Source organism: Psychrobacter maritimus (assembly GCF_029953575.1).
Taxonomy (GTDB): Bacteria; Pseudomonadota; Gammaproteobacteria; order Pseudomonadales; family Moraxellaceae; genus Psychrobacter; species Psychrobacter maritimus.
The window spans coordinates 1,153,431-1,384,116 of sequence record NZ_CP124526.1 but is presented as its reverse complement, the minus strand read 5'-3'; the positions used below and the strand labels follow the sequence as shown (position 1 = coordinate 1,384,116).

Below are 230,686 nucleotides of genomic sequence, written 5' to 3'. Positions count from 1 at the left end.
TCAGTAGGTTGTTATCGAATTGGCGAATGGCTCCGAAATCTAACAACACCAGTTTATCGATTTCGTGTTCGTCAGTAGCGACACGAACGAGGTAATTACCAAAGTTTGGATCCGTCTGCATCTCACCCCAAACAAAAATCTCTTGCATCATGATTTCGATGGCCGCTTGCCCGATGGCATTGCGGCGCTCATGCGGCAATAATTGCAGCGCCTCAGAGACAACGGTAATACCTGGCTCATAAGACATGCACAACAAGCGCTTGGTTGAATAAGTGCGATTGATTTTAGGGACAATATAACGCGGGTCGTCAAATAAGCGCTCATAAAAACGCTCTGTGGTCGCCGCTTCCGCTTCATAGTCAACTTCATGATGTAGCAGGTCGCGTATCTCTTCAAACCAAGCATCGAGTGCACGTGTCTGCGGCACAATATTACTGACTTTTAATAAACGCTTGAATAAAGCCAAGTCAGAATTGATGGCATCCGCCACACCGGGATACTGAATTTTTAACACCACTTGTTCGCCCGTCGCCAATACGGTTGCGCGATGAACTTGGGCGAGGGAAGCGGTACCGATAGGAATAGGGTCGACGTCAAGCTCATTTAATTTGGCGCCCAATAACTGCTGTAATGTCTGCTCGATTTTCGGCCACGCTAAGGTTGCCGTATCGTCATTGAGCGTTTGCAAGGCACGCGTGATTTCGGGTGGCAGTATATGCTCGCCATAAATCGCCAGCATTTGACCAATTTTTACTACCGACCCTTTTAATTTACCCAGCTCTTCTGCCAGATAGTTGGCCTGTTCTTCCATAAAAATTTGGTTACGCGCCGTACGGGCTTCTTTGTCCAAAAACATACCAGACACACTATTACCTGCCCAACGACGACCGATATTTAAGGAGGTTTTAGCAATAGACATCCGACGCTCAAACCCTGACGTTTTTAGGCTGTCGATGGATTGTCTGTTATTAGACTGCTTATTATTAGAAGGTCTAGAAGTATCATTTGCCATAAATATAATCATTCATCTGGTTGCTATTGATTTGCGGGTTCAAAACCGACAATACAAGGGAGATGCGACGTACTGGTACAAAATTGTATCATATAACGGGAGGTAGTTTGAGGCGCGTGAGCTTAGGCTGTCACTTACTTTGTAAGCTAAAACATGACTTTTAATGGGTACAGCGATTAGCGGCTCATCCTACTGATAGGTTAAGTCACTAAAAATCTGGCGGCGCTTTACTCTGATGACCTTTATTCTAACACTAAGCGGTCAAAGATAGATTTTTAAAAGCAAGTGCTTCAAAAACAACCTTTTAAAAAATGGTCGTTAAAAAATAGATTAAAAAAGTTAGGTAAAAGTGCGGTCAAAAAAAATACGACCTAGCGCTACACTAGGTCGAATCATTATAAAAACTCTGTAGGTTTTAAAACGCATCTTTTAAAGCAAAACTTTTAAAAAGCATCTTTTAAAACGGAGCTTTAAAATCTAACGTTTAAATCAGCTCAGCTTTATTAAACGTTTTCGCGAGCAATCGCATGGTGACCAATATCACGGCGATAATGCGCACCATCAAAACTAATCGCGCCCGTCACTGTCAATGCTGCTTGCTGCGCGTCAGAGATAGTGTCGGCCAATGCCGTCACGCACAATACGCGCCCGCCGTTGGTCACGACTTCTTTCTCATTGCTAAGCGCATCTTGATTAGAGAAAGCCGTGCCAGCATGGAAAACTTTTACTGATTTTTTATTATCACTATCTAATTCTGGTAAGCCTGTAATCACATCACCTTTTGATGAGGTTTCAGGATAGCCTTTTGATGCAACGACAATACCTAGAGCAGGGCGCTCATCCCAATTGGCTTCGGTTGGTAATTTACCCTCTAACCCTTGTGCGACCAAATCAACCATCGATGATTGCAAGCGCATTAAAATAGGCTGCGTTTCTGGGTCGCCAAAACGGCAGTTAAACTCAATCACATACGGGTCGCCCGCATCATCAATCATTAGCCCAGCGTATAAAAATCCAGTATAAGGATGACCGGCAGCTTTCATGGCATCAACAACAGGCTGGATGACTTGTGCCATCACCTTGTTATGAACGTCTTGAGTAACGACTGGCGCAGGAGAATAAGCACCCATGCCGCCGGTATTTGGCCCAGTATCACCTTCGAAGGCACGCTTATGATCTTGGCTGGTTGCCATCGGTAAGATGTTTTCACCATCTACCATGCAAATAAAGCTGGCTTCTTCACCTTGCAAAAACTGCTCAATGACCACGCGGCTACCAGCATCACCAAATTTATTGTCAGCAAGCATATCGTCAATCGCTTCATGCGCTTGCTCGATGGTTTCAGCGACGATAACGCCTTTGCCTGCAGCAAGACCGTCGGCTTTGATAACAATCGGTGCGCCTTGCTCATCGATATAGGCTTTAGCAGCAGTAGCGTCCGTAAATCCTTGATAGGCAGCCGTTGGAATATTGTTTTGCGCCATAAACTCTTTAGCAAAAGTTTTTGAACCTTCTAACTGCGCACAATAAGCGGTTGGACCCCATGCTTTGATACCAGCTGCACGGCAAGCATCGACGATACCCGTTACCAATGGCGCTTCTGGACCAACAATCACCATGTCAATAGCGTTATTTTGGCAAAATTCGATGACCGCACTGTGTTCGTCAGCATCGGCTGCATCTTCTAACAGGACGTTCTGGCATTTGGCTTCAAGGGCAGTGCCAGCATTACCGGGCGCAACATAGATGTTTTGTACGTTATCGTCTTTTGCACACTGCCATGCTAGTGCATGTTCGCGACCACCTGAGCCAATCACCAAAATATTCATCATACGTCTTGCCCTTAGCATTAAAAGTCATAATATTGAGTGAGTATTGAGCCAGTAAAATACGGTTCAATATAGTGCGGTATTCTAACAAAAAAACGCCGTGATTGTCATGAGTATCCACCTGCCAGCAAGTATTAGACTACATTAGGATGGTATTGTCTCATTATTAAAGGTTATCGACATCTTCATGATTCATGAAATGATGTTGTACGCTTTAGCTATGCGCTGAGGTGCGTTACACTTTGATAGATTGGCAGTAGTAAAGACTAGAAATAATAAAGACCAGAAAATGGCTATTTATGCAATTTGAGTCATGGAATGCCGATAAATGCTAAATAAAATATTAAAAAAAGGGGAAATTAACTGTATACCAGATAGCTAAGTGTCATGCTAAACCGGCTAGCTATGTTAAATAAGTCGTCAGTAGAAATAACTCATTCATAGAAGAAACGAGAACAACAAACTTATAACAAAGGACAATGGATATGCCTAACACCCTAAATATCGCAAAAGAGCGGATCAGCCAGATAAGCGATATTGCCACCAGTTATGTGCAACAGGACAAATCATTATTTGACCATTTTATTCATAGCTATTACCAGAGCCTGCACCAAGAAGCCGCCAAAGATATCAGCAATATTGATTTGGCTGGAATGGCGCTACATCACTTTACCCTTCTAAAAGCTTATGATGGCAATCAGCCGCAGCTCGCTATTTTAAACCCAATAGCCGAAGAGCAGCATTTTCATAGCTCTCATACCGTTATTCAAATAGTCGCTTACGATAGACCCTTTTTAGTAGATACGCTTTTGATGAATCTGGAAGCGGAAGGTATCGATGTCCATCGTACTTATAATATCATTGTGAGTGTTGAGCGCGATGAAAATGGCAACATTAGCCATATCGAAAGCGCGCATGAAAGCGACACCTCAAAAATGTCTTTGATTCATTGTGAAATTGCTTATCAAAACAATGATGAGTTGGCGGCGCTACAACAAATGCTGCTCACAAAAATAGATACCCTTGATGTCGTCGTTGATGATTGGCAAAAGATACGTGCCAAGCTGACGGATATAAAGGCGGAGCTGGCCGGTCAAAATTTACCAGAAGTGTTTTATTCACAGCAAGAGATTCAAGCGTTTTTGGATTGGGTATTAGAAGATCGTTTTATCTTTTTAGGCTATCGCGAATACCGCTTAGAGGGCGGCAGCTTCATTAATATACATGACGATGTGAATAATAAGAGCGATGAAAGCAGTCATAAAGACAGCCACAAAAATAATGACAATGCCAATTTAGACTTATACGCCATTGGCGATAGTGGTCTTGGGCTGTTGCGCGGCGGTAGTGAAGATACTTTATCAAAGAGCTTTGATGAGCTGCCAAGTAATCTCAAAAAGCTACTCACTGAGCCACGTATATTGATGTTATCTAAATCAAGCCGTGTGTCACCGGTGCATCGTCCGGTATATATGGATTTTTTAGGTATTCATAAGTTTGATGCGAATGGCACATTAATTGGTGAATATCGCTTTATTGGGCTATTTACCGCCCAAGCCTATCAGCTCAGTGTACAGCAGATTCCACTGCTGCGTGAAAAAGCCAATAAAATCATGGCGATGGCAGATTTACCGCGAGACGGTCACGCTTATCATAAAATGATGCACGTGATTAACTCTCTACCGCGTGATGATCTGTTTCAAGCCAGCGTCGAAGAGTTATATCCGATCGTATCTGGCATTAGCCAATTGCAAGACAAGAAAAGCTTACGTTTATTTAGCCGCGTCGATCATTATCAGCGTTTTGTGTCCTGCTTGGTGTATATCCCGCGCGATAAGTTCAATACCGAACTGCGTATTAAAGTACAAAATGTCCTAAAAGACGCTTATGGTGGTATGTCATCGGGCTTTACGACGGAATTTAACGAGTCAGAACACGCCCGCGTTCATGTGCATGTGCGCACAGTCCCCGGTCAAGTAAATGAGGTCGATACGGCGGCGCTACAAGATAAGCTGTCGGCGCTGATGCAGTCATGGAGCGATCATTATCAAAAAATGCTGCTTGATAATGTAGGCGAGCAGCAAGCCAATGCCTTAATGCGCCGCTTTTTAAGCTATATTCCTGCGGCTTATCAAGAACGGTTTGATGCGCGTACGGCGGTTGAAGATACCAAGCGTTTGGCGGGCTTGAGTGATGAGCAGCCCATGATTTGGCATTTATATCAGTCAACGGGCGATGCCAGCAATCAGCTACATCTAAAGCTGTACGGTCGCCAAAAACCCGTGATTCTCTCAAAAGTATTACCGGTTCTAGAAAACTTTGGCGTATCGGTCATCTCAGCGCAAACCTATGAATTTGATTTGCCGGAGCAGTCGATTTGGATGCAAGAGTATGAGCTGGTATTGGAACATGTCGATACCATCGATATGCAAGTAGTACGCGCGCAGTTTGAAGACAGCCTAAAGCAAATTTGGGCAGGGCGTATCGAGAGTGACTCGTTTAATGAGTTGGTATTGACTACCAGATTAGACACTTATGATGTGGTCGTACTGCGTGCCTTGTCGCGTTATATGATGCAAGCAAAAGCCCCGTTCTCTAGTGCTTATATTCAGCAAACTGTAGTAAAAAACAGCGCTATTAGCGTCGCACTGGGCGAGCTGTTTGATGCAAGGATGAATCCTATATACAGTGCTGAGGAACGTGCCAGCAAGACCAGTCAAATTCAAGCGCAAATTACCACCGCATTGGCCGGTGTCAGTAGCTTAGATGAAGACCGTATCTTCCGTTGGTATTTGGATTTGATTAATGCCATGGTACGTACCAACTTTTATCAAAGAGAAGGAGATGGGCAACGTAAAGACCGTTTGTCGTTTAAATTCTTAGCGGCAGACATTCCAAACTTACCAAAACCCAAGCCGATGTTTGAGATATTTGTCTATTCGCCACGTGTCGAAGCGGTGCATTTGCGCGGCGGCAAAGTCGCTCGTGGTGGCTTGCGTTGGTCAGACCGTATGGAAGATTTCCGTACCGAAGTCCTCGGTCTGGTCAAAGCACAAATGGTCAAAAACGCGGTGATTGTACCGGTTGGCTCGAAAGGTGGCTTTATCGTTAAGACCAAAACCATGGCCGATGGTCGTGAAGCCTTCCAAGCAGAAGGGATTGCCTGTTATCAAGCGTTCCTGCGCGGTATGCTTGACGTTACTGATAATATAGTCGATGGTCAAATTGTCCCGCCAGCCAACACCGTGCGTCATGATGAGGACGACCCTTATTTAGTGGTTGCCGCCGATAAAGGTACCGCTACTTTCTCAGATATTGCCAATGCTTTATCAAGCGAGTATAACTTCTGGCTTGACGATGCCTTTGCCTCAGGTGGCTCGGTTGGCTATGACCATAAAGCCATGGGTATCACCGCACGCGGTGGTTGGGAGTCGGTCAAGCGCCACTTCCGTATGCGCGGTATGGATATCCAAAACCGTGATGATTTCACCGTCGTTGGTATCGGCGATATGAGCGGCGACGTATTTGGTAACGGTATGCTCAGATCTACTCATACCAAGCTGGTCGCGGCCTTTAACCACTTGCATATTTTTATCGACCCAAACCCAGATACTGCCGCATCTTATGCCGAGCGTGAGCGTTTGTTTGAAATGCCGCGCTCGACGTGGGACGACTATGAAAAATCGCTCATCAGTCAGGGCGGCGGCGTCTTTTCACGTCAAGATAAAACCATTGCGATTAGCCCTGAGATGAAAGCGCTATTTGATATCAGTGAAGATAGCCTTGCGCCCAATGAGCTAATCAGTGCGCTATTAAAATCGCCTGTTGACTTGATTTGGAATGGTGGTATCGGAACTTATGTGAAAAGTGCTAATGAAAGTCACGCCGATGTTGGTGACCGCGCCAATGACGCCGTGCGTGTCAACGGTGGTGAGCTGCGTACGGCAGTCGTTGGCGAAGGTGGCAACTTAGGCTTTACTCAACAAGGGCGTATCGAATACGCACAAACCGGTGGTCGCATTTATACCGATGCCATCGATAACTCAGGCGGCGTCAATTGCTCTGATCATGAAGTAAATATCAAGATTTTACTGGGTAAAGTGGTCGAGCAAGGCGACATGACGCTCAAGCAGCGTAATGAGTTGTTAGAGTCTATGACCGACACGGTCGCTGAATTGGTGCTGCGCCAAAACTATCTACAACCGCAAGCGCTTGAGCTTAGCCATCTGCGCGCCGCGGCGAACTTAAGTGACCATCAACGTTTCATTCAAATGTTAGAAGCCGAAGGTCGTCTTGACCGCGCGATTGAATATCTACCATCCGATGAAGAAATTGCCAAACGCCAAAAAGCGGGCACAGGCCTCACCAATCCTGAGCTGGCAATCGTCATGGCTTACGGCAAAATGTGGGTATATGATTATTTATTATCATCAGATTTACCTGATGCGCCGTACTTCGTCAATGAGCTGCGTCAATATTTCCCTGATGAGCTGGCATCACGCTTCTTTGATGAGATGAAAGAACATCGTCTGCACCGTGAAATCATCAGTACTTATTTGACCAATAGCATCGTGAACCGTCTGGGTATCGAAGCGTTATTCCGCCTACATGAAGAAACAGGCCAAACGCTTGCCACCATTGCGCGCGGTTATGCGATTTCCCGTGACGTCTTCCATGTGTCAAAAGCATGGGATTTGCTTGAGTCGCTGGATAATCAAGTTGATGCGACCTTGCTGCTTGAGCTTGAGCTGCGTCTGCGTGACGCACTTGAAAATGGCGTGGTATGGTTTATCAATGCCTTTGGTCAAGATTTGCAAGTTGCCGATATGATCAATCGCTTTGAGGACAGTGTCGAGAAATTGACCAAAGCAGGTGGCTTTATCGAGCAGCAATTCTCAGAATACTTGCAAGAAGATACCACAAGCTTAATGGCAGATGATCTCTCTGCTAATGATGCGGCGATGTTTGCGATGTTGCCTTACCATGTCGATGCCCTAGATGCCGCGCTATTGGCTGAGCAGTATGAGCGCCCAGTCGATGAGATTGCGACTTTATACTTTGAGGCCTATCACGTCCTACAGTTAGATTGGATGATGGATAATATCGCCACCTTGCCGCAGCAAGATCACTGGGATCGCCGTGCGCGTCACGCCCTTGTCAACGAAGTCTCGCGCAGTTTGCGCATGCTGATGGATACCTTGTTGACGCAAGCTGATGCCAAGCAGGCCTTTAATGACTGGAAATCACGTCATGCCAGCCAGCTTGACGCCGTCACGGCAGAGATGCAAAAATTGGATAGCAATGATGAAAGTGCTATCAGCTTATCGACATTATCGGTGTTAATGAGTGAGCTTAGTGGCCTCGTAACTAAATAGTGAGCAAATAGGCGCCAAGGAGGGAACAAGCTAAATAAGTGTTCATCTAAAGCAAGCACATCGTTTGATTAAAAAAACCACCGTTATAATAAGTTAACGGTGGTTTTTTATTTTCTAATACTCAAATGATAAATAGGCATACTAAAATAGGAGCAGTAAAAATGACAAAAGTACTAATCTAACTTTATGAAAGTATTTAAACGCTGCATTTTGCCATTCTTTTCAACCCATACTTCATTCGCATCATCACGATAACTATCAAACTGGGGTTCTAGTATCACATTGCCTTTATCGTTGATGATTCCAAATTTTCCCGCTTGTTTATAAGTATAGAGCTGATGATATAGCAGTTTTCTAATCGGTGCATCTGATGCGAGGATTACCTTACCATTGGCATCAATAATTTGGGCGCTAACAATATCCTCTTGAATATCTTCGCTCATGCCAATAGCGCTGCTACCAGCAACTAAGCTGCTGCGCAAAAAAAGCAACGGCTTGGCAGAAGCATTAAAGGCTTCGATATGTTGATTGGCAGCAAGTGGAATGATGACATCATTGTTTTGGTCAATCAGCGCGGTTTTGTTTTGCAGGCTAGCTTGTAAATATAAAGGCTCGCCAGTACAAGCATTTAACGGATTAATCGCATCATATTGCGGTCTTATAGCCCAGTAACCTCTATCATCGAGCAATCCCGTCAGACCATTATTTTTAGCGACTGTATTTTTAGCCACTGTAAAATAATCTTGGTCATAATCAGAATCATAGTGCGCGTGCTCGATATGAGCGTCACTCAGCTTATAAATCCAGTCGCCATGACGATTGATAATACCTTGTTTGGTGGCGTTGCTAGCATCACCTGATGACTTAAGGCTGACAATAAAGCTGGTCGCGATATCAGGTTCGGTTTGAATCTCATCATACTCAAAAGGCACGATAATCTTACCAGCCGCATTGATAACGCCGTATTTGCCATGCTGTTTGGCAAGCACATAAGTGTCCATCAATATATAAGCATCGGTAAGATTGTCTAGTAACACCTTGCCATTTAACTCTTGTAATTGCTGCATGCCATCGGCTTGTTCGACCAACTTACCAGCAAAAGGCTTATTGTTTTCGATACGCTCAAAATAGCTATTGGGTAAGTAACCGGCACAGCTGATGGTAGCGTGGGCAGGGGTGATAGCACTAACCATACCAATAGATAAAATAAATATCGATGTTAAGAGCGCTAATTTGTTAGTCATCGCTATTTCCTTATTACCATAATTTTTATTAACTGACTTAACTTACGAGACTTTTTCATTGGTAGCATTGATAGCATTGGCAACTCGGCGACAGCCTTGACCACTGATTTGGCTAAAGCCGCCAGAGAGTTTTTCAACCTTAATTTGGGTTAAGATACGATCTTTTAACGCCTGTACATGCGAGATAATGCCAATAAGTTTACCTTCTTGCTGCAAGCTGGTTAAGGTGTCGAGCGCAATATCAAGCGACTCTTCATCAAGTGTGCCAAAGCCTTCATCCAAAAATAGCGAGTCGACGCGAATATTGTGGCTGGCCATTTGTGATAGCCCAAGCGCTAATGCCAAGCTGATAATAAAGCCTTCACCGCCGGAGAGATTTTTGGTACTGCGAATATCGCCGCCTTGATAGTTGTCGATGACATTAAGCTCAAGGGGATTACTGTCATCATGAATGAGTAAATAGCGGTCACTCATTTTTTGCAATTGCGTATTTGCATGACTAATCATGACTTCAAACGTTAAGCCTTGGGCAAAAGTACGGTATTTCTTGCCATCAGCGGAACCAATGAGCGTATGTAGCTGTTGCCAAACTTGCAGCTTTTGTTTTTGCTCATTGATAGCAATGAGCTGTGCCGCTTGTTGGCCTTTTTGACTGTCGTTATCCTTAAGCTTTTGGTCAATCGCACCGATTTTTTGACTTAACTCGTCGATGTCTATTTGTATTTGATGGTGCTGGCCAGCAAGTATTTCTCGGTCTTCATCGGTCATAGGATTGGCAAGTTTTTGCTCTAATGCTTGCTGGGTGCTATCCAGCTGTAATTTAGCTTGATGCAATGCATTATCAATCGCTAATTTACGTGTCTGTAGTGACTCACGCTCTTCTTTAGGCAGGCGGGCACTCACAAAAGCAACTTCATCTACGAACTGTGACTCTGCGAGCAAATGAGTAAAGGTGCTTTGCTGCGTATTCAGTGTAGACATCGCCGCCTGTAGCTCTGTGTCTAGCTGTAGTTCTCTAGCCGTTAATTGCTCTAGAGTCTGCTGTACAGCATCTAGCTGCCTTTGTGCGACTACTTGCTTGGCTTTAGCTGCATCAACCGCACGGCGTAATTGATTTTCTTCATTGTCTGTATTTTTATCTGCAAAAATCTCTTTTCTATTCTGCTTTAATTGTTCGATAGCCTTGGTTTTATGAGCAACTAAGTTCACTAGCTCTTTGAGCGCTGTTTCATCATTGCTAAGCTGTGCTTGCTTGGTTTCAATCTGCGCGGTCAAACTGCTTAAACTATTGGTTAGCTGCTGTTGGCTGTTTTTCTGCTCATTAAATTGTCGTTTTAACTGGTTTAAAGCGCTGCGCTGTTGACGCAGTTTTTCAATATGACGGTCATAATCTGCGCTGTCTATTACCGTTTGCTCATCAAAACTATTACCCAATTGCTTAAGTGCATCGTGGATGTCTGCCGCATTGAGCGCTGTAGTTAAATAATCTTTATATTTATCCGCAGGGTATTTATACGTTAGAGATGCAACAGTGGTCATCAGGGGCGCCAATTCCGAGAAATTAGCGACAATCTTATCTTTTATACCATCAAGCTTCTGCGAGTTAAGCTTGATGTCAGTGGTTAGATTATTAATGTCATGACTAAGTGCCTGTTGCTGCTTTTCATCCGCTTCGATGGCAGTACTGAGCTTTGTAGCACTTTCAGTTAAGTACTCATGTTCGATCACTATGGTTTTAAGAGACTGTTTATGTTCAGTCAGGTTGTGTTTGGCGGTGTCTAATAAGGATAAGCTATGTTCTATATTCGTGATGGTCGCATTGATATCATCGCCTATCTTATTAAGAGGATTGATAATTGCTGCGATTGCTTCAGAATAATTGTTTTCAGCCTCAAATAGTGAAGATAGGTAAGACTGGATATCGCCATGTAAAATTTTGGATTGCTGCTGTAGCGGCGCTAGTTGTTGCTCTTGGTTGTTAAGCGTCTCTTTCTTGGTGGCATATTCGATATTGTATGCTGATAAAGCCTGCTCAAGGTTATTAATAACAGTCTCTAGTTCAGCTATTTGCTGCTGAGTTTGTTGCGTCTTAGTCTGTTTTATTGTGGACGACTGGTTTTGCTCGGCATTGTCATCATCAGTATGATTACTGTCTAATAATGGATGATGTTTGCCATAAGGATGCTCATGCGCACCGCAAAGTGGGCAGGGCAAGCCATCTTCTAGCTCTGTTATGTAGTCCTCAAGCCCAGCGACCTTTTGTAGTAAGCTCAGATGCTCTTGTTTTTCTTGCCTCTTAAGCTTAGCGTCTTGAATATCTGATTGATGACTAGCAATCAATCCTGCTAAGGTCGTTAGTTCCTCGGTTAGCGTGGGCAGCGAGAGATTGGTTTTTTCGATTTGGCTAGCAAGATCGGATAGCTGCTGTAGCTTAAAGCTGGCTTGCGCAATCTGAGTGTTGATCTGGTCCACTTGCTCTTGCTCGCTGCGCATACTAGCGAGAGATTGTTTTTCAATAAGTGCTGCTTGCTGCTGTTGTAAGCTGACCAGTTGCTCGCGTTGCTCAGTGATTAACAACTTATCAGCATCTTGCTGCTTAGAGAGCTTATCGAAATGAGCTTGTAGCTGGCTTGATTGGTTGTCATGTGCAAGTTTATCCGCCGCTAAGCTGACATTATCTTCTAGCAACACCACTAATCGGCGACAGCTGCTATCAAAGGTCGCCATATCTGTATCGAGATCGTTTAGCTCTTCATAATCGCTAAAATATTTTTCTATACTGCTAAGCTGAGCTTTGGTCTCTTGTTCTGTTTGTCCATGGCTGGCTATTTCTTGGCGTAATCGTTGCGTATTATTGACTAAGACGTCTTTACGTTGATTATCGTCTGCCAAAGAATGGGATTGCTGTTTTATTTCAGCATCCAACTCGCGCGTTTTTGCAATGATAGGTAAGGTGGTCTGCAGATTGTCCGTAGCTTGCTTTTCAATGGTATTGATATTATCTAAATGGGTCGTGGCTTGTGCCAGCGCTTCTTGCTGGGTTGGAATCTTATTAAGCAAATCTTGCTGCTCGAAACCCAACCTCTTGACCGACTCTCGGCTATAGCTAAGCTCTCGAAATTGACTATCAATCTCCAAGGCTTTATTAGCAATATCTAGGCGCTGCGCTTCTGGAGTAAAGGCTTGCTGAGCCTGCTGAGCCGATGCAAAATCATTTTGATAAGTTAATATATTTTGCTGCAGCTGCTGTACATTATCCAGCCACTGCAGCTGCTCGCTTAGGGTTTTGAAAGTTTGCCGCTGCTTGCTTTGCTGTTGATTAAGGGTCTGTAGCTCTGCTACCAGTAACTTTTCATCTTCAAAACTTAATAACGATAGGCTACTAACGCCCGCTTGTAGCTTACCCAGTATTTCTTCCTCAAAGCGTTTCTTTTCATGGACGTTTAACGATATTTTGGCATAGATAGCAGTACCCGTTATTTTCTCTAAAATGGCGGCTCTATCGCCAATATCTGACTTTAAAAACGCGGCAAAACTGCCCTGTGCGAGCATGATGGAGCGGGTAAATTGATTGAAATCCATGCCGATAAGGTCTTGAATGTAGGCGGAAGTCTTAGACTTTTTCTCTTCTAAAATCTTACCGGTTTTAACCTCGCTAATCTCGTGTCTAATCGGTAATAAGTTACCCTTGGCTTTTTTGTGGGCGCGATGCTGGTACCAGTAGCATTGATAGCGTTTGGAATCTATTTCGATAATAACTTCTGCTGAACACTCACCCGTACCTTGGGTCATGATCTCGTTCGTTGAGCCGGTAATATCGCCCAATCTTGGCGTTTGGCTATAAAGTGCTAAGCAAATCGCATCCAAAATAGTAGTCTTGCCAGCGCCCGTCTGCCCAGTAATGGCAAAAATCCCTTCATTTAGAAAAGCAGGGTCACTAAAATCAATGTGCCATTCGCCTTTTAGGGAGTTTAAGTTTTTAAGTCGTAGTTCAATCAGTCGCATGGGCAGGTCTTATTTTTATATAGAGCAGTTATAAAGAGAACAGTGATGAAAAGTGAAGAAGTTGTTGGCTGGCATCCAAAATGCGCTGTTATTATTCGGCCTGAGTATCGGCATGGCGCAGGTTATAAACGATTTGATCATAGGCGTCACGTAAAGAGGGTTTTTGCTCATCGGGAATATTGTGAGCAATTAAGCAGCGCTCAAAAACTTCCTCCTCATTTAAGTCTTGTAGCGTCTCAGAGATCTGCTGTTGGTTAAGTACTTTATTATAGGTGCGCGTGTTTTTAATTTTTAACACCTCACACGGCAAATTATCGACCATCGCCTGAATATGCTCACGCAACTCGCTGACCACCTCATCACCCGTATAAATAATTTCAAGCCAGACAGATTCTGTTGCCTCAAGAGATTGAATGGTTTTATCAATAGTCTTATTAATAGATTCCAAATCACCCGATATTTGCGCCAATTTTTGAAATTTTGGGATGGGTAGGGAAATAACCTGCATCTGCTGTGATTCGTTATGATGTAATAGGTTAGAGGATGCAATAGAGTTATTTGTGGAATCATTACTCTGTATAGCGTCTATCTGATTAGAAATTGATCCTTCAAAGGCTTTTTGCGTATTTTCTTCGCTTTCTGCGGTGTTATCAAAACCAAATAAATCGTCCATAAAATCCGTCGCCTGACTGGCTACTTTTTTAGCGGCTTTTTCTACTGATTTTTCGATCGTGGTCACTGTATTAGTAAGCTGAAGAATAGTGCTTTCAGATAAAGACCTCTCTACTGTACCAAACTGCACCAATAATACTTGTTTTTGTTGCTTAGCCTCACCAAAGCCCATCGCAATAGGCGAGCCTGAATAGCGAATACTCTCACGACCACCGACGCGCTGCGGTATGTGCAAATGCCCAAGTGCCACATAATCAAAGCCATCATCAAACATATCAGCAGAGATCTTGCCGAGTGAGCCGACATAAAGCTCACGCACACCATCGTCCTCAGTAGTAGTGCCACCAGCTGCAAATAGATGCCCTGTAGCGATGATAGGAATGTGACGTTGGCTTGCTTCGACTAATTTAGCTTGCTTCGTTTTAGCAATGCTAGCGACTTTATCATAATGGGCACGAATGCCTTTGATGACATTGACATCTTTACTATCCGCAGACTCGCCAGCGGCACTGCTACGCACGTCACGGTCACGCAGATAAGGGACTGCGGCGATAATACAATGAGGTGCACCGTCTGCATCGTCTAAAACCAATACCTCATCGTTTAAGTCTTCACAAGCAGTGCCAATGACATGAACGTTTAGGAATTTTAAGACATTGCTGGGTGCATCTAAAAAAGTAGGGGAGTCATGGTTGCCCGCGACGATGACGATATGCTCGCAGCAAGACCTAGATACACGACCTAAAAATTCATAATATAGTGCCTGCGCTCTGTTACTCGGCGTCATGGTGTCAAAAATATCACCCGCAACGATTAATATATCTACTTTTTGCGCGCTAATGGTATCCTGCAGCCAATTTAAAAACGCTTCAAATTCATCATAACGCATGCGCCCATAAAGCCTACGCCCCAAATGCCAATCTGAGGTGTGTAAAATGGTTAAGGGTTTGGAGATGGCAGACAATTCGGTAGACTTTGACATAGAGGATATTACAACGCGTAAATAATTAAGAGGATGGCTTAATCAATAAGTGATTTAGAGTTAAATAATCATACCATAAATGATAATTTACCAGTCTCGCTTTTGGCTACTGACTCTTTATTAGGGCTTGCCCTACATTAACGACCTGTGAAGATTTTATAATTAACCATATATTCAGGTAGGATTTCCCAAGTAATGCCCTGTACGGTCCAATCCTCTAGTAGATTTTCTATAGAAAAAATATTAGGATATTCAACACCTTGCGGGGGTGTCACCTTTTTACTTAACTGCTTTGAGTTCCACTGATAAGCCTCTTTACGGTTCTTAATGGCTGACCCCTTAATAGAATCTCTAATTCCTCAAGGGTTCTAATAGGCCAAAACTTCATTTCCAGCGCTCACAATAGTGATAACAGTAATTATTTTTAGGTATGTTAGTGAAAAATATAAGCTTAGATTTAGGTTAAATTGGCCACCTATCTCCTATTTGATTATAACGCTAAAGGACGCTAGTAGGGCAGCATGATTTTGAGACTCTGCCTAAAAATTCATAATATAAGACAGCGATTATTCTAGCAAGAATTGGTGGGATTTGTTCTTCTGCTCTGTTGCAAGCGCATAAAAAAAGCCCTGCCAATATATTATCGGTAGGACTTAACTTTTTAGAAAGTAATAATAAAACCTAACCAATCACCAACTGCTCCAAACCATCATCAGTTGTTGCCAAGTTAGCGACCATAGATAGTGCATGCGCTTGCTGGCTAGTAGGTTCTTTGTTTGGCGTCGTAGCCGTACCGCCTCGCAACCAGTTGTTATCAGTTTCTGATGTGTTTTGATTGTCTTGCTGATTCTGTAGGTTATACCAAGCCAAATCATGATGTAACGCGACCACGTCACCCATAATAAGTAAAGCAGGGGTTGGCAGTTGTGCTTGTTCTTGCTTAGCGCCAATAGTCTCAAGCGTACCTGTTAATACTTGTTGATTGGGCATACTAGCATTGGAGACGATAGCGATTGGGGTATCGCTATTACGCCCAGCATCAATTAAACCTGTCGTCAAACGTGCCAGCGAGTGCAGCCCCATATAAAACACCACGGTCTCATCAGTATTTAAAAAGCTCTTAAAGTTGCTATTGGGCGCGCCAGCCTTTAAAAACCCAGTGACAAAACGTACCGACTGCGAATGATCACGATGTGTGAGCGGAATTCCTGCATAACTGGCAGCAGCGTTAGCAGCAGTAATGCCAGGTACGACTTGGTAAGGCACGCCGTGCACACGTAAGCTTTCAATTTCTTCACCGCCGCGGCCAAAAATAAAGGGATCACCACCTTTTAGCCGTACCACACGGCGACCTTCTTTTGCGCTATTGACTAATAGCTCATTAATACCAAGCTGAGCGACCGCATGGTTGCTACGCTTTTTACCGACAAATACTTTATCGGCATCGCGGCGGCATAGGTCTAATACTTGCGGTGATACTAGCGCATCATAATAGACAATATCGGCTTGCTGCATGAGGCGTAGGGCTTTAAAGGTAAGCAGCTCTGGATCACCAGGACCGGCACCAACGATATAAACTTCGCCTATCCCGTTTTGCATAGTTTGGGATTCTGTAGATGTATTATCTACTGTATTTTTTTCATTGATAGCGGATGCAGTGTTATCCAAATCCGCTTGCAATTGCGCCGCTGCTTCCTTCTCATTACCGGCAAACATCAGCTGACTGATTTGACCTTCAAAGGCGCGTTCCCAAAACTGGCGACGTCCGGTAAGGGTTGGAATTTTTGTTTTTACCTCATGGCGAAACTCACCAGCAAGCTTGGCCAGCTTGCCATAACCTTGTGGGATTAAAGTTTCAAGACGTGCACGCAGTAAACGTGCCAGCACGGGCGCTTTACCGTTAGATGAAATGCCAATCACAATGGGATTGCGATCGACAATGGCTGGAAAGATAAAGTCGCATAAATGCGGGGTATCGACCACATTTACCGGAATATTCAGCTCGCTAGCATCAGCGTGAACTTGATGATTAAGGGTTTCATCATCCGTCGCAGCGATAATAACGCGCGCACCTGTCATGTAAGCTTTATTGTAGTTTTCATAAATCAGCTCGTGCTTACTATCTGAGAGTAAAGCTTGTATTTCAGTACTGATACTTGGCGCAAGAATCGTGATCGCAGCACCGGCGCGGCTGAGCAAGTCAGCTTTACGTAGCGCGACATCACCGCCACCAACGATCAGCACTTTGCGGTCTTCTAATTTAAAAAATAGCGGAAAGGTGTTCATAGCATCACCAATGATTCAATCAATATAAAATATGCCACCATTATGAGGTATCACAGGCGGACGCTCACCTAGTGAATTGGCATTAACATATTCGTTTTTGTCATGTTACTGATGATTTTTGCTAGGATGTGGAATAGGTAGGGAATTAAAATGCAGAATCGCGATATAAAAAACCACAAGCTAAATTTTAAGCTTGTGGTTAGTAGCTGATAGATAATAAATAATAGTTACATGATAACTGGCATTAGATATTGGCGATAACGACATTTAACGGGTTGCAAATTCTATTCAAACTCACTTAGCATCTTAGTAATGCGGGCATCTTTTTGTTGCCAAATATCCTCTAACCAATCAAACATCATTTTTTTAGTGGTCTCGTCACGGTCATAACCGCCATCCATGATTGCCGCAAATAATTCGTCTGGTATGGTTAAGCGAGTCACATCGACGCCCAAGCGGCGAATATTACCTTTCCATAAATCATCATAGTCAGGCGCGCCGTCTGGGTAGACGATAGTGATATCTAAAATAGAATCCAATTCATCGCCTAACGCATTAAGCGCTAACGACAACCCGCCAGCGCGTGGTTTTAACAAATGCTGATAAGGTGAGCCTTGCTTATCATGTTTTTCTTTAGTAAAGCGCGTCCCTTCCAAATAATTGAGTAAGGCAAAGGGTTTGTTTTTTAATTGACGACAGGCACGATTTGCTTCTTCGATATCCTTACCTTTGAGGGCAGGATTTTTGGCAATCGCTTCTTTAGAGTGGCGGCGCATCATTGGGAAGTCTAAAAAGTAAAACGCTTGACCGATAACGGGAATGTAAATCAGATTAAACTTAGTAAAAAATCGCGTTAAAGGTAGCGTATCTTGGCTGATATATTGCACGATACTGGTGTCAACCCACGATTGATGGTTACTTACCAAAAGATACTGCTTGTCTTCGCTCAAATCGTCGGGCAGATTAATGCGCCAGTCTTTATGGGGTAGCGCGTGGTCAATCACGGCATTATTACTATTAATCCAGTATTTGGTAATTGCAATCAGCGCATCATCCGCAGCTTTCGCGCCAGTCAATACTTTCGCCGCGCCCATAGTCCAGACCGGTAGACCAACCAACGCACTATTGGCCGTGAGGACGCCAGTACCCGTCAAAAAAGAGGCTGCCTTGCCGACAGCTGGCAGCTTATCGTGCAGTTTTTCATAGAATGAATCAATTTTTTTTATAAAGGGCATATCAAATATCCGTATTGATGAGTGTGGCAAAGCCATGATCGAGATTAATTATAAAAATAAGCACAAGTAGCCGCAATGGCGGGCAACTTCGTCCATAGTTTAGCTTTAAAAGGTTAGCGTAATGTTTAATGTGATGTTACGCCAGTTTTGAAGCCATAGAATACCTTAATGTTATCTGATAAAACGTTAAGAAAACGTTATTTATGCAACTAAAAGGCTAGATGTGTGTCAGTTATTAGCTGATTAAATATATCCAACATAGGCTAGCATTGAGTGTTAAGTGACTATGTTAATCTAACTCAGACGTTATCAGATAGAAAAAAGTTTCATTTACGACATAAAAAACAAGGATGAACATGATGAAATTACAAGACAGAGTAGCTATTATATTTGGCGGCACATCAGGACTGGGTGAAGCGACTGCAAAAGCCTATGCCGACGAAGGAGCAAAGGTCGTCGTCACGGGTCGCGATGAAGAAGACGGCAATCGTATTGTCAAAGACATGACAGATAAGGGTCAAGAAGCTATCTTTGTGCTTGCTGATGTGACCAAAAAAGCAGAGATTCAAGCCGTGGTCGATAAAGCCTTGGAAGCTTATGGTCAAATTGACATTTTATATAATGGCGCTGGTATCCACGACGCTTATGATAATGCCGTCGAGTTAGAAGAAGATTTATATGACAAATTGATGGCTATTAATGTCAAAGCGCCATATCTTGCCTCAAAAGCGGTGATTCCACACTTTATCAAGCAAGGGCGTGGGGCCATTATTAATGTTGGCTCCCAAGCCACGCAAATGGCAGGTCCCGGCGGTTCCGCTTATGTGACCTCTAAGCATGCGGTGTTAGGATTTACCAAACAGTTGGCATTTGATTTCGGTAGTCAAGGCGTCAAAGTGAATATTCTATCGCCAGGCTTTATCGAAACCCCAATGACGGACGGTATTGAGGATGAGCGTCTAAATCGTATACCAGCACAGCGCGCTGGCAAGCCCGAAGAGATTGCAGCGCTCGCGGTATTTTTGGCGTCTGATGACTCAAACTATATGCATGGCTCGAACGTCTTTATGGATGGTGGCTGGGTTCTCGGTCGTAAATAACGTTCTAAAAAGCTATAAGCTATCGAAATTAAAAAAGCCCTTTCATTTAAAAGGGCTTTTTACGTTCAAACATAGTGATTTATTAAGCCAGCAATATTATAGCTGCGTATGCAATCCACACTCACGGCTTTCTTCAACTTTGGTTGGATCAAAGTAATCAAACTCGTTAGGCAAATCATGCTCTTCAAGATAGACGTCTAAATCCGCGTCTGTTTTTTCAAATAACGGCGCTACTTTTAACACGCCATCTTTTGATAAGCTAAGCACATCAAGACCTTGGCGGAATTCAGTTTGATCTTTGCGAATGGCGTTAAACCAGACATCAGGTTTTAGCTCATCTAACGCACGGCGAAATGGCTCAAGTTTTACTTGATCAGTGAATTCATCATGTTGCGGATTATCAATGCCTGGGATACCGTTCATGGTTGCGTCACGATAGGCAGCCGTTTGCTTAGGAATATAAGTGATGACGTTTAAGTTCAAATCACGGATAACTTTATTGGCAAATTGATAGGTCGCGTCGGTGTTATAGCCAGAATCTACCCACAATACCGTGATATCAGGGCGCTGTTTAGCAACCAAATGCAAAATCGCTGACTCATACGGGCGGAAATTGGTGGTGATAATGGGGTTTTTTGCTTGGCTAAGCGCCCATGCGACGATTTCTTCTGGTGATTTACCTTTTAGTTCTTGGTTGGCTTGATCGATATCTAAATTTGGGTGTAATTGGCTCATAATACGTTCCTTAATGGTGGTTAATAATTTAAATAGCTAGCTAGTTAATAGTGAATTGAATATTTAATAATAAATTAGGCACCAGCAAACATCGGTAAGTCGGCGGCGTTACGACCGTCATAACTACTGGCAAGTGCATTAAATGCTTGGCTGATATCAGAGATAGACTGCAGGTCATGCGCGCTTATCACAAAACTGTCTGCGCCTGCGCGTAGCAGGTAGGCGATTTGATCGCGACCAAACTTGCCAGCCATACGAATCTCGCCTTGATAGCCTATTTGGCGTAAGGTTTGGGCGTAACTAAAACCACGTCCGTCAGTGAAAGCGGGGACATGAATCACAATCAAATCTTGCTGTAATAAAAACTCTGGAATACGCGTCAGCACTTCGGTATCGCTATCTGATGTCACCCAGACACCGGTACGGCTAATATGCTCGGCTAACAATTCACGTACTTGTAATAGTAGTCCGCCTGCAATATTGCCTTTAGCATCTAATAAATCAGCAAGCGGTAAAACGATTTCAAGTTTTTCTTGTTTTTGCAGCAGCTCTAACAAAGATATATCGGTCAGGGTAATACCGTCAGGCAGCTCATCGGTGCTAAGCGCAAGCCAAGTGTCAGTCTCGCTAATATCGATGCCTTCGCTAGTAAACACATGATGATTAGCCATAGACCTTCTCCTTAAAAGGGGTAATACCAATACGGTCGATTAACTCACCAAAGCCTTCGACGTCATTGTCATTGCTAACGCGCTGCTCTAAGTAAACGTCGATTATCTTTTGTATCGTCGTTGCTACGGCATCGGTTGGTACCGCCCTGCCTAATATCTTACCGAGTTTGGCGTCGTTGCTAGAGTTACCGCCAAGGCTGATTTGATACCAGTATTCGCCTTTTTTATCGACCCCAAGGATACCAATATCGCCGGTATGGTGATGGGCGCAGGCATTCATACAGCCAGACATATTGAGGCGAATCTCACCTAAGTCATAAAGATAGTCGAGATCATTAAACTGCTTTTCGATTTGCTCAGCGATATTGTGGGTCGTGGCATTGGCAAGCGAACAAAAATCCCAGCCCGGGCAGACGATCATATCGGTTAGGGTGTTGATATTTGGACGGGCCAAATGTAGTGCAGCCAGCTGCTGCCATAATTCGTACAAGCGGTTGGTTTGTACATCGGCAAAGACCAGATTTTGCTGATAGGTACCACGTAGCTCGCCAAAGCTATGTTCATCAGCGAGGTCGGCGAGGGCGTCCATTTGCGCCTCAGTAATATCACCTGACGGTACGTAGCGTCCGTCGACTAAGCCCGCTTTTAACGAAATGACGACCGCGCGGTAGCCTGCGATTTTATGCGCTACAGTATTTTGCTGGTACCAATTGGCAAAGTCTTTATCAGCCTCTAGTTGCTGCTGCAAGTCCGACTGTACCTGTAGTGCATCAAAGCTTAGGTAATCAGGCTCAGTAAAAAAGCTGCTGGCTTTAGCAAAGTTGGCATCGGTCAAGGTCAACGGCCCATCTTTGATATTGGCTTCCCATTCGGCATCGACCAACTTGGCAAACGCTGGGCCGCCCATGCTATCGACCAATATCTTGATACGCGCCTTGAATTTATTGTCGCGGCGACCATGCAGGTTATAGACACGCAAAATCGCATCTAAATAGCTGAGCAGATGCTGACGCGGTAAAAATGCATTAATGGTTTTGCCAATCACTGGCGTACGCCCAAGTCCGCCCCCGACAATCACCTCAAAGCCAAGCTCGCCTGCGTCATTTTTCTTTAAATGTAGACCAATATCGTGGACTTGCGTCGCCGCGCGATCTTTCGCCGTTCCAATCACGGCAATTTTAAATTTACGCGGTAAAAAAGCAAATTCCGGATGAAAGGTTGACCATTGACGAATAATCTCGCAATAAGGACGCGGATCGGCGATTTCTTCCTTATGAATACCCGCATAAGGGTCGGTGGTGGTATTACGGATACAGTTACCCGAGGTTTGGATCGAGTGCATTTGCACCGATGCCAATTCTGCCAAAATATCTGGCACTTCTTCTAGTTTTGGCCAGTTCAGCTGCATATTGGTACGGGTCGTGAAGTGGCCGTAACCTTTATCATATTTACGGGTAATCTCAGCCAATTTGCGTAATTGATAGGTTGCCAGCAAGCCATAAGGCACGGCGATACGTAGCATCGGTGCATAGCGCTGGATATATAGCCCATTTTGTAAACGCAGCGGTAAAAACTGCTCTTCTGGCAGCTCACCTGCCAAAAACCGCTCGGTTTGGTCGCGAAACTGGGCGACTCGTTCTTCTACCAAGGTTTGGTCAGCGTAATTATATTGATACATGACGTAATCTCAATTTTGTTTGAAACATAAAAGCGGCGACGAAAATGATTTGCGTGTGATCGCTTGTATTGCCAATCGCAAGGTAAACAATTCAGAGTCACATCATATAAGCTTGCGTCTATAAACATAAATTCCTTTAAGACATATGTATATCCAAACACAGCATAAATTTTCATAACGAAAGTTAGGTAGCCTATGCTTATCAAATTTAAGCGCTCATTCTCCTGACCAACTATCTCTCAATTTCATTATTAAGGTTTTAAAAATGACATCTACTAATCCCAATCTCTCCTCATCAAAACTTGTGCCGCCACATGGCAGCAGCGAGCTTAAACCGTTACTATTAAAGGGTGATGCCCGCAACCAAGCATTGAAACTTGCCAGCAGCTTGCCGACGATTACCTTAAGTTCTCGTGAGCGTGGCGATTTGATTATGCTTGGGATTGGCGGCTTTACGCCGCTAAATGGTTTTATGAATCAGGCAGATTGGCAGGGCGTCGTTGATGATATGCGCCTGCAAAGTGGCGACAATGCTGGCTTGTTTTGGCCAATTCCCATCACGTTATCAGCGCCTAAAGCGACTGCCGACAGCCTAAATCAAGGTGATAAAGTCGCATTGGTGGCGAAAGATGGCGAGATTATGGGCATCTTAACGGTAGAAGAGACTTATACCATCGATAAAGCCCATGAGTGTCAGCAAGTCTTTACCACCACAGATTCTGAGCATCCGGGCGTACAACAAGTACTCAACCAAGGTGAAGTAAACATTGCAGGTAGTGTTGAGGTGTTGGGCGAAGGCGAGTTCCCAACTTTATACCCAGAGATTTATAAAACCCCTGCTGAAACGCGGGAAATACTGGATGCTAAAGGCTGGAAAACGGTTGCCGCCTTCCAGACACGTAATCCAATGCACCGCTCACACGAATATCTTGCCAAGATTGCCATTGAAATCTGCGATGGGGTATTGATTCATTCATTGCTCGGGGCACTCAAACCGGGCGATATCCCAGCTGAAGTGCGCCAAGAGGCGATTAAAACCTTGATTGATAATTATTTTAGACAAGACACCGTCATTCAAGCCGGTTATCCGCTCGATATGCGTTATGCAGGACCACGCGAGGCGCTACTACACGCGGTATTCCGTCAAAACTACGGCTGTAGCCATCTGATTGTTGGTCGTGACCATGCCGGTGTCGGTGATTATTATGGTGCCTTTGATGCGCAGACTATCTTTGAATATGTCGGTAAAGATGATTTGATTACTCAGCCGTTAAAAATTGGCTGGACGTTTTGGTGTAATGCTTGTAATGCTATGGCTTCAGACAAAACTTGCCCGCATGAAGCGTCTGAGCATGTCAAAGTATCAGGTACTAAGTTGCGTAAGGCATTATCAGAAGATGAGAACGTGCCAGAGAACTTTAGCCGTCCTGAAGTACTAGAGATTTTACGCAATTACTATGCTGGTATCGCAAAAGAGGAGCGTGCTGAGGTGAAGTTAGTTGGTGCATCTGCGGTTTAAGTAATATTTTATCGTCACCAATAAAAGTATTAAAAAAGGTGTCAGATTAAACGTCTGACACCTTTTTTATTATCTAAAGCCAACCATTCAAGCGGTTAATGCAGCTCTAAATCTCCCTCAAGCTTCTGATACTCGCCAACGATCGAGCCACCACCCGAACAAAAATAATTCAGCGTGTATTTATCTTGGCTATCTATAGACAAGGTATCATCTTTAAATTGAAAGAACGCCGTACTGTCATTAACCTTACTTTGGAAAATAACACCGTGCGCATCGTCTTGACCCATTAATGTCGCCTTACCATCAAAATGACAGGTTGGTTTTTTCACATCGCTACGCGCCCGTACCTGAATATTAATCTGGTCGCCGTTGTCTGCGTCATCTGCTCGTACCATCACCCCAACCCAATCAGAACCTTGTGCGCGCTTGTGATAGCCTTCAGAAGCATAATCTCCAACGACTGCTTGCACCGCTGGCGTGACGGCAGCGTTCGGTTGCTTAGTGGTTTGGTTATTTACGCTGGGCATCATGTTATTACAGCCGCTTAAGGTAAGTAAAGCTGCAGAGGTGGTCAAAATGACGGCAAAAAATCGTGAGTGGCGGGCATAACGAGGTGGAGACATAATCATTTAAGTACCTTTGATAAGGAAGTTAGTAAAAGGGGTAGAGCTGCCTATTATGAGTGCAGCGCCTGATATACAAGAAGCTAAGGGATAATATCGACTCTATAGAGGCTCGTCTAGAGCCTAAGCAATACCGTAACTTACTCAAAAGTGTCTGCTTATCACAAAACTACAAAAATACCGAGAAAAAACAAGCACTTTAGAATAACTAATAAAATTACTTATGCCAAGTTAATAACTCGATAAGCGTATTTGTCACTAAGCAATTGTCTCACAGGCTGTTAGCATATTGCTCATTATCCATAGAACCGAATTTCGAAACGCAAGGTTTTTATCCCTATTATTAGAGAGCAAATATGCAGCCAAATAAAAAGAGCGGTCAAAAGATACCTCCTAAGCACATTAATGCGCGTGCTACTTTCGCCATTCAACCTAAAAGCATCGGCACAGTGCTCACCAATCGCTTTAGCTTTACTATCAACTTTGCCAGCAGTTTTGGCCTTGGTAGTGTGCTCGCAGCGGCGGTACTGATCACAGGCTGCAACCCTACCGAAGCCAACCAAAATGACGCCGCCAATAAGGCAAAAAATATTGATTTATTAAATGTATCTTATGATGTGTCACGCGACTTTTATAAAGACTACAACCCGTTGTTTAATGCAAATTATCAGCAAAAACACCCAAGTATCAAGGTTAATATCAACCAATCGCACGGCGGCTCGAGCAAACAAGCGCTGGCGGTTGCCAATGGCTTGCAGGCAGACGTCGTTACTCTAAACCAAGAAAGCGATATGAATTTGCTGGTTGAAAAAGGCTTGGTGGCTAGCGATTGGCAGCAGGCATTGCCAAACAATGCCGTGCCTTATAGCAGTACTATGGTACTGCTAGTTCGTGCGGGCAACCCAAAAGGCATCAAAGACTGGTCAGACTTAGCCCGTAACGATATTGCCGTAGTATTGCCAAATCCAAAGACCAGTGGCACGGCGCGTTATGCCTTTTTGGGCGCTTATGGCTACGGCTTACATCATTTTAAAGAAAAGGTGCAAAGCCCCGCCAAAACCGATGCTTTTATCAAAAAACTACTGGCAAACGTCGTCACCTATGACAATGGCGCGCGCGCTGCCACCACGACCTTTACCCAGCGCGGTCTTGGTGATGTTTTAATCACCACTGAAAACGAAGCGCATCTGGCTGCTAAGCAGTTTGCCAAAGGTCAGGTCGATATCGTTTATCCAAGTTACTCTATTGTGATTGCCAACCCTGTTGCTGTGGTGAAAACCGTAACCGATAAAAAAGGCACCACCGCCGCGGCAACTGCTTATCTAAAAACACTGTGGGATAAACCGGCGCAAGAGCTGATGGCAAAGATGTATTTGCGTCCGAGCAACAAAGAGGTGCTCGCAGCCCATACAGGCACTTTAAAGGATATTCAAACCTTTGAGCCGGTTGCCGTGTTTGGGGATTGGGACAGTATCATGGAGACTTTCTTTGTCGATGGTGGGCGTTTTGATCAGCTAGCGCGGGTAAAGTAACGGACAGCGCCTAAGCCATTCATTAGCTGCTTTAACCCTTTTAACGCTTTATAAAGCCGTTTATAAGTGGTTAAAGCGCTAAATGACCATAAATAATAATGAATAAATATCTTGGCACCAAAGTGTCAATTTATAAAATATTTAAAGTTATCTATTGCTTATCGTATTTAAGTTATTGATAACCTTATCTTTATAAATACTATATTCCGTTTTGGCAATAACATACGCATATTCATCATTAAACATAATAAGCTGGCGCTGTTAGCATACTTGCATTCACTAACCAATCCCTTTTGAGGCAGCCATGACATCATATACCACAGGTTATAAATATAAAAACAAAACGCTTAGCGTACTAAGTATCGCCGGTGTGGCGCTTACGTTGGGTATCGCAGGCTGTAGTAATAGCGATAAAGCTGAACCAGCAACCAACGCAGAAGGCACGCCAGCCACTACCGAAGGTCAAGATATTGAGCTATTAAACGTCTCTTACGATGTGGCGCGCGACTTTTATAAAGATTACAACCCATTATTCGTTGAGCACTATAAAGCGGAAAATCCAAACAGCAATATCTTAATCAAGCAATCACACGGCGGCTCAAGTAAGCAAGCATTATCGGTTGCTAACGGTTTGCAAGCCGATGTGGCGACCATGAACCAAGGCTCTGATATCGAGCTACTTGAGAAAAAAGGCTTGGTTGAGGCTGATTGGGAAAGTAAATTCCCAGACAACGCCGTACCTTTTACCAGTACCATCGTCTTCTTAGTACGTAAAGACAATCCAAAAGGTATCAACGACTGGCAAGACTTGACCAAAGAAGGCGTTGAGATTGTTATGGCCAACCCAAAAGTCACGGGTAATGGTCGCTATGCTTTCTTAGGTGCTTATGGTTATGGTTTGCATGCCTTTAATAAAGATGAGACACAAGCCAAAAACTACGTCAAAGACATGCTTAAAAACGTCAAAGTCTATGAGAATGGCGGACGTGCAGCGACGACGACTTTCGTTCAACGCGGTATCGGTGATGTCTTGGTGACCTTTGAAAACGAAGCCAATTTAGCAGCGACCGATTTTGGTTTGGGTAAAGTGGATATCGTTTATCCTAAATACTCTATCAAGTCTGAAAGCCCAGTCGCTGTCGTGAAGACCGTTACCGATAAAAAAGGTACGACTGATGCGGCAAAAGCTTATCTTGATTACTTATGGAGCGAGCCTGCTCAGCAATTGGCAGCCAATTTATACCTGCGCCCAAGTGTGAAGAGTGTGCTTGATAAGAACAGCGATAAATTGCCACCTATCGATACTTTCCGTCCAAATGATGCCTTTGGCACATGGGATGAAATCATGAGCACTTACTTTAGCGATGGCGGCGTGTTCGATCAGTTAGCCATTAATGCACCAAAGTAAGCCGCTAGTACGCTGACTGCGTAGCCCATTTATAAAGTTTTTATGAGCTTGATATTAAATAGCGTTTAAGCAGTCAGCTTTAGAGTAACGTCCGAGCACATAAAGGACATGGCTACCCACGCTGTGTCCTTTATCGCTTAAGCAGACCAATAATAAATACATCTGATATCACGTGGTGCTTACGAGCAGCAAATAAGCGCCAGCAGTTAGGCAATAGGACATCACTATGAGTGCAACAACTTCTCCTGCCAGCAAACCTGTCAATAAAAAAGGTTGGCTGACACGCTTGCGCCAGCGCAATGTGCTACCAGGGTTTGGGCTAAGCATGGGCATCACTGTCTTTAGCTTATCATTACTGGTGGTGCTGCCGTTTGCCATGATGGCCTATACCACGACACAAATGGGCTGGACAGGCTTTTGGGAAACTATTACTCAGCCGCAAGTCACCGCTGCTATCAAACTCAGCTTATGGATGTCGTTTTTGGCGATGCTCACCAATATGGTGTTTGGTACGCTGGTTGCTTGGGTGCTGGTGCGCTACGAGTTTTGGGGTAAATCACTGATTAATGCGTTGGTTGATTTGCCATTTGCACTACCGACAGCCGTTACGGGTATCTCGCTTGCCACCCTTTATGCGCCTAATGGCTTAATCGGGCAGTGGTTCGCTAAGTTTGATATTCAAGTGGCTTTTACGCCATTAGGTATTTGGCTCGCTTTAGTGGTGGTCAGCTTTCCCTTTATCGTCCGTGCTGTGCAGCCGGTGCTTGCCGAGTTATCGGTTGAATTTGAAGAAGCAGCGGCGGTACTGGGCGCCAATCGCTTTACGACCTTTCGTAAGGTGATTTTACCTGAGCTATTGCCGGCTTTACTGATGGGCGCTGGCATGATGTTTGCCCGTGCCACTGGTGAGTATGGCTCGGTGATTTTTATCGCCGGTAATATTCCGATGCAGTCTGAGATTTTGCCACTAATCATTATCAGTAAGCTTGAGCAGTTTGATGTGCAAGGCGCCTCAGCCGTCGCACTCTTTATGCTACTGATCTCATTTGTGATTTTATTGACCATTAATATCGTACAGTGGAAGCTGTCGCGCCGCGTAGGAGCCCGCTAATGCAAATCTCTAATAGCTACGACTACCAAAGCAACCCAGCGACTAAAGATACGCCATGGATACGCCGTACCTTTATCACCATCGCGGTGTTATTTATGGTCATCATGTTGGTCGTGCCACTGTTCGCGGTCTTTTATGAAGCCTTTAAAAATGGTTGGCAGTTGTATATTGCCTCATTGGTCGACCCTGAAGCCTTACAAGCGATTAAATTAACCTTAATTACCGCGGCGATTGTGTTGCCGATTAATATGGTGATGGGTATTGCAATTGCGTGGCTCGTGACCCGTTATCAATTTAAAGGTAAGCAACTGGTGACGACATTGCTTGATTTACCGTTTTCGGTGTCGCCGGTGGTTGCAGGTTTGATGTTTGTGCTGTTGTTCGGGCTTAACTCTACCATTGGTGGCTGGCTTGAAAGCATGGGCTTTCAGGTAATTTATGCCGTACCAGGGATTATTTTAGCGACGTTATTTGTCACCTTTCCGTTTGTCGCCCGTGAGCTAATTCCTCTGATGCAGACGCAAGGTGATAGTGAAGAGCAAGCAGCATTGACGCTAGGTGCGACAGGTTGGCAGACCTTTTGGCATGTGACGCTACCGAATATCAAATGGGCGCTGCTGTATGGGTTGATTTTGACCAATGCACGGGCAATGGGCGAGTTTGGCGCAGTCAGCGTGGTCTCCGGTCATATTCGCGGTGAAACCAATACCATGCCGCTATTGGTTGAGATTGCTTATAACGATTATAACTTTACCGCCGCTTTTGCCTTATCAAGCTTACTTGCTGCCTTGGCACTGGTAACGCTGCTAATACAACAAGTAATGACTAAGCTGCAAGAGCGCAAATTTGCCAAGTCTGAGCGCTTAGCAACTGTGCCTGAGTTGCCAGTTAGTGCCAATGCTAGCAATGCATCAAACCCTAAAGATGCAACCCTGGCAGAAAGCAGCGGTCGTCTATAAGCGCTATGCTATAAAGCAGTCGTTAACAAGCCATCTGTCACATGAAGACGTTAAACCAAAAATATAATAAGAGAACCCATTATGAGCATCGAGATTCGCAACGTTAATAAAAAATTCGGTAATTTTACTGCCTTAGATGATATCAATATTACTGTACCGACGGGGAAGTTGACCACTTTACTTGGTCCTTCAGGCTGCGGTAAAACCACCTTGCTGCGTATCATTGCTGGTCTAGAATATGCAGACTCAGGGCAGATATTATTTGATGAGTTAGATGTCACCAATACACCGGTACAAAAGCGCCATATTGGCTTTATGTTTCAGCACTATGCGTTGTTTCGCCACAAAAACATCGCCGATAATGTCGGTTTTGGCTTAACCTTATTACCAAAAAACGAGCGCCCAAGTAAAGCGGATATCAATAAACGCGTTGCTGAATTGCTAGACTTAGTACAGCTGCCGCAAGTTGCCAATGCTTATCCGCATCAGTTATCAGGCGGTCAGCGTCAACGTATTGCGCTGGCACGAGCGCTTGCTGTTAAGCCAAAATTACTGCTGTTAGATGAGCCGTTTGGGGCGCTAGATGCCAAGGTACGTAAAGAGCTGCGTACTTGGCTAAAGAATATCCACCACGAGCTCGGTATTACCAGCATCATGGTGACGCATGACCAAGAAGAGGCGCGGGCGGTATCTGATGAGATTGTGGTGATGAACCATGGTCGCGTCGAGCAAGTAGGGACGTCTGAGGAGCTGATTCACCAGCCAGCCAACGCCTTTGTGAGTGATTTTTTAGACTTAGTATAATTTAGATCTAAAGGCGTATTTATCTTAGAGGCGTATTTTAAGACAAAGTTTGAAAACAAAAAAAAGACCTATAAATTATAGGTCTTTTTTTATGCGCTGAAGTATTAATTATAGTGGCTTCATTCTAAAACAGATACAGTGTGACGGGGATGAATTTTTCGTAGCCTCTGTGATAGCAATAAGCAAGGAAAGTTTAGACCAGTCGCACACAACTATTAACATCGATTTTATTTTGAACTAACTATATCAATACCTCTTGCTCTTAGTATCAAGCTAAGCAGGCTTCGGCATATTGATGTCTTTGGTCGATATCTGCTTATAGGTGATTTCCAAAATCTCTTGGCACCATTCTGGCAGATTATCAGACACTTCATACCACATCCATGTCCCATCACGAACACAGCTCAAAATACCCAGCTTTTTCAAATGATTCAAGTGACGCGAAATGGTCGGCTGTGGTTGGTCAAGTATTTCTACCAATTCACCCACACAGCGCGATTCTTTGTTAAATAAGATTTGGAAGATTTTTAAGCGCGTTGGGTCAGACAATACTTTAAATAACTCAAGCGGTTGTATCGTAGAATTATTATTAGACATAGAACAATTCCAATATGGATTTAGTTAATAGGGGGTCAATATAACAGCAGTCATCTGTAAAATCGATTAAAAAATGAGCAAATTTACAGTTCGTCGCCATTTTACTACCTTTGGTACGTTATAGTTACACCCAAGGTTATATGCAGTTACATGGATTAAGTAAGGGTAAGATAACCCTGTAGTAATAACGATGTGACTGAACAATACCTCAAATACTATTGTAAATGGTAATAATTATCGTTATTATAACGAATAACAAGATTGACATTTATGTAGGAGCCAGCACATGTACGTATGTATCTGTAACGACGTCAAAGAAAAACAAATTAAAGCCGCTATTGCCTCAGGCATTGATACGTTAGACGGTTTAAAAGATACCCTTGATGTAGCGACTTGCTGTGGCTGCTGCGAACCTATGGTCAATGACTACCTTGATGAACATCACGCCAAACTTGATGCGTTGGCTTATGCCGTTTAAGCACTCCTTGTAGACTTTGCTATTGATGACCTGCTATCAATAAAAAGCGTAGCAGGGCAGTACTCAATGACAGCTACTATCTGCACTTATTTATCTTAAATTCTCTAACATCCCTTGTTAACCTTATTAAATAATTGCATGAAAAAACTCGTTAAAACTCTCAAACCCTAAGGCTCGTTATACGAATTAATTACGATTCTCAATTAGCATCTTATTCTTAGTTCATATCGTTACAAGCGCCGTTATTCCCGTATGCTACTATATCTGACTAATCTTGTAAGACATTTCGTTGGTTTTAATCTTTACTGATTAGTTTACTAATAGTACTTTCTATATATGTGTTATTGTGAATGTAGACGCAGATAAATAAAAATACAGGAGTATAGGTGATGATAGGCAGCCCAAAGGTCATTGATTATTTAAATTTTTTATTAGGTGGTGAGCTTGCAGCTCGTGACCAATATTTCATTCACTCTGAGATGTACGCAGAATGGCATTACGGCAAACTGTATGACCGTATCAGCCATGAGATGCACGATGAAACACTGCACGCCCGAGCGATTATCCGCCGTATTTTGATGTTGAGCGGTACGCCTAAGATGGGCGTCAATGAGATTAATATTGGGACGACGGTTCCTGAGATGTTGCAGCTTGATCTCGATTTAGAGTATCAGGTACAGCAGCACCTTAAAGACGGCATCGCGCTTTGTGAAGCAGAGCATGATTATGTCACCCGTGAGATGCTCGTTGAGCAGCTTAAAGACACCGAAGAAGATCATGCTCATTGGCTCGAGCAGCAGTTGCGCCTGATTGATATGATTGGTCTACCTAATTATTTGCAAAGCCAGATGACGGAAGTGTCTCCTGATATTGTTTAGTATTTTATTTACTAAGCGCCTTTAACACTTGTTAAAACTATCAGTAATAAAATGATAATGAATATAGGGAGAGAAAAATGAAAGGGGATAAAGAGATAACCCGTGCGCTGAATAAAGTGCTCGGTCAGTCATTGATAGCCATCAATCAGTACTTTTTGCATGCACGTATCGCACGCCATTGGGGCTTAGAGTCGTTAAATGACTCACTATATAAGCAGTCGATTGCTGAGATGAAATGGTCAGATGAGCTGATTGCGCGTATTTTGCTAGTAGGCGGTCTGCCAAATTTGCAAGAATTGGGTAAAGTCTTGGTTGGGGAAGATGTACCAGAGATTATCGACTGCAACCTACGTTTAGAGAAGCAGAAATTCGATATTATCACCGATGCAATCACCTTATGTGAGAGCAAGCGTGACTATGTCTCACGCCAGCTACTCGTCAGCTTAAAAGACGGTAACGAAGAGTATCAAGACTGGTTAGAGACGCAACAGGACTTGATTAAAGATATTGGCGTTGAAAACTATATCCAATCGCAAATGGATGACGATAAAGCGCCTTAAAATTATAAAAAGGGCTGATACCTGCCAGCGCATACTAAAAAGTCAATTTAAGACTTCTGTTAGTATACGCTGGCATTTTTATGTCTGACGTTTCTGTATTCAAAGTAGATAAATACCATTCGTTTTTTGATGGTTTCAATAAAAATGCTTAATACAAGCCGCGACCATCTTGAGGTTTAAGGCGTAAAAAGTATAATCCCGAGAGAATGGTGATGATACCGAGTATCCAATAGGTGGTTTGAAATGCCACCAAGGTATCAAGCTCGAAGCGCTCACGTAGCAGATTCAATAACGCCGCACCAAAGGCAATACCAAAACTAATCGCCAATTGCTGATTGACGGCCATTAAGCTATTACCACTACTGGTCTGCGTGCCTTCTAAATCACCGATGGTAATGGTATTCATGGCACTAAACTGCATTGAGTTACAAGCACCCATGACAGTCAAGATAGGAATAAACCAAATCCAATTTGCGGCATCGTTAAACTGTGCCAAGACAATGATAAGCACACCGATTAAAAAGGTATTAGCCACCAACACCTTACGGTAGGTAAAGCGCTGAATGATTTTACTGACCCAAGGTTTGATACCGATTGCACCAACTGCAATGGGCGCAAGCAGCCAACCGGCTTGCGATGGCGAGTATTCGAACACCACTTGTAGCAATAGTGGCAATAAAAAAGGTACAGCGCTGATACCTAAGCGCGTGAATAAGTTACCAGTAATACCGATGCGAAAGGTACGAATATTAAACAAGCTTAGGGGAAATAGTGGTGCTGCGCGGCGTTTAGCATGCCACACATAAGCGCCTATCAATAGACTTGCGCCTAATCCAAGCAGCAGACCGTAAAGCCCTCGACCTGTCTGTGAGCCAAATTCTACCGCAAGGGTAAAACCACAAGCGGCTGCGGCAAACAAAGCAAAACCTGTCCAATCTAAACGTTTGGTATCCTCAAATAACGCCGGTACCAGTTTTTTACCCATGATAAAACCAAAAACGCCCATCGGGATATTGATTAAAAATATCCAATGCCAACTGGTATATTGCACGATATAACCGCCCAGTACCGGTCCGACTAACGGCGCAATTAACGCCGGTATCACTGCAAAGTTCATCACGGTTAAGAGCTTATTGCGTGGATAGGACTTGACCAATATCAAGCGCGCCACAGGGGTCATCATCGCGCCGCCGATACCTTGTACGATGCGTGAACCAATTAAGAAATCTAATGTCGGCGAGGCAGCGCACAATAGCGAGCCAATACAAAAGATGATAATGGCGTATAAAAACACCCGCCGTGTGCCATATTTATCGGCTAAAAATCCGCTAATAGGAATAAAAATCGCAAGGGTTAGCGCGTAGCTGATGACCGCCCATTGCATTTTTAACGGTGATTCCCCAAGCGCTTGCGCCATCTGTGGCAAGGAGGTATTTAAGATGGTGGCATCTAAAATTTGCATAAATAACGCTACCGCTAGTACATAGGGCAGGTATTTATCTTGGGTTGGGGTTAGGGTTACCATATTGACATCACCATATCTTACGACCATTGTTGCTAAGCGCAGTTTTTAAAAGAGGGGTTTAAGAGTGTATTAAAAGTGCCGATTAGAGCGTCTTTTAACTATTTTCAATTATGTTTATAAAAAGCTATGTCTTTAGAAAAGTATGTCTCTAGAAAAGTATGTTTCTGAAAAACCAAGTCTCTAAAAAGCCGCTAAGGTGTGGGTAGTATAAAAACAACTACCTTTGAGTTAAAGAGTAGCAAAGTAACGGTATACACCCAGTTATTAGAAATTTACCCTTAAACGCTTTGGCATTCCTTTTAATGACTCTTAAAAATTAGGTTACAAGACAGGGCTTTAATCAAAGCATCAATCCTCGCTATAGTAGATAGCGGTAAAGAGCAATCAAACAACCCATAATAAAGCAATAAAAAAAGTAGGTAATCTTATGAGTAATGATAATAATCAAGCAAGTAATGATAAAAACAACAACATTCAAAACAACAATGCTAGCGGATATACTCCGCCTAAAGTTTGGAAAAATGACAGCGAAAATGGCGGTAAGTTCGCCAGTATCAATCGACCAACGGCTGGCGCGCGCCATGAGCAAAAACTGCCCATCGGCGATGCGCCTTTACAGCTGTATTCATTGAATACGCCCAATGGCGTGAAAGTAAATATCCTGTTAGAAGAGCTTGCTGAGCTGAATATTAAGGGTGCTGAGTACGACGCCTATCAAATTGACATCTCTGAAGGTGACCAGTTTGGCTCAGGATTTGTCGCTATCAACCCCAACTCAAAAATTCCTGCGCTGGTAGATTATTCTGCTACTGTAGATAACTCAGAGGCGAGCGAGCCTATTGCGCTTTTTGAGTCGGGTGCTATCTTATTATATTTAGCGGAAAAGTTTGGCAAGTTTATCCCGATGCAGCAGGGTAAAGCACGGGCAGATTGTCTGTCTTGGCTGATGTGGCAGATGGGTAGCGCGCCGTTCTTAGGTGGCGGCTTCGGGCATTTTTATGCCTATGCACCTGAACCGCTAGAGTATCCTATCAATCGCTATACGATGGAGACCAAACGCCAGCTTGATGTCTTGGATACGCATCTTAAAGACCACGAGTATATGTGTGGCAACGCTGAGTCTGACTATAATATTGCCGATATGATTATCTGGGCATGGTATGGTCAACTGGTACTTGGTAAGCTTTATGATGCCGCCGAGTTCTTACAAGTAGACGAGTATAAGCACCTAAAGCGTTGGGCACAAAAAATTGCCGAGCGTCCAGCGGTTAAACGCGCAGTAGATTTAGTGCTTAAGCCTATTGTTTAAGCGCATTACTGAGTCTGATTACTGAATCTCATTACTTAAGCATGTATTTTAAGCTGTCTATCTCAACGATTATTGACGATAACCCGCTCATCATATAGCTCAATAAAAAAGGTTAATAGGCAATTTGCTTATTAACCTTTTGCTTGCTATATTCCGTATAATATATTCTTTATTACAAATATACTTATCTATATATTGAATCAGCACTATGCTTCCGTCTTTACATAATGGTACATTAGTATAACAGATAGAAACATTGGTACGTTAAAATAGCAGCCACCGTCTTAATGGGCAGGTGTTGATATTTATTCTATTAATGAGTAATGATTATGAAGGATAATAATAAGACGACGCGTGCATCATCACCTTTAACGCGTGAGATGACAGTTGATTCTGGCCATGCTAACTATGGTAGTGGTAGTAAAAATAGTAGCAGCAGCAATAGCAATGCCAATCAACAGCGCCATAAAAAATCCAACCTCTTAACAGATAGCACTCATCGCACAATAAATCCTATAAAAACAAAAAAGATACCCTTATTGATGACAAAGAAAATTTTATTACCCTTATTTGCAGCCATTGGCACGGCTTTATTTAGTTCAGCGGCGCAGGCTGGCGCGGCTGTTGATTTTAGCAACCAAGATTGGCAAGTGGCTTGCGATAATACCCGCACTTGCCGGCTGGCAGGTTACCAAGCAGAGAACAATAGCGATTTACCGGTGTCGTTATTATTGGTGCGCCGCGCAGGTGCCAATGCCACCGTCGATGGCAAGGTCAAACTTGGCGGCGCAAAAGAAAGCTCAGCAAAGGCCTTGATGCAGCTTGGCAACCGCCATCGTATATCCTTGTTTATTAATGATAGAGATTACGGAGAAACCAAGCCTTACTCGGTGGCGGCAGGTCATGCAGAGCTGACCTCAGCGCAAGTCAACGCGCTACTTGATGCCTTGACTAAGTCAAGCAAGATTGAGCTGGTGATTCGCAATACGCGCTGGCAGCTATCGGATAAAGGTGCCAGTGCTGTTATGCTCAAAGCCGATGAAGCACAGGGCCGAGTAGGGACACCTAGTGCCTTTATCAGTACCGATAGCGCAAGCAAATCCAATAGCAGTGTCTTGGCGCCTAAAGCAGCACCCGCGCTACGCTTGGTCACGCCAAACCCTAAAGCCATCTCTAGCAGTAAGAGAAAGTTTGTCATGCGCTCATCGCAGTTAGTAGAGCTGATGAAAACCACCATGAAGGATGCAGATACAGATTGCCCAAACTTAGCAGATAAGTCACCTTGGCGGGTCAGCCGTCTAAATAGCAAGCAGCTGCTCGTACAGCATGATTGCTGGATGGGTGCTTATAACACTGGCATGGGCGCTTGGGTGCTCAATGACACTAAGCCTTATCAACCAACCTTGGTGACGACCAGTGCAACCGATTATAGCAATGGCAAATTAACCTCGGTGCAAAAAGGCCGCGGGATTGGTGACTGCTTATCTAAAACCGACTGGGTATGGACGGGCAAAGCTTTTGAGAAGAGCCATGAAAGCACCACAGGCATGTGTCGCTTGATAGAGGTAGGCGGTGCTTGGCAATTACCAACCTATGTGACGGAAGTAAAAGTGTCACGCACATAATTAAATTTGCTGAAAACAGCAACTTGCTTAAAGGCTTGGTTTAACATCAGTTTTTAAGCATATATTTGCAGTTCTAGCCCTTATTTTGCTAATAAACAGAAAAAGAGCTACTACTTGCATTTTTGTTATGCTATACTGCGTCGCCACGTTAGCTTAGACTATCGTGAATTATGAGATTGATAACATCGCCTGCGATTTTGGGTCTAGGATGACCATAAGTAATTGTTGCCGATGATTTTGTGTACTTAAATAACCCTTCATATACATATTGAAAAACACGTTATTTTTGACTCATATCTTATCTACGAACCCATATATGGGCTAGATTGGTTGTTACCAGCCTTTATCTGCTTTGGACAAAGCATGGATAATGCGCTTTTAACGAACAAGGATGAGACACTCGGCACTACCACCAAAATACGTCAGACAGCACGAACGCCTTTATAATATTGACAAGCTTTATAAGCTTGGCTTTTGATTGTTAAGCCTTTTTTAAGGTGAGATAATTATTTTATAAATGCAGCGTGGTGAACGGTTATCAGTGGTATGCATCAAGCTTGCTGAATTTACAGCAGCTTATACTTACCAAGGATTACTATGACTGACATCTTATCTGCTATCGCCGCTGAAAACGGCATCATCGAAAGCACTGATACCCCAAACACAACTGCAAATACCGATACTAATAATCAAGCGGCTACTACTGACGCTGCTGAAGAAAACAAAATCACTTTTGCTGAACTTAATATTGCCAAGCCAATTTTGACCGCGCTTGATCGCAGTGGTTATACCCATCCAACACCTATTCAAGAACAAGCCATTCCTTTTGCTCTAGCGGGTCGCGACTTATTATTGTCAGCGCAAACCGGTAGTGGTAAAACAGCGGCATTTGTTATCCCAGTACTTGACCGTTTAAGCCGTGCCACTAGCTTTGACAAACTAACCAAAGCCCTTATCCTAACGCCAACGCGTGAACTTGCTCAGCAAGTACATGACAGTGTGCGTACATATTCTAAAGATATGCGCGGTTTGTTCTGTGTGCCATTAGTAGGCGGCGCACCTTACAATGGTCAGATTACTGCTTTGAAAAAAGGCGTTCAAGTGATTGTTGCGACTCCTGGTCGTTTACTTGACCATATCAATGCGGGCCGCGTTGACTTATCAAGCCTAGAAGTTTTGGTACTTGATGAAGCTGACCGTATGCTTGACATGGGTTTTGCTGATGATATCAACGATATCTTGAAAGCCGCTCCTGATAACCGTCAAACCATCATGTGTTCAGCAACTTGGGATGGTCCTGTTGGCAAGATTGCTGCCAGCTTCACCAAAAACCCTGAGCGCGTTTCAATCAAAGTTGAATCAGCACACATCGAAGAAAAAGTGTATTACTGTGACGATTTTGATCATAAAAACCGTTTGCTTGACAAAATTGTTTGCGATAAAGAGATGGAACAAGTCATCATCTTTGCTGCGACCAAACGTAGTACTGAAAAATTAGCCAAATCTCTACAAGAGCAAGGCCATAAAGCCAGCTTCTTACATGGTGACTTGCCACAAAGCAAGCGTAACCGTATCGTTCAAGACTTGCGTAATGGTAAATGTAAAATCTTAGTAGCGACTGACGTTGCTGCTCGTGGTCTTGACGTGCCAGCACTATCGCACGTCATTAACTATGACTTGCCACGTCAAACAGAAGACTACGTGCATCGTATCGGTCGTTGTGGCCGTGCCGGTCGTACGGGTATTGCCATCAGCCTATGTAGCATGGATGATCGTCCACAGCTAAACGCTATCAACCGTTATTTAGATCGCAAAATGGAAGTATCGGTCATCGAAGGCATGGAGCCTAAGAAGACTTATGTACCTAGCGAAAATAAAGGTAATGGTCGTGGCCGTGGTCGCGGACGCTCAAGTGGCGGCGGTAACGGTCAAGGTCGTGGTCGCGCGGGTGGTGGCTATCAAGGCAATCCTGCTAATGCTCGTGGTCGTTCAAGCGACAGCGCATCGACTGGTCAACGCGCTAGCAATGACAGCGGTTATCAAGGTAAGCCACGTGATTCATCTGGCAAACCAAATGAGCGTTCAGGTGGCAAGCCGTATCAAGGCAAGCGCACTGGTGCTCCTAGCCGTGGTGATAGCACTGGCGTTCCACGCGGTGAGCGTGCTGCAACGGGTCGTGGTCGTCCAAGTGGCAGCCAAGGTCGCCCAGCTGGTCGTGCTGACAGCCGTGGTCAAGGTCGCTCAAGCGGTGGCAACCGTAGTAACAACTCGTAATATTGTTATCGTGACTGGTCAATAATAGCATTTGATAAAATGCTATTGGTCTAGCCAGTTAACCTAACATAAAAAGCCAGATACTTGTTATCTGGCTTTTTTGTGCGTCATGGTTTTATAGTAAGGCGGCTCTATGTCAATGATAAAACATCGATAAAAAATCAACAATGCGAGATCGTTGCTTGCGCGTCTTTTTCGCCTTGTCTATACTGACAGGCTTTTATTCATCGTGTGCTGCGGAGCCATCTGATGCCCGACATCTCTTATTTAGCAATTGACAATCTGCCATTAGCATTTGGCATTATCATGGCCATTATTGGTCTGGTTTTTTATACCCAAGGGCTGCCCGGTAAATTTTGGCGACGTTTTTATGCGGTGTTACCGGGTATTGTGCTGTGCTGTTTTATCCCAGCAACGCTAAACAGTCTGGGTGTCTTCGCTGATGGCATCGGCTCACAGATTTATAGCTTTACCGCTACCTATCTGTTGCCAGCCAGTTTGCTGCTGATGACCTTGTCGATGGATGTCCCTAAAATTTTAGGCTTAGGCTGGAAAGCCATTGCGATGTTCTTCGCCGCTAGCATTGCCATCGTCATTAGCGGTCCCATAAGCTTAGGTATTGCTAAATGGATATCACCTGAGATGTTTACCGACGATACCCTGTGGCGCGGATTTTCAGCGGTCGCGGGCAGTTGGATTGGTGGGGCGGCAAACCAAGCGGCAATGAAAGAGCTGTTTGGCGTCAGTGATGATTTATTTGGTATGATGATTTTGGTTGATACCACCAATGCCTCACTATGGTTATTGGCTATTTTGGTCATGGCCAAGCATAGCGCTAAGATAGATAAGTTTTTACGGGCGGATAGCAGTAGTATTGATAAAGTGATTGCCGCGGTGGAAAGCTATGAGCGTGATAATGCGCGTCCAGCTACTTTAAATGATTTGATGGTGATGTTTGGCTTGTGTTTCGCCATGGTTGGGGTGGCGCATTTCGTAGGCGGGCAAATAGCAGGCTTCTTTGCCCCTTACAGTTGGGCGGTACAGTATAGCTTTGCCAGCTCATTCTTTTGGATGGTGGTGATTATCACCTTAATAGGGGTGATTTTCTCCTTTACCAAAATTCGCCGCCTTGATCATGTTGGCGCCTCCAAAATCGGTACGGTATTTATCTTTGTCTTAATTGCCGCTATCGGTATGCAAATCAACCTAGCTGGTATCGTCTCGCAGTGGCGCTTGCTACTCATTGGTCTACTATGGATGAGTATTCATGTGGTGATTATATTTATTGTCGCCAGAATGATCCGTGCGCCGTTTTTCTTTTTGGCGGTCGGCTCCAACGCCAATACTGGCGGCGCGTCATCGGCACCGATTGTCGCCACAGCATTTCACCCGTCACTAGCACCGGTTGGGGTGTTTTTGGGTATTTTAGGCTATGCCGTGGGTACCTTTGGCGGTTATATCAGTACGCAGATGATGCGGTTGGTGGTGGGGTAAAATGTAGCTGTATGAATAATAGCAAGCAAGGCGCTCAATGATGAGCGCCTTGTTGCATTTTTTATTCTTTATACCATTCATTGGTATCTATAAACGCCTGCAAACTTTGGGTTTTAATGAAGGTCAGCTTCTTATCGTAAGTTTCCACTATGTTTTTATGACTGTTGATGGCATATAGCCTGCCTTCAGGATCATAAGGATTCGTTCTAACATCATAGTATTTCATATCAAGTACCACTTTACCTGATAAATTCATTAAACCTAAATTATTGGCTTCACCAACGGTCTCGCTGTCAGCGCTTTTATCTTTGACGACTGCTAAATAAGCGGGGTAAATAAGAGATTGTATATAATCATATGCTATTGGTGCTACAACGCTGCCGTTATGAGCAAAAATACCGTGTTTGCCATTTTTTCCTACGATGTATAGCAGTAGAGGGGCTTTGTTCTCACCCCATACAGCCTCATAGTTATTTGATAGACCTTGTAATTCTAAAGAATCATAAACCGCCGGTATGATGGTTTTACCCTTGTAGTCAATCACCCCGTATTTATCGTCGTTTGTTTTCACGATTATATTGTTTTCATTGTTTGAGCGCTCAATTGCAGCATATTGTGACAAATCACTAATCAGTACTTTGCCTGACGTATCTATTAATACTTTTTTGCCATTTAATTGGGCAAGGATGCTGTCGTTATAGATACGCTCATACATATCCTGATATATAGGCTGAATAAGTACCTTCTTTTCTTTGACGCTGAATAAGCCGTATTTGCCGTCTTTTTCAATCACACTCATATTGTCTAAGTAATCAAGCTTATTATCCACAAATCGATAGTCAGAAAATGGCGTTATGATACTGCCAAATTCATTAGTAAGTTGTTGCTGAGTGCCTTTGGTAAAGACAATACCGATATTATCCTCGGTTCCATGTGAGTCGCTAAGTGGGGTGATATCGTCATAAATAAGTGCTTTTACTGTCTCATTATTATCTGTCAGTAAGCCATACTTATTGTCTTTTTTTACCTTTATAAACCTATTGAAATAGCTGAGTTCATCGTAAATGATGGGTATCAATACCTTGTTGTTGCTATCAACCAAACCAAACTTATGATTTATTTGAGCAATATATGAGCTATTAGATGGGTTGTATAGGGTTGCTCCAAGCGTATTATCCGCTTCTTCAGTAGCTCCTTCAGCGCTTGTAGCCTCATAAATGACTTCCTCTTCAGTACTGACGTCCTCCTCATTTTTTAATAATTGACTCTCTATTTCATGCAAAGTGTAAGTACTGTCTTCACTTAGCTCAAGGCCATCATAGAATTCACTGACCTTAAGTTTGCTATCAGCACCCTTGGTAACAATACCTATTTTTTGATTGTAGGCGGCCAAGATAGGAGCGTTATATTGGCTATACTGACTGTATAAATAGTCAAAGCTCGCTGGTAGTACGATGGCCCCACTATTATTAATGATGCCGTACTGACCAGATTTTTTATACTCATATAAATGGCTGTTTAGCAGTCTAATACTGGCGTCAGATTTTATTAGCGGTACACCTTTACCGTTTATTAGGCTTTCGGAAATAACGGTCTCTCTATTCAAATGACCAATATTGCCAGTGCCTTTAGGAACGTAGGACTTAACACTGAATATCTGCTTATCTTCATTAAAGTTTTCGATATCTATATTTTTGGTAAAGGGTACGACGACTTTTTGATACTGATCGATTAAACCGACTTTGTCCCCTAATTTTGCCTTCATAAACAGACGTTCATTAGGGCAGGTGTCTAGTAACTCTAACTGGTCATACACAGGGGTAATCAAAGTCTGTTTTCTATCATTGATTAAACCGTATTTACCATCTTTTGAAATCATAAAGTAGGTAACGTTATTGGTTTTATCCGCATACAGATAATTAGTTTGGATATCTTTATCGAATACTTTGCTGGCAGGATAAAGACAATCACCTGCGCTATTGGCTATTGCGGTGGCTTCTTTACTACCAAAATACTTGGTTAGATGATAAAAATTATTGTCTAAAACCTCAATAGCACCATATTTGAAGTCTAAAACCATCTTTCCAGTTGCATCAATAGCGCCAAAGTAGCCATGACGTTTGGCGACAATACGCCCATCTTCATAGGCTTTGATGTCATATAATTTGTCTTGAACGACAGCACCTTTATCATCGATAAGCTGATAATAAGCATTGTTGGCTGCCAATGTTAGCTTATGAGGGTGGGCGTTGTTTAGCTCATCAATTTCAATGGAATACAATTTACCTTGATCACAACTACAAGTGTCGGCGTGGGCGCTTTGCGTCGTTGTTATCGAAACGATGGTAAGTGATGCTAACGCTAACGAGATGGCTAAGCTTAATTGACGTACCTTAGTTGCAAATGATTTGGCGTTCATAGTGGTTATTGGCATATTTAATCAAATTTTGTTGGTAGTAGGAGTTGAAATTTACCCTATATATATAGATTCATTGGCAATAGCTTTGTTTGATTAATAGAAGATAAACAAACTTTTTATAGCTACAGCTGTACACTCACAGTCAAAAACTCTGCACGCACAGTCAATCTATTTTGCCAAAACCTCGCTATAGTGAAAAAGCTTGATCATTAGGATAGATGATAAGCCAGATAAAGCGCGCGCTGAAGGATAAGGATAAATGGTCATATAGACCAGCATATTCTCTTATTTCTCTTATATAAATGCGCTTATTCTGACCCAAATTTCTCGACAAGGAGTCTTTCATGAGCAACGCTCACCCCTCTATAGATCCTATTACCTTGTCTGTCGTACGTGGTGCCCTAGAAACGGCGCAGCGTGAGATGACAACCACCTTAGAAAAAACTGCCCGTTCGAGTGTCTTTAACTTAGCCCATGACTATAGCAATGCGCTGTTTGATCATTTGCCTGAGATGATTTTGCAAGGGCAAGATATTCCCATTCATTTAGGCTCACTCATGCCAGCCATGAAGGCCGTCGCCGAATATTATGGTGATGACATTCATGAAGGCGATGTCATTTATCATAACGATCCTGTGATGATGGGCAGCCATATCCTAGATTGCTGTATGTATAAGCCAGTATTTTATAAAGGTGAGCTGGTCTTTTGGACAGTCTGTAAAGGTCATGTCACTGATATCGGTGGCCCTGTACCAGCAGGCTATAACCCTGACGCCAAAGAGATATATGCCGAAGGCTTACGCATTCCGCCTATTAAGATTTGGGAAAAAGGCGTCAGACGTCGTGATGTGATTAACCTCATACACAGTAATATGCGTTCACGCCGTAATCAAGAAGGCGATCTCAATGCTCAATATGGGGCGTGTGCCGTTGGCGAGCGTAATATGATTGCGCTGCTAGACAAATACGGGGTTGAAACGGTGCGCGGTGCGATTGAAGAGCTAAAAAATATGGCTGACCACCATATGCGCTCATTAATCTCCTCTATCCCAGATGGCGATTATCATGGCGAGGCGGTGTTAGAAGACTCAGGTCATGGCTTGGGTGATATGACCATCAGCGCCGACATTGTCATCAAAGACAGCGACGTGTATATTAAAATCACCAGTCCACCGCAAGTCCCTTACTTTATCAACTCTTATGCTGGTAATTCCATGTCAGGGGTATTACTTGGGCTAATGATGTTTGCCCAAGTAGAGCCGCCGTATAACGAAGGCTTATATCGCTGTGTGACCGTTGATTTGGGTGAGCATGGCACCTTATGTAATGCCAAAGAACCTGCACCGCATGTCAACTGTACGACCACGCCGATGGAAACTTTAACTGACGCGGTACGTATGGCATTTGAAGCAGCAGCACCAGAGCGCGTTACCGCCTCTTGGGGACATTCGTCAGGGATTAATATCGCTGGTATCGATCCAAAAACTGGCGAGCAATACGTCACCATGATTTTGGCGTCTATTATTTCAGGCGCAGGCGCCACCCAACAAATGGATGGATGGCATGCTTGTGGACCATTGAGCTGCTTTGGGGCGTTAAGCTCGGGTGATATCGAGCTGTTAGAGTACCAGTATCCTATCTTAATCCATAAATATGGCTTGGCAGAAGACAGTGGCGGTGCAGGCGAGTACCGCGGCGGCTGTGGTACGGTTTGGGAAGTTGAGCCATTAGACCATACTATGACAGTTATTGCCTTTGGCGAAGGTCGTCAGCATCCTACTATGGGCGCCGGCGGCGCGGAACAAATCTCACCTGAGCTGAAAGTTGGGCGTCTAGAGATACTACATAAAGACGGGAAAACGGATTTGTATAGAAAAAACACCGTTACGGAAATCACGCCGGGTGAACGCGCGCGGAATACCAATCCGGGTGGCGGCGGCTACGGCAGCTCATTTGATCGCGATATTCAAGCGGTCATCAAGGATGTACAAGAAAGGATTATCTCAATCTCTGCGGCAAAGATTGAATACGGCGTGGTAATTGACCCAGAAACTTTGACGCTAAATGAAGCTGAGACTGAGTACTTACGCCGCCAGATAACCGCATAAAACACACATTGAACTTTCATGATTGAGTTAAGGATGACTTATGAACAACGATTTTCGTATTGGCGTTGATGCTGGCGGGACTTTTACAGATTTTGTCTTGGCAGAAAAAACCGGTGACATTCATCTGTTTAAAGCGCCATCGACCCCAGAGGATGGCACCTTAGCCATTGCCAATGGTTTACAGCAAATTGCCAACAAATTTAACCGTCCTATCGAGGACATCATTCAAGCCTGCGATTTGTGTATTAATGGTACGACGGTTGCACTGAACGCACTGATTCAAATGACGGGCGTGAAAGTGGGCTTGCTATGCACCAAAGGGCATGAAGACAGTATCGAGATACGCTTAGGGCACAAAGAAGAAGGGCACCGCTATGATGCCAGTTACCCGCCAGCGCCGCAGATTGCTACGCGTGACCGCCGCTTTCCTATCCGTGGTCGTATCTTGGCAGACGGCACTGAACACGAGCCGTTACATGAGCAAGATATCCTCGATGCGATTGAAGTGTTAAAACAGCAAGACGTGCAAGCGGTTGCCATCTCTTTTGTGTGGTCTATCCGTAATACCGAGCACGAACAACGTGCCAAAGAGTTGATTGAGCAGCATATGCCGGGGGTGTTTGTCTGCTGCGGTAGTGAAGTATATCCGCAGATTAAGGAATATACGCGTACCTCAACGACACTGGTTAATGCCTATTTAAGCCCGGTTATGGCGTCTTATGTACATAAGATTGATGATTACTTTAAGGCACTCGGCGCTGAGCAGCCGGTCCGTTACTTTCAGTCGAATGGCGGGCTTGCGGTCGGTAACATCATGCGTGAACGCGCGGTTAATGCCATCAATTCAGGACCCGCATCAGCACCGCAAGCAGGACTGTATATTGCCAGCGCCTTTGGCATTGATAACATTATCACCGTTGATATGGGCGGGACGTCTTTTGATATCACGATGGCCAAATCTGGTCGAACGAGCCTAAACCGTGATATTGATTTTTTACGCAATCGTATTGGCGTGCCGATGATTCATGTTGAAACGCTGGGCGCGGGCGGCGGCTCTATTGGTCATGTAAATAACTTTGGGATGCTCGAGGTCGGTCCACAAAGTGCTGGCGCGACCCCAGGTCCTGCGTCTTATGGTAAAGGCGGTGAGTTACCAACGGTGACCGATGCTAATCTGGTGTTAGGTTACCTTGAGCCCGATGCCGTGCTAGGCGGATGCGTGACTTTGGATAAAGACAAAGCGCTGCAAGCGGTGCAAAAACACATCGCCGATCCATTAAAAATTGACTTGGCACATGCCGCCTTTGGTATCAGTGCCATCGTCAATCAAAACATGGCAAATGGTATTCGCCGTATTACCATTGAAAAAGGCTATGACCCTCGCGACTTTGCGCTTATCTGTGCCGGCGGCGCTGCTGGCATGCATATTGTTGATTTGGCAGAAGAGATGGGGATTGGTACTATTTTGATACCAAAGATTGCCTCATGTCTCTGCGCCTTTGGCCAAATCATCTCTGATATTAAATATAACTATCTTGCCACGCAGATGATGATTATTGCGCCAGATTCAGAGCTACAGTCACTCAATGCCACCTTACACGAGCTAGAAAGTTTGGGCGTACAAAAGCTGTTAGAAGATGGTTTTGTAGAAGATGATATCATCTCCTGTGACCGGTAGCGTCCGTTTTGCGCAAAAAAACCGCCAATTAACCTCAAGCCCGGGTCAGTTCTTTATTGAATTATCAAACTTACCTTATGAGTTTTATCATCTGCAGCAAGTGTCGTTATATGTGATTAAGGTGCCTTTAGCGCTATTAACCCCGCAAATGGGCACTATAGAGCGGCAGTTTGCCCGCAGTCTGTCTATTGATGAAGGGGCAGGCAGGTTGCTGGTTTTTCAAATCAGACAGATATTAGAGCTGATTCAGCAGCATCGATTGGCAGCTTTAGAGGTTAAAATCCTAGAGCAACAGCTGCTTAACCTTATTGTATTGACATTAAGCGCCCCGAAAGAGGTGATGATGAGTAGCAGCTCGTCCATACAGTCGGTACATCTAAAGCGCATCGAGCATTACGTCCATCTGCACCTAGAAAACCCCGCTTTAACCCCAGCGATGGTCGCTGCTGCTTGTCATATATCGGTCAGATACTTGCATAAACTGTTTGCTGAGTTGCCCTATAGTTTTTCGGAATGGGTAAAAGAGCTACGTTTAAAGCAGGCCAATCATATTTTAAAAACCAAAAGTTACGTAACCATCGATGAAGTGGCGCATAGAGTCGGTTATGGTGACCAAGGTTACTTTTCACGCATTTATAAGCAGCATTTCGGTTATACGCCGCGAGATACTCCAAGCACAGGCACAAGATAGTCATTGTTATGTACTCTTTCATGCAGTCGCTGTATGATTTATGAATTGAGCATAAGCGCGTATATTAAGTTAAGGAAAAACCAAGATGACTGATGCGACGAATGATAAAACAGCAAAAGTAGAGATATATGAAAGCGCTGATGGAGAGGCGCAGGTAGACGTTCGCTTCGAGCAAGAGACTGTCTGGCTCACGCAAGCACAAATGACCGAGTTGTTTGGTCGTGACCAATCAGTGATTTCGCGTCATATTGCCAATGCTATAAACGATGAAGAAGTGGCCGAAAAAAGCAATATGCAAAAAATGCATATTGCAAATTCTGATCGCCCTGTGACGTTTTATGACTTAGATGTGGTTATCTCAGTAGGCTATCGCATCAAATCTCCCCAAGGTGTGCAGTTTAGACGCTGGGCAACCCAGCGCCTACGTGAATACTTGGTTCAAGGCTATACACTCAATCAAGAGCGCTTTGATAAAAACTCAAGCGAGCTACAACAAGCGTTAAACTTAATTAGAAAAACCGCGCAAAGTCCTGAGCTGAAAACCGATGAAGGACGCGGCTTGGTTGAGATTATCAGCCGTTATACACAGACATTCTTATGGTTACAGCGCTATGATGAAGGTTTGCTTGATAATCCTGCAGGAGAAGATGGCGGTATCTTACCCAGTCCGACTGAGGCAATGGCAGCGCTGACGGATTTGAAAGCGCAGCTGATAGCAAGGGGCGAGGCGACTGAGTTATTTGCCAAGCCTCGCGGTGATGGGTTGGACAGCGTATTGGGTAATTTAGAGCAGACGGTGTTTGGCGAGCCTGCATACCCGACCATCGAGAGTAAAGCGGCGCACTTACTGTACTTTATGGTCAAAAACCATCCTTTTACCGATGGCAATAAACGCAGCGGCGCTTTTTTGTTTGTAGATTTTTTGCATCGTAATAATCGACTGCTCAATGATAAAGGTGACATGGTTATTAATAACACCGGGCTTGCCGCATTAACATTATTGGTCGCCGAGTCTGACCCCAACCAAAAAGAAACCTTGATTAAATTAATTATGAATATGTTGTCGTTAGAATCTTGATAAATAGGCTTATTGTCAGCACCATCTAACCTCTTAAAAATACATAACGCCAATAATAAAAAGCACAGTCTAACGACGAAATTAAAGGAAATTAAATATGTTTAGCATGATAAAAGACTGGCGCGAGCAGCGCATATTGGACAACAGCGAGTTTACCCATGCTGACTGGCTGCAAGCGGCTAAGCGTATTGTGATACTTGAGAGGCTAAACGAGGATGAGCTAACACACTTGTTTGAGCTGGCGACGTTGTTTTTGGCGGATAAGTCGATTACTGGCGCGCAGGGTTTTGAGATTACCGATGCGGTTAGGCAATCTATCGCCTTACAAGCTTGCCTGCCTATTTTAAACCTAAGCCTTGAGTGGTACGCTGGCTGGTCGGCCATTATTATTTATCCGGGTTCTTACAAAAGCGAAACCACCACCGTCGATGAGTTGGGGGTTGTCCATGAGGGCAGTCAGCACCGTAGCGGTGAAGCGTGGCTGCGTGGTCCCGTCATTCTTTCGTGGAAGGATGCCAAACACTCAGGTGAGCGCGATGGTCACAACGTCGTCATTCATGAGTTTGTGCATAAACTTGATATGCTAAATGGTCGTGCTAATGGCTTTCCGCCGCTGCAAGCGGATATGGATCCGGCGCGCTGGACTGAAATTATGACGCGAGATTTTGAGGATTTTCAAAGCCATCATAAATCAGGTCTCGACCGTTATGGCGCGACCAATCCTGCGGAGTTTTTTGCGGTACTGAGTGAGGTATTTTTTGAGACGCCGCAAAAGCTGATTGATGCTTATCCTGATATTTACGACATAATGGTGAAGTTTTTTCGCCAAACGCCGCTATGAATGAAAGGTGTCTTGGTAAAAGCGATTAGAAAAAACCATACTTACGAGAATATGAATGTCATGAAAAAATTGCTAATTTTAATTTATGCTTTGCTGATAACGCATCCGGCCTATGCTATCAATGCGCCCTCACAATATCCTAAAGAGCTGCAAGAATTAGGAGTATATATAGATTCAACACTCGATAAAGTCAAAAATATAACTGATAATGAAGATTTTTGTTCAACTCAGTCAGCTTTTGCTTTCAATATTATGGAGATGAGACAAAAAGGGGTTGGTTATAGTGACATTTATCATTTAATGAATATAAACAACAAAGCAGATTTAACGACAAAAGGCATGGATAAACTAGATAGTTATAAGGGCGTTTTTGAAGAAGCATATGATTATCCAGTATATGAAAGCAAAGAGGATAAGGCTACTGCTACTACCTTCTATATGACCTATAAAAATCATCAATGTTTACTCAGTTTATAAGTGTTTTTACGGATTTTTCAGTCGCTAATTTCTTAATTATCCGTTTAATAGCTTAAAAAAACCATAAAAAGGGCAGTGTATTGATTTAATAACACCGCCCATTATTGTTGGTTTTTATGACTGTAAGCACTTGTTTTTATAGGTAAAAATCTTTAAACCGTCCATTGTTCATTGACAATAGCAACCAGATAACGTTTGCCTTGATACTCATCAAACACTAAGCGCAGGATACGCCAGTCCATACCAGAGTATTGCTCTGAGCCTTTATGATAAAACTCAACAAACTCTGAATTGGGGTAAATCTCTTTTAAATTATTGATCATACTGCCGTTATGCTTAAACTCATTAACGCTGATACTGGCATTGTTATATTTCTCACCAGCGACCCACGTATCTAAGTATTCTGGTAGCGGAATCACCAATGTGTCGCCAGAGCCGTCCAAATCCCCCCAAGTAAAACGGATTTTGGCTTGTTGTAAGTATTGGGCGAATTGTTCACGGCTAAAGACTTTATCGGTCTCAGGGCGCACGTAGGCATACATTGAAAAACGCACGCCGCGCGTCGGATGGATATCATTGGTGATGCGCGCAAAGTCGTCATTCGCTAGGGCACGCTGAATACGCAAAGCTTGCTGTCTAAGTGTTTGCTGGCTGGCATCAGAGACGATAGGCGCTGAGGTATTACCATTTTGCTGACTGGGTATTTTGACATTGGATTCAGCAGAAGATGAGCAGCCAGTCGCAACAAGTATGGAGACAAAGCATGCAGCAGTCGTTAATTTATAAAAACCTGACTGAAAAATATTAAAACGAGATGACGGCATCATAAGAATATCCTTATCGTAGCTTATTAAAATTATAATAGCGGCATTGGACCTGAGACCTAAATAAGTACTGAGTTAAATGAGGTTTTGCTCATCAATATTACTCATAACTGCTCAAAGTTAATAATGGTGCTGTGTAAACAAGGTTTTTGTCCGATAAACCTTACCAACACAATTGTGCAGTAAAGTGGTAGTTTATATGTGTTTTAATGAATATACTACTAAATATGTGATAGCAGATGGAGGACGCCATGCAGAAGACACTATTTTCTATAATGATGCTATTCCTAGGGTTTTCTGCTATTTCTGCGACCGCCAATCTAACAGAGGCCTTACAGACGGCTTTCGCCATGAAAGTCACGACCATCGCTGATATGTACCAGCAAGATGTGAACAATCAGGGTCAAGATTATCCGGTGGTATTACAACAATATGGCAACCAAGAGCTACAGGCGGCCATGCGGCTTGAGCAAGATTACTTTGCTAGAGAGCAAACCTCATATCATATTGGTTATGACGTGCTGTGGAGCTCCCAAGATCCTGACTATGGGCAAGAGAAAAAGTTTTCAATGACCCCGCAAGGATTGGTTCAAGTCAGCTTGGCGCAAGGCAATGATGTGTATTATGAATTGTCCTGTGATGATTCTACCTGCCAAGTGGCAGACGTTATCTTAGATGAGGACGGCTCATCTTTACGAGAGCATCTGCAAAGCGCTTGTCGTTAACTGAAATCTGAAATATTGATTGTGTGCCGAGACTGATACTAATTTTAAATGCTGATAAAAATATTTATGAATAAGCACAAATAGAAATCAATGGAAGTATTTGCAAATCGCAGTGTCTAAGATGCAGTGTCTAAAATATTATCTGCTAGACTCTTAAGACCGTTGGTTCGTTTTCGCATAATGTATATTATGTTAAATAGACAATACCTGATGATAAGCTCATGGAATCATCATTATATGATAAACCCTTATTAAGGTTGGTTGATGATTGATTAATTCTCATACCTACTAACTATTCATAAAGTCATCTTCATCAACATCCTCGTTTGATTGTAGTACAACTCGATATATCTAATGATATTGGTAATAGCGGCAAACCTTGTTTTATAGTCTTGGTAATATACTAGTTCGTTCTTCAATATGCCCCAGAAGCTTTCTATGGGTGCGTTGTCAAAGCAGTTACCTTTAGCGCTCATTGAGCTTGTAAAGTGAGGCTGCTTGATGATCTTATGGTACGCGTGGCTACATACTGGCTGCCTATTTTAGAGTGAACGACTAGCCCTTTACTGGGTCGTTTGTTCTTGATGGCCATGTTCAATACTTTGCATACTAGATCTGCTGTCATGCGTTTGATGATGGCGTAACCGACAAGCTCTTTAATGAATAAGTCTTTAACGCCTGCTAAATACAGCCAACCCTCATTTGTCCAGATATAGGTGATGTCATGGCCTTGCTCGGTGAGTGTTGCATGCAAACGTTCATAACCATAACGTTCTTTACTTTCACTGTGAGCGGCTTTAACTAGTAGCTCACAATGGTTGCGATGTATCTGCTGCTCGCTGATATCGCGACTACTCCAGTCGTAATAGCTTGATGGTTTGACGCTTAACACACGGCACATAGAGACGATACTAAAGACCTGTCTATTAGTTTTTATAAAGGCGTACTTTACTAGCTGTGCTTGGCAAAGTACGCCGTCGCCTCACTCGAGCATAGCTCTCCCCTTGCGTCGGGGCGAAGCAATGCTCCGCTTTATCCCTCCTCATTTAATATCTCTCGCTCTTCTTCAGCAACTTTAAGTTGTCGCTTGAGCTACTTTATTTCTTGAATAGCTGCCATAAGATCAGGTTCATATTGCTGAGTGCTGATAAGCTTGCCTTGATTGGCTTTATTGTGCCAATTAGATAAGGTCTGCATGGCGATGCCAAGCTGCTTTGCGGTCGCTGAGATATTGCCATTATTGTCTGCTATCTTCTTGACTGCCTCGGCTTTAAATTCGTCACAGTAGGTTCTTACTTTCTTGGTCATGATAAACTCCGATTAATACGCTTAGTTTACCAAATTTACCTCTACGGTTTCTTCAGCATAGCTCAAACCATTTTTTAGTAGTCATGGTGTTTAGTCGCACGCCTTCGCCTTTGACGTATATCATCCTAAGCACATATTAGGCATCAGCATCACCTTGATTAGCTTCGCGTTGAACTTGGCTAAAATCAGTAACCATAGCTGACACAGACAGCATCGCTGCTGCTAAAAAAGGATATATTTACGTGTTAAAGAGGTTTTAGGGAGGGTCATAGCAGATTTCTATAGATAGTTTTTTGGAACTTAAACTTATGTATTATTCTCATGATAGCAGAGCTATTTTCGAGCACTCGAACCGATGACTTTTTTTGCATGAAAACCATTTAACGTAACATCTCTAGGAAGAAGCTCAGTCTGCTAGTGAGGACTTGAGTCTTAGGCTATGCATTTATGGATTTATATCAAAAACAGTTTAGGGCGTGTCTTCAATTCAATCGATGGACATCTAAATGGGCTAAAAATGGCTAAATTTTGCCAAACTTCATCAAATAGCTAGGTAATATCCCGATATTAACGGCGCTATTTTCCTTGTTTGACTACAATTTATCTAATTTTTATTACCATTTTTAAAATGAAGACACGCCCTAGTATCTAAAACACTTACCAAACAGTTTTTCCTATCTTACCTCACCTTTACTGATCTTGTGTATAAGTGATAAAATAAAGTCCAAAACGTTATTCGACGTTTGATTTATTTGTTAATTACATAGGTATGTAATGATGGACGTCTAGTTTTAACTGGTCGTCCATCATTGCATGCCAATCTGCTTTTATATAAACAGGTGGTTCCGCTCATGGAAAAATTCATAGCTATTATTATGGCGGTTTTTGCCGCACCTTTGCTTATTGGAGGTACCTACTTACTCTCGTTAGGCGGTAGCGCTTACTATGTTATTGCTGGCATTACGATGCTTGTCACAGCATTCTTGCTATTTAAAAGACATTGGAGCGCCTATGGGCTCTATACTATTTTTATTATAGCGACCCTGGCTTGGGCGCTTTGGGAATCTGGGTTTTATTGGTGGGCACTGGCAACTCGCTTGGGCTTTCCGCTGATATTTGGTTTATTAATGTTATTGCCATGGGTATCTAACAAGATGCAGGGTAATAAAACTCGAGTATCAAAGAGCTCTGATAAAAATTTAGTTGCTAATGGTACATCGAGCTTACATTCCGAAAATCTTATTACAACTCCCTTCAAAGACGCCAAAAATAACTCAAAAAACCCTATTTATTATTGGGGATTGCTGGCTAGTGTGGTTGTGGGCGCACTGATCTCTTTTGGTAGTATGGCTAATAATGCCACCGATAAGTTAGGTGAACTCAATTTAACTGCCAAAGATGGTGCTGATCAAAATTCAACACCTACAAATCTTGGTGTTCCGTTATCAAATGGCGAGCAAACGCCAGAGGGTGAGTGGAGCGCGTATGGTGGTACTGACTATGGGCAGCGCTACTCGCCTCTGACTCAAATCACCACTGATAATGTCAAAGACTTAGAGCTTGCTTGGCAAATTCAAACAGGTGATGTCAAAGGTCCTAATGATATCGGTGAGACCACCTATCAGGCAACTCCTTTAAAGATTGGCAATGCCCTATATATGTGCACTCCACACAACTGGGTATTAGCTTTGGACGCAGACTCTGGTCAAACATTATGGAAGTTTGACCCCAAAGTAGGAAAAAATCTACAACGCCAACATCAAACGTGTCGAGGCGTGTCCTATTATGCAGGTCAAGCTGGTACTGATAGTATTTCTCCAGTTATTAATGATGAGACAAATAGTAATAATGCAGCTGTGACTAACACAACTGTCAAGACCGGCCATACACCAGTTCAGAAAGTAGCTGGTAATACCTTTGAAAACGCGTCTAAGCAATGCGATGCAAAAATATTTATTCCAACTTCCGATGCTAAGTTATATGCACTTGACCCAAATACTGGGCAACGTTGTCAAGATTTTGGTAAAGATGGTGCTTTAGATTTAATGCACAATATGCCATTTAAACAAGCGGGTTATTATTATTCAACGTCGCCTCCGATAGTGGTAGGCAATACGATTGTGGTGGCAGGTGCCGTTAATGATAACTACGACGTCAATTCACCTTCTGGTGTTATTCGTGCGTATGATGTCAATACTGGCGAGCTACTATGGAACTGGGATTCAGGAGATCCTGATAACACAGCGCCTTTCGATGTCAATGATCCAACTCAGATGTACAAAACCAGTTCACCAAACTCATGGGCGATCGCCAGCGCTGATGAAGAACTTGGTTTGGTCTATTTCCCTATGGGCAATCGTGTACCGGATCAATTAGGCAGCTATCGAACCGCAGATGAAGAAAAATATGCGACGTCTGTTGTCGCTTTAGACATTAAAACAGGTAAAGCGCGCTGGGTTCAACAATTTGTTCACCATGATCTTTGGGATATGGACACGCCAGCTCAGCCAAGCTTACTTGACTTAAAAACCAAAGAAGGTGTTCAGCCTGCACTGGTTGTTCCCACCAAACAAGGCGATGTGTATGTATTGAATCGCGCAACAGGCGAGCCAATCGTACCGATCAAAGAACGCGCCGCGCCGCAAGGTTACTTGGTTGCAGGTGAACATGCCGCTCCAACGCAACCTTACTCTGGTTTGAGTTTTGAGCCGCCGATGTTGAAAGAAAAAGACATGTGGGGCGCTAGCCTCATTGATCAGATGATGTGCCGTATTGAGTTTAACCAACTCAATTATGATGGTCGTTATACACCACCATCGACGAATGGCAGTTTGGTCTATCCTGGTAACTTCGGTACCTTTAACTGGGGCGGCCTCGCCGTTGATCCTGAAAATGGCGTAATGTTTGGTATGCCAACTTATTTGGCATTTACATCAAAACTCATTCCTAGAGACAATCTTGGTGAGGGAGAAACCAATACAGGAGAGCAAGGAGTTAATGAAAATAAAGGTGCAGATTACGCGGTAGAGCTGGGACCATTTTTATCACCGTTAGGCATTCCTTGTCAGCAACCACCATGGGGCACAGTAGCGGGTGCTGACCTAGCAACCGGTGAGATTGCCTATCAACGTAGAAACGGTACCGTGCAAGATTTGTCCCCTATTCCATTGAAGTTTGAGCTGGGTGTTCCTGGTATTGGCGGACCCATCATCACAAAAGGAGGCGTAGCATTTTTGTCAGCGGCTACTGAAAACAACTTCCGCGCCTATGATTTAAAAAATGGCGATGTATTGTGGAATGTTCGTATTCCAGCAGGTGGCCAAGCGACGCCTATGACTTATCTAAATTCTAAAGGTGAGCAGATGGTCGTATTGGTAGCTGGTGGACATGGTTCAGTTGGTACTACTATTGGGGATTATGTTATGGCTTATAAACTTGCTGACAAAGCCAAGTAACATCATACCTGTTTAATGAAGCGGTAATGATTTGATTCATTGCCGTTTTATTACTAAGGCATATATCCAATTTACCTTACAATGAACAGTGGTATATGCCAAGATAAGTATAGTTTGATTACTACTGTTAGACTGCGTAACTAAAATGTTTCCCGTCTTTTTACAGATTTGACAGCAGGGGCTAGATTAGAATACCATTAAAGATTCTTTTTACTAATCTTACTTATTAGCTAGTGAGATCTTTCCGGAGTAATCCTATGCAATGGACTAAACCAGCTTTTCAAGATATCCGTATCGGTTTCGAAGTCACTATGTATTTTGAAGCGCGTTAAAATTTACTAGACTTAAATACATTAAAAGCCCTAGATGATTAGGGCTTTTATTTTTTTGGAAATATTGATTTATGTATATTCACGTTTTAGGCTCAGCGGCTGGTGGTGGTTTTCCACAGTGGAATTGCAATTGCTATAATTGTCATGGTGTTCGTCAAGGCACAATTGAAGCAAAGACCCGCACCCAGTCTTCGATAGCCATATCAGAGAATGGCATAGATTGGATTTTATTCAACGCGTCACCTGATATTCGTCAGCAATTATTTGAATTTAAGGCGGCACAGCCAGCACGTAACCTGAGAGATACAGGCATCACGAATGTGGTTTTGATGGACAGTCAGCTTGACCATACGACTGGGCTATTGACCCTGCGAGAAGGGTGTCCGATTCCTGTTTGGTGTACTGAGATGGTCTACCAAGATCTCACGACAGGGTTTCCTATTTTCAATATGTTGAAACACTGGAATGGTGGCCTGCAATATCACCAAATTGATCCGAAACAGACCTTTAATATTGAAGGTTTTAGCAATTTAGAATTGACGCCTTTGGTGATTAGAAGCTCGGCACCACCCTACTCGCCACATCGTAATAACCCCCATGATGGCGATAATATTGCGCTGATTGTAAAAGACTTAAAAACGCAAAAACAACTCTTTTACGCGCCAGGTTTGGGCAAAATTGACGATGATATTATGCAGATTATGGAAGCCTCTGATTGTGTGATGATTGATGGCACTTTATGGACTGACAGTGAGATGCAAGAATGCGGTGTCGGTACAAAAACAGGCCAAGACATGGGGCATTTACACATTAGTGGTGAAGATGGATCACTGCACTATTTAGATCAGCTCAAAAACATTCGTAAGGTATTGATCCACATTAATAACACCAACCCAATATTGAATGAACAATCTGAACAGGCTGCAACATTGAAACAACACGGTGTTGAAGTGGCGTTTGATGGTATGCAGATTGAATTGTAAGGCGACAGCAAAATGAAGATAATGCAAGAAGAAAAAATAGCCCTAAGCGTAGAGGCCTTTGAACAAGCGATTATGGCTAAAGGTCAGTATTACCATATTTACCACCCTTTTCATATCATGATGCATGAAGGACAAGCGACTCAACAGCAGATTCAAGCGTGGGTCGCCAACAGATTCTATTATCAAATCAATATTCCCTTGAAAGATGCGGCAATCATGGCGAATTGCCCCGATCAGCGGGTGCGTCAAGAGTGGATTCAGCGCATGATTGATCAAGATGGCGTGTATCCTGATGGTGGCGGTCGTGAAGCATGGTTGAGTCTGGCAGAAGCGGTTGGTCTTAGCCGCGAACAAGTGATTTCTGAAGAATTGGTGTTGCCGGGTGTACGTTTTGCAGTCGATGCTTATGTAAATTTTGCGCGTCGTACCTCATGGCGAGAAGCAGCCAGCAGCTCACTGACAGAGCTTTTTGCCCCGCAGATTCATCAATCGCGCTTAGAGTCTTGGCCAAAACATTATCCTTGGATTAAAGAGCAAGGTTATACCTATTTTCGCTCGCGCTTAAGTCAGGCCCGCCGCGATGTTGAGCATGGCCTAACCATTACGCTCGACTCATTCAAAACAGTTGAACAACAAGAGCGTATGCTAGAGATTCTACAATTTAAACTGGATATTTTGTGGACCATTTTGGATTCTTTGAGCTTGGCCTATGTCCATAATCAAGCCCCTTACCAAAGCGTCACTGATGATAATGTCTGGCATAAAGGATTGTTCAAATGAGTTTACCTGAACTAGATCACTCTATCGTCCCAGTATGGCGTCATGGTTATCGCTTTCAGTTTGAGCCTGCACAGAACGCTTATGTGTTGCTGTACCCTGAAGGGATGATCAAATTAAATGAGAGTGCCAGCATCATCGGTCAACACATTGATGGTCAAGCGTCCATTGCTGATATTATTAAAAAGGTGAAGGCTATGTTTGGTGATATACCTGAAATCGAGCAAGACATTATCGAATATATGTTGGTGGCTCAACGTGAACATTGGATTGATTTAGTATGACTGCGCCAGTAGGACTGCCATTATGGCTATTGGCTGAGCTTACCTATCGCTGCCCATTACAATGCCCTTATTGCTCTAATCCTGTTGATTATGCTCAGTATAAGCAGGAACTGACAACGCAAGAATGGTTCGATGTTCTTGATCAGGCGCGGCAAATGGGCACGGTGCAGCTCGGCTTTTCTGGCGGTGAACCACTCGTTCGTCAAGATTTAGAACAATTGGTCGCTTATGCTCATAACAAAGGTTTTTACACCAATTTAATCACATCAGGCATGGGATTGAACGAATCTCGGATTGCTCGATTAAAAGAGGCTGGCCTTGACCACATTCAGATCAGTTTCCAAGCCAGTGATCCAACGGTTAACAATGCATTGGCTGGCTCAAAACATGCCTTTGAACAAAAGTATGAGATGTCACGTCTGGTCAAGCAGTACAACTATCCTATGGTGCTCAACTTTGTCATTCATCGGCAGAATATTGATCAGATTGATCAGATTATTGAGCTGTGCTTAGAGCTGGAAGCCGATACCGTTGAACTGGCCATTTGTCAGTTTTATGGTTGGGCATTTGAGAATATCGAAGGCTTACTACCAACCAAAGCGCAAGTGGTTCGAGCCGAGCGTATTACCAATGAGCACCGCAAGAAAATTGAAAAACGTGGCATCAAATGTAAACTCATTTTTGTCGTTCCTGATTATTACGAAGAACGTCCTAAACCCTGTATGGATGGTTGGGGTAAGATTTTCTTGACTGTGGCACCGGACGGCACAGCCCTACCTTGCCATGCCGCCAGACAATTACCAATACAGTTCCCTAACGTACGCAACACCCAACTTGCAGATATTTGGTATGAGTCTGCGAGCTTTAATCAGTTTCGCGGTGACGATTGGATGCCTGACATGTGCCAAAGCTGCCCAGATAAAGAGCGGGATTACAGCGGCTGTCGTTGCCAAGCGTTTATGCTGACTGGGGATGCCAAAAATGCCGATCCTGTGTGTGGCAAATCACCTTATCATTATCTGATCGAGGAAGCGCGTATAAACAGTGAAACGCCAGTTTCCTTTGAAGAGTTACGCTTTAGGAACCCTAAAAACTCAAAGCTATTGAGTCAAGAGCAATTAATTCCTACTCGTACGGTAATGGATGAATAATGAATGCTCAGCCTGTGATATTTGATGGACATAACGACCTATTGACCCGACTGTGGCTGAGTGCAGCCGCAGATCCTGTGCATGATTTCATTTATGGTACGCTACCAGGACATTTGGATTTACAACGTTGTCAGAAAGCGGGATGGATGGGCGGCTTATTTTCTATTTTCCTGCCGCCCTACGCTTATGTTAAAAAAAACCATCCTGACAAGTTATCAAATCTCTCAGGCTTAGATTTTGAGCCGCAAAAAATCGTGGATATTTGCTGTGCACAGTTGGCACTTGTGCAACAATTACAGGCGCGATCAGACGGTCAGATTCAGATTTGTAAGTCTTTAGCGCAAATTCAAGCCTGTCAGCAGAATCAGCAATTAGCCATCATCCTTCATTTGGAAGGTGCTGAGTTTTTAGCCATTAAACCTGAGTTATTGGATGTTTTTTATGATGCAGGTCTTAGAAGTATAGGGCCACTCTGGAATAGAAAAAGCCTCTTTGGTGATGGCTTAAATGCCTCCTTTCCTCATTCTCCCGATACAGGATCTGGTCTCACGGATCAAGGTAAAGACCTCATTCTAAAGTGTCGTGAAAAACATATGCTAATCGATGTGTCGCATATGAATGAGCGTGCTTTTTGGGATACGTTAGAGATTATTGATCAGCCCATTGTCGCGACACACTCTAATGCACACGCGTTATGTCAGCAAGCAAGGAATTTGACTGACCAGCAACTGGCTGCCATTAAACAAAGCGGTGGTATGGTTGGGGTGAACTTTGATGTTGCATTTCTTCGTGCTGACGGTCAACGCAACACGCAAACTTCAGTTGATGTGATTGTCGATCATCTTGATTATCTAGTTGACCATTTAGGCGAAGATCACGTCGGTTTTGGCTCTGATTTTGATGGTTGTCTATTGCCAGATGAGTTATCTGATATCAGTCAAATCTCTATGCTGATTGAGCACATGCAACAACGACATTTCTCCGATCCACTCATTGAAAAGATTACGTCAAAGAATTGGTTCACTGTGCTGGATAGGATATGGCAGTGATAATCGAGCTTTTTGAGAGGCAATATTTTTTTCTAACATCTTGTCTCAATTGCTGCCTAATTAATAGACTGTAGTGGCATAATCAAGCATCTGTTTCACCAAGTTACATACGGGTCGTCTCGATAGCTGGTAGCTGACTGACCCCTACCGTCAAATCCGTATAAAAAAATTCGGGAGATTTTAGTTAGGGAGCCTGACGATAGAAACCCACCCACATCTAAATTAGTTGACCCTTACACCTTTTCAACCTTCTTAATTTAATTAAAGGAAGTCAATGTATTTAGGTCATAAGTTAGATATCTGAACGTAATTCTCTATTAATTAACCCGTATTGCGTAGACCCGCTGCCAAAGCATTGATACTACGGATTAATGGATCTTCAACAGCAAGATCATCGTCATTATCTGTAGCGTCTTTTTGTCTGGCACGTTTCAACAACTCGATTTGGATATAATTAATCGGATCTAAATAAGCATTTCGCCATTGTAGTGACGCGGCAAGGCTTTGCTGATGCGCCAATAACGATGTCTGGTTAAGCAAAGAGTTCAAACCTGAGAAGGTTAGATGATGCTCATCGATTACCGCTTGCATAATCTTTTCACGTAATCCCTCATCTTCACATAACTGACTATAAGCCTGAGCAATGCTCATCTCAGATTTGGTAAAAGCCATTTCAATATTACTAATAAATACGTTAAAAAATGGCCAGCAACTGTTCATCTCCCTCATTAAAGCTTCGTCTTGTTTAACACTATGAAGAGCACTACCTACGCCATACCAAGCTGGTAGGGTAAAGCGCGCTAAAGACCAACCAAATACCCAGGGAATCGCCCGCAAGGTTGTCTTACTAGGCAGACCTTTGTTACGGTGCGCTGGGCGTGAGCCGATATTTAATAAAGAGATTTCCTGCACTGGCGTCACTTGTGAGTAGAACTGATAAAACCCTTCGGTATGGTCAGTAAGCGTACGATAACTTTGTTCACCCGCATCGGCTAGACGCGCAAAGAGTGCTTCATAATTTGGTAGTTCAGGCGGTTGCACCACAAATCTTGTTGAGCACGCTTTGAGGGTACCAGTGATGCCCATGGTTAGCTCAAACACAGCGGTATCGGTGTTGGCATATTTGGCATAAAGGACTTCGCCCTGCTCGGTGACTTTAATTTCTCCATGCAGTGTCCCTGCGGGCTGAGCGGCAATTGCATTATGTGTTGAGCCGCCACCACGACTGACAGAGCCACCACGGCCATGAAACAAGCGGGTTTTGATACCATATTCCTCAGCGATACGGTTAATGGTTTGCTGCGCGCTATACAGCTGCCATGCAGAGGTGATAATACCGCCATCTTTTGATGAATCTGAATAACCCAGCATGATTTCTTGCGTGTTATCTAAGTGTTGCAGCAACCCTCGATAAAGCGGATTATCCAAGACGGCAGGTAAAATCTTATCGATACTTTTAAGGTCTTCGATGGTTTCAAACAAGGGTGCGACGGGTAAGTCAGCGGACAGTTGCCCTTCGTCATTCACTGTACATAAGCCTGCAAAGCGCATGAGTAGTAACACTTCTAATAATTGACTGGCGTTATTGGTCATTGATATGACGTAACTGCCAAACGTATCTTGCCCGACCAGTTTACGTAAGGTTGCCACAGAGTTCATCAAAGCCAATTGTTCGCGTGTTTTATCACTCAAGTTATCGGTATAAATGAGCGGTGTACCGGGCTTTTCAAGTAAGCGCGTTAGCCATTCTTGGCGCTCAGTTTCAGTGAGCATTTGATAATCTGGCAGATTAGAGGCATTGGCAAAAATATCAGCTATCACCTCGCTATGATAAGAGGACTCTTGACGAATATCGAGCGCTGCCAAATGAAAACCACAGGTTTTGACCAAACGAATCATATCAAGTAATAAGCCTTCGCCATGTGCCGTATCGTGAGTATTGACACTTTTCCGAATGATGCGTAAATCTTCTAACAATTCTTGCGGATTGGTGTAAGCATCTTTTTCAGCCTCGCTATCACTACCTTTGCTTTGAATATGGCTATTAGTCGATTTTATTTTGGCAAGAATAATCGATAACAGTCTTCGGTACGGCTCATTGTTGTAATCGTCAGTATTGTAATCAAAGACTCGTCTGTCGAGCTCACGATAACTTTCAATTTTTGTATACACGTCAGGTTCGATAGCGACAATTGTATCGCTGTGAATCAGTTCACGACGCAATTTTTTGATCAACACTTGATAGTGACGCAAGACGGTATTGGCATGCATCAATACGGCCATTTCTGTGGTGTCATGAGTGACAAAGGGATTGCCATCTCTGTCACCACCGATCCAAGAACCAAAGCTCATGAACGCCGGTAAGGGATAGTCTGTTAGCTCAGGATAGATATCAACAATGGCGTCTTTAATATTACGGTAAACTTTGGGAATGGCGCTGAATAAACTGGCATTGAAATAATGCAGGCCATTATTGATCTCGTCATAGACTAAAGGTTTACGCGTCCGTACTTCATCAGATGACCATAATAAATCAATGGTTTGCGCCGTTTGTTCTTTCGCTTGCTCATAGGCGAAACTGTTTTCAGGAAGATTATTCAAAGCATCGCTATGCTTGAATAAACTCTGCAATAGATTCATCGTCGTACGGCGACGCGCTTCAGTCGGATGGGCGGTGAATACTGGGATAAATTTTAGTTGCTCAATCAGCTCTTGCATTTGGGCGGGTTCAATATTGCGCTCACGACATTCAAGCAGCGTACGCCGAAACGAGCCTTCCCAGCTATGTTCCGATTGCATACGCAAGGCTTGACGTTGTTCTCGTAAGTAATTTTCTTCACTGAGATTGGCTAAGAAGAAATAGATAGAAAAGCTGCGGATGACATTTTTTAAGGTTTGGTTGTCTAACGAGGCAATAAAGTCGATGAGTTGTTGCTGGTTCGCTGCGTTAGGCGCCCGGCGTTGCTGGATAAAACCTTGGCGTAGGGTTTCAATCGTGTTGAGTGTTTGTTCGCCCGTTTGCCGAGAAATCGCCTCTCCTAGAAATGAGCCTAATAAGCTGATGCGTTCACGTAGTACGTCGTTATCAATAGTCATCCTTGATCTCCTGATCAAATTCATTCAAATATAGTCGTGCGGTCTTAAATGTAGGTTTTCTATGGTGTAAGCCATTTAACCTGTTTATGTGGATCTCGAAGCTCTCGCTTCTCATCAGCCAAGACGTTGTCAGCTTTATGTATTAATCATTTATTTTTTGGTGATACTGGGTCAGCCATTCCTGTAATGGTATATCTGTCTATCCCTAGTCAGCCAACAATATTATGAGTTTCATTATTACGATTGATGACTAAACTAACGGCTTCAAGTTTAATTCTCCAGCTTTACTAAACAGTCAGAATTAATATCAGCAATCGTTTTGGCACCAGTCAAGGTCATTGCGACGCGTATTTCTTTATCTAGCAGTTCTAACAAATTGCTTACCCCTGCACCGCCATCCGCTGCTAAAGCATAAATAAAAGCGCGCCCTAGCATGCAAATATCAGCGCCCAAAGCCAACATACGCACAATATCTAAGCCATTACGTATACCAGAGTCGGCTAAAATTTTAATCTCTCCTTTAACTGCATCGGCAATAGGAGGCAGAGCACGTGCACTGGATAAAACACCGTCCAGCTGTCGCCCACCATGATTCGATACGACTATGCCGTCGGCTCCAAAACGCACCGCATCTTTGGCATCTTCTGGGTCCAAAATACCTTTGATGACCATAGGCCCATCCCAGTACTCGCGAATCCAATCTAAATCTTTCCAAGAAATAGAGGGGTCAAAGTTATTACCTAGCCAGCCTATATAGTCTTCCAATCCTGTTGGCTTACCTAAATAAGTAGAGATATTGCCCAGATCGTGCGGACGGCCATTTAGCCCTACATCCCATGCCCATTGCGGATGCGTCATAGACTGTAAGTAACGGCGCATAGCAGCATTTTTACCGCTCATACCAGAGTGCATATCTCGGTAGCGTGCCCCTGGTACTGGCATATCTACCGTAAAAACCAAGGTCGAACACCCCGCCGCTTTGGCACGCTCCAAGGCATTTTTCATAAAACCTCGGTCCTTTAATACATAAAGCTGAAACCACATCGGACGGTTAATTTTAGGCGCTACTTCTTCAATCGGACAAACCGAAACTGTCGACATGGTAAACGGAATGCCTTTTTGATCGGCTGCCATAGCGGCCTGCACTTCTCCGCGGCGGGCATACATACCTGTCAGACCCACGGGTGACAACGCGACAGGCATAGACAGAGTTTCATTAAATAACTGCGTCTCGAGACTAAGCAGTGACATATCATTTAGTACACGTTGTCTAAGGGCAATTTTCGATAAATCTTCAACATTATGTTTTAAGGTATATTCCTCATAAGCACCGCCATCTATATAATGAAATAGAAATGGTGGCAGTCGGCGCTTGGCAGCAGCCCTGTAGTCGTTTGGAGATGAAATAATCATACGCTTGCCCTTATTCTGTTAAATATCTATGTAATATTTTTGAATCTCTAATTATTTATTGATTAGTGCTAAACGATGGATGCAATTGGCTTATTTTTGAAGCGGCAAGCTCAACCCACACTCACTATTACACACAGCACGAGCAGTTACGTTTGGTTTTCGACATTTTACCGATGCCGGGATTAAAGCTATTGGTTGGGTCTAGGCTTTTATAGAAATTCTGCAAATCAGGCTCTGCTTCGTATAGATGCCCTACATTATGCTCAGCAGGATATTTGGCTCCGCGTGCGCTCAATAGCTCTAACATCATCTTTTTAACAAGGTGTGCATCACTGCCCTTCTTCAAAATATAATCTTGATGAAACACATAGCAAAAGAAGTGTCCGTAATACAGCTTCATCTCTAAGTGTTTTTCAATTTCTTCAGGTAGGGTTTCAAGCCATTCTAATTCATTACGCGGTATGGCAATATCTAATGCCAATATCTCACCAACTTCTTTTTCATGTATGATTTCATAGCGTAATGCGGCACCGGCTGCCGCAAAACGATTTAAAAGCGCGCTTTCTGACTCTTCCTGGCTACATTCAAAATAGTTACCCGTGTCTGAAGCAGCAAAGAAGGTCTTCAGAAAATCCTGTGCCTCTGCTATCCCTTCATCACTCATTTTTAAGATTAGGTGATGCTCATATTGTTCACGATACTCAATCATGCGCTTCGGTAAATGCTTTGGAAATAGAGTAGCGATGAACTGCATGACTTTGTCAGTAAAATGCTTTGGCATCCATGACCACTTATGAAATTTAGCGTCAATAGCGCCTTTGATAGAAAACAATCTAGGTAAGGCATCTGTGCCGAGATGCTTAATACTTAGGAACGTGTCTTTACCGTATTTAGCGGAGACATCAAATATATCACGATGCATATACTCGCCCACTTCAGGGATATTGTCGAAGCTTGATAGTATCTGCCTTCTGAGCTGTGCAAGCTCACTCACACTGTTAGTGCCTATGTAAAAGGTTTTCTCTTTTGCCGCTATTGGATAAGTGTCAAGACGTACTGCAAACACCGCAAGCTTGCCAGCGCAGCCACTGGCTTCATACAGTCTGCGCTTGTCCGCATTAAAGCGACTGGGCGTGCTTGCATCAACGTCTTTTACTCTGGCGATGTACTCTTTGTCAGATGCGAGCTTGCCACTATCAGGTAATTCTCTTTTATCAAAATTACCATTTTGCAAATTAGTCAGTATTTCTTCTGGCGTATCACCTAGCTCTACGTCTAGATGATTAACCAATACCAGCTGTCCTTGTTCGTTTATTTGGGCAAACAACGCAAGCTCGGTATAGGCGGGCCCTCTTTTGACCAAAGCCCCACCAGAGTTATTAGATATACCGCCAATAATAGACGCGCCTAACGTCGAGGAACCGATGACGGAATGAGGCGCTCTATTGACAGCATTAAGCTGACTTTGTAGCTGATGCAATGTCGCACCAGGCAAGCTGATCACTTGCTCGTTGTCATTCACCAAATACAACTGGTTCATTGCAAGCGTATTAATCACCACAACTGGTCTATCGTAGTCATTACCGCTCGGTGTTGAGCCTTCAGTCAGACCTGTCTTAGCCGCTTGCATGATAATGATGCAGTCGCCTTCAACGCATACTTCTAGGCTACGCCAAATCTCCAGCAGTGTTTGCGGAAATAAAACGGCTAAGGCACTGCCACCACCAGAGCGCCACCCCATTCTATAGTGCTCATTTTTCTCTGGATCAGCCTGTACATTACTAGCACCCAGTAATTGTGTTAGCTTGTCTAGTACTTGATCAGGACTAAGCATGCCTTGAGAATCGCGATTTGACGAAGATATATGATGCTCCTTATCTTGTGATTGTGTGTCATTCATCATGCTAAGGGCCCTTGAAAACCAAAAATGTAAATGGCGGCCATGACGATGATGCCACAGAACAACACATAGTATATGGTGGGTAAAATAGTACGCCTAAGTGTGGCGCCCTCCATACCAAGTAAACCCACCGTTGCTGATGCAGCCACCACGTTATGTATGGCAACCATATTACCGGCTGCGGCACCAACAGCTTGAGACGCTATGATTAAAGAAGGTGAAATACGTAGGCTCACCGCCGCTTCATACTGAAATTGACTAAACATCATGTTAGAAACGGTATTAGAACCCGCGATAAAGGCCCCTAGTGCACCAATGGTAGAACTAATTAACGGAAAAGCGTTGCCAAAAGTACCCGCAAACAACTCGGCACTGGCGACTGGCATACTCGCCACATCTGATAAGTTTACCCCTGAATTGATAAAGATTCTGACCATTGGAATCGTAAAAACCAGTACAAAACCAGCTCCTAAGACCGTTTTAGTTGATTCTTTAAAGGCATTATTTAGTGCACTACCTGGTTTTTTAGTTTGCAGAGCAGCGGCAACCAAGGCGCTTATTACTAACAAGCCTCCAGGTAAGTACAGAGGACTAAAACTAGCGCTTACATCTGCCTCTCCTAAAACCGTCGTAAAATCTAACGTTGCACTGGTTAATAAGGATTCAAATCCAGCGAATACTCTTGAGCACACCAGTAAGACTGCAACGAGTAAATAAGGGAACCACGCCATAACCGCAGACATCTTTTTACTGGTTAAATCAAGCGTCACATCTTCTTTACTGACCACCAGTTTACCCATCCATTCGCTTGGCCAGTTTTTCTGAGGCGCAAAATCCCAAGTTGTTTTTGGGACTAAAAACCCTCTTTTAGCAGCGTTTACAACAATGGCTATACTAACTAAACCTCCGACCAGTGAAGGAAACTCTGGCCCTAAAAAAACACCGGTTATCATATAAGGGATTGTAAATGCCAAGCCTGCAAAAATCGCAAACGGCCAAATAGCGAAGCCTTCTTTCCAGCTTTTATTCTTACCAAAAAAGCGGGTGAGCATCATCACCATAAAAAGTGGCATAAACGTACCAATGACACCATGCATGATAGCCACTTGACTGGTAATCAGTTGTAAAAAGTCGCCCCACTGTAGTCCTTCTTGTGCCAGTTGAGCGCTAATGGCCGCTTTATCTAACCCATTATTTACCCCAATAACGATAGGCGTACCGACCGCACCAAATGATACAGGTGTACTTTGTATCATCATTCCCATCAACACCGCACCCAGCGCTGGAAATCCTATCGCCACCAGCAAAGGCGCAGCAATAGCGGCAGCTGTACCAAAACCTGAGGCACCCTCAAGAAAGCAGCCAAAGCACCATGCAATAATAATGGCTTGCACACGCCTATCTGGCGATACATTGGTAAACCCAGCACGGATAACGGCGATTGCACCAGTATGTTTTAATGTATTCAACAGAAAAATAGCACCAAAGACAATCCACAACACCGAGACAGTTATCACCAAACCCTGAATAATAGATGATGACACTCGGTTAAGCGTCATATCCCATATAAAAATGGCAAGCGCAGCGGTAACAACTAAAATGATAGGCATTGTTTTTTTAGCTGACCATTGCAAGCCTATAAGAAAAATACCACAGAGAACGATTGGCAGTAATGCCAAAAGCCCATATATTGTTTGATTCAAAATTACATCCTTTTGATTGTGCGATCTTCCCTGAACCAAGTCATCGCAGCCTTTATTTTGACGACTCAATGATGACTAAGTTGTATTAAACATTCACAAACAGGGACTGCTAATTTATCCAAGCCGTCTTGTAGACAAAACCGAGCACGACTTGCGACAGTCTATGGCCCATGTTCAAAAAGCCCTAAAATAGTCTACGCCTTGTTAATTAATTGATATATTGCATCAATGGACAATATTATTTTCCTTTTTTGCTATAATCTAATCCGCATTACGCCAATTGGAGCACAAGTATGGTCAAAGCTGACGATATGGTTTTATTTGTCCAAGTTGTTGAGGAAGGGTCATTTTCTAAAGTCGCTGAAAAGCTATCATTAACCAATTCAGTAGTGAGCAAGCGCATTGCAAGATTAGAAGAGAACTTAAATACTCAACTCATTTATAGAACCACTAGAAAGTTGAGCTTAACCGATGCCGGCAGGACGCTTTACGACAAAGCTAAAATTGCTAAACATGCCTTTCAGGAAGCTGAAGATGCAGTAACGGGTTACGGCGAAGATATGAAAGGCCATATACGTATAACCCTGCCTGTGGTCTCTGCGAATTTCATATTGAGCGAATCTATTGCTGAATTCTGTAAACAACACCCTGAAGTATCGGTAGAGTTACAAATTACCAATCGATTGGTTGACTTGATAGAGGAAGGATTTGATTTGGCAATAAGGACCGCTGAGCTTGAAGACTCATCGCTCATTGCAAGACGTCTTATAGATAGCCGATGGGTGATATGTGCGACGCCAGACTATTTAAAGCGATATGGTACGCCTCAAACCCCTGAAGAATTAGACAATCATGAGTGCATAATCTATAAGTTAGATAATACCTCTAACAACATATGGCCAGTATGTATAGACGGCACAGAGCAATTAATGCCTGTCCATGGTAGGTTTCATAGCAATCATCTTAGTGCGATTAAACAAGCCACGCTCAGCGATTTAGGCATTGCTTTTTTGCCCCAAGCGTTGGTCCATGAGGAGATACAACAACATACACTTACTCAGATTTTGCAACGGTTTACACGAAAGGAACTGGGCATGTATGCAGTATATCCTAAGGCCAGGCAACCAGATCAAAAGTTAAAACTGCTCGTTGCACATTTGCGAGACTCATTACATCGGAAACAGGCTTACTACTGCTAAGTAAAAAGCCTATTTTGATGTCTATAAAAAGATGAATGAAATAAAAAAGCTAATAGAGCCTTTCCTAAAAACTGTGTAACTGCTTATAATCCAATAACAGGAGAATAAGCAATGACTACTCAATCTGACATCAAGAAACTGGCCGAGCAAATGGCTGGTAGCATGAACAGCTTCGATGACATCAAAGATTTTCAAAAGCAGCTCATGCAATCCTTTATCGATACTGCCCTTGAAGCTGAAATGGAAGATCATCTTGGCTATCCCAAGCATGAGAAAGCAGACAAGCCTAATAAGCGTAATGGGCACACTAAAAAGACCGTCCGCAGTGACACAGGCGATCTTGAGATATCCACCCCAAGAGACCGTGATGGCAGCTTTGAGCCTGTACTCGTTAGTAAGCATCAAACCCGTATCTCAGGTCTCGATGATAAAATCATATTCCTTTACGCCAAGGGTCAAACCACCACCGAGATTGTAGAGAGTATTAAAGAGCTCTATGACGTCGACATCTCAAGCAGCTTGGTTTCAAGAGTCACCGATAACATATTAGACGACATCACCGCTTGGCAGAACCGGCCATTGAGTAGTGTTTATCCTATCGTCTATTTAGACTGCATTGTCATTAAAGTACGTCAAGACAAGCAGATCATCAACAAGGCGATCTATCTGGCGCTAGGTGTTGCTCTTAACGGTAAAAAAGAGCTGCTTGGTATGTGGTTATCAGAGAATGAAGGCGCTAAGTTCTGGCTGGGTGTTCTCACTGAACTACAAAACCGCGGGGTACAAGATATCCTCATTGCCTGTGTCGACGGCTTAAAGGGCTTCCCTGATGCCATCAATACGGTTTATCCCAACGCTCAGGTTCAGCTGTGTATCGTGCATATGGTGCGTTACTCCATGAAGTTTGTACCATGGACGGATAAGAAGGCCGTAGCGGCTGATTTAAAGGCTTGAGCTATGCTGAAGAAACCGTACAAGTAAACTTGGTAAACTAAGCATATTAATCGGAGTTTATCATGGTCAAGAAAATAAGAACCTATAGCACAGAATTTAAAGCTGAAGCCGTTAAGAAGATATCAGACAATAATGGCAATATCTCAGCAACCGCAAAGCAGCTTGGCATTGCCATGCAAACGCTATCGAATTGGCATAACAAAGCCAACCAAGGCAAGCTTGTCGGCACAGAGCAATACGACCCTGATCTTATCACAGCTCTTCAAGAAATAAAGCAGCTCAAACGACAGCTCAAAGTTGCCGAAGAGGAGCGAGAGATCTTAAATGAGGAGGGATAAAGCGAAGCACTGCTTCGCCCCGACGCAAGATGAGAGCTATGCTCGAATGAGGCGACGGCGTACTTCGCGAAAAACAGCTAGTCAGGTACGCCTTCATCAAAGATAACCAGCACTTCTTTACCATCACCCCTATGTGCCGCGTGCTAAGGGTTAAGCATTCAAGTTACTACGACTGGCTGAGTCGCGATATCAGCGAGCAGCAGATACATCGCAACCATTGTGAGCTACTCGTTAAAGCCGCTCACAGTGAAACTCATGAGCGCTATGGTGTTGAGCGTCTGCATGCGCATCTAAGTGAGCATGGTCAGAAGCATCAAAGAGGAATACAGCATCAAATGCCGTCGCCACAAACGCTTTAAAGTCACCACCGACTCCAATCACAACAAACTGGTCTATCCAAACGTGTTGGATCAAGAGTTTGATGCCAGTCGCCCTAACCAAGCGTGGGCCAGTGACATCACCTATATTTGGACGCTTGAGGGCTGGTTGTATTTAGCGGGAGTCAAAGATTTATATACCAAAGAGCTGGTCGGCTATGCGATCAATAAGCGAATGACCGCAGATCTAGTATGCAAAGCATTGAACATGGCCATCAAGAATAAACAACCAAGCAAAGGGCTAGTCGTTCACTCTGACAGAGGCAGTCAGTACTGTAGCCATGCTTACCACAAGATCATCAAGCAGCATCAGTTTACAGGTTCAATGAGCGGTAAAGGCAACTGCTTTGACAACGCACCCATAGAAAGCTTCTGGGGCATATTGAAGAACGAGCTAGTATATCACCAAGACTATAAAACAAGGTTTGCAGCTATCAGAGATATCATTGGATATATTGAGTTATATTATAATCAGACTAGGATTCAAAAGGGTTTAGGCTATAAATCGCCAAGACAGGTGTGGTTTGATTATTATCGTCAGGCTGCGTAATCAAAATCTCCCAAGTTTATATATACGGGATTGACGGCAGGGGTCACTATCTTTTGCGAGCAGCTCAGGAATCATCTGCTTGGTATGTTTGGCAATGGTCTTATTGATAGTCTGACGGGAAGGTTCAGGACTGTTTTTAAAATCAAGAGTGGTGACTTTACCACCGTAATAGCGCTGCACCGTATCCAAATAAGTTTGATTGGGGCTCAAGCCTTGATGTATCCATAAGTCATTAACCGTGCTTAAGTCATAATTTGAATTGGGTTTATTAAATTGATTGTAGAGCGCGGCACTATTGGGATTAAGGATAGCTGGCGTTGGATAATGAAAGGTCTTTTGGATTTGCTGCTTTGTTTCACCCTCTGCTGCGGCATAGAGCATAGCCATGGCAGTGGACAAGCTATAGGGCGAGAAGAAGATGTTTTTATCTGATTGTGCAGGTTGCTTATTTATCTGCTGATACAGATCAATAGCGAATTGATTGTTGGCATTAACGACTTGCTTGATACCTTCAGGCGTTGAAGCAGAGTCGTCAGCAGCGATATAGTTCTTATCAGTCTTTGGGTTGAAGGGTTCTCAGTCTTGCTAACTACAGGTTTTTCGGCTGCCGCTTTTATCAGTTGATTGTCAACCAAGCTATTATTACAACCAGCGATTGCCAGTAAACTGCCTAAAGCAAGCATACCCATGCTGAGCTTAATCGTAGGCTTTTTATAAATGTAATAGTTACGGTTTTTCACGGCGCTGTACCTCTTTATAATTCGGATGATGTCCTGATTATATACAAGGGTTTAGGCTGATTTAGTAAACATATGCTAATAAATTTAAGGATGATATTTCAGATGAATACAGTGTATAAGGACAGCCATAAGCTTAAAAAATACTTAATCATATTTTTAGCAATCTTAATATCAGGTTGTATGACACCTTCAAAAAACATGATGAATAAAGCCACTAGTGAGAATAAAGTCCTGAAGACTGAAATAGAGGATATCTCTAATATATTAACACCGACATATGCAGATATATTTACATACCCTTTTGATCCTGAGGAACCCCAGTTAGACATGGGGGTCGGTGGACGATTGGTTGTAATAGAGGGTTGTTTATTAATAGAGTCAAGTGATGGCATGTTTTCTACGCCTATACTGCCTGAAGGAGTGACCTATTGGGATAAAGGTAAAGGCATTGTCTATATTTATGACAGAGGCTTTTTAATAGGTAATATTATTCGTTCAAATGGTATTGCTTTAGATAGTCAGTTTCAAAAAGTACAAGATATTTTTATATCAAAAGCGAAGCCCTCGTGCCTCAAACGTAGCTCAATATTGTTCGGCACTAAATTTGACTAGCAGGCAAATCAGCTTAAGAGGTCAATTATAAAGAGAGAGTGCTTTACAAAAGCCAAGTAGTGAAAGTGCTTTGCCATGTATGAAAAACTCAAATACTCATTTCAAGTATCTACTGAAGAATCAGAAGTATAATTCATTGATATAAATGATGATTTATTCACTCTAACCAAGAAGCAATCAGCAAGAATTGTGCTAATATCGCTACTTTTTCAGTATGGCTGGTTTTCTCATTTTGTAATGAAAAACCCCCTTAAATAAAAAAGCTAGGAGAATGAATGAACGATCATCTTGATTTTTTAGCGTAATTCAGTGTCTCAGTTGAGACTCCTAATAGTTTAAATTAAAGTTGTTGTACTCAGGCTATGTCACATACCAAGGTTCATGAACCACTTATTTTTATATTAACTATAGGTCATTGTTTTTAATAGAAAATTAACTCTTTTGAATCGTGAACCTAAATTTAGGTAGCCATAAGTTAAATAGGCTGTTTTAGAGTCACTGATAGCATGGGTTTTAGATTATTATTTTATTGCGCTATGAATGCTCGGCTGAAATCTAGATAAGTTATTTATCTGGTTTATAAACCGACCCCTTCCATCAATCATTTATCATCTCAATCAATAATATTAAAAACCCATATCCAAACTAGGCAAAGAGCAACAACTGCTACCTTCTTAAACGCTCAATGAGCCAGCCTGCTAGTGGGAATGACACCATCTGCGTCAACGGCACGAGTATTATGGTCTCAATCAATACCACCACTGGCAGACTTAGACCATGAGTTCACAGGCTTTAATAACGTTAATACGATTAAGAGCGTCGGATAAAGTCCGACATATCCTACTAATATGCGTATCAGTCTGTCTTTCAAACTTTTATTCATTGCGTCTACCAACTGATAAATACTGACAAATAAAATATCTTTAGAATTATGTGCATTTTTACAGTGTCATCGCACCGCTTATACCGATCGCTTGCTGCGGTGAAAACAAGGCCGTGATCGACCTTGTTTTATGCACTACTTTTTGACTATTCTTGATAGCGAGGATAATCACTATAGCCAATGGCAGTGCCACCATACATCGTGGCAGGATCTGCCTCATTGAGTGGCCAATGATTGGCTATGCGTTCAGGTAAATCGGGATTAGCAATAAAAGGACGACCAAAAGCAAATAAATCCCCATAACCTTTAGATAATATATCGACCGACTTCTGCACAGTGTACTTACCGGCATAAATAATACGTCCTGAAAACTCAGCTCTGACCGCTTGATAAAAAGGCTCTGGCAAATCAGGCGCATTATCCCAATCAGCCTCTGCAATGGATAAGTAAGCAATGCCCGCCTGTTCAAGTACTTTAATCGCTTCAATATAGGTATGATGCGGGTCTGCTTCTACTAAGCCTAGATACACACGAGTTTCATCCGTGCTGGCAAATAAAGGCGCAAAACGTACGCCTAAACGATCAGCACCAACCACATCACTGACGGCAGCGACCACTTCTTTTAAAAAACGCAGACGATTGGTCAACGAACCACCATATTGATCATCACGTGTATTGCTATGCTCAGAGATAAATTGATTCACCAAATAGCCATTGGCACAGTGTAGCTCTACCCCATCAAAACCTGCTTCTAGTGCGTTGCGCGCGGCTTGTGCATACATAGCGACCAATTCACCCACTTCTTCTGTGCTCAGTGCCCGTGGCTCACTTGGGTCGGCTAAAGCGCCCTCGCCTGGACCTGTCTCAATAAATACTTTGACGTTAGTGGCAGTAATGGCAGATGGAGCGATAGGCTGAGCTTGGTTTGGTTGTAAGCTGGTATGAGATACGCGGCCAACGTGCCATAACTGAGCAAAAATAATACCGCCTTTAGCATGTACTGCTTGCGTAACTTTTTTCCAGCCTTCAATTTGGGCTTGCGAATGAATACCCGGCGTCCACGCGTAGCCTTGGCCTCGTGGCTCAATCTGCGTACCTTCAGTTACCATAAAACCTGCTGAGGCGCGCTGTGCATAATAGCTTGCCATTAAATCATTAGGGATATTGTCAGGTTGCGTGCTACGAGAGCGCGTCAAAGGCGGCATCACGATACGGTTTTTAAGGGTATAAGGTCCAAGTTGTACAGATGAAAATAACGCACTGGTATTTGGCATAGTTGGCATAGCTTGTTTCATAACACTCTCTTTTAAAGCAAACGGATAGGCTTATTTTTTGAGCCACTGAATCTATTTTTAGGTTTAATGGGCTGCTTAAGTAATGTTGGTTAGCATAGAGTTTTATAGGTACAATTAGAAACAAGCCTTTCTTGTTTAGGGTACAACTATTAATGGTAAGTGTTATGAATGGTATGAATCGGCTAGATATCAAGCAGCTTAGAGTATTGCAGGCACTACTTGATCTAAAAAATCTCTCGCAAGTTGCGCGCAAAATGGGACTGACGCAACAAGCGATTAGTGAGCAGTTGCGTAAGCTACGGGATTTGTTTGATGATCGTTTGTTTATTCGTCAAGGTAATAGCATGGTGGCAACACCAAAAGCACTAGCGATGCGGCAACCGATTGACGAGATATTAAAACAGTTGGAAGTATTGTTAGAGCCAGAAGTGTTTACGCCGCAAACCTACAAAGGCGTCTTTACGATTAGTGCAACCGACTATGCGACGCAGGCATTATTGCCGCAGTTATTTAGTATCACACGCTGTGAAGCGCCTCATTTAAAGCTGATAGTGAGAGATTTTGCATCAGACAATATCAATCAGCTGATTGCGGCAGGCGAACTTGATTTACTGATTACTTTTCCAGAGTTTATCCCTGACAATTTATCGTATGTGACGCTATTTGAAGAACAGCATTTATGTGTGACGGGTTATAAAAACACCTTTGCAACAGAGATATTCACACTGGCGCAAGTTGCCGCACACCCACAGCTGGTGGTATCGCCTTCGCGTGCCAATTTGCGCGGATCGCATGATCAATGGTTTGCAGAAAAAGGGCTTAAACGCCATATTGTGATGTCAGTTCCTAGCTTTTCAGCCGTGCCAGATATCCTGCACACCACCGACATGATTGCCTTTTACCCTGCGCGACTATTACCAAATAATAAAGTCAAAGAGATTGAAATCGAAGCATTACCGCCCACCTTTAAGGTAATCGCAGCATGGCATCCACGTACCAGTGACAGTGGTATACATCGCTGGTTAATTGAGCAATTACGAAATTTATAGTTAAAAGATTAGCCTGTCTTAAAGTCATCTTATTGAGCATTTAGGCTAACCCTATATTTTATGCAACACTCTCAAAAGTAGGTATAAGATGTTTATCGGTGATGGATTGCTTAATATTGCAGACTGCACGCTTACCAAATGCACCAAGGTTGTAGTCTGCAAATTCATGATATAGCGTCACCACATCGCCCATAATCAGTAATGCTGGGGTTGGCAATTTCGCTTCGGCTTGCTGCTTAGCGATACTATCAAGCGTACCGATGAGCAGTTGCTGCGTGGGCAAGCTGGCATGGCTAATCACCGCAAAAGGCGTTTCGCTATCTCGTCCCGCTGCTATTAACCCTTCGGTCAATTCATCTAGCTGATGCAATCCCATATAAAAAACGACGGTTTGGGTGCTATCTAAATGCTCGTCATAGTTATTGTTGGGCGCTCCTGATTTCTTATATGCCGTTACAAACTTCACTGTCTGCGCATGGTCTCGATGCGTCAATGGAATACCTGTACTACTAGCAGCGGCACTGGCGGCAGTAATACCGGGAATAGATTCAAAAAAGATACCATGGCGTACCACTTCTTGAAGCTCCTCTCCGCCGCGCGCAAAGATAAAAGGGTCGCCGCCTTTAAGTCTTACAACTGTTTTACCTGCCAGCGCGTGCTTGACCAGCAGCTCATTGATGCCTTCTTGCGGCAGCGCATGATTGGCTCGGCGTTTACCGACGAATATCTTCTCTGCTGTTGGTTCGCACATATCTAAGATATCCTCTGAGACCAAACTATCATAAAGCACCACATCAGCGCTCTGCATGATTCGCAAAGCTTTTAGTGTGAGCAGCTCAGGATCACCAGAGCCTGCACCGACTAAATGCACAGTACCTACTTTTGTAGCTGCTATATTTAATGGCGCGTTTAGTGTATTGACGACACACTTTTTATTAGATAAATCGTTTGGAGGTAGTGTTGCGATAAAGGCAGATGAATCCGTCATGACGGTGACTCCTAATGATGCTGTTAGTGCAATATACGGTGCAAGCCCCATGCCATATTGATCAATTGGTTGTATTTCATAAGGCGGCTATAAGGAAGTTATAAGACAGCTATGACGCATACTCCTCAATAAGCGCATTGATTTGACCCACACACGAGCCGCAATTGGTACCAGCACGGCACGCTTCGCCCACTGCTTGTGCGCTATGACACTGCTGCTTGGCGATTGCATTGACAATAATGTTTTCTCCGACTGCCATGCAAGAGCACACCAACGGACCTGGATCGATATAGCCGGTAGCTGGACGGCCTGCCAGCAACCATTTATAACGCTGCTGTACTGGTATGGCATCGGTACTGGCAAAGCAGATGTCAAGCCAATGTGTACTAGGCAAATACATCACTTTTGGTGCAAAATAAATGGCTAATAGCAGCTGATCACTCGGCATAGCAGAGTCTAAAGGACTTGGTATATGGTCTAACGCCTCACTCCTCACCTCCGACTGAGTCGAGATAAAGCGTAGTTGCTTCTCTGGTTTACTCAAGGTGAAAGCGCTATTAACCGTCAGAGTATCGTCAGCATTGTCAATTAACAATCTTTCTGATACAGACTTTTGATAGTCATCGATAAACTGCTGCCAAAATTTAGGGTCAAGCAACTGCCTAGCTGTGCGCTCGGCTGGGCTGGCAAGAGTAATGAGCACACTATTGGCTTGCCTGCTGATACTCCATGTCAGCGCTGGTAGTGAGAGAGACGAACATGCACCATTTAACTCAAAATTTGTAGACGCTGTTTGCGACTCACCCGCTATTGCTTTCTTCTTAAAATGAGCAGTCATCGCACGCAAGTGCACTAATATGGTGTCCTGCAAATCAGGATGCACCATAATCTTGCCAAGTGTCTGCATAGGCACGGCGCTCATGCGAATCGCTGAGTTTTTTAGCTCAGGCTGTCCTGAATATTGATCTACAAATGTCGGGATGAGCGTCCCTACCCGTGCAAAGCTAGCAAAGGCATTACTCCAGTGTATGGGCATAAAGGCATCACCAACACGCATACTATCACTGATGGCGATTTGCGCTAAAACCGTTTGCTCGATATTCTCATTATCTGTATCGGCATTTTTACTAACATTATTCGTATCAATAGTTGTTGCCTCACTATTCGGCAGGATCTGCTCATAGCGAGAATGTAGCTGCACATAGTCGCCCTTTTCAACACCGAGTTGTTTGGCTTCATTAGGATGGACAGTCAGCGTCGGCACAGATTCATGTTGATTGAGCTGTGGCGACAGCCCTGTGCGTGTCATGGTATGCCACTGATCTCGTAGTCTACCCGTAATCAGGCGTAGATTCACGGTTGAGGGGTCGAAGTCAGTGTTATGCCGCTTATCTCTATTCTTAACATCGCTCTTATTCGAGTTTTGCCGACGTTGATGTTGATGGAAGTGATGAAAATTAGGCAGGCTAGCACTATCTGAAGGCGTAATAGCAATGAGGTTTACTTGAGTGGGTGTAATACGCGCGCCACCCCACTGAAAGGGGGGTATTACCTCATAGTCAGCGCGACTTAGAACTGGCATTGGTAAGTCTTTAGCCAAATTGAGATAGCGCGGTTGATTGTTTTTTGATGCTGATTGACTAGGGTTGTTCTTAAAAGCAGTGAGCGCCACGTACTCATTAAATATCTCACTAGGATGATCATAATCAAACCCTGATAGCCCCATACGCCTCGCCACTTGCGAGAGTATCCACCAATCAGGTTTGGCAAGACCGAGTGCAGGCTTTACAGCGCGTTGTCTTGATATTCGTCGCTCAGAATTGGTGACTGTGCCTGACTTTTCACCCCAACCTTGGGCAGGTAATACAATATCTGCGCACTTAACCGTATCACTGTCTACCGAGCAGTCAGAGACAATGACCAAGTCACAAGCCGCTAATGCATGGCGAAATTTATCCGCGTCAGGTAAGCTCACGACCGGATTGGTTGCCATAACCCAAATGGCTTTAATCCGCCCATCTAAGATAGCATCGGCAGCATCGCACGCTTTGACGCCTACTTCTGCAGTAATAGGCTGAGGTGCCTGCCAAAAGTCAGCCACCAGTTGACGATGAACACTATTACTCAAATCTAAATGTGCCGCCAGCAAATTAGCCAGCGCGCCTACTTCTCGACCGCCCATGGCATTTGGCTGACCAGTGAGTGAAAAAGGACTGGCACCCGGTTTGCCCACTCGTCCCGTAAGCAGATGGGTGTTGATAATGGCATTAACCTTATCAGTGCCACTCTTTGACTGGTTGACGCCCATACTAAACGCAGTTACTGTTTTGTCATGAGCTGCGACTAGCTGATAAAATTCAAGGATACTGTCGATACTGACTTGGCAAGCTTGAGCAACTTTTTCAATGCTCCAGACGTTGGCTGCCGCTAAAGCATCATCAACACCATGACCATGCTCGATATAACCTATATCAGCGCAGCTGTGTTCGCTAAGATAATGTAATAAACCATTGTATAAATGCGTATCGGTGCCCGCTGCTATCGGTAGATGCAAATCGGCAAACTCACAGGAATCGGTACGACGTGGGTCAATGGCAATCAGTTTTTTACTGGGATCAGCCTTTTTGGCGGCCAAAAAGCGTCCAAACAAAATAGGGTGACACCATGCCATGTTTGAGCCCACCAGCACCAATAAATCGCAGGCCTCTAAGTCCTCATAATTACCGAGGACTAAATCTGCGCCAAAGGCACGTTTGTGTCCTGCTACCGCCGATGACATACACAGTCGTGAGTTGGAGTCGATATTATTATTACCGATAAAGCCTTTTATAAACTTATTGGCAACGTAGTAATCCTCAGTGAGCAGCTGCCCTGAGACATAGAACATAATGCTGTCGCGACCGTGCTTGGTGATAGTTTCATTTAAGCGAGTAGCGATATCATCTAGAACACTATTCCAATCGGTCGGCACGGTAGAGGCTAGATTGTTCAGTGCTGCGGTAGCGCTATAAGCATGAGAGTGGTAAGTTATGGGTTGCTGTTGTGCCATCGATGCTAGTTTATTTTGATAATAAGGCTCAGTTAAGCGGCGCTCGCTGCCTAAGGTTTGTGCCAGCGCACTGCCCTTTGAGCATAGTTTACCAAAGTTAGCAGGATGTTCAGGATCTCCTTTTACGCTCACTACCCCTATCGCATCGACACTGGCTAAGACGCCACACCCTACCCCGCAGTAAGGACAAGTGGTGCGTATGGTGGATGTCATTTCTTCAGTATAAGTGGCAATAAGAGCCGTTTTTGAAGGATTGATCATGTCATCAGATTTGTTATTAGATCGACGTATACGACTTTCTAATTCTTGACTAGCATTCGGTTTATTACTCAAGATCACTTCACTCATGACGCCGCTCCTACTATGTCTGCTGCGCTTAATAAATCCAGATCGCTATCGTTATCCATGTCTCCGTTAGCCTCACTATCTGTCGTTACCTTCTCCAAATCACAGTAAGCCTCGCCAAATATTAAATCCGCTTTTATAGGCGCGATATCACTATTGCTGTTGATCAGCTGGCTATAGAAACTGCCCTCATTGACCTCACCGTAGAGTACAGCGCCGATCAGTTTATTGTTTCTAAGGTAAAGGCAATGATAGTGATTTATACTGGTTTGCTGATAAGTAATGGTTTCGATAGCTGCCGCTTCCTCCTCTTCAAAGTCGACTTGCCCTGCTGAAAAAGCACTGATGCCAGATACTTTTAGCTTTAAGGACAGCGGTGTACTGCGAAAAGGCTGCCAGTTCTCTTTAGAACCTAAGCTGTCGCCCGATAGTCGAGTGTCTTTTAGCACAGAGACTAAGGCATCCACTTGCTGATTAACAGGTGCCACCATACCGAATAGCTCACCATCCAACTCTACGCATTCGCCAACTGCATAGACATGAGGACAGCTCGTATGCATAAAGTTATCTACAAGGATGCCTCGGTTGACCTCAAGACCACAGTCTCTCGCCAGTGCTATATTAGGCATCACCCCTACTGCCATCACGATAAAATTTGCTGGCAAGATACGTCCATCTTTCAGTGATAACCCCGCCACTTCATGCTGGTCATTGACCATAATACAATCAGTAATAGCAGAGACCTCCACAGCTACGCCCCGACGAGCCAGTTCAGCTTGCAATAGCTGGGCAGCCGGTAAGTCAAGCTGCCTGTTAAGAACATAGCTATCTACATGAACGACCGTCATGTCTGCCCCTTGGGAAGCTAGCGCACAAGCGGCTTCTAATCCTAAGACACCGCCGCCAATCACCAAACCTTTTTTCCCTTGATTCGCGTATTCAATTAAAGCATTAACATCAGCTACCTCTCGGAACACATGTACGCCTGTCGCATCATGATTGGGAAAAGGTATGACTCGAGCGCTCGAACCCGTAGCGATAACCAGCTTGGCATAAACCAGCGTCTGTCCACTATCCAGCTCAATAGATTGTTGCTTGGTGTCCACAGCGGTAACAGCAGTCCCTGCTAAGACAATAATACCCAACTGTTCATAATCTGATTGCTGGTATAAATAAGTATCGTCAAAGGCACTATCTCCTGCCAGTACTGGTGATAGCATAATGCGGTTGTAGCCGACCTCCGGCTCTTTACTGATAAGGATAATCGGTAATGACCTTTGATTATTTGACGACTGACTTTGTTGGCGCGCACGTGCCAACTCAATGGCAAAACGGCTGCCTGCCATGCCAGCACCAATAATGACAATACCCGCATTTAAATGAGCATAAGACGTTGTCTGTATTGTTAATTTTGATCTATCTGATGACATGAGCAAAAAATCCCTTAGCCGCAACGCGCAGCATTAATTAATGGCGTGTCATATCATTTTTTGTGCTGAGACTGAACTTATAAAAAATAAGCCAACAGCGAAAAAATAATTATAAACTGGATAAAGCAAATGCTATGCCATACCAGTAATGGACTGCGTATGATGAGCGGCTCAGGGTCGCTAATATGGTTAGGATTGTGATTGTCAGGGTTAAAATCTTGTAAGAACTCGCCAATCGCTTGATAGCGAGCGCGGGGATTAGAATGCAGCGCACGCATTAATGCTTGCTGGCTGGCAGCGGGTACACGGTGCTGACGTAATAACTCAGTAGGTAGGGTCAATGTATGATTTTCCTGATGTGAATGCATTAACGCTTGTGAGCTAAATGGCAGCTCACCTGTTAGCAATTCATAGCCAATCACAGCTATGGAAAATAAATCAGAGTGCACACCTTTTGGTGCATCGGTGTAATATTCTGGTGCAACGTAGTGCAAATCCCCATTGGGAGGTCGCGTACTGTCTTTGAGTATAGATGAGCTGGCTGAACCGAAATCTATCAATTTGACCGCACCTGACGGTGTCAGTAGTATATTTTCAGGCTTGATATCTTGATGTAATAGATAGTTTCGATGCATCACCCGAACCGCCATACCAATCTTGGTGAGTAAGTCATAGGTCTGCCACACATCACAAGGCGCATGACGATCCATGAAATCTCTTAGACTCCCACCTTCAATATATTCGGTCAGATAATATAGATATGTACTGCTGGCTGGTATGGGGTAATAGCGCAGCAACCCTGATGAGCTAAGCGCTGAGCTCGCGTCTATATAGGGTTTTATGCCGCTGATGTCTGTGATGTCTGTAAAGTTTCGATCGATAGATAGGGTGTTAGGATCCGCTTGATTATAGGCAGGCTCGCCTGCCCGTCTGTGCTTAGATAAGCTTAGGCCGATTTTACGCTCCTTTAAAAATTCGCGCAGATAATGACCATCGGCAATAGCACTAAGACTTGGTGACTTTAATACAAATGGATGATGGTTTTCATCTTCTACTAGATATACTTCGCTACGAGCAGTGCGGGCTATAATATGCTTGACGATAAAACCATCAATCCGCGCCCCAACTTCCAACCCCGTTAACAACTGATAACGATGGATATCATGAAGGCTAGGGTTTTCATAATCACTATTGTCCTTAGTATGAGCACTTTCGCCTGACCTAGAATTCTGCTCATTAAACGTCTGCTTATGGCGTGCTTGTATATTCATACCCAGCATTATCATACTTAAGTTGTCATGACTGCCCTCATTAAACGCTTGCTGGCATATGCTTTGGCTGACACTAAGACTATTCATCGCCCAGTCAATAGAGCTATGCTCCGACGTATCTATCGTCTGATTCGGATGACATAGCGCCCTTACTGCTGTACATAACTCGAACTGAAGCTCGGGCGCTGCAATAGACTCATAAACACCATCGGTCATCAAGGCTAAACACTCATTTTGATGCAAGGTAAACACTGACTGCTGGAGATTGACCATCGTATCCGCGCCAATAGCGGCAGATAGCGCGCCTTTATCTTGCCCATGATGAATGCGATGGTCTTTAGTAAGTACTGCCATGCTATCAATACCAATACGGTAAATACGTGAGTCGCCTGTATGAAACAGATGAATACGGTCGCCGATACATAGCAGGCCTGACAAGGTCGATAATAGTGGTGGCACGCGCTCATAGACTTGCGGGAAATAGAGGGCATCGTTGGCTTTATGGACCGTCTCCCGAATCAATATTGCAATTTGATGGTCGTCAAAGTCTATGGATGTTTCTTGACCATTGGCCTGTGTTTTATTGGCTGATTGCGCTTGGTTTTCTGCCAATACCATTTCTTGAAGTGCCTTATTTTTGAGTGCTAAGGTAAGATGGTGCGCGACAGTATTGACCACCAATTGACTGGCTTGTTTGGGAAACTGACAGGCACTGACGCCGTCTGCCATCAGCACCAATAAAGGTGCAGATGCGGCAAGCTTGTCATATGGTAAGCAGGTTGTGATTAGCAAGCTGTCTTGATTCTCGGATTTCCGCCCTTGCATGCTATGAAAATCAAGCTGCCACAGCGCCTCATTCATTTGCATATTTAGCTCACTTGTATTTGGGCAAAACTACCATCAGGCATCTCTTCGATGATGACACCTTCAGGTTCTTTTAAAAAGAACAGCGCAAAGAAGCCAATGACGGCGGTCGCTGCAATCACCATAAAGAACACCTGATAAGAGACCAGACTCAATACAGTTAAATAAACAACTGAACCAACATTCCCATAAGCACCAGTCATGCCAGCAAATTGTCCGGTCATGCTACGCTTGATCAGTGGAATGACAGCAAATACAGCGCCTTCACCCGCCTGCACAAAGAACGAGCAAAACATTGTGATGAATAGTGCCAAGGCAATCGGCCATGTTGAATCAACGATGCCCATTAATAGATAACCAACGGCTAAGCCTGCTGTCAAAATCAACAGCGTGATTTTGCGCCCAAACTTATCACTGAGCCAACCGCCGCCCGGTCGCGACATTAAATTCATAAATGCATAGCTTGAGGCCAAAACCCCTGCCATCACAATCGATAGGTTAAATGTCTCTTGATAAAAAAGTGGCAACATAGACACCACGGCAAGCTCTGAGCCAAAGGTCGCAAAGTATAAAACATTTAGGATGCCGACCTGCTTAAAATCATATTGATGCGCTTTTGGCACAGGAGTCGTAAACACCTCTTTATTAAAACGATAGCTACTGACGAACTCATAAATATATAAAACAACCAATCCGATGTAGACGATATTGACACTCGACTGACTGAGTAAGCTGACGCCAGCAGGTGATAGCTTCCATGCCAGAAGCGCTAACGCCAAATACATTGGCAGCTTAAACGTCATCATTAGCCAAAAGTCGCCTGTTGAGGTTACCATCATGGCACCAGATTTTTTGGGTTTAAAATACGTGGCACCCTTGGGAGTATCACGTACCATCTTATAAAAAATCACACTATAGAGCATCATCACCACCCCAGAGGTGGCCGTCGCATAACGCCATCCTTCATCGCCACCAAACATAGCCGCAGCAATAATAGCTACTGTTGGCAACAGCAAGGCCGCAGCAGCAGAACCAAAATTACCCCAACCGCCATAAATACCTTCAGCCGTACCCAACTCGCTTGCAGGGAACCAATCACTCATGAGACGAATGCCCACCACAAACCCTGCGCCCACAAAGCCCAAAAAGAAACGAGACAATGCCAGCGTGTTGTAATCTTGCGCAAAGGCAAAGGTAAAACAGGGAATCGCTCCAATAGCCAAAATGGCGGTATAGACGAGGCGCGGACCAAAACGATCGGTCAGCATGCCAATAATGACTCGAGCGGGAATAGTCAAAGCAACGTTTAATATCAACAAGGTTTTGACTTGGTCTTTGGTCAAGCTCAAGGTCTCACCGATGGCAGATAAGAATGGTGCGTGGTTAAACCATACAAAAAAGGTCAGAAAAAAAGCCATCCATCCAAGATGGAGTATCTTATTCTTACCAGTAAAGGAGAGGATATTAAGCTTGTTTTTATTTGGTGCAGTAGGGCTCGGTGATGGCGATGACGACATAAGCGGTTTCCTTAAATAGTGAAATTTAGGGCCAACAGGGAAAGTCGAAGAACATATTGTATTGAACGAGCTAACCTGTTAGAGCATTTAAGGGGGTGCAATGGCTGTGCCAGCTGCCGCTATGAGCCGTGTTGTGAAGATAAAATTTACCTTTGATAAAAGCGTCTATACGTTGCTATAGATGACATCCAAGTAGCTTGGATAAATTACTCATACTCTAATAGCTATATGAAAATACTAACTTTATCGAGATAAATTTAAAATCCTCACTGCTATAAAAACAAACAAATTGGTGCATAGTTTTATCTATTTTGGTGCATCTATTTTTTATATCCTCACATTCAATGAGCGAAGACTGTCTTATTTATCATGCCTATTCATATACTCGAAAATACCACGCTGCCTTAGAAAGACACTGTCATTGACACAGGCTTTCTTCTGTAGTAATCAGCCTTTCGCTTAGAAATATGGTGCTATATAACGGTGCTTGGCACAGTTATTGAAGGTGTAATTGCTGTAAGCACTATTTAGATAAACGCATGACTAAGGATAATCACATGAGTAGCACTATAGTGAGTAAGGCAGGTAAAACTAAGTTGGTAGTGATTGGCAACGGTATGGTTGGGCATCATTTTATTGAGCGCGCCATAGAAAAAGGCTTGCATGAGCAGTTTGAAATTCATGTGTTTGCTGAAGAAAACCGTCCTGCTTACGATCGGGTGTATTTATCGAGCTACTTTGAGCATAAAGATGTCAGCAAACTCAACTTGGTTGATTTGAGCACCTATGAATCAGCCCAGATTCAGCTGCATTTGAATCAATGTATTGTAGATATCGACACCACCAATCAATACATCACCACTAAAGCTGGCGAGCAAATTGAATATAGTGAGCTGGTACTGGCAACAGGCTCATATCCGTTTGTGCCACCGATTCCAGGACGAGAGCATCGACACTGTCATGTGTATCGCACCATTGCTGATTTGGACGACATTCTTGCCATTGCTGAGCAGCCCAAAGTAAAAAGAGGCGTGGTCGTGGGTGGAGGACTACTCGGGCTTGAAGCGGCAAAAGCACTGGTCACCTTAGGATTAGAGACTTATGTGGTAGAGTTTGCCCCGCAGTTGATGGGCGTACAGCTTGATGCGGCTGGCGGCGATATTTTGAAACGAAAAATTGAAGCGCTTGGCGTCAAAGTATTGACCGGTAAAAACACCCAAGCCATTATTGATAATACCGACGCCATACATAAAAACCTGAGCACCTTTAATGAGAACCCGTGCCAGCTGACCATGCAATTCACCGATGACACCTCGCTTGATACCGATATGATCGTCTTTAGTGCCGGTATTCGTCCACAAGACGGCATTATCAAAAACAACCCTAAGTGCGCTATTGAAATGGGTGCGCGCGGCGGTATTGTAATTAATGAGCAGTGCCGTACCACGTCCAAACATGTGTATGCTATTGGCGAATGCGCGGTATGGGATAATCAAGTATTTGGCTTAGTGGCACCTGGTTATAGCATGGCGAATATTTGTGCGGCGCAAATTGCCGGAGAACAAACGCAAACCTTTACAGGCGCTGATATGAGCACCAAGCTCAAACTGATGGGCGTGGATGTAGGCAGTATCGGTGACGCACATGGCAAAAGCGCAGACAGCTTGAGCTATTTATATCAAAATCCTGCGACAGGCATCTATAAAAAACTGGTCACAACGCCTGATAACAAGCGCTTGCTTGGCGCGGTATTGGTCGGTGATACCGAAGACTATAACAATCTATTACAGCTATACCTCAATGATGTCGACTTGCCTGCCCATCCTGAGAGCTTGATTTTACCGAACGTTGAAAAACCAGCAATGGGTATAGAGAACTTACCGGATAGCGCTACGATTTGCTCATGCTACAACGTCACCAAAGGCGATATTTGCACGGCGGTTGAGAACGGTGCGTACTCCATTGCCGAATTAAAGTCTTGTACCAGTGCAGGTACAGGCTGTGGTGGCTGTGCTCCTATGGTGAAAGACACTTTAAGCTACCAGTTAACGACCCTTGGTTTTGAGGTCAATAACGACTTATGTGAGCACTTTGCTTATACCCGTCAAGAGATCTATAGCTTGATTCGTGTTCATGGTATTAGAACTTTTGATGCGCTACTGGAGGAGCATGGTAAAGGTCATGGCTGCGAGATTTGCAAACCTACGGTCGCCTCCATCTTGGCCTCATGCTGGAATGATTATGTGCTCAAGCCTGAACTGACACCGTTGCAAGACAGCAATGACTACTATCTGGGAAATATACAAAAAGATGGCACCTATTCGGTCGTACCTCGTGTGCCGGGTGGTGAAATCACTGCTGATAAGCTGATCATCCTTGGACAAGTCGCCAAAGAATTTAATCTATATACCAAAATTACGGGTGGTCAGCGCGTGGATTTATTTGGTGCACGTCTAGACCAACTACCTGATATCTGGACACAGTTGGTGCAAGCCGGTTTTGAGACTGGTCACGCTTATGGTAAGTCGTTAAGGACGGTTAAATCCTGCGTGGGTAATAACTGGTGTCGCTACGGTGTCGATGACAGTGTCGGCTTAGCACTAAGATTAGAAGACCGCTATAAAGGCGTGCGTTCACCGCACAAGATAAAAATGGGCGTGTCTGGATGTACACGCGAGTGTGCAGAGGCACAAAGCAAGGACTTTGGTATTATCGCCACCGAAAATGGTTGGAATTTATTTGTCTGTGGTAATGGCGGTATGACCCCGCGTCATGGCGAATTGTTTGCCACTGATCTTGATAGCGATACGGTCATCAAATACATCGACCGTATTATCATGTTTTATATCAAAACAGCAGATAAGCTCCAGCGTACCTCAAAATGGCGCGAGAGCTTAGATGGCGGATTGGCGTATTTACAAGCCGTCATTGTTGAAGACAGTTTAGGTATCGCTGATGAGCTAGAGGCGCAGATGCAACTGCTGATCGACAACTATGTGTGTGAGTGGAAAGCCACCATCACCGATAGCGAAAAGCTCAAACGCTTCCGTCACTTCGTCAATAGTGAACAAGGAGATGACAATGTGGTCTTTGTCACCGAGCGCGAGCAGATCCGCCCTGCGACCGATATTGAAAAAGCTAAAATCCTAGCGACTGAGCTGTCTTAATCACCGCTTAATAACTTTCGATCATACACCAATAAGGATAATCCAATGAACCAGTATGTAGTTTGTAGATTAGAAGACATTCTCCCTGAAACTGGTGTTTGCGCACTAATAGAGGGCAAACAAGTAGCAATTTTTCGTACTAAAGACAATAAACTATTCGCGCTTGATAACTATGATCCCTTTAGTCAGGCCAATGTATTATCTAGAGGGTTAGTGGGTGGTACTACTGTTACCAACGATGGTGGCATTGATGAAGCGGTGTTGTATGTGGCTTCACCTATTTATAAGCAGCGCTTTAACATTGCTACCGGTCAGTGCTTGGATGATAACAGTGTAATGCTTGCTACTTATAATGTTGAGCTTGATATTAGTTTTGAAGGTAATGATGTGATTATAAAATATGAGCAGTTAGAAACGTCATCTACGACACTACTCGAAATAGAGGCTGTCTAAGCTGTTGGTTTACATTTACATCTGTTTTAGTCAATACTCAATAGTTGATAGACAGTGGTTGATATAATATTCAAGATTGCATAATAATCTGAGATAGGCTTTGAAATTAAAACCTTCTCAGATTATTACCTGCTTTAGTCTCATCCCGATACAAGATACTCTTAGCTTCTGCTTTAAAATCCTGTGGATTCATTTCTGTCTGAGTGGTAATGTCAGGTTTCTGGCTGGCCTGTTTCTCTGAGTCACGGAATAAGGTATTCTGCGCCTCTTATCTAAAATCATGCTCACTAAGTGCTGTTTTAACTTTTATAGCCTTCATATTATTGATTTGCTCATCACCATTTTGCCTTTCATTTTTTGTCTCATCTCGTGGTGAAATGAAAGTAGGAATAGAATTAGGGTCGGTTGCTAAGTTTGTATTCATTTGCTTGGCAGATGCCCTATTCTGAGCAACTGACGTGCTGTTAACTCCTAATGGTACCTGAGAATTTTTTGAGAGTAAGTAATTGAAGGCAAATACGGCAAGCAAGAAGACAGCGCAAAAGATAGCCATGACACTGAGAAACTTGGCATAATTAAGCGACCTACTCTTTTTAGGTTTCTTTGTAGATTTAGCCGTGTCAGCGTAAAATGGAGAGGTTGATTGGTGAGCTGTGACTGTTTCGTTAGAATGAATGATATCTAAGGATTGATGGTTCTCGCTCTGCTTATGTAGCTTATGTACCATAGTCGCATCCGCTGCAGAATTTTCTAACGCTTTTTGCTTATCTTGCTGCTGCATGTAGCGCTCATAGGGCCGACGCATACGCTTTCGACCCTCGATATTCAAGATAACATCATCACTGTTAAAGCTATTGCTAGGCAGCTTTGTAGCGGTATCAGGATTTATGTCATTACTTGAGGGGCTCATAAGTCAGTACCGTATCCATATATATGATGAGCGGTATATATCCGCGTCTTTATATGATGATACGTAACCTATGACACGATGCAACGGTTTTTGGTATGAGCGCTAGGATTAGCGGATAAACGGTATAAAAGCACAGATTTAATGCCTTTTTAGCATATTAAGTCATCTTAATCGTTGGTCTCACGAAATAACGTACTTTGTGACTCTTCTCTAAAATCCTCGTATGTAATAGCTGGCTCAGATGCCGATTCATTTTCTGAATTATTGGTCGTGGCGGCGGTAGATTGACCATTGACACCTTGTGTATTCTTGGCAGTGTTTTTATTATCAAGGTCTTTATTGCCAGTGCTTGGTATACTGGTTTGAGCATCTACGGTCGACTGATTGCTAGCATCAGGCGTATTACTTGCTGTAGCTACCTTATTGCCCCTGCTGTCACTATTGCTTTTAGGCGTGCCAGCATTAGCAGGTAGCGCCGGCTCAGTCGATGTGTTGGTTGATAGGAAACCAGTAAAGATAAGCGTCAATACGACTGCTGCAATCAATAATGAGCCAACTATCATCCCGATGATAAGCGGCTTTTTGCTACTTGCCCGCTTCTTATCTTTTACTGGGATTAATTTAGTTGAGCTTTGTGTGGCTATATCGTCGATATCAAGGCTTTCATTTATTTTAGAGCTTTCATAGCTTTCAGAAATGCGATTTGCATCATCTTCTGCTTCAGTATTTGATGAGTCATTTATATCAGCTATGGCTGCACGACTTTTACCCAAACTCTCATTTTCATCGGAAAAGTCTAAATTAACACCCGTGCTTGAGGCATTCGTTCCCTGTAGACTGCTCTGTTGTCGCAACTCATCTTGCTGGCTAGCAAATAATTCCAGCTCTGCGGCGCTCAAAGGCTCATATGATGACAGCTTATCGGCGTTTTTTAGCGGTTTTAATGGCGCAAGCCTGCCGTCGTTGACATTAGCTTGTTCGCGATTGGTATTATTATCGCTGCTGTCTACATTTTCGACACGCGTGATAAAGCGCTCATAAATATTGTCTTTACGAGAGCGCCTTCGTGGCTTAGCATTAGCAATCTTCGCTAAATTGGCCTCTAAATCCGCACTTTGGTTGCTTTTTTTATCGCTCATGAAGTGATACCAGAACAGTTAATGCCACGAAAAATAGAAAATTGCTAGAATGAGGGTAAATACAGCTTGTTTGCACGTTTTGTTGGTATGGCTAATTTACATCAATTGTTTGCTAAATTGTAACACTATCGTTACCACACAATATAGTGGGTCGCCTCCTCTCCTTCAAGTATAATTTTACGCTTGTTCCTCCTATTTATATAAAATAGCCAACATATCCGGTTAAATAAGCGTCATAGTCAGATGGGCATCACAATATGGATTTAAAACAGCTCAATGCTTTTATTGCTATCGCGGACTTAAGAAGTTTTAGCGCCGCTGCCACCAAAACAAGGTTGTCACAGCCGACGCTCAGCCGGTTGCTCAAGCAGCTTGAGACCGACATGGGCGTAGAATTGGTTGACCGTTATCATAGACCGCTACATCTGACAGAAGCGGGTGTCTTCTTTTACGATAAAATCAGTGCGATACTGACAGAGATTGATACGGTTACTAGCATGACCCAACGCTTATCGGCGCCAAGTACTGCTTTAAATATTGGCTTTGTGCCATCGGTGCTGTACGGCTTATTACCCGAAGTCATCGCTAAGCTAAAACAGTCCAATCCTGATATTGAGGTCAATCTCAAGGACATCAGCTCCTATCAGCAAATCGAAGCTTTAAAAACCGGTGAGATTGACATAGGTTTTGGACGCTTTGCCCATCAAGACCCATGGATTCAGCAGATATTATTGCGTCATGAGCGTTATATGGTGGCGCTTCCTAAAGCGCATGCGCTCGCTCATATTGATGAGCAACGTCTGATTGATTTGGCAAATAACCTTTTGATTTTATACCATCAAACCCACTTGCCTATATCAACGACCACCCAACCTATTAATACGCCTATTAACCATATCTCTGCTACTGATAAAAGTAGCAGCCGACATAAACAGTCATCTAACGAGCAGCCTTCTCTTGAACCGGTGACTGAACCCTTGCTGCATCTGTTTGCCCAATATGGCATCTCGCCATTTATGACCACCACCGTCAGCGATTTACAAGTAGCACTCGGCTTGGTTGCCGCGGGCGAAGGCATTACCTTGGTACCTGCCAGCTTAAAAACGGTGCGCACCGAGCAGATCGTCTATCGACGCCTGTTGCATGAAAACGCCACCTCTCCTATTTACCTGCATACCCTCAAAGACTTTGTCCACCCTAAAATCCCTGACCTACTGAGCGCGATTTATCAGGTATATGAGCGCCGCGGTATCACTTATCGCAAGCAAAGCTTTACCTTACAGCGTTAAAGCGCATTAAACCGCTCTAAATAGCGCCAAATGGCAGATATCGGCGGCGTATTGTGTTATAAAGAACCGGCAAAAAATACCTGCTCAAAACCCTTGATATTCATAACTTATTATGCTAACTATCGAGAATGGGCATGCAAACTATTAGTAATAATAATTAGAATAATCATTATCCTGTCTAGCAGCATTATGCTAAAGTCGAGACAAGACGAATCGTTTTATATTTAGCTATCTGATAAATCGTTTCTCTCATGATCATTGGCAAGCTGACACAGGTAAGTGATAATTTGCCGTTTTAACCATTTCGAGGTATTCATGACCACACAACCACTCAACAACCCGAGCGCCACGGACGATGGCGCTACCGTGACCGCGCAGCAAGAAGGATTTAGCTGGCGGATTTTTGGACCCGGTATCTTAATGGCGACCGCTGCTATCGGTGGCTCGCATCTGATTTCGTCGACACAGGCTGGTGCACTTTATGGCTGGCAGCTAGCGATTATGATTATTCTAGCCAACGTGTTTAAGTATCCGTTTTTTCGCTTCGGTACTGATTATGTTTATGACACCGGCGAGAGCTTAATCGCAGGCTATGCCAAACGCTCAAAAGCCTATCTTTGGATTTACTTTCTCCTCTCTATCCTATCAGCGGTGATTAGTACCGGTGCGGTATCCTTGATTGCGGCAGTGATATTGGGCTTTATGCTACCCGCCTCTCTTGGTCTATCCACCATGAGCTTGGCTTTAATCATTGTTGCGGTCTCATGGTTCTTTTTGATTGCCGGTCATTATAAGCTGCTCGATGGCGTGACTAAGTGGATTATGATTGCCCTGACGTCAGCCACGGTAGCAGCGGTCGTGATTGCCGCGGGCAAGCCAACGGTTATGGCGGTGGATTTTGTTGCCGCCTCTCCTTGGAATCTTGCAACTTTAGGTTTCATTGTGGCACTGATGGGCTGGATGCCAGCGCCACTTGAGTTTGCTGCTATTACCTCGATGTGGACCTCAGCAAAAAGAAAAGCTGATAACACCACGCATCGCCAAGGCTTATTGGACTTTAACGTTGGCTATGCGGTTTCGGCTATTTTAGCGTTGTTTTTCTTAGCATTAGGGGTTTTTGTCCAGTATGGTTCAGGTCAAGAGATTGAATTGGTTGGTGGTGCTTATATCAACCAGCTGATAAATATGTATACGGCAACCATTGGTGAATGGTCACGACTACTGGTCGCGTTCGTCGCCTTTATGTGTATGTTTGGTACTACCATTACTTGTGCTGATGGCTATGGCCGCGCCAATGCCGAATGCTGGCGTTTGATTAAAGGTCAAAGCGAGATTAATAAGAAGCAAATCGCTTTTTGGACCACTTATGCGATTGGTGGCGGACTGGTGATTATCACCTTCTTTACCGGACAATTAGGCTCAATGCTGAAATTTGCCATGATATCGGCGTTTGTCTCTGCGCCTATCTTTGGTTGGCTCAACTACTCACTGGTACGCAGTCATCAAAAAATATCAGCCGGTATGAATGCCTTATCCATTGCAGGACTGATATTCTTAGCAGGTTTTGCGCTATTGTTCCTAGCCAATCTTGCAGGATTTCTTGGTTAAATTTGGTTAACTTTGATTAAAAGTACTTAGAAAGCCTTTTATCATAAAAGCCCTTTTAGCTTAGCTATCAGGGCTTTTTATTTATAAGTCCTCTCATTTATTATTTATTGCCAAAAGAATAAGTAGATTAAAAAACCAAGCTATTTGTAACTAAATGTAAATAATAGTATGGCGAAGATTTTTTAACTTTAGCAATATGAATAGTAATCTCGGTAAACCTCTAAAAAATGGATATAGCTATTCATAATATGAATGCATTTAACTATATTAATAACTATGTTAAATATTATTAATAAACAGATATAAAACACCGCTTTGTAATCATGGATAATTGGGTATAATCAGGCACAACAATAACACCTTGCCTCATATTAATAAGATTATCCCTCCACGTAAGGACTACGACATGACTTTATCAGCTGGCGCTCGCTTTCGCAGTGCAATGAAACAAAAAAACGATAACAACCAACCGCTACAGATTGCTGGCGCGATTAACGCCTATACGGCGATGATGGCAACCCAAGTCGGTCATCAAGCGTTATACCTCTCTGGTGCTGGCGTGGCCAATGCCTCATTTGGTCTGCCGGACTTGGGTATGACCAGCCTTGATAACGTTTTAGAAGATGCGCGCCGTATTACCGATGCGGTTGATACACCATTATTGGTCGATATCGATACCGGCTTTGGCGGCGCATTTAACATCGCCCAAACCATTAAGAAAATGGAAAAAGCAGGCGTTGCAGCGGTACATATCGAAGACCAAGTCGCACAAAAGCGTTGTGGTCATCGCCCAAATAAAGAAATCGTGAGTATCTCTGAGATGGTTGATCGCCTAAAAGCGGCACTTGATGCAAAAACGGATAAAGACTTTGTGGTGATGGCTCGTACAGACGCCCTATCTGTTGAAGGTCTTGATGCAGCGGTTGAGCGCGCGGTTGCTTTCCAAGAAGCTGGTGCTGATATGATTTTTGCCGAAGCATTGACGGATATCGAGATGTACCGTAAGTTTACCGATGTACTCGATATTCCAGTCCTTGCCAATATGACTGAGTTTGGTCAAACCGACCTTTATACTACCGAACAGTTATATGCGGTTGGGGTTGATATGGTACTTTATCCATTGTCAGCGTTTCGTGCGATGAATAAAGCGGCATTAAACGTTTATCAGCATCTGCTTGATGATGGCACGCAAGAAAAAGTCGTCGATACCATGCAAACCCGTATGGAGCTTTATGACTTCTTAAACTATCATGAGTTTGAGCAAACGCTCGATAAGTTATTTGCCGATAGTAAATAAGTAAAGATAATCAAGAAACATACAAATAAACCATCAGTGAACATCTTAGCAATTTAGCAATATCGTTGATATTCAGTTTTATTGATGGCTATTTAATAATACCGAAACCCTTATTAACGCTTTCTCAAAAAAGCTACCTATAAAAGGAATTTAAGCATGGCAGCACAGAAAGAACTTTCAGGCGCAGGTCTACGTGGTCAAGTCGCTGGCAAGACTTCATTATCAACGGTTGGTAAATCAGGCTCAGGTCTGACTTATCGTGGTTATGATGTATCAGAGCTGGCTGACAAATGCATCTTTGAAGAAGTGGCCTACTTGCTTCTATACGGCAACTTGCCAACCCAAAGCGAGCTTGATGCGTATCAAACTAAATTGAAAGGTTTACGCGGCTTACCACAAGCATTAAAAGATGTGCTTGAGCGTATTCCTGCGGACGCCCATCCGATGGATGTATTACGTACCGGTTGCTCGATGCTTGGTAACCTTGAGATGGAAACTGACTTCTCACAAGAGAACGATAAAACCGACCGTATGCTGGCGGTATTCCCATCAATCATCAATTACTGGTATCGCTTTACCCACGACAATGTGCGCATCGAAACTGAAACCGACGACGATACGATTGGCGGTCATTTCTTACATCTGCTTAAAGGTGAAAAACCAAACGAGCTGCATACCAAGGTAATGAATGTATCACTGATTCTTTATGCTGAGCATGAGTTTAACGCATCAACCTTTACTGCGCGTGTGTGTGCCTCTACCCTATCTGACATTCATTCTTGTATCACTGGCGCGATTGGCTCATTACGCGGTCACTTGCATGGCGGCGCCAATGAAGCGGCGATGGATATGATTGAAGGCTTTACTTCTCCTGACCAAGCAGAGTCTGAGATGATGGCAATGCTGGCGCGTAAAGACAAAATCATGGGCTTTGGTCATGCTATCTATAGCGAATCAGACCCACGTAACGTCGTTATTAAAGGTTGGGCTGAAAAACTGGCCGCCGATGTTGGTGATGAAGTGCTTTATCCTGTTTCAGTTCGCTGTGAAGAAGTCATGTGGCGCGAGAAAAAACTCTTCTGTAACGCTGACTTTTTCCATGCCTCTGCCTATCACTTCATGGGCATTCCAACCAAACTGTTCACGCCAATCTTTGTTTGCTCGCGTCTAACAGGCTGGGCCGCACACGTGTTTGAGCAACGTGCGAATAACCGTATCATTCGCCCAAGTGCGGAATATACTGGTGAAGAATTGCGTCCAGTACCAGAGATGAGTGCGCGTTAATTTTTCGTGATATAGAAGGCTTGTAGGGTGTGCTGTCTTATTGGTGCGTAAGGCGCATCCTACAATTACTTCTCATGCGCTTAGCCATATTTTTCTAATGAATGCCCGTTTTTTTAGTAAAGCTGATTTTTAGCGCTTAATCATCAACGCTAGATAATGCTTTGCTAAAAGAACCGCTCGTTTTATCAAAATTATCAAAAACTCTTTTACGAGTAGCCCTCATTGCAACCAGCCAACAGCTAAAGGTGACTTATGGACAACGCCCTTGTACAACCGATGAATGAACCCTTTAAAAAGCCATTACCTGGCACAGATTTATATTACTTTGATACCCGTGAAGCCATCGAAAACATCGAAGCTGGCGCGTATGACAAGCTGCCGTTCTGCTCAAAAGTATTATGTGAAAACTTGGTACGCCGCTGCCCACCAGAAGATTTAACCGCAGCGCTTAAGCAGCATATCGAGGGCAAGCAAGATTTGGATTTTCCGTGGTATCCTGCTCGCGTCGTTTGTCATGACATCTTAGGTCAGACCGCGTTTGTTGACTTAGCAGGTCTCCGTGATGCCATCGCTGAGCAAGGCGGCGACCCATCTAAAGTGAATCCGATTGTTCCAACACAATTAATTGTTGACCATTCATTGGCTGTTGAGCATGCAGGCTTTGAAGAAAACGCTTTTGAGAAAAACCGTGCTATCGAAGAGCGCCGTAACGATGACCGTTTCCACTTTATCAACTGGTGTCAGTATGCCTTTGATAACGTCAACGTCGTACCGCCCGGTAACGGCATCATGCACCAAATCAATTTAGAAAAAATGTCACCGGTTGTACAAGTCGTACAAAATAAAGCTGGTGAACAAGTGGCGTTTGCCGATACTTTGGTTGGTACTGATAGCCATACCCCGATGGTTGATGCCTTAGGCGTTATCTCAATCGGTGTTGGCGGGCTTGAAGCGGAAAGCGTCATGCTAGGCAACCCGTCGTATATGCGCCTGCCAGATTACGTTGGTGTTAAATTAACCGGCAAATTGCAAAAAGGCATTACTGGTACCGATTTGGTATTGGCGATGACTGAATTCTTACGTGATGCAGGCGTGGTATCTACTTATATCGAATTCTTCGGTGAAGGTGCACGCCAACTGAGCGTCGGTGACCGTGCATCTATCTCAAACATGACCCCAGAATATGGCGCCACCGCAGCGATGTTCTATATCGATGAGCAAACCATCGATTATCTACGCCTAACCGGTCGTTCTGAGGCTCAAATAAAATTGGTTGAGCAATACGCTAAGCAAACCGGTCTATGGGCTGACGGCATGGAAAATGCAGTTTATGACCGTGTGCTTGAGTTTGATTTATCGGCTGTTGTCCGTAACATGGCAGGTCCTTCACGTCCGCATGCACGCGTATCAACCACAGACTTGGTTGCGAAAGGGATTGCTCACGGCGAAGGTGATAAATTACCTGAACCAAAAGATGGCTTAATGCCAGATGGTGCGGTGATTATCGCCGCGATTACCAGCTGTACCAATACGTCTAACCCGCGCAATATGGTTGCTGCTGGTCTTGTTGCCCGTAATGCTAATAAAAAAGGCTTATTGCGTAAACCTTGGGTGAAATCATCATTAGCACCCGGCTCAAAAACCGTCAAAATGTACCTAGAAGAAGCCGGTCTGATGCCAGAGCTACAAGAAATAGGCTTTGACGTGGTTGGCTTTGCTTGTACCACTTGTAACGGTATGAGTGGCGCCCTTGATCCTAAGATTGAGCAAGAAATCATCGAGCGTGACCTATTTACCACCGCGGTACTATCTGGCAACCGTAACTTTGATGGTCGTATCCACCCGTATGCTAAGCAAGCATTTTTAGCGTCACCACCATTAGTGATTGCCTATGCTATCGCCGGTAATATCCGCTTTGATATCGAAAAAGACTCGTTAGGCAAAGACCAAGACGGCAATGACGTTTATCTAAAAGACATCTGGTTTGATGATGACGAAGTTGATGCTATCGTTGCCAAAGCGGTGAAGCCTGAACAATTTAATGCCGTTTATATCCCGATGTTTGATGAAGCCAAAAAAGACACCGGCAAAGCATTAAGCCCACTCTATGACTGGCGCGAGCAGACCACTTATATCCGTCGTCCGCCGTATTGGGAAGGCAAAATGGCGGCGATGAATAAGCTAAAAGGCATGCGTCCATTGGCGGTATTGGGTGACAATATCACCACTGACCATTTATCACCGTCTAATGCGATTTTGGGTGACTCAGCCGCTGGCGAGTACCTTGATACCATGGGTCTGCCAAGCGAGGACTATAACTCTTATGCGACCCATCGCGGCGACCATTTAACCGCCCAGCGTGCAACCTTTGCCAACCCTAAATTGCTAAATGAGATGGTACGCGATGAAAAAGGTGACGTTATCCAAGGCTCGTTAGCTAGAGTAGAGCCTGAAGGTCAAGTTATGCGCATGTGGGAAGCGATTGAAACCTATATGAACCGTGAGCAGCCGCTAATCATCATCGCCGGTGACGGCTATGGTCAAGGCTCAAGCCGTGACTGGGCTGCCAAAGGTGTGCGTCTGGCTGGCGTTGAAGTCGTGGTCGCAGAAGATTTTGAACGTATCCATCGTCAAAACTTGGTTGGTATGGGTGCACTACCTTTGCAGTTTAAAGAAGGTGTCAATCGTAATACTCTAAATATCGATGGCACCGAAGTATTTGATATCGAAGGCGAAGTATCTGCTGGCGGCGAGATGACGCTAGTGATTCATCGTAAAGACGGCACCGTTGATAAAGCACCTGTTATCTGCCGTTTAGATACCGCTGATGAAGTCAAAATGTACAACGCAGGCGGTATGCTACAACGCTTTGCCAAAGAATTTATCGATGGCACGCTAGATATTGTGTAAGTGTCATGAGTGTTAAATAATTAAAGAGCCGATGTTGTATAAATTATACGGCATCGGTTTTTTAATCTTTGGATATGAAAAATAATGAGACTAGTGCCATATAACAAGCATTAAAGTATTAATTTAACATCACGATAAAAGTTCTCATGTGGGCCAAACATTAACAAGGTAAGGACAAGCTGACCATCATCGATTTGATAAGCCAATAATGTTAACTGCTTTAGCATTTTAAACTTATAAATTCGTACTGATGATAAGTCACCTACCTTTTGCACACCTAGCTCAGGATTGTCAATGATGGCACGTACAGCATCATCTAAATCAGCTTTCTCATTATTGTGCAATTTTTTAACGGCTTTTTTAAAACTATGTGATTGAATAACACTTAAAGACTGAGTCATTATTTATCCAAAATAAACTATCCAAATTCGTAGGGTTCAACCATACCAGCATCAACTTCTGCTTGAGCAATCAAAAGCTGACGAACAAATTCGTAAGACAGATCAGGGTTGTCTTCCATAATTTGTCCAATGGTAGCCCAATGCTCTATTTGCTTTGGCGGGGTACGATGTTGTGCTTTAGATATCGCATAGGCTTTATCAACCAGCGCCTTGTTAAGACGTATGCTTGCAGTGGACATAAATTTCTCCATATTCAAAATATTAATCCTTGTGGTATTTTACCACAAAAATAGTGTATTAACGACTCTCATCCTCATAAACAGATATAAGGAATAAGAAATGACCCAATCAACTTCACAACATACACCTTTAAAAAACACACCAAAATTTGCCCCACAATTCTCTGTCCCTGCCACCTATATGCGCGGTGGTACCTCAAAAGGGACATTTTTTAAATTATCCGACTTACCAGAGCGCTGCCAAGTTGCTGGCAAGGCGCGCGATAATTTTCTATTGCGGGTCATCGGTAGCCCTGATCCTTATGGTAAGCAAATCGACGGCTTGGGCAATGGTAGCTCTAGCACTTCTAAGACCGTAATCTTATCTGAGTCTTCTAGCTCAGACCACGATGTGAACTACTTGTTTGGACAGGTTAATATCGCCAAGCCTATGATTGATTGGGCGGGAAATTGTGGTAATTTAACCGCTGCGGTTGGCGCTTGTGCGATTAATATGGGCTTGATTGACGCGGCTAAAGTGAAAGCTAGTGTCAGTAATAATACAAGCAACGGCATTTGCGAAGTACGTATTTGGCAAGAGAATATTAGTAAAACCATTATCGCTCATGTGCCTGTTTACTTAGATGAGCAAGGCAAAGTACAAGTGCAAGAAACCGGCGATTTTGAATTAGATGGTGTGACCTTCCCTGCTGCCGAAGTCAAAATCGAATTTATCGACCCGGTTGATTCCTCTAGTGATATGTTCCCGACCAACAATCTAATCGATGATTTTGATGTGTCCGGCTGTGGTCTAAAGACCGATAGCGTCAAAGCCACCTTTATCAGTGCCGGTATTCCAACTATTTTTATGAAAGCAGAAGATTTGGGTTTTACTGGTACGGAACTGCAAGGCGACATCAATAGTAACAGCGAAACCTTAGCTAAGTTAGAGGCAATCCGTGCCAAAGGCGGCGTTGCGATGGGTATATTTAAAGACATAAGTGAAGCACAAAGCAGTCAGCATATTCCAAAGATTGCTTGGGTTGCTCCTGCACAAAGCTATAGCGCCTCAAGTGGCAAAGCAGTTGAGGCAGCAGACATTGACTTAGTGGTACGCGCCATGAGTATGGGGCAACTACATCATGCGATGATGGGTACAGCAGCGGTGGCGATTGCTGCAGCGGCAACCACGCAAGGTACATTGGTCAATGAAGCAGCTGGTGGTAGTGAATTAGGTGAAGTGCGCTTTGGGCATCCATCAGGAACGCTACTCGTCGGCGGAAAAACCGAACAAGTCGATGGTCGCTGGCAAGCCAAAAAAGTATCCATGAGCCGCTCTGCTCGCCGAATTATGGTTGGTGAAGTTTTTGTGCCAAATGATAGTTTTTAGTTAGCATATTTTAGGATACCAATTAAAGGCCTTTATAATAGCGGTCTATTTATAAAATGTACTACAATCAATGGTAATGATTTAACCGACATTAAATAGCGCCTTAATATTATGAGTACTTCTCCACGCCGTGTTCCTTTAGATAATAAGCCTCCCACTAAGAAAGTAGAACGGGGGGCTTTACTGTGGTCTATCCTAAAAAGGCTGGGAGAGTTTGCAAGGCCCTATCGAGGGCTGTTCATTTTAACCTTGATATTAACGGTATTAGGGTCGTTTACCGCGCAGGTTAACGCCTTTGTCTTGCAATATACCATTGATACCTTAACCAATATTGTCGATTTGCCCGACCCATGGGTAGAAGGCATAAGACTACTCACGCTGATTAGTGTGATTTTATTGGTGAAAGAGATACTAAACGTCATCATCACCTTTGGTCAGCGCTACTTTGGTGAGCGTATCCGTATTAACCTATCGCGTGATTTGTCTCAAAAAGTGGTCGACCGTATTTTGTCTTATAAAATGGCGTTTTATACCAGTGATGAGAACGCCAGTGGTAAGCTGCAAACCCGTATTGATTTGGGTGTCAGTAGCCTCACGCAACTGGTGCAAAACTTCTTTATTGACATGCTGCCGCTGTTTGCCAGTGCCATCGTGTCATTAATCATTATGTTTAATGCCAATTTTTGGGTCGGTATGGTCGGTTTGGTTATCGTGCCGATTTACTTTTTTGTCAGTCAGCGCCAAGCCAACCGTTTGCAAGGATTCCGCAAACAAATGCGCCAATACCGTGAGACCAAAAGCGGCTTGGTGATTTCGATTATTGACTCTATCACCGTTATTAAGTCGTTTGTTCGTGAGCCGATTGAGTCCGATAAGCACTGGGAAATCCAAAAGGATATGACCGCCAATCAGCTACGTATTCGCAGTATCGCGTTTATGTATAACGCAGGCAAAACCTTTATCGAGCAAATCGGCGTGGTCGTCATTATTGTTTTGACCTCGTATTTTGTGCTCAATGGGCAGATGACCATTGGCGCGATTATGTTTCATATACTGCTGTTTCAAAACGTCGCCGCCCCCATTCGCGAATTGCACCGTATCTATGACCAAATCAATAATGCACTCACTTATGCGGAAGGCTTCTTTGATATCTTGGACGACGACCAAGCGATTGAAAACGAAGGCAAAGTCAAATGCACCGATTTAAAGGGTCATATTGAGCTAAAAGATGTCAATTTCTCCTATCCAAATGGCAAACAGGCGCTGCATGATGTGAGTTTTAATATTTATCCCAATCGCATTACCGCTTTGGTTGGGTTAAGTGGCGCAGGTAAAAGCACCATTATTAATTTATTGGTCAAGTTTTATGACCCCAGTAGCGGCACTATTTGTCTTGATGGTCGCAATCTAGAAGACTACAGCACCCATAATTTGCGTGAACAAATCGGCTTGGTACTACAAAAAAATCATATTTTCTCAGGGACCATTGCTGACAACATTCGTTATGGCGCAATGGATGCCACCGATGAAGAGATTATCGATGCCGCCAAACAAGCCTCTATCCATGAGCAAATCCTTGGCATGCCTGAAGGTTATGAAAGTGAGGCCAAACTGCTCTCTGGTGGTCAGCAGCAGCGTATTGCGCTGGCACGTATGTTTTTAAAAGACCCACCGATTGTATTTTTGGATGAACCAACCGCCAGCCTTGATGCCATCGCCACCCAGCAGATTAAGCACAGCTTGGATTTAATTAAAAAAGACCGTACCGTGATTATCGTCTCACACAATATCTCGCAAATTATCGATGCCGATGATTTGGTGGTGATTGAAAATGGCCGTGTGATGGAGACTGGCACGCACGACGAGCTTTATGCCAATCACGGTAAATACTATGAGATATTCAATGCCATGTCTGATAGTTTGAATTTAGATAAAATCAGTCAAACCTTAAATAGTTAATGCAGGGCGAAATCGTTATAATGCTCAGTCTTTGATGCATTATTGCTATATTTAATTGCTATATTTAGAATGTTTAGAATTTATATTGTTACCCTATGAACGCCCTTTAAATCGTTAGAAGCTATTTGACTATGACTTGTGAATTTTCTATAAAAACCTTTGATGAGCTGACCACCGTTGATCTTTACCATATTTTAAAAGCCCGCTCACAAGTATTTGTGGTCGAGCAAAACTGCCCGTATCAAGATATGGACGAGGTAGATTTTGATTGCTTACATCTGGTCGCCCATCAAAATGAAGCCTTGATTGGCTATTGCCGCATTATCCCGCCGCAATTTAATCACAAAAGATCCTCGGTTAACCCTTCAGGTCCCATACCTGCGATTGGCAGAGTTTTGGTGCTAGCAGAGCACCGAGGCAATGGCGTTGCCCGTCAAATAATGCTTGAGGCTATCAAGTACTGCCGTAAAAAGTATGGTAAAAAAACCATCATCATCTCCGCCCAGACTTACTTGCTACACTTCTATGAATCACTCGGCTTTATTGCTGAAGGTGAGCGCTATCTTGAAGACGGCCTTGAGCATGTCACCATGGCTTTGCCCGTCATTAAAAAAGTAAAAGTAAAAAAAGAAAGCTCAGGGATGGTAAGTAGCATCCTCAGCTTTTTACTCTTGATACTGGCACTTTTATTCATTGTCGGTTTGGTTTATCTCATGGTGTAACTTATGAAACGATAAAACAGTCTTACATGACTTCACTGTTGTTCGATATTGAGTATGTTATTTTTGATGCATCACTGATTGATAAATCATGTCGCTTATCAATCGCTCAAATATTGGACTCAAGGAAGAGGTAACGATTATGTCTACGACTCAAAACGCTACGGTAGAGAGCAATATTCGTCCAGAGTACGACGATGAAATTCAAAAAATTGCCGATTACGTGCTTAATTACTCTATCGATAACGACTCGCCCAATAGCGCTGATGCTTGGAATACCGCCCGCTACTGCCTGATGGATACGCTAGGCTGCGGACTACTGGCATTACGCTTTCCTGAATGTACCAAGCACCTAGGACCCGATTGCGCCGACCAAATAACCCCTAACGGCGCGCGGGTCCCCGGCACTTCCCATAGACTTGACCCTATCAAAGCCGCTTTTGATATTGGCTGTATGGTGCGCTGGCTTGATTATAACGATACGTGGCTTGCTGCCGAATGGGGTCATCCTTCGGACAATTTAGGCGGTATTTTGGCAGTGGCGGACTATATCAGTCAGCAACACGTCAGCCATAATAAAGACCCACTCACCATGCGCGACGTATTAGAAGCGATGATTATGGCGCATGAGATTCAAGGCGTGCTTGCTTTAGACAATTCATTTAACCGTGTGGGGCTTGACCATGTGTTCCTAGTCAAACTCGCCTCGACAGCAGTGGTTGCTAAACTCTATAAATTACCACGTGAGCGCATCATGGCTGCCATCTCGCAAGCGATTGTCGATGGACAAGCATTACGTACCTATCGCCATGCGCCAAATGCTGGTAGTCGTAAGTCTTGGGCGGCAGGTGACGCGACCAGTCGTGCGGTACGCTTGGTCGATATCACCCGTCGCGGCGAGATGGGTATCCCTGGAGCACTTACTGCGCCGCAATGGGGATTTTATGATGTGTTGTTTAGCCATACCAATAAGGACTTGGCACTCAAACCTGAAAATGAACGTCGCTTTACCTTTCAGCGTGAGTTTGGCAGCTATGTGATGGAAAATATCTTATTTAAAATAAGCTTCCCTGCTGAGTTCCACGCCCAGACCGCTTGTGAAGCGGCAGTCATTCTGCATCCGCGTATCGACGATAGGATTGATGAGATCGAAAAAATCGTCCTAACTACCCATGATTCAGCCATTCGAATCATTTCTAAAGAAGGAACGCTTGATAATCCTGCCGATCGTGATCATTGTCTGCAATATATGGTCGCCGTACCTTTATTAACGGGCGACTTAATGGCAGAAAATTACGAAGACGACTATCATGAACAGCATCATATCTTAATTGATGAGTTGCGTCGTAAGATGGTTGTCGTAGAGGATACCGATTATTCAAAAGATTATCATGACCCAAGCAAACGCTCGATTGCCAATGCCATTCAAATATTCTTTAAAGATGGCAGTAGTACTGATAAAGTCGCTGTCGAATACCCGATTGGCCATAAACGCCGCCGCGCAGAAGGCATCCCTGTATTAGAGGCAAAGTTCCGAGCCAGTTTGGCAACGCGTTTTATTGACAGTCGCTGTGCGGATATTTTTGCGCTATGTGATGACCAACAACGCTTAGAGCAAACACCGGTCAATGAGTTTATGGATTTATTTGTCGCTAATTAATTTTAAAGCGCATAAATAATTCAGCGCCTTTTTGTTTTGATGAATCGTGTTTTTACCAATTCTTTACCAAGCTATGGACTCACCTGCCCAATCGACAAAACTGCCAGATTGGGCAGCGCTCATCCTATCAAGCACTTCCAATAAACGCTCGGCGCTATAGGCTGGCGAGAACAGCTTTTCGTCAGCCACATTGCCCTGAAAAGGTGAAGATAAATGAGTATCGACGGTACCTGGCTGCATGACGACCACGCAGACATCCTTTAGCGACCGACTCCATTCAATGCTCAAATTTTTCATACCCATATTTAGTGCCGCTTTACTCATACGGTAGCTATACCAACCACCCAGATGATTATCACTAATACTGCCAACACGGGCCGATATGGTCGCAAAAATGGCAGGCTGGTCAGCGTCAGCGTCACGTTCAGATTTTGCCAGTAGTGGCTTAATATGCTTGGCAATCAGCAAACTTGCTAAAGCGTTAATCTGCATACTCTGCAAAAAAAAGCCCGTCTCCAGTTGTCGTAATGCTTTTTCTGGCTGATTGTGTGCTGTATGTAATAAGCCGACACAGTTAATCACCCAGTCGATATGAGTGGTTTGTTGCTTAATATCAGCAATGGCATGTTCGATACTATGCTCATCGCTCACATCCATCGGTAACCAATATAAATTATCTGCCGCAAAGTCAGGCTGACTTTTGTGATAAGTGGCGTATACCCTTATATTTCCATCACTTTGTTCATTTTGTTCATTAGCAATCCGTTGTAATAGCTCTTTCACAATCGCTTGACCAATACCACCGGTGCCGCCAATAACTAAATAGTTTTTCTGGTTCACAAGGTCTTCCTTATTGCTCTCTGTATTATTAGCTGTTGCTAACCTGCATTCATTTTGGCGCATTTACTTTACATTTACTATGATAAAACGCTAAGAATAATAGAAGTTATCGCCGCGCTATATGAGCTACAATAATCACTAATGGGTAGAGTTCTCAACATTTTTAAGTAAGCATTGACATAATAAAATCATACTTATACTTTTTAACCAACGCTTTTATAGGGATATCATCGCACTATGCTATCACCCCAAGACCAATTAACTGAGCTGGTACGTACGCTTGAGACGCAGCAGCATGTTTTTGCTACTGACCCGCTACTGATTACCGAAAAACTGCAAGGTGAGGATGGAAAACCTATCCAAAAACTGCATCGCCGCGCCTCGCGTATCGATAGTAACGGCGCGCTGGCACGTGTGCTCGGTAAGATTGACGGTCGCATAAAGGGCATCATGGTGGTTATGAGTGTGGTGTGGTGCATCTCAGGGTTTTTGGGATTGTTTACCCTACTTCAGACCAATGTGGTTAATTTCTTTTATGTGCTGGTCTGTCTGCTCGGCTTCCATACCGTTATGCTCTTAGGCTGGCTTGTGATGACGCTAATCAATCAAGGCAAGCAGTCCTCGAATTGGTTTGCCAATTTTGTCAGTCCTAGCTATCTCATCCGTGGCAAGGATGATGTGACTAAGGCCGCCGTTGACTTGTACGAGCGTCAATTACAACACAGCGGTATGCGTTGGTATTTGGGACGCTTTAGCCATCAATTGTGGCTCGCTACCTTGACTGGTATGCTGCTGGCGATTGTGTTTTTATTGATTGTGCGTCAGTACAGTTTTAGCTGGGAATCGACACTACTATCAGATCAGGCGCTTATCACGTTGACTCAGATACTCGGCTGGCTGCCAAGCATGGTAGGGTTTGGTGTGCCAGACAGTACCGCTATCGTTCAGAGTCGCTTGGTAACCGATGCGATGCCGCTGTCTGTCGCGCGGCAATGGGCGGGGTTATTGGTTGGTAGTCTGTTGATGTACGGTATTGTACCTAGAGCAATCGCTTGGGCATTTTGCGCGTTGATGTTCCGTCGTAAAAAGATGCGTTTGGATATCAAGCAGCCTTATTATCAAAAGATTTTGAATTTTTGGCAACGTCATGTGGTTGATGATGATGATTTTAAGGAAGCACCCGCTCCTATCGCCCCAAAAGCGACGGTCAGTACTGGCAAGAAACTGGTGGCTTTACTCGAATACCCATCACAGCAGAATAACTGGTGGCTTGAGGGTCTTGATGCCAATATCAATGATAATAGTGAGATAGAGGATTTTGGTATCGTTGATGATCGCGATGATATGGATCGCTTGACAAGCTATCTTGATAAGCACCCAGTGCAGGTGTTATTAGGAATTCATAGTAAAGCCCTGCCTGACCGTGGCACCCTACGTAAACTCGATCGTATCGCAGAACATGCGACAGATGGGCTCATCGTACAACTGCTTGGTGATACCAGCTTGACTGACAATGGTATTAATATTAATGCTGATATTTCAAATAACGCTGTTTCAAGTACGGCAAATTTAAAAAAGCAAACATCGGAGCAGGTTGCGGGAAATCAAGATGTTCGCTATCAACAGTGGCAAACCGCGCTCTCTGCTCGAAAAATTGGTCTGGTGGACACTAAGTAGCGTTATGCTATTAGCTTTACTCAATAGCTTTTATACAAATGATATGGAATCATAGGATGGATAATAATAAGACCAATGGTCAACCCGTCGATTTATTTGCTGACAAGGCACTGAAAGACGACCCTAGCAGCAACCTAATGAACCCAGAGGCAACAGCATCTACTCAGGACAATGTTAATACCACCCCCATAGATTATTCTGCTGATGAATCTGAAAATCTGACAGCGCGCTCTGGTAAAAAAACGACGATAGCCAGTGGTGCAGCACTTAAATTAGCAGTCGTTGGTCATACCAATACGGGTAAGACCTCTATATTGCGTACTCTATTACGTGATGTCTATTTTGGTGAGGTCAAGAACGAGGCTGCAACCACGCGTCATGTAGAGCAAGCCAAGCTAACAGACAGCCAAACCGGTGAAGATTTAGTCATACTATATGATACTCCGGGTCTAGAGGATGCCTCAGGGCTGATGGATTGGCTGGAAGCCAATACGGCCAGCCGCCGTGATGGTATTGAACGTTTGCAGCAATTTTTGGCAGCAGATATTGCCCAAGGCGGTGATGCGCTAACTAGCAATGAAGACTATAGCCAAGAAGCCAAAGTTATCCGTCAGTTGCTGGCAAGTGATATGGCCATTTATGTCGTCGACGCGCGTGAGCCGGTACTTGGTAAGTATAAAGACGAGTTGGCTATTTTATCGTGGGCCGCGATACCTGTGATGCCGGTATTCAACTTTACGGACAGTCAGGATGCCAATATCGATGACTGGCAAACGATGCTGGCAAGACGTAATCTGCATATTTCGACCCGTTTTGATTCAGTGGCGTTTGAATTTGAAGATGAAATGCGCCTATGGCAAAATCTCGCCACCATGCTCACTCACTCGGAGATGCTTGAGCAATTGATGGTACGCCGTACGGAGAGCTGGGCGCAACTCTATGATGAGGCCAATATCATCATTGCCGACTTTTTGTTAAATGTCGCCGCTTTCGTCCATGAGATTAATGAAGATGATGACCCACTGCCCGTATTGGAACAAATGCAAGAGGCCGTTAGACAAAGTGAACGAGCGATGCAGCACAACCTACTCAATTTATATAAGTTTTATGATAATGCCGTGGCAGCAACCCCACTTGAATTACAAGCGTATCAGCAAGACCCTTTTGACCCTGAGCTGCTCAAAAGCTATGGTATTCGCACCACATCTGGCGCGGCAGCGGGCGCGTTACTAGGGTTAGGTATTGATGCGGCAGCATTAGGCACGACGTTGGGATTGGGTGCCGCGATAGGTGGTATCGCAGGTGGGCTATTGTCTAATACCAGTAGCATCGCCGATAGAATCACTGGGGTAAAACGTTTGTATATCGACCCTGCTACCCTAACCTTGCTCGCCACTCGAGCGATAGATTTACTCACCGCCCTGCGCCATCGTGGTCATGCGGCAACTGATGCCACGCAATTGCTATATAAAGGTGAGAAATCCAGTATTGAGCAGTCGTTAGATGACGAAAGCAACACCGTCACACCATGGCCGACACATAAACTGCCAAGTGAGCTCAAAAAAGCCCGTGGCAAACCGCAGTGGTCATCACTGAGTAGCGGTAAGTCTGAACAGGCTCAGCTATTACGCGCAGATATGGCGTGGTCGCTGGCTAGCAAATTACAGTCACGTGGGGCTGAATAATAGCAGTTGAGTAACAACATTTCTTTATGGGGCTATTTTTATATAACTGTTTTTATATAACTATGCCTCTAGTAAAGTACTTAATGCACCAGTACCGCGTATATCTGTTTTCTGTAGATAAATTGGATACAGTGGATAATTCGTAAAACTCTTTTCGATATCATGCATTAGCTGCTGCTGGCGCTCGGCACGATGTTGCCAAAACTCATCAGTTTGTGTTGGCGTTATCAGTTGGTTGACCACTATCGCTGCTGGCGGCAGTTTACTGCCCTCTAACTGTTCGATAGCGCGTTTGGTCTCTGCCAGTGGTAGTACATCGGCAGTCATCACTAATACAATCGCGGTTTGGTTACGGTCATGCAGCAATATTCCTGCCTGACGAAACAGCGCTTTGCGTTTTTCGAGTACTGATACTGCTTGCTCCCAGCGGTCAGATTTATTTGCGGCAAATGGATTTGGCACATCATTATCGACGTCTTTTTGATTGCTCTTTTGATTATGACTGTCTAAATGATTGGCTGCTGAGCGCAATTTAGCTTGCCGCCTTTGCTGTGCCAATAACCCATCTGTCCACGCGCCCATCATCTCAGGCAGCACCAATAAGCGTAGGGTATGACCAGTTGGCGCGGTATCAAATATAATATGTTCATAATTGGCATCCGCTGCACTGACTAAATGCTGACACATGGACTCGAGCATGGCGGCTTCTTGTGCACCTGGCGCAGATTTTGATAGGCGTAGGTGCTCACGAATTTTGGGCATCATATCGGGATTGGCATAGGCAGTGATGGTACGCTCAACTTGGGCAAAATGCGCATCAACGATGATGTCAGGGTTTAGCTCGATAGCATTAAGATAAGGCGTTACCGCTGTTTTCTCGTTGCTTAACCGTATATTAAGCACATCACCCAAGCTATGCGCCGGATCGGTTGAGACAATTAAGGTCTTTTTTTGCTGGCTAGCATAATAACTGGCAAGTGCAGCGGCAGTGGTGGTTTTACCAACACCACCTTTACCACCGACGAATATAATCGGCTGTGTTGCCAGTTGTTCTATTAGTTTGTGCAGAGGACGTAAAGCCATACTCGTGTCTCAATATTGAATCAATGGAACGGTTAATAAATTAGCATCCAACTAACAGCAACCAACGTGATCAAAAGGACATCTATCCATACCCATGCGTGTGTGCCATTCGTGGAAATTTTCTAAAAATAATGGTTGCAATTCTAGTGTATAAAAGCTGGCAGGGTTATCAATACCGAGGCTCTCAGCAAACATAAGCAGCATAAAGAAATCTTCTTCATCACGCGCTGCACGTGCCATCGTTTGACGATATGGCGCATGATAAAACTCATTGAGTCCTGCTACAAACCGTTGCCACCATGGTTGGCTGTCTTTTAGACGGTCTGGCATGTTTTCTAGGTTATTTGAGGTCTTGTTATCTTCCATGATTTACTCGCATTTTGCTTATCTCTAACTATCTATCATGCCTATACCATACAAAAAACGCCAGCAATTGCTGCTAGCGTTTTTTTATATCTATATTAATATCAATTAGGAATCACTTTTAAAGGTTACTTTTGCCTTTATGTAACGTCCATTCTTTGCGCAGTACAGACAAACTCTCAAACGTCACTAGAATCGTGGCTATCAAGATAATAATATCCATAATAATAAGCAGCCAATTACCATCATTAAAAAACGTTTTTAGCTGAATCAATAACGCAAAAATGGTCATAACCAATAAGAACGATAATGGCGCTAAGGTATACCATACAGGTCTGCCTTTACGTAACAAGATGACAGTCACAATCATTAAGGTTAAAGCAGCCATGAGCTGGTTGGTCGTACCAAATAGAGGCCAAATAATCATACCGCCCTCGCCATCAATGCCCCCAGCACCAAATGCTAGTAACAGACAGCTACCAACGGCAAGAAACGTTGCCACCACGCTTTTATTTAATACCGGCAGCTTATAAATCTCACCAAACTCTTGGAAGATATACCGTTGCAGACGCACCCCAGTATCCATCGTGGTACCAGCAAACAAGGCTGCCATTACTGTCAGCATCGTCTGTGATAAAACCATGTCAATGCCAACACCTGCATTTAATATGGTCGCACCGCCATCAATAAAGGCACCAATCGAGCCGTCGCCAAATTTTTGATAAACGGCTTGCCAGTCGCCAAGGGTTGCAAAGCCTGCGGTTGCCGCAAGTATCGCACCAAGTGCCAGCATACCCTCACCCATGGCACCGAAGTAACCAACGAAGCGTACATCTTCTTCTTTATCAATTTGCTTGGACGTCGTACCCGTCGCCACCAAACCATGAAAGCCTGATATTGCACCACAAGCAATGGTCACAAATAATAAGGGCAGCATAGATGGTGTGCCGATTGGCAATGCCGTGTTTATAGCTGGCGCGACAATATTCGGCGTAGCAATAAAAATGGCAGCGTATAATAAAATCAAACCGACAAACAACTGTAAGCCATTAATGTAATCGCGCGGTTGCAGTAGCATCCAAACAGGCAACAAAGACGCAATTGCTGCATAAGCAAATAAAATAAGAATCCAGATCGCATTATCTGGTAGACCCATAAAGGTCTCAGGTAATACGATAGGGAACATAGGACCGAGATAGATAAGCCCGTATAAAGCGGTGACCCCAATGATGGAGACCCAAACCAGATTCATCTTATAGCGATAAATACACTGACCGATGATAAACGCTACGATTAAAGCGCCCCAAACCGGCAAGACAGAAGATGGGGTTTTTATCATCATATTGGCAATAGCAACGCCAAATACCGCATTGACCATTAATAATAATAAAAAGATAACCACCATCATTAAGCTACGGACACGTGTGCCCATGACCGTACCGGCAATAGAACCTATCGATTGACCTCGATTGCGCATACTGGCCCAAATAGCAGACATATCGTGGACACCAGCCATAAAGATAGTGCCTAAAACCACCCAGATAATGGCGGGTACCCAGCCCCAAATAACCGCAATCGCAGGACCAATAATCGGTGCCGCCCCTGCGACCGAGGTGAAATGATGCCCCCATAGTACATATTTATTGGTGGGGATATAATCTACCCCATCTTTCATGGTATGCGCTGGCGTGGGACGACTGTTGTCCAATGCCAAGATTTTGGTGGCGATAAATTTTGAATAAAACAGATAACCGCAAAGCATGGCGGCAACCGCAACCAACAGTACAATAGCACTATTCATCTTATCTCTCCCTAGACAAGTATTAGATAGCCTTATAAGTTCAAGCTTTTTAAAGAAAAATCTTAAAAATATGCTAGATTAGTGGGCGGTGAGCGACTCAGAGCACCCGTTATTAGGCAAATAGAAGCATCTTCGCCATATTATTACTGACCAACAAAGCATGGTATTTTAAGATTGAGGCACTTTATTAATGAGTACCAATTGCTTGAATCCTTTCTTAGTATTCTTTTTAAATAGTAACTGATTTGATGAGGGATGTAACGTTGATAAGACGTTAAAAACAACAAATAAAGGAGTTAGAATGACACACTATTTTGGATTCGTACCTTCAGATAAATTGAAAGAATTAATTATTGAGGCAGAGCAAGTCGTTGAATCAAACGAAAAAGTAGACTATTACCCTTATCGTGATGCCCTGACCCATCAAACGGCTCGTGACCTTACTGATAAATTGTTGGTTGGATTGGTAGATATTATTCCAAACCCTGAGCGCCAAGCCTCTATGCGTAAAATCGTTGGCACCATCGAGCGTGCGACGGATACCCTACTCAATATCTTGTTGGGTAAAGAGAACAATCAAGAAGTGATGCCAAGTTTTCATTTTTTAAGGGATCAAGCGACATTCATTGATAACGAAGGCGTCAAGCGCATCGGTTTTAAATTGTCAGATGCAGATGCTAAAACTATTGATGACGGTTTTGCGGCGATTACGCCTGAGCACGTTGATAGAGCGCTGTTTAAAAAAGCACTTGAAACGGTAAACGAAGAGACTTTAACGCATTTTATCAGCCGCTATGCTGACACGTTAAAATTGGGCATGATTAAACGCAAGTCTGTGCCAATGGCAAAGGCAGCTATCGATAAAGGCATGTCTATGGCATTAAATAAGCTATTACCTGACTTGCCGGACAGCTCTTTGAACCGTTTGGCCAATTATTATCGTCCTTTTATCGTAAAAAAGCCCGAATAACGAATATTATATTTTTATTAAGAATGTAGTGTTGGGCAAATTTGCTAAAATTTGCTAAAATAGGCGGCACTTTTATCGAAGGCGCAACTCATGACCCAAATTAGTAATCAAGAAATCGAAAAAACCCTGCGCAACTCAGAGTGCCTTATCAGCAGTATCGAAGTAGCCGCTGCTTATGAGCGCCTTGCCGCCCAGCTCAACCTACATTATGCCGGCTTAAATCCAATCGTTATGGTCGTTATGAACGGTGGACTTATCCCAGCCGGTCAATTATTGACGCATCTGACGTTCTACCATCGCATGCATTATATCCATGCGTCACGCTATCGTGATAACGAAGGTACGAATGAGCTTGATTGGAAATTTAAGCCTGATGTCAGCATCAAGGGCGAACACGTCTTATTAATTGATGATATTTTTGACGAAGGTATTACGTTAAAAGCCATCGTTAAAGAATTGGGTAAAGAGAATCCTTTATCTATCGAATCTTGCGTGTTGCTTAATAAAGAGCACGATCGCAAGGTTGCAGACTTTGACGTTGATTTTGTTGGTATCAATGTCGCAGACCGTTATGTTTATGGCTGTGGTATGGATTTCCATGGTTACTTGCGTCATTTGCCTGGTATCTATGCTATTAAAGAAGACAAAATCTAGTCATTCTTTGGTTGAATGTTTTGAATGTATCGCATAATAAAAAAGCACCCACTGGGTGCTTTTTTATTGCTTTGATTGTAGTCAGGGGCAATTAAAACTGTAATGCCAAACCCGTATGGCGCTCAGTGGGTGTCTGGACAGCCTTTTCCAAAGCGGATTTCGTACTATATATGGTTACCTGTTTTTTGGCACGGGTCACAGCGGTATAAATAAGCTCTTTACTCAGCAATCTTGCATGACTATTATCAAAAGTAATGGCCACATGATCAAACTCAGACCCTTGCGATTTGTGAATAGTCATTGCGTAGGCGGTGGCAATCACCTCTTCATTGAGAAGATTGACGGCTATCCCCTGCTTATTATTTTCAAAAAACACTTCGAGTCGACTACGCTCATCACCAGTTTGCAAACAAAAACCAATATCGCCATTAAATAATCCTAGCTCATAGTTGTTTTGAAGGACCATAACGGGACGACCATGAAACCATGTGTTTTGACCCAGTGGTAGCTTAAGCTCAGTAAGGTGCCATTGAGTAAAGTAATTATTAATATAATGGTCGCCCCACTCGCCATTATGGCCAGCAGTTAACACCCTGAACTGATTAAAGGTTTCCATTAATGAAGCAATGGTATCTTTAACTGATTCTGGCATGGATTTTTCTATTGGATTTATCAGTAACGTTTTGATTTTGTTTATGTAGGAATGGTAATTTAAGGTGAGGTTTGAGATAGTTTTATTTTTGCTTAGGCTATTTTCTATCTTATTATCTAGAAAAGCTTCTGTTTGTAAGGTGTTGATGCTATTCACATATTGAAAACTCAGTGCCTGATCATGCTTTAACAACTGCCAAATAGCATGAGTATCTGTTTCTGCCTTGTTGATTTGATAAGCAAGCTTACCGATACCCGAGTCTGCTGTAAATCGACGACTCTGTGTTAGCTCTGCATGAATGGGTTGTAATAGTGGAATACGGCACAAGTCAGCCAGTACCGCCCCTGCATCTACAGCTGCCAATTGGTTCGCATCTCCTAACAATATCAGCCTTGCGCCAGGCTTTACCGCACTCACAAGATAGTTCGCCAGCTCAACCCCTAGCATCGATGCCTCATCGACGATGATGATATCTTCGCCAAGTGGATTATTGGCATGGTAACGCGGTCTGCCGGTCCGACCAATACCTAACAAGCGATGAATGGTTTTTGCTTCTTGCAACTGTAGCTCAACATCCGCTGCGTCTAACGCTGCCTGCAGAGACTCTTGCATGCGCTGTGCAGCCTTACCGGTTGGTGCTGCTAATGCCAAACTGGCACTGTCAGTGCTAAATCTAATGCTTTCACGCGCATCTCCCCCACTCTCTGTCGCCTGTTGCAGCGCAATCACTAGCTGAGCAACGGTGTAGGTCTTCCCTGTACCTGGTCCACCAGTAATAATACTAAAGGCGTTGTTATTGGCGACATTAATTGCCTTTATTTGATGTTCATGAAGGTTTTCGGGTATTGCTATCTCTAGCGGTGTTACCTGCTGGTCTAAAATAGTGTTGATGCGCGCGGCTAAGTTAAATTCTGCTTGCCAAGCTCGGTGTAACCAAAAAGTGATTGCTGCGTTTTGTTTATCAGCCTCTTTGTTATTGATAAACTGATAAATAATAGGTTGATTATTTCTGCTTAGGCTATTTTCATTCTCATTATTGCTCACGTTATCGTTAAGGCTAGCGAACAAAGTGTGCTCATCGATTAACTTAGAAAAAGACGTTAAGTTGCTATTTTTCAATAACTTATAAAGTAAGGCAACGGCATCGAACCTTTTAATCAACATCTCTTTTTCATGATTACTCAGTGCCAGCTGCGCCCATAACTGGTCTTGCTTAGCAAACAAAGTCTCTAGCAATACAAATATTGATGGCTCAGCCGTAATATCGACCTCTGATTGAACCTCTATTTGAGTGTCAATCAAGGCAATAATCGGCATTGCTAGCATCTCTAACAGCTGCTGTTGCCAAGCATATAGTGTCACCAGCTCACCATTGATATGACCGCTGAGCGGTACTTCATGCTCAGTTTCCTCAATGGTGAGCACAGTATGCCCCTCTTCTAAATGCGTCGCCAACATAGTGAATAAAGCCGTAAATAAGCCACTATCTGGTGTTTTATCTATTTTTGCACTATCAGTATTAGGCTTGGCATCGGTAACGTTATACGCGAAATACGTTTGTCGCCGGCGCAGCAAAATATAATCACTGATGTTGCTGGCCCAGCTTTCTTGTGAACTTATATCTGCCCTGCTCTTATTATTATTCATAGATTATTACTCATGGTCTGTTTTTCTCTATATTTATAGGATTAATGGCTATAGTAATTTGTTGCATCAAATTTATTATTTAAACGCCAATCTCAACTTATCGTAGGCTTTTGATTTTTATAGAATTTAAAATTTTAATTGTTTTAACTGAAATTTTAAAAACTAAGTAAACCAATACCTTAGAAAAATAAGTTGAGAGTGGGGTTATTTAATTCATTTTTTATAGTCAGCTAACTTGGCATGCCAAACAATGCATCTAAGGCCTTAATAAAATCAATAGGAATGTCCCACGTCACCATTCCATAGCGGGCACTGCTTATTGATTTATGCTTCATTGAATTACTGTGCATTGAGTTGCTACCGTCAAGCGTATTAGCCTCTTCTGCTGCTTTAATAGCTAACGGGGCAGCTGGATCATATACGCCCCGTAAAAAGACATACTCCACAGCGCCCAAATATTTATCTTCATTGCCTGTATAGTCATGAATCCTCATCGATAAGAATCGATGCAATGCCACCTGATAAATTGCTGCTTGTAACCAATACCCTGCTTTGGACATTGCTTGCTTGAGTGTATCTTCGTCATAATCGCTTAGGCTATTTCCTAAAAAATTACTCTTATAGTCGACGACGTAATACTTGCCAGCATGCTCATACACCAAATCAATTTCACCACGTAAATAACGATATAGATGCGCTTTGTTTTGCGGAACAAGACTGACGTGTTTATCGATTTCATTAGGTAGGTACTGCTCAAAGAGTCTATTAATATCTTGTGCTTTAAAGCGCTCTGACAGTCCCATATTGAACTCTAATTCAGCGAACCTCTGACTTGCATCAATAGAACATAACGGTTGATTGGACGCTAATAGCGGCGTATGTAGCACCTCTTCAATCCAGCCAATGAGAGCCTCATGCTTGCTAGCATCTATCGAGTTAGAATTAAATGAATCAGTATTTAATGAAGCACTATCACCTTGCTCTTGCTTCTTCGCTTGTAATCGACGACTTTGGGTTTCGGCACTGCTATACAGCAATGGCAGCTGATAGCTACTGATGGCTCTATCGATAACCTGAGACCACTGCGATTTATAGTTAAAATCAATTTTTTCAAATATCTCATGCAAAAACGTACCCGCATTGGCACCTTTCACAAAAGTAAAACGAATATCATCCTCTAGCTTGGGACTTAACTCATCGACTTGGTTGGCAGACTCATTATGATTCAGTGATGGCACAACTGAAACTGAAGTTTCGGTCATATCAATATCTATCGCATCATCAATACGCTCATCCATGATAGCCATTGTCTGCGCCGACTCGTCTAGCTGACGGGCTAAAGCGGTAAAACTGGTCTTAGCCCAACCATAAAAGTAATTGATCTTCATAACTTCTGAAAAATCATCATACTCAATAGGTTCGGTTTTGGGCGTAATAGAATCAGACGATCCACTTTCCGTTAATGGGCCTGCTTTAGCGGCAGCACAGTTATCGTTATAGAACTCATTGACCTTATGCCCTCTAATCATACCTATGGTGCCTTTGAGTCTATCTGGCAATTCAAATTTTGGCTCTGGTGAATCAAACCAATAGAACACCGGCTTTAATTCAAACCCTGTTTTGTTGTGGGGATCTCGCAGTACCACATAAAGCTGCTCACTGGCGCGAGTAAATGCCACATAACCAAGCCGGCGCATCTCATCAAAGCCCTCTTGCGTCTCAATATCGGTATAGTAGCCCTCTGTGGTCGCAGAGCCTTGTACAGGAGAGAATCGGCGCTGATTGCCTGTCGATTGCTGAGCTAGCGCTGACTGATTTTGTTGAATAGTGTCTTGTTGGGTAGGGTTTTGTTGCGCGTTATAGAGATACAACCCATAGTCTTCTTTATTACCTGACTTCCTACTGGCATCGCCCATACCCAGCACATAGACAATGGGAAATTCTAACCCTTTTGATTTATGAATGGTCATCAACTGCACGCCAGACTCTGTCGGTAACGGATACTGCTTGGCCCAATCACTGCTAGGCGCGCTATCTATGTTTTGTCTAAACCAGGCCAGCAGCTCATATTCACCCATGCCGATACCATACTGCGCTAATATATCCATCACATGACGCAAGTCCATAATATGACGTGCGCCTTCTGGATGCGCGGCTAATGCTTGCCAAACGCCTTGCGGCTGCACAGGGCTTTGATCTAACAAGTAATGCATGGCCGATAATATGCCAAAGTGCTGCCAGCGCTGTGTACCTTCTTTTAAATAGCTAATAAAGTCTTGATAGCTTTTCTTATTATCAACGGCTTTTGTATTAGCGCTATTTAAATCTACAGCTCCTGACTCATGGTCAGTCATCATGGCTTTGATATCTTTGATACTCAGGCCATACAAATGGCTGGTCAGCACCCGATTAATCATGTCATGACGATACGGATATAGCATGGCACTCAGCAGCGCTGCCACATCCTCTGCCATGACGGTTTCAAAGATACTGACATCACTGGTGGTCAAGGTCGGCACATTGAGCTTTACCAGCTCATCTTCCACCCGTTTTAAATCTTTTTTGGCACGTGCCAGCACGCTGATATCGCTCGGCTGAATCGGCTTGCCTTTTAATGTCTGACCACTGCTGAGTAAGGTCGCAATATGACGCGCTGTGATTTCATATTCATCGTACTCAAGCTCTTTGTCCTTATCATAAGGTAGGTGCAACACACTCACTGGCTGAGTAGAGAGCACGTCATTTACTAAGTCGCTACTTAGGTCACTGGTTAGTATGTCTGGCTCATTAAACCAAGACAGCTGATTTTCTTGCTTTTCAGCTTTAATGTGCTGGTAATAAATTCCACTACCTAACTGTGCGAGCCTATTCTCATGAGTCACTGGCGCAGGCATACCGAACCAGCAGTTTAGAGCATTAATCACACTGGCGTTTGAACGACGGTTAATATCGAGCGTCCAAAGGCTGCTTTTGTCAAACTGGGCTTTCATATAATTGTAGTTGGCGACATCACCGCCGCGAAACCCATAAATGGCCTGCTTAGGGTCACCTACCAATAATAAAAACTCATGGTTGGCTTTATTGCTACTAGCCTGCTTGTCATTGGCCGACGGTTTACGTTTACTTGTTGGCAAATAGATACTTTCAATCATAATGGCTTGCTCGCCATTGATGTCCTGCGACTCATCAATCAATGCCACTGGATAGTGATGACGAATATAACGTGCCAGCTTCTCTCCTTGCCGACCCGTTAATGCTTGGTTTAAGCGTACCATCTGCAAGCTAAAGGTAGTTTCACCGCGTTCTTCTAGGATAACCGGCAGTCTGTCACGAACCGCCAGCACGATATGGCGATTGAGATTGGCTAAAATATTAATAACGTATTCATCGAGCTTTTTGCTTTCTTCAATATACCGTTTAAAGTCACGAACCACCTGCAACTCATTAAATATCAAATTAACTCTTTCACCGTCTTTTGGCTTGTAGAACTGTTTGCCCATATCATCAGTTTTCTGAAAAGCTTCAATTAACTTTCCAGTATAAGTTTTTTTGTCTGATATGAACTTATAAGCGGCGGGACCAGACTCTTCTAACACTTGAACGATTTTCGGCCAAGACTCTCTGTTATTCTGCAACTGTCCTTTGGGAACTTCATAATATTCGCCGTCAGGCTTAAAAAAAGCATCAAGCTCATCGCTGCGCTCAATGATACTGTGGATAAGCCGCTCATAACCCTCAAAAGAAAAATCACTGCTCACAACTTCATTAATCGGCGCAGAAACAAAATTCAGCGACCGAGTCACATAACTTTTATGATCGCCAACCGCCGTCAGCTTACCTTGCTGATCCATCAATGCGTACAATTTAGGCTGCTCATGATACAGCCTACTTTGAAACTGACGCAGCTCATCATGAACAATACTGTCCGTCACTTGCTCAATACTGCTGTCTTCAATAATAGCCATGCCTTGCTGATGACCGGTCTCGCTACTGTACTCCTTCAACCATTTTTGCGCCAAACTATCCAGGGTGCCGACAAACAGCTTATCCAAGGTGGTTAATACCAGCGCCGTGCGGCGAATGGCTTCTGTCATAGGATAGCTGTATACATAATCAAGCAAGTAGCCGACCAGATGCAGATTGATAGGGTCTTGCATGATGTCATCTAAGCGCACATATTTAGCCTGAGCGACCAACCAATCCTCACGATCTTTCTTTGCTTGTGCACGCTTTTCAGCAGCGGCTTTTTTGTCATGAGCTTTGTTATAAACAATGTCTTGATTCAGTTCATCAACATCTGTTTCAGCGTTTGAATCCGTATTTGAGCTATTGACTGCTTGCTTATCATTATCAGGTGTCACCTGTAGTATATGCGGATACAAACTGTCTTTATTAGCGGGGTCAGCACTTAGGCTATTCACCCATTGCAGCAGCTGATAAAAATCTACCAAACGATCATGAATGCGCTGACGCATCTCTGCAGCCGCAGCGCGGGTAAAGGTCGTCGCGATAATTTGCTCTGGCGCACGCCGTGCTTCAATCAACAGACGCAGTACAATGCCAGTTAGTGTCCACGTCTTACCAGTACCGGCTGACGCCTCGATAAGATGCCGACCCGTCAATGCAACATCAACCGCTGGCATCACCTCCGCCTTACTGTTAGGCTTGGTCATGTCGTGATTCGCAACCTCACTGTCAGTCATACCCTGATATGTATCAAATGAGTGTGGCTGGGTAGAAATATCCATCATATTAGTGGTGGCGGTAAATTCTGTCATAGGGGCGTACACTTTTTATTATCAATTAAACCAAAGGGCAAAAAACGAACCGTTTTAAACAGTTTTAAGTAACCAGCTAGCCTGCTAATTATCTAGACCAACTAGCGCTGTGAACATTGGCTCATACAGCGGCTGTGCTAACGTCGTTAATGCTGCTGATAGGGCTTTAAATGCGTCTTGATCACGCAGTAAGTATTGCCAAATGGCATGCTGCGAGCAGGTATCGTATACCGTATCTACATGATAGTTAGGTCTTAGCCAATCTGAAAAGTCTGCGCGTTTTGGCCAATAGCTGCCGCTCTCGTCTTCACTCTCTGCCGCTTTTGCGCACTTATCAAGATAACTGAGCGCATATTCTGGCAATAAGGTAATCGGTACTTGACCGACTAGCTTGCCAAATATCGCCCACTTTATCAGCTCAACTGCGGCATCTTCATATACAATAGGGCTTAATTTAAATGCGATTACATCTTTATATTTACCAACTTGCGAGTTGGACTTGTTAAAGCGCCAAATACTCACGCCATCATTCAGAGCCACTTGCTCAGCAGTGGTACGTCTGGCAACTTGCCAATACAGATGCGACAACCAAAACTTGATTAAATGCTTGGTGCTGGCAGAATTGGGCAGTATGTTTAACCACTGCTTGGGGGATTGCTCAGCATAGGACACGCCAGCCTGTAGATTAGCTCGATGGTGATTGTCATCTATCGATACTGATGTAGGAACTGATATTGGTACTGAGCCTTTTATCTTAATGAATTGGGGTAATAGCTTCAGTAATGGCGCATCATCAGTATCATTTAATACAGCCGCCAACTCTAGCTGAACGGGATGCTCGGTGGTTGGGGTCAGTAGCTGCAAACCACCTATCTCTCTCGCCTCCAATATCTGAGCATCATCCAAACCATTGTCCAAGCCATTAGCAATTAGCTGCTCTTTAAATTCCTGACATTGCTGCTGCAGTTTTTGTTGTTGATTGGGCAAGGTCGTTTGACGCGCCACACCTGCTGGCATGATTTTTTGATACATTAGAATTGGGCTGTCTTGCGTGGCTGTGCTGTCGGTACTGCTATTAGCTGCATCGCTCGCCAGCTCATTAATCAAATACTCTTTAATCTGATAAGTTGTCAGATTGTCTAGAAATAGCGGCTCTTGATGAGCCATCGCTTCCTCGCCTTGCACCACATGCACCTTTTGAGCACGCAAAAATGCCTTGGCCGGATGCCGCACTTGATAGGCCAATACCCCTTCAACGTCTATCTCTCCAATATTAAATACGGTATCGGAAAGTGCCTTTTTAGTAAGGTCATTAATCTCACTAGAATCACTGGAGACAGCTGTCGCTTCTAGTGACAACATCTCAGCCAATGCATCTAAGGTTGGATTATCTACTTGTCCTAACTGACCTAGAGATTGACCAAGCAGCTGAGCAATTGATTCGTACTGTGCTTTGGTAGGCAAGCCAACCAGTTCTGCATGCTCACTAAATGCTCGGCCCTTTAAGGTATGAAACACTGCTTGCCAAAGCGGCGCAGGCGGGAACTGACGTTTTTGCGCCAGCTTGGTTTTGCGCATGGCTTTATTCAAAAGAACATCTAGCTCATCTGCATTATCAATAAGTCTGTTGTCTTGAATATTATTTTCAGTGTGGATAGCTGCGCTTTCATTCAAATTGAGCTTAGGAGTGTCAGACGCTTGCTCACAAACATCTGCGTCTTCAATGTCTGTTTCAAACAAACTCTCATGAAACGGCAGTGCTGGATGCTCCGTCACCAGCCACTGCTTAATCAATTTAGGTAAATAGCGTTTGAGGCTCTCGGTGGTAGAATCAACATTCTCAGGTAATGTGTCTAACGCTTCAAGCGAGTTGACCTGCCACTGCACCTCACCTTGCAAAAACTGCAATAGCTCACTGACTGGGTTGGCTGGCAGGTGCTCGTGAGTATCCGTCAGACTTTGACCGTTATAAAATATCCAGCAAGCACTGCGTGCACAAAGCAATGCGTCTAAGAACGCACCATTATCATCATCTTCACTGACTCTATCACCGCGGCGTGCATTGGTGGCTTTCATCAAATCATAGCGATTATCAAGATCACGCCCAGGGAATTCAGACAGATCCATATTGAGCATCACCACCAAATCAAAAGGCACGTTTCTTAACGCACCAAATCGACCAAAGGTAATCACCCCAGTCGGCTCGGCACTGACCTGCTGACTCTCAAGCTCCGCCTCAATACTGTCCAGCATAAAACTCAGTTTTAATGGCAACTGCTCAACACCTGCCAGCCTTTGTTCTACTTCTTTTTTGTTAGCATTACTGACACTATCGCTACTGGCGTATTGTCTATAGTGCCGATTGGCCCTCAGGCTTGATTTAAAGCCATTCATCGCATTATAGATGGCGCGCATCGTACGGGTCTGATCGACATCACCAAAATAGCGGTGAATGACCTGTGTCTCAATCTGATCGAGCCAATCTTCCGCTTTTAGTTTTTGTGTATGATCATCACGGCGCGCGGTCAAGCCGGCATAGATACGACAAAGCGCTTCAACAATCATCGCATCATTTAGGCTCACTTGCGGCAGCGGCAGACTCATCTCTGGCAAGGCAGTGCTTGGCCAATCTTCCTGTGCCAAAGGATATAAGCAGTCGCTCAAACTGGCCTCTGGCATCACCAGACCCAAGGTCAATCTATCTAACGCTTGAGCAAAGGTAAATCGGTAGTCATAGTCGTTGCTATCTAAGGTTTGTTTAAGATGCCATTCATCAAAGCCGCGAATAAATCCTGCCTCTACCAGCAAATCACAGCCACGGCTCATCTGGTCATGGGTTAAGCCAAAACTTTCATACAGCGGTGGTAGCATTAGCCAATCAAGCACCTCAGCGGCTTCAAAGCGGGCACTATGGCTGCCTAATAGCTTATAAAAACCAATAATGGCTTCCCATAGCTGACGAATATCTGCATCGACCACACCCGTCACTTTTGCGGGCAGGGTCAAACCGTCTTGACCTTTACCATTGACGAAAATAGAGCTGATCAGCGCATGGTGACGCTCAACATCGGGCAGCAACACGACAATATCGGATATATGCCGTTTTTTCTCACCAAGTTTTAATGGCTCATTCAACCAGCGCCCAATCATGATACGCAGTACTTCAAGTTGACGCTGCAAACTATGACACGAATGAATGCTTAGGCTATTATCTTGCGCAGACATGGCCCAAAAACGCTCTTTCTCAAAGCGTTTATTCTCTAATGCTTCATCGTCATACCACGGCGTTTCTTGCTCGTCTTGATTAGAGCCTGTCTCTAATTGTTTGCTGACTGCTTGCGAAACTTTGGCCGCGGTCGCTTGCTGGGTAGACTGCTCATCCAGCATCAACACATCATTTTGCAAGCGCCTTAATAAACTTGCGCTCTCTTGCAGCTGTTGCGCACTGTCATCAAAATTAATACTGAACTCGTCGCTCAAGCCATCATTGCTATCATCGCCCTCATTAAAGATGTCCTGCCACTCGACGAGTGCATCTTGGTATTGCTCATTACCCGATAAATTAGCAAGCATCGCAAAGGTATCACGTGACTGTTTGCCTAAACGCGACAGCAAACTGTGCCCATAGTCACGTAAGAACACGCTTTCAGGGTTAATAATCTGCTGACGCTGTAGCCACGACTTATCAACAATATCTGCCCAAAACAGCTTGGATGGGTTGTAGTGCAGCAGTGTGATATCCATGTATTGTGACAAGCGCTGTAAAAAGTCGAGCTCGGTTTGTGGCAATTGCTGAATGGTAAAAATGCGCAGAACTTTGGGCAGTTGAGCACGCTCATTCGCCTTGTTGCTTTCTAGCGCTGACCAAAAGGTATCTTCAAGTACCACACGGTGCTGATGCACATCGGCAAACAAATGCGACCATAAGAAACGCTGGGCGACCTCTAACTCTACATAGTGCGCCACCAACCATTCAGGGGTGCCACGTGCATACTTATCGAAGCGCAAGGATAGTGCATCCTTATCCGCTATCAGCGCATCTACATTAAGCTGCTTATTGTGTGACCATAGATCTAACCAGTCCTCACGATGGGTCAAATAGCGGTTAAACACCCTCGCCAAATCACTTGCCAGCTGCCAAATACGCGCATCTTGCTGTGCCTTATCCTGCTGAGCTTCTTCTTGAGGCTCATCAATCAAAGATGCCAGCAGTGGATGAACGGGATGTTTTTCATCAGCGACAATCGCCTCTTGATAGTAAGTCAGATAGCCAAATAAGCGCCACTGCATTACCGTTGGTGACAGCACTGCCACCTCAGGCACATTCAACGTTGACGCTTCAGGGTTTTGCTCTAGTAAATAGGCATTGTGGCGGCTCAACACATCCTGCATCAATGTCCACTGATACTGACCCCAAAACGTCGTCGTCACTAAGGTGCTGATACCCGCTTGGCTTGCAATAGACTTATCTAGCCAATCACCAAGTACCATTGATGGCACAATGACCACAAACTCTTCAAAAATGGGTTGGTTTTTGGACTTATAAGCTTCCAACAACTGCTCAACCAAAAGCTCGGTACGATGGGACTGAATGATTTTAAACATAAAGAATAGTCTGATTGAATTGATAAGGTGAATAATAAAATGGCGTTAAGAAAAAGTAACATGGAGAAGTATGACTGACTATTATAGCGCCGTCTTTATAGTAGCTTCTCAGTAGACAGCGCACATCGATGGCGGTTAAGAAATGCGACAAGCAGTACTCACCAATCTATGTTTCTAGGTCGTTACTGGACTGTATTTCTGCTAGCATACTGAGCGTAATCTAATAGATAGCCGCATAAAAATAATAGCAACGGTTAACGACGAGCGACTTATTAATAATAAGCCTAGGAAATTGTAAAATAAGCGGATATTAGTGTGCCATTGATGCTGGTTATTTACCAGTCTATTCATCGCGGCAGAAGTACCGCGCGACAGTCAGTGTCGTGCTATTATGGCGCTTAATTTGCTAGAAGACTATTTTTCTGCAAAACAAGATGTTGTTATTTTTATTGATTGTCTTATACCGCTGTTTACCGTTGTTGATACTTAACTATTTAATCTTTTTATATTGACGAGATACTATAATACTATGCCTTTGCGTCCCATTGATGCCATCTTTGTCCATCCTAAACGACGTTTATATGTTGTATACTATCGCGGTGAGCTGTGGGCACTGCCGCGCATGAAAATTGATGATAGGTCATGGCAAAACAGACAGCCCTATACCGATGATAGCAGCTCGCTTTATTTAAGCATTCATCAAGCCATTAGCGACCCCGTGCTCGCCCAAAAACTGCGTACTTTAAACTTGCCAGCGGCGGTTCGCGGCAGTACGTTACCACGCTTTGAGGCATGGTGGGAGACAAATGGTTTTAAATGGCTCAAAGATAAGCTTGCGACAGGTGAATCGCCTTTAGCCGCGCACCAAACGGTAGCGCCCAAAATAGCAGTGGCAAAAGCGATTGACAAGCAGACGGTTTCCCCTTCAAACTACCAAGCTGCGCCGTTAAATAACGCTAGCAGTATCAAGAAAAATAGCAGCATTAAACAAAAAATTAGCGAGCAACAAACAACAGCTCCTGCTGTAGAAGCGACAGATATTTTTGCTGATATGCTGGCTGATTTGGCGGATGAGGTGTTAAATCAGCACGAGTAAATTTGCTACCATTCGTTATTCATTTAAATCACTGATTACTTTAACCAGAAAAAGAGCGGTAACTTATGAGAGACTACAAGCTGCTATTAGCCGGGCTTATTTTACTGCTGCTGATTATTTTTATCGCCATCTTTACTTGGTTATGGACCAGCAATCGTAAAAACATGGATCCTCTGCCTATTATGGCAAATGATAATGATGCATCAACGGCGACAGCGGATGATGAAAACGCCATTGCCAAAAGCACCTTGCATATACAAGCAGAAGACAGGATACAAGTGCCTTTAGATGCTGTTATCACAACCTTTCAATCACGCTATCCGCATGTGCAGATAGTCACAAACTATGTTAATTCCGCTGCCCTTCTAACGCTATCTGACAGCGAATTTGCCGACAGTCATCGCACTGACGATGAGCGCGCATCTTATGTCGTGAATACCGATATAATTATTGCTAATAGCAAGCTGTCAAAAGAGCGCCTATCTCTATTGCAAGAACAATTAAAGGCGGCTCAAGATAAGCACAATCAAAATAAAGGGAAAAATAATAGCGTTCAAGAGGAAACAGCGGAAGATGGTCTTAATGAAAATAATGAGACTGATACTGAAGTGGCAACTCAAGCTAAAAGTGACAATACCGATACCCGCAGCCTTATCTCATTTAGCTATGCGTTACAAGATACGCAAGCAGTAGATGGCGTTGTATTGACGCAAAACCCTGCTGCTATTAATTTTAGAAACTTTTTGCTTTCAAGTACCGGACAAGACATCTTAAGCCAGCATGATTATAACAATATTGACGGCTATAAGAACGATATGGATGATTTATTCAAACCGAGCTCAGGCGCCAAACAAGCAACAGGCGAGCTGAAAGTAGATGTCGCCGACGCCCTTAGCAATGGCAAGTGAGCATAAAGCCCGCTGCTTAATGATTACTCATTGCTTTTGTAATTGGTTTTTTCTACAATAGCACTCCATTACGCGCTTATAGCTCAACAGGATAGAGCAGTTGCCTCCTAAGCGATCGATCGGGGTTCGAGTCCCTGTGGGCGCACCATATAACATACCCATAAAACCCCGTAACGCCCCATTATCAAGGCTTACGGGGCTTTTTTATGACCTTTATCTAATCTTATCTACCCATAAAGAGCCTATGCTTACTGTATTAATTACAGTATTCTATACAGTATATTAGAATTAACAGCGAATAGGATACTGTAAAAATGGCCAAAATCGTAAAACCCCTAACCAATACCCAAGTCAGCCAAGCTAAGCCGGGTAGCAAAGCCTACAATCTAACAGATGGCGGCGGCTTATATCTTCATGTTAGCAAAGCGGGTGCGAGGTCATGGCGTATTGACTTTACAACGCCTGTGACTAAAAAGCGCGTAACCATGACGCTAGGCCAATATCCTGAGATTACTCTTGCCAGCGCTAGGCAAATGAGGGCTGATGTTAAGTATCATTTAGCAAATGGTGACGACCCTCGTAAAGTAAAAAAAGATGATGAGCGTCAACAGCTATTAGAGTCTAACAATAGTTTTGCTATGATTGCAGAGGAGTATATATCAAGGCAGACACACCTCTCAAAGGCCACCCATAAGAACAATAGACGTTACGCGGCATATCTAAGTGAACACATTGGTAGCATGCCTATCAGTCAAATAGAGCCTATTGACGTGCTTGAAGCTTGCAGAGGCACTGAGAGTAAAGGACATTTAGAGACAGCTTTAAAGATGAAATCTCTGGCAGGACAAGTATTTAGGTATGCTGTTCAAACGGCAAAAGCAAAGAGAGATGTGACCCAAGATTTGAAGGGCGCATTAAAACAACCGCCAACAAAGCATTATCCCGCTATTGTAAACCCTATTGAATTTGGTCAAATGTTACGATCAATAGATGATTACAACGGCTCATTTGAGGTGAAGGCTGCATTAAAATTAATGCCAATGTTATTTGTCAGAGCTGGAGAAATGAGATATGCTAAATGGACTGAAATAGATTTAGAGAAAGGCACCTGGACTTTTACTCCTAGAAAGACAAAGAGAAAAACAGGCGTGTCTTTAGTAGTACCCCTGCCAGCACAAGCATTGGCGATATTTACTGAGTTATCTAAGCATAAGAGAAGTGAGTTCGCATTCCCAGCTATTCACACCACCGTCCAACCAATGAGTGAGAACACCATGAACCAAGCGCTAAAGCGACTTGGTATCAGTGGTGATACCCATACAATACATGGGTTCCGCGCCAGCGCCCGCACCATGATTTCAGAACAGCTTAAATATGATGATAAATACATTGAGATGCAACTAGGACACAGGGTCAGAGACTTGCATGGCCGCGCCTATAACCGTACTCAATATTTAGATGAGCGTAAAAAGATGCTGCAAGAATGGGCAGACTACTTAGATAAATTAAAATCATGAGCGATAAAGCAAGATATATATAAGCTTCGTAGTGAGCCCTATTATCAAGGCCATAAAAGTATTGCTAACATTATGTTTAATATAGCACTAGCAATATTTTATCACTTAGTTTTTACTTGGGTGGTATTCTCAATAATAAGGTTTAATAACACACCTAGAAATGGTTTATTAAATGATAATTTCAAATATATACTGGTACGATAGCCTTTCTCTTATCGTACGTTACAGCTTATTAGCACTGGCGTGCCTTTCTTGATAATTTTGATTAAATTAGCACCATCATATCCACCCTCATAACTAACACTATAGTATTCATCGATTTCTATTGTCATTGGAATGCGGTAGCATTTCTTTTTATTAAGCTTCAATCTCTCAATCTGAGGATTGTCTGACTCAAGCGCAAAATACTACAGTCTTTCCTTTATATGTTGTCATGCCATCATTATCCGTAGTACCGATCTTTAATGGTGCGGCTGGCTTTGCTGCAGGGGCAGCATAAGCTGATACACCAGTAAGGGCTAATGCTGCTGCAACGGTAAATGATACTAATTTACTTTTCATATTAAATCCTTTTTTGGGTTGGTTGTTTTGCTGAAATGGCTTGGTTTGGACTGTGTAGGTTATCGCGTAATATAATTAGAGCATTTAATCAAAAAGACAAGTAATCGTTGGTGGTGTATCAGAAAGTATGCTGAGGGAATAAAGGAGAGTGATAGTTAGAGGCTGTGGCATTAGAGATATTGCTATTATAGCCTCAGTTAGCATTGGTAAAGTGCTGAGCACCATAGGCTCATCCGTATATAAGATTGCGCCTAAACAGACCTACTATGAACGCTTAGAGGTTAATGAGTTCTGGACCTACGTGTATCGCAAGAAACGTAAAGTCTGGCTGATTTATGCTTATGACCTTGTTACCAATGAGATTGTCGCTTATGTCTGGGGCAAACGTGATTTGAGAACAGCTAAGAAGCTAAGAGCACGTCTCAATCAGCTCAAAGTCAGCTATGACTCTATTAGTATCGACAACTGGGATAGCTTTTTGACGGCTTTTAAGGCAGATCATAAGCGAGTTGGCAAACAGCATACGGTAGGTATAGTAGGCAATAACTGTCGCTTGAGACACCGATTACGTCGAGCCGTTAGAAAAACCTGCTGATTCTCGAAAAAGCTTGATAATCACTTTGAGGTATTCGATCTGGTGTTCTTTTATGTCAATTATGGCTACGTCTGATGCCAGCATACTTTTTAGAACACCACCGCTTATTAAAGCTAGAAACTGAAAATAGTCTAATTTCTGAAGCATATAAGAGAGTAAAAGTGAAAGACATTATTACGGTTGATCAATTAAATTTTAATTTTCTTGGTAATATTTTTGGCAAAAAAGGCGTCCGTCTGACAGATCAAGGTTTGTTTATAGACACCAAAAAAGGACAAACAGAGCTTATCTCTTTCGCTGAAGCTAAGAGGTTCTCTTATATTGAAGAAGGATTCTTTGGCGCAACTCTATTTGTTCACAACAATCAATCATTGCAAGAACACAAATTTTTATCCAAAACTAACTCTACAGCGTTTTTAGAGTCTATCAACAAAAAGATTGCTCACTCATTACAACCCCATCTCCTTAACCTAATTGAAGACTTTAACCTTCGAGTTTTGAGTAACTACCCTAGAGATTCTAAAATAGAACCAATCAAGTCATTAGCAGATGAGCTGTCTATATTTTATAAAGATGCTAAGGTGCCATGGAATTACTTTAGCAACTCTAAGCTGTTTAGCGAAGTTGAGAAGATACACAACCTCTACCCTATCAAACAAGAAACCTTAGGCGCGTATCATGAAAAAATCAACCTAGAACGAAGAAAGTCTTTTTTTGATAGCGTAGAGTCAAACCCGTTGACTGATGAGCAAAGACTGGGTGTACTTCGCTCTAATGATAAGAACATGGTACTGGCTGCTGCTGGCACAGGCAAAACCTCTGTAATGGTTGCCAAGGCCCTCGACCTTATTGATAGAGGACTAGCAGCACCTCAAGAGATTCTAGTTCTGGCTTACAATAAATCAGCTGCTGAAGAGTTAAAAAAACGGCTTGCAGATAAAGCTGAGAACTCAGGCATCGTATTAACTGAATCCCCTCAAATTTCAACATTTCACGCTTTAGGTAGAAAAATCCTAGGGGATTCTGGTATCTCAACCTATATGAGCGTCTTCACTGAAGACAGCTTAAAGCTTGGTGCGTGGGTAACAGAGTGGCTAATAGAGTATTTAACACAAGATCCCAAAAGAATGGTCGATTTTATATCGCTATTCCCAGAACCTGTGAATCCTTTCGACTTTAAGACTCAAGAAGAGTATGAGCGGCATATCAGAGACAATGAGTTTAGAACGCTCCAAGGCGAGTTGGTCAAAGGGTATCAGGAACTCAGGATAGCTAACTGGCTGGCTATTCACAAGATCGCATACGAATATGAAGCGCGTTATATCAGTAAGCGTAGAATTGACATAGGTTTTGACTACCAACCTGATTTTCATATATCGGACTCTAATATTTACGTCGAGCACTTCGGCATTGATAGGCAGGGTAATACTCGACCAGATATTGATAAGCAAGCATATAACGAGTCTATAGATAGCAAGCGTAAATTGCATAAAGAGCTTGAAACAGTTTTAGTGGAAACATTCCATTATGACTGGACTGAAGATACACTCGAAGCTCGTCTTGAAGAACGACTAGCTGCTGTTGGGGTTATTCCTGATAAAAACTCAGTTGAAGAGGCTTCAAAAGAATTACTCTCTAAGCTCAAGGAAGGCAATCAAATTGCCACTTGGAGCAAAATGCTTATTAAGGCTTTACAAGCCACTCGATTTGAAAGGCTCAATGAAAACTCAATACTTGATAGACTAGAAAAAGCTGGCATCTCACAAGCAAAGAAAAAGACACGCATTCTGACTGACTTGCACAACGCGTATGTTGAAGAGCTTGTAGCTACTGATTCAATTGACTTTGACGATATGATTATTCGTGCAATCGCAGTTATAGATAATGGTCAATATAAACCTCAATGGAGATATATTCTTGTTGATGAGTTTCAAGATATATCAGCTTCTCGGATGGAGTTTGTTAATAGTATTATTGAGAAAGGTCCTGATCCCTCATTAACCGTTGTCGGTGATGATTGGCAGTCTATCTATCGATTTTCAGGTGGTAAACTTGAGCTCACTACTAGATTCAATGAGCTGGTTGGACCACACACACTAACAATGCTCCAAAAGACCTTTCGCTATAACAATAGCATTGCTGATACTGCTGGGACGTTCATCATGGAGAACCCTGAACAGTATCAGAAGCACATCAAAACGCATGACATGGCACATGAGTCACAAGTATATTTATTAGATGATAAGACTGGTGAAGAGAATGGCGTCTATAGTAGGGTCGCTGAGGTTGTTAGCAAGATCCGAGCAAACGACCCTGAGGGTTCAATAGCGATTATTGCTAGATATAATTATTTGCTAAAGGATTCACGTGATTTTCTTGGTAAAGAGAATTCGCAAGGCATTTACTTCTGGAGCTTCCACAAATCTAAAGGGCTTGAAGCTGACTATTGCATCTTAATTGGGTTTTTCCAAGGAAAAAGTGGCTTCCCCAATGGAAACCGCGAGGACGCTATACCTGAGGCACTACTTCCAACATTAGACTCATTCCCTCATTCTGAAGAACGACGTTTGCTGTATGTTGGTATAACGCGTTGCAAAAAGAAATCGTATATTATTGCTAGCCCGACAGCCCCATCAGAGTTTGTCCTTGAACTATTGGCCCCCAAATATGACATCAATATCTTTTCTAAATCGTTCCAAGAACGCCATAGAAAGATATTCAAATGTCCTAACTGTGTAAACGGCTATCTACGCTTAATCAAAGGACAGTATGGCAGTTTTTATAGCTGTAGCTCTGGGAAAGGTTGTTCGGTAGGTAAAGCACGTGTCTGTACGAAGTGCGAGGCACCTTCGGTCGATAGAGAGCATGATAGTTTATGTAACAACAGGGACTGTGGTAATTCAATGAAAATCTGTAATAAATGTGGTCGCCCCATGAAAATGCGCGAAAGTAAATTTGGCAAGTTTTGGGGCTGTAGTGGATATGGCATTCCCAACGATCAATGTAAAAATACAATCAAGATTTTCTAAGGATTTAATAGCTGTTGACTATCTATATTGAAGCGTGCCAGCTCCACGTTATTTTTAAATACATCTGTAGTAAGCTAGACTATAGCGCATCAATAGCACGTAACTGATCCAGTCAAAGTAATGAACTTATTAAACCAAAGCGCATTGACGGTACACATTACTAGCGTATGCACGATATTTTTAGCTTTAATTATCACTATACAGATGTTTGATAGTAATTTTAGATTATTTACATAAGAGTTTTTATGGGAATACGTTCGGTGCGTTATATAGGCATCGAATTATGTCTCATTTGAATATAAAAAGGATATACAAGAGAAGTCAGACCTACGGATAAAACAATCACAAGCACCGCATTTTGAGATATAGCGGAATTAAAAACTAAACACCTGGGCTAAGAACTTATGTTAAAAATACGTTATTTAGAGAGCTATATGAGAACAGTGAAATGGTAAACCTAGTAAATTGTGAGGATTGTGGAAATTCAGTTAGTCGCAGGGCATTAGCTTGCCCCAATTGTGGTTCGCCTATTCAAGAACAAGCGTTTAACAAAGAACAAAAAGCTCTTGAAGAAAAAGAGCCTGTTAAAGAATTAGCGATTGTTACGTTAAAAAAACATGTAAAGCCAGAGCCTGTAAAGTCTGACTTTCAGAAGGTTTTAACTTGGTTGCCTGCCCTGATTGTAGGGTTATTTCTCATCTTTATAATGGTTATATTATCAGTATCATCACTGTCAGTATTACTCGCAGTAACAGCAATTGCACTACTTCTACCACCAGCCCAAGAAGAAATAGCTGAACACTTTAGTATCAACAAACTAGTTTTATACGTTATTTCAGGAATTTTAGTATTGTTTTTTATGGTAGCGTCTACTCCTGAACTCAGTCCAGAAGAAAAATCTGAAAGAGAAGCTGAAAGAGCGAGCCAAAAAGAAGCTGAGTCAGTATCTACAGATACAAGTACAGCAATGCTTGCGATGCGATGCGAGCTCGTTATCAAACCACAGCTTAAAAACCCCAAATCTATGAGTGTGGACTTTAATAATACTAAACGTTATCGCACTAACGAAGGCTTTAGTCTAGAAATGAGCTATTACGCTGAAAATAGCTTTGGTGCAAATATGATAAACAAAGCACTATGTGAGTTTGATGATCGCGGTACTTTAATTAACATTACTTCTCTAGAGTAAAGATAGTTGTTAATTAACTGCAAAGGATGAGGTTTATGACTGGTAATATTAAGAAACCAAGTATGTACTTAGACCAAAATGCTTTAGATGAATTGAGGAAAAGAGGAAGAGACGATCATTTTTCTGCTCTTAAAGATAAATATAGCTTTGTTTATTCCAATAGTACTTTAAGAGAAATTCATAAAGCCGGAGTTAATGCTGATGATAGTGAGAAAATAGCAGAATTTATTATTTTATTAACTAAGCTAGAGGCAACTTATTTCCAACTACCTGACATTTCGTCTAATTTTGATGCTAGACCTTATGAATGTAATGATACGCCATGTAATGTCTATCTCAGATTTCTTGATGAAGACCTTAGATATGATGAATTTACACAGCCTATGGAGAAAATAGGTCTGGCTGTTCATAATGGCATTGGGGATTATGAACAGTTTGGTGACACCCAAATAAGTTCTATGTTGGCTTTAAAATATTTTTTGTCAGATAACTTAGCCGCTCTAGAGCTTGAAGGTGCAAATTGTACTGATGAAAACACTAAATCGCATTTAGAGGCATGTATTGATCTGTGTCGTCAAAGGATGCAATCTCTTGAGTCTCAACTTCATGATTTTCAAAAAGACGTAAGGTTTATTAATGAAAAATTTAAAGAAGCTAATCAAGATCAAAGCATTAGTAAGACTTTTCGGAATGCATACTGTATCAATGTCGATAATCTTAAGAAAATCGAAGGATTTAATGCTTTAAATAGAATATTTGCATATTTAGATGAGGTTAAGCCTGAGAACTTACTTCAAATAAAAGAGATTTATAAGGATATCTTCGATGAGGATAAGAGAATATTTAACAGAATTTTTATAATCTATGATTTTTTAAACTTGATTGGTTATTACCCTGATGAGTCCCTTAATAAAGAAAATAAGCTTTTAAGATCAAACCTTGACCGAAGTCATGCCACGTTAGGTTGCTTTTGCGATATTCTTGTGACTCATGACAAAAGATTTATAAAAAAAATAAAGGTAATATATGAGCATTTTAATATAGCTACCAAAATATACGATATTAAAGTGTTAGACGACCAAACCAGTTTTAAAGTGCTTTATGATTTAGTAGAAGAGATAATCTAGATGATTGATCATAAATTTCATGAGAGCCCGTCATTCCTAAAAAACTGTACAACTACATACTCTCTGTTAATAGACTATAATTTAACCGTCAAGCTACTGCATTACATTGCTTGATCGGGGGTAAACTCCTCATTGAATCGTTAGTTTACCAAGTTTATCTCTACGGTTTTTTCAGAATAGCTCAATATTCAAATCTTTATCGAACATCCAAATTGATGTTGGCAACTTTTATTAAAAGCGCCGTATTATGATATCCAGTATGTCGAGAATAAGGCATTCCATGTACAGTGACCAACTTACCTTGTTTGTTTTTATACTTACCATAATTATCAATCACAAGCTGAAATTTATTTTGTGATGCTATTTTAGTTAGTTCACCAGTAGTCATATCAGACTTATAAGAGCATATTGGCTTTTCTGTTTTTAAAAACCAATATGTCATTGGTTTATCTCCGTTTTTAACACTCTCATAGTTAGGAAGACCAGGATATGTTTCTTTCACAATACGTCCTCTAACTGAAGAATAACTGCCACTCACCACACAAGAGCTCGGCGCTACAAATCCTGTACTCCCTATTATTTCAAGCTCTAACTCTCTGTTAAAGTACCAGTCTTCTATGCACTTAGAAGTTGTACAGTTATGATTTCTCCATTTTATAGCATTTTTACCATTTGCTTTAAAAGCTGATGAATTACCCACAACTCGCCTTGCAAATATATAAGTAGAATACAAGTTACTATCCATGGTGGATAAGCGAATATCACTACATATCATTTTCTCAACTCTTTGAGTTGCGTTTGAACAATCAAAGCTCGCTGAATAACTGTTAATATAGACACCTAAACATATAAGCCCCAAACTGTATTTAGCTAAATTATTCATATCTAGACCTTTTACATATTCCTCTGAAGCACCCCAAAAAACCAAGGAGATATCAAATCGATATTTTATTTATAGAATTACACTCCTATAAACGTATAGCTATATTTCTAAGCGCGCCGCCAGTACCTGTCTGATACGTAGATCTGACTTAGCTTGAATGTCTTTACCCCAGTTCGTTGCTCTTGCAGACACCAGCTTACGGTAGTTTTCGTCCTCGCTCATTTGTATGGCGTTCAGTGCTGACGTTGCCACACCAATTCTAGAGCCTTTTTTAGCTGCATCGAACGCTCTCAGTTGTACTGTAAACTCATGAGCTCTAGGATCAGTACATCACTGTCCAGCCAATGAGCGAGGACGCCATGAACCAAGCTCTAAAACTACTTGGTATCATTGATGATACACATACAATACATTGATTCCGCGCCAGCACCCGTACCATGATTTTAGAACAACTAAAGTATGATGATAAATACATTGAGATGCAGTTAGGTCATAGGGACAGAGACCTGTATGGCCGCGCCTATAACCGTACTCAGTATTTAGATGAGCGTAAAAAGATGCTGCAAGAACGGGCGAATTATTTAGATGAATTGAAATCATGAGCAATGAAGTAGCTCTACTGAGTTAAATCGTCATAAGAGTCTGATAGTATTTACCTTGTTGAGTTTAAATTACGAATTCTTAAGACTGTCAGCTTTAAACACAAATAAGTAGGGTGTTTTTTTGACTATTTCAAGGTTAACTATCTTCAGTATCGAATAGCTTATGTAGTAATACAACCATTAGATAGTTAGTCTTTTTTTATCTTTTACCTTGCCAGCAATGAGGTTAGTGTTTCTATCGAGCATCAATTACTACAATCTGTCTTGGCTCTATATCTCCATTATTTTTTCTCATTTTTTCAATTTCCTGCACTAGCTTTTTGTCCTCATTTATATTTTGTTGGTCACTGTTCAATATCAACTGAACATAATTAGGTATCACCTCTGTTTTACAACTTTCAATTTGCTCAATAAGTTCATCTGTTAGTGCGCTTTTTTTTGCCAGTGACTCTGTAAGTGCCTCTACAATATTTTGTACAAAGTTTTTTTTGACTATGTTCTTTTGGCTTGAATCACAAAATAACTCGTAAAAGTGAATGCACCTATCCAGAATTTTTGTTTTTGGTAGTGCTGATCCTTTTGGTAAATTCGCAAATTTTTCAATATCTAGGGCGCTGGCAATATAAACACCACAGTCTGGCGTTTTTGAGTGGGGACATAGCGCTGATTGGCTATAAAACATATAAAGAGGTACTCGTTTATTATTACGTGCATAGCTTAAAAGCTTTTGAATTTGTTGTTTAGTATAATCTGGATAGCTAAAGGCCTTACGATATGAGTTGTGTTCGATGGATATTTTTTTGGCTTGTATTGCCAAAGGTAAACTAAAGCTTTTACCTACAAACCATATTTCCATCTCAAAATCTGCACCTGTAACTCTACTTTCCTGAAATTTGGTAAATGTCTTGGCAGTAAAATGCGAATACTTTCGGTTGGCTAAAGCCCATCTCCAGAATAAGTAGTCTGTGATGGACTCTTCTCCTGCTGACTGTACATAAGTACTAAAGTCAATTACTTCCTCTTCGATATCTTTATGCATTTGGCAGAGCGACATAATTTACTTCTCTATCTAAGTTAATTGCGCGATGACTCTTGGCTTTGATCATATTACATATATTTAGGACGTTAAGAATATATGAGCCATAAGCCATTAATCACGCCTAGCTCATAAAAATACTTATACACTATTAGCCTCAAGATAATCAATCTCTTCAATCAATTGTGCCTTGACCTCTTCAAAATACATGTTCCAATCAGCAATGTCACTGATGGTCTGATAATCCTCACTATCTTTAATTGCAAAAATTTCTTGCTCAACCCTCTCAATTTTGTGTTTGAGTATTTGAATAACCACTTTAAGCTGATCAGCTTTACTGACGGTTTCTGATCTTGGTTTGAATATACCTTCCTTTAAATCAGACAGCGTTCTTTTTACCTCAGCAACATCATTTTTTCTGTAAGCTTCATTAAGCTGAATGAACATTTCTTCAGCGATATCTTTCATCTCTTCATTAACACGATCTGGATGGCATATTTGACTGGCTTGACGGTATGCTTTCTTTAACTCTACACGCTCATCATCATTCAGCTCATAGATCGTTTTTTCTAACTCAATTTCAATGTGCTCGTTATAATCTTGTTCATCCTGCACAGCTTCTGCATATTCTTCAGGATTATCTTCAGTAGACACTTTTCGTAGATGTAGCAATCTCTGAATATAGCTTCCAAGTTCTTTTGTATGCCTGTGATGAAATTCTGAGCGCAGTTGTTCTAACTCTATTTTTTCATTATCGTAGGCGTTGAGTTGGTGTTCGAGCTGGCGTATCTCGAGCTTTAAAGCGCTGACGTCAATATCGTTATAGATGACTAAGGCATGATGGTTTTTGATGAACTGATCAATGAGTGTGATTGCAGTCTCAAAGCTGTGCTGATGCAAAGCTTTGGTGATATCCGCAATATCTTGTTGAAAAGCATATGCCTTCAGCTTGGTGTTTTCGCGTGTGATATCTTCTACGTCTTCTAGGATAACGTAATTTTTGATAATCTCGAGACGTTTAATGATTTTATCGAGAGGCAGCTCTGGCGTGGGATCTTTGTGATCAAAATAGGTATTACGAATTTTCTTAAACTGTTTGATGAATTGTTCGGCTAAGACGCTATCGCCTTTAGTAATCAGGATATTCTCATGATTCTTTTCGGCTTTATAGCTCCAGTTATAAGAGCCGTTAATCACCGTATCACTGTCTATCACACAAAATTTATTGTGCATCAAATCTTGTTTACCATCACCAATCAGGTAGGCTGCTGAGTGACCAATATCCAACTGGCTATAATCAACATAGCTTTGCTGATTAATATGGTCGTTAGATAGCATCAACTGAACGGTGACACCTTTTTGTGCTTTATCGATGAGCGCGTTAAATAAATTTTGGTTGGTAAACCAAGCAACAGCAATATAGATACTGTGCTCGGCTTGCTCAAGCTCAAGGCGAATACGCTCAGCAATGTCTTCAAATACGGCTTCGGTTTGCACGTTTACTCACCTTTAAAAAATTAGTGTTACAAAATAATTTTAAGATATTAATCAGAGAATCACTTTAACTCTATTCTGATTGATGCTTGTAGGCAATTCCCTCACCATGGTATTTCTAAGGTCAAGCCTGGTTAAGTTTTTAAGCTGTCCAATGCTCTCAGGTAATTCGCTAAGCTTATTACTACTAAGAAAAAGCTCGATTAGATTGGTCAGATTACCAATACTCTCAGGTAATTTACTAAGCTCATTTCTACTAAGAAAAAGCTCGATTAGATTGGTCAGATTACCAATACTCTCAGGTAATTCGCTAAGATTATTACCATGAAGACTAAGCGAGTCTAGATTGGTTAGATTACCAATACTCTCAGGTAATTTACTAAGCTCATTATTACTAAGATCAAGCACGGTTAGATTGGTCAGATTACCAATACTCTCAGGTAATTCGCTAAGGCCATTATAACCAAGATTAAGCTCCGTTAGATTGGTCAGACTACCAATACTCTCAGGTAATTCGCTAAGATTATGACTCCAAAGATCAAGCTCCGTTAGATTGGTCAGATGACCAATATTCTCAGGTAATTTGCTAAGCTTATTACCGTGAAGACTAAGCTTGATTAGATTGGTCAAATTACTAATACTCTCAGGTAGCTCGTTAAGCCTATTATTATAAAGATTAAGCTCGGTTAGATTGGTCAAATTACCAATACTCTCAGGTAATTCGCTAAGCTTATTGTTACTACTAAGATCAAGCACGATTAGATTGGTCAGATTACCAATACTCTCAGGTAATTCGCTAAGATTATTATTACTCGAAAGATCAAGCTCGATTAGATTGGTCAGATTACCAATACTCTCAGGTAATTTACTAAGCTCATTTCTACTAAGATCAAGCCTGGTTAAATTGTTAAGCTGTCCAATACTCTCAGGTAATTCGCTAAGATTATTATAATCAAGATTAAGCTCAGTTAGATTAGTCAGATTACCAATACTCTCAGGTAATTCGCTAAGCCTAACACCAAAAATATCAAGTGAGGTTAGATTAGTCAAATTACCAATACTCTCAGGTAGCTCGCTAAGCCTATTATCCCGAAGACTAAGCTCGGTTAGATTGGTCAGATTACCAATACTCTCAGGTAGCTCGCTAAGCCTATTATCCCGAAGACTAAGCTCGGTTAGATTAGTCAGATTACCAATACTCTCAGGCAATTCGCTAAGTCTATTATTCTGAAGATTAAGCTTGGTTAGATTGGTCAGATTACCAATACTCTCAGGTAGCTCGCTAAGCATATTCTGCTGAAGATTAAGCTCGGTTAGATTAGTCAGATTACCAATACTTTCTGGCAATATTTCGAGAAGATTGCCACTAATATCGAGCTCTGTTAATCCTAATAACATCTGTCTATTTCGCGGAATTTTCTTCTCGGATATTGTAAAACTATCTGCCCAATTCCATATTTCTTGCATCCAGCTGTCATCAACTGCTAATTGATTAGCCTTACGCGAGGCGATTGCTGACTTCAGGATAGAGTCTGTCAATGCTAATAAACGGCCTTTACCTTTTACAGTTAAGGCATGACCGTTCTCATCAGACTTTACGAGAGCGTGAGACTCTGATTTCTTTTGATCAGTATTATTATCATTTTGAGACATAGTATTTTTAGCTTTTAAAAGGGTTTATTGAGCATCGGGTAAAATCATAGTATTTATTGATAGTAGGAAGCTAGACAACCGCTGATCTATAAAATACTCTTAGTTTTTTATAGAATATATGTTGAGTCTCAAATTATACTTGTCTGAGCAGTTGCCCTACTATTTTTATGATTAAAGTGTATTTAAAACATTTAACTAACCGCATATAATCCCAGCCTTTACCTATAGTCAAATCCATTTGCAATAGTATCTAGTTTCACAAGATTCAGTCAGAACTTCAGACTAAATCCTCTACTTCAACATCTAGCGCGTCGCAGATCTCATACACCTTCTTTAGCGTAACATTCTTCTCACCACGTTGTATATTTCCCATATAACTGCGGTAATCTCTGCCAGTCTCTCTTGAGATATTCTGTGCTCAGCTTGCTCAAGCTCAAGACGAATACGCTCAGCGATGTCTTTAAATAGGGCTTCGGTTTGCACGCTTACTTACCTTTAAAAAATTAGAGATACAAAACAATTTTAAATATTGATTAAAGAACAGCTTTAACTTTAGTCTGATTGATGCTTTCAGGCAATTCTCTCACTAGAGTATTTCTAAGATCAAGACTAGTTAAGTTGCTTAGCTGTCCGAAGCTTTCAGGTAACTCCCTCAGTATATTATGATTAAGATTAAGACTAGTTAAGTTGCTTAGCTGCCCAAAGCTCTCAGGTAACTCCCTCAGCATATTATGACTAAGATCAAGACTAGTTAAGTTGCTTAGCTGTCCAAAGCTTTCAGGTAATTCCGTCAGCCTATTACTGCTAATACCAAGATTAGTCAAGCTCGTAAGCTGTCCGAAGTTTTTAGGTAATCCAGTCAGACTGTTACTGCCGAGACTAAGATTAGTTAAACTAGTGAGTTTAGCGATGCTCTCAGGTGATTTTATCAACCAGTTATCGTAAAGATCTAGACTAGTTAAATTTTTAAGCTGCCCAAAGCTCTCAGGTAATTCCGTCAGCGTATTGTGCCTAAGATCAAGTCTAGTTAAACTTCTAAGCTGTCCAAAACTCCCAGGTAATTCTGTTAATTTGTTAGTGGTAAGATTAAGACTAGCTAAGTTGCTAAGCTTACCGAAGCTCTCAGGCAACGTACTGAGACTAGTTGCAAAAAGATCAAGACTGGTTAAATTCCTAAGCTCTCCGATATTCTCAGGTAATTTTTTCAAACTGTTTTGGCTAAGATTAAGACTAATCAAGTTACTAAGCTGTACGAAGCTCCTAGGTAATCTTATTAGGTTGTTGCGGTGAAGTTTAAGAGTAGTCAAACTCGTGAGTTGTCCGAAGCTTTCAGGCAATTCCCAAAGTTTATTGAAGCCAAGATTAAGATGAGTTAGCTTACTAAGCTGTCCAATACTCTTAGGTATCTCACTAAGGTTAATGAGGCCAAGATCAAGACTGGTTAAGTTGCTTAGCTGTCCAATACTATCAGGTATCTCACTAAGATTGTTATGGCCAAGATTAAGACTACTTAGCTTAATAAGCTTAGCGATGCTCTCAGGGAATTCAGTCAGCTTGTTTACCCCAAGATTAAGACTATTTAAATTGCTAAGCTGTCCAATACTATTGGGTATCTCATTAAGATTATTGTATCTAAGATCAAGACTAGTTAACTTACTAAGTTGTCCAATACTATCAGGTATCTCACTAAGATTGTTGTTGCCAAGACCAAGACTAGTTAAATTAGTGAGCTTAGCTAAACTCTCAGGGAATTCAGTCAGCCTGTTATCTTCAAGCAAAAGACTAGTCAGGTTACTAAGTTGTCTAACACTATCGGGTATCTCACTAAGGTTGTTACACCCAAGGTCAAGACTACTTAGATTGGTGAGCTTAGCGATGCTCTCAGGAAACTCGGCTAGCCTACTACCTTCAAGCGCAAGACTAGTTAGATTGCTAAGCTGTCCAATACTATCGGATATCTCACTAAGATTATTGTTGCCAAGATCAAGACTAGTTAAATTAGTGAGCTTAGCGAAGCTCTCAGGGAACCTTGTGAGTTCGTTGTGGCTAAAATTAAGATGAGTCAGGTTACTAAGCTGCCCAATATTATCAGGTATCTCATAAATAGAATGGTGCTCCAAATTAATCTCAGTTAATGCCAGCAAAGTCACTTTATCACGCGGTATAATGTGACTATCAATTTCAAACTTATCTGCCCAATCCCATATTTCCTGCATCCAGCTGTCATCAACTGATAATTGATTAGCCTTGCGCGAAGCGATTGCTGACTTCAAGATAGAATCAGTCAATGCTAATAAGCTGCCTTTACCTTTTACAGTTAAGGCTTGACCGTTGTTATCCGACTTTACGAGAGCTTGAGACTCTGGTTTATTTTGGTCAGCATTATTATAATTTTGAGGCATAATGTTTTTAGCTTTTTATAGAGTTTATTGGTCATTGGGTAAAATCATAGCATTTATCGGTATTAAGAAGCTAATCAGCCACTCGTCCCGGAAATTCATAAAATGCTCGTAGATTTTAATTAAGTGTGTATTGATTCTCAACTTATCCTTGTCTGAGCAGTTGTCCTACTATTTTTTATAAGTATATCTAATTATATATAGCATTAGTCTCTTTATAGACCACTTGAAATAGACTGCTATAATAAGACTATTATATAGAATCAACTCAAAATAAAAGGCCTATCATGACCACATACATACTCGACACCGAAACCACAGGGCTTGTTGAACCGCACATGACTGAGGCCGCCTATTCTATTGTTGATATCATTAATGGTAAGGTGAATGTGTTGCAGGAGCCGAGAGCGAAGCGTTTTAACCCCCTGAAAGAAATTAGCTTGGGCTCTATGGCGATATCACATATCTGTGATGAGGATGTTGCAGATGAACCACCTCATACAGACTTTAGACTGCCTAGCAGTGTTGAGTACTTGGTTGGTCACAATATTGATTTTGATATGGCCGTTCTTAAAAATGCGGGTGTGACCCATACACCTAAGTTAATTTGCACCAATGCGATGGCTAACTACCTTCTTCCTAAGTTGGAAAACCATAAACTAGTATCACTGCTCTATCACTTCCACCGAGATATAGCGCGTACTCAAGCAAGAGATGCGCATGCTGCTATTGCTGATATTTACTTCACTGAGCTGGTGCTTGGTAGTTTGATTGATTTGGCGAATAGCCAAGGTCATGTCATAACTGATGTGGAGAGCTTATATGAGTTTAGTCAAATGGCACGCGTACCCACGTATTTAAGTTTTGGTAAGCATAAAGGTGAGGCTATCGCAGATTTGGCTACCCATTCGGATGGTGCTGGATATCTGAAGTGGCTGCTGAAACAGGATGGTATTGATCCCTATTTAGCTCAAGCTTGCCAGCAAGCATTAGAGTCAGTATAAATACATAAAACCGGGATACTAATTGTTTTTAATGAAATTTAGTTTGCCAAGTTTAACTCTATGGTTTCTTTAGAATAGATCACTAGTCATATAGATGAAAACTACATCCAGATATTCTAATTAACTATCGGGACGTAGTCTCTTTTTTAACGATCGTTAGCTTAGCTTAATGCCTTCAAGTTCTCACAACCTTCTTGATTACCATTATTACAAGCTTTTCGGAACCAGTATTTTGCCTGAGCTTCATTTTGGGTAGCGCCTTCTCCATAATAATAAAGTAGTCCAAGGTTTTTTTGAGCAATAGCTTCTCCTTGATCAGCAGCCTTTTTATACCAATAGAATGATTTATCATAATCTATAGGCACACCCTCTCCCTGATAATAAATTCTTCCCATATTAATCTGAGCTGCCGCTCTACCTTGGTCGGCAGCTTTTTTCATCCAGTAAAGTGCTTTCTCAAAATCTTGAGGTACACCTTCACCTGTAGAATATCTCATCCCAAGATTAGTTTGCGCAGGAGCATACCCTTGCATAGAGGCTTCTTGATACCAATAAAATGCTTTTTCATAATCTTGACGCACACCTATACCATTTCTGTAGTTATATGCAAGATTATGTTGAGCTACCGGTTCACCTTGTTGGGCAGCTCTTTGATACCATTCATTTGCCTGATTATAATCTTGAATTACACCCCTTCCATTTTGGTAAGCTAAACCGAGATTGGTTTGACCTCCAGCATACCCTTGATCAGCAGACTCTTGGAACAACTTAAAAGCCACATAATGATTTTGAGGTACACCTTTACCATCTTTATACGCTATCCCAAGATTATTTTTAGCGCCAGCGTTTCCTTGTTGCACTGCTTTTTTATATAACTCAACTGCTTTGCCACTATCTTGACGAACACCCTTTCCTTCTGCATAAGCCACCGCGAGATTATTCTGTGCTGATGCATCACCTTGATTAGCTCCTCTCTGAAACCATTCAACTGCCCTGCCATAATCTTTACGCACACCTTTCCCAATGTAATACATATTGCCGATACTAAATTGAGCCGGAGCATATCCTTGATAGGCTGCCTTTTCATATAATTCAACTGCTTTGTTATAGTCTTGAGTTACACCATCACCAATTTCATATCTCAAACCAAGATCAGTTAGCGATGCAGCATCACCTTTATCAGCCAATATTTTTGTGATCTCAATATCAGATGCCACAGCTGATACATTCATTCCAAACGACAGGCTCAAAACCACCAGTCCATAAACAAGCGTCTTTTTCATTATTTGCATGGCGGTATTATTCCTAAGGAGTGTTTTGATTAAATATCAATAGGGTAGTTTTTCATAGACGGTATAATCAAAACTGTGGTTGATTATAAAAACCAGTAGCACCTTACTCTACTATAGCTTTCAGCAGTGCATCTCGTGCATCTTGATAGAACTGTATATCTATCTTGGTAGCCATATCATCTGACAAGTCATACAGCTGACGCCTGGCTGTAACCGGCATAAGTAGCACACTAGCACCCTTTTCTACTGCTAGCTCAGCAATGTTGACCGCATTGGTGACAGGTTCAATAGAGCCACCTAAATTTATTTCCCCTATCAGGATAAGACCGCCTTTTAATGATTTTTTTAGTATACTGCTACACATAGCTACTAGCGCTGCTACCCCAATCCTAGAGCCTTTTTTAGCTGCATCGAAAGCCCGCAGCTGTACTGTAAACTCATGAGCTCTAGGGTCACGATCACCTATCAGTTGCATAGATCGAGCATATAGATTCTGTTCAGCGTAACGTAAAGATTCTTTGAACGCAGCAGGTGCTGGATTATTAAGAATCTTCACGCCAGAGCCTGGTCCTTCGTTTACCTCGATACGATACAAACCGGCATTATCATCAATCTCAGAACCACCTTCACTAATAGTCCAAACCTGTCCTGGCTCTAACGGGTCGTCACCTATCTCGTTATTCGCTCTCAGCTCTGCTGTGGCAACAAACTTTTCAATTCCATCATCGCCAATGGTGTAACTAAAATGAGTATTACGAAACTCAGCAGCACCAACGCGCTTCTGTTGTTCCTTCACCCGGCGGCGCACTTCAAGACCTAAACGAGTTGCCCATTCCAAATCCTCATCAGACACACTCAGTTCTGCATCTGGATACATTAACTTTAGTAATCCTGACACTGTTTTATTAACCGCATTACTATCACGGCCACTGAGCGCACCACCCAAATACACACGGTTCTGCATAGCAGATACACGACTTTGAAAGCGCAGGCGAGTCATACACTCAGAGAAGAAGTCGCTAACTAAACCAAAATGATCTGTGGTTAGCTCTTTACTCATTTTTGGGACATCCCAGCCTGGTAGATAGCAATGGATACGATCCATCCATGCGGTGTCATCACGCATTTCTGCAGGTAAAGGACCGAATAAATGACCCACACGTTGCTGATGCTCAACATCCACGTCGAAGTTTCCTACGAATACCAATGAGCCATCTGCACGGATACTTTCTTTACCTCGGCTAAACTCACCTGACTCCATGTAGCCTTTCATGATATTGACGCCTTCTTTAGTATCGAAGGATATTCCACTAACTTCATCAAAACAGACTACATCGTACTGACAAACTAAGCCACGCTGTCCACTAGCGTTGTTCACAAACATCTTAGCAATTGTTGCCTTACCACCGGAAATCAAATGAGCATAAGGGGAGATTTGCTGAAACAGGTGGCTTTTACCTGTACCACGAGGCCCCAACTCGACCATATTGTAGTTACGCTCAACGAATGGCACCATACGTAGTAAAATAGCATCTTTAGCTCGTTGTGATAAAGCGCTTGGCTCCAAGCCGATGGAGCGAATTAAAAAATCACGCCATTCATCACTCGTGTAGTTTTTGCGAGCTTCAGTCATCACATCTAGCACATTGCGCTTGGACATTTGAATGGGTCGTAGTTCAGCTATACCAAAAGCATTACCTTTTTCTTCTGCGATAATACTATCGTATTCCAGCGTTACTTCAGCATAAAACCCACCTGTCAAAAGACGCTCATTGTCATCAACAATTTTGTCCGGTATACGTACTTTATTAAGGTTTAAACTAGGTAAGCTGGCAAGGTAACCATTCTCTTTTTCAACAAACTTAACACTGACGATATCAATAAGTTTGGCTGATCCGTCCTTATAGGCACGTGCCTTAAACAACTCTTCCTCTCCTGCACGTACTGTTCGTGAAGACAGCTGTCGCTGGACAATCTCAAGACCTTCTTCTATTTCATCTGGGTCTGTTGATGCGCAATAACGACCGAGCATAAACTCAACCACATAAGTGGGTACAGGGAACTGGCGTGCAAATGTACGGACAAGATCCTTACGAACGATGTATCCTTCAAAAAAATCCGCAGCCTTTTGATCCAGTATATCTAATTCCACTTATATATCTCCTACTAATGTTGGTTTTTTTGCTAGCACATTGCCATGCTCGTCTAACAGCACAAGAACGGCGGAGGTATCTTCATACTCATCATCTACCATGAGCGTGCATTTGCCTTCTTTAAGTGGTTTACGCTTACTAATCTCAGAGTCTGGGTTAGCCGCATGTATGCGTAGTACTGCAAAAACCCCATCAGAGTCGCTATCAGCTTGCACTCTGCACTGCAATCCAAGCCAGCGCAACTCAGATAGGATCGCTGTAATCGTTGGTTTAGCGGCTGAGGCTGAGCTTTGTTTATTAAGAATCTCAATCACTGGTGTCAGGCACTCCTGTAAACTCAAACCACCATGATCATAATACAGGCCAGCCTTGAAGCAAGAGACTCCTGGTGCCATAGCAATACTCACTTGGCTGTTCCAATACCAACCTACCTGTAGATAGCCACTGGCAACTGAATCTTTAATCACCGCGCATCGTCCCCAGCGAGTTTCTGTTAAATGCTTAGGCAAGTCTACCTTTGGCATAGTTTCAGGAGTCAACATCCAACCATGATCGGTTACGATTCTGATTTTACGCCATCCTGCTGCCAGCAGTTCTTCAATACGCTCAACTATCTCATCCAATAAACTATCAACTCTTCCTGCAAGCTTAAGACCTCGTACATGGCCTTCCTTATCTATGTCACCGCTTTGTACCCAGGCATTAAATGCCGGATCTCCTGAATCACCCTCTTCAAGATAGAGCCAGCCTTTCTCTTTCAGAAGTTTTCTTAAGTAATAAGCAGAGAAGTCTTTATTGTCATCCAGCAAGCTTGGCTCAAAATCACGGTCAGTTTCTCTACCGGTTAGACGCTCATGTACTGGAGTAACAGCGGCTTTAGCTGTTGCAGTAACTGAAGGCAATGCCGCCCAATTAGTGGTGAATCCAACCTCTCCCAATGGCTCTAACTGTTCAATAAGACGCTGTGCCAAGTCATAACGTAGGCCATCAACGAAGAACACCACTTCTCCCGCAGCAGCATAATCAGCTGTCGCTTTGTTGAGTTGAGTTGTACCGGGATAGCCTTTCTCTTTTACTAAACTTTGGAAGTTATGCGTAACCTCATCTAGCCAAGGCGTATAGATAAGCGCAAGCAATTTTTGTACTAAAGCTTGCTGGCTAGGCACTAAAGGATAAGCCAATGCTTTAAGAGTTAGGTTATCCGTCTGCCAGTATTTATCACGGTATAACGTAGCCATCTCTTCAGGATCAGTGCCAGAAAAACCCTGCTGAGTGAGGTTTGCAACACCACTCAAATACTTCAGCACCCCAGCCAGCGGAGCCATATTTAACTTAAACCAAATCCATTCTCGTCGTTCGGCATGATGCTGTTCTAGTGCAGCTAACTCTTGACGTATATCAACTGAGTTAAGTGTTTGTAGCTGAGATAATGATTTCTCCAGGGCAGCCTCTTCAGCTTGGTTTATGACTGGGTAACTGGCACCATCAGCAACAAGATCACCTTGCACCTTTAGCAATAGTTCTGGCAAAGAAGGATAGTGACGGCAAGATTCAACATAACGCTGCCACACTCCCTCCCAAACTCCCTGACGTTGGCACAACAGCTCAGCGGCTGTAAGCTCACCATCTTGCTCAGGATTAAAATGATATTCAGTCTCACAAATACCGATTAATGCTTGCCAGCGCGCTTCATCCCAGCGCTCACGGCAAGTTTTTTCATCATTCATCCAACTGAGTAAATCACGAACTGGATCACTAGACACCAGCTTATTAAAGTCTGAAGCCTCAAGACGACGATTAGTTAGATCTTCACGCTTGCTTTCAAGAACCTCATTCAGTACACGCAACATCGCTTGCTGGCTTTTATCATCCTTAGCGACATCAAGACCAACACCACCGTTATCTGAAGTCAAAAAAGCATTTACGGTCCAATCACGACCCGAGTTGTTATAAATCCACCAGCTACCACGGTATTGCAGTTCAGCTAGAGGCATCAGCGCTTCAGGACAAGTAGCGATGGCTCGTAAGTCTCGGCGCTCAATCCCTGGCAGGTAAACGATAGGAGTACGGTCACTAGGAAGTTCGATCTCTGAAAGAGCGCCATCGACAACACATTTGATCCAAATAGCAGGACCTGTTTTTTTCTCAGGGACATAGTCACCTAGAACGATCAGTTCAGGCATTGCCGCTTGTAGTAAAGGTAATGCTGATTCCCAATTGCGCTGCTTATCGATCCAAAGAATCACACTGGGAGCTACTTGAGCATTCGAGTTGTAGTTAGCGCTGGCTCGTACTTCTTTAGCCAGTAAATCAATAAGTTTCATAATTTTCCTATAAAGAGACAAGCAAGCACTGCAATAAGACTACTTAGTATCTGTAGTTGATACCGTTAATAGATATCTTCCCATCACTTCAGTGACCAATTTACTAGTACGTGCTTCAATCTGTTGCACGGACCAACTGTCTTGCTCAATTAGTGACTCATTTAAATATAGTCCATTGTTATATCCGACCTTACGTCCTTGGTTGTCCACTCGGTTTTTCTTATCTTCAAAACTTTTATTACCCAGCGTGCTGTTATACCCTGAGATAGTCAAATTCCCCAAGCAGTGCACATAAGACTGACGATGTTCTTCGGCAAGCTCCGCATCTCCATCAGCAATCATTTTCACCCAACTGGCCGGTATGTTGTCGCCTTGGGGGAAAATATGTTCAATAGTCCAGACATATTGTTTGCCTTTAAGCGCCCATAGATCCACTTGAGTCTCACGAGTCATACGACTCTCTTCTAAGGCACATAAAACAAAACGACAGACTGCCTTATTATCTTCGTAAATAGGTCCTTTGAGACTCCTCTCAAACTGCTCATCACTAGCACTTTCAGCTTTGAGTCTAGTTTGAATATGCCTAACCACCTCATCACCTTTTAGCGTCATGATACTTTCAACCACATCCATAAAAATACGGGTGAGATCTCGGGTTGGTGGCAAGTCAGTCGCGTTACGACGAACGAAGTAGGAAATTAGAAATCCCACTGTTTGTTCTAAGTGAACTTCTTGCAGTTTCAAATCTGCCTTACACTCAAATAGTACCATTAGTAGTAGATAGGCTGGTGTACCTTGAATACGATCTAATGACAGTAATAGCGAAGATAGTCTAGGCTGATCGGGCACATCGCGATAGCTCACAATCTGCGCATAGTGCTCAGACATACGAATCATTGTCTGTAGAAACCCTTCAGCATCTCGGGCTATTAGCTTTTCATATATTTTGATCAGATTTGACTTGGTGGCCACTGGTACAGAGACTATCTGCTTTAAATTGGGCTTGAAAGCATTGTAATATTGACGGAAAAACCGCTCTTGTACTGCATAGTCATCGCCTAAAGCATCGATCACTTTTTTCCAACGATTATATTGTTTATCGATACTGCCTTTATCTTGAGATTCTAATACAGCCAACAGCTTGTTCTTGATAAGGTCGATAGCGGTAAGTGGCACACCACGGTTGTTTAGGGATTCGAATAGTGTGTAAGCGTCAGAAGTGCTTGCTACTTCAATCTTCACTAAAGTTGCTGTATTTACTTTTTCAAGCAACCCTTGAAGCTTAGTAATGGGCTCATCACTGTGCTCAAGATATAGGTTAATGCGAGAAAGGAAGTGTCGGAATGCTTTAAATACTCGGCGGTTACCAGCATTTGCAACCGTTACTATATCTTGAAGAATACCAATTTGACCCAGCACTGAAAAATAGTCTTGCTGATTATTATTTTGTACTTGAGGAATCAGACGTGGTTGATTCGGCATTTTCTTTAAGATCAGTTTATGCCTTAGATTATAGAGCTCCATCTGCTGATCCATAACTAGATTCGGCTGCTTACTGAAAACATCATAAATTGCAGCTAATAAAATCGATACCGTAGTCATACGTTGTTGACCATCGACTAGCTCAAGCTCTTGCACTGCAAGGGCATCCTGAGATTGATTGATACAGATAATGGAGCCCAAAAAATAATGGAGTTCGTTATCTAATAAGTCATCGAGCAGTGCATCCCACTGTACACGACTCCAAGTGTATTCACGTTGATAGCGTGGAATAGCATAAACAACGCCGCTTTCAATATCGAGCAGGGTAGAAACTGGGTAGTTATAAACGGACTTAATCATAATTCAGTAATCATCTTAGAGGTTGTTATATAGTCGTTAAGGTATTTTTCAAAAGAAAACTCACGTCTTTCTATTTGCTGTGAAAAATCATTAATCCAATTCCCAGCTTTACGCTGGTACCCATCTATCCTATTTTCAGGAGACATTACTCCAACTGGCTGACTAGCATAATCCATCAGCACATTCAAAGCAGCATAGCCTTGCTCACCAAGAGCGGAAAAATAGTCATTAGTAAGCAGATCTATCGCGTTACGAAACAGAGTTAGCTCGTTAATTCTGTTTGGGCTGATAGTTCTCTTAGGGTTTAGCTGAATACCAAATACCTTACATGCCAGTGGCAACATCCAACGCCTAGGAACGTGAAAACGTTCAAGATTTTTCAACTGATTAACAAACTCAATTTCAAGCTCTTTAATTTCCCCAAGATTTTCATGCCAGCGAAGCATAATGTCCTGTAACTGCTTAGTATGCGCAAAACTAATTTCTACACTTTTACTCTCAAAAATAACTTCATTAAGGTTAGTCAGACGACAGAAACCTATTTCAAAACGTAGTCTATGCGTTCGATTATAGCTGTTGGTGATACGGATAAAAGGTATCCATTGATCATCTTTCCATGGCTCAAAATCACTCTCTTTATGTATCAAGTCTATGTGACAAAAAGAGCGTGTTTTAGGCATTATTATTTTTAAACATGCCATATCCTTCAATGCCGTAAAATCAAATACTGACTTAAGTGCTTCTGCTGCGAGCTCATATGCTTGCTGGTTAGTCACTAATTTATAATTCTCAGTCACTACCGCAAAAACATAGTCGCTTTCGCTCTCTACTACTGCAAAATGCCGTGGCAATGCTTGATAGCCTACATCATCAAATAAATCATCACTCTGCCTAGAAGACTGTATAAAAACAGGTTTCAATTCGACAGGGAAAAACGCCACTGTTGGATCATAGTCAGGCCAATTACGCTTCATTTATTCAATCCCCTGCCCCTGCTTATCGATCCAAAGAATCACACTGGGAGCTACTTGAGCATTCGAGTTGTAGTTAGCGCTGGCTCGTACTTCTTTGCCTGGTAAATCAATAAGTTTCATGATATTCCTTAGGGTTAAGTATTACTACTTCCTACGACAGTAATACTTTCCAACTGCTTTAACCAATTATCAAACAATTCGCACTTTTGGCGCATGACATCTAAACCAACTTCTAAAGCGCCAAGCGTACCCATCAAAGGTTTTTCGTATCCTCTTATCAGACTTTCTATTCGCTTACTTGGGGAAGTCTGAGGGCTATTATTTATATGCTCAGGACTATCAAACTGCTCAGCTATATCAATCAAATTCTGACTCAGATGCTCATTACTAATACCTCTAGCAAATGCAAGAGGATCACTAAATAACAAAGCTTCAAATTCATACATTTGTACAAAAGGAATAAAGCGACGCATAGCATCATCACTAATTAGTCGTGTGAGCTTTGTAGTCATTGCATCTTGTACCCTTGTAGCTTTGGTAACTATATCAACTTGGCTATCATGAATATCTTTACCTGGAAAAGATTGTGGCAAACCGTAATAATCGAAAAACGTAGTACAATATGCCGTTTTTTCATTAAGTAAACGATTTTTTACGTCAGCCTGTAAACGATCGAACTTAAAGTTACCGCCTTTATGTCCTGGTCTACCTACCAACGCAGGCACGAGTAATAAACCTTTTGCTAGAAATATAGGAACCAATAACTCTTTGACAAACATCTCTTCAGTCTGTCCTTCACAAATTATATGAACTCTAATCATCATGAAGGTCTCCCGCCTAGGATATTTTTTTGCCAGAGCTCGCCAATTGTGTAATCCTCAAGCCAGCTGGCAAAATTATCCTCATCTAGGCGTTTGACGACCGTCCCACTGTCTTCACGATCCACAACGATCAGGTCTTCAATGTTAAACTCATTCAGTAATGCAACTGACTGGGTTGAGACGATCACTTGCATACGCTCAGCAGCTGAACGTAATAAGGCTCCTAACAAAGTAATAGCATACGGGTGCAAGCCAAGCTCTGGCTCATCAATCACCAAGGTAGAAGGCGGATCAGGCTGTAGTAGCGCCGCAACCAAGCAAATGAAACGAATTGAGCCATCGGATAGCTGACTAGGCCAGAGTACATAATCACTATTTTTTTGTCGCCATTGCAAGTTGATCTGCTGTTCCTGCGTTTCCAACTCACGTGGTTTGAATACAAAATCATCAAACACGGGGATTGCTAACTGTATAGTACGACGTATCTGCTTCAACACCTGAGGATGCTCTGATGATAGATGATACAAGTAAGCAGCCAAATTCGAGGCATCAGAGAACAGATAATCATTATCTTGTACTGATCCCCAGCGTTTAACGCCAGCAGTGTCACTGGTATCGTGGAAATGAAAGACCTTCCAGCTAGCTATAGAACTGTAGCAGTAATCAGCTTCACTACCTTTACTGGATGACTCATAGCGATGCTTGAGTTTTGCTTCTTTATGTCCAGAACCTAAAGATATCCACTTCTCGCCGTATAACGGCCCCTCAAAATAAAGCTTTTCTTTGACGAAAGAGAAATTTCCTTCAACTGTCGATTCAAGTTCGAATAGATATCCATTTAACCCAAACTCAATAAAAGACTGCACTCTTTCAGTTTCTTTTATACCATAGCTAAGAATACGATCAGCACCGCCCTGTTGGGTTGTCCAATGCTGCAAACCGCCTTCAACCATCTTGCCTAGCATACGAAAATAATCAACAAAATTACTTTTACCTACGCCATTTGCCCCGATAAACACGTTTAGCGAATTTAAGCGCAATCTATCCAAGCTTTGGATAGACTTGAAGCCTTTGATGGTTAAGTAATCGATAGATTTTTCTGTGCTCATTTAGCTACCACCTTTATACTTGCTAGCGTTGTCTTTACAGTGTTTTCTGACTTTATTTAACCAGCTTTCATACCAGTACCAAGTATTTGCAACCTCAACACCAAACCCTTTATGAGATTCTTTTGCTTTTTTGGACTGCCATAGAGTTGTATGATGGTGCATTTTAAACTTCGAATAGCCTTCTTTTTGTATTATCTCGACGATTTTAGAGGGTAAATACTTATTCTTTTCAGTCTCTTTTAGATAAACATAGTCCTTATTCACTTTCTCAGCTAGTTCAGAATCCGCTTTTACAAACTCAATGACTTTGTCAGCCTGTCCACGTTTATTCGCTGTTTTTTGGACGAATAACACCCTGTAGGAATAACTTGGGTTATCGAATTCCTTGTCGCTAAGAACACTGTCAAACTTCTGTATGTAACCCTTAATATTAGCTGGCAAGTCAGCTTGTTCCTCTAGCATCTCCTTTTGCTCAATGGATATGCTAGAGAACTGCAAGCTAAACGATAGGTGTTTTTCAATTGAATGCTCATCACTAAATAGCTTTTTTATGTATTGGTTATAGTTAATAGCGCATGCTTGAAACCTAGCACTTAAAAGATCGTCAATTCTAGTCGTCATTTGATGTTCTATTTCATGTCTGAGCCCTATTAGGAAACGCAAATTATTAGAAGCATTGTTATCAATAGGTGAGTTTTTGTCGCTTAAGCAGCGCTCAAGCTCCCAATACTTATAGGCTCCATGCTTAGTTTTGTCATATCTTCTTGATTTACCAACTTCTTTATAATATCTATACTCAACCCCTTTCCCTCTGTAGTACGCATGCATCAAGTAAGTCCAAGAAATATTCATTAGCACAAGATATGATTCGGACTTAAAAGTAATATTCGGATTATTAAAAATCTGGACCGCAGCAAGTGCGGCCTCTCGTGATTTGTGAATCAGTTCATTCCTAATTGAGCCAACGCGTCTCGTCCTTTTTTCCACTTTAGCCCTCTCTTGCCTTGCGCTTTATCATCAAGCTTAGATGATGGTCATTAATCCGATCACCCTCTTTGCCTTCGTACTCTAAACCTAGTGTATACCAAGGTGCAGACTCAACATCTTTACCACGGTCTTTGGTCCATTTTACATTAGGCTTCCAACGCAACACGCCAGCATCTTTTTTACCGACATCACGAGCTTTCATAAATGGGCGTATATTTAAGCGTACACCATCGTTAAGATCAGGATTCCAGCCGATAGGTTGTTCTGTTAAGGGTTTCCAACGTACAAAGATATCGTAAGGTGCTTGACCCTCAAGGATAGCTTCGAGCTCGCGCTTAAGTGCTTCAGCTGCTGCAAGACGTTCCTGTGCGCCGTCTTCACCACTAGCCACGCCGCTTTGCTGAGTGCGAATCCAGTCGCCTAAATAGGTATAAATCAATCGCTCAAGGCCTGCTTTGTCTAGCATATGATAGTTGACCAAAGCGCTAAAGCCATCATTTAGACCGTCCCAGATGTGCCAGATAAATGGCCGATGTTGAAACATCTTACAGTGCTGCTCAAAGAACTTATCACGTAGCCATTGGTTGAGAGACTTGCCACCTACCATTTCTAGCAAGCGATTTTTTAAAGGTGTAGTCCAGGCATCACCGTAGGCTGCTTGCAATAGAGCCTCGAGGCGTTGATCAGCTGCCTTTTCACCACGCACTGCTGGCAAGCAAACGATCCCGTCGTCATCAGTAAATTGGTTCAGCTCTTCGCTACGCTCAACCCACTGTTTTTGTTCAACAGCTAACTCCATTTCGTTATCAAGCTCAGCTGGCCATTGATAACCTAATAAGCGAACAACAGCGACTTGTAGCACAGTATCATCTACTCGTAGTTCACTATTCGCTGTCCATTTAGTTTCTTCATCCCAAATCACTGAGCCACATGGATGACCATGGAATATCCACTGGGTGGGATCATTAGTATATGGCTCTGGTAGTCCATTAGGGTATTGTTCTTTGGCTACGGCTGTCCAGTATTCGAGATCGAAGGGAATCTTGACAAGAGTTGCATTGGTAACATTTTTCTTTTTATCGATTTTTCGCACTTCGTCATGAAAGTCAGGGCTAGAGCAAAACGCCCACACTGCTGGTAGATCAGAATTATCGCCCGGAATTATCGCCGCACTTGATTGGTCGTATAGTTCTCCATAATAGAGCGTAGCGGGAAGAGTACGTGTTTGTCTGATAGCAACGCCTTTTTTACCCCATGCTTCTCTACCTTTTATATAAGCTAGAGGGGAAGTCTGCAGCTCACCTTTTCCTTGTTCCCACCTTAAAATGCCTTCTCTACCTGTAAAGTCTGAAAAAACTGCACATGGTAACTGAAAGAAACTCCAAGTAGGATTAGGCCATTGAATCTCATGAAAAAAAAGAACAAACTTTGGCGTATCTCCGTTCTGAAGACCAACATAAGAGCCAGCACGGGTTGCTAGCAAAGGATTTTTAGAAATCTCAAACAATCCTATTCGAAAATCTGGATTTGATAACTGGTCATATTGCAAGTAAGTCTCAACGACCTTCGATTTCAAACTCTCATTTTTTTCAACGCTCCCTTTTTCCTGGGTTGCATTTATTCCTAAATAGAAACTTTCGTGACTGGGTTGTTTTTTAGTAAGCGAAATTAAAGCTGTGAAAGCTCCGGCAGCCTGGTTACTTTGAAAAGCATGCTCACCCAGATCAACCAAACTATTCCAAGTTACGCTCTTCAATAGATCTTCTCGAACTTTTTCATATGATTTCAAGAATAACCATTCGTGTGGAGTAACTGCCGTTAGAGTGCCTCCATTTGCAAGCATTTCTTTCAAGCGCAATATAAATGCTGTTGCAAGATTTGTTTTTCCTGAAGGGAAATTCTCTTCAATATAATCCTGAATTTTTAATTCTAACTGCTTTGTCTCTTTAAATGGAACATTAGTAGCTATCCATTGATATTTCTCAACAAGTAACTTTGCTGCTTTTGCCGTCCCTTGAGCAACAATACCAAGCTCATTAGCTTCAAAACTGTCTTTTACTGCAAGAGCTTTATCAAGAGCAGACTCGACCACAGACCAATTCACCTCAAACAAAGAGCCTTTATTTAAACTACTCTCTGGCTTGATTAAACTACCAAGAAGAGGGGCATTATTGAACTGCTCATACAAAATCTCAAGAACCAATCGGAGATTTTCATCTTCTCGGGCTAGAGTTAGCCACTCCTTTTTCTTTGCACTCATCGACAATCCACTACAAGCCAAATGCAACTCTGGTAGCTTGCGATATCCACCACCATCTTTATATCGCCAGGCTTCTAGAGCTAGGGCAAAGACTGCCAATTCCACACAGCGCTGATCTAGCTCTAGTCCATGTAGGTTCTCACTGAGCACCTTATCAATGGCTTGTTGTTCCGTTAAACCCTCAAGCTGCATACGCATTGGCACAAGCATGAGGAAGATAGCCACTAAAAAGTGACCAGACCCGCAACATGGATCTATGGCTTTAAATTCACTGAGATCATCTGGCCAAGCATCAAAGGTGCCTGAAGCTGGTTGCCACTGTTTGGTAGTCTCATCTCGTACAAAGCGTAGGTATTCAAGTGATACGCCTTCAATAGCCGCTTTGTCACGTAGCTCTTGCTCGCTGCTGGCATGTTGCCAATCACTATCAGTTAGTCGCTTACCAGCCCACCAAGCGCCCAAGGCATTATCAAGCAAGAAGCTAACCATGTAAGGTTCGGTAAAGAGCTGAGTGACTGGTGACAACTCATCAGCACCAATTTTTACTTCAGACTTATTCACTTCATCTTTACGCTTGCTTTGCCAAAACTGATAGACCCAGCCGAGGCTATCCTGAGCTTGGAATGTTTCTAAGGATAACCCAGTGACGAGTTGCTCTAGACTACGCTGATGCTCAGGAGCAAATTCCAACTCAAACACTGGCGAGTCAATACGGAATATCTGCGGCAACATCTTAGATGCCAACACGCCTGCCAACTCCCAACCGCTGGCACATTGTCGCTCTAAATCATCGCGAGCTGTATCAGAGTCTTGAGCCAGTTCATTACATTCATCTAAGCTTAATGGAGTGTGCTCGTCATACATGAGCAAATTGTTTTGCTCAAGGAACCGAGCAAATAACATACGGTGCCAGTGTTCATAGGCCATTTCGGTGACCAGTTTATGAGTAGCTTGTTGACCGTTAGCTTGCTTAATATCGCCCAGTTGACGACCACGTGCACGCAAGCGAGTGCGCAACTTGCGTTGCTCATCATTTAAATAATCAGCAGGCTTGGCATCGCCCACACCTAGACGGTTGAGTGCTTGAGTTGCCGCTAGCTCAGCAATATCACGGGCTTTAATGACTGTCGCCTCTAACGTGCGACGTAAAGCTTTATCAAGAGGTTGTCGAGTTGTCATCATTAGAAAGTCACCGGTCCATCACTAAGCTTATCGAGAATTTGAGTTTTAACTTTCGCTAGCCAGGTATTGACGTCTTCCTCTGTCTCAAAAGTCGATCGTGGTAGCGTAATACGCTGTAATTTGGGCTGCAATCTCTGTACCGCATCCATCCGCGCATTATCAAACTTGCTGGCTAGAGCGTCGGTACGGTCTCTCCATTGCTCTAGACTAACCTCATTCAGTGCCTCGATAATTGAATCAGCATTATTTAGAGCGGGCTCATTAAACGTCGTTAGCTTGAACTTATTAAGAATCTCATTTTTCTGAGTATCATCTAGTTGCTGCCAATGGCTATCAGCTTCCAACTGAGCCAAATTCTTGGTATGCTGTTCGAGGTAACTATCCACACGATACTGTACAGCTTCCCGTAACTTATCAACCAATTGCTTACTAAGGCTAGTAATTGGATTAGGCTCGTCTAATAACGAGCGATTGGCTTCGATGGCACTTACTTCGGCTTGAATATCAGCTTGGAATGACAGACCCTGACTCTGGTCTAATAAATCTTTTAACACAAACCAATCGGGTCGTCTTTTTTGAATCTTATCAGCAGTCTCAGCCCATTGTTGGAGTGACTGCTTGATGGCATCTTGCTCATCTAGAACATATTTTAGCTTAGCGTTACCAGATTGTTGGGCAATCTCGTCAAACAAATGATGACTTGGTCGCTCAGGAAAAGGAGCATCGCCACCTGCTTCTTTGGCCAATGTACGACCTCTATCTATTAGTAAATCTAGTTTAGCCGCTTCCTCACCAGGCTGGCACGCAATACCACTAGCACTAATTAAGCCGCGTATCTTAATCATATCTACTGGACGAATAGTAATACTTTCTGGTAGAAAATTAGTTTGACCAATTTGTTTACGTTCTAACTCTTTTACAGAGATGGGATGGTTACCATTACCTTTAGCAATGAGAATACCACTAGCCAATAATGCATATAGAGCGCCGTCGATAGTATCTTGCGGCCAACCATAAGGAGCGGCAGAAAAATAATCTCGAATCTCACTACCCTTTTTAGATACACCTATATAGCGTTTGATCTGTGCGCAAACCGGATGCTGTTCAGGCTCATCAGAGTAACCCACAGCTTCTAATGCATTCTGTCCACCATCTTTGCGAGCTCGATCATAGACCTTGCCCCATCCCGTATTATCCGCGACATCAAACTCACGATACAGACGAACCAATGAGGCTTTAGCAGCAGTCTCAACACGCTCTGCAATACTACTACCTTCAACTTCACTACCACCAGCTTGTAACACTTGCACGCCAGCAAAGATCTCACTTAATAGAGCTTTGACTTGCTTTTGTGCGTCACGGTGGCGGGTTTCCATGGCACTACGAGCATCCGTACCAGCGTCAGTATTAGGAATACCACGCTTCTCTAGTGTCGCAAATGCGGCATTCTCTGTAATGATTGCATTGGTTAATTCAGAGCGGTTACGCGCAGGAATATAAACAAAGATTGTAGACTCGCCAGGCTGACGACGACGGGCTTCAGATATAAAGCTTTTTTCATCGAGGCTCCAACCGTCCTGTATCCACACATAGATTTTTTCACTGGCATCACTTGGCAGCTCTAAATCGAAACTAACAATCAGCTGGCGCATCTCATTAGACTTACCTTGAGTCAAACGAATCTTGCTAATATCCTGGCGAATAGATTTATGCAGCAAGTCCACGCGTATATTTTCAACGCGTTGCATGTTGCCACGCAGATCTGCTTCCTCCTGGCGTAGAGTGTCATACCACTGAGCACTTTCTTGAGTTTGTAGTCGATACTCAGATCCTACGCTAGTCTCCATAACCATCAGTAGGCCTTCTTCAGTCAACTCGTTTAGTAACTGAGGCACAGCCGTACGGATCGCATCCTTCCCGTTATTCAAGTCTTCTATCAGCAAATCAGCAAGCATATCAGAGGTCGCTCTTACACCACAGTCAGCTGCTGGATCAGTAGGTAATTTCCCAATCAGCAAGACCAAAGCGAGTATACGAGACTTAAGTTTGTCATCAGCATCACCTGCAGAAAAACGACCAATGGTTTCCGTGATTTCCTTAGAGATTACGCCTGTCTGTAGAAGATTCACTGATATTTGATCATAAATAAAGTCAGCTGGTACCACATGACCTAACGGCTTATCTGCTGTAGCCTGAGCTGCTTCGTGAATGACTTTGAGCTGATTACGTAGCTGAGAAACTGTACCTGTAGTATCTACAATACGTAAGACCTTTTCCCAAAAGCGCCGGCGTACCGGCAATAATGGATAATCAGCCAATAAGACTTTCTCGTCTTCACGGTGATGTTCAATTTTCGTACCTCGTAATTGCCGAGATATTTCTCCTAGGTGGGACTGCAACATTGCCTCTAGTTGAGGTTTAACCGAGGCTTTCTTCTGTAAGATAACTTTGCGGATAACCGACTCAACATCAGTATCAGACAGCTGTACAGGAATCTGGAAGCGACCAAGCAAACGTTGTAAGTTTGCCATTCCCGACAATGCGCTTTGACCAGTGGCAACAAATAGCAATTTACTTTTAAATTTAGAATGTTTGCAGCAAGTCTCAACCATTTCTTGGACTTGATGTGCTTTTTCAGCATCAGTACCAATATATTGTTGTACCTCATCTAATACAATCAGAGTTAGTGGAAAGCTACCATCTGATGCCAAAGCATCATAAATTGCATCTACCATCTGTTGGTTAGTAACATCTGAGGCAATGGGATACTGGTCACGAAAAAGCTGACGTACCTGTTTAACATCATCACCAAACGTATTATCTTCTTCCAACAATGCTCCAGCAATACTACGAGATACATAAAGATCTTCTAACTCATCTTCCCAGCGATCTCCTTCATCCTCAACCCGTGCTTTAATGCTTTCGAAAATACCTTTCTTCTTAAGCCATAGTACAAAACGAGCCTGATGATACTGTTCTGGGAGCCCAACAGATTTAAATATGATATTAAGTAGCGCCATGCGCACATTATTATTTGCACCCGAACCAAGAGTTCCAGAGGCAGCATGAAGACCACCATATCTATTGGCAACACTATTTAACTCTTTGAGTTGATCTTTAATTTCTTGTGGGAGATCAGCAATATCTCGCGCCCTAGCCCCATCACTGAATTCTTGGTTAATCCAGAAAGCCCTAAGCATTTTTGCCAGATGCGATTTACCAGAACCAAAAAAGCCAGATATCCAAACTCCTGGCTGCTCATGATCACTGTTTAAGTTAGTTAGATATGCAGATAAGATTTTATCCAATCCAGCTTCGTACTCACCATCACAGACAAATGTCTCTATCTCATAACGTAATGTTTTAAGAGCCTGAACTGACTGGTCATCCTTTACTTCCGCAACACCATTGTTCTCCAATCGGTTCAGAGTAGGATCTAACTGATAAATTTCACGGTTCAACATTATTGCAAACTCCATTGCGCAAATTGCGCTAATCTAAATGAGATAGGCATATCTATTATTAGTATGTATTTTTATTAATTTTCTGCTGTAATCGCTGTAGCTTGATAACCCCAACCATCACGAGCATCTAACAGTCGGTAAGTATTATCAACATACTCTCCTGGAAACAGTACCAGTAGACGACCAGGTACATGGAGGGCTAACTGCTTTACAAAATCAGATACCGAAGCAAGGCCAAATAATGTCCCACACCCTACTAGTGCAACTAAAGTGTTTTCATCGGCTTCATTTTGAATACGCTCTGCTAACAACTCCACAGACTGTCGAATAAAAACCTTGTATTTAGATTTCAAAAACTCTGGATCTTCAAAATAATCTTCACGATATTTTTGATTTGCCATCCATTCAGGGAACAAGCGCGTTATATCCAACTCTAGCCATTTATGTTCTGCATTTTCGGTTGCTAAACGAAACTCTTCTGTACGCGCTCGCAGCTTCAGCTCATCTTCTTTGTGGTAGACGGCAAACAGTACACGCTGCTCATCAGCCAAACCTTTCATCCAGGGAATACTAATATAGCTAGAATAGCTTTGAATTAAACGGTTCAGTCGATTACTCATATAGCCAGGACTCCTCTACTTCATTTAAATAGTTAGGAAATGTCACTTCCATCACCTCACTGGAATGCTTAAAATCAATTAAACCACTGTAGCTCGCCTGCCTTGCCAGCTCAACTAAACGTTCTTGGCGACAGTTGAGCATTTTAGTCCACTCAGTATTGAAGAGCCGGTTTCCGGTTGCTCCCTGTAGATAGCCGAGTAATAGAGCAAATGCTACATTAACCGGTCTAACATCGGGCTCAGCTCGATGCTTTTTGTTACGACCCTGCAAATAACCTGCGTTTGTCCAGGTACCGTTAACGTTTTGTGCTAAAGATTTGAGCGACGCTGCACTGAATCGATCAGGATACTGATCACTAATAGCCTGTTCCATATCCTCTCGTGGCAAATGCTCGCCTAATTGCAATGACAATATCTTGGCTTTAGACATCTCTAATATGGGATCCCGCGTCAATGCCATTTGACATGCCAGCAAAGCGCGTGCACTAGCATCACTCTCCCATAACTGTCGAAAGATTCTAAAAAGAGGTACTTCTGTATTCATACCATACAGATCTACAAGATGTCGCCAAGTCAAGGTTCGCGACTTACTGGTAGGCTTGTGTAAAACATTAGCCTGCTCAATATCATCACGATAATCCTCAGGTCTGGCATTAGCAGGCTGTCCATCGAATAGTTGTGTCAGCTCTGAAAACATCATGGTGCGTGCTGAATGCGCACCATTTTGGCCAAATTTAAAGCCGAATTTTTGTTGATTTTCTTGTTTAGTCATTGCTTAAAACTCAAATTCTGATTGAAAAATAGAAGGCTTCGCGATATACCAAGTTAGAGTCAGACGGTTTATCATTGTGGTTCTATATTACAAATGCTAAAAAGCAGCTGTCAAAAGCTCTTATTAAATATATTTATCATTATGACTTATTGAGATTTTACACACACTGTAGATTAATCGATTGATTGTATCTGATAGCCCTTATTTTTAAAAGCCAAAGCTCCTTCTTCATACACAAAAGTTAAGTGATATTCACATGTAAGGTGCAGTATTTTCATGGTGCAGTATTTTCATATAGGTACGCCACTCTAAACTTAAACAAGACCTTGAACTTACTAGCTTAAAATCAGTTTCAAGGAGGTCAGCGGTTTACAATTCCATTTAAATCAATAACTTAAAAATTAAAATTGAAAGTGGGGTAATGGATATATGCTAGTATGGCCTTAAAGGTTAATCAAAGGAGATTCTAATGAGCGAAGCAACGCAATCGATCAAAGCCGCAGCCATCCAGTTCGAAGGGGTGCCCGGCGACGTTGGCGAAAACCTCCGCCGTTTGGACAAAATGATTGCCGAAGCCGCTAGTAAGGGCGCAAAGCTCATTGGAGTGCCGGAGTTCGCAACCTCGCCGCTTCCATTTCGCACCGAAGTACACCAAAGCGTCTTGGCGCCCAAAAACGCTGCTGTCGACATGTTCAAGGCAGCCGCAAAGCGGTATGGCTGCCACATCGGCGGCTCGATGCTGATCGCCGAGGGTGACAACATCTACAACCGTTACCACCTGTTTGAGCCCAACGGCCAAATCCATTTGCACGACAAGGACCTACCTACGATGTGGGAAAATGCGTTCTATGGCCCCGGCAACGACGACGGCGTCTTCGAAACGAGTATTGGGCGCATGGGAGCAGCGGTCTGTTGGGAGCTCATCCGCAATCAAACCGCCCGCCGACTAGTAGGCCGTGTCGACGTCGTCATGACCGGCACTCATTGGTGGACGCTACCGCGCAACTGGGGCAGCCTCGTCGACCGAGCCTTCGGTCCGTTGACTCAGTACAACCGATATCTGTCCGAGAACGCGCCTACCGAGTTCGCCCGCCGAGTCGGTGCACCAGTCCTGCAGGCTTCGCATTGCGGATCGTTTCGCACCGACTTCATGCTCATACCGGGTATGGCGGTGACCGCACCATATGACACTCACTACGTGGGTGCGACACAAATCGTCGATGCCCAGGGCCGTGTCCTGGCCTCCCGTAACACCGCCCAAGGTGCTGGAATTGTCTTCGCTGATATCGAGATCGGGGCACAGCAGCCCGCCGAGCCGATCGACGAGGCGTTCTGGATCCCCAAACTGCCGTTAGCCCTGCGCACATACTGGCATCAGCAGAATATTTGCGCCAAGAGTTACTACCGTCGTATCGGTCGCGAGGCTGGCCTTGAGGCTGCCAGAAGTATTCAAGGCCAACAGGTTGGCGTAAACCAATGACTCATGCAGATACAGTCCATGGAGGCATCTTGATTTTAATGGCTGTACCTATGAGTATCACAATATAGGTACAGCCATCACATATTTTAGTAGTATAACGATACCGAACAATAACAAGAAAGAGGTGCCTTCTAGGTAGCCGAAGATAGTGAGATTTTTTAACGTAGTGTCTTGCTCTTTTACTCTCTGTGTTTGACATAATGTCGTCCTAAAAGAAAGTGTCAACTCGTTTTAGGACGGGACATCTGTACTTTGCATTCCATAAATAACTCGGAAACCCACCTTTTCAGTTTGAATTGCTTATTTGAAGTTGAGAGTGAGGTTATAGGTATAAAAACATAAGAGATATTCCGTTCGCTATAAGACCAATATATTTTCACTAAGGTGAATATTTAGTAGTCTGACAATCGGTAGCATGGTAGTAGTATAGTTGAAGCAAAGGGAGTTTCCCAAACTTTGTGTAACTGCTTATAATCCACTAACAGGAGAATAAGCAATGACTACTCAATCTGACATTAAAAAACTGGCCGAGCAAATGGCTGGTAGCATGAAAAGCTTTGATGACATCAAAGACTTTCAGAAGCAGCTCATGCAGTCGTTTATCGACACTGCACTAGAAGCTGAGATGGAAGACCATCTCGGCTATCCCAAGCATGAAAAGGCGGATAAACCTAATAAGCGTAACGGACACACTAAAAAGACCGTCCGCAGTGACACAGGCGATCTTGAGATATCCACCCCAAGAGACCGTCATGGTGACTTTGAACCTACACTCGTGCGCAAGCATCAAACCCGTATCTCAGGTCTCGATGATAAAATCATATTCCTTTACGCCAAGGGTCAAACCACCACTGAGATCGTAGAGAGCATTAAAGAGCTCTACGATGTCGACATCTCAAGTAGCTTGGTTTCGAGAGTCACTGATAATATCTTAGAGGACATCACTGCCTGGCAGAACAGACCGCTGAGCAGTGTTTATCCTATTGTCTATCTAGACTGCATCGTCGTCAAAGTACGTCAAGATAAGCAGATTATCAACAAAGCCATTTACTTAGCGCTAGGTGTTGCTCTTGATGGTAAAAAAGAGCTGCTTGGTATGTGGTTATCAGAGAATGAAGGCGCTAAGTTCTGGCTGGGCGTTCTCACTGAATTGCAGAACCGTGGGGTGCAGGATATCCTCATTGCTTGTGTTGACGGTCTAAAGGGCTTCCCTGATGCTATCAACACCGTTTATCCCAATGCTCAGGTTCAGCTGTGTATCGTACACATGGTGCGCTATTCAATGAAGTTTGTGCCGTGGACGGATAAAAAGGCCGTAGCGGCTGATTTAAAGGCCATCTATGGTGCTGATACGCTTGAGATAGCAGAGGCCAACCTTGAGCACTTTGATGAGGTATGGGGCAAAGAGTACCCGCATGTCATCAAGTCTTGGCGTAATAACTGGGAGGGCTTAACGGTGTTCTTTGAGTACCCGAAAGACATCAGAAAAGTGATTTATACCACCAATGCGATTGAGTCGCTAAACAGTGTGATTCGTACAGCGGTAAATAAGCGTAAGGTGTTCCCGTCTGATCAGGCGGCATTCAAAGTGGTGTACTTAGCCACCCAGCAGGCGTCTAAAAAGTGGTCGATGCCGATTCGTAACTGGACGTCTGCTCTTAATCGTTTTATGATTATGTTTGATGATCGTATCAGTAAGCATTTAATCTAAATGGCAGTTACACAGAATCTGGGATGGTCTCGAAGCAAATGTCATCAATAGAACCGATGATAAACTACTAAAGTCACTCTATCCCGATGAGAGTTACTTAGCTAATGAAATTATTTAGCATGGCATTAGTGACTGTATCGTTTGGCTGATTAAATTTTGCTGCTAGCCCCCTAACCATTAAAATACGCAATAACATCTCCAAAATTCAAGCATAAAAAAATCCCACTTCACATAAGTAGGACTTTAGCAGTCATTTTTATCTAAGTTTAAGCGCTTACGAAAACCAAAATTTAAACGGCATAAACAAATCTTCTACTTAAATATTTATGCGATGTTGACCAATAAGTTGTATCAAGGACATATAGTTCGATCTAAAAACCCTCGACATGTATGTCTACTTTGTTCTGTTAATACTTATTAATATAACAAATCTTGTTATTCGAGCTATAAAATTATAAATTTGAGTCTATTCTGTAAAAATTAGAGTGTTTTGGAGTTTATATAGAGTATCTACGACGGGCTTTATAGCTCTATATTGGGAATAGCTAACTCTATAAAATCACGATAGCTTTTCTGATGTAACAGAGGTTATTACCCATTTTTAGTTATGTTATAAGCAACTGTCATAGTTACTTATAACATAAATTTAAAACACCTTCTTATCGATTGGCTCGCAATCCATGCTTGCCATTTTCAGATATGTAAACAAGATTGATTACAACTCATTATTTCCTTTTCATATATAGCAGCATATAGGGCGGTTAGACTTACTATTAGCTGACACACTGTATATATAGTAGTTTTTATTAGACTCGCAAGCTGAATTAATAGCACCATTACGTATAACCGTACTGCTTATACCCCTCTTCGACATCATGATTGATGAAATTAGTAAATCTTGAGTATTCGCCTTCAAAACCTAATCGTACGGTACCAACCTCCCCTTGGCGGTTTTTAGTAATCAACACCTCAGCTACACCTTTATGTTCTGTCTTATCGTTATAGACTTCATCACGATATAAAAGCATGATGATGTCAGCGTCTTGCTCAATATTACCTGAGTCTCTTAAATCTGAATTGATAGGTCGCTTGTTAGGCCGATCTTCAAGCTTGCGGCTTAGCTGTGATAGTAAAATGACAGGGCAATTAAAATCTTTAGCGATTTGCTTTAAGTTCTTAGTGATAAATCCTATTGATGACACCTTATTATTTTCATCAATGCCTCCCATATACTGCAAGTAATCGACAACAATAACGCCGATCTCGCGCCCTTGATTTTTCATTTTGTTCAGCGTGCTACGCATTTGCTGAAATGTTAAAGCGCTGCGGTCATCAATCACTAAGTCAAACTGCTCTGCTAGTGGAACTTGGTACTCGCTACCGTCATCATTTCTTCTGTCGTAAGATAAATCTGCTATTGCGTTTTGAAGCTGCACCCACTCGTCTTCACCAATCCCTTGACCACTTCTTACTTTGCTCAATTCAACAGTAGCTCTTGAAGACATAAACCGCTGCATAACTAATTCAGCTGTCATTTCTAATGAGAAGAAAATGCCAGTCTTTTTAGTGTCACCTACTATGTTTACTGAGACACTCATTGCAAATGCACTTTTACCCATACTAGTCCGTGCACCTACAACTACCAAATCACCGTTTTCGATGGGTGCTTTAGCATCTAAATCAAAGAAACCTGTTTTAACAAAAGGCGCGAGACCTGATCTTGAAGTTATGTCAAGCTTATCAACAAAGTCTTTTATTAAGCAACTAACCGTACGCGGGGTTTTATTTTTCACCTTCTCACCTTCCATCACGTCTGTGAGCTTAGATACCATGTTGTTAATTCCATCTTCTAAATCGATATCTTTAGTCTGCACCATGAGATTAGCGTCATCTAATACCGCTTTTGTAGCTCGTAGCTTTGAGTAGTAACGTATACGCTCACAATGAGACTCAAGCTGAAATAAGGTTGCAGGGCTACTAGCAAGAATATCAGCGATGTAACTATCCCCGCCTACCTCGTTTAAGTCGCCTGTTCGCGTTAGGCGATCAACCAACATCACAGCGTCAATATAATCACCTTTATTATGCAAATGCTTAATAGCATTAAAGATAACTTTATGCCTGCCAGCGGCAAAATCATCACTATTTATTATCTCTTCAACTCTCTCAAAGCATTTTTCAATGCTCATTAAGGAGGCTAAGACCGCTTTCTCAATATCGATGTTGTGTAAATCTTTCATAGTAGATTCCTTATATTTTCTAATGCTGCTTTTGCAATCGATGATTGGATCTCTAAGCTGTTATTTGTGTGTTCTAAAAGTTTATCAAAACCTTTCTTGACAGGCACGGCACCCACAATTTTCTCGAATTTAGCGCTATCTTGATAGTGTTCTTCACATACCTTTGCATAAATCGACTTCCATTTCTCAAAGCCGCTGTACTTGTCCTGATTCACTAAACTGTAAAATCCAAAGCGCTTGGCAGTCTCATAGCAAACAACGTGCATGTAATTATCGTTAGCCGCTTCAATGTAAGCTAAGTGGGCGTTAGGATAGCTATCCTCTTTACTACCCCTCACTAGATTTACGAAATCTGCTGGCGTGCTGGGCGGCCACGCTTCTTTTGTAGATAATGCAAGTGCTAGGTTAAACTCATCATCGGTAATCTCTAATTGCTGTAATGCTATTACCCAAAGCTCAATGGTTCTCAGGTCATACTGATCTTCTTTTATCTTTGTAGTAAAGACCCGCTTCCAATCTGAGAACAGTCTAGCGACCGCGTTTACAGTGCTAACAGACGGTTCTAATAGACTGTTGATTTGATTGCTGTCCATACTTAGCATCGATTTCCGCTTGCACTGAGTCAAAGTAGTTAGCTGGTGATTGTTTGCGTCCATAATTATTTCCTTGTTTTGTAGTTCTCATTTGATTAACTGCTGGTTCGAATACATCAGTCCAACCGTTCACTATTGATTTCTCTATAGCAGCGCTGACATCCAGACCTTTCTCATGCCAACTAGTGAGCTTCTTGATTAACAGCTTGCACGCATACTTGGTAGCAGGTTTTTTCTTAGTCACACGCATATCGTTGTAAGCAAACCATAGTTCATCATTAATAAAATAAGGAATTAGATAATTATGTGCTGAGAACTGTTCATTAGCAGACTTAGAGTTATGTTTAGTACTACTTTTAACAGCAGTCTTTATATTCTTATTACTAGTACTCTTATTAATACTAGTATTCTTATATGTCGAATTTATTTCCGAGTTTTGGGGTGTTTTCTCGGATTTATTTCCGAGGGAAGTCGGATTTATTTCCGACTTTCTATCTAACTCGGAGTTATTTATGAGTTTTGAGTCGCCGATAGCTGTGCCTTTTACGTTCCATGTTTTACCCTTTTCGGTAAAATTAACTAAGTCTCTTTTACCTTGTTTGATGTGGTTAATAATGCCTTTACTAGCTAGAACTTTTAGCGAACGATAAACGGTATCAGCTTTACTATAAGCGACTGGAATTTCATTGATGACTTTATTACGAGATACCCAGTAATAAACTTCGCCATCCACAACATCAGCATTAGCCCAACTAGAAGCTTGATTGATTAGATCAACTAATGCACCTTGAGCTAAACTTATCTGCCACTCCTGGCATTTGACCGCATTGATAGAATGTGTATATCTCATGGGAGTTAACCTTGTTTTGTTTTATTAGTAATCATTGTTTTTCAAAGCGCCCCTTTGATTTTTTTCATTACTAACAACAAAGCTATGGAGGTTTTTTTATAGGTATAATCAAGTAATTATCGCTATAAATTCTGTTAATTTTCATGGTATAACCTCTCTGTATTCTGTTGATGTTTAAAGACTCTTAATTGCAGTTAATGGTCTTTTTTATTACTTACAACTTAGCGTGCGATCCTTTCATTACTTCCTAAATAATCGAAATTCATGTAGGAAACACGCTACCACAAGTAACCGAACCTCCTTTAAATTTATCAGCCTGGATAGCAGAAGCCTTGTTGTACTTGCTATAACCATTATAAGTTTGATGGAGATGAACTACTCTAAGGTCCGTTCACGCTCTTCCTTACCAACGTTTAAACAGTAATCATATAGATCAAAGTTTTTACTATATGAAATTCTCATCTGATGGCCTCTTATAGTATTTAGTGGATAATAAGTACTCAGATAAAAGATGATATGTACTAATTAGTATTTAATACTACTCATTATATTTGATAAAATCAATATTATTTAATATTATTTTAGTAGTAAATACTATAATAGATAACAATTACTTGCGAAAAAAAGTAGTATGTATTACTATGGTTATCTACTTAATGATTAATAATGAAGGGGCTTATTATGAATTCTGAACATAGAGTGGATAGACTAAAAGACGTTTTAGCTGAGATGAAGAGAAAAGGCTATAAAAGTTATGCCAGTATTGAACGTAATTTTGATGTCAGCGCTAGCTTCTTATCGCAAGTGATCAATGGCGTTGTACCGTTAGGCGAGACCGCTGCACGCAACATGGAGACAAAGATAGGCTTACCAGCCTTTTATCTAGACAAAAATGTTAGTGATAAATCAGGCGACGACTTTTTTACTACTGATGGCTCAACAGATATCAAGGAATTTCATACTGATTACAATATTAGAAGAATTAAAAATGAGAACGATACTAATATAGCTGTTTATAGTAATATCGATTTTGTTAGTAAAACAGAATATGATTTTGTCGGCGTTAAGTACCATATCGAAATACCTAAACGGTTTTTCGGTAAGTATGATGTAGAGCCACGTAACTTTAGAATGATTACTAACGACAGTAATAGTATGAAGCCATATATAAATAAAAGTGATGACGTTGGCGTTGATATAAGCCAAACGGATGTCAGCGACGGTGAGCTATACCTGTTAAGCCTTGATGGTGATGTGATGATTAAACAGGTATTTAGAGAGGGTGGTGGCTCTCTTAGATTGCATAGCTTTAACGCTGACTATCCCGACCGTTTAATTAGCAAAGAGGACACTGATAACTTAGTTATAATAGGCAAGCAGATGTATAGAGCTGGTTAATAATAACGCCGGTATAAAAGCAGCCACCTTAGCAGGTGGTTTTTTTTAGCCCAAACTTTATAAATAGTAAATACTTTTAATTACTTGCGGAAATAAATTGCATAATTAGATATTATATACTACTATTAATAAATAGAAGTAATTACTACTAATAATAAGCGGTCACATCTCATTCTATGACAAATTAATGACTATTATTCAGCAAAGTCGTATACAAGTTGAGTCATTAAAATATAGCTTACTGAGGTTACATAGTTAGCAATATGTCTAGTGAGCATAATCAAACCTTGAATGCTGGCAAGTGATAGACGCTTACCAGCTCTTCAAACAAGCTCAAAGATTGGCGTTTTATTTTAGGAGAAGCTCGGAGATTGCTATGATTACATTAATACCCTGCTCTAAGTGCAACACTACTAAACCTGTCGACTTTTTTTATAAGTCCACAATAAAAAAAGGCGGCGATACAGGTGAGTGCAAATCTTGCGTTATTGAACGGGTTAAAATCGCCAATAGTAAAGCACATAGGCGAGCATGGTTTACTAGTGAAAAGTTTAAAAAAGAAAAATGTGAGCGATTTAAAAAGTATGTTGCCAAATACCCTGAACGCCATAAGATACGGCTACAGACAAATAGAGCTGTAAACAGCGGTAAGCTAGTAAGGCCTGACTACTGTGTTGAGTGTAATTGTGAGGGCTTTGTTGAAGCCCACCATGACGATTATAACAAGCCCTTATCGGTTAGATGGTTGTGTAAAAAATGTCACGGGCTTTGGCATAGACATAACACACCAATCTACCAAACCCATTAGCCTGCCAGCGTGTGACTAGTAACCACACGCTCTAATTAAAGTAAAAACATGACAGGCTCTAATGATAATAAGCCTACTCTTTTAAAAATCACAATAACTATTGGTGATGATAGATTTGGTTAGCCAGTTAACATAAATGAGACTTCAGTAGTTCAGCCTAACAAGTAAGCGATGGATGTCATTGAAAATGGCAAACCAATTTAGTTAAAATCCAATATGAAGAGGTTGCAATATGAAACCAATGTATTATACAACCAGTGAGATTAAAAAGATTTTTGGCTGGGTCTCAACGGCAACAGTTCAACGCAAGCGCGATAGCGGTTTTCTACCAGAGCCTAACTTGAAGGGAAAGCCTAATAAGTGGCTTCGATCTGTCATCGATGATATTATCGAACCACCAAAAAATAATAAAGAAAGTGAGGATTAACGGTCTCACTTTTTGTTTATACAGTAGAGCATACAGTATAGAAATTTTGTAAATATATATAATCATTATATATCAATAACTTAGATTAATAGTGTGGACTTCTGTGGGCGCACCATTGAACACAAAAAAACCTTGTAGCGTAAAGCATACAAGGTTTTTTACGTCTATAAGCTGATGTTACAGCAACTTATAATTTTTTGGTGCTAATTAGTTTCGTAGTTGATCAAGCATACTCTGGTATTTATCTTTTTTATCGGAAATTTTACTACGTTCCTCGGCTAGATTAGGCACTGACTCTTTAGAGCCCTCTACCTTCTTATCAAAGGCTTTTAGCTCAGCCTCTACCCCGTCCACAAGCCTATTGAGCATCATAGCGAGCGCTTTTTCAGAAACTTCATGCGTCATGTTAGAAGCTTCAGAGGTAAAATCATCTTTGAGCTTAGACGCCCATTGATAGATATGACCTATCGTTGCGCTGTGCTTATCATCTTTATCGGATTTATCAGAATTCTCTTTTTCATTAGAATCAGATTTGCCGTCTTTATCAGAGATAAACTCATCCTTAAGCTTAGACGCCCATTGGTAGATATTAGCTATCGTCGCACCATACTTGTCATTTTTTTCAGACTTATCATCTTCGCTAGAGTCATCTTTTTCATTAGAGTCATCTTTTTCATTAGAGTCATCTTTTTCATTAGAGTCATCTTTTTCGTTAGATTCATCTTTTTCGCTAGATTCATCTTCGCTAGATTCATCTTCGCTAGATTCATCTTTTTCGTTAGATTTATCCTCTTTGCTAGTTTCATCTTCTTTAGCAGATTTACCATCTAAGTCAGACTCAATCTGTTTTTCGGCATTGTAATCTTCAAAATCGCCGTCTTCATACATTACTTTATCGCCTTTTAAAACCTCAACACCCGTCACTTCATTATTTGAAGCCACTTCCGTTGTATTTTCAAGCGACTCTAGAGCATTCTTGATGTTATCGTTATCAGTAGGCTGGTTTGACATGATTTCTAATCCTTGTTAGTGAAGTATATTTACACTCAATCATAAATCAGGACCATCTTATATTGCGTATCTCAATGTAGATTGTTTTGTTCTAAATTGGTTAGAAATGCTGCGGGAACTTCGGTTACTAATCCAGTCATTGGCTACTGGTCATCACACAAACACGATTGCGGCAAGTGACAGAATTTAACCCTATTAATCAACCCAATGTTTTTGCTTAGCATAGGCAAGTTGTGCAGGCGTATCAATATCGTAGCTTAATTTAGGATTATCAACGGTACTGATTTGATTGGATGGCAGCGCTCTAATCAAATGCCGTAATCCTTTATCACCTATCAAAGCCGATTGCCAGTTTTTAAGGCGCTCGTAATCAATGACAATAGGTAGACCAATAATATCGTGTTCATTGGCAATCTTAGAATGATGGTCATCTAAACGGCTATAACTACTAGCAACGACAGTGTGTTTACCTGCCAACAGCTTGCTCAAATGTTCGCTGTCCAATAAAACTTGATCAATGCCCATGATTAGTACCGAATTGACAGATAAACCATCAAACGTAGCTAAGGCTTGTATGCCAATGGATAAACTTTCGCCTATCCCTTTTTCGGGTGATGAATTCGTTACTATTTTAATCAATGAGTGGAGACTATTTAGCTGATCGGTTAAATCAGCAATCGAATCTAAAATTGCTGACTGGTTTTGAGGAACCACGATCACTATGAGGCTAGGCTGAGTCAGCATAGCAAGGCGGGTCATATAGCAAATTAGCGACTCATTATTCTTATTTAATAACTGCTTTGGTTGACCGAGGCGTCGACTCAGTCCGCTTGCTAAGAGAATAACGGCATGGCTATGGCTAAAATCACGACTATTTGTAATAAGCATCTATCTCCTCTCTTGTCTTAGCGATGTTTATGACTATGATTATGCCGGTGCTTGCATATCAGTTTTACTATGCTGTTCTTGGCGGCTAGGGCTCATGGTTTGAGGGGATTGATTATGCATTACCGCACTCATTTGCGCCATGATACTCAGTGCCAATGCTTCAGGGCCGTCTCCGCCCAATTTATAGCCGATAGGATAATGCAATTTATCAATACCATCCGCTAAAATATGCGGGTTAACGCTTGTCTCACCAATCTCTCTGATTAAGCGTTCAGTACGATAGCGAGGCCCTAATTGCCCAAGATAATGATAGTGAGCAGAATGTTTTAGTAATACGGCAAGTCGAGCGCGGTCTTGGGTTAGACTATGAGACATTACAGCAACGGCCGCGCCAGCACTAAGCTTGAGCAATGTTTCGCTATCATCCAAGGGTAAACACAGCACGCTATCTGCTTGGCTAAAGCGCCGACGCGTCGCATATTGCGGTCGACTGTCTATGACGGTGACATGCCAATCTTGCAGCTTTGCCATTGTCACCAGTGGTATAACATCATTGCCTGCCCCGCAAATGAGTAAGCGTATTTGTGGGCAAATCCGCTGCAATAACCACTCCGTTTGACCTGTTTTTAACACTAATTCGGCCCCGCTTTCATACTGACGATTAGCTCTAGCTTGTAACTCTAAATCGTCTGCCAGATCAACATATTCAGCATGGTATCCAGCATCTTTTTTATGAAACTGATGCTTTGATAATTTTTTAATCGCTTTTAACAACACATTATTTATAACAGTATCCGCGTCGCCTGCCATGTTGTGGTTCAAGTATATATCCGTCAGACTGCCTGTTTTTAAATACGTATCTAAATAAATACGGCTACCAACTTGCAGGTCGAGCGCTCCGTTTTCGCTATTATCCGATCTAACAAGAGTGGCAATCGTTACCGGTTGCTGAGTATGACGAACCTGACGAATTAGATTTAATAGCGGTATTGCTGTCGCTAAACGCTCAAACAACACATGCACTCGTCCATTACAACCCAAGCCAAAATTGAGCTCGCCCTCTAAAAAATCATCTTCAGACATATCCTCATCTTTAACATTAACGTCTTTTACAACAGTCGAATCAGAATCGCTATTTTTATGATACCCAATGTCATCGCCTGTCTGGTAGACCTGCACACTCGCGCCATGACGAGTTAACCAAAAGGCACGTTTGATAATATGTGGCTCAAGGCAGCCACCACTAATCATCCCAACCGACCGCCCATCAGCGCATATCAGCATCATCGCACCCGGTTGCCGATATGCCGAGCCTTCTGTACGCATCACGGTGGCTAATACCGCATCGATATTTTGTCGTATCGCTTGTGTGGCAAGCTCAAGGATATCAGCGATTTGATTCATAATGCCTCTTATCAACTTAAAATATAGACTTAAAAAACCTTAGAGGATACGTTAAAAAAACCCGTTATTTAATCGGGTTTTTCAGCAAAACAAAGTAAGAAAGTAAGACAGTAAGACAGTATTTGATAACAATCAATCTGGCAGTTGGTCAATAAGTTTATCTAAGGTAATTGGGAAATCGCGAATACGAATGCCAATGGCGTTATAGATGGCATTGGCAATGGCTGCCGCTGCGCCTGAAATCGCCGTTTCACCAATGCCTTTGATGTGCATCGGATTGGTATAACGGTCGTCCTCTTCTAGCAAAATAACTTCTAGTTGCGGCACATCAGCATTGACAGGAATGTGGTATTCAGAAAGGTCATGATTACACAAGCGCCCGTCATGCTTGTCATGGATAACTTCTTCCATCAAAGCTGAACCTATGCCAAACACCATGCCGCCATAGCACTGTGAAGTGGCGGTTTTGTGATTAAGAATACGCCCAGCGGCGAAAACACCTGTCATGCGCTTGACTCGAATCTCACCCGTCACTCGGTGCACAGCGACTTCCGCAAAGTTAGCGCCGAATGAGGATTGACGATGGGTTTTTTCATTTTTACCCGGTTTAATCTCGCCTTTAGCACTGAGCTTTTGGTCGTCATATTGCGCAACAATATCGGCTAGTGAATAGCTTTTAGAATGACTAAAATCATAGCTACTTTGTTTAGCTTTCTGTGTTTCTGGTAAGAGCTCCAATACAGATACAGGGAGAGACACGCTCGTCTTTTCTGCTAACTTCTCTACAAGCTCGGTGGCGGCATCCTTACCAGATTCAATGATAGTCTCTGTTACTGTCGATTCATGCTGTCCTATTTTGCTAATCTGCCCATCATGCAATTGGATGGTGTCAGAATATAGGCCGACTTTGTCTGCCAACATTTCGCGCAATTGCTGGCAAGCCAGATAGATACTGCTTCCTGAGCTTGCTGCACCCATACTACCGCCAGAACCAACGGCTGGCGGCAGACTGGTATCGCCAAGCTTCATCTCAACATGGTCGACCGGTAGACCCAAAAGGTCAGCAGCAACTTGGGTAAATACGGTATAAGAGCCCGTACCAATATCGGTCATATCCGTCTCAATAATAGCTTTGACGCCAAGCTTTTTTGAGTCATCAACTTGTAGGGTTGCTCGTGCTTGAGAGAGCTTTAACTGATTGCCACGAGCAGCGGCGGCCATACCAATACCCATCCACCAATCTCCTTCTAAGCGACTGGCAGGCACGGTATTGCGCCTCTCCCAACCAAACTGCTCAGCCCCTTTTTCCATACAGGAAATCAGTTGCCGAGTTGAAAAAGGTATCTCTTTACTGGGATCTTGCTTAGGCTCATTACGGCGGCGCAGCTCTATCGGATCGATATCTAACTGAATGGCCAACTCGTCCATCGCACATTCAACAGCAATTAATCCGACGGCCTCGCCAGGCGCGCGCATAGAACCTGATAGGACTTTATTGACATCAACCATCTGATAGTCGACCTGACGATTTTCGCCGCGGTATAAGTAATGCGTAGACAACGCTGTGGGTTCAAAGAAGCTCTCGCCGGGTAAATTACTGGTGACGGTATTATGGATAAAGGTATTAATAATACCGTTTTTATCGCAGCCAATGCCGATACGTTGACGCGTATCTGAGCGTCTGGTGGTAGTTTCCATGACTTGCGGACGAGTCATCACAATCAATACCGGACGCTTGAGCTCTTTTGCGGAAATTGCTGCGGCAATTGATTCAGGGGCAATACCAAGTTTACTGCCAAAACCGCCGCCAACATAACGGGCAATCAGTTGCACATTATCTGGATCCAAATTTAAGGCATCTGCTACTTGTTGTTTGCAAGATGACAACATCTGGTTGGAGGTATACATGATTAACTTGTCATCCTCCCAATAAGCCAATGTGGCATGTGGCTCCATAGGCGAATTACTTTGGCTTGGCGTATGATAAACCTGATCAAACGAAACCTCAGACTCTTGAAGTCCTTGCTCCGGATGCCCTTGTTTGTGATTTTTATCAGAGCCTTCTGCTTCATTAACTGAATGGGCGTTTTCTAAGGCTGCATCAAAATCTATGACTGCATCTTCTGTCTCATCTTTATAGGTTACCTTGAGGGCTTTTGCGCCTTCAGTAGCAGCTTCAAAAGTTTCAGCAATCACAGCAGCGATGGGCTGGCCATGATAAAAAATCTCGGCAGCGCCCTGAGTAGGAGCTTTTTTCTTTCCGCCTTGCTGAGCGTTACGCAAAAAATGCTTGGGGTCCGTGACCACTTTAATAATACCAGGAAGCACTTCCACTGCCCGGCTATCAATGTGCTTTACCTTGCCTTTAGCAACGGTTGCACCCACTAAGACGCCGTAAACCTGCCCTTCAATATAAAATTCTGCGCTATAAGGCGCTTGTCCACTGACTTTCAAGGAACCGTCTACACGGTTGATAGGCTTACCAATCAATTGACTGGCAGTTTCATCAAACAGAGAATCAACTGGATGATCCATAGTCAATTTTTTGGTGGGTTCTGATGGCAGTACTGAGTCCAATAGTGACATGATTATGCTCCCTTAGCCGTCAATGCGCGCTGAATGACTTGTTTTAACAATCGCCGCGTTAACGGTATTTTAAAGTCGTTTTGACCATAGCCTTTGGCGTCTTTTAATAATAAATCTGCCGCTTGCGAAATAACGTCAAGGTTGCCGTCTGTACCCGTAAGCAAGGCTTCAACCGCTTCATTACGCCAAGGCATAGTGCCAATACCACCAAATGCTAAACGTACGGTATCTAATTTGCCTTGATTATTAACATTAATCACAGCAGCGCACGACACTAACGCAAAGGCATAAGAGGCACGATCTCGCACTTTGTCGTAAGCATGCATCCCTTTAATAGGCGCTGGGAGAACAATATGAGTAATCAGCTCCCCCGTCTCTAAAACGGTTTCAGTGTGTGGCGTATCTTTTGGCAAGCAATAGAAATCTTTAATCGGAATCTGCCGCGTGGTGCCATCTGCTTTAAGCGTCTCAATAATGGCATCAAGTAAGCGCATTGCTACCGCCATATCTGATGGGTGCTGTGCAATACAGTCGTCACTCGTCCCTAAGATGGCAAGCAGTCGATTCTCACCATTGATAGCTGGACATCCAGAACCGGGATTGCGTTTATTGCAGGGACTATCTGGTTGGTAAAAGTAATAGCATCGGGTACGCTGTAATAGATTTCCGCCGGTAGTGGCTTTATTTCGCAGTTGTCCCGAGGCCCCTGCCAACATGGCGCGAGATAATACCGGATAATCTGAAGTGACTGCGAGATGCGCGGCTAAATCGCTGTTGGTGACCAAAGTACCAATACGCAAACCACCCTCAGCGGTGGTCTCTACTTGTTTCAATTTTAAGCGCGTGATATCAACCAGCTTACGGGGAGTTTCAATCTCAAACTTCATTAAATCGAGTAGATTGGTGCCGCCAGCAATAAAAGATGCTTCACTTGGCGTAGCAAACATCACGGCTTGTTGCGGTTCAAGGGAACGGATATATTCAAAGCGTTTCATGAACGTTCTCCTTGAGCATTGGCAGCATTAGCATGGGCAGTCAGCTTTACTATGGACTGATTGCTAATTTGTGCCTCGCTTGGCGGCGGTGACCAAATACCACTGACCGTTAAATCGGCTGCTCTATTATTACGCGCATCGCTGCTTACTGGAGAGCCGGTTATTAAAGAGGCTTTTGACACTTGATTGTTAAGTGCATTTTCGAGTACCTGTGATATCGCTTTGATGATATTGGGATATGCCGAACAGCGACAGATATTGCCGCTCATACGCTCAGCAATCTCTTGAACGAGTAGACCATTAGGATGTTGTAAATCAGTCGTCACATGACTTGGCCACTGTTGTTTGATTTCTTCTATTAATGCCGTTGCTGAACAAATTTGCCCAGGCGTACAATAGCCACACTGAAAGGCATCATGGTCTTTAAAAGCTTGTTGCAACTCTGATAGCGATTCAGGTAGTCCAATACCTTCAATGGTTGTAATCTCATCACCATCGTGCATGACCGCTAATGTCAAACAAGAATTGATTCGTCGCCCATTAATAAGCATGGTGCATGCGCCGCATTGCCCATGATCGCAGCCTTTTTTGGGTCCATTGATATGTAGATGGTGGCGACAAACGTCAAGTAGTGTCGTGCGCGGGTCAAGATTATCAAACTCATAATCCTGCTGATTAATCGTTAATGTTAAATTAGACATGCTGGCTTCCTGCTGGCAAATAATAAAATCTTAGAGGGTAAATCGTCATTAGTCTACAAACGATATGTTAGAGCAATGTTATTAATGTACAACGGACGTAGTTTTAGAAAATCCTTATTTACTGTTAAATTTATCCCAGTCACCCATAGCTACGAATCTCTTGTTTTTATTTTGAGCAGATTTTATTAGATTTATTTCTCTTCAGAGGCTCGTTGTTCTTGAAGTTTTGCTAGTGTCTCAATAAACATCATAATTTGCGAAGTGCTCATAAGATAGGAACTGTGACAGTCGGGGCAGCTGATATCTATTTGTGTCTTCATAACCTCAAATATATCATCTTGCTTTGGCTGTCACCCTCCTTCCTTTATTCCCTCAGCATACTTTCTGATACACCACCGAAATTAATGGTTTACCGCGGTAAGCATTGTCCCATTTGTACCAAGTACCTCAATCAGTTAGAGACGATAAAAAGCGCATTTTTTGATACTGGTGTCGATATCATTGCCATATTAGGAGATAGTAAACAGCAGTTAGAGGAGCATTTGGAAAAACTAACTATCAGCTTTCCGATAGCTTATGGTTTGACGATTGAGCAGATGCAGACGCTAGGTCTGTACATCTCTGACCCACGCTCAGAGAAGGAAACCGATCATCCCTTTGCCGAGCCTGAGGTGTTCGTGATTAATGCTAAAGGGGAAATTCAAATCATAGACACCTCGAACGCTCCGTTTGTCAGACCTGAGCTTGAAGCCCTTGCAAACGGCTTGTCTTTTATTCAAGAAAACGATTATCCTATTCGTGGCACACATGAGTGATGATAGGCGTAAAAACTTAGCGAACGCTATGTTTAATTAGCTTGGTAAATCTTATAGCTTGGGTTAACGTTTTAACAAAAAGGTTGCTAGCACTATGTTCTATCCAGTGTTAGCAACCTTTAGCTTAGAAATTATATTTGGCCATTATTTCAACTTGCTGACTTTCTTTTACTGATGATAAGGTCTTATCACTGCGATCTCTCCATTCAATACCAAAATCCAAGTCGGGTAAATAATTATAGATAAGGTTGATGCTTTTCACATTTACAGAAGTATCAGATGCATCATCGACATTAATCTCACCATAACGCAGGTTACTAAAAAGCTTCTCGGTAAATTTGTGTCTATAGCCTACTGTAAAGCCAGTTTGCGATATAAGCTTGCCGTCTTCTGCGTCACAATCTAAAGCGCCGGTCGCCCCAAGGACTTTTCCGACACATACTGTAGAATAAGCTCCCATCCCTTTACCGTTATATACGCTCGCATGTAATGAGTCATTACCCAGTTTGAGTTTACCAGCCAAAGAAGCACCGACGCCTACATCTGAATCGTCTCCATTTTTAGCCTCACGTGCCGTGACTGCTAAGTTATAGCTCAGATCAGATATGTTATTTTTATAGCTGACCACCATATCAGGCAGGTTGGCTTCATCATAAACAGGGTCTTGAGCTGTAAAACGAAGCCCTTTATAGGTGTAATGTACAGTTAAATCTGGACGAATATCAGCGCCGCCACCAGAGATGGTGCCCAGTCCCGTACCTTTAAAGTCGAGCTGCTCAGTCAAAAGTGGGTAAACCGCTAAGAACTGACCATTCCATGTCTTACCTACGGTCAAATCATCGAGCTGAACATACGCATGGCGCAGCCGTAAGTCTGAACCACCATTTGCAGCATTGCCATAAAAATCCCCTTCAATAAAACCCGTTAGTTTTTTATCTTCTACGTTCTTGGTGGTTTTGAGATTAATCCGAGTTTGCCGTGCATTTCCTTTGAACTCAGACTCGCCTTCATCTGGAGAATAAAAGATACCTTCGGCTTTAACATAACCACCGATACTTAAAGTGGTGTCCCCATTTGTGACAAGCTCTATGGCTTGTGCCTGTACGCATGCCCCAAGGACAGCCAAACCAAAAGACAACTTTTTGATATAAAGCATGATCTATACATTCCTTGTTTTGTTTTAAAATCCATTTCAATCCTTTTAAATCTCTACTGCTACCGCATTTTTTAGTCTTATAAATACCAGCACCATATCCTTATATAAAAAACTTGCCTCCTGATTTAATTAAAACTTTCAAAAGCATTAATCGCGGCTTTTTTTGTTTCATCGATATTTTTCTTTTGTCCGCTGGCTTTATCAAGATATACCAACACGGACTCAGCCTTGGCAACGATGGTATTTAACACGGTACTATAATAGGTATATTCATGAATCAAGCTGGCATTGCCAATTTTCTTCACTCGAACCCCAATCCATAAAGTATCGGGATAAGTCACCGGTTTAAAATACTGACAGGATGATGCTGCCATGACTGAAAAGGTATTTTCATTAAATAGATTTAATTGACTGTTATAGTAAATACGAGCGTTTTGGGCATAAGTGTAATAGACCACATTATTAACATGACCAAAGGAATCCATATCGCCCCACTCTACTTGTTGAGAATAGATAACCGCAAAGCCATGCATGGGATGGTGTTTGTCTTTATTCAGTGTCTCTTGTATTTCCGGTAATATAGCGAAAGCCTTCATAGTTTTCTCGTCTCGTCATACCAATAAACATACATGTTATTAATACACACGTTAGAATTATCAGTAAGCTTGAATGATTGTTTTAAAGTCATTGAAAGACCTTTTTAAATTAAATCAGTTTTTCTGCGCACATCATGCGCATTCTTTTTTTATCAAGCTTACCCACACTGGTTTTAGGCATTTCCACTAAAAACTTGATTTCACTTGGCACGCCATACTTTGGTAAATGGCCTTTTTCCACGGCTTGATGGCCTAACGCTAAAATATCTTCCGCTTTGGTGTCTACATATTCAGGTTTTAAAACCACCAATGCTAAAGGTCGTTCGCCCCATCTTTCATCTGGTACGCCAATCACGGCAACATCAGCGACACTCGGGTGAAAGGATAAAATAGTCTCAACTTCAAGCGAGGATACCCACTCACCACCAGACTTAATCACATCTTTTAATCGATCCGTAATGCTTAGAGTACCGTCAGAGGAGATAGAGGCGATATCTTGGGTATGCATCCAGCCACCGCGCCATAGCTCATTGCCAGCATCTGAGTTTTTGAAATAGCTTTGAGTCAGCCATGGTGCTCGAATCACAAGTTCCCCTGTCGACTCACCATCCATTGGTAAAGCTTTGCCATTCTCATCCCAGATTTCCATTGAGACGAGCATAATCGGTGAGCCAGACAGACAACGATAATTAAGCTGCTCTTTCATTTCCATCGAGTCAGTTTTATCATCAAATACCGCTCTCGATAACACGGGACAAGATTCTGACATGCCAAATCCAGACATAAACTCAATACCGCTTTCAATGGCCGCTTTAGCCAAACCTTCATTCAGCTTTGAGCCACCGAGTAACAACTTCAGACCATCAAACTTACGTCCTCGTGCGGCCATCTCTTTTAATAGCATCTGTAAAATCGCAGGAACACCATGTGAAAGCGTGACTTTGTGCTGCTCAATTAAATCCACCAACATTGGGGCTAGATAGCGTCCTGGATATACTTGCTTAAGCCCTATCATGGTTGCCCCATACGGCCAGCACCAAGCATGTACATGGAATAATGGCGTCATTGGCATGTAAACATCATTGTAGCGAGCGCCTTGACCTTCGGCGTTTAGCGCGGATGCTAGCGTACTCGCCAGCGTCTGTAATACGATCTGTCGATGGGTAAAGAAAACCCCTTTTGGATCTCCCGTCGTGCCACTGGTATAAAATGTGGTGGCGATGGTATTTTCATCGAAGTCTGGAAAGTCGAACGCATCGCTGGCAGCTGCTAGCAGGGCTTCATACTCACCTTCGACATAATCTGGCATGCTAGCTTGCTCAGTTTTTGTACCGTTTTTTGTATCGTCTTCGCCATACTCAGCATCATCAAAGCCAGTATCATCGAGCCAAATAATTTGCTCAATAGAAGGCGCTTCATGACGGTAATTTTTCGCCATTGGCTCAAATTCAGCATTTAAGAGCAAGGCTTTGGGTTTGGCGTGGTTGATGGTATACAGCACTTTATCTTCGGCTAGGCGTACATTGACCGTTTGTAAAATCATGCCAGACATCGGCACGGCAAAATACGCTTCAAGGTAACGATGACTGTCCCAATCCATAACCGCAACCACGTCCCCTGCTTGCAACCCCATGTTCTTAAGGACGTTTGCCAAGCGATTAACCCGCTTAAAAAATTCAGCATAGGTATAAGTGACCTTATCGGCATAACTAATGGTTTGATCAGTAGAGGCAATTTTTGCACGGTTTAGCAGCTGTTTGATAATCAGAGGAAAACCATACGCTTCTTGAGCTTGCTGGTAGTCCTCATGTTGGTTGAGTATAGAAGTCATTATTGTCGTCCTTGATAATAAAATAGTATGGCGAGGGCAGTAATAGTAAAGGTAGCTTGAAATAAAGGTAGTTTAAAACGCTTAGACTCGTTCTATCACCATGGCAAGCCCTTGCCCAATGCCAATACATAAACTGACCACCGCGTATTTTTCGCCCGTACGCTGTAGCTCACGCGCCGTACTTAACGCAAGTCTTGCCCCTGATGCACCCAGCGGATGTCCGACGGCAATCGCCCCACCATTAGGGTTGACACGCTTGTCATCAAAATCAATGTCTAAACCTTTTAGGCAGCCGAGTACTTGCGAGGCAAATGCTTCATTAATCTCAATGATGGACATATCATCAAGGGTCAAATCAGCGCGTTTCAATGCCAGTTTAATGGCTTCAACAGGTCCTACGCCCATAATATTAGGCTCAACGCCCATGGCACCAGATGACAGAATCTTGGCAATAGGCTTAAAGCCCAACTTTTCCTCCGCCTGCTTAGAGCCAATAATCAGCGCAGCTGCGCCATCATTGATACCTGACGCATTGCCTGCTGTGACGACACCTTCATTGTTTAAAGGCTTAAGTTTTTGTAACGCTTCAACAGTAGAGCTGGCACGAGGATGCTCATCATCCAAAATCGCTTTTTCTGGCAGTTTTTTACCTTGCGATACCATAATTGGCGTTATTTCATCATTGAAGAACCCAGCTTGTTTGGCTGCTTGGTACTTAGCTTGTGAGGCTGCTGCGAATTTGTCTGCTTCTTCTCGAGTGATACCGTATTTGCGAGCGACATTATCACCCGTTTGCGGCATGCTATCGCTACCAAACTGTTTTTCGATGATAGGATTGGGGAAGCGGCTGCCAATGGTGGTATCAAATACTTTAAATTCACGACTAAAAGGCTGCTCGGTTTTGGCAAATACAAAGGGTGCGCGGGTCATTGACTCAACGCCACCTGCTAAAAATATATCCCCCTCATTACAAGTAATACTACGAGCGGCATCGATAATGGTCGATAGTCCTGAAGCGCATAAGCGATTGACGGTTTGACCGGGTGTTTTGACATCTAACCCTGCTAGCAGCGCAGCATTACGGGCGATATTGCGCGAGTCCTCACCGGCTTGATTGGTATTACCAATCAATACTTCATCAAAGATATCGTTAGGCAGTTGGTGCTTTTCGACCAAAGCTTTCATTACTGTAGCGATCAAATCATCAGGACGAACCGTGGCTAATGCCCCTGCGTGGCGACCAAAAGGGCTTCTTAATCCATCATAAATATAGGCGTCTAACATAACTTTTCCTTGTTGTGTTTTGAGAGTTTGTCTTATTGAAATATATGGTTTAGTAATATCGTTAAATAACTAGGTCATTAGCGTGAATACTTGCTCTGCTGAGTAAATAGCGAGATATCCAGCTTAGCGCGGCGTTGCAGCCATGGGCTAGGACGATAACGCGGATCACCCGTTAACCCATGAATGCGCTCTAAGATAAGTAAAATACGCGAGGCACCAATCTCGTCTCCCCATGAGATAGGACCATACGGATAACCCAATCCAAGCTTGACGGCATTGTCGATATCCTTTGGTGTGGCAATACCTTGCATCGCGATATCACAACCTAAATTAATTACCATAGCAATGACTCGCTGCGCCACAAAACCCGTGCTTTCGGTAATTAGTGAGGCATCGACAGCAACATTTGAACCCTCATCCGAGCTTTTATCGAATTTATTACTTCTACCAAATAGGGCATAAGCTTGCGCTATAAAGTTATCTTGCGTGACGATACTTGGCATGAGAGTACGATGCTTGGATAAGTCAGCCAGCATATCGATGGCAACCGCTTGTTTAGGATTAACCTGATAGCGAATAGCCGCATTGGTGGTATCGTCACCATAAATAGCCAGCAATATCAAACTGTCAGAGTTTGGCTTATCGTTATCGTCGATAGTGATGTTATTAGCGCTTAGATAATCAACCAGTTGTTGTTTATCTTCTGCTAAATCCGCCCCAATCCAAACTGAGAGGTTTGAGATATCGGAATCTGTCTTAAAAGGTAATTGTTTGGAAGGGTCTACTGTTACTTTTTGACCATCTTGTTTTTTATTTTCTGTGTAGTGATAAAAGCCTTCACCGACTTTGCGGCCAAGCTTTTTTCCTATTAGCATTTGACGGGTTAAGGGATGCGGACGATAGCGAGGCTCAGAATAATACTGGTTATAAACAGACTCCATAACTGGATGCGATACGTCGATACCAGTGAGATCAAGCAGCTCAAACGGTCCCATTCGAAAGCCAGCCCCTTCACGTAAAATAAGATCTATATCCTCAAAACTAGCGACTCCCTCGCCTAGTATTTTTAAGGCCTCCGTACCATAAGCTCTGCCGCCATGATTGACAATAAACCCTGGGGTGTCTTTTGCCACTACCCCTAAATGCCCCATGCGTTTGGCTAGAGTTGTAAGCGTCTCTACCACTGAAGGCTTGGTTGAGATACCCGGAATCACTTCAACGATTTTCATTAGCGGCACAGGGTTAAAGAAGTGAAATCCTGCTACGCGCTCTGGGTGCTCACAATCGGAGGCAATCGCGGTCACTGCTAGTGATGAAGTATTGGTCGCCAAAATCGTCTCAGCAGGAACAATGCTTTCTAGTTGTTTAAAAAGCTGTTGTTTTATTTCTAAATTTTCGATAATCGCTTCGATTACGACATCTACCTCAGCAATTTTGGCTATATTTTCAATCACGGTCAGATTAGCTAAGGTAGACTGTAGTTGCTCGTCGGTAAATTTACCTTTGGCCGCCAGTTTTTCGAGGGTCGCTTGAAGAGACTGGCATCCTTGCTCGGCAGCTCCTGCCTTGGCATCAAATAAAAGTACTTGAATGCCCGCTTGCGCTGCGATTTGGGCGATACCCATACCCATAATGCCTGTACCAATAATGGCCAATGTGTTCACGGTCATAATAATCCTTTATATGCTCTCGTTTTGAAAATTGATTTAGCTATGCCTATATTTGTCTCAACAAGCTACTGTCCTTTGTATTCAGCACTACGTTTTTCTAAAAAAGCTTTCGCCCCTTCTTTTTGATCTTCTGTATCAAATAAAATCTGAAAGGCTTTACGCTCTAGAGCCAATGCGCCTTGTAGCGGCATGTCCACCCCGAGATTGGCGACTTCTTTAATTTGGGCTAACGCAATCGGTGAATACCCTGCGAGTTGTTCAGCGATTTCAATAGCACGTTTGATAGTCGCTTCATCTTCGACCACTTCAGAAACCAATCCCATTTGATCCGCTGCATCAGCACTTATCATGTCGCCCGTTAAGATCAGCTTCATGGCTTTATGTTTGCCAATCACGCGAAACAGCCGCTGCGTGCCCCCTGCTCCTGGCATCAGCCCAATTTTGATTTCTGGTTGGCCAAACTTAGCCGACTTACCAGCGACGATGATGTCGGCATGCATAGCAAGCTCACAGCCGCCGCCAAGGGCATAACCATTGACCGCTGCAATGATCGGCTTACGGCAATTGGTGATGGCATCCCAATAACGTTCGCTATGACGGAGATACACATCAACCGTTTTTGCGGTTAAGAAATCATTAATATCAGCGCCCGCGGCGAACACTTTGTCACCGCCCGTCAGCACAATAGCTTTAATCTGAGGATCATCGTTTAATTGGATAAAAATATCTGCCAGTTTCTGACGTAATTCGGTATTTAAAGCATTTCGAACCTTAGGACGATTAAGCCTTATCACGCAAACGCCATTTACTTGCTGCTCAATTAAAATTATTTGCTCTTCCATGATGCCATCCTTTAAATAGTGTCCTTTAATTTAAACAGTGCCCTTAAGCAAAATACGGCAATCCTTAAAACACCTTAAAATTGTGTAATTAATACCGCATAGCGATATCTAGTGCCAATATATACTGTTTATTTCCATTTGTGAAGAGAAGAACCCAGTTAAATTCAGAAATAAACCCTAAATAAAAAATATTTACTCTTAATAAATACCGCATTGCGGTTTTTTAAACCAAAAGTATTGTATTTTAATAAACTATCCATTATGCTGTTTGTTCGAATTAACCATAAAGTCCCTATTAGCAATATTAGATATTATTTCAACAAGGAAGAACTACATGATTAGAGATAAGGAAGTACTCGACCATATCGTCCAAACTGTTCGTCAGTTTGTAAACAATCAATTGATACCGAAAGAAGATTGGGTAGCAGAAAACGACCGTCTGCCAGAAGAGATCATCAGCCAGATGCGTGAATTAGGGCTGTTTGGACTGACCATTCCCGAAGAGTACGGCGGGCTTGGCGTTACTATGGAAGAAGAAGTCACACTGGCATTTGAATTGGGACGCACCTCACCCGCTTTTCGCTCATTAATAGGGACAAATAACGGTATTGGCTCATCTGGTCTTGTGATTGATGGCACCGAAGAACAAAAACGAAAATATCTACCAAGACTTGCCAGTGGTGAAATCATCGGCTCTTTTTGCTTGACCGAACCAGAGTCAGGCTCAGATGCTGCTTCACTCCGAACCACAGCTATTAAAGATGGTGACAACTATGTACTTAATGGCACCAAGCGTTATATAACCAACGCCCCTCAAGCCGGTATATTTACCGTCATGGCACGTACTGACCCTGACAATAAAAGGTCGGGTGGTATTTCAGCATTTATCGTTGAGAGCGATACCCCTGGTATTACGCTTGGCAAAATTGACAAAAAAATGGGGCAAAAAGGCGCTCATACCTGTGATGTGATTTTTGATAACTGCGTCGTTCCTGCTAGTGCTTTGATAGGTGGTGTCGAAGGTGTAGGTTTCAAAACTGCCATGAAGGTCCTTGATAAAGGGCGCTTACATATCGCCGCCGCAAGTACCGGAGCCGCTACTCGAATGCTAGACGATGCGCTACGTTATGCGGTGGAGCGTAAGCAATTTGGGCAACCGATTGCCAACTTCCAGCTTATTCAAGCGATGCTTGCTGATTCAAAAGCAGAGATTTATGCGGCCAAATCTATGGTATTAGATGCTTCACGCCTGCGCGATGAAGGTAAAGACGTCGTTACCGAGTCGTCATGTGCCAAGATGTTTGCCACTGAAATGTGCGGCCGCGTCGCTGATAGAGCGGTACAAATTCATGGCGGTGCTGGTTATATCGCCGACTATGGTATTGAGCGTTTTTATCGTGATGTGCGCTTATATCGTTTATATGAAGGGACTACTCAGATTCAGCAAATCATCATTGCTCGCAATATGATTAAAGAGGTGAGCGAGTAGTTTTCACTTATTTAAATGCCAGTTATTTGATTAGTAACAGGTATTTACATTATTAAAGCGTATTGAGGTATTTGCTGGGATGCAGATACCTGAGTAACGTCACTATACCCATATGCTCACAGTCTTTTACTCTCACAACAATAAGGATATAAATTGTGAAAAGTGCCGCTATAATTTCAAATCCGAGCTTAATTCCTGTGCAAAAACAGCCTTGGAAATTGGCCTTCTTTTTTTGTTTTCTAGTTTTATTATGTGATGGAGCCGATATTGGTATTCTCGCCTTTACACTTTCAAGTATAAAGCTAGAATTTGGGTTGACCAATGTACAAGCGGGTGCTTTAGGCAGTTGGTCCTTATTTGGTATGGCCATCGGTGGGTTTTTCGGTGGTTGGGCCTGTGACCGTTTTGGTCGAGTGCGTGTGATCGTGCTTGCGACAGCGCTCTTCTCCCTTCTGTCTGGCTTTAGTGGATTTGTGCAAAGCTATGAGCAGTTTGTAGCATTAAGATTCACCGCTTGTTTGGGTCTTGGCAGCTTATACATTGCCACCAATACCTTGATGTCTGAGATGGTACCTACCAAACATCGAACGACGGTACTTGCCGCATTGATGACAGGTTTTACCTTAGGGTCTTTGGTTATCACCAGCATCTCAGCTTGGATTATTCCAAGTTATGGTTGGCGCACACTATACCTGTTAACGTTTTTACCTATTATTCTATCGATAGCCATGTACTTTCTTATACCTGAACCAAATTCTTGGAAAGCGGCACGGGCTCTTAAACTCAGTGGTGCAAAAGATTCGCTACAAAAACCTGAAAATCCTTATAAAGCCATATTTGAAAATCCCAAACATCGTATCATGTTCATCTTATGGTCAATGAGTTCAGGTCTTTTACTATTTGGCTATTTCGGAGTCAGCAACTGGCTACCTTCTTATCTAGAAACTGAATTGGGTATCAAATTTAAAGAGATGGCGCTATATATGGCGGGCACTTATCTGACCATGATGTTTGCAAAAGTTGTGGCAGGTCTAGTAGCTGATAAAATTGGGCGTAAAATAGTCTTTGCATTCGGTACTATGGGTACGGCGCTCTTTATTCCAGTATTGGTATATTTCCATACCCCCGAAAACATCGGTTGGCTCATGTTAACCTTTGGTTTCTTATACGGCATCCCTTATGCTATCAATGCCACCTATTTAACAGAAAGCTTTCCTACTGCTATTCGAGGTACTGCTATTGGCGGGGCATTCAATATCGGACGCTTGGGTTCGGTTATTGCGCCCGTCGCCATTGGTTATATGGCCATGCAAAACTCTATCGGCGCAGGTTTGTTGCTGATGGCAGGCGCGTACTTCTTATGTGGTCTTATCCCAACCTTGTTCATTAAAGAACAACAGTACGACCCACAAAAGGCGTAATATTACTCAATATATATACCGCATAGCGAAATAGCTTATAATAACTGTGTTAAGAATTTAATGGCATCTTTAATATAATATGATTAAAGATGCCGACTACTATTAGCCTAGAATCCTTTTTTTGATTATAAATATGATAGTGCGTTTACTATCATATTTATATTAACTTGATTGAGATTAAAAATAATATATGACAACTAAAAACCTTATGGATGAAGGGACTAGCAATACAACGCATATTGAATTGCTAGAGCCCATTGCAGAGATGAGAGATCAAAATGACAGGCAATTTGTTACCGCTTTGGCTCGAGGACTTGAGCTGCTGCGTTGTTTTACCCCGCAGCGTCCTTATCTTGGCAACCAAGACTTAAGTCAATTAACAGGGCTTCCGAAAGGCACAATCACGCGTCTCACTTATACCTTAGTCAAGTTAGGATATTTAAAGCAATCGACGAACAGTAGTAAATATCAACTCTCTGTAGGTGTGTTGGGATTTGGCTATACAATGATGGCGAATATCTCTATCAATAATTTGGTCACGCCGTACATGGAAGAGCTGGCAGATTATGCTAACAGCGCCGTTGCTATGGCAACTCGTGATCGCCTGACGATGGTATACCTCAATGTCGTGCAAGGCTCAAGCACCACTACGATGCGGCGCAATGTCGGCTCGTACTTACCTATTCATTTAAGCTCAATGGGAAGAGCCTGTTTGGCCAGTATGCCGCAAGCGGAGCAAGAGTTTATTCTTGACGCTATTCGTACTAAGCATAAAGATGATTGGCTAAAAATCAGGCGAGGACTGGACAAAGCCTTTAAAGATTATGATGATTATGGGTACTGTTTTTCGATTAGTGAATGGCAAAAAGACGTCAATGCAGTTGCCACGGCCTTGATGCATCCGACTGAAGGTCTACTGACTTTTAATTGCGGCGCGCCAAACTTTGTCCTTAGCCGTGACAAACTCGAGGAAGATATCGCCCCGCGTCTGTTGCATATGAAAAATAGTATTGAAGACAACCTTTATATCAGCTAATACGGCACTATTGGTTGTTAATTGGCTATGGATACAGTGATTATGGGCTCAGTGACTGTGGTCACATATATTTAATATCCCTATTCAATTTTCAATAAATATGCAAGCCACTTTATATCAATCATGCCCTGCTTTTCATGCACCCATAGAGCCTAGATAAATATCAAGATTATCGAACCCTTGGCTTGCTAGCCAGCGGCTACCGTCGCCCGCGCGCCACTGGCACACATCAAAGTATAGTGATGACTTTTATCAAGTTCGTGCCAGCGCTCGTTCAGTTGACCGACATAAATATGCTGTGACCCTTCAATCGCTGTGGCGGAGCGCTCGTCAGCGTCGCGGACATCAAGCAGTGTCCAGTTATTGTCCTCTTTGCCTTTATTATTCATCAAACGTGCTTCAACCTCAGCGGTGTCAATCATAGGGGTTCGTTGCATCTCCTGACCCTGAGCCGCTGCCGGTACTACGCCAACATAACCACCCATAATGTTATCAAAGGCGATTCTTACCAGATGCTCCATTGCCGTGGCAAGCTGCTCTTCATCTGAGGCAATCAGCACCATACTTTCCCCTTCACCGATGAACCAACCCGCAAAAGCAGATATCATGCCGACAGGCAAACTCATTGACCGCGGAAAATGACCAGCAGCATACGCCATTGGCTCGCGAATATCGATCAGATGATCAGCCGTGCAGCTTTGAAGTTGCTTTAGCGACAGATGACGCGGGCGCATCACTGGCGGTGGCGCATTACCACCTTCCATATTGAGCCGCTCCATCAGCCTAAAATACGGCGGCTGGTAATGGTTTTCACTGACTTTAAATCGAATAAAGGCCTCACGATCCGTCATCTGTAAACGTGGGTTATTCACTCTCTCATGGCCGACGGTAGAAAACTCGCGTTCTGCCATGCTTGAGCCGCACACAGATCCAGCACCATGAGCGGGATATATAATCGCCTGATCCCCTAGCGCCAGTATTTTTTGTAGTGAATCATACAGCAGACCCGCGACTTCCTCACGCCGTTCAGGATAAAAGTCAGTTCGACCAACATCTCCCACAAATAAAGCATCACCTGTAAACACACCCACCGCCTTGTCTGGATAAGCAGTATCGAATAGCGCGTAGGCAAGGTGATCATCGGTATGGCCGGGCGTTTCTAGCACTTGAATATTAAGCTGACCAATGGCAAAACAATCACCATCACGTACTGTTTGAGCATAGACAATGTGCTGTTCAGGATTGAGCCCATGCAATACAGTTGCCCCTGTCGTGTCTGCTAAAATGGGGGCGCCAGAAACCAAATCTTCATTGCGATGGGTTTCAAATATATGGGTAATTTCAAGGCCTGCTGCGCGAGCTTTCTCCACATAAATCGCGCAATCACGACGTGGATCTATCACCGCCGCTTGCCCGCCTGATCCCACTAAATAAGACAGATGAGCAAGACCAGGTGTTTTTATTTTTTCGAGCATCATAGCTGCCTCCTTGTTTGAGGTAGACCAATTTTCAACCGCAGATTACATTTGATTTTGCGCAAACAAATTATTTTAAATAATCCATTCAAAATAAAGCCGTTTTTATTGGAAAAACTCAAATTCGACAAATTATTAGATGTTTTTAAAGCTAGCACGAATAATTGTCATATCTCAATATATAACAACACATACTAACAATTCGCCTTTCGTAATTGCTCTTTCATAGTTGCTCTTTCATAGTTGCTCTTTCATAGTTGCTCTTTCGTATCTAGAGCCAAGGCTAACGACTTGCGGAAATTTAGAATTATTACGATATTCTCAGCGAAGACACTTCAATCAAAAATGGCGTCTTTAACGCTTTCTTATATTTTTACAGCATTCTCATTAAACTATCTTAACGCTTTCTTAATAACATCCAGCCTATACTCTTATTCAACTGCTAACTCCTAACCGTCTTCTAGACTAGACTGGCTAAAACCATCGATTACGCTCGTCATTTATGGATGAATACTTACGGCTAAATACTAAAAGGAAGCTGGCGATGAGCCCTATATTAAGGAATAAAAAATTAGAGATTAAAAAAAGCCGCTACTTACCGATGTTCTTAATATTATTAATTATGGTGAATACCATAGGTGGTAGTTATGCGGCCAGTTATATTATTAATCCGAATAACACATAAGCTTTGCTATTAAACGTTTTAAAAGTCCTGCTATGACCGGCGGCTTCTATCAGGTCAAAGGACAATTGCAATACGATGCAATTTTAAAAGCAGGTGATATCTCATTAATTATACCTATTAACTCTTTGGATACGGGCAGCAAGATTTTTAGCAAAAGTCTAAAAGGGGGCGATTTTTTTCGATATAGAGCGCTTTCCCTCTGCTCACTTTCATTCCACCAGCTGGCACTTTAATAAAAATAAGGTGACGCGTGTCGATGGCAATTTAACCTTACATGGTGTGACCCATCCTATCAGCCTCACCGCCCATGCATTCGGCTGTTATTTAAATGCTACTGCCAAAAATGAGGTTTGTACTGGGGCGTTTTCCACCACGATAGACCGAACCAATTGGAATATAAATAAATATTCATGGTTTGGTCTTAGCAAAAATCTTGATTTAAACGTTGAGGTTGAAGCGATGAAACAGTAGCTATTACGGGCAAATAGTTTTATTTTAGTAAGAGCAATCAAGGATGATTGACTGGCATTATTTGCTTAGGGTTATAAGGATATTATGAAGCCACTTTCTATCACGATGTCAGCATTGGCATTTAGCTTGATGTTTAGCGCGACCTACAGCCCTGATTCGAGCGCTGCTATGGCTAAAGATATCGACCCTTCTATAACTGACTTGCCGGCTAAAATCAGTCTACCCAATGTCAACCCTAGTAACAGCGATTTAGCCAATCGCGGCGCTTATGTGGCGCGAACTGCCGACTGTATGGCGTGCCACCGCGAGGATTACAGCGGCGGCGTGGCCATCGAAACGCCTATCGGCGATATTTATTCGACCAATATCACGCCGTCCAAGCGCTATGGCATTGGCAACTATACCGAAGCTAACCTTAAGAAAGCACTACGCAAAGGTCGTGCTCTAGGTCATCAGCTGTATCCCGCTATGCCCTATCCGTCCTACCACGGTATGACAGATGATGATATCAGTGCCTTATTTGCTTATTTTCAGACTGTTCCTATCGTCGACAAACCACCTGAAAAAACAACTCATCTACCTTTCCCTTTAAACATTCGCAGCTTAATGCTGGTATGGAATCTTATCAATGTACCCGCTACTGAGAATCGCGACGATCTTACGCCAATTCAGCAGCGCGGCGAGTATCTGGTTAATAACCTAGAGCACAGCGGTACTTGCCATACGTCGCGCAATTTCACCCAAGGTCTTGATAACGCTCGCTATCTCTCTGGTGCGCCACTCGGTAAATGGTTCGCGCCCAACATCACCCCTGATAATGAGACTGGCATAGGGCGTTGGAGTGAGCGCGACATCGTCATCTATTTGCGTACTGGCAAGCTCGATAAACGGGCTTATGCAGGTGGTCCTATGGCAGAAGCGGTTGCTCATAGTACGCGTTATCTTACAGATGCAGATTTGAGTGCAATGGCCAATTATCTAAAAGTCGTACCCGCTATTAAGACGGATGATTATTTGATACCCGTCAACGTTGCAAAGCTGCCAAATCCTATCAGCCCTTCTATTATTTATAACTTACTTGAGCAAAAAGACCATCTGGCCGAGGCAAAAGCCAATGCGACCCCTGCTACTAGTAGCGTAAGCAACAGCTCTATTAATAGTAGCGATTCGCCAAAATATTTATATCTCACTCACTGCGCTAGTTGTCATGGCGTTGACGGTTATGCGCAGCCTGATGCCCGTTATGCAACCATCGTTGGCTTAAGTAGCATTCGCCGTGCTAAGCCTGACGCGCTTATTGGCGTGATTGCTTTTGGCGCAAAAGGTGCTTTTAATACGGCGCCCAAAATGCCCGGTTTTAAGAAAGACTTAAGCCATGCACAGATAGCCAGTATTGCCAATTACGTACGCGTCAATTTCGGCGGTTTACCTAGTAGCGAAGTCACTGCTGCAGAGGTTAAACGCATAATCAAAGAGAAAAGCTAAACCTATAGAGACCCAAACCTCCTGAATTTCTCATTGCGTTACTACTTATGATAAGCCCGATAAGGATGATTAAATGAAAGACTTGCTGTCCTCCCCGACACGGCGACAACTGCTCGCCATGATAGGTAAAACCGCTGGCGCAACCGCTATGTATCAAGCGATGATTGCATTAGGTTTCGCCTCCGAGTCGAGCTTTAAACAAGAGATAGAGCTGAAAGGCGCACCTGCTGGCGCTAGCATCGTTATCCTTGGTGCAGGATTGGGCGGGCTTACAGCAGCTTACGAGTTACGTAAAGCAGGTTATAAAGTGACGGTACTTGAATACCAAAATCGTGGTGGCGGACGCAGCTGGACGCTAAATAGCGGCGATAAATATACCGAGCTTGGCGGCGAAGAAGTCACTTGCGACTTTAAAAAAGGCAATTACTTCAACGGTGGACCTTGGCGATTGCCCGTGCATCACTACGCGGTGTTTCATTATTGCAAAAAGTTTAATGTCGCCCTGCAACCGTTTATCCAAAACAATGACCGCGCCTATTTACATCGTACCAATCATTTTAATGGCGCACCGCAGCACTTGGGTGAAGTGCAAAGCGATATTCGCGGCTATATGTCTGAGCTATTATCCAAAGCCATCAATAAAGGCCGCTTAGATGATACCGTTACTCAAGAGGATAAAGGAAAACTATTAGAAGGTCTTAAAGGTTGGGGTGTGCTGGATAATAATTATCGTTATATCAAAAGCGCCGAGACCAGTAAACATCGCGGCTATAGCGTTTATCCCGGTGGCGGGCTTATGCCTGCTGCCAAGCCTTCAACACCGATACCGATGCACAAACTATTAAATTCAGGCATGTGGGCGGATCTCTACGCCAACTACACCGTTTACGTGCATCAACCCGCGATGTTCCAGCCTGTTGGCGGTATGGGGAAAATTGGCGATGCTTTCACCCGCGTGTGTCGCGATATGATTACGTTTAATGCCAAAGTTACCAAGATCCATCAAGATGAAAGCGGCGTTACCGTTGATTATGTCGATACAGCTAACGCTAAAAGCAGTAATTCTAATAGCAGTAATTCTGAAGGTAGCGCTAAAAGCATTCGCGCCGATTGGTGTATTTGCAATATTCCGTTATCGGTATTGACGCAAATTGATATCAATGTCTCAGAGCCGATGAAGCAAGCGATGGCGGCTGTCCCTTACGATAGCTCCTTTAAAGTCGGGCTTGAGTTTAAACGGCGCTTTTGGGAGGAGGACGAATGGATTTATGGTGGCATCACTTATACTGATCTGCCGATTACCCAAATCTCTTATCCTTCACAAGATTTATTTACCTCAGGGTCGGGCGTGTTACTTGGCGCTTATGGCTTTGGCGAAGCGTCTTATAAGTTTAACTCCTTAACGCCAAAAGAGCGCATCCATCCGCAATATACCAAAGAGTTTCGCTCGGGTACCTCAGTCGCTTGGCATCGTATCCCTTGGTCACTTGGCTGCTATGGGCTTTGGAGTGAGTCAAGCCGCGAACAATATTACGATACGTTATGTGCCATCGACCACCGAATTGTATAGTCAGTTCAAAATAAAAGCGAGACATTATAGCTGTGTGCGACTGGTATAAATTTTCCTTGCTTGCTGTTATCACAGAGGCTACGAAAAATTCATCCCAGTCGCACTGTATCGATTTTAAAGTAATTCTACTATATTAGCAGGCGAACACTGCTCGCACATTCCTGCTTGGCAAGAAGGCGCCATACTCTCGGGTCTAGATGCCGCCAAACGCTTACATCAAAAAGCCAAAAAACTAGGCTAGTTTAATAAACAACTTTTAAAATCATTGGTTAGCAGACAGTATTTAGTCAGTATAAAATTAAGGTAAGCAGGCATAATAAAAGTAAAATCAAAGCATTTAAACTTATATAAGTCGTCTCACTTGCCGGTTATATTAATAATAAGTGGCACGGCTTTTATATCAGGCTGTAGTCAATATACTAAAACCAGCGCTCCTACCATTGCTAGCCTGCAAGCAACGGCGATGGTCTTGGATGACAGTTTTGACAATCAGGCCAGCCGTAATAATGGCGCTTGGGGCGCGGTTTGTATATCCAAAGAAGAACTTACTCGCCCGCCCATGAATATTGTCGATGTCAGCTCGATAGCAAAGATGAGTGATGCTGCGAATTTGAAAAAGTGGCTGACCAAATTTGAAGGCAGCGCACAAGGTAAAACGGGGTTTTTTAGTAATGATGGCAAAAAACTTTACGACGACTCTTGCGCAGGCTGTCATATGTCTAAAGGCGAAGGCGCACAAGGAGCGGGTTACTATCCGCCACTCGCGAACAACAGCAAGATGCAGTCTAAATATTATATTATTAGCGTCGTCATCAATGGCTTGCGCGGTATGCCCGCCTTTCATAGCATGATGAATGATGAGCAAATTGCAGCAGTCACTCAATATGTACACAGTGATTTAAATGGTTTTACAGATAAAGTTACTGCTGCCAATGTCGCGCAGCTGCGTCATGACTTCCCGCCGGGTGCAGACCCTAGTGAATAGTTTTATTATAAAAAATGATTTTATTGTAAAAACAGCTTCATTAAAGGAATATAGCGATGAAAGGGAATATGGCGATGAATAAAAAAAGTGGCGTTTATCACTGTATTGTCTGCGGACAAAATTATCCTATAAAAGCCCTTACCCCTATAGGCACCATACGACAGGCAATTACAGAAGAGATTTTACATGATTTCCCTGAATGCTTACCTACAGATTATATTTGCCAAAATGATTTAAGTAAGTATCGAATGCAGCATGTGCACTCATCGCTAACGTCTGAAAAAGGTGAGGTGACCGTTCTTGAATCTGAATTGATTAAAAGCATGCAACAGCATGAACTCATCACCAAAAATATTGATAAGACTCTAGAGCAAAAATGGACTTTCGGTGAACGATTGACAGATAAAATTGCAACCTTTGGTGGTAGTTGGTCATTTCTCATCTGTTTTGCTATTTTTCTAGCCATTTGGATCATCGTCAATACTGTGGTGATGGTCGCCCGTCCTGCTGATCCCTACCCGTTTATTCTATTGAATTTAATATTATCCTGTATCGCTGCCATTCAAGCACCTGTGATTATGATGAGCCAAAACAGGCAAGAAACCAAAGACCGGTTACGTTCAGAAAATGACTATCAAATTAACTTAAAAGCTGAGCTTGAAATCCAACACTTGCATGAAAAATTGGATTATCTTTTAATGCATCAATGGGATAGACTCGCTGAGATACAAGAAATACAACTCGACTTATTATCTGAAATGAGCAAAAAGCAATAGGACAACCTCAATAAAAGCTATAACTCTCCCGAGAATTGATAACGATCGCCTGCATGCCACATCTTCACAAAGGTCAATACTTGACCAGCCGAATAAGTCTGACGACACAATACTAACGTCGGTGACTGCGGGGCAATCTGTAGTGCATCAGCAATCTCATCAGGCGCTGCTAAAGCTCGGATAGTATAGCTACCACGCTCAAGCGGACTCTTAGCAATGAGATAATCACTGGTATTGACCACAGTAAAATCTTGCTCAATAAATTCTGGTACTTTTGTCGCATCGACCCAGCGCTCTTCAAACTGTATCGGCTGGCCATCCGCAAAGTGGATGATTTTTACTTCATATAAAATCGCTGCTACAGCGCTATTAGTATTGTTATCAGTTTCATTTGCATTAGAAGAAAAGGCTGCTTCATCAATATCAAACTTACCACGCATCTCATCGTCTAACATGCTCGCGGTAATAGCGCGTTTGCTCAACACTTGTGCCTGATAATCGCGATTGGCTGATTTTAAATCTTGAGCGATATTGCGCACTTCTACAAAGGTATGATTAAACTGCTGCTGCGCGACAAATGTCCCCGACCCTTGCCGACGCTCTAATACTCGCTCTTCGCTTAGTTCTTTTAGGGCGCGGTTTACTGTCATTCGCGATACGCCAAACTCTTCTGCCAGCGCCATTTCGGTGGAGATAGCTGCGCCCGCCTGCCATTTTCCAGAATGAATATTATCTAAGATTGCGTTTTTAATCCGCTGATAGGCTGGAACTGTTTTTGTCATATCACGCTTCCCCTTTGTCATGCTTATCTTCAACCGTCGACTTCAACTATACAGGTATGCCGCTATAAAAGTGCTGACATAATATCATGACAATTATCATCATCACCATGAGAGCAGCCAATCGAATAAAGCAGTGTTATAAATAATTTAGCTACTGATGAAAAAACGCTTGCATGAAAAAATTATCTTTGATAATTTGTATATACAAATTAATAATACCACCAAATAATGCTGCCAACAAACGGCAACTAGCAAACTGTATAAACAATCACAAGGATTTGAGTATGACTACCGATAATGGATTGAGCAGAAACGCCACAAGCAACAATAATAAATTCACCCGCCGTGACGAGAGTCGCAATATCGCTGCGCCCACTGGTAGCACATTAAACTGCAAAAGTTGGCTGACCGAAGCCCCTTATCGCATGCTGCAAAATAACCTACACCCTGATGTGGCTGAAAACCCAAAAAGCTTAGTCGTGTATGGCGGTATCGGACGCGCAGCCCGTAACTGGGAAAGCTATGATCAAATCCTCGCGTCACTCAAAGAATTAGAAGACGATGAGACCTTATTGGTGCAATCTGGTAAGCCTGTTGGCGTCTTTCAAACTCATGAAAATGCGCCGCGCGTATTGATTGCCAACTCCAACCTTGTGCCGCGCTGGGCAACGTGGGAGCACTTCAATGAGCTTGATCGTAAAGACTTATTTATGTACGGTCAGATGACCGCAGGTAGCTGGATTTATATCGGCACTCAAGGCATCGTCCAAGGCACTTATGAGACCTTTGTCGAAGCTGGTCGCCAGCATTATGATGGCAGCTGGGCAGGACGTTGGATTTTGACCGCTGGTCTTGGCGGTATGGGTGGTGCTCAGCCATTAGCCGCGACCTTTGCTGGCGCGACTTCTCTAAACATCGAGTGCCAGCAGTCTAGTATTGATTTCCGTTTGCGTACGGGTTACGTCGATAAACAAGCCGACAATCTTGACCATGCTTATGAGCTGATTAAGCAGCATACCGCCGCGGGTGAAGCGGTCTCAATCGCGCTACTTGGTAATGCGGCAGACATCTTGCCTGAGATGGTCAAGCGTGCCAATGCAGGCGAGATAAAACCTGACTTGGTCACTGACCAAACCTCCGCTCATGACTTAATCAATGGCTATCTGCCAAGTGGCTGGACAGTTGAAGAGTGGAAAGTGGCACAAGAAAATCCAGACCAACATGAGGCATTAACTAAAGATGCCGCCGCGTCTTGTGCCGTACACGTACAGGCCATGCTAGATCTACAAGAAATGGGTATCCCAACGACTGATTATGGCAATAACATTCGCCAAGTTGCGTTTGATCAAGGAGTTAAAGATGCCTTTAATTTTCCGGGTTTTGTCCCTGCTTATATTCGTCCGCTGTTTTGTCAGGGTAAAGGGCCATTCCGCTGGGTCGCATTATCAGGCGATCCAGAAGATATCTACAAAACTGATCAAAAAATCAAAGAGTTGTTCCCTGAAAACCAGCACATTCATCGCTGGCTTGATATGGCAAAAGAGCGCATTCAGTTTCAAGGCTTGCCAGCGCGTATCTGCTGGTTAGGTCTTGGTGAACGTGACAAAGCAGGTCTTGCTTTTAATGAGATGGTCAAAAACGGTGAATTAAAAGGTCCTATCGTTATCGGTCGTGACCATTTGGATACTGGCTCTGTTGCCAGCCCGAACCGCGAAACAGAAAGTATGAAAGATGGCTCAGATGCGGTGTCAGATTGGGCACTATTGAACGGCATGCTCAATGTCGCAGGCGGTGCCACTTGGGTATCATTGCATCATGGCGGTGGCGTAGGTATGGGGTACTCACAGCACTCAGGCATGGTCATCGTCGCTGATGGTACTGATGCGGCAGCCAAACGCTTGGCACGAGTATTAGTCAATGATTGTGGTTCTGGCGTTATGCGTCATGCAGATGCAGGCTACGAGCTAGCGATTAAAACTGCCAAAGATTATGGCTTAAAGCTACCGATGATTAAATAACTTGCCCTTGTCCTTACACGATATCAATCGACATCAGGACATCATCAATACTTTATCAAGGATGATAATATGTCTAACCAAGATCTTATGCCACCAGCTAGTCCAGTACCTGACCTACTACTAGGCATTCCAACACCTGATATGACGCCGCCTGAGAAGTTGCTATCAAAGCCTATGGCGCTGATACAGCTTATTGTATTTAGTGCCATTGGTCTGGTGATGTTTTTTGTTCCTTTTACCATTGGTGAGAAGAGCACAATTTTGTTCGATCACGGCGCAACTTATCTGGTCAATCAGCAACATACTTTATCTGTTATTTTACTGTTTATGCTGATGATATTTGGTGTAAGTAAGCCATTTATCGATGGCTCATGGCGCAAAAATATCACCCATAAAATCCTAACCGTTTTTAAAGTGCTGGGACTGGTATTAGCCGTGATGTATATCAGCGGTAACGCGCCCGCCTTTATGATGGAAAAGGATATGCTGCCGTTTCTGTTTGAAAAACTGGCGCTACCGGTTGGCATGATTGTCCCGCTTGGGGCGTTGATTCTGGCATTTTTAGTAGGCTTTGGCTTGCTTGAGATGGTTGGTGTGCTGATGCAACCGATTATGAAGCCTATCTGGAGAACACCTGGCGCATCAGCCATTGATGCGGTTGCTTCTTTCGTTGGTAGTTATTCGATTGGACTGTTAATTACCAATCGCGTTTATCTACAAAAGCAGTATTCTGCGCGTGAAGCTATCATTATCGCTACTGGCTTCTCTACAGTATCGGCAGCATTTATGGTGATTGTTGCTAAAACACTGGGGCTGATGGAATTTTGGAATCTGTTTTTTTGGTCAACGTTGGTGATTACTTTTATTGTCACCGCTATTACTGCCCGTATTCCACCGATTAGCCGTTTTGATAATGAGCTGGACCGTCCAAATTTAGACTACAAAAGAGGCACGCGTCTAAAAGCGGCGTATGAGCTGGGTTTATCCACCTCACGCCGTGCATCGGATTTTAAACAAATTCTATGGTCTAATTTTCGTGATGGTTTGACCATGGCAGCGGCTATTGTGCCTTCTATCATAGCCGTTGGACTCACTGGACTATTATTAGCCAAGTACACGTCGGTATTTGACGCTCTAGGGTTGCTACTATACCCATTTACATGGTTAGGCGGTTTGCCAGAGCCTCTCGTCGCTGCCAAAGGTATGTCAGCAGGACTGGCTGAGATGTTCTTGCCCGCCTTATTGCTCAGTGAAGCGGATATGTTGACCCGTTATGTCGCCGGCGTCATCTCTATTAGTAGCGTGCTGTTCTTTTCTGCCATGATTCCTTGTGTACTGGCGACCGAAATTCCCATCTCTGTTGGCAAAATGGTCATCGTTTGGTTCCAGCGTGTGGCACTTAGTATCTTGTTAGCAGCAGCTTTTGGACATTTGGCGATGTCTCTTGGCTGGATAAGTTAAGAAAACTCAAATAACATCACTATATATAGTGTATAGACAACCAATAATATAATTAATATAGCACCTAAAGTTAGGATAACTCGTATGACCACTATCAAAAAACTAACCCTATACCCACGCCAATTAAGCTTTGAAATGCTGCGCGATATTTACGAGCGACCTGTTGTATTGACGCTACCTGACAGCGCTTATGAAGCGATAGATGCCTCACACGAAGATGTACGCACCATCATTGCGCGTGATAAGAGCGCTTATGGTATCAATACCGGTTTTGGTCTGTTGGCAAAGACCCGTATCAGCGATGATCAATTAGAATTACTACAGCGTAACCTTATCGTCTCTCATTCGGTTGGTACTGGTGAAGCATTACCCGCCAACGTGGTTCGATTGATTATGGTGATGAAGGTTGCCAGTTTAGCGCAGGGCGTCTCTGGCGTCCGCCGCGTCGTGGTCGATAGCCTACTTGGCTTAATTAATAATCAAATTACGCCAAATATTCCGGCTAAAGGCTCAGTTGGCGCATCTGGTGACTTAGCACCTTTATCGCATATGACGCTGGCCATGATGGGCGAAGGCGATGTCTATGTTGGCGGCAAAAAAGTACCTGCTGCTGATGCGTTAGCGCAGCATGGTCTTGAGCCCATTACCCTAGCGGCTAAAGAAGGGTTGGCATTAATTAACGGTACGCAAGTCTCAACGGCACTGGCATTACGGGGTTATTTCTTAGCACGAGATTTACTCGAGACAGCCACCATCGTCGGCTCCATGTCTATTGATGCCGCCAAAGGCTCGGATGCCCCATTTGACGCACGTATTCATGAAGTGCGTGGTCACCATGGTCAAATAGAAATCGCTAAAGCGCATCGTCAGCTGATTAAAGGCAGTGCTATCCGCGCCTCCCATGATGGCGAACAGGACGATAGAGTACAAGACCCTTATTGCTTGCGTTGCCAGCCACAAGTCATGGGCGCTTGCCTTGATATCATCAACCAAGCAGGCAAGACTTTATTAATTGAATCTAATGCAGTAACTGATAACCCACTTATTTTTAACAACGATGATGGCCCTGTTGCTATCTCAGGTGGTAACTTCCATGCTGAGCCAGTTGCCTTTGCCGCAGATATCTTAGCCTTGGCGATTGCTGAGATTGGTTCTATGTCTGAGCGCCGTGTGGCTTTATTGATTGACGCAACCTTGTCAGGTGGCTTACCGCCATTCTTAGTTGATAATGCGGGGGTAAACTCAGGCTTTATGATTGCTCATGTGACGGCAGCGGCTCTGGCATCAGAAAATAAGTCTATCGCCCATCCAGGCAGCGTCGATAGTATTCCAACCTCTGCCAACCAAGAAGACCATGTGTCGATGGCCACTTATTGTGCACGACGCCTATATGAGATGGCGCAAAATACCGCCACCATTATCGGCATTGAGCTCTTGGCTGCTGGTCAAGGTATCGACTTCCATGGTGGACTAGATACCTCAGAGGCGTTACAGACAGCGCATCAGAAACTACGCGAGCAAGTGACTTTTTATGATAAAGATCGCTACCTAGCGCCTGATATTGAAGCAGCAAAGCAACTGGTACTAGATGGTACGCTCACCGAATATTGGCAGTCATTGCGCAGCGATTGGTACGAGTCTAAATAGGAAAGTTTTATATATCTAAAACCCACTCTCAATTATCTAATTTTATTAGTGTAGACCATACTAAATTGAGAGTCAGGTTTTATATTATGAAAGGAGGTCAACAATGACAATAGCCGTTAGCCACACTGCAGCTGATATGAGTCGGTGGACAGGACGTGCAGAGCCGTTTGAGTCTGCGCGCGCCCGCTACTGGTATCAAATAGCGCAGCCTTATGCCTTTGATAGCACCAGTCAGCAAAACGGCCAGCGTATTGGGTTGGTCGGGTTCGCTTGTGACCAAGGTGTCAGACGTAATCAAGGACGCGTGGGTGCACGAGCTGCGCCGCCATTGATTCGTCAGGCATTTGCGGCGCTGCCGGTCATCGCTGAGTTACAACAACGCTATGAGGGTCAATTGCCAACCCTGCTGGGTGATGCTGGCGATATCCATTGTCATGATAATGATGATTTTGCCGAGCGTACTCTGGAGCAAGCCCAAGTAAAGTATGCCGAGAAGATAAGTCATATTATTAAGCAAGGCGGGCTACCTATAGGGCTTGGTGGTGGTCATGCCATTGCTTATGGCAGCTTTCTAGGATTATGGCAGGCGCTGTCATCAAAAACCGATCAGCCTACTAATGACGTTAGCAATATCGAAAGTAATGTTAAAAATGATGTCAAAAATAATGTTGAAAGCCATGCGAGAACAATGCCTAGCATCGGGGTGATTAACTTTGATGCGCATCTAGACATTCGTCAGTCTGATGTGGCAACGTCTGGTACGCCATTTCGCCAAATAGCCGAGCACCTTGATGAACAGGGTCAGCCATTTAACTATTGCTGTATCGGCGTCAGTCGGTTTTCTAATACTGCCGCGCTCTTCGACCGTGCTGAGCAGTTAGACGTACGCATTATCAGTGACGAAGATTGCACCAATAAAAAATGGAAAAAAATTGCTGCTCAAATAGAAAATTTTATCAACGAAGTTGATGTAGTCTACTTAACCATTGATATGGATTGCTTGCCATCAAGCACCGTTCCTGGTGTCAGCGCGCCAGCGGCCTATGGTATTGAGCTCAGTTTCGTTGAGCGCGCGGTCAAACTTATTATGGTGTCAAACAAAGTAAAAATAGCCGATATCGCCGAGATTAACCCGACCTTTGATATTGATCAACGCAGCTGTAAAGTCGCCGCTCGTCTCTTGGCGACTATTATAGAGCAGCATTTACTTATCACCGAAACGCACTAGCTTCAAAATAAGCAGGAGCACATTATGAATAACTCTAGCGAACAGATATTTGATGACTCTATCAATACTACAGACGTTATGGATAGCATGACATCGTTTGACCACCTCATTATCAATGCCAATCTCGCAACCTTTTCAGAGCAATACGGGTTTGATATTTATAATGACAACCAAGAAAAAAGCACCCCTTATGGTCAATTAGAAAACGCTGCTATCGGTATCAAAGATGGCAAAATTGCATGGGTTGGTACGCATGAGCAAATAAAGCCGCACCTTACCCATTATAAAAGCGATCAAATCAAAGACATTGATGGCAACTGGGTAACGCCCGGACTCATCGATTGTCATACCCATATCGTTTATGGCGGTAACCGCAGCAACGAGTTCGAAGCGCGATTGCAAGGTGCCAGTTATCAAGATATCGCGGCACAAGGTGGCGGCATTGTCTCAACCGTTAGCGCCACCCGCGCAGCGAATGAGGAAGAATTGTTTGCGCAAAGTGAAAAACGTCTGCTCGCGCTCATCAAAGAAGGCGTGACCAGTATCGAGATTAAGTCGGGCTATGGACTGGATTTAGAAACTGAACGTAAAATGCTAAAAGTCGCCCGAGCGCTCGGTGACAAACATAACATTCATGTCAGCACCACTTATCTGGCCGCCCATGCGCTACCGCCTGAATATAATGACAATGCCGATGCATATATCGAGCAAGTTTGCCAGTGGTTGCCAATCCTGCATAGCGAGGGTTTGGTCGATGCGGTTGATGGTTTTTGTGAAAACATCGCCTTTACTGCTGAGCAGATTAAGCGCGTCTTTGAAGTCGCTCGTTCATTAGACTTGCCAGTGAAGTTGCATTCCGAGCAGTTATCAAACATAGGCGCCAGTGTTTTGGTAGCAGCATACCAAGGGCTATCAAGCGACCATCTTGAACACTTAGTAGTAGATGATATTAAAAAAATGGCCGCAAGCAACACGGTAGCGGTGCTATTACCGGGCGCTTTTTATACGCTGCGTGATACTAAGTTGCCACCGATAGAAGCATTGCGTAAACACCAAGTTCCGATTGCCGTTTCAACCGATTGCAACCCCGGCACTTCCCCATTAACGTCGCTGTTATTAGCGATGAATATGGGCTGTACACTATTTTACTTAACCCCTGAAGAAGTGTTGGCAGGCGCGACCGTTCATGCGGCACAAGCGTTAGGTCTAGCCAAAAAAGGCAAAATAGAAGTGGGTTACGACGCTGATTTGGCATTATGGGATATAGCGCGCCCTGCTGACCTAGCTTATCAAATGGGGCTAAATCCTATTGCAGGTATTATGGTTCAAGGTCAGTGGCATACCTAAGCGAAGTAATAACTGAACGCATAATATATTCTGGTGTAATGGACAAAATTCATGCTAAAAAGTAGAAGGTAGTCGCTAATGGACATAATTCATGCTATTTGAGTGACTTTGACCCTAAAAAGTCTTTAATAAACCGCAACTTACGCTGCTCACTTAGACCGTGATGACTGTGTAATTGTCGCTTTAACTCACTGAATAAACCTTCAAGAGAATTGGTGGTATTTGGTATATCTAAATGCCCATATTCTTGGTAAGTAAATAGCCAATCGCTATTGGTTCTGAGGCTGCGATAAGCACTTCTAAGACGTTTGTGAGTGTACCAACTTCTACCAGTATCTTCATTGATGCTACGCTCACTCAGATAGTCTTCATGAGTTAACAACCAATAATCTAAGTGCTCTATGAAGTCAGCTTTATTAAGCTGTGTTAAGTTTAAAGTGAGCCGTCTAAGCTCAATACTTGCGATATTCTTAGGTCGACGAGTGAGATAGCGAGTTACTATTTGTACCTGATGAAACTGGCACATCTGGCAAGAGGTGTGGGTAAATAACGTACGCAGTCCTCGTCTACCATCACAGGTGATGCTTTGTATATCAACGCCTAACGATGCTAGATGATCAATTCCTTGCTTGTAGGCACTGTTGGTTTCATGACTGACTATCGCGTAGTAAAGAACGGCTTTAGTGGTATTGTCCATAAAAACCATTAAACCGAACTTACGACCGAAGTAAGTGGTATCCCTCTGCACACGACAAAAAAAACAAAAAAGTCTGTTAAAGCAAAGGCATAATAGTAATTTTCAAGACGAATCAGACCATGCCAAACTTTAACAGACTTAGTGAAACTTTAACCCAAAACCTGAGTATGAACAAGGCAAGAATCACATGTTTGAGCCTAATGATAATAGCCCTGATTACTGCTCAAAGCAGTAATCTTAAAAAAAATAGCAAGACACCTCCCTAAGGGTGGCAAGACCGACAGTCACTATCGCAGACTACAGCGATTTTTTGCCGAAGCCAGGATAGACTACGATCAACTGGCTTTAATGATATATCGACTATTTGGGCTAGGCAAAGTCACCTTAACCATTGACCGCACCAACTGGAAATGGGGTAAAAGTAACCTCAACATCTTTATGCTAGGGGTGGTATATAAAGGGATAGCCATCCCCTTATACTGGCAAATGCTAGATAAGCGAGGTAATACAAACCATCTTGAACGCTGTGAACTTATTGAGCGGTTTATCAAACAATTTGGCAAAGATAACCTTGAGATGATAGTAGCAGACAGAGAGTTTGTTGGCGAAAAATGGTTTAACTGGCTCACCAATAATCACATACCCTTTGCCATACGGATTAAGAAGAACAGTAAAGTTAGGAATCATCATGGCAAGCTGGTACAGATTAAAGAGTTATTGCGCCATGTTAGCCATCAAGAAACATATCGACATGGGCGAATACTGACTGTCGATGGTTGTTTGGTTCGAGTATTTGCCAAGCGTGATAAAGACTACGGTTTAGTGATTGTCGCAACCAATCAACTAGAAACAGTGGATGCGATGACAAGCTATGGCAAGCGTTGGGAAATTGAGACTTTATTTGCTTGTCTAAAGGGGCGTGGCTTTAATCTTGAAGATACCCACTTAACCCATCTTGATCGGGTCAGTAAATTAGTCGCAGTGAACGCCTTAGCATTTTGTTGGGCTTATCATGTCGGTATTTATAAAGACAAAGATAAGCCGTTAAAACGCAAGTTGAAGTCAAACGCTCGACCTCAAGCCAGTTTGTTTGCGCTTGGCCTGGATATATTGATTGAAGGCCTTCGCTTGGTGTTTTTTAATAATGATAAGACTGTATTTCGACAGTTAGTTAGCTTTTTAACCCCTAAACCTATGAAAATCGGGTGGGGATGATTTTTTTTGTCGTGTGCAGAGGTGGTATCCATGATGATGTTAGCGGTATTTGGTCGCTTAACTTGATACTGGGTACTGACTTTATCTAAGCGTCTTTGAATGGTTTTAAGACTACAGCTATACTTGTCAGCCAGTTGTTTGTAGGTCTGTTTTCCTTGGGTATATTCAGTCCAAAGGGTCTGGTTATTGAGTCTTTTGCCACCTAAAAACTGCCGTCTGCAAGCTAGACATTGATACTGTTGTTTGCCTAGCTTGCGTCCATTCTTCTTGGTGTGTTTATCATGACAAAAAGGGCAGTTTTTTGATTCATGGCTTTGATTCCTTGCAAATATAGACAGTATAGAGCGTTAGACCCTACGCCAGCATGAATAATGTCCATTACACCTATATTCTTAAAACCGTCGTTTAAAAACACAATAACCAATATACTTGCCTCTTTATCCTCCATAAACAGAGAAAAGAATATCAAGCATATTGGTTTTTTTTTGAAGATTAAGAGGATTCTTAAGTGCTACTACTGTTAAGTGCTACTATTTTTAAGTGCTAGTAGTTGCGGTATCAAATGACTCAGCCAATATCACATCGCCATCTTCACGCGTAATCATGACCGTCGCTGAGCGCGGGGTACTGCCACCCGCGACGGCGCCCCAGCTATTGCCTGGATGTTGAATATTAATAAAGAGGGTTTTAAAGTCTGGCGTCATGGTGATACCAGTCACCTCGCAGCCCTCAGGACCGACGAAAAAGCGTTTGATATTGTCATTGCTGGCAGGCATGCCGACTCGGGTTTGCTGCCCTGCTGAAGTGGTCATAAGCGAACCATCGCTGACTTTGCCCGGTAGTGCCGCGAGCAACATACAACTGCTGGTATCCGTATAAGCGCCATCATCTGTCTGAATCCATAACACCCCGCGCGGATCAAAATACAGTCCGTCTGGCGACGATAAATCGTTGTTGTCATTTAGCTGTGATAAGTTCTCCGCTGATAAATCACTTGGCGAAGCAAACAAATAAATATCCCACTCAAAATTTGTTGCCGCATGATCGCCGCCTGCTTCTGCCCAGCGAATGATATGACCATTGTCGTTACCGCGCGCTTTGCCGCCAACTTGATAGCTGCGTGGATTCGACGCTGAGAGCGGTTGATCATCACTTACGCCGCGATACTTATTATTGGTCAAGGTCACATATACCTCACCCGTTATCGGGCTGACCGATACCCATTCAGGTCGATCCATCTTAGTCGCGCCGACGACATCTGCAGCGGCACGGGCAAAGACCAACACCTCATCTTGTCCATGAAACGGCAAGACAGTATTAGAGGCATCCAGTCCATTTTGACCATGGACAAGTGCTTTCCACGCCCCGCTGCCATCTTCATTAAAAATAGCAACATATAGCGTGCCATCGTCCAAATATTTATTGCCCGCTTTTAAGCCGCCACCGATATCAGCATTTGACCACGTCGCTTTTGAAACGAATTTATAAATATATTCGCCGCGGGCATCGTCGCCCATATAAAAGACCACGGGTTTACCTTGCTCAACAGGCGCATAGGCACAGTTTTCATGAGCAAAACGACCCAATGCCGTGCGTTTTTGCGGTATAGAATGTTGGTCAAAAGGGTCAATCTCGGTGATATAACCAAAGGTATTGAATGCATGACGGTAGTCATCAGCAGCGCTGGCACCGACGGCGGTCATATCCCAACGTGAAAACTCGTCAGGGATAGCAGCATCTTTGGCATCAGGCGTATGCCACAGATATTCCCAACCGGGGAAATCCTCTGTCGCCCCGTAGCGTTCACGACCGTAGTGGTGTCCAGTGCCCAATTGATTGGCATCTTGCCCGCGGGCAAAAACCCCTAAAAAGTTCTCTTCTGTGGTCAGATAAGTGCCCCAAGGTGATAATCCAGCACCGCAGTTATTATTAATGCCGCGAGTTTGAAGCCCTGTCGGATCAAACTTGGTCTTAACCAAATCAGATCCCGCAACAGGACCTGTTAATTGGGCAGTCGTACTGCTGGTAATGCGGCGATTGTATTTCGAATTGGGTACCATCTCATAACCCATACCATCAGCGCGGCGGCGCATCTCAACCACTGCTACCCCATGACAGTTGACCTCGCGGCGCACGTCGCTTGCGAGGCGACGATTTTTAAAGATGGGCGCAGCGTTACTATCTTGGATGACATGATAACCAAACGGACTCAGCTCACTACTGTTTACATACTCATGGTTCATGACTAGCAGACCATTTTCTGACGCTTTGGCGTCGTACGCATTGCCATTTTTGCCAAAAAACCACATGCCATCATGGTTGTCACCCATACGCCACTCAAACGACTCAGCAGACTGCTCACGATTGTCTTTCCAATCATCGATACCAGATATCAGCGGCATGCCTAGTGGTAATATCATCTCGGCTTTATAACCTGCTGCCACGCTCATGGTGTCAGCTTTTGAATGCGGTACGGCTGTAAACTTCAAAGTCTCAGGACGTTTTAAGTCACCTTGCGCAGGAATAGCGGCACTGTTATCGTCGCTGGGTTTAACAGGTAAATTGCTATCATCATCGTCGCTACAGCCGACCAAAGGTAGGGCCCCAAAAAACGCCGCCGCCGTCAACCCTGTGCCACCTTTTAGGATACTGCGGCGATTCATACGGCGATTGATAATGGTTTGAAAGTCAATATTATCAGTCGGGTTAGAGTCTTCAACAACTTCGTGCGCAAGCGTTTGCTTGTTATTCAATGAGGTCATGTTCAGTCACCTTGTTAGGCTGGATTTAGTAGGCTGAGTTGGCATAAAAAATATCGCGGCGTTATCGTTGTAACGACCAAAATACGATTTATGTTTGAGTCTACTGAAACTCCATGACAACTTGATGACAAATTTTTAGATAATAATCTTTAAAAAACCATGCTGTTTTTGATATGTTAATCTAAGCATATAAAGCGCTACGTTATTTATATTTACGTCTTAAGAGCAACCTTCGACCAAATAGATAGCATCTGGTAACCCAATATCAATACTTTCGACCTCTCCCTTTAATAAACTTTGCTTGTCTGCCGTCCACTCTGTTGAGTTAATTCTATAATTATTAAGCTTTTGACCACCCTTGATATGATATTCAATCTGTATGGGCAACTTGTCTTCTTGATTATTCAGCTTGATGTTTTCGGCTTTTAATGTTTCTCCGAGTTGGGGCTCTTCTATCACTTTAAAGTTAACGTTAGCAATCAGGCTATAGTAGTCACCATCAACCGCATACTTATCGACTTCATAAGTCAGCTCGTTATTATGCGCTTTCATCACCTTTGTCACTGAATCACCAACATGGATGTCTGTATAAAAGGGTATGTTTGGAGCCTGAATAGCAATAAGAGCAACTTTGTTATCGATGATTTGATAGAGCAAAGAGGCGCGTTTACCGTACTCTTTATCCACATAGTTCAGTGCTGGATTACTGACGTAATAGCATTGCTCGTTGTCAGTTTTTTCTTTGGTCAGTCCTAGCTCATTTAGTAATTCAGGGGTAATAATCTGCCCAAAGCTTAGCTTTTGGTAGCCTGATGGATTGACGGTTTTATCATTAGATAACTTTTCTGCTTCGTTATTCCGTGCTTTATCCGCATTAGCAGGATTTATAGAACTAGAATTGATAGACGCATTATCTTTCTCAGCCGTATTTTTATCTATATTATCCGTTTGCGCCGTGGCATTATCATTTTCATTTGAATTTGCAGGCTGCGAGTCACAGCCTGCCAGCAGTTGCGCCGTACCGAGCAATACAGTAGTAAATAGTACTGTTTTAATAGTTGCTAAAGATGAGCCTTGGGTAAAATCTAACATGGCAACTCTCCTAAATTTGGATTATCCATATTAATAAAGCATAAACAACCTTCACTACAAAACCGGCGTACCCTGCGTACTAAAAGCAAAGCCTTTATTGCTAAAATTACCAATCATTACCGCCTCGATGACGGGCTTGACGGTTTCATCTACCCCTTCGACTTCAATGATAAACTTTGCCCCAGAGCCCCCTTTATCCTCTTCTTTTTCGACGATATAATTTAACGTCGCCATGGCGGGCAGCTCAATAGTTTCTGTTAAATATGACTTTACAAGGTCGCCATCGGTACTGTAATAATCTATCTTATTAATATAGAGTGATTTTTTTATGGTGGTATTGCGCACGCTTAAGGTCGCTGATAGTAAAACCTTACGATTATCCCTATCGGTATAAATATCTGAGTAAATTGGTACATAAAAGGTTTGTTTATAGCCAAACTGGCTGTGATCGACTTTTTTAGAGTGCTTCTCAAGCTCTTGAATCGGGTCTTGGTGCTTCTCTGAAAACATGACATTTGGGTTTTGTTTCGACTCATCACAGCCGCTGAACAGCATGAGACTGGCAAGACACAGCACGGATATGCAGCACTTATTCATAACGTTATCCCTAGCGATTAGTGTACTTTAACCCCTACACTACGTAAAAAAGTATTGATATGTTTGTTAGCGCCATATACCACTAGCACATCATTTTCTTGTAGCACTTGCTCTGGTGTGGCCAATCCCTGAATACTGGGTTTGCTCTGCTGACGGCCAAAGCTGTCTTCATAATGCTCATAGCGCATGGTACTCAATAGCTTGATATTAAACTTATTTTCTAGCTGTAATGTCGCTATTTGTTTGCCAATCAAAGGAGTAGGAATAGCAATCTCGACAATACTAAAGTTGTCAGTCAATTCAAAAGAATCAACGAAATAGCGCAATGACAGCCGTTTTGCCCAGCGCATCGCCGATTCTTTTTCAGGATGAAAAATATCGTCAACCCCAATCGCTTGCAGTACTTTTTCATGTAAGGGGTTGATACTACGACTGATTAAGCGCTTTGCTTTTAAAGTTTTAAACAACGCCGTTGCCATAATGTTGGCCCCTTCGTTTTCCCCAATCGCCACCACCACTATATCGGTATCCATAATAGGCAAGCCATTGACCGTATATTCGTCGGTGGCATCCATGCAGATAGTATGAGTGATGACTTCTTTATACCCTTCAACCTTTTGCATGCTGTTATCAATGGCGACGACTTCATGACCTTGGCTCGTCAACGCCATGCCTAACGAAGACCCAAAACTGCCCAAACCTGCAATGATATATTTCATAATATTCCTTGTCACTCATGCCACCGTAAAAGCAGCAATTGCGACGTGTTTAGTTAATGCCTAATAAGTTATAAATTATTTTTTTAAGTAACATTTTTTAATTAACATTAAGTTAATTGATAGTAATCTCTTCAGTCGGATAACGATAGTTACGCTGATATCTATTCTTCAGTAGCGCAATAAATATCGTCAACATTCCCACCCGCCCGACAAACATAATCACCGAGACAACCAGCTTATTAAAGGTCGATAGCTCGGTGGTCAAATTCAAGCTCAAACCAACCGTGCTATAGGCAGAAAAGCATTCGAAAATGACTTTAATCAAATCAAGCTCGGGCTGATCGTAACTGATAAGGGTGACCCCCATGCCAATCACAAATAAAGACAGCCACATAATGGAAAACGCCCGGCGGATAGAGATGTCAGCAATCTCGCGCTGAAACACTTCAACCTTGGTCTGACCACGGGCTAAGCTCAAGGTATTTAGCACCGCAATGGCAAAGGTGCTGGTTTTTATACCACCGCCAGTAGAATTTGGTGAAGCACCAATCCACATCAAAAAAATCGTCAGCATAATAGTCGGAAACGCAAGCGCATCCATATCGGCAATATTAAAACCTGCGGTACGTGGAGTTGCCGCCGTAAACAGCCCTGTGATTAGCTTAGCGTAAAAACTCTGATGCTCAGCAAGGATGCCGTTGTATTCAAACAGCATGACCCCGACCACACCAATTAATAATAAAGCGCCAGAGGTAATTAACGTAATACGGCTATTGATACTCAGTAGCCACGGCTGATAGCCGTAACGTGGGTCATTTTGGAAAATCGCCCTTTGGGCACGGTGACGCAGATAGCGCAATAGATTGACGACAATGATAAAACCCATGCCGCCAAATAAGAAAGTGGTACTAATGATAAGCTGTAAAGGATAGTTAAAGCGCAGTGACTCATCGTATAAGCCGGCGCTAAAGGTTGAGAATCCTGCATTACAAAAGGCAGAGATGGCATGAAATATCGCAAAAAACAGCCTTTCTGCAAAGCTCATCCCTGGTAAATCATAGATACTAATATAAATCAAAATCGCAGCCAGTGCCTCAACCCCAAAAGTCACATATAAAATGGACTTTAGGGTGGTGACCATATCGCCCATCCGCCGTGAGACGTTCATTTCACTGATACTAAGCTGCGTCTCATAACTGACGCCGCCCTTAAAAAAGTAACTAAAGTAGGTCACAAAGGTCAGAATACCCAAACCGCCAATTTGAATCAGCCCGATGATAATCAGTTGCCCAAACGTCGTAAAACGGGTCGCCGTATCCACCACAATCAGCCCTGTCACACAGACTGCACTGGTAGCCGTAAATAGCGCATCGACAAAGGATATCGGCTCAGTGGTGGCATTAGGCATCATCAGCAATAAAGCTCCGACCAATACCACGGACAAAAAACTTAAGATAAAAAACTGACCCGGGTTTAAAAAAGCCCGATTAAGGCTGAAATTATTGTCCGATATCTCACGGATAAAGGTGACAAAAACAGCAATCTTAATCGCAATAAAACCATCTACCGGCATCGATAATCCGGAGCGCGCCAGCTCAAAGAAATGCACCGCCAATAGCACAACAATAGCGATACTGGTTAGTAAATCGAAAACTGCAACTTTATTGACCGACAAGCGCGACTTTGAGCGCATATAGCGCCCTACCGTAGCCACAAAACCCAATAAAATAATCGTTAAATAAAAAATATGAAAAATATGCTGTAGCCATGTCGTGAGCGTAAAACCACTATCGACTAAGGCAATTCCAACGCCAATGGCGCCAATAACAATCGTGAACTTATTCAACAGCCGATACGGTAGGGCTGGATGCATAGCCTAATTCCCTGAAAGGAGTAACGATAATACTTATACGCCTTTTTTTTACCATCCCCTAAAAATTCTTTAAAAGAATCGTAACCAGTTATGACATTTTTAATACTTATCTTTTGTTCAATATATAACCTCTCAGTATTCATTATTAATACAATAAATTGATACCGACAGACAATTTATAGCTGCCAAATAAAATGGCTAGCGTCGGGTTGCCGCTGATGTGTGGTGGGTTGAGAGTCAGTGGGTGATTATTGAGCTTGTTCAACGTAACTTCGGCTGGGCATTGGTGCCTGAGCATATTCTTGTTGATGCGTTAAAAGATGGCTCTTTGGTATCACCAAAACTGGATTTTGATAAGCACAGTTGGCCCGTTGCGGTTGAGCTCATTTGGCATAAAGAAAAGCCTTTAGGTAAGGCTGGGACTTGGTTAAAAAAGGCAGTCATCGCCTTAGATCAACAAGCATAATGGCTTTTATCTATAGTCAATTCAATGGATCAGCTTGAGATATACCGTTGGCAAATAAGCTTAAGATATTGCGACGTTTGATATTGAGCTGATTTAGAATGAAGTTGGTGACGAAATCATTGGCGGGATTGTGTATGATTTCAGCGGGCTCAGTGAATTGCGCCACTTTGCCATCTGATAGCAGTAGGATGCGATCAGATAACGTCATCGCCTCTTCTGGGTCATGGGTGACAATTAAAGTAGTCAGCTGATAGCGCACGGCAATTTCACGAATGCGCTCTTTGACGGTTTCCTTAATTACCCCATCTAATGCCGACAAAGGCTCATCTAACAGTAGTATTTTGGGTTTCATGACCAGCGTACGCGCCAGCGCGACACGTTGCTTTTGACCACCTGATAGCTGATGAATGCGCTTATTTAGGTGTGCCTTAATATCGAGTAAATCGATCAACTCATCGACTTCTTGTTGTGTACTGACACTAGGATTATTACGCAGACCGTATTCGATATTTTGTTTGACATTAAGATTGGGAAATAACGCATAATCCTGAAAGACAATATTAAACCCTCTTTGTCTCATAGAGACGCGGGTAATATCTTCGCCGTTATAGGCAATGCGGCCGCCGCTAATGTCAGTTAAACCCAAAATCATATGCAGTAAAGTGGTCTTGCCACAGCCGGATGGCCCTAAGATTGAAACTATCTCACCCGTGTTAATTTTGAGTGAAAGATCCTCGAATATCACCTTATCATCATATCTCTTTGTAACGTGTCTTAGCTCTAACATATCCACTCACCTAATCGCTTATGATTAAAATTTAACTATTCATCTTGGATAGGTCAGCAGTGTATCTAGCAGATATGACACTTCGATGAAAAAAATGATAAAAAATCGCGTAAAAGGTTTTTGCATTTTTTGTTTTCTTAATATCAACAACCCATTATTTGACCCCGTCACCTTAACGTCTTCTTAACAAGCTAGTTGTTAATGTAAGGAATATATATTCCCTATAACTCTGTTGAGAAGTCTATGTATGTTGACACTTCAAGCACTTAGCACCAATACCACTAAAGCTGATGCCAAAAAAAGCATCATAAGCAGATACTTTAATCGTGAGATTCATCTTAATTATCTGATTATTATCGTTGCGCTATATTTGGTGGCTACTGCCAATATGAGCTTTTTTCAGCAAGTGTTAAATATTTATCCTTTTAGCAGCAATATTGGCTTTATGATTTCTATCACAGGCTTACTGTTTGGATTGATATGGCTAGTGCTGCAACTATTGTCTTATCGGCCAATCGCAAAGTTAGTGCTGATTGCGCTAATATTAATAGCGGCAATATGTGGTTATTTTACCGATGGCTATGGAACGATATTTGATCATAATATGCTGGTCAATAGCATGCAGACCGACCAAGCAGAAGCGATAGGCTTGATGGCACCGAGTTTTTTTGTTCGCCTTTTTTTATTAGGAGTATTGCCAGCTGTTATCATTGCTAACATTCGTATCAAGCGTACGCCTTTACGCCGCGCATTATGGCAACGAGCGCTTACTTTGATACTCTCTATCCTATTAATAGCCATCTGCCTACTGCCCTTTGGCGACCAATACGCCACCTTTTTCCGCCAACATAAAGTGGTGCGTAGTTATACCAACCCTATTACCCCTATTTATTCTGTGGTCAAACTTGGCACTGATTACGTCGATGAATTGCGTCGTCCTGACACCTTAATCCTGCATGCAACAGATGCCAAACGCACCACGCCCGTCGCTAGCAATAGTACAGCTACGGCAAAACCTAAATTGATGGTATTTGTCGTTGGTGAAACGGTTCGTGCTGACCATATTGGCTTAAACGGGTATCAGCGTGAGACTATGCCGCTACTGGCTAGCCAGCCAGATATTTATAGCTTTAGAAATGGGACCTCTTGCGGCACCTCTACCGCCTATTCGGTTCCTTGCATGTTCAGCTATGCTAATAGAAAGGATTACGATGCCAGTAGTGCGGACTATAATGAAAATGTGCTTGATACCTTGCATAAACAAGGCGTCAACGTTATTTGGCGTGATAATAATTCTAGCTCTAAAGGCGTCGCCGATAGGGTGACTTTTGAGGATTATAAAACGCCTCAACTTAACCCTGATTGCGATGACGAATGCCGTGATATTGGTATGCTCAATGGCTTTGATAAACTGGTAAAGTCAGAGGCATTACCAGTAAGGCCAGATACAGTAAATTCGAATACATTGCCAAAAGACACGCTTATTGTATTGCATCAAATGGGCAATCACGGTCCTGAGTATTACAAACGCTATCCTAAAACCTTTGAAGTTTTTAAACCCGTTTGTATGACCAATGAGCTGTCTAAATGTGATGGTCAGTCGATTATCAATGGCTATGATAATGCGATTCGTTATACTGATTATTTTTTGAATAACGTTATCAATACGCTAAAAGCTTATGAGCAGGATTATGATGTGGTGATGGTATACATTAGCGATCATGGAGAAAGTTTGGGTGAAAACAATATCTACTTGCATGGCTTGCCGTACAGTATGGCGCCAGATGCTCAAAAGCAAGTGCCGGTGATTGTCTGGTCACCTGCGAGTAATGGCATCGATAGCACTAGCAGCAATAAAAGCAGCCTTGCTAACATGATTGAGCAGCCCGTATCTCATGATTTTATTACCCCAACCTTACTTGACTTTTTTGGTATCACGACCGATGAGGTAGCTGCCGCACCGACTTTTTTTAAGGCTGCCAATTAGACCTTTTTAGGATTTTTTAAGACTTTTAAACCTATTTTATTAGCGCCCTGTTGGCATTTATGCACGAGACATGTATGTACAAGATACTCGTTATTGAAGACAATCCTGATATTGTCGCCAATATTTACGCTTTTTTTGAGCCCAAGGGCTTTGAGCTGGACAATGCTCATAACGGGATTAGTGGTTTGACGCTCGCCTCGAATAACCGTTATGACGTTATCTTATTGGACGTCATGCTACCGGGTATGGATGGTACCAAACTGTGTAAAAAGCTCAGAGAGGAGCTGCATGATAAAACCCCCGTGTTGATGCTGACTGCTCGCGATACTATTTCGGACAAAGTAGCAGGTTTCGATAGTGGCGCGGATGATTATCTGGTCAAACCCTTCTCATTGGTTGAATTGGAATCACGCATAAAAGCCCTGATACGCCGCCATCAAGACAGGCATTTTGAGCACAGTATCACAGTCGGAAAACTGTCTTTAAATACGGAAGTACACACGATTGTTCGTGAGAGTAAACCTATAAAACTGACGCCAACTGGGTTTAAGATATTACAGATACTGATGAGCGCGGCGCCGCGAGTGGTCAGCAAAAACGAGTTAGAAGAAAAAGTATGGGGTGAGGATATTCCAAGTAGCGATGCGCTGCGAACCCATGTGCATAGCGTACGCGCACAAGTCGATAAGCCGTTTGATAAAACGATGATAGTGACTGTGCCTGGGATTGGTTATCAAATTATTGATCCGGACAAAGAATAAAAGACGATCGTAAGATTGATAAGATTAAGCGACTCAACGCTATTCTGATTGCTCTTGCTACTCTTTCATCTCGTTCTACCTACTGCTTGTCATTAAGAAGTAAATACCATGTTAGTAAAGACCATGTTAGTAAAGACACTGTTTAGCATCGATTCCATCGCCAATAAATTTCGCATCTCCTACTTTCTGTTTGCCCTATTGCTTTGCGCCACTTTCGTCAGTATTTTTATGTATGCTGAAATGAGGCTCGAGCAAGAGCTGGTCAAAGCACGCTTGATTCAACAATTGGCACTCAGTCAAGAAAAAGAAGGTGAGCAGCCGGTTTATATTGCCAATCCCGGTATCAAAATCTATGACTATGATAGTGCACCTGCTAATCTAAAAGCCATGGCAACCGATACGGTGCAAGAAACGCCGGTCACTATAGATACCGAAGCAGGCAGTATCAACACCAACTTGCATTTTTTTCTCTATTATAAAAACAATCAAAGCTATCTTTTAACCTATTTAGAAGACAGTGAGTTGGTGATGGAAAGCTATCCTGTTTTGGCCATATTTGAGCAATTAGAAGACATATTTGCCAACGCCTTAAGAGTGGCTGTTATTTTAAGCCTGCTCATTGCTGCGATATTCTCTCAGCTGTCCTCAAGGCAAATTACCAAGCCTTTATTAGACTTAAAAAAAGCCGTAGAGACCGATCATCAAAACTTAACCCAACTCACACATCTGCCATCAGAGGTTGGCGTTTTGGCTCGCGCCATTGATGAGAAGAACCAAAAACTTGAGCAGTACTTAAAGCGTGAGCAATTATTTACCGGTGATGTCAGCCACGAATTGCGCACGCCCTTGACCATTATTATGGGCGCATCAGAAGTACTGGCATCACAATTGGCCGACGACAGTCACTTGAGCGAATTTACCAATCGCATTAGCAATACCGCCAAAGAGACCTCTGAGATTATCACCGCTTTACTATTACTCTCTCGTGCACCTGAAAAACTGGACACACCGCAGACGTCTATCAATAACATTGCTGTTAATGAAGCTGAGCGTTTAAAGTATTTATTACGCTACAAGTCAGTCACGTGCACCGTCGTAGCTGAACAAGAATATTTCACCTACGTACGACCTGAACTGCTAAAAATGGCACTAGGAAACTTGATAAAAAATGCCTTTCAATACACCGATGATGGTGAAGTAAGGATTACGATTGATGCTGAAAAAATCACCGTCACCGATACAGGTCTTGGTATTCCTGAAGCCATGATGCCATTGCTATATGAGAGATTTGAGCGTTTAGAGTTACCGCATAATGATAAGCAGTCGGATAAGATTGAAGGTACAGGTTTAGGGCTAAGTATTGTGCAACGCATCATGACGCATATGGGCTGGAAGCTGACCCACCAAGCCAATACTACAGGCGGCAGCACCTTTAGTATTTATTATCAATAGTTGTCTATGAAGCTTAACGCTTTCTTAATACGCCCTATTTTATACTCAGTGCTCACTGGTTCCATTTACTCTTTTTAAATGGTTCGAAATCTACCATATGCACTGATTTTAACAGACTATTAAGAATCCAATATGAACCAAGTCAACCCCATTCATATCAATAACAATCAAACAAACCCCCATTCTAAAAACTCAGAAATGCCTCATACTTTCATTGTAGCTGATAACTTTGCCAGTCATGCAAAAGGTAAAAAGGGGCTTTCTCGTATCGTTAACGCCGCAGGGTATTCCTTAGATGGATTTAAAGCGGCTTATAAATTTGAAGCAGCGTTTAGACAAGTGCTATGGCTCAATCTAATCTTATTCACTGTCATTATATTTATGCCTTTTGGCACCAGTATCAAAATGATGCTAGTCATCGCCTCGTTTTTATCTTTGATTGTCGAGCTTATTAATACCGGTATTGAAGCCAGTGTCGACCATACGTCAACGGCAAAGCATCCCTTAGCTAAAATAGCCAAAGATGTCGTTTCGGCGGCGCAATTTTTGGCGTTACTGCTGTTATTTGTCTTATGGTCAATGGCGTTAATGAGTGTGGTACTTTGAAAGCCTATTCAGCTAATTGGGTCTGGTTAAAGCTACTGTGTTTAACCATTATTGCAGCGCTAACATTTGAGCATAGCGCGTTAGATGTGCGTATTAGCGAGCTTTTCTACCTAAACGGGCATTGGCTTTTAGAAAAAGGCGCTCAGCCTTATGCCTTTATTTTTTATGATGGACCCAAAGCTTTGTTGATTGTATTGGCGATTTATTTGCTGATTGTGTTAATCATTAGATATAAACAACCTGTCGATGCAAACCTGTCACTAAATACCGTAAAACCTCATAGATTGATGATTCCCCTATCAGCTCGGGAAATCTGTTATCTACTAACTATTATTATCTTAGTACCCACCAGCATTGCCTTATTAAAAGGTGTTACCCATGTTAGCTGCCCCAATCATTTGACGCTGTTTGGTGGTGAGCTGCCCTATCTTAACCTTTGGCAAAATATGGTTGCGAATACGCCAGCCAAGTGCTTCCCAGCCGCGCATGCAAGTGCAGGGTTTTCTTTATATGGATTAGCATTTTTACCTACTCTGCATAAGTATTGCTATAGAATATGTGCAGCGGTCACAGTTTTAGGCTGGACAATGGGACTTTACAAAATGCTCTTTGGCGACCATTTTTTCAGTCATACCTTAGTGTCGATGCTATTGTCATTGACGATAGCCTGCGCGCTTGCAAGTGTATTTTTTAAAAGGTCTACTATGCATTAATTCCCAGACTAAGATAGTTTCTTAAAACGCATTCAAATGAACTACCCACTACCTTAGAGGTAGGGGTTTCTTAGGTAACGCTCTTACTTGACACGATATTCTGTATCAGCGGTTAAGCGAATCAACTAAGCTAACCCTGTCGCACCGACAGTTTTTGATTGTTTAGCCAGTATTAATCCTTGATGTAAGATATTGATACTGGCATTGATATCGCGGTCATTTTGCTGCAAGCAACTTGGACAATTCCACATTCTAACCGACAGCGGTAATTCAGCTTTAGTCAGTAGATGGTTGCAGTTTGAGCAAGTCTTAGACGATGGAAACCATCGGTCTATTTTGACAAGCGCTTTGCCATACCAGTCTGCTTTATAGGCAAGCATGGTGGTAAATGACGACCATGAGCTGTCACTGATTGCTTTTGCAAGTTTATGATTCTTAACCATACCCTTGACGTTCAAGTCCTCAATAGCAATAACATCGTGGTTTTTGATGAGATTGAATGAGAGTTTATGTAGAAAGTCTTTGCGAGTATTGGTTATTTTCTCATAGACCTTGGCGACTTTTGTTTTTTGCTTTTGATAGTTGCGGCTCTCTGACAACTTGCGTTGATCCGCTTTGGCAACCTCTCTGCGTTTGGCTAGTATGTTCTGTTCACGCGCAAGCTTGTCTTGCAGCTTCGATAGAAACTTAGGATTGGCAACTTTCGTGCTGTCCGATAAGACGATAAAGTCTGTCAATCCTAAGTCAATGCCGATGTTAGAGTGGGTTTTTGGTAATTCATTAACGATGGTTTCAACCAGTAAGCTGACAAAATATTTACCTGATGGGGTATGGCTGATGGTGGCGCTCTTAATTAAGCCGTTTATTCTACTTGGGAATCTAGCCTTGATGTGACCTATTTTAGGCAGTTTAACGGTATTTTTAGTGACGGCTACCGTTCCTTTTTGATTGTTGGTGGTGTAACTGTCTTTAAACCCTTTTTTCTTGAACTTAGGGAATCGGGCGCCTTGCTTGAAAAATTTACTATAGGCAGCTCTTAGGTTTTGCTGAACATTCGCTAATGCCAAGCTATCGACTTCTTTTAGCCATTCAAATTCTTTCTTATACTGAGCAGCGGTGTTGTTTAAGGTGGTCTTTGTGGTCTTGTAGTGGTCTATTTTGTCACTAAGCATCCTATTCCAAATAAAGCGTGTGCAGCCGAATGATTTAGCGAAGAATATTTGCTGTTCTTCATTAGGGTACAGCCTGACTTTATGGGCTTTTAGGATTTGCTTTGGCATGAAATACTTATTGTTAGTTGGTGTTATATTTATTATTAATTATACTACAGGTAGAGGTTGTTATCACCAACAACGCATTCATCTCACCACCTTAGAGGTGGGAGAATTCTGCGCTAAGATGTTAAAATCAATAAATTCTGGCAACGCAAACCCTTACTCTTTATACCCTCCATCAAATACTCCCTTTTATTACTCAAACTTTTATTGCCCTCTAAGCTCAGCTTAAGGTTGGTTTGTTTTAATAGTGCTAACACAGGCTATTTGCAATAAATCTAGCCTCATCGTGATAGACACGTTTATTTTAATAGCGTGTTATCGCCAGTAAATAAACTGACTACTAAGCGGGGTATAATGATGGGCCAGAACAATCATAGCGGTATAACCAACGACGCAAGTAAACCCTTTTCACAACCGTCTAAAACGAAGCAAGTAAGAGTTTGGGATATCCTTGTCAGAATCACCCATTGGGCAGTCGCTATTGGTGTTATTGCAAACCTATTGTTTACAGAGGACGGTAGCGATCTGCACGCATACGTTGGCTATACTGTCGTGGGGTTAGTTGTCATACGTTTATTATGGGGCTTTGTAGGGACACGCTACGCTCGATTTAGCAGTTTCTTTCCTACTCCTTTACGTATCAAGCGCCATTTATCAGCACTCAGCGTCCGTCGTACCGATAAACAGCATCTTGGTCATAATCCATTAGCCGCTATTATGATGCTATCATTATGGGCGGCGATTATAGGGCTTGGAATTACAGGCTATCTGATGGAATCAGGAATGATGGGTAACGAAGATTTTCTTGAAGAGGTGCATTAATTATTAGCAAATAGCTTGTATCTATTGGTTCCTCTACACGTTATCGCGGCGCTTGTCATGAGTTACTGGCAACGACAGAATCTGATTAAAGCCATGATTACTGGTAATAAAACCATAGTAGATGAACCCTCTAAATCAGAATAAGAAAAATGATGGAGCATGGCATATGGCACGTATATTACTCATAGAAGACGATAGCACTATCGCCGACGGTATTATTCTGGGTTTAAAAAGTCATGGCATGATGGTCGATTGGTTCGATAATGCAAAGCAAGGTGAGCTGGCATTACAAGATAATATGTTTGATGCGGTTTTGTTAGATTTAAGCTTGCCGCAAGGCGACGGTATGACGGTATTAAAAAACTGGCGCGGC

Annotated in this window: 166 protein-coding genes, 1 tRNA gene and 6 pseudogenes (2 of these 173 only partly in view); 88 read left to right on the top strand and 85 right to left on the bottom strand. The window is 42.9% G+C overall.

Translation table 11 applies throughout. The features are described 5' to 3' along the window. Positions 1-1,012: the 5' portion of an ABC1 kinase family protein gene (locus QJS82_RS05700; protein WP_201565014.1), read on the bottom strand. It extends 398 nt beyond the left edge of the window; 1,012 of the gene's 1,410 nt are visible here — the first part of the coding sequence; the start codon lies at positions 1,010-1,012; its stop codon lies beyond the left edge, outside the window. A gap of 503 nt (positions 1,013-1,515) precedes the next feature. Then, the gene (gene purD / locus QJS82_RS05695; protein WP_281491680.1) at positions 1,516-2,841 is read right to left on the bottom strand and encodes a phosphoribosylamine--glycine ligase; all 1,326 of its coding nucleotides are present in this window, start codon (positions 2,839-2,841) and stop codon (positions 1,516-1,518) included. Positions 2,842-3,326: 485 nt separating this feature from the next. Here purD and QJS82_RS05690 point away from each other — a divergent pair, with 485 nt between their 5' ends. Then, positions 3,327-8,216, top strand: coding sequence for an NAD-glutamate dehydrogenase (locus QJS82_RS05690; protein ID WP_281491533.1), 4,890 nt, complete (start codon positions 3,327-3,329; stop codon positions 8,214-8,216). A 173-nt stretch (positions 8,217-8,389) separates the two neighbouring features. Here the strand turns inward: QJS82_RS05690 and QJS82_RS05685 are convergent, their stop codons facing one another. The 5 genes from QJS82_RS05685 to QJS82_RS05665 all read right to left on the bottom strand — a co-directional run bounded on the left by QJS82_RS05685 (position 8,390) and on the right by QJS82_RS05665 (position 18,640). Further along, positions 8,390-9,460, bottom strand: a complete 1,071-nt coding sequence (locus QJS82_RS05685; RefSeq protein WP_281491532.1) for a WG repeat-containing protein — start codon at positions 9,458-9,460, stop codon at positions 8,390-8,392. 42 nt (positions 9,461-9,502) lie between these two features. Further along, the gene (locus QJS82_RS05680; RefSeq protein ID WP_281491531.1) at positions 9,503-13,465 is read right to left on the bottom strand and encodes an AAA family ATPase; all 3,963 of its coding nucleotides are present in this window, start codon (positions 13,463-13,465) and stop codon (positions 9,503-9,505) included. A 91-nt stretch (positions 13,466-13,556) separates the two neighbouring features. Beyond that, the gene (locus tag QJS82_RS05675; protein WP_281491530.1) at positions 13,557-15,119 is read right to left on the bottom strand and encodes an exonuclease SbcCD subunit D C-terminal domain-containing protein; all 1,563 of its coding nucleotides are present in this window, start codon (positions 15,117-15,119) and stop codon (positions 13,557-13,559) included. 681 nt (positions 15,120-15,800) lie between these two features. Further along, the gene (cysG, locus tag QJS82_RS05670; RefSeq protein ID WP_281491529.1) at positions 15,801-17,405 is read right to left on the bottom strand and encodes a siroheme synthase CysG; all 1,605 of its coding nucleotides are present in this window, start codon (positions 17,403-17,405) and stop codon (positions 15,801-15,803) included. Positions 17,406-17,689: 284 nt separating this feature from the next. Further along, the gene (locus QJS82_RS05665) at positions 17,690-18,640 is read right to left on the bottom strand and encodes a 1-acylglycerol-3-phosphate O-acyltransferase, YihG family (protein WP_281491528.1); all 951 of its coding nucleotides are present in this window, start codon (positions 18,638-18,640) and stop codon (positions 17,690-17,692) included. A gap of 356 nt (positions 18,641-18,996) precedes the next feature. On the opposite strand from QJS82_RS05665, the gene QJS82_RS05660 reads away from it, so the two are divergent. Then, on the top strand, positions 18,997-19,740 hold the full coding sequence (locus QJS82_RS05660; protein WP_281491527.1) for an SDR family NAD(P)-dependent oxidoreductase: 744 nt from the start codon (positions 18,997-18,999) through the stop codon (positions 19,738-19,740). Between the two features lie 96 nt (positions 19,741-19,836). Here the strand turns inward: QJS82_RS05660 and QJS82_RS05655 are convergent, their stop codons facing one another. The 3 genes from QJS82_RS05655 to QJS82_RS05645 form a co-directional block, all read right to left on the bottom strand. Next, positions 19,837-20,475, bottom strand: a complete 639-nt coding sequence (locus QJS82_RS05655) for a phosphoadenosine phosphosulfate reductase domain-containing protein (protein WP_191689862.1) — start codon at positions 20,473-20,475, stop codon at positions 19,837-19,839. A 74-nt stretch (positions 20,476-20,549) separates the two neighbouring features. After that, positions 20,550-21,146 carry a DUF934 domain-containing protein gene (locus QJS82_RS05650; protein WP_281491526.1) on the bottom strand — a complete coding sequence of 199 codons (597 nt, stop codon included), beginning with the start codon at positions 21,144-21,146 and terminating at the stop codon, positions 20,550-20,552. Further along, on the bottom strand, positions 21,139-22,824 hold the full coding sequence (locus tag QJS82_RS05645) for a nitrite/sulfite reductase (RefSeq protein WP_281491525.1): 1,686 nt from the start codon (positions 22,822-22,824) through the stop codon (positions 21,139-21,141). Before QJS82_RS05645 ends, QJS82_RS05650 begins: the two co-directional genes overlap by 8 nt. A 265-nt stretch (positions 22,825-23,089) precedes the next feature. On the opposite strand from QJS82_RS05645, the gene sat reads away from it, so the two are divergent. Continuing rightward, entirely contained in the window at positions 23,090-24,343 is a 1,254-nt protein-coding gene (gene sat / locus QJS82_RS05640; protein ID WP_281491524.1) for a sulfate adenylyltransferase, read from the top strand. A 95-nt stretch (positions 24,344-24,438) separates the two neighbouring features. Here the strand turns inward: sat and QJS82_RS05635 are convergent, their stop codons facing one another. Then, positions 24,439-24,972: a hypothetical protein gene (locus QJS82_RS05635; RefSeq protein ID WP_281491523.1), complete on the bottom strand. Its 534-nt coding sequence runs from the start codon at positions 24,970-24,972 to the stop codon at positions 24,439-24,441. A 350-nt stretch (positions 24,973-25,322) separates the two neighbouring features. Between QJS82_RS05635 and QJS82_RS05630 the strand changes: the two genes are divergently transcribed. The 5 genes from QJS82_RS05630 to QJS82_RS05610 all read left to right on the top strand — a co-directional run bounded on the left by QJS82_RS05630 (position 25,323) and on the right by QJS82_RS05610 (position 30,780). Beyond that, positions 25,323-26,498, top strand: coding sequence for a sulfate ABC transporter substrate-binding protein (locus QJS82_RS05630; protein WP_281491522.1), 1,176 nt, complete (start codon positions 25,323-25,325; stop codon positions 26,496-26,498). A 304-nt stretch (positions 26,499-26,802) separates the two neighbouring features. Next, positions 26,803-27,906 (top strand): sulfate ABC transporter substrate-binding protein, encoded by a 1,104-nt coding sequence (locus QJS82_RS05625; protein ID WP_281491521.1) that lies wholly within the window; start codon positions 26,803-26,805, stop codon positions 27,904-27,906. Positions 27,907-28,132: 226 nt separating this feature from the next. Then, the gene (gene cysT / locus QJS82_RS05620; protein ID WP_183618248.1) at positions 28,133-29,017 is read left to right on the top strand and encodes a sulfate ABC transporter permease subunit CysT; all 885 of its coding nucleotides are present in this window, start codon (positions 28,133-28,135) and stop codon (positions 29,015-29,017) included. Then, the gene (gene cysW, locus QJS82_RS05615; RefSeq protein WP_201625429.1) at positions 29,017-29,976 is read left to right on the top strand and encodes a sulfate ABC transporter permease subunit CysW; all 960 of its coding nucleotides are present in this window, start codon (positions 29,017-29,019) and stop codon (positions 29,974-29,976) included. The genes cysT and cysW overlap by 1 nt, the downstream gene beginning before the upstream one ends. Before the next feature lie 81 nt (positions 29,977-30,057). Further along, positions 30,058-30,780, top strand: coding sequence for a sulfate/molybdate ABC transporter ATP-binding protein (locus tag QJS82_RS05610; RefSeq protein WP_183618246.1), 723 nt, complete (start codon positions 30,058-30,060; stop codon positions 30,778-30,780). Positions 30,781-31,053: 273 nt separating this feature from the next. Here QJS82_RS05610 and QJS82_RS05605 read toward each other — a convergent pair whose 3' ends face one another. Beyond that, the gene (locus tag QJS82_RS05605; protein ID WP_201565897.1) at positions 31,054-31,377 is read right to left on the bottom strand and encodes an ArsR/SmtB family transcription factor; all 324 of its coding nucleotides are present in this window, start codon (positions 31,375-31,377) and stop codon (positions 31,054-31,056) included. Positions 31,378-31,663: 286 nt separating this feature from the next. On the opposite strand from QJS82_RS05605, the gene QJS82_RS05600 reads away from it, so the two are divergent. From QJS82_RS05600 to bfr (QJS82_RS05590), 3 genes are all read left to right on the top strand, one after another. After that, the gene (locus tag QJS82_RS05600; protein WP_149489495.1) at positions 31,664-31,855 is read left to right on the top strand and encodes a (2Fe-2S)-binding protein; all 192 of its coding nucleotides are present in this window, start codon (positions 31,664-31,666) and stop codon (positions 31,853-31,855) included. A 389-nt stretch (positions 31,856-32,244) separates the two neighbouring features. Continuing rightward, a complete protein-coding gene (gene bfr, locus QJS82_RS05595; protein ID WP_281491520.1) occupies positions 32,245-32,733 on the top strand; it encodes a bacterioferritin in 489 nt (162 codons plus the stop codon). Between the two features lie 77 nt (positions 32,734-32,810). Then, a complete protein-coding gene (gene bfr, locus QJS82_RS05590) occupies positions 32,811-33,293 on the top strand; it encodes a bacterioferritin (RefSeq protein ID WP_281491519.1) in 483 nt (160 codons plus the stop codon). 148 nt (positions 33,294-33,441) lie between these two features. Here the strand turns inward: bfr (QJS82_RS05590) and QJS82_RS05585 are convergent, their stop codons facing one another. Continuing rightward, complete coding sequence (locus tag QJS82_RS05585; protein ID WP_201628377.1) at positions 33,442-34,818, bottom strand: DHA2 family efflux MFS transporter permease subunit; 1,377 nt, start codon at positions 34,816-34,818, stop codon at positions 33,442-33,444. A 427-nt stretch (positions 34,819-35,245) separates the two neighbouring features. Between QJS82_RS05585 and yghU the strand changes: the two genes are divergently transcribed. The 4 genes from yghU (at position 35,246) to QJS82_RS05565 (ending at position 41,520) form a co-directional block, all read left to right on the top strand. Beyond that, entirely contained in the window at positions 35,246-36,127 is an 882-nt protein-coding gene (yghU, locus tag QJS82_RS05580; protein ID WP_281491518.1) for a glutathione-dependent disulfide-bond oxidoreductase, read from the top strand. 329 nt (positions 36,128-36,456) lie between these two features. Next, positions 36,457-37,752 carry a DUF1176 domain-containing protein gene (locus tag QJS82_RS05575; RefSeq protein ID WP_281491517.1) on the top strand — a complete coding sequence of 432 codons (1,296 nt, stop codon included), beginning with the start codon at positions 36,457-36,459 and terminating at the stop codon, positions 37,750-37,752. A gap of 597 nt (positions 37,753-38,349) precedes the next feature. Beyond that, on the top strand, positions 38,350-40,026 hold the full coding sequence (csdA, locus tag QJS82_RS05570; RefSeq protein WP_201618438.1) for a DEAD/DEAH box helicase CsdA: 1,677 nt from the start codon (positions 38,350-38,352) through the stop codon (positions 40,024-40,026). A 249-nt stretch (positions 40,027-40,275) separates the two neighbouring features. Beyond that, the gene (locus QJS82_RS05565; protein WP_281491516.1) at positions 40,276-41,520 is read left to right on the top strand and encodes a DUF819 family protein; all 1,245 of its coding nucleotides are present in this window, start codon (positions 40,276-40,278) and stop codon (positions 41,518-41,520) included. 61 nt (positions 41,521-41,581) lie between these two features. On the opposite strand, the gene QJS82_RS05560 is transcribed toward QJS82_RS05565, so the two are convergent. Next, entirely contained in the window at positions 41,582-43,954 is a 2,373-nt protein-coding gene (locus QJS82_RS05560; protein WP_281491515.1) for a WG repeat-containing protein, read from the bottom strand. 329 nt (positions 43,955-44,283) lie between these two features. Between QJS82_RS05560 and capB the strand changes: the two genes are divergently transcribed. The 6 genes from capB to QJS82_RS05530 all read left to right on the top strand — a co-directional run bounded on the left by capB (position 44,284) and on the right by QJS82_RS05530 (position 50,812). Beyond that, entirely contained in the window at positions 44,284-46,047 is a 1,764-nt protein-coding gene (gene capB, locus QJS82_RS05555; RefSeq protein WP_281491514.1) for a caprolactamase subunit beta, read from the top strand. A 40-nt stretch (positions 46,048-46,087) separates the two neighbouring features. After that, positions 46,088-47,725 (top strand): hydantoinase/oxoprolinase family protein, encoded by a 1,638-nt coding sequence (locus QJS82_RS05550; protein WP_281491513.1) that lies wholly within the window; start codon positions 46,088-46,090, stop codon positions 47,723-47,725. Continuing rightward, positions 47,700-48,416, top strand: a complete 717-nt coding sequence (locus tag QJS82_RS05545) for a helix-turn-helix transcriptional regulator (protein WP_281491512.1) — start codon at positions 47,700-47,702, stop codon at positions 48,414-48,416. Before QJS82_RS05550 ends, QJS82_RS05545 begins: the two co-directional genes overlap by 26 nt. Positions 48,417-48,501: 85 nt before the next feature. After that, positions 48,502-49,494: a virulence RhuM family protein/type II toxin-antitoxin system death-on-curing family toxin gene (locus QJS82_RS05540; protein WP_281491511.1), complete on the top strand. Its 993-nt coding sequence runs from the start codon at positions 48,502-48,504 to the stop codon at positions 49,492-49,494. Positions 49,495-49,591: 97 nt separating this feature from the next. Next, positions 49,592-50,335 (top strand): M90 family metallopeptidase, encoded by a 744-nt coding sequence (locus QJS82_RS05535; protein ID WP_281491510.1) that lies wholly within the window; start codon positions 49,592-49,594, stop codon positions 50,333-50,335. Continuing rightward, the gene (locus QJS82_RS05530) at positions 50,336-50,812 is read left to right on the top strand and encodes a hypothetical protein (RefSeq protein ID WP_281491509.1); all 477 of its coding nucleotides are present in this window, start codon (positions 50,336-50,338) and stop codon (positions 50,810-50,812) included. A 152-nt stretch (positions 50,813-50,964) separates the two neighbouring features. On the opposite strand, the gene QJS82_RS05525 is transcribed toward QJS82_RS05530, so the two are convergent. Next, a complete protein-coding gene (locus QJS82_RS05525) occupies positions 50,965-51,639 on the bottom strand; it encodes a hypothetical protein (protein ID WP_271133295.1) in 675 nt (224 codons plus the stop codon). A 248-nt stretch (positions 51,640-51,887) separates the two neighbouring features. Here QJS82_RS05525 and QJS82_RS05520 point away from each other — a divergent pair, with 248 nt between their 5' ends. Next, a complete protein-coding gene (locus QJS82_RS05520) occupies positions 51,888-52,361 on the top strand; it encodes a hypothetical protein (RefSeq protein ID WP_281491508.1) in 474 nt (157 codons plus the stop codon). 317 nt (positions 52,362-52,678) lie between these two features. On the opposite strand, the pseudogene QJS82_RS05515 reads toward QJS82_RS05520, so the two are convergent. Then, a pseudogene (locus QJS82_RS05515) lies at positions 52,679-53,669 on the bottom strand (IS3 family transposase); the annotation flags it as partial. Positions 53,670-54,520: 851 nt separating this feature from the next. On the opposite strand from QJS82_RS05515, the gene QJS82_RS05510 reads away from it, so the two are divergent. From QJS82_RS05510 to QJS82_RS05480, 7 genes are all read left to right on the top strand, one after another. Beyond that, a complete protein-coding gene (locus QJS82_RS05510; RefSeq protein WP_192992256.1) occupies positions 54,521-57,124 on the top strand; it encodes a membrane-bound PQQ-dependent dehydrogenase, glucose/quinate/shikimate family in 2,604 nt (867 codons plus the stop codon). Between the two features lie 257 nt (positions 57,125-57,381). Continuing rightward, positions 57,382-57,456: a pyrroloquinoline quinone precursor peptide PqqA gene (pqqA, locus tag QJS82_RS05505; RefSeq protein WP_082894360.1), complete on the top strand. Its 75-nt coding sequence runs from the start codon at positions 57,382-57,384 to the stop codon at positions 57,454-57,456. Between the two features lie 71 nt (positions 57,457-57,527). Then, positions 57,528-58,439, top strand: coding sequence for a pyrroloquinoline quinone biosynthesis protein PqqB (gene pqqB / locus QJS82_RS05500; protein WP_068407044.1), 912 nt, complete (start codon positions 57,528-57,530; stop codon positions 58,437-58,439). Between the two features lie 21 nt (positions 58,440-58,460). After that, the gene (pqqC, locus tag QJS82_RS05495) at positions 58,461-59,219 is read left to right on the top strand and encodes a pyrroloquinoline-quinone synthase PqqC (RefSeq protein WP_102076859.1); all 759 of its coding nucleotides are present in this window, start codon (positions 58,461-58,463) and stop codon (positions 59,217-59,219) included. Continuing rightward, positions 59,216-59,500, top strand: coding sequence for a pyrroloquinoline quinone biosynthesis peptide chaperone PqqD (gene pqqD / locus QJS82_RS05490; protein ID WP_068407047.1), 285 nt, complete (start codon positions 59,216-59,218; stop codon positions 59,498-59,500). Before pqqC ends, pqqD begins: the two co-directional genes overlap by 4 nt. Beyond that, entirely contained in the window at positions 59,497-60,651 is a 1,155-nt protein-coding gene (gene pqqE / locus QJS82_RS05485) for a pyrroloquinoline quinone biosynthesis protein PqqE (protein ID WP_068407050.1), read from the top strand. Before pqqD ends, pqqE begins: the two co-directional genes overlap by 4 nt. Further along, positions 60,651-61,700, top strand: a complete 1,050-nt coding sequence (locus QJS82_RS05480) for a dipeptidase (protein WP_180952532.1) — start codon at positions 60,651-60,653, stop codon at positions 61,698-61,700. Before pqqE ends, QJS82_RS05480 begins: the two co-directional genes overlap by 1 nt. A gap of 321 nt (positions 61,701-62,021) precedes the next feature. Here the strand turns inward: QJS82_RS05480 and ppc are convergent, their stop codons facing one another. From ppc to QJS82_RS05460, 4 genes are all read right to left on the bottom strand, one after another. After that, complete coding sequence (ppc, locus tag QJS82_RS05475; protein ID WP_281491507.1) at positions 62,022-64,796, bottom strand: phosphoenolpyruvate carboxylase; 2,775 nt, start codon at positions 64,794-64,796, stop codon at positions 62,022-62,024. A gap of 270 nt (positions 64,797-65,066) precedes the next feature. Then, complete coding sequence (lldD, locus tag QJS82_RS05470; protein ID WP_068408375.1) at positions 65,067-66,209, bottom strand: FMN-dependent L-lactate dehydrogenase LldD; 1,143 nt, start codon at positions 66,207-66,209, stop codon at positions 65,067-65,069. 127 nt (positions 66,210-66,336) lie between these two features. Beyond that, positions 66,337-68,043 carry a D-lactate dehydrogenase gene (gene dld / locus QJS82_RS05465; protein ID WP_068408377.1) on the bottom strand — a complete coding sequence of 569 codons (1,707 nt, stop codon included), beginning with the start codon at positions 68,041-68,043 and terminating at the stop codon, positions 66,337-66,339. A 65-nt stretch (positions 68,044-68,108) separates the two neighbouring features. Beyond that, positions 68,109-69,812 carry an L-lactate permease gene (locus tag QJS82_RS05460; protein WP_102076855.1) on the bottom strand — a complete coding sequence of 568 codons (1,704 nt, stop codon included), beginning with the start codon at positions 69,810-69,812 and terminating at the stop codon, positions 68,109-68,111. A gap of 293 nt (positions 69,813-70,105) precedes the next feature. Here QJS82_RS05460 and QJS82_RS05455 point away from each other — a divergent pair, with 293 nt between their 5' ends. The 3 genes and pseudogenes from QJS82_RS05455 (at position 70,106) to QJS82_RS05445 (ending at position 73,230) form a co-directional block, all read left to right on the top strand. Beyond that, complete coding sequence (locus QJS82_RS05455; protein WP_068408371.1) at positions 70,106-71,011, top strand: LysR family transcriptional regulator; 906 nt, start codon at positions 70,106-70,108, stop codon at positions 71,009-71,011. Positions 71,012-71,122: 111 nt separating this feature from the next. Next, positions 71,123-71,962, top strand: a pseudogene (locus tag QJS82_RS05450) (IS256 family transposase); the annotation flags it as partial. Positions 71,963-72,027: 65 nt separating this feature from the next. Beyond that, positions 72,028-73,230 (top strand): annotated as a pseudogene (locus QJS82_RS05445) (IS3 family transposase). On the opposite strand, the gene QJS82_RS05440 reads toward QJS82_RS05445, so the two are convergent. Beyond that, complete coding sequence (locus QJS82_RS05440; RefSeq protein ID WP_281491679.1) at positions 73,231-73,683, bottom strand: serpin family protein; 453 nt, start codon at positions 73,681-73,683, stop codon at positions 73,231-73,233. 389 nt (positions 73,684-74,072) lie between these two features. Between QJS82_RS05440 and QJS82_RS05435 the strand changes: the two genes are divergently transcribed. Beyond that, positions 74,073-74,582: a hypothetical protein gene (locus QJS82_RS05435; RefSeq protein WP_068403484.1), complete on the top strand. Its 510-nt coding sequence runs from the start codon at positions 74,073-74,075 to the stop codon at positions 74,580-74,582. A gap of 666 nt (positions 74,583-75,248) precedes the next feature. Here QJS82_RS05435 and QJS82_RS05430 read toward each other — a convergent pair. Then, positions 75,249-75,465, bottom strand: a pseudogene (locus tag QJS82_RS05430) (hypothetical protein). A 146-nt stretch (positions 75,466-75,611) separates the two neighbouring features. Next, positions 75,612-76,739 carry an alkene reductase gene (locus tag QJS82_RS05425; RefSeq protein ID WP_193031190.1) on the bottom strand — a complete coding sequence of 376 codons (1,128 nt, stop codon included), beginning with the start codon at positions 76,737-76,739 and terminating at the stop codon, positions 75,612-75,614. Between the two features lie 185 nt (positions 76,740-76,924). Here QJS82_RS05425 and QJS82_RS05420 point away from each other — a divergent pair, with 185 nt between their 5' ends. After that, on the top strand, positions 76,925-77,809 hold the full coding sequence (locus QJS82_RS05420; RefSeq protein WP_068408009.1) for a LysR family transcriptional regulator: 885 nt from the start codon (positions 76,925-76,927) through the stop codon (positions 77,807-77,809). Between the two features lie 58 nt (positions 77,810-77,867). Here the strand turns inward: QJS82_RS05420 and cobA are convergent, their stop codons facing one another. The 5 genes from cobA to QJS82_RS05395 all read right to left on the bottom strand — a co-directional run bounded on the left by cobA (position 77,868) and on the right by QJS82_RS05395 (position 87,273). Beyond that, positions 77,868-78,797, bottom strand: coding sequence for a uroporphyrinogen-III C-methyltransferase (gene cobA, locus QJS82_RS05415; RefSeq protein WP_068408011.1), 930 nt, complete (start codon positions 78,795-78,797; stop codon positions 77,868-77,870). Between the two features lie 109 nt (positions 78,798-78,906). Then, a complete protein-coding gene (locus QJS82_RS05410) occupies positions 78,907-82,194 on the bottom strand; it encodes a molybdopterin-dependent oxidoreductase (RefSeq protein WP_281491506.1) in 3,288 nt (1,095 codons plus the stop codon). Further along, the gene (locus QJS82_RS05405; RefSeq protein ID WP_281491505.1) at positions 82,191-83,621 is read right to left on the bottom strand and encodes an NAD(P)/FAD-dependent oxidoreductase; all 1,431 of its coding nucleotides are present in this window, start codon (positions 83,619-83,621) and stop codon (positions 82,191-82,193) included. The genes QJS82_RS05410 and QJS82_RS05405 overlap by 4 nt, the downstream gene beginning before the upstream one ends. 77 nt (positions 83,622-83,698) lie before the next feature. Next, on the bottom strand, positions 83,699-85,759 hold the full coding sequence (locus tag QJS82_RS05400) for a bifunctional protein-serine/threonine kinase/phosphatase (RefSeq protein WP_281491504.1): 2,061 nt from the start codon (positions 85,757-85,759) through the stop codon (positions 83,699-83,701). Between the two features lie 2 nt (positions 85,760-85,761). Continuing rightward, complete coding sequence (locus tag QJS82_RS05395) at positions 85,762-87,273, bottom strand: NarK family nitrate/nitrite MFS transporter (RefSeq protein ID WP_201590753.1); 1,512 nt, start codon at positions 87,271-87,273, stop codon at positions 85,762-85,764. A 557-nt stretch (positions 87,274-87,830) separates the two neighbouring features. Here QJS82_RS05395 and nirB point away from each other — a divergent pair. Next, positions 87,831-90,440: a nitrite reductase large subunit NirB gene (gene nirB / locus QJS82_RS05390; protein WP_281491503.1), complete on the top strand. Its 2,610-nt coding sequence runs from the start codon at positions 87,831-87,833 to the stop codon at positions 90,438-90,440. 45 nt (positions 90,441-90,485) lie between these two features. Next, a complete protein-coding gene (gene nirD / locus QJS82_RS05385) occupies positions 90,486-90,893 on the top strand; it encodes a nitrite reductase small subunit NirD (protein WP_281491502.1) in 408 nt (135 codons plus the stop codon). Positions 90,894-91,161: 268 nt separating this feature from the next. Here nirD and QJS82_RS05380 read toward each other — a convergent pair whose 3' ends face one another. Both QJS82_RS05380 and QJS82_RS05375 read right to left on the bottom strand, forming a co-directional pair. Beyond that, on the bottom strand, positions 91,162-91,803 hold the full coding sequence (locus tag QJS82_RS05380) for a hypothetical protein (RefSeq protein ID WP_281491501.1): 642 nt from the start codon (positions 91,801-91,803) through the stop codon (positions 91,162-91,164). Positions 91,804-91,970: 167 nt separating this feature from the next. Next, positions 91,971-92,942, bottom strand: coding sequence for a hypothetical protein (locus tag QJS82_RS05375; RefSeq protein WP_281491500.1), 972 nt, complete (start codon positions 92,940-92,942; stop codon positions 91,971-91,973). 257 nt (positions 92,943-93,199) lie between these two features. On the opposite strand from QJS82_RS05375, the gene QJS82_RS05370 reads away from it, so the two are divergent. The 5 genes from QJS82_RS05370 (at position 93,200) to acnD (ending at position 101,330) form a co-directional block, all read left to right on the top strand. Beyond that, the gene (locus QJS82_RS05370) at positions 93,200-94,231 is read left to right on the top strand and encodes a LysR family transcriptional regulator (RefSeq protein WP_281491499.1); all 1,032 of its coding nucleotides are present in this window, start codon (positions 93,200-93,202) and stop codon (positions 94,229-94,231) included. A gap of 315 nt (positions 94,232-94,546) precedes the next feature. Continuing rightward, positions 94,547-95,839, top strand: a complete 1,293-nt coding sequence (locus tag QJS82_RS05365) for an NRAMP family divalent metal transporter (protein ID WP_193031177.1) — start codon at positions 94,547-94,549, stop codon at positions 95,837-95,839. Between the two features lie 406 nt (positions 95,840-96,245). Then, positions 96,246-97,136, top strand: coding sequence for a methylisocitrate lyase (gene prpB / locus QJS82_RS05360; RefSeq protein WP_201541503.1), 891 nt, complete (start codon positions 96,246-96,248; stop codon positions 97,134-97,136). A gap of 156 nt (positions 97,137-97,292) precedes the next feature. Next, positions 97,293-98,420, top strand: coding sequence for a bifunctional 2-methylcitrate synthase/citrate synthase (gene prpC / locus QJS82_RS05355; RefSeq protein WP_193031173.1), 1,128 nt, complete (start codon positions 97,293-97,295; stop codon positions 98,418-98,420). A gap of 276 nt (positions 98,421-98,696) precedes the next feature. After that, on the top strand, positions 98,697-101,330 hold the full coding sequence (gene acnD / locus QJS82_RS05350) for a Fe/S-dependent 2-methylisocitrate dehydratase AcnD (protein WP_281491678.1): 2,634 nt from the start codon (positions 98,697-98,699) through the stop codon (positions 101,328-101,330). Positions 101,331-101,440: 110 nt separating this feature from the next. On the opposite strand, the gene QJS82_RS05345 is transcribed toward acnD, so the two are convergent. Together QJS82_RS05345 and QJS82_RS05340 are read right to left on the bottom strand one after the other, a co-directional pair. Continuing rightward, positions 101,441-101,731: a type II toxin-antitoxin system RelE/ParE family toxin gene (locus QJS82_RS05345; RefSeq protein ID WP_281491498.1), complete on the bottom strand. Its 291-nt coding sequence runs from the start codon at positions 101,729-101,731 to the stop codon at positions 101,441-101,443. Positions 101,732-101,748: 17 nt separating this feature from the next. Further along, positions 101,749-101,970, bottom strand: a complete 222-nt coding sequence (locus QJS82_RS05340) for a TA system antitoxin ParD family protein (protein ID WP_068404729.1) — start codon at positions 101,968-101,970, stop codon at positions 101,749-101,751. Positions 101,971-102,070: 100 nt separating this feature from the next. On the opposite strand from QJS82_RS05340, the gene prpF reads away from it, so the two are divergent. From prpF to QJS82_RS05320, 4 genes are all read left to right on the top strand, one after another. Further along, the gene (gene prpF, locus QJS82_RS05335) at positions 102,071-103,339 is read left to right on the top strand and encodes a 2-methylaconitate cis-trans isomerase PrpF (protein WP_281491497.1); all 1,269 of its coding nucleotides are present in this window, start codon (positions 102,071-102,073) and stop codon (positions 103,337-103,339) included. A 111-nt stretch (positions 103,340-103,450) separates the two neighbouring features. After that, positions 103,451-105,298: an ABC transporter ATP-binding protein gene (locus QJS82_RS05330; protein ID WP_281491496.1), complete on the top strand. Its 1,848-nt coding sequence runs from the start codon at positions 103,451-103,453 to the stop codon at positions 105,296-105,298. Positions 105,299-105,429: 131 nt separating this feature from the next. Further along, entirely contained in the window at positions 105,430-106,020 is a 591-nt protein-coding gene (locus QJS82_RS05325; RefSeq protein ID WP_281491495.1) for a GNAT family N-acetyltransferase, read from the top strand. A gap of 139 nt (positions 106,021-106,159) precedes the next feature. Next, positions 106,160-107,677 carry a bifunctional 2-methylcitrate dehydratase/aconitate hydratase gene (locus QJS82_RS05320; RefSeq protein ID WP_281491494.1) on the top strand — a complete coding sequence of 506 codons (1,518 nt, stop codon included), beginning with the start codon at positions 106,160-106,162 and terminating at the stop codon, positions 107,675-107,677. Between the two features lie 63 nt (positions 107,678-107,740). On the opposite strand, the gene QJS82_RS05315 is transcribed toward QJS82_RS05320, so the two are convergent. Then, entirely contained in the window at positions 107,741-108,517 is a 777-nt protein-coding gene (locus QJS82_RS05315) for an SDR family oxidoreductase (protein WP_281491493.1), read from the bottom strand. A 237-nt stretch (positions 108,518-108,754) separates the two neighbouring features. Between QJS82_RS05315 and QJS82_RS05310 the strand changes: the two genes are divergently transcribed. Both QJS82_RS05310 and QJS82_RS05305 read left to right on the top strand, forming a co-directional pair. Further along, the gene (locus QJS82_RS05310; protein WP_281491492.1) at positions 108,755-110,194 is read left to right on the top strand and encodes a DUF2868 domain-containing protein; all 1,440 of its coding nucleotides are present in this window, start codon (positions 108,755-108,757) and stop codon (positions 110,192-110,194) included. A gap of 56 nt (positions 110,195-110,250) precedes the next feature. Further along, the gene (locus tag QJS82_RS05305; protein ID WP_281491491.1) at positions 110,251-111,879 is read left to right on the top strand and encodes a DUF3482 domain-containing protein; all 1,629 of its coding nucleotides are present in this window, start codon (positions 110,251-110,253) and stop codon (positions 111,877-111,879) included. A 60-nt stretch (positions 111,880-111,939) separates the two neighbouring features. Here QJS82_RS05305 and QJS82_RS05300 read toward each other — a convergent pair whose 3' ends face one another. The 3 genes from QJS82_RS05300 to QJS82_RS05290 form a co-directional block, all read right to left on the bottom strand. Further along, positions 111,940-112,962, bottom strand: coding sequence for an ArsA family ATPase (locus tag QJS82_RS05300; RefSeq protein ID WP_281491490.1), 1,023 nt, complete (start codon positions 112,960-112,962; stop codon positions 111,940-111,942). A gap of 51 nt (positions 112,963-113,013) precedes the next feature. After that, positions 113,014-113,292, bottom strand: a complete 279-nt coding sequence (locus QJS82_RS05295) for a cory-CC-star protein (protein WP_438656667.1) — start codon at positions 113,290-113,292, stop codon at positions 113,014-113,016. A gap of 154 nt (positions 113,293-113,446) precedes the next feature. Further along, positions 113,447-115,126, bottom strand: coding sequence for a carbon starvation CstA family protein (locus QJS82_RS05290; protein WP_281491488.1), 1,680 nt, complete (start codon positions 115,124-115,126; stop codon positions 113,447-113,449). A 301-nt stretch (positions 115,127-115,427) separates the two neighbouring features. Between QJS82_RS05290 and QJS82_RS05285 the strand changes: the two genes are divergently transcribed. Both QJS82_RS05285 and QJS82_RS05280 read left to right on the top strand, forming a co-directional pair. Continuing rightward, complete coding sequence (locus QJS82_RS05285) at positions 115,428-116,096, top strand: hypothetical protein (protein WP_281491487.1); 669 nt, start codon at positions 115,428-115,430, stop codon at positions 116,094-116,096. 90 nt (positions 116,097-116,186) lie between these two features. After that, the gene (locus QJS82_RS05280; RefSeq protein ID WP_201564134.1) at positions 116,187-116,750 is read left to right on the top strand and encodes a hypoxanthine-guanine phosphoribosyltransferase; all 564 of its coding nucleotides are present in this window, start codon (positions 116,187-116,189) and stop codon (positions 116,748-116,750) included. Between the two features lie 91 nt (positions 116,751-116,841). Here QJS82_RS05280 and recD read toward each other — a convergent pair whose 3' ends face one another. The 3 genes from recD to QJS82_RS05265 all read right to left on the bottom strand — a co-directional run bounded on the left by recD (position 116,842) and on the right by QJS82_RS05265 (position 128,432). Continuing rightward, the gene (gene recD, locus QJS82_RS05275) at positions 116,842-119,049 is read right to left on the bottom strand and encodes an exodeoxyribonuclease V subunit alpha (protein WP_281491486.1); all 2,208 of its coding nucleotides are present in this window, start codon (positions 119,047-119,049) and stop codon (positions 116,842-116,844) included. Positions 119,050-119,279: 230 nt separating this feature from the next. Continuing rightward, entirely contained in the window at positions 119,280-123,827 is a 4,548-nt protein-coding gene (locus QJS82_RS05270; protein WP_281491485.1) for a UvrD-helicase domain-containing protein, read from the bottom strand. An 84-nt stretch (positions 123,828-123,911) separates the two neighbouring features. Beyond that, entirely contained in the window at positions 123,912-128,432 is a 4,521-nt protein-coding gene (locus tag QJS82_RS05265; RefSeq protein WP_281491484.1) for an exodeoxyribonuclease V subunit gamma, read from the bottom strand. 529 nt (positions 128,433-128,961) lie between these two features. Between QJS82_RS05265 and QJS82_RS05260 the strand changes: the two genes are divergently transcribed. The 4 genes from QJS82_RS05260 to QJS82_RS05245 all read left to right on the top strand — a co-directional run bounded on the left by QJS82_RS05260 (position 128,962) and on the right by QJS82_RS05245 (position 131,953). After that, complete coding sequence (locus QJS82_RS05260; protein WP_271133274.1) at positions 128,962-129,528, top strand: hypothetical protein; 567 nt, start codon at positions 128,962-128,964, stop codon at positions 129,526-129,528. Positions 129,529-129,593: 65 nt separating this feature from the next. Next, positions 129,594-130,436 (top strand): hypothetical protein, encoded by an 843-nt coding sequence (locus QJS82_RS05255; protein WP_281491483.1) that lies wholly within the window; start codon positions 129,594-129,596, stop codon positions 130,434-130,436. A 72-nt stretch (positions 130,437-130,508) separates the two neighbouring features. Beyond that, positions 130,509-130,584: transfer RNA gene (locus QJS82_RS05250), tRNA-Arg, on the top strand. Positions 130,585-130,750: 166 nt separating this feature from the next. Then, positions 130,751-131,953, top strand: a complete 1,203-nt coding sequence (locus tag QJS82_RS05245; RefSeq protein ID WP_281491482.1) for a tyrosine-type recombinase/integrase — start codon at positions 130,751-130,753, stop codon at positions 131,951-131,953. Between the two features lie 393 nt (positions 131,954-132,346). Here the strand turns inward: QJS82_RS05245 and QJS82_RS05240 are convergent, their stop codons facing one another. Beyond that, on the bottom strand, positions 132,347-132,514 hold the full coding sequence (locus QJS82_RS05240; RefSeq protein ID WP_281491481.1) for a hypothetical protein: 168 nt from the start codon (positions 132,512-132,514) through the stop codon (positions 132,347-132,349). 142 nt (positions 132,515-132,656) lie between these two features. Here QJS82_RS05240 and QJS82_RS05235 point away from each other — a divergent pair. From QJS82_RS05235 to QJS82_RS05220, 4 genes and pseudogenes are all read left to right on the top strand, one after another. Then, positions 132,657-133,184, top strand: a pseudogene (locus QJS82_RS05235) (IS1 family transposase); the annotation flags it as partial. Next, positions 133,184-136,138, top strand: coding sequence for a UvrD-helicase domain-containing protein (locus QJS82_RS05230; protein ID WP_281491479.1), 2,955 nt, complete (start codon positions 133,184-133,186; stop codon positions 136,136-136,138). The pseudogene QJS82_RS05235 and the gene QJS82_RS05230, both read left to right, overlap by 1 nt. Before the next feature lie 448 nt (positions 136,139-136,586). Continuing rightward, entirely contained in the window at positions 136,587-137,327 is a 741-nt protein-coding gene (locus QJS82_RS05225; RefSeq protein ID WP_281491478.1) for a zinc ribbon domain-containing protein, read from the top strand. Positions 137,328-137,362: 35 nt separating this feature from the next. Further along, positions 137,363-138,454 (top strand): hypothetical protein, encoded by a 1,092-nt coding sequence (locus QJS82_RS05220; RefSeq protein ID WP_281491477.1) that lies wholly within the window; start codon positions 137,363-137,365, stop codon positions 138,452-138,454. Between the two features lie 196 nt (positions 138,455-138,650). Here the strand turns inward: QJS82_RS05220 and QJS82_RS05215 are convergent, their stop codons facing one another. Both QJS82_RS05215 and QJS82_RS05210 read right to left on the bottom strand, forming a co-directional pair. Then, a complete protein-coding gene (locus QJS82_RS05215) occupies positions 138,651-139,337 on the bottom strand; it encodes a DUF4431 domain-containing protein (RefSeq protein ID WP_281491476.1) in 687 nt (228 codons plus the stop codon). A gap of 99 nt (positions 139,338-139,436) precedes the next feature. Continuing rightward, positions 139,437-139,589, bottom strand: a complete 153-nt coding sequence (locus QJS82_RS05210) for a hypothetical protein (RefSeq protein WP_281491475.1) — start codon at positions 139,587-139,589, stop codon at positions 139,437-139,439. 185 nt (positions 139,590-139,774) lie between these two features. Between QJS82_RS05210 and QJS82_RS05205 the strand changes: the two genes are divergently transcribed. Continuing rightward, positions 139,775-139,939 (top strand): hypothetical protein, encoded by a 165-nt coding sequence (locus tag QJS82_RS05205; RefSeq protein ID WP_281491474.1) that lies wholly within the window; start codon positions 139,775-139,777, stop codon positions 139,937-139,939. 235 nt (positions 139,940-140,174) lie between these two features. On the opposite strand, the gene QJS82_RS05200 is transcribed toward QJS82_RS05205, so the two are convergent. The 5 genes from QJS82_RS05200 to QJS82_RS05180 form a co-directional block, all read right to left on the bottom strand. Beyond that, on the bottom strand, positions 140,175-140,978 hold the full coding sequence (locus QJS82_RS05200; RefSeq protein WP_281491473.1) for a DUF6615 family protein: 804 nt from the start codon (positions 140,976-140,978) through the stop codon (positions 140,175-140,177). Positions 140,979-141,116: 138 nt separating this feature from the next. Further along, positions 141,117-142,472: a phospholipase D-like domain-containing protein gene (locus tag QJS82_RS05195; RefSeq protein ID WP_281491472.1), complete on the bottom strand. Its 1,356-nt coding sequence runs from the start codon at positions 142,470-142,472 to the stop codon at positions 141,117-141,119. Positions 142,473-142,523: 51 nt separating this feature from the next. Next, entirely contained in the window at positions 142,524-144,122 is a 1,599-nt protein-coding gene (locus tag QJS82_RS05190; RefSeq protein ID WP_281491471.1) for a leucine-rich repeat domain-containing protein, read from the bottom strand. Positions 144,123-144,455: 333 nt separating this feature from the next. Then, positions 144,456-144,605, bottom strand: a complete 150-nt coding sequence (locus tag QJS82_RS05185; RefSeq protein ID WP_281491470.1) for a hypothetical protein — start codon at positions 144,603-144,605, stop codon at positions 144,456-144,458. Positions 144,606-144,655: 50 nt separating this feature from the next. Next, complete coding sequence (locus QJS82_RS05180; RefSeq protein ID WP_281491469.1) at positions 144,656-146,524, bottom strand: leucine-rich repeat domain-containing protein; 1,869 nt, start codon at positions 146,522-146,524, stop codon at positions 144,656-144,658. A 284-nt stretch (positions 146,525-146,808) separates the two neighbouring features. On the opposite strand from QJS82_RS05180, the gene QJS82_RS05175 reads away from it, so the two are divergent. After that, positions 146,809-147,525 carry a 3'-5' exonuclease gene (locus QJS82_RS05175; RefSeq protein ID WP_281491468.1) on the top strand — a complete coding sequence of 239 codons (717 nt, stop codon included), beginning with the start codon at positions 146,809-146,811 and terminating at the stop codon, positions 147,523-147,525. A gap of 161 nt (positions 147,526-147,686) precedes the next feature. On the opposite strand, the gene QJS82_RS05170 is transcribed toward QJS82_RS05175, so the two are convergent. The 12 genes from QJS82_RS05170 to QJS82_RS05115 form a co-directional block, all read right to left on the bottom strand. Next, entirely contained in the window at positions 147,687-148,817 is a 1,131-nt protein-coding gene (locus tag QJS82_RS05170) for a tetratricopeptide repeat protein (RefSeq protein WP_281491467.1), read from the bottom strand. A 103-nt stretch (positions 148,818-148,920) separates the two neighbouring features. Further along, positions 148,921-150,969, bottom strand: a complete 2,049-nt coding sequence (gene brxL, locus QJS82_RS05165; RefSeq protein ID WP_281491466.1) for a protease Lon-related BREX system protein BrxL — start codon at positions 150,967-150,969, stop codon at positions 148,921-148,923. Then, a complete protein-coding gene (gene pglZ, locus QJS82_RS05160) occupies positions 150,970-153,294 on the bottom strand; it encodes a BREX-1 system phosphatase PglZ type B (RefSeq protein ID WP_281491465.1) in 2,325 nt (774 codons plus the stop codon). It abuts the gene before it with no gap. A 39-nt stretch (positions 153,295-153,333) separates the two neighbouring features. Continuing rightward, on the bottom strand, positions 153,334-155,136 hold the full coding sequence (locus QJS82_RS05155) for a DUF262 domain-containing protein (protein WP_281491464.1): 1,803 nt from the start codon (positions 155,134-155,136) through the stop codon (positions 153,334-153,336). Then, complete coding sequence (locus QJS82_RS05150) at positions 155,133-156,110, bottom strand: hypothetical protein (RefSeq protein ID WP_281491463.1); 978 nt, start codon at positions 156,108-156,110, stop codon at positions 155,133-155,135. Before QJS82_RS05150 ends, QJS82_RS05155 begins: the two co-directional genes overlap by 4 nt. Before the next feature lie 134 nt (positions 156,111-156,244). Continuing rightward, complete coding sequence (locus QJS82_RS05145) at positions 156,245-156,934, bottom strand: DUF4276 family protein (RefSeq protein ID WP_281491462.1); 690 nt, start codon at positions 156,932-156,934, stop codon at positions 156,245-156,247. Next, a complete protein-coding gene (locus QJS82_RS05140; RefSeq protein ID WP_281491461.1) occupies positions 156,931-158,040 on the bottom strand; it encodes an AAA family ATPase in 1,110 nt (369 codons plus the stop codon). Before QJS82_RS05140 ends, QJS82_RS05145 begins: the two co-directional genes overlap by 4 nt. After that, positions 158,041-159,027 carry a DUF3644 domain-containing protein gene (locus tag QJS82_RS05135; RefSeq protein ID WP_348651556.1) on the bottom strand — a complete coding sequence of 329 codons (987 nt, stop codon included), beginning with the start codon at positions 159,025-159,027 and terminating at the stop codon, positions 158,041-158,043. It abuts the gene before it with no gap. A 1-nt stretch (position 159,028) separates the two neighbouring features. Continuing rightward, positions 159,029-162,469: an Eco57I restriction-modification methylase domain-containing protein gene (locus QJS82_RS05130; RefSeq protein WP_281491459.1), complete on the bottom strand. Its 3,441-nt coding sequence runs from the start codon at positions 162,467-162,469 to the stop codon at positions 159,029-159,031. Next, positions 162,469-165,933, bottom strand: coding sequence for a BREX system P-loop protein BrxC (gene brxC, locus QJS82_RS05125; RefSeq protein ID WP_281491458.1), 3,465 nt, complete (start codon positions 165,931-165,933; stop codon positions 162,469-162,471). Before brxC ends, QJS82_RS05130 begins: the two co-directional genes overlap by 1 nt. Positions 165,934-166,007: 74 nt before the next feature. Next, complete coding sequence (locus QJS82_RS05120) at positions 166,008-166,553, bottom strand: BREX protein BrxB domain-containing protein (RefSeq protein WP_281491457.1); 546 nt, start codon at positions 166,551-166,553, stop codon at positions 166,008-166,010. Further along, on the bottom strand, positions 166,546-167,325 hold the full coding sequence (locus QJS82_RS05115) for a hypothetical protein (RefSeq protein WP_281491456.1): 780 nt from the start codon (positions 167,323-167,325) through the stop codon (positions 166,546-166,548). Before QJS82_RS05115 ends, QJS82_RS05120 begins: the two co-directional genes overlap by 8 nt. Before the next feature lie 469 nt (positions 167,326-167,794). On the opposite strand from QJS82_RS05115, the gene QJS82_RS05110 reads away from it, so the two are divergent. Beyond that, entirely contained in the window at positions 167,795-168,805 is a 1,011-nt protein-coding gene (locus QJS82_RS05110; protein ID WP_281491455.1) for a carbon-nitrogen hydrolase family protein, read from the top strand. A 496-nt stretch (positions 168,806-169,301) separates the two neighbouring features. Continuing rightward, positions 169,302-170,516 (top strand): IS256 family transposase, encoded by a 1,215-nt coding sequence (locus QJS82_RS05105; protein ID WP_281491454.1) that lies wholly within the window; start codon positions 169,302-169,304, stop codon positions 170,514-170,516. An 836-nt stretch (positions 170,517-171,352) separates the two neighbouring features. Here the strand turns inward: QJS82_RS05105 and QJS82_RS05100 are convergent. From QJS82_RS05100 to QJS82_RS05090, 3 genes are read right to left on the bottom strand one after another with little or no spacing between them, the layout of a single operon-like run. Further along, a complete protein-coding gene (locus QJS82_RS05100) occupies positions 171,353-172,756 on the bottom strand; it encodes a replicative DNA helicase (RefSeq protein ID WP_281491453.1) in 1,404 nt (467 codons plus the stop codon). After that, a complete protein-coding gene (locus QJS82_RS05095; RefSeq protein WP_281491452.1) occupies positions 172,753-173,349 on the bottom strand; it encodes a hypothetical protein in 597 nt (198 codons plus the stop codon). Before QJS82_RS05095 ends, QJS82_RS05100 begins: the two co-directional genes overlap by 4 nt. After that, the gene (locus tag QJS82_RS05090; protein ID WP_281491451.1) at positions 173,306-174,199 is read right to left on the bottom strand and encodes a phage replication initiator YdaU family protein; all 894 of its coding nucleotides are present in this window, start codon (positions 174,197-174,199) and stop codon (positions 173,306-173,308) included. The genes QJS82_RS05095 and QJS82_RS05090 overlap by 44 nt, the downstream gene beginning before the upstream one ends. A gap of 681 nt (positions 174,200-174,880) precedes the next feature. On the opposite strand from QJS82_RS05090, the gene QJS82_RS05085 reads away from it, so the two are divergent. Beyond that, positions 174,881-175,597 (top strand): S24 family peptidase, encoded by a 717-nt coding sequence (locus QJS82_RS05085; protein ID WP_281491450.1) that lies wholly within the window; start codon positions 174,881-174,883, stop codon positions 175,595-175,597. Between the two features lie 1,040 nt (positions 175,598-176,637). After that, on the top strand, positions 176,638-176,832 hold the full coding sequence (locus tag QJS82_RS05080; RefSeq protein ID WP_281491449.1) for a hypothetical protein: 195 nt from the start codon (positions 176,638-176,640) through the stop codon (positions 176,830-176,832). 207 nt (positions 176,833-177,039) lie between these two features. Here QJS82_RS05080 and QJS82_RS05075 read toward each other — a convergent pair whose 3' ends face one another. The 6 genes from QJS82_RS05075 to QJS82_RS05050 form a co-directional block, all read right to left on the bottom strand. Beyond that, entirely contained in the window at positions 177,040-177,843 is an 804-nt protein-coding gene (locus tag QJS82_RS05075; RefSeq protein ID WP_281491448.1) for a hypothetical protein, read from the bottom strand. A 195-nt stretch (positions 177,844-178,038) separates the two neighbouring features. Further along, complete coding sequence (locus QJS82_RS05070) at positions 178,039-178,731, bottom strand: nucleotidyltransferase family protein (RefSeq protein WP_281491447.1); 693 nt, start codon at positions 178,729-178,731, stop codon at positions 178,039-178,041. 39 nt (positions 178,732-178,770) lie between these two features. Further along, entirely contained in the window at positions 178,771-180,135 is a 1,365-nt protein-coding gene (locus tag QJS82_RS05065) for an XdhC family protein (RefSeq protein WP_281491446.1), read from the bottom strand. A gap of 132 nt (positions 180,136-180,267) precedes the next feature. After that, positions 180,268-182,721 carry a molybdopterin cofactor-binding domain-containing protein gene (locus tag QJS82_RS05060; protein WP_281491445.1) on the bottom strand — a complete coding sequence of 818 codons (2,454 nt, stop codon included), beginning with the start codon at positions 182,719-182,721 and terminating at the stop codon, positions 180,268-180,270. 2 nt (positions 182,722-182,723) lie between these two features. After that, positions 182,724-183,716, bottom strand: a complete 993-nt coding sequence (locus QJS82_RS05055) for an FAD binding domain-containing protein (RefSeq protein ID WP_281491444.1) — start codon at positions 183,714-183,716, stop codon at positions 182,724-182,726. Further along, complete coding sequence (locus tag QJS82_RS05050) at positions 183,713-184,417, bottom strand: 2Fe-2S iron-sulfur cluster-binding protein (protein ID WP_281491443.1); 705 nt, start codon at positions 184,415-184,417, stop codon at positions 183,713-183,715. The genes QJS82_RS05055 and QJS82_RS05050 overlap by 4 nt, the downstream gene beginning before the upstream one ends. 404 nt (positions 184,418-184,821) lie before the next feature. On the opposite strand from QJS82_RS05050, the gene QJS82_RS05045 reads away from it, so the two are divergent. Continuing rightward, a complete protein-coding gene (locus QJS82_RS05045) occupies positions 184,822-185,232 on the top strand; it encodes a redoxin family protein (RefSeq protein ID WP_281491442.1) in 411 nt (136 codons plus the stop codon). 124 nt (positions 185,233-185,356) lie between these two features. On the opposite strand, the gene QJS82_RS05040 is transcribed toward QJS82_RS05045, so the two are convergent. From QJS82_RS05040 to QJS82_RS05015, 6 genes are all read right to left on the bottom strand, one after another. Beyond that, the gene (locus tag QJS82_RS05040) at positions 185,357-186,388 is read right to left on the bottom strand and encodes a hypothetical protein (RefSeq protein ID WP_281491441.1); all 1,032 of its coding nucleotides are present in this window, start codon (positions 186,386-186,388) and stop codon (positions 185,357-185,359) included. 125 nt (positions 186,389-186,513) lie between these two features. Continuing rightward, positions 186,514-186,984 (bottom strand): acyl-CoA thioesterase, encoded by a 471-nt coding sequence (locus QJS82_RS05035; RefSeq protein ID WP_201618517.1) that lies wholly within the window; start codon positions 186,982-186,984, stop codon positions 186,514-186,516. A gap of 109 nt (positions 186,985-187,093) precedes the next feature. After that, entirely contained in the window at positions 187,094-188,815 is a 1,722-nt protein-coding gene (locus QJS82_RS05030) for a fatty acid--CoA ligase (RefSeq protein WP_281491440.1), read from the bottom strand. An 81-nt stretch (positions 188,816-188,896) separates the two neighbouring features. Continuing rightward, complete coding sequence (locus QJS82_RS05025) at positions 188,897-190,099, bottom strand: 3-oxoadipyl-CoA thiolase (RefSeq protein ID WP_281491439.1); 1,203 nt, start codon at positions 190,097-190,099, stop codon at positions 188,897-188,899. Between the two features lie 77 nt (positions 190,100-190,176). After that, on the bottom strand, positions 190,177-191,769 hold the full coding sequence (locus QJS82_RS05020) for a 3-hydroxyacyl-CoA dehydrogenase (RefSeq protein ID WP_281491438.1): 1,593 nt from the start codon (positions 191,767-191,769) through the stop codon (positions 190,177-190,179). A gap of 65 nt (positions 191,770-191,834) precedes the next feature. After that, complete coding sequence (locus QJS82_RS05015; protein ID WP_281491437.1) at positions 191,835-192,611, bottom strand: enoyl-CoA hydratase; 777 nt, start codon at positions 192,609-192,611, stop codon at positions 191,835-191,837. Positions 192,612-192,945: 334 nt separating this feature from the next. Between QJS82_RS05015 and QJS82_RS05010 the strand changes: the two genes are divergently transcribed. From QJS82_RS05010 to QJS82_RS05000, 3 genes are all read left to right on the top strand, one after another. After that, complete coding sequence (locus tag QJS82_RS05010) at positions 192,946-194,100, top strand: acyl-CoA dehydrogenase family protein (protein WP_068407388.1); 1,155 nt, start codon at positions 192,946-192,948, stop codon at positions 194,098-194,100. Between the two features lie 155 nt (positions 194,101-194,255). Further along, positions 194,256-195,521, top strand: a complete 1,266-nt coding sequence (locus QJS82_RS05005; RefSeq protein WP_201625587.1) for an MFS transporter — start codon at positions 194,256-194,258, stop codon at positions 195,519-195,521. A gap of 190 nt (positions 195,522-195,711) precedes the next feature. Beyond that, entirely contained in the window at positions 195,712-196,557 is an 846-nt protein-coding gene (locus tag QJS82_RS05000) for an IclR family transcriptional regulator (RefSeq protein ID WP_281491436.1), read from the top strand. Between the two features lie 188 nt (positions 196,558-196,745). On the opposite strand, the gene QJS82_RS04995 is transcribed toward QJS82_RS05000, so the two are convergent. Next, positions 196,746-198,035, bottom strand: a complete 1,290-nt coding sequence (locus QJS82_RS04995; RefSeq protein ID WP_281491435.1) for an MBL fold metallo-hydrolase — start codon at positions 198,033-198,035, stop codon at positions 196,746-196,748. A gap of 541 nt (positions 198,036-198,576) precedes the next feature. Between QJS82_RS04995 and QJS82_RS04990 the strand changes: the two genes are divergently transcribed. From QJS82_RS04990 to QJS82_RS04960, 7 genes are all read left to right on the top strand, one after another. Further along, the gene (locus QJS82_RS04990; RefSeq protein ID WP_281491434.1) at positions 198,577-198,717 is read left to right on the top strand and encodes a hypothetical protein; all 141 of its coding nucleotides are present in this window, start codon (positions 198,577-198,579) and stop codon (positions 198,715-198,717) included. A 32-nt stretch (positions 198,718-198,749) separates the two neighbouring features. After that, entirely contained in the window at positions 198,750-198,950 is a 201-nt protein-coding gene (locus tag QJS82_RS04985; RefSeq protein ID WP_281491433.1) for a YceI family protein, read from the top strand. Between the two features lie 10 nt (positions 198,951-198,960). After that, on the top strand, positions 198,961-199,188 hold the full coding sequence (locus QJS82_RS04980; RefSeq protein WP_438656533.1) for a YceI family protein: 228 nt from the start codon (positions 198,961-198,963) through the stop codon (positions 199,186-199,188). 84 nt (positions 199,189-199,272) lie between these two features. Then, on the top strand, positions 199,273-200,673 hold the full coding sequence (locus QJS82_RS04975) for a cytochrome c (protein WP_281491432.1): 1,401 nt from the start codon (positions 199,273-199,275) through the stop codon (positions 200,671-200,673). Positions 200,674-200,746: 73 nt separating this feature from the next. After that, the gene (locus QJS82_RS04970; RefSeq protein WP_281491431.1) at positions 200,747-202,243 is read left to right on the top strand and encodes a flavin monoamine oxidase family protein; all 1,497 of its coding nucleotides are present in this window, start codon (positions 200,747-200,749) and stop codon (positions 202,241-202,243) included. Positions 202,244-202,604: 361 nt separating this feature from the next. Next, positions 202,605-203,228, top strand: a complete 624-nt coding sequence (locus QJS82_RS04965) for a c-type cytochrome (protein WP_281491430.1) — start codon at positions 202,605-202,607, stop codon at positions 203,226-203,228. 74 nt (positions 203,229-203,302) lie between these two features. After that, positions 203,303-204,004, top strand: a complete 702-nt coding sequence (locus QJS82_RS04960) for a DUF1003 domain-containing protein (protein WP_281491676.1) — start codon at positions 203,303-203,305, stop codon at positions 204,002-204,004. 17 nt (positions 204,005-204,021) lie between these two features. Here the strand turns inward: QJS82_RS04960 and QJS82_RS04955 are convergent, their stop codons facing one another. After that, positions 204,022-204,786, bottom strand: coding sequence for a histidine utilization transcriptional repressor HutC (locus QJS82_RS04955; RefSeq protein ID WP_281491429.1), 765 nt, complete (start codon positions 204,784-204,786; stop codon positions 204,022-204,024). A gap of 284 nt (positions 204,787-205,070) precedes the next feature. Between QJS82_RS04955 and hutU the strand changes: the two genes are divergently transcribed. The 5 genes from hutU to hutI all read left to right on the top strand — a co-directional run bounded on the left by hutU (position 205,071) and on the right by hutI (position 212,487). After that, the gene (gene hutU / locus QJS82_RS04950; protein ID WP_281491428.1) at positions 205,071-206,804 is read left to right on the top strand and encodes a urocanate hydratase; all 1,734 of its coding nucleotides are present in this window, start codon (positions 205,071-205,073) and stop codon (positions 206,802-206,804) included. A 69-nt stretch (positions 206,805-206,873) separates the two neighbouring features. After that, a complete protein-coding gene (locus QJS82_RS04945; protein ID WP_281491427.1) occupies positions 206,874-208,265 on the top strand; it encodes a YjiH family protein in 1,392 nt (463 codons plus the stop codon). 84 nt (positions 208,266-208,349) lie between these two features. Next, positions 208,350-209,912, top strand: a complete 1,563-nt coding sequence (gene hutH / locus QJS82_RS04940; RefSeq protein ID WP_281491426.1) for a histidine ammonia-lyase — start codon at positions 208,350-208,352, stop codon at positions 209,910-209,912. A 103-nt stretch (positions 209,913-210,015) separates the two neighbouring features. Next, positions 210,016-211,140, top strand: coding sequence for a formimidoylglutamase (locus QJS82_RS04935; protein ID WP_281491425.1), 1,125 nt, complete (start codon positions 210,016-210,018; stop codon positions 211,138-211,140). A 24-nt stretch (positions 211,141-211,164) separates the two neighbouring features. Next, positions 211,165-212,487, top strand: coding sequence for an imidazolonepropionase (hutI, locus tag QJS82_RS04930; protein WP_281491424.1), 1,323 nt, complete (start codon positions 211,165-211,167; stop codon positions 212,485-212,487). A 94-nt stretch (positions 212,488-212,581) separates the two neighbouring features. Here the strand turns inward: hutI and QJS82_RS04925 are convergent, their stop codons facing one another. Beyond that, on the bottom strand, positions 212,582-213,184 hold the full coding sequence (locus QJS82_RS04925) for an IS256 family transposase, variant Zn-binding type (RefSeq protein ID WP_281491423.1): 603 nt from the start codon (positions 213,182-213,184) through the stop codon (positions 212,582-212,584). 219 nt (positions 213,185-213,403) lie between these two features. Between QJS82_RS04925 and QJS82_RS04920 the strand changes: the two are divergent. Continuing rightward, positions 213,404-214,249, top strand: a pseudogene (locus QJS82_RS04920) (IS4 family transposase); the annotation flags it as partial. An 11-nt stretch (positions 214,250-214,260) separates the two neighbouring features. On the opposite strand, the gene QJS82_RS13750 reads toward QJS82_RS04920, so the two are convergent. From QJS82_RS13750 to QJS82_RS04895, 6 genes are all read right to left on the bottom strand, one after another. Then, positions 214,261-214,731 carry an IS1/IS1595 family N-terminal zinc-binding domain-containing protein gene (locus QJS82_RS13750; protein ID WP_438656664.1) on the bottom strand — a complete coding sequence of 157 codons (471 nt, stop codon included), beginning with the start codon at positions 214,729-214,731 and terminating at the stop codon, positions 214,261-214,263. Positions 214,732-214,935: 204 nt separating this feature from the next. After that, positions 214,936-217,161 (bottom strand): PhoX family protein, encoded by a 2,226-nt coding sequence (locus QJS82_RS04915; RefSeq protein WP_281491422.1) that lies wholly within the window; start codon positions 217,159-217,161, stop codon positions 214,936-214,938. A 219-nt stretch (positions 217,162-217,380) separates the two neighbouring features. Then, positions 217,381-218,253 (bottom strand): hypothetical protein, encoded by an 873-nt coding sequence (locus tag QJS82_RS04910; protein ID WP_281491421.1) that lies wholly within the window; start codon positions 218,251-218,253, stop codon positions 217,381-217,383. A gap of 54 nt (positions 218,254-218,307) precedes the next feature. Further along, positions 218,308-218,850, bottom strand: a complete 543-nt coding sequence (locus QJS82_RS04905; protein WP_192529276.1) for a DUF3124 domain-containing protein — start codon at positions 218,848-218,850, stop codon at positions 218,308-218,310. Between the two features lie 17 nt (positions 218,851-218,867). After that, positions 218,868-219,569, bottom strand: coding sequence for a potassium channel family protein (locus QJS82_RS04900; protein WP_281491420.1), 702 nt, complete (start codon positions 219,567-219,569; stop codon positions 218,868-218,870). 112 nt (positions 219,570-219,681) lie between these two features. Beyond that, positions 219,682-221,442, bottom strand: coding sequence for a TrkH family potassium uptake protein (locus QJS82_RS04895; protein WP_281491419.1), 1,761 nt, complete (start codon positions 221,440-221,442; stop codon positions 219,682-219,684). 220 nt (positions 221,443-221,662) lie between these two features. Between QJS82_RS04895 and QJS82_RS04890 the strand changes: the two genes are divergently transcribed. Continuing rightward, positions 221,663-221,908, top strand: a complete 246-nt coding sequence (locus QJS82_RS04890; protein WP_201626044.1) for a LysR substrate-binding domain-containing protein — start codon at positions 221,663-221,665, stop codon at positions 221,906-221,908. A gap of 16 nt (positions 221,909-221,924) precedes the next feature. Here QJS82_RS04890 and QJS82_RS04885 read toward each other — a convergent pair whose 3' ends face one another. Next, positions 221,925-222,695, bottom strand: coding sequence for an ABC transporter ATP-binding protein (locus tag QJS82_RS04885; RefSeq protein WP_281491418.1), 771 nt, complete (start codon positions 222,693-222,695; stop codon positions 221,925-221,927). A 247-nt stretch (positions 222,696-222,942) separates the two neighbouring features. On the opposite strand from QJS82_RS04885, the gene QJS82_RS04880 reads away from it, so the two are divergent. The 5 genes from QJS82_RS04880 (at position 222,943) to QJS82_RS04860 (ending at position 228,214) form a co-directional block, all read left to right on the top strand. Beyond that, positions 222,943-224,682, top strand: coding sequence for a phosphoethanolamine transferase (locus QJS82_RS04880; RefSeq protein WP_281491417.1), 1,740 nt, complete (start codon positions 222,943-222,945; stop codon positions 224,680-224,682). 74 nt (positions 224,683-224,756) lie between these two features. Next, positions 224,757-225,443 (top strand): response regulator transcription factor, encoded by a 687-nt coding sequence (locus QJS82_RS04875; protein WP_281491416.1) that lies wholly within the window; start codon positions 224,757-224,759, stop codon positions 225,441-225,443. Between the two features lie 138 nt (positions 225,444-225,581). After that, on the top strand, positions 225,582-226,895 hold the full coding sequence (locus QJS82_RS04870) for a sensor histidine kinase (protein ID WP_281491675.1): 1,314 nt from the start codon (positions 225,582-225,584) through the stop codon (positions 226,893-226,895). A gap of 198 nt (positions 226,896-227,093) precedes the next feature. Next, positions 227,094-227,501, top strand: coding sequence for a diacylglycerol kinase (locus QJS82_RS04865; protein WP_281491674.1), 408 nt, complete (start codon positions 227,094-227,096; stop codon positions 227,499-227,501). Continuing rightward, positions 227,468-228,214: a PAP2 family lipid A phosphatase gene (locus QJS82_RS04860; RefSeq protein WP_281491415.1), complete on the top strand. Its 747-nt coding sequence runs from the start codon at positions 227,468-227,470 to the stop codon at positions 228,212-228,214. Before QJS82_RS04865 ends, QJS82_RS04860 begins: the two co-directional genes overlap by 34 nt. Before the next feature lie 125 nt (positions 228,215-228,339). On the opposite strand, the gene tnpB is transcribed toward QJS82_RS04860, so the two are convergent. Continuing rightward, on the bottom strand, positions 228,340-229,494 hold the full coding sequence (gene tnpB / locus QJS82_RS04855; RefSeq protein WP_281491414.1) for an IS200/IS605 family element RNA-guided endonuclease TnpB: 1,155 nt from the start codon (positions 229,492-229,494) through the stop codon (positions 228,340-228,342). Between the two features lie 354 nt (positions 229,495-229,848). Here tnpB and QJS82_RS04850 point away from each other — a divergent pair, with 354 nt between their 5' ends. Continuing rightward, positions 229,849-230,313: a cytochrome b/b6 domain-containing protein gene (locus QJS82_RS04850; RefSeq protein WP_281491413.1), complete on the top strand. Its 465-nt coding sequence runs from the start codon at positions 229,849-229,851 to the stop codon at positions 230,311-230,313. Between the two features lie 166 nt (positions 230,314-230,479). Continuing rightward, on the top strand, positions 230,480-230,686 hold the 5' portion of the coding sequence (locus QJS82_RS04845) for a response regulator (protein WP_201565587.1). 468 nt of this gene lie beyond the right edge of the window; only the first 207 of its 675 coding nucleotides appear in the window; the start codon lies at positions 230,480-230,482; its stop codon lies off the right edge, out of view.

Excerpts from the sequence above, each read along its gene's own strand:
- purD (WP_281491680.1), bottom strand. The coding sequence starts at position 2,841 with ATGAATATTTTGGTGATTGGCTCAGGTGGTCGCGAACATGCACTAGCA.
- QJS82_RS05690 (WP_281491533.1), top strand. The coding sequence starts at position 3,327 with ATGCCTAACACCCTAAATATCGCAAAAGAGCGGATCAGCCAGATAAGC.
- QJS82_RS05685 (WP_281491532.1), bottom strand. The coding sequence starts at position 9,460 with ATGACTAACAAATTAGCGCTCTTAACATCGATATTTATTTTATCTATT.
- QJS82_RS05680 (WP_281491531.1), bottom strand. The coding sequence starts at position 13,465 with ATGCGACTGATTGAACTACGACTTAAAAACTTAAACTCCCTAAAAGGC.
- QJS82_RS05675 (WP_281491530.1), bottom strand. The coding sequence starts at position 15,119 with ATGTCAAAGTCTACCGAATTGTCTGCCATCTCCAAACCCTTAACCATT.
- cysG (WP_281491529.1), bottom strand. The coding sequence starts at position 17,405 with ATGAACACCTTTCCGCTATTTTTTAAATTAGAAGACCGCAAAGTGCTG.
- QJS82_RS05665 (WP_281491528.1), bottom strand. The coding sequence starts at position 18,640 with ATGCCCTTTATAAAAAAAATTGATTCATTCTATGAAAAACTGCACGAT.
- QJS82_RS05660 (WP_281491527.1), top strand. The coding sequence starts at position 18,997 with ATGATGAAATTACAAGACAGAGTAGCTATTATATTTGGCGGCACATCA.
- QJS82_RS05655 (WP_191689862.1), bottom strand. The coding sequence starts at position 20,475 with ATGAGCCAATTACACCCAAATTTAGATATCGATCAAGCCAACCAAGAA.
- QJS82_RS05650 (WP_281491526.1), bottom strand. The coding sequence starts at position 21,146 with ATGGCTAATCATCATGTGTTTACTAGCGAAGGCATCGATATTAGCGAG.
- QJS82_RS05645 (WP_281491525.1), bottom strand. The coding sequence starts at position 22,824 with ATGTATCAATATAATTACGCTGACCAAACCTTGGTAGAAGAACGAGTC.
- sat (WP_281491524.1), top strand. The coding sequence starts at position 23,090 with ATGACATCTACTAATCCCAATCTCTCCTCATCAAAACTTGTGCCGCCA.
- QJS82_RS05635 (WP_281491523.1), bottom strand. The coding sequence starts at position 24,972 with ATGATTATGTCTCCACCTCGTTATGCCCGCCACTCACGATTTTTTGCC.
- QJS82_RS05630 (WP_281491522.1), top strand. The coding sequence starts at position 25,323 with ATGCAGCCAAATAAAAAGAGCGGTCAAAAGATACCTCCTAAGCACATT.
- QJS82_RS05625 (WP_281491521.1), top strand. The coding sequence starts at position 26,803 with ATGACATCATATACCACAGGTTATAAATATAAAAACAAAACGCTTAGC.
- cysT (WP_183618248.1), top strand. The coding sequence starts at position 28,133 with ATGAGTGCAACAACTTCTCCTGCCAGCAAACCTGTCAATAAAAAAGGT.
- cysW (WP_201625429.1), top strand. The coding sequence starts at position 29,017 with ATGCAAATCTCTAATAGCTACGACTACCAAAGCAACCCAGCGACTAAA.
- QJS82_RS05610 (WP_183618246.1), top strand. The coding sequence starts at position 30,058 with ATGAGCATCGAGATTCGCAACGTTAATAAAAAATTCGGTAATTTTACT.
- QJS82_RS05605 (WP_201565897.1), bottom strand. The coding sequence starts at position 31,377 with ATGTCTAATAATAATTCTACGATACAACCGCTTGAGTTATTTAAAGTA.
- QJS82_RS05600 (WP_149489495.1), top strand. The coding sequence starts at position 31,664 with ATGTACGTATGTATCTGTAACGACGTCAAAGAAAAACAAATTAAAGCC.
- bfr (WP_281491520.1), top strand. The coding sequence starts at position 32,245 with ATGATAGGCAGCCCAAAGGTCATTGATTATTTAAATTTTTTATTAGGT.
- bfr (WP_281491519.1), top strand. The coding sequence starts at position 32,811 with ATGAAAGGGGATAAAGAGATAACCCGTGCGCTGAATAAAGTGCTCGGT.
- QJS82_RS05585 (WP_201628377.1), bottom strand. The coding sequence starts at position 34,818 with ATGGTAACCCTAACCCCAACCCAAGATAAATACCTGCCCTATGTACTA.
- yghU (WP_281491518.1), top strand. The coding sequence starts at position 35,246 with ATGAGTAATGATAATAATCAAGCAAGTAATGATAAAAACAACAACATT.
- QJS82_RS05575 (WP_281491517.1), top strand. The coding sequence starts at position 36,457 with ATGAAGGATAATAATAAGACGACGCGTGCATCATCACCTTTAACGCGT.
- csdA (WP_201618438.1), top strand. The coding sequence starts at position 38,350 with ATGACTGACATCTTATCTGCTATCGCCGCTGAAAACGGCATCATCGAA.
- QJS82_RS05565 (WP_281491516.1), top strand. The coding sequence starts at position 40,276 with ATGCCCGACATCTCTTATTTAGCAATTGACAATCTGCCATTAGCATTT.
- QJS82_RS05560 (WP_281491515.1), bottom strand. The coding sequence starts at position 43,954 with ATGCCAATAACCACTATGAACGCCAAATCATTTGCAACTAAGGTACGT.
- capB (WP_281491514.1), top strand. The coding sequence starts at position 44,284 with ATGAGCAACGCTCACCCCTCTATAGATCCTATTACCTTGTCTGTCGTA.
- QJS82_RS05550 (WP_281491513.1), top strand. The coding sequence starts at position 46,088 with ATGAACAACGATTTTCGTATTGGCGTTGATGCTGGCGGGACTTTTACA.
- QJS82_RS05545 (WP_281491512.1), top strand. The coding sequence starts at position 47,700 with ATGATATCATCTCCTGTGACCGGTAGCGTCCGTTTTGCGCAAAAAAAC.
- QJS82_RS05540 (WP_281491511.1), top strand. The coding sequence starts at position 48,502 with ATGACTGATGCGACGAATGATAAAACAGCAAAAGTAGAGATATATGAA.
- QJS82_RS05535 (WP_281491510.1), top strand. The coding sequence starts at position 49,592 with ATGTTTAGCATGATAAAAGACTGGCGCGAGCAGCGCATATTGGACAAC.
- QJS82_RS05530 (WP_281491509.1), top strand. The coding sequence starts at position 50,336 with ATGAAAGGTGTCTTGGTAAAAGCGATTAGAAAAAACCATACTTACGAG.
- QJS82_RS05525 (WP_271133295.1), bottom strand. The coding sequence starts at position 51,639 with ATGATGCCGTCATCTCGTTTTAATATTTTTCAGTCAGGTTTTTATAAA.
- QJS82_RS05520 (WP_281491508.1), top strand. The coding sequence starts at position 51,888 with ATGCAGAAGACACTATTTTCTATAATGATGCTATTCCTAGGGTTTTCT.
- QJS82_RS05510 (WP_192992256.1), top strand. The coding sequence starts at position 54,521 with ATGGAAAAATTCATAGCTATTATTATGGCGGTTTTTGCCGCACCTTTG.
- pqqB (WP_068407044.1), top strand. The coding sequence starts at position 57,528 with ATGTATATTCACGTTTTAGGCTCAGCGGCTGGTGGTGGTTTTCCACAG.
- pqqC (WP_102076859.1), top strand. The coding sequence starts at position 58,461 with ATGCAAGAAGAAAAAATAGCCCTAAGCGTAGAGGCCTTTGAACAAGCG.
- pqqD (WP_068407047.1), top strand. The coding sequence starts at position 59,216 with ATGAGTTTACCTGAACTAGATCACTCTATCGTCCCAGTATGGCGTCAT.
- pqqE (WP_068407050.1), top strand. The coding sequence starts at position 59,497 with ATGACTGCGCCAGTAGGACTGCCATTATGGCTATTGGCTGAGCTTACC.
- QJS82_RS05480 (WP_180952532.1), top strand. The coding sequence starts at position 60,651 with ATGAATGCTCAGCCTGTGATATTTGATGGACATAACGACCTATTGACC.
- ppc (WP_281491507.1), bottom strand. The coding sequence starts at position 64,796 with ATGACTATTGATAACGACGTACTACGTGAACGCATCAGCTTATTAGGC.
- lldD (WP_068408375.1), bottom strand. The coding sequence starts at position 66,209 with ATGATTATTTCATCTCCAAACGACTACAGGGCTGCTGCCAAGCGCCGA.
- dld (WP_068408377.1), bottom strand. The coding sequence starts at position 68,043 with ATGCTTAGTCCTGATCAAGTACTAGACAAGCTAACACAATTACTGGGT.
- QJS82_RS05455 (WP_068408371.1), top strand. The coding sequence starts at position 70,106 with ATGGTCAAAGCTGACGATATGGTTTTATTTGTCCAAGTTGTTGAGGAA.
- QJS82_RS05435 (WP_068403484.1), top strand. The coding sequence starts at position 74,073 with ATGAATACAGTGTATAAGGACAGCCATAAGCTTAAAAAATACTTAATC.
- QJS82_RS05425 (WP_193031190.1), bottom strand. The coding sequence starts at position 76,739 with ATGCCAAATACCAGTGCGTTATTTTCATCTGTACAACTTGGACCTTAT.
- QJS82_RS05420 (WP_068408009.1), top strand. The coding sequence starts at position 76,925 with ATGAATGGTATGAATCGGCTAGATATCAAGCAGCTTAGAGTATTGCAG.
- cobA (WP_068408011.1), bottom strand. The coding sequence starts at position 78,797 with ATGACGGATTCATCTGCCTTTATCGCAACACTACCTCCAAACGATTTA.
- QJS82_RS05410 (WP_281491506.1), bottom strand. The coding sequence starts at position 82,194 with ATGAGTGAAGTGATCTTGAGTAATAAACCGAATGCTAGTCAAGAATTA.
- QJS82_RS05405 (WP_281491505.1), bottom strand. The coding sequence starts at position 83,621 with ATGTCATCAGATAGATCAAAATTAACAATACAGACAACGTCTTATGCT.
- QJS82_RS05400 (WP_281491504.1), bottom strand. The coding sequence starts at position 85,759 with ATGCAAATGAATGAGGCGCTGTGGCAGCTTGATTTTCATAGCATGCAA.
- QJS82_RS05395 (WP_201590753.1), bottom strand. The coding sequence starts at position 87,273 with ATGTCGTCATCGCCATCACCGAGCCCTACTGCACCAAATAAAAACAAG.
- nirB (WP_281491503.1), top strand. The coding sequence starts at position 87,831 with ATGAGTAGCACTATAGTGAGTAAGGCAGGTAAAACTAAGTTGGTAGTG.
- nirD (WP_281491502.1), top strand. The coding sequence starts at position 90,486 with ATGAACCAGTATGTAGTTTGTAGATTAGAAGACATTCTCCCTGAAACT.
- QJS82_RS05380 (WP_281491501.1), bottom strand. The coding sequence starts at position 91,803 with ATGAGCCCCTCAAGTAATGACATAAATCCTGATACCGCTACAAAGCTG.
- QJS82_RS05375 (WP_281491500.1), bottom strand. The coding sequence starts at position 92,942 with ATGAGCGATAAAAAAAGCAACCAAAGTGCGGATTTAGAGGCCAATTTA.
- QJS82_RS05370 (WP_281491499.1), top strand. The coding sequence starts at position 93,200 with ATGGATTTAAAACAGCTCAATGCTTTTATTGCTATCGCGGACTTAAGA.
- QJS82_RS05365 (WP_193031177.1), top strand. The coding sequence starts at position 94,547 with ATGACCACACAACCACTCAACAACCCGAGCGCCACGGACGATGGCGCT.
- prpB (WP_201541503.1), top strand. The coding sequence starts at position 96,246 with ATGACTTTATCAGCTGGCGCTCGCTTTCGCAGTGCAATGAAACAAAAA.
- prpC (WP_193031173.1), top strand. The coding sequence starts at position 97,293 with ATGGCAGCACAGAAAGAACTTTCAGGCGCAGGTCTACGTGGTCAAGTC.
- acnD (WP_281491678.1), top strand. The coding sequence starts at position 98,697 with ATGAATGAACCCTTTAAAAAGCCATTACCTGGCACAGATTTATATTAC.
- QJS82_RS05345 (WP_281491498.1), bottom strand. The coding sequence starts at position 101,731 with ATGACTCAGTCTTTAAGTGTTATTCAATCACATAGTTTTAAAAAAGCC.
- QJS82_RS05340 (WP_068404729.1), bottom strand. The coding sequence starts at position 101,970 with ATGTCCACTGCAAGCATACGTCTTAACAAGGCGCTGGTTGATAAAGCC.
- prpF (WP_281491497.1), top strand. The coding sequence starts at position 102,071 with ATGACCCAATCAACTTCACAACATACACCTTTAAAAAACACACCAAAA.
- QJS82_RS05330 (WP_281491496.1), top strand. The coding sequence starts at position 103,451 with ATGAGTACTTCTCCACGCCGTGTTCCTTTAGATAATAAGCCTCCCACT.
- QJS82_RS05325 (WP_281491495.1), top strand. The coding sequence starts at position 105,430 with ATGACTTGTGAATTTTCTATAAAAACCTTTGATGAGCTGACCACCGTT.
- QJS82_RS05320 (WP_281491494.1), top strand. The coding sequence starts at position 106,160 with ATGTCTACGACTCAAAACGCTACGGTAGAGAGCAATATTCGTCCAGAG.
- QJS82_RS05310 (WP_281491492.1), top strand. The coding sequence starts at position 108,755 with ATGCTATCACCCCAAGACCAATTAACTGAGCTGGTACGTACGCTTGAG.
- QJS82_RS05305 (WP_281491491.1), top strand. The coding sequence starts at position 110,251 with ATGGATAATAATAAGACCAATGGTCAACCCGTCGATTTATTTGCTGAC.
- QJS82_RS05300 (WP_281491490.1), bottom strand. The coding sequence starts at position 112,962 with ATGGCTTTACGTCCTCTGCACAAACTAATAGAACAACTGGCAACACAG.
- QJS82_RS05295 (WP_438656667.1), bottom strand. The coding sequence starts at position 113,292 with ATGCCAGACCGTCTAAAAGACAGCCAACCATGGTGGCAACGGTTTGTA.
- QJS82_RS05290 (WP_281491488.1), bottom strand. The coding sequence starts at position 115,126 with ATGAATAGTGCTATTGTACTGTTGGTTGCGGTTGCCGCCATGCTTTGC.
- QJS82_RS05285 (WP_281491487.1), top strand. The coding sequence starts at position 115,428 with ATGACACACTATTTTGGATTCGTACCTTCAGATAAATTGAAAGAATTA.
- QJS82_RS05280 (WP_201564134.1), top strand. The coding sequence starts at position 116,187 with ATGACCCAAATTAGTAATCAAGAAATCGAAAAAACCCTGCGCAACTCA.
- recD (WP_281491486.1), bottom strand. The coding sequence starts at position 119,049 with ATGAATAATAATAAGAGCAGGGCAGATATAAGTTCACAAGAAAGCTGG.
- QJS82_RS05270 (WP_281491485.1), bottom strand. The coding sequence starts at position 123,827 with ATGACAGAATTTACCGCCACCACTAATATGATGGATATTTCTACCCAG.
- QJS82_RS05265 (WP_281491484.1), bottom strand. The coding sequence starts at position 128,432 with ATGTTTAAAATCATTCAGTCCCATCGTACCGAGCTTTTGGTTGAGCAG.
- QJS82_RS05260 (WP_271133274.1), top strand. The coding sequence starts at position 128,962 with ATGCCTTTGCGTCCCATTGATGCCATCTTTGTCCATCCTAAACGACGT.
- QJS82_RS05255 (WP_281491483.1), top strand. The coding sequence starts at position 129,594 with ATGAGAGACTACAAGCTGCTATTAGCCGGGCTTATTTTACTGCTGCTG.
- QJS82_RS05245 (WP_281491482.1), top strand. The coding sequence starts at position 130,751 with ATGGCCAAAATCGTAAAACCCCTAACCAATACCCAAGTCAGCCAAGCT.
- QJS82_RS05240 (WP_281491481.1), bottom strand. The coding sequence starts at position 132,514 with ATGAAAAGTAAATTAGTATCATTTACCGTTGCAGCAGCATTAGCCCTT.
- QJS82_RS05230 (WP_281491479.1), top strand. The coding sequence starts at position 133,184 with ATGCCAGCATACTTTTTAGAACACCACCGCTTATTAAAGCTAGAAACT.
- QJS82_RS05225 (WP_281491478.1), top strand. The coding sequence starts at position 136,587 with ATGGTAAACCTAGTAAATTGTGAGGATTGTGGAAATTCAGTTAGTCGC.
- QJS82_RS05220 (WP_281491477.1), top strand. The coding sequence starts at position 137,363 with ATGACTGGTAATATTAAGAAACCAAGTATGTACTTAGACCAAAATGCT.
- QJS82_RS05215 (WP_281491476.1), bottom strand. The coding sequence starts at position 139,337 with ATGAATAATTTAGCTAAATACAGTTTGGGGCTTATATGTTTAGGTGTC.
- QJS82_RS05205 (WP_281491474.1), top strand. The coding sequence starts at position 139,775 with ATGATTTTAGAACAACTAAAGTATGATGATAAATACATTGAGATGCAG.
- QJS82_RS05200 (WP_281491473.1), bottom strand. The coding sequence starts at position 140,978 with ATGCATAAAGATATCGAAGAGGAAGTAATTGACTTTAGTACTTATGTA.
- QJS82_RS05190 (WP_281491471.1), bottom strand. The coding sequence starts at position 144,122 with ATGTCTCAAAATGATAATAATACTGATCAAAAGAAATCAGAGTCTCAC.
- QJS82_RS05180 (WP_281491469.1), bottom strand. The coding sequence starts at position 146,524 with ATGCCTCAAAATTATAATAATGCTGACCAAAATAAACCAGAGTCTCAA.
- QJS82_RS05175 (WP_281491468.1), top strand. The coding sequence starts at position 146,809 with ATGACCACATACATACTCGACACCGAAACCACAGGGCTTGTTGAACCG.
- QJS82_RS05170 (WP_281491467.1), bottom strand. The coding sequence starts at position 148,817 with ATGCAAATAATGAAAAAGACGCTTGTTTATGGACTGGTGGTTTTGAGC.
- pglZ (WP_281491465.1), bottom strand. The coding sequence starts at position 153,294 with ATGAAACTTATTGATTTACTGGCTAAAGAAGTACGAGCCAGCGCTAAC.
- QJS82_RS05155 (WP_281491464.1), bottom strand. The coding sequence starts at position 155,136 with ATGATTAAGTCCGTTTATAACTACCCAGTTTCTACCCTGCTCGATATT.
- QJS82_RS05150 (WP_281491463.1), bottom strand. The coding sequence starts at position 156,110 with ATGAAGCGTAATTGGCCTGACTATGATCCAACAGTGGCGTTTTTCCCT.
- QJS82_RS05145 (WP_281491462.1), bottom strand. The coding sequence starts at position 156,934 with ATGATGATTAGAGTTCATATAATTTGTGAAGGACAGACTGAAGAGATG.
- QJS82_RS05140 (WP_281491461.1), bottom strand. The coding sequence starts at position 158,040 with ATGAGCACAGAAAAATCTATCGATTACTTAACCATCAAAGGCTTCAAG.
- QJS82_RS05130 (WP_281491459.1), bottom strand. The coding sequence starts at position 162,469 with ATGATGACAACTCGACAACCTCTTGATAAAGCTTTACGTCGCACGTTA.
- brxC (WP_281491458.1), bottom strand. The coding sequence starts at position 165,933 with ATGTTGAACCGTGAAATTTATCAGTTAGATCCTACTCTGAACCGATTG.
- QJS82_RS05120 (WP_281491457.1), bottom strand. The coding sequence starts at position 166,553 with ATGAGTAATCGACTGAACCGTTTAATTCAAAGCTATTCTAGCTATATT.
- QJS82_RS05115 (WP_281491456.1), bottom strand. The coding sequence starts at position 167,325 with ATGACTAAACAAGAAAATCAACAAAAATTCGGCTTTAAATTTGGCCAA.
- QJS82_RS05110 (WP_281491455.1), top strand. The coding sequence starts at position 167,795 with ATGAGCGAAGCAACGCAATCGATCAAAGCCGCAGCCATCCAGTTCGAA.
- QJS82_RS05105 (WP_281491454.1), top strand. The coding sequence starts at position 169,302 with ATGACTACTCAATCTGACATTAAAAAACTGGCCGAGCAAATGGCTGGT.
- QJS82_RS05100 (WP_281491453.1), bottom strand. The coding sequence starts at position 172,756 with ATGAAAGATTTACACAACATCGATATTGAGAAAGCGGTCTTAGCCTCC.
- QJS82_RS05095 (WP_281491452.1), bottom strand. The coding sequence starts at position 173,349 with ATGGACAGCAATCAAATCAACAGTCTATTAGAACCGTCTGTTAGCACT.
- QJS82_RS05090 (WP_281491451.1), bottom strand. The coding sequence starts at position 174,199 with ATGAGATATACACATTCTATCAATGCGGTCAAATGCCAGGAGTGGCAG.
- QJS82_RS05085 (WP_281491450.1), top strand. The coding sequence starts at position 174,881 with ATGAATTCTGAACATAGAGTGGATAGACTAAAAGACGTTTTAGCTGAG.
- QJS82_RS05080 (WP_281491449.1), top strand. The coding sequence starts at position 176,638 with ATGAAACCAATGTATTATACAACCAGTGAGATTAAAAAGATTTTTGGC.
- QJS82_RS05075 (WP_281491448.1), bottom strand. The coding sequence starts at position 177,843 with ATGTCAAACCAGCCTACTGATAACGATAACATCAAGAATGCTCTAGAG.
- QJS82_RS05070 (WP_281491447.1), bottom strand. The coding sequence starts at position 178,731 with ATGCTTATTACAAATAGTCGTGATTTTAGCCATAGCCATGCCGTTATT.
- QJS82_RS05065 (WP_281491446.1), bottom strand. The coding sequence starts at position 180,135 with ATGAATCAAATCGCTGATATCCTTGAGCTTGCCACACAAGCGATACGA.
- QJS82_RS05060 (WP_281491445.1), bottom strand. The coding sequence starts at position 182,721 with ATGTCACTATTGGACTCAGTACTGCCATCAGAACCCACCAAAAAATTG.
- QJS82_RS05055 (WP_281491444.1), bottom strand. The coding sequence starts at position 183,716 with ATGAAACGCTTTGAATATATCCGTTCCCTTGAACCGCAACAAGCCGTG.
- QJS82_RS05050 (WP_281491443.1), bottom strand. The coding sequence starts at position 184,417 with ATGTCTAATTTAACATTAACGATTAATCAGCAGGATTATGAGTTTGAT.
- QJS82_RS05045 (WP_281491442.1), top strand. The coding sequence starts at position 184,822 with ATGGTTTACCGCGGTAAGCATTGTCCCATTTGTACCAAGTACCTCAAT.
- QJS82_RS05040 (WP_281491441.1), bottom strand. The coding sequence starts at position 186,388 with ATGCTTTATATCAAAAAGTTGTCTTTTGGTTTGGCTGTCCTTGGGGCA.
- QJS82_RS05035 (WP_201618517.1), bottom strand. The coding sequence starts at position 186,984 with ATGAAGGCTTTCGCTATATTACCGGAAATACAAGAGACACTGAATAAA.
- QJS82_RS05030 (WP_281491440.1), bottom strand. The coding sequence starts at position 188,815 with ATGACTTCTATACTCAACCAACATGAGGACTACCAGCAAGCTCAAGAA.
- QJS82_RS05025 (WP_281491439.1), bottom strand. The coding sequence starts at position 190,099 with ATGTTAGACGCCTATATTTATGATGGATTAAGAAGCCCTTTTGGTCGC.
- QJS82_RS05020 (WP_281491438.1), bottom strand. The coding sequence starts at position 191,769 with ATGACCGTGAACACATTGGCCATTATTGGTACAGGCATTATGGGTATG.
- QJS82_RS05015 (WP_281491437.1), bottom strand. The coding sequence starts at position 192,611 with ATGGAAGAGCAAATAATTTTAATTGAGCAGCAAGTAAATGGCGTTTGC.
- QJS82_RS05010 (WP_068407388.1), top strand. The coding sequence starts at position 192,946 with ATGATTAGAGATAAGGAAGTACTCGACCATATCGTCCAAACTGTTCGT.
- QJS82_RS05000 (WP_281491436.1), top strand. The coding sequence starts at position 195,712 with ATGACAACTAAAAACCTTATGGATGAAGGGACTAGCAATACAACGCAT.
- QJS82_RS04995 (WP_281491435.1), bottom strand. The coding sequence starts at position 198,035 with ATGATGCTCGAAAAAATAAAAACACCTGGTCTTGCTCATCTGTCTTAT.
- QJS82_RS04990 (WP_281491434.1), top strand. The coding sequence starts at position 198,577 with ATGAGCCCTATATTAAGGAATAAAAAATTAGAGATTAAAAAAAGCCGC.
- QJS82_RS04985 (WP_281491433.1), top strand. The coding sequence starts at position 198,750 with ATGACCGGCGGCTTCTATCAGGTCAAAGGACAATTGCAATACGATGCA.
- QJS82_RS04975 (WP_281491432.1), top strand. The coding sequence starts at position 199,273 with ATGAAGCCACTTTCTATCACGATGTCAGCATTGGCATTTAGCTTGATG.
- QJS82_RS04970 (WP_281491431.1), top strand. The coding sequence starts at position 200,747 with ATGAAAGACTTGCTGTCCTCCCCGACACGGCGACAACTGCTCGCCATG.
- QJS82_RS04960 (WP_281491676.1), top strand. The coding sequence starts at position 203,303 with ATGAATAAAAAAAGTGGCGTTTATCACTGTATTGTCTGCGGACAAAAT.
- QJS82_RS04955 (WP_281491429.1), bottom strand. The coding sequence starts at position 204,786 with ATGACAAAAACAGTTCCAGCCTATCAGCGGATTAAAAACGCAATCTTA.
- hutU (WP_281491428.1), top strand. The coding sequence starts at position 205,071 with ATGACTACCGATAATGGATTGAGCAGAAACGCCACAAGCAACAATAAT.
- QJS82_RS04945 (WP_281491427.1), top strand. The coding sequence starts at position 206,874 with ATGTCTAACCAAGATCTTATGCCACCAGCTAGTCCAGTACCTGACCTA.
- hutH (WP_281491426.1), top strand. The coding sequence starts at position 208,350 with ATGACCACTATCAAAAAACTAACCCTATACCCACGCCAATTAAGCTTT.
- QJS82_RS04935 (WP_281491425.1), top strand. The coding sequence starts at position 210,016 with ATGACAATAGCCGTTAGCCACACTGCAGCTGATATGAGTCGGTGGACA.
- hutI (WP_281491424.1), top strand. The coding sequence starts at position 211,165 with ATGAATAACTCTAGCGAACAGATATTTGATGACTCTATCAATACTACA.
- QJS82_RS04925 (WP_281491423.1), bottom strand. The coding sequence starts at position 213,184 with ATGGACAATACCACTAAAGCCGTTCTTTACTACGCGATAGTCAGTCAT.
- QJS82_RS04915 (WP_281491422.1), bottom strand. The coding sequence starts at position 217,161 with ATGACCTCATTGAATAACAAGCAAACGCTTGCGCACGAAGTTGTTGAA.
- QJS82_RS04910 (WP_281491421.1), bottom strand. The coding sequence starts at position 218,253 with ATGTTAGATTTTACCCAAGGCTCATCTTTAGCAACTATTAAAACAGTA.
- QJS82_RS04905 (WP_192529276.1), bottom strand. The coding sequence starts at position 218,850 with ATGAATAAGTGCTGCATATCCGTGCTGTGTCTTGCCAGTCTCATGCTG.
- QJS82_RS04900 (WP_281491420.1), bottom strand. The coding sequence starts at position 219,569 with ATGAAATATATCATTGCAGGTTTGGGCAGTTTTGGGTCTTCGTTAGGC.
- QJS82_RS04895 (WP_281491419.1), bottom strand. The coding sequence starts at position 221,442 with ATGCATCCAGCCCTACCGTATCGGCTGTTGAATAAGTTCACGATTGTT.
- QJS82_RS04885 (WP_281491418.1), bottom strand. The coding sequence starts at position 222,695 with ATGTTAGAGCTAAGACACGTTACAAAGAGATATGATGATAAGGTGATA.
- QJS82_RS04880 (WP_281491417.1), top strand. The coding sequence starts at position 222,943 with ATGTTGACACTTCAAGCACTTAGCACCAATACCACTAAAGCTGATGCC.
- QJS82_RS04875 (WP_281491416.1), top strand. The coding sequence starts at position 224,757 with ATGTACAAGATACTCGTTATTGAAGACAATCCTGATATTGTCGCCAAT.
- QJS82_RS04865 (WP_281491674.1), top strand. The coding sequence starts at position 227,094 with ATGCCTCATACTTTCATTGTAGCTGATAACTTTGCCAGTCATGCAAAA.
- QJS82_RS04860 (WP_281491415.1), top strand. The coding sequence starts at position 227,468 with ATGGTCAATGGCGTTAATGAGTGTGGTACTTTGAAAGCCTATTCAGCT.
- tnpB (WP_281491414.1), bottom strand. The coding sequence starts at position 229,494 with ATGCCAAAGCAAATCCTAAAAGCCCATAAAGTCAGGCTGTACCCTAAT.
- QJS82_RS04850 (WP_281491413.1), top strand. The coding sequence starts at position 229,849 with ATGGGCCAGAACAATCATAGCGGTATAACCAACGACGCAAGTAAACCC.